Annotated in this window: 188 protein-coding genes, 1 pseudogene and 2 CRISPR repeat arrays (2 of these 191 running past the window's edge); of the genes and pseudogenes, 101 read left to right on the forward strand and 88 right to left on the reverse strand. The window is 69.9% G+C overall.

What is annotated here, in order from left to right; translation table 11 throughout:
• A protein-coding gene (locus A176_RS36275) for an ATP-binding protein (RefSeq protein ID WP_002633821.1) crosses the window boundary here: on the reverse strand, nucleotides 1-1484 show its 5' portion. 547 nt of this gene lie to the left of the window's left edge; only the first 1484 of its 2031 coding nucleotides appear in the window; the start codon lies at nucleotides 1482-1484; its stop codon lies off the left edge, out of view.
• Between the two features lie 230 nt (nucleotides 1485-1714).
• Here A176_RS36275 and A176_RS36280 point away from each other — a divergent pair, with 230 nt between their 5' ends.
• Both A176_RS36280 and A176_RS36285 read left to right on the forward strand, forming a co-directional pair.
• Nucleotides 1715-2677 carry an ornithine cyclodeaminase family protein gene (locus A176_RS36280; protein WP_002633820.1) on the forward strand — a complete coding sequence of 321 codons (963 nt, stop codon included), beginning with the start codon at nucleotides 1715-1717 and terminating at the stop codon, nucleotides 2675-2677.
• Entirely contained in the window at nucleotides 2674-4062 is a 1389-nt protein-coding gene (locus A176_RS36285) for an MFS transporter (RefSeq protein ID WP_044889928.1), read from the forward strand. Before A176_RS36280 ends, A176_RS36285 begins: the two co-directional genes overlap by 4 nt.
• 3 nt (nucleotides 4063-4065) lie before the next feature.
• On the opposite strand, the gene A176_RS36290 is transcribed toward A176_RS36285, so the two are convergent.
• Entirely contained in the window at nucleotides 4066-4308 is a 243-nt protein-coding gene (locus A176_RS36290) for a DUF2171 domain-containing protein (protein ID WP_002633818.1), read from the reverse strand.
• A 443-nt stretch (nucleotides 4309-4751) separates the two neighbouring features.
• Between A176_RS36290 and A176_RS36295 the strand changes: the two genes are divergently transcribed.
• Entirely contained in the window at nucleotides 4752-5045 is a 294-nt protein-coding gene (locus A176_RS36295) for a YgaP family membrane protein (RefSeq protein ID WP_226994099.1), read from the forward strand.
• A gap of 22 nt (nucleotides 5046-5067) precedes the next feature.
• Here the strand turns inward: A176_RS36295 and A176_RS36300 are convergent, their stop codons facing one another.
• Nucleotides 5068-5751 (reverse strand): putative periplasmic lipoprotein, encoded by a 684-nt coding sequence (locus tag A176_RS36300; RefSeq protein WP_002633816.1) that lies wholly within the window; start codon nucleotides 5749-5751, stop codon nucleotides 5068-5070.
• Between the two features lie 12 nt (nucleotides 5752-5763).
• Nucleotides 5764-6693: an NmrA/HSCARG family protein gene (locus A176_RS36305; protein ID WP_021781202.1), complete on the reverse strand. Its 930-nt coding sequence runs from the start codon at nucleotides 6691-6693 to the stop codon at nucleotides 5764-5766.
• Between the two features lie 203 nt (nucleotides 6694-6896).
• Between A176_RS36305 and A176_RS36310 the strand changes: the two genes are divergently transcribed.
• Nucleotides 6897-7508, forward strand: coding sequence for a hypothetical protein (locus A176_RS36310; protein ID WP_044890004.1), 612 nt, complete (start codon nucleotides 6897-6899; stop codon nucleotides 7506-7508).
• On the opposite strand, the gene A176_RS36315 is transcribed toward A176_RS36310, so the two are convergent.
• On the reverse strand, nucleotides 7505-7906 hold the full coding sequence (locus tag A176_RS36315; protein WP_044890003.1) for a DUF2203 domain-containing protein: 402 nt from the start codon (nucleotides 7904-7906) through the stop codon (nucleotides 7505-7507). The two genes, A176_RS36310 and A176_RS36315, sit on opposite strands and share 4 nt — an antisense overlap.
• A 596-nt stretch (nucleotides 7907-8502) precedes the next feature.
• On the opposite strand from A176_RS36315, the gene A176_RS40440 reads away from it, so the two are divergent.
• Complete coding sequence (locus tag A176_RS40440; RefSeq protein WP_226994100.1) at nucleotides 8503-8658, forward strand: hypothetical protein; 156 nt, start codon at nucleotides 8503-8505, stop codon at nucleotides 8656-8658.
• 15 nt (nucleotides 8659-8673) lie between these two features.
• On the opposite strand, the gene A176_RS36325 is transcribed toward A176_RS40440, so the two are convergent.
• From A176_RS36325 to A176_RS36355, 7 genes are all read right to left on the reverse strand, one after another.
• A complete protein-coding gene (locus A176_RS36325) occupies nucleotides 8674-9654 on the reverse strand; it encodes a hypothetical protein (protein ID WP_002633811.1) in 981 nt (326 codons plus the stop codon).
• Between the two features lie 176 nt (nucleotides 9655-9830).
• The gene (locus tag A176_RS36330; protein WP_002633810.1) at nucleotides 9831-10325 is read right to left on the reverse strand and encodes an endonuclease V; all 495 of its coding nucleotides are present in this window, start codon (nucleotides 10323-10325) and stop codon (nucleotides 9831-9833) included.
• A gap of 16 nt (nucleotides 10326-10341) precedes the next feature.
• Nucleotides 10342-11553: a DUF1444 family protein gene (locus A176_RS36335; RefSeq protein ID WP_226994101.1), complete on the reverse strand. Its 1212-nt coding sequence runs from the start codon at nucleotides 11551-11553 to the stop codon at nucleotides 10342-10344.
• Nucleotides 11554-11734: 181 nt separating this feature from the next.
• The gene (locus A176_RS36340; protein ID WP_044890002.1) at nucleotides 11735-12454 is read right to left on the reverse strand and encodes a c-type cytochrome; all 720 of its coding nucleotides are present in this window, start codon (nucleotides 12452-12454) and stop codon (nucleotides 11735-11737) included.
• Nucleotides 12451-13698 carry a YncE family protein gene (locus A176_RS36345; RefSeq protein ID WP_002633807.1) on the reverse strand — a complete coding sequence of 416 codons (1248 nt, stop codon included), beginning with the start codon at nucleotides 13696-13698 and terminating at the stop codon, nucleotides 12451-12453. The genes A176_RS36340 and A176_RS36345 overlap by 4 nt, the downstream gene beginning before the upstream one ends.
• A complete protein-coding gene (locus tag A176_RS36350) occupies nucleotides 13695-14309 on the reverse strand; it encodes a hypothetical protein (protein ID WP_049872434.1) in 615 nt (204 codons plus the stop codon). The genes A176_RS36345 and A176_RS36350 overlap by 4 nt, the downstream gene beginning before the upstream one ends.
• A gap of 8 nt (nucleotides 14310-14317) precedes the next feature.
• Entirely contained in the window at nucleotides 14318-15670 is a 1353-nt protein-coding gene (locus A176_RS36355; protein ID WP_002633805.1) for a WD40/YVTN/BNR-like repeat-containing protein, read from the reverse strand.
• 137 nt (nucleotides 15671-15807) lie between these two features.
• Here A176_RS36355 and A176_RS36360 point away from each other — a divergent pair, with 137 nt between their 5' ends.
• The 3 genes from A176_RS36360 (at nucleotide 15808) to A176_RS36370 (ending at nucleotide 19385) form a co-directional block, all read left to right on the forward strand.
• Nucleotides 15808-16848 carry an aldo/keto reductase gene (locus A176_RS36360; protein WP_044890000.1) on the forward strand — a complete coding sequence of 347 codons (1041 nt, stop codon included), beginning with the start codon at nucleotides 15808-15810 and terminating at the stop codon, nucleotides 16846-16848.
• A gap of 150 nt (nucleotides 16849-16998) precedes the next feature.
• A complete protein-coding gene (locus tag A176_RS36365) occupies nucleotides 16999-18159 on the forward strand; it encodes a cyclic nucleotide-binding domain-containing protein (RefSeq protein ID WP_002633803.1) in 1161 nt (386 codons plus the stop codon).
• Nucleotides 18160-18173: 14 nt separating this feature from the next.
• Nucleotides 18174-19385, forward strand: coding sequence for a cyclic nucleotide-binding domain-containing protein (locus A176_RS36370; RefSeq protein WP_044889999.1), 1212 nt, complete (start codon nucleotides 18174-18176; stop codon nucleotides 19383-19385).
• Between the two features lie 82 nt (nucleotides 19386-19467).
• Here A176_RS36370 and A176_RS36375 read toward each other — a convergent pair whose 3' ends face one another.
• On the reverse strand, nucleotides 19468-20661 hold the full coding sequence (locus A176_RS36375) for an OmpP1/FadL family transporter (protein WP_002633801.1): 1194 nt from the start codon (nucleotides 20659-20661) through the stop codon (nucleotides 19468-19470).
• Between the two features lie 27 nt (nucleotides 20662-20688).
• Complete coding sequence (locus A176_RS36380) at nucleotides 20689-23685, reverse strand: alpha/beta hydrolase (RefSeq protein ID WP_002633800.1); 2997 nt, start codon at nucleotides 23683-23685, stop codon at nucleotides 20689-20691.
• A gap of 193 nt (nucleotides 23686-23878) precedes the next feature.
• On the opposite strand from A176_RS36380, the gene A176_RS36385 reads away from it, so the two are divergent.
• Nucleotides 23879-24406 carry a hypothetical protein gene (locus A176_RS36385; protein ID WP_226994102.1) on the forward strand — a complete coding sequence of 176 codons (528 nt, stop codon included), beginning with the start codon at nucleotides 23879-23881 and terminating at the stop codon, nucleotides 24404-24406.
• Between the two features lie 9 nt (nucleotides 24407-24415).
• Here the strand turns inward: A176_RS36385 and A176_RS36390 are convergent, their stop codons facing one another.
• The gene (locus tag A176_RS36390) at nucleotides 24416-25303 is read right to left on the reverse strand and encodes an OmpA family protein (protein ID WP_002633798.1); all 888 of its coding nucleotides are present in this window, start codon (nucleotides 25301-25303) and stop codon (nucleotides 24416-24418) included.
• A gap of 261 nt (nucleotides 25304-25564) precedes the next feature.
• On the opposite strand from A176_RS36390, the gene A176_RS36395 reads away from it, so the two are divergent.
• Entirely contained in the window at nucleotides 25565-26527 is a 963-nt protein-coding gene (locus tag A176_RS36395) for a glutathione S-transferase family protein (RefSeq protein WP_002633797.1), read from the forward strand.
• Nucleotides 26528-26707: 180 nt separating this feature from the next.
• Complete coding sequence (locus tag A176_RS36400) at nucleotides 26708-27415, forward strand: nucleotidyltransferase family protein (RefSeq protein ID WP_002633796.1); 708 nt, start codon at nucleotides 26708-26710, stop codon at nucleotides 27413-27415.
• A 67-nt stretch (nucleotides 27416-27482) separates the two neighbouring features.
• Here A176_RS36400 and A176_RS36405 read toward each other — a convergent pair whose 3' ends face one another.
• Nucleotides 27483-28421, reverse strand: coding sequence for a hypothetical protein (locus tag A176_RS36405; RefSeq protein WP_002633795.1), 939 nt, complete (start codon nucleotides 28419-28421; stop codon nucleotides 27483-27485).
• Between the two features lie 320 nt (nucleotides 28422-28741).
• On the opposite strand from A176_RS36405, the gene A176_RS36410 reads away from it, so the two are divergent.
• Nucleotides 28742-29134: a response regulator gene (locus tag A176_RS36410; protein ID WP_044889924.1), complete on the forward strand. Its 393-nt coding sequence runs from the start codon at nucleotides 28742-28744 to the stop codon at nucleotides 29132-29134.
• 22 nt (nucleotides 29135-29156) lie between these two features.
• Here the strand turns inward: A176_RS36410 and A176_RS36415 are convergent, their stop codons facing one another.
• The 4 genes from A176_RS36415 to A176_RS36430 form a co-directional block, all read right to left on the reverse strand.
• Complete coding sequence (locus tag A176_RS36415) at nucleotides 29157-30008, reverse strand: porin family protein (protein WP_002633793.1); 852 nt, start codon at nucleotides 30006-30008, stop codon at nucleotides 29157-29159.
• Nucleotides 30009-30119: 111 nt separating this feature from the next.
• Complete coding sequence (locus A176_RS36420; RefSeq protein ID WP_021781200.1) at nucleotides 30120-31622, reverse strand: hypothetical protein; 1503 nt, start codon at nucleotides 31620-31622, stop codon at nucleotides 30120-30122.
• 159 nt (nucleotides 31623-31781) lie between these two features.
• A complete protein-coding gene (locus A176_RS36425) occupies nucleotides 31782-32150 on the reverse strand; it encodes a hypothetical protein (RefSeq protein WP_002633791.1) in 369 nt (122 codons plus the stop codon).
• A gap of 43 nt (nucleotides 32151-32193) precedes the next feature.
• Entirely contained in the window at nucleotides 32194-34404 is a 2211-nt protein-coding gene (locus A176_RS36430) for a sensor histidine kinase (RefSeq protein ID WP_002633790.1), read from the reverse strand.
• 217 nt (nucleotides 34405-34621) lie between these two features.
• Here A176_RS36430 and A176_RS36435 point away from each other — a divergent pair, with 217 nt between their 5' ends.
• A complete protein-coding gene (locus tag A176_RS36435; protein ID WP_002633789.1) occupies nucleotides 34622-35470 on the forward strand; it encodes an HAD family hydrolase in 849 nt (282 codons plus the stop codon).
• An 89-nt stretch (nucleotides 35471-35559) separates the two neighbouring features.
• Here the strand turns inward: A176_RS36435 and atpA are convergent, their stop codons facing one another.
• From atpA to atpH, 3 genes are all read right to left on the reverse strand, one after another.
• Nucleotides 35560-37107 (reverse strand): F0F1 ATP synthase subunit alpha, encoded by a 1548-nt coding sequence (gene atpA, locus A176_RS36440; RefSeq protein ID WP_002633788.1) that lies wholly within the window; start codon nucleotides 37105-37107, stop codon nucleotides 35560-35562.
• A gap of 237 nt (nucleotides 37108-37344) precedes the next feature.
• Nucleotides 37345-38820 carry a PAS domain-containing sensor histidine kinase gene (locus A176_RS36445; RefSeq protein ID WP_044889921.1) on the reverse strand — a complete coding sequence of 492 codons (1476 nt, stop codon included), beginning with the start codon at nucleotides 38818-38820 and terminating at the stop codon, nucleotides 37345-37347.
• A gap of 145 nt (nucleotides 38821-38965) precedes the next feature.
• Nucleotides 38966-39514, reverse strand: coding sequence for an ATP synthase F1 subunit delta (gene atpH, locus A176_RS36450; protein WP_002633786.1), 549 nt, complete (start codon nucleotides 39512-39514; stop codon nucleotides 38966-38968).
• A gap of 190 nt (nucleotides 39515-39704) precedes the next feature.
• Between atpH and A176_RS36455 the strand changes: the two genes are divergently transcribed.
• The 4 genes from A176_RS36455 (at nucleotide 39705) to A176_RS36470 (ending at nucleotide 46595) form a co-directional block, all read left to right on the forward strand.
• The gene (locus tag A176_RS36455) at nucleotides 39705-41531 is read left to right on the forward strand and encodes an Hsp70 family protein (RefSeq protein ID WP_002633784.1); all 1827 of its coding nucleotides are present in this window, start codon (nucleotides 39705-39707) and stop codon (nucleotides 41529-41531) included.
• A 70-nt stretch (nucleotides 41532-41601) separates the two neighbouring features.
• On the forward strand, nucleotides 41602-42762 hold the full coding sequence (locus tag A176_RS36460; RefSeq protein WP_002633783.1) for a TIGR02266 family protein: 1161 nt from the start codon (nucleotides 41602-41604) through the stop codon (nucleotides 42760-42762).
• Nucleotides 42763-42918: 156 nt separating this feature from the next.
• Nucleotides 42919-45036, forward strand: coding sequence for a beta-propeller domain-containing protein (locus A176_RS36465; RefSeq protein WP_021781199.1), 2118 nt, complete (start codon nucleotides 42919-42921; stop codon nucleotides 45034-45036).
• A gap of 161 nt (nucleotides 45037-45197) precedes the next feature.
• Nucleotides 45198-46595, forward strand: coding sequence for an MATE family efflux transporter (locus A176_RS36470; RefSeq protein ID WP_002633781.1), 1398 nt, complete (start codon nucleotides 45198-45200; stop codon nucleotides 46593-46595).
• A 10-nt stretch (nucleotides 46596-46605) separates the two neighbouring features.
• Here the strand turns inward: A176_RS36470 and A176_RS36475 are convergent, their stop codons facing one another.
• Together A176_RS36475 and A176_RS36480 are read right to left on the reverse strand one after the other, a co-directional pair.
• Nucleotides 46606-47319, reverse strand: coding sequence for an esterase family protein (locus A176_RS36475; protein ID WP_002633780.1), 714 nt, complete (start codon nucleotides 47317-47319; stop codon nucleotides 46606-46608).
• 113 nt (nucleotides 47320-47432) lie between these two features.
• Nucleotides 47433-48185, reverse strand: a complete 753-nt coding sequence (locus A176_RS36480; protein WP_049872435.1) for a HEAT repeat domain-containing protein — start codon at nucleotides 48183-48185, stop codon at nucleotides 47433-47435.
• Between the two features lie 125 nt (nucleotides 48186-48310).
• Here A176_RS36480 and A176_RS36485 point away from each other — a divergent pair, with 125 nt between their 5' ends.
• From A176_RS36485 to cas2, 8 genes are all read left to right on the forward strand, one after another.
• Nucleotides 48311-48886 (forward strand): hypothetical protein, encoded by a 576-nt coding sequence (locus tag A176_RS36485; protein ID WP_144429683.1) that lies wholly within the window; start codon nucleotides 48311-48313, stop codon nucleotides 48884-48886.
• Nucleotides 48887-49519: 633 nt separating this feature from the next.
• Nucleotides 49520-51694 (forward strand): CRISPR-associated endonuclease Cas3'', encoded by a 2175-nt coding sequence (locus tag A176_RS36490; RefSeq protein ID WP_226994103.1) that lies wholly within the window; start codon nucleotides 49520-49522, stop codon nucleotides 51692-51694.
• 21 nt (nucleotides 51695-51715) lie between these two features.
• Nucleotides 51716-52375, forward strand: a complete 660-nt coding sequence (gene cas5c / locus A176_RS36495; RefSeq protein ID WP_044889919.1) for a type I-C CRISPR-associated protein Cas5c — start codon at nucleotides 51716-51718, stop codon at nucleotides 52373-52375.
• Nucleotides 52372-54120, forward strand: a complete 1749-nt coding sequence (cas8c, locus tag A176_RS36500; protein WP_002633773.1) for a type I-C CRISPR-associated protein Cas8c/Csd1 — start codon at nucleotides 52372-52374, stop codon at nucleotides 54118-54120. The genes cas5c and cas8c overlap by 4 nt, the downstream gene beginning before the upstream one ends.
• Before the next feature lie 38 nt (nucleotides 54121-54158).
• On the forward strand, nucleotides 54159-55073 hold the full coding sequence (gene cas7c, locus A176_RS36505; protein WP_002633771.1) for a type I-C CRISPR-associated protein Cas7/Csd2: 915 nt from the start codon (nucleotides 54159-54161) through the stop codon (nucleotides 55071-55073).
• On the forward strand, nucleotides 55070-55714 hold the full coding sequence (cas4, locus tag A176_RS36510; protein WP_002633769.1) for a CRISPR-associated protein Cas4: 645 nt from the start codon (nucleotides 55070-55072) through the stop codon (nucleotides 55712-55714). The genes cas7c and cas4 overlap by 4 nt, the downstream gene beginning before the upstream one ends.
• Nucleotides 55715-55726: 12 nt before the next feature.
• Nucleotides 55727-56755, forward strand: a complete 1029-nt coding sequence (cas1c, locus tag A176_RS36515; protein ID WP_002633767.1) for a type I-C CRISPR-associated endonuclease Cas1c — start codon at nucleotides 55727-55729, stop codon at nucleotides 56753-56755.
• Nucleotides 56755-57054 (forward strand): CRISPR-associated endonuclease Cas2, encoded by a 300-nt coding sequence (gene cas2 / locus A176_RS36520; protein ID WP_044889918.1) that lies wholly within the window; start codon nucleotides 56755-56757, stop codon nucleotides 57052-57054. The genes cas1c and cas2 overlap by 1 nt, the downstream gene beginning before the upstream one ends.
• Nucleotides 57055-57236: 182 nt before the next feature.
• Nucleotides 57237-60261: a CRISPR direct-repeat array (repeat unit 37 nt; unit sequence GTCGCTCCTCGTGAACGCGAGGAGCGTGGGTTGAAAC).
• Between the two features lie 174 nt (nucleotides 60262-60435).
• Nucleotides 60436-62181: a CRISPR direct-repeat array (repeat unit 37 nt; unit sequence GTCGCTCCTCGTGAACGCGAGGAGCGTGGGTTGAAAC).
• A gap of 156 nt (nucleotides 62182-62337) precedes the next feature.
• On the opposite strand, the gene A176_RS36525 is transcribed toward cas2, so the two are convergent.
• On the reverse strand, nucleotides 62338-62685 hold the full coding sequence (locus tag A176_RS36525) for a hypothetical protein (RefSeq protein WP_144429684.1): 348 nt from the start codon (nucleotides 62683-62685) through the stop codon (nucleotides 62338-62340).
• A 270-nt stretch (nucleotides 62686-62955) separates the two neighbouring features.
• Here A176_RS36525 and A176_RS36530 point away from each other — a divergent pair, with 270 nt between their 5' ends.
• A complete protein-coding gene (locus A176_RS36530; RefSeq protein ID WP_002633761.1) occupies nucleotides 62956-63900 on the forward strand; it encodes a hypothetical protein in 945 nt (314 codons plus the stop codon).
• Here A176_RS36530 and A176_RS36535 read toward each other — a convergent pair.
• Nucleotides 63882-64595, reverse strand: coding sequence for a YqiA/YcfP family alpha/beta fold hydrolase (locus A176_RS36535; RefSeq protein ID WP_044889916.1), 714 nt, complete (start codon nucleotides 64593-64595; stop codon nucleotides 63882-63884). The two genes, A176_RS36530 and A176_RS36535, sit on opposite strands and share 19 nt — an antisense overlap.
• Before the next feature lie 35 nt (nucleotides 64596-64630).
• Nucleotides 64631-65224 carry a hypothetical protein gene (locus A176_RS36540; protein ID WP_044889915.1) on the reverse strand — a complete coding sequence of 198 codons (594 nt, stop codon included), beginning with the start codon at nucleotides 65222-65224 and terminating at the stop codon, nucleotides 64631-64633.
• Between the two features lie 203 nt (nucleotides 65225-65427).
• Between A176_RS36540 and A176_RS36545 the strand changes: the two genes are divergently transcribed.
• From A176_RS36545 to A176_RS36560, 4 genes are all read left to right on the forward strand, one after another.
• Nucleotides 65428-66594, forward strand: a complete 1167-nt coding sequence (locus A176_RS36545) for an AAA family ATPase (RefSeq protein ID WP_002633758.1) — start codon at nucleotides 65428-65430, stop codon at nucleotides 66592-66594.
• Nucleotides 66595-66738: 144 nt separating this feature from the next.
• On the forward strand, nucleotides 66739-67203 hold the full coding sequence (locus A176_RS36550) for a bpX5 domain-containing protein (RefSeq protein ID WP_044889914.1): 465 nt from the start codon (nucleotides 66739-66741) through the stop codon (nucleotides 67201-67203).
• Nucleotides 67200-69029, forward strand: a complete 1830-nt coding sequence (locus A176_RS36555) for a hypothetical protein (protein ID WP_002633756.1) — start codon at nucleotides 67200-67202, stop codon at nucleotides 69027-69029. The genes A176_RS36550 and A176_RS36555 overlap by 4 nt, the downstream gene beginning before the upstream one ends.
• Nucleotides 69026-71872 carry a bpX6 domain-containing protein gene (locus A176_RS36560; RefSeq protein WP_002633755.1) on the forward strand — a complete coding sequence of 949 codons (2847 nt, stop codon included), beginning with the start codon at nucleotides 69026-69028 and terminating at the stop codon, nucleotides 71870-71872. Before A176_RS36555 ends, A176_RS36560 begins: the two co-directional genes overlap by 4 nt.
• Nucleotides 71873-71876: 4 nt before the next feature.
• Here A176_RS36560 and A176_RS36565 read toward each other — a convergent pair whose 3' ends face one another.
• Nucleotides 71877-72566 carry a response regulator gene (locus A176_RS36565; RefSeq protein WP_002633754.1) on the reverse strand — a complete coding sequence of 230 codons (690 nt, stop codon included), beginning with the start codon at nucleotides 72564-72566 and terminating at the stop codon, nucleotides 71877-71879.
• A 454-nt stretch (nucleotides 72567-73020) separates the two neighbouring features.
• On the opposite strand from A176_RS36565, the gene A176_RS36570 reads away from it, so the two are divergent.
• Nucleotides 73021-73299: a hypothetical protein gene (locus A176_RS36570; RefSeq protein WP_226994104.1), complete on the forward strand. Its 279-nt coding sequence runs from the start codon at nucleotides 73021-73023 to the stop codon at nucleotides 73297-73299.
• Here A176_RS36570 and A176_RS36575 read toward each other — a convergent pair.
• Nucleotides 73296-75596, reverse strand: a complete 2301-nt coding sequence (locus A176_RS36575; RefSeq protein WP_002633752.1) for a sensor histidine kinase — start codon at nucleotides 75594-75596, stop codon at nucleotides 73296-73298. The two genes, A176_RS36570 and A176_RS36575, sit on opposite strands and share 4 nt — an antisense overlap.
• Nucleotides 75597-75824: 228 nt before the next feature.
• On the opposite strand from A176_RS36575, the gene A176_RS36580 reads away from it, so the two are divergent.
• Nucleotides 75825-78224, forward strand: coding sequence for a sensor histidine kinase (locus A176_RS36580; RefSeq protein ID WP_002633750.1), 2400 nt, complete (start codon nucleotides 75825-75827; stop codon nucleotides 78222-78224).
• 10 nt (nucleotides 78225-78234) lie between these two features.
• On the opposite strand, the gene A176_RS36585 is transcribed toward A176_RS36580, so the two are convergent.
• Complete coding sequence (locus tag A176_RS36585; protein ID WP_002633749.1) at nucleotides 78235-78603, reverse strand: response regulator; 369 nt, start codon at nucleotides 78601-78603, stop codon at nucleotides 78235-78237.
• Nucleotides 78604-79102: 499 nt separating this feature from the next.
• Here A176_RS36585 and A176_RS36590 point away from each other — a divergent pair, with 499 nt between their 5' ends.
• The gene (locus tag A176_RS36590) at nucleotides 79103-80266 is read left to right on the forward strand and encodes a hypothetical protein (protein ID WP_002633748.1); all 1164 of its coding nucleotides are present in this window, start codon (nucleotides 79103-79105) and stop codon (nucleotides 80264-80266) included.
• Between the two features lie 97 nt (nucleotides 80267-80363).
• Here the strand turns inward: A176_RS36590 and A176_RS36595 are convergent, their stop codons facing one another.
• Complete coding sequence (locus tag A176_RS36595) at nucleotides 80364-81005, reverse strand: DUF2378 family protein (RefSeq protein WP_002633747.1); 642 nt, start codon at nucleotides 81003-81005, stop codon at nucleotides 80364-80366.
• 682 nt (nucleotides 81006-81687) lie between these two features.
• Between A176_RS36595 and A176_RS36600 the strand changes: the two genes are divergently transcribed.
• From A176_RS36600 to A176_RS36630, 7 genes are all read left to right on the forward strand, one after another.
• Nucleotides 81688-82035 (forward strand): helix-turn-helix transcriptional regulator, encoded by a 348-nt coding sequence (locus A176_RS36600; RefSeq protein WP_229908370.1) that lies wholly within the window; start codon nucleotides 81688-81690, stop codon nucleotides 82033-82035.
• A 501-nt stretch (nucleotides 82036-82536) separates the two neighbouring features.
• Nucleotides 82537-85398, forward strand: coding sequence for a TonB-dependent receptor domain-containing protein (locus A176_RS36605; protein WP_002633744.1), 2862 nt, complete (start codon nucleotides 82537-82539; stop codon nucleotides 85396-85398).
• A 176-nt stretch (nucleotides 85399-85574) separates the two neighbouring features.
• The gene (locus A176_RS36610; RefSeq protein WP_044889912.1) at nucleotides 85575-87911 is read left to right on the forward strand and encodes a hybrid sensor histidine kinase/response regulator; all 2337 of its coding nucleotides are present in this window, start codon (nucleotides 85575-85577) and stop codon (nucleotides 87909-87911) included.
• Nucleotides 87912-88038: 127 nt separating this feature from the next.
• Nucleotides 88039-88980 carry a hypothetical protein gene (locus tag A176_RS36615; protein ID WP_002633742.1) on the forward strand — a complete coding sequence of 314 codons (942 nt, stop codon included), beginning with the start codon at nucleotides 88039-88041 and terminating at the stop codon, nucleotides 88978-88980.
• A gap of 229 nt (nucleotides 88981-89209) precedes the next feature.
• Nucleotides 89210-90871 (forward strand): DUF4394 domain-containing protein, encoded by a 1662-nt coding sequence (locus tag A176_RS36620; RefSeq protein ID WP_002633740.1) that lies wholly within the window; start codon nucleotides 89210-89212, stop codon nucleotides 90869-90871.
• Nucleotides 90872-91213: 342 nt separating this feature from the next.
• On the forward strand, nucleotides 91214-92407 hold the full coding sequence (locus A176_RS36625; RefSeq protein ID WP_021781196.1) for a sensor histidine kinase: 1194 nt from the start codon (nucleotides 91214-91216) through the stop codon (nucleotides 92405-92407).
• Nucleotides 92408-92588: 181 nt separating this feature from the next.
• Nucleotides 92589-93599 (forward strand): hypothetical protein, encoded by a 1011-nt coding sequence (locus A176_RS36630; RefSeq protein ID WP_002633738.1) that lies wholly within the window; start codon nucleotides 92589-92591, stop codon nucleotides 93597-93599.
• A 158-nt stretch (nucleotides 93600-93757) separates the two neighbouring features.
• On the opposite strand, the gene sitI6 is transcribed toward A176_RS36630, so the two are convergent.
• The 3 genes from sitI6 to A176_RS36645 form a co-directional block, all read right to left on the reverse strand.
• Nucleotides 93758-94474 (reverse strand): SitI6 family double-CXXCG motif immunity protein, encoded by a 717-nt coding sequence (gene sitI6, locus A176_RS36635; RefSeq protein ID WP_002633736.1) that lies wholly within the window; start codon nucleotides 94472-94474, stop codon nucleotides 93758-93760.
• A 19-nt stretch (nucleotides 94475-94493) separates the two neighbouring features.
• Nucleotides 94494-95183: a SitA6 family polymorphic toxin lipoprotein gene (sitA6, locus tag A176_RS36640; RefSeq protein WP_021781195.1), complete on the reverse strand. Its 690-nt coding sequence runs from the start codon at nucleotides 95181-95183 to the stop codon at nucleotides 94494-94496.
• 101 nt (nucleotides 95184-95284) lie between these two features.
• A complete protein-coding gene (locus A176_RS36645; RefSeq protein ID WP_002633734.1) occupies nucleotides 95285-95611 on the reverse strand; it encodes a hypothetical protein in 327 nt (108 codons plus the stop codon).
• Between the two features lie 244 nt (nucleotides 95612-95855).
• Here A176_RS36645 and A176_RS36650 point away from each other — a divergent pair, with 244 nt between their 5' ends.
• The 8 genes from A176_RS36650 (at nucleotide 95856) to A176_RS36685 (ending at nucleotide 105894) form a co-directional block, all read left to right on the forward strand.
• Nucleotides 95856-96698: an enoyl-CoA hydratase-related protein gene (locus A176_RS36650; protein WP_002633733.1), complete on the forward strand. Its 843-nt coding sequence runs from the start codon at nucleotides 95856-95858 to the stop codon at nucleotides 96696-96698.
• Nucleotides 96695-97369, forward strand: coding sequence for a TetR/AcrR family transcriptional regulator (locus A176_RS36655; protein ID WP_002633732.1), 675 nt, complete (start codon nucleotides 96695-96697; stop codon nucleotides 97367-97369). The genes A176_RS36650 and A176_RS36655 overlap by 4 nt, the downstream gene beginning before the upstream one ends.
• The gene (locus tag A176_RS36660) at nucleotides 97366-98196 is read left to right on the forward strand and encodes an SDR family oxidoreductase (RefSeq protein ID WP_002633731.1); all 831 of its coding nucleotides are present in this window, start codon (nucleotides 97366-97368) and stop codon (nucleotides 98194-98196) included. Before A176_RS36655 ends, A176_RS36660 begins: the two co-directional genes overlap by 4 nt.
• A gap of 68 nt (nucleotides 98197-98264) precedes the next feature.
• Nucleotides 98265-100103 (forward strand): AMP-dependent synthetase/ligase, encoded by a 1839-nt coding sequence (locus A176_RS36665; RefSeq protein WP_002633730.1) that lies wholly within the window; start codon nucleotides 98265-98267, stop codon nucleotides 100101-100103.
• Between the two features lie 35 nt (nucleotides 100104-100138).
• Nucleotides 100139-101275, forward strand: a complete 1137-nt coding sequence (locus tag A176_RS36670; RefSeq protein WP_044889910.1) for an acyl-CoA dehydrogenase family protein — start codon at nucleotides 100139-100141, stop codon at nucleotides 101273-101275.
• 9 nt (nucleotides 101276-101284) lie between these two features.
• A complete protein-coding gene (locus A176_RS36675) occupies nucleotides 101285-102433 on the forward strand; it encodes an acyl-CoA dehydrogenase family protein (protein WP_002633727.1) in 1149 nt (382 codons plus the stop codon).
• 31 nt (nucleotides 102434-102464) lie between these two features.
• Nucleotides 102465-103676 carry an acetyl-CoA C-acetyltransferase gene (locus tag A176_RS36680; protein WP_002633726.1) on the forward strand — a complete coding sequence of 404 codons (1212 nt, stop codon included), beginning with the start codon at nucleotides 102465-102467 and terminating at the stop codon, nucleotides 103674-103676.
• Nucleotides 103677-103716: 40 nt separating this feature from the next.
• Nucleotides 103717-105894 (forward strand): 3-hydroxyacyl-CoA dehydrogenase NAD-binding domain-containing protein, encoded by a 2178-nt coding sequence (locus A176_RS36685; protein WP_002633725.1) that lies wholly within the window; start codon nucleotides 103717-103719, stop codon nucleotides 105892-105894.
• A gap of 72 nt (nucleotides 105895-105966) precedes the next feature.
• Here A176_RS36685 and roxA read toward each other — a convergent pair whose 3' ends face one another.
• Complete coding sequence (gene roxA / locus A176_RS36690) at nucleotides 105967-107982, reverse strand: rubber dioxygenase RoxA (protein ID WP_044889909.1); 2016 nt, start codon at nucleotides 107980-107982, stop codon at nucleotides 105967-105969.
• Nucleotides 107983-108107: 125 nt separating this feature from the next.
• On the opposite strand from roxA, the gene A176_RS36695 reads away from it, so the two are divergent.
• Nucleotides 108108-109001 carry a GNAT family N-acetyltransferase gene (locus A176_RS36695; RefSeq protein ID WP_021781194.1) on the forward strand — a complete coding sequence of 298 codons (894 nt, stop codon included), beginning with the start codon at nucleotides 108108-108110 and terminating at the stop codon, nucleotides 108999-109001.
• Between the two features lie 14 nt (nucleotides 109002-109015).
• Here A176_RS36695 and A176_RS36700 read toward each other — a convergent pair whose 3' ends face one another.
• A complete protein-coding gene (locus A176_RS36700) occupies nucleotides 109016-109288 on the reverse strand; it encodes an acetyltransferase domain-containing protein (RefSeq protein WP_002633722.1) in 273 nt (90 codons plus the stop codon).
• 153 nt (nucleotides 109289-109441) lie between these two features.
• Between A176_RS36700 and A176_RS38495 the strand changes: the two genes are divergently transcribed.
• The gene (locus A176_RS38495) at nucleotides 109442-111781 is read left to right on the forward strand and encodes a Z1 domain-containing protein (protein WP_002633721.1); all 2340 of its coding nucleotides are present in this window, start codon (nucleotides 109442-109444) and stop codon (nucleotides 111779-111781) included.
• 213 nt (nucleotides 111782-111994) lie between these two features.
• Here the strand turns inward: A176_RS38495 and A176_RS36705 are convergent, their stop codons facing one another.
• The 6 genes from A176_RS36705 to A176_RS36730 all read right to left on the reverse strand — a co-directional run bounded on the left by A176_RS36705 (nucleotide 111995) and on the right by A176_RS36730 (nucleotide 117753).
• On the reverse strand, nucleotides 111995-113197 hold the full coding sequence (locus A176_RS36705; protein ID WP_002633720.1) for an acetyltransferase domain-containing protein: 1203 nt from the start codon (nucleotides 113195-113197) through the stop codon (nucleotides 111995-111997).
• Between the two features lie 296 nt (nucleotides 113198-113493).
• A complete protein-coding gene (locus A176_RS36710; protein ID WP_002633719.1) occupies nucleotides 113494-114111 on the reverse strand; it encodes an LURP-one-related family protein in 618 nt (205 codons plus the stop codon).
• An 86-nt stretch (nucleotides 114112-114197) separates the two neighbouring features.
• Nucleotides 114198-114761: a response regulator transcription factor gene (locus A176_RS36715; protein ID WP_002633718.1), complete on the reverse strand. Its 564-nt coding sequence runs from the start codon at nucleotides 114759-114761 to the stop codon at nucleotides 114198-114200.
• On the reverse strand, nucleotides 114758-116086 hold the full coding sequence (locus A176_RS36720; protein ID WP_002633717.1) for a sensor histidine kinase: 1329 nt from the start codon (nucleotides 116084-116086) through the stop codon (nucleotides 114758-114760). Before A176_RS36720 ends, A176_RS36715 begins: the two co-directional genes overlap by 4 nt.
• Nucleotides 116083-116850 carry a hypothetical protein gene (locus tag A176_RS36725; protein WP_002633716.1) on the reverse strand — a complete coding sequence of 256 codons (768 nt, stop codon included), beginning with the start codon at nucleotides 116848-116850 and terminating at the stop codon, nucleotides 116083-116085. The genes A176_RS36720 and A176_RS36725 overlap by 4 nt, the downstream gene beginning before the upstream one ends.
• A 3-nt stretch (nucleotides 116851-116853) precedes the next feature.
• Nucleotides 116854-117753: a hypothetical protein gene (locus A176_RS36730; protein WP_002633715.1), complete on the reverse strand. Its 900-nt coding sequence runs from the start codon at nucleotides 117751-117753 to the stop codon at nucleotides 116854-116856.
• A 179-nt stretch (nucleotides 117754-117932) separates the two neighbouring features.
• On the opposite strand from A176_RS36730, the gene A176_RS36735 reads away from it, so the two are divergent.
• The gene (locus tag A176_RS36735) at nucleotides 117933-118373 is read left to right on the forward strand and encodes a DoxX family protein (RefSeq protein WP_002633714.1); all 441 of its coding nucleotides are present in this window, start codon (nucleotides 117933-117935) and stop codon (nucleotides 118371-118373) included.
• A gap of 6 nt (nucleotides 118374-118379) precedes the next feature.
• On the opposite strand, the gene A176_RS36740 is transcribed toward A176_RS36735, so the two are convergent.
• Together A176_RS36740 and A176_RS36745 are read right to left on the reverse strand one after the other, a co-directional pair.
• Nucleotides 118380-118688 (reverse strand): hypothetical protein, encoded by a 309-nt coding sequence (locus A176_RS36740; RefSeq protein WP_226994105.1) that lies wholly within the window; start codon nucleotides 118686-118688, stop codon nucleotides 118380-118382.
• 38 nt (nucleotides 118689-118726) lie between these two features.
• Complete coding sequence (locus tag A176_RS36745; RefSeq protein ID WP_002633712.1) at nucleotides 118727-119629, reverse strand: metallophosphoesterase; 903 nt, start codon at nucleotides 119627-119629, stop codon at nucleotides 118727-118729.
• A gap of 352 nt (nucleotides 119630-119981) precedes the next feature.
• Between A176_RS36745 and A176_RS40950 the strand changes: the two genes are divergently transcribed.
• Entirely contained in the window at nucleotides 119982-121142 is a 1161-nt protein-coding gene (locus A176_RS40950; protein WP_002633711.1) for a sensor histidine kinase, read from the forward strand.
• A 73-nt stretch (nucleotides 121143-121215) separates the two neighbouring features.
• Here the strand turns inward: A176_RS40950 and A176_RS36755 are convergent, their stop codons facing one another.
• From A176_RS36755 to A176_RS36770, 4 genes are all read right to left on the reverse strand, one after another.
• The gene (locus A176_RS36755) at nucleotides 121216-122805 is read right to left on the reverse strand and encodes a hypothetical protein (protein WP_226994106.1); all 1590 of its coding nucleotides are present in this window, start codon (nucleotides 122803-122805) and stop codon (nucleotides 121216-121218) included.
• Between the two features lie 197 nt (nucleotides 122806-123002).
• Nucleotides 123003-123524: a hypothetical protein gene (locus A176_RS36760; protein WP_002633709.1), complete on the reverse strand. Its 522-nt coding sequence runs from the start codon at nucleotides 123522-123524 to the stop codon at nucleotides 123003-123005.
• A 129-nt stretch (nucleotides 123525-123653) separates the two neighbouring features.
• Entirely contained in the window at nucleotides 123654-124034 is a 381-nt protein-coding gene (locus A176_RS36765; RefSeq protein ID WP_002633708.1) for a response regulator, read from the reverse strand.
• Nucleotides 124035-124240: 206 nt separating this feature from the next.
• Nucleotides 124241-124690, reverse strand: a complete 450-nt coding sequence (locus A176_RS36770) for a Fur family transcriptional regulator (protein ID WP_044889908.1) — start codon at nucleotides 124688-124690, stop codon at nucleotides 124241-124243.
• A gap of 549 nt (nucleotides 124691-125239) precedes the next feature.
• Here A176_RS36770 and A176_RS36775 point away from each other — a divergent pair.
• Nucleotides 125240-127201: an ATP-binding protein gene (locus tag A176_RS36775; protein ID WP_226994107.1), complete on the forward strand. Its 1962-nt coding sequence runs from the start codon at nucleotides 125240-125242 to the stop codon at nucleotides 127199-127201.
• A gap of 24 nt (nucleotides 127202-127225) precedes the next feature.
• On the opposite strand, the gene A176_RS36780 is transcribed toward A176_RS36775, so the two are convergent.
• Nucleotides 127226-128689: a di-heme oxidoreductase family protein gene (locus A176_RS36780; RefSeq protein ID WP_002633705.1), complete on the reverse strand. Its 1464-nt coding sequence runs from the start codon at nucleotides 128687-128689 to the stop codon at nucleotides 127226-127228.
• Nucleotides 128690-129068: 379 nt separating this feature from the next.
• On the opposite strand from A176_RS36780, the gene A176_RS36785 reads away from it, so the two are divergent.
• The 10 genes from A176_RS36785 to A176_RS36830 all read left to right on the forward strand — a co-directional run bounded on the left by A176_RS36785 (nucleotide 129069) and on the right by A176_RS36830 (nucleotide 141516).
• Entirely contained in the window at nucleotides 129069-129584 is a 516-nt protein-coding gene (locus A176_RS36785) for a response regulator (protein ID WP_275472528.1), read from the forward strand.
• The gene (locus tag A176_RS36790; RefSeq protein WP_275472542.1) at nucleotides 129472-131514 is read left to right on the forward strand and encodes a chemotaxis protein CheA; all 2043 of its coding nucleotides are present in this window, start codon (nucleotides 129472-129474) and stop codon (nucleotides 131512-131514) included. The genes A176_RS36785 and A176_RS36790 overlap by 113 nt, the downstream gene beginning before the upstream one ends.
• Nucleotides 131511-131957: a chemotaxis protein CheW gene (locus tag A176_RS36795; RefSeq protein ID WP_002633701.1), complete on the forward strand. Its 447-nt coding sequence runs from the start codon at nucleotides 131511-131513 to the stop codon at nucleotides 131955-131957. Before A176_RS36790 ends, A176_RS36795 begins: the two co-directional genes overlap by 4 nt.
• Nucleotides 131938-134493, forward strand: coding sequence for a methyl-accepting chemotaxis protein (locus tag A176_RS36800; protein WP_002633700.1), 2556 nt, complete (start codon nucleotides 131938-131940; stop codon nucleotides 134491-134493). The genes A176_RS36795 and A176_RS36800 overlap by 20 nt, the downstream gene beginning before the upstream one ends.
• Nucleotides 134490-136856, forward strand: a complete 2367-nt coding sequence (locus tag A176_RS36805; protein WP_002633699.1) for a HEAT repeat domain-containing protein — start codon at nucleotides 134490-134492, stop codon at nucleotides 136854-136856. The genes A176_RS36800 and A176_RS36805 overlap by 4 nt, the downstream gene beginning before the upstream one ends.
• 9 nt (nucleotides 136857-136865) lie before the next feature.
• Complete coding sequence (locus A176_RS36810; RefSeq protein ID WP_002633698.1) at nucleotides 136866-137690, forward strand: CheR family methyltransferase; 825 nt, start codon at nucleotides 136866-136868, stop codon at nucleotides 137688-137690.
• Complete coding sequence (gene cheB / locus A176_RS36815; protein ID WP_044889906.1) at nucleotides 137687-138733, forward strand: chemotaxis-specific protein-glutamate methyltransferase CheB; 1047 nt, start codon at nucleotides 137687-137689, stop codon at nucleotides 138731-138733. Before A176_RS36810 ends, cheB (A176_RS36815) begins: the two co-directional genes overlap by 4 nt.
• A 118-nt stretch (nucleotides 138734-138851) precedes the next feature.
• Nucleotides 138852-139826: a fatty acid desaturase gene (locus A176_RS36820; protein ID WP_044889905.1), complete on the forward strand. Its 975-nt coding sequence runs from the start codon at nucleotides 138852-138854 to the stop codon at nucleotides 139824-139826.
• A 191-nt stretch (nucleotides 139827-140017) separates the two neighbouring features.
• The gene (locus tag A176_RS36825; protein ID WP_002633694.1) at nucleotides 140018-141133 is read left to right on the forward strand and encodes a PilZ domain-containing protein; all 1116 of its coding nucleotides are present in this window, start codon (nucleotides 140018-140020) and stop codon (nucleotides 141131-141133) included.
• A complete protein-coding gene (locus A176_RS36830; RefSeq protein ID WP_002633692.1) occupies nucleotides 141130-141516 on the forward strand; it encodes a response regulator in 387 nt (128 codons plus the stop codon). The genes A176_RS36825 and A176_RS36830 overlap by 4 nt, the downstream gene beginning before the upstream one ends.
• On the opposite strand, the gene A176_RS36835 is transcribed toward A176_RS36830, so the two are convergent.
• The 9 genes from A176_RS36835 to A176_RS36875 form a co-directional block, all read right to left on the reverse strand.
• A complete protein-coding gene (locus tag A176_RS36835; RefSeq protein ID WP_002633690.1) occupies nucleotides 141513-143018 on the reverse strand; it encodes a PAS domain-containing sensor histidine kinase in 1506 nt (501 codons plus the stop codon). The genes A176_RS36830 and A176_RS36835 overlap by 4 nt on opposite strands.
• 225 nt (nucleotides 143019-143243) lie before the next feature.
• Nucleotides 143244-145031, reverse strand: a complete 1788-nt coding sequence (locus tag A176_RS36840; RefSeq protein ID WP_002633688.1) for a monovalent cation:proton antiporter-2 (CPA2) family protein — start codon at nucleotides 145029-145031, stop codon at nucleotides 143244-143246.
• 46 nt (nucleotides 145032-145077) lie between these two features.
• Entirely contained in the window at nucleotides 145078-146781 is a 1704-nt protein-coding gene (locus A176_RS36845) for an ATP-binding protein (protein ID WP_044889904.1), read from the reverse strand.
• A gap of 114 nt (nucleotides 146782-146895) precedes the next feature.
• The gene (gene cheB, locus A176_RS36850) at nucleotides 146896-147957 is read right to left on the reverse strand and encodes a chemotaxis-specific protein-glutamate methyltransferase CheB (RefSeq protein ID WP_002633682.1); all 1062 of its coding nucleotides are present in this window, start codon (nucleotides 147955-147957) and stop codon (nucleotides 146896-146898) included.
• Nucleotides 147954-150170: a hybrid sensor histidine kinase/response regulator gene (locus tag A176_RS36855; RefSeq protein WP_002633681.1), complete on the reverse strand. Its 2217-nt coding sequence runs from the start codon at nucleotides 150168-150170 to the stop codon at nucleotides 147954-147956. Before A176_RS36855 ends, cheB (A176_RS36850) begins: the two co-directional genes overlap by 4 nt.
• Nucleotides 150170-151813, reverse strand: a complete 1644-nt coding sequence (locus A176_RS36860; RefSeq protein ID WP_002633679.1) for a methyl-accepting chemotaxis protein — start codon at nucleotides 151811-151813, stop codon at nucleotides 150170-150172. Before A176_RS36860 ends, A176_RS36855 begins: the two co-directional genes overlap by 1 nt.
• Entirely contained in the window at nucleotides 151810-152421 is a 612-nt protein-coding gene (locus A176_RS36865) for a chemotaxis protein CheW (RefSeq protein WP_002633677.1), read from the reverse strand. Before A176_RS36865 ends, A176_RS36860 begins: the two co-directional genes overlap by 4 nt.
• Nucleotides 152421-154301: a CheR family methyltransferase gene (locus A176_RS36870; RefSeq protein ID WP_002633675.1), complete on the reverse strand. Its 1881-nt coding sequence runs from the start codon at nucleotides 154299-154301 to the stop codon at nucleotides 152421-152423. The genes A176_RS36865 and A176_RS36870 overlap by 1 nt, the downstream gene beginning before the upstream one ends.
• Nucleotides 154298-154777, reverse strand: a complete 480-nt coding sequence (locus A176_RS36875) for a chemotaxis protein CheW (RefSeq protein WP_002633673.1) — start codon at nucleotides 154775-154777, stop codon at nucleotides 154298-154300. The genes A176_RS36870 and A176_RS36875 overlap by 4 nt, the downstream gene beginning before the upstream one ends.
• Before the next feature lie 440 nt (nucleotides 154778-155217).
• Between A176_RS36875 and A176_RS41315 the strand changes: the two genes are divergently transcribed.
• Nucleotides 155218-155571, forward strand: a complete 354-nt coding sequence (locus A176_RS41315) for a DUF5953 family protein (RefSeq protein ID WP_226994109.1) — start codon at nucleotides 155218-155220, stop codon at nucleotides 155569-155571.
• A 42-nt stretch (nucleotides 155572-155613) separates the two neighbouring features.
• Here A176_RS41315 and A176_RS36880 read toward each other — a convergent pair whose 3' ends face one another.
• The 4 genes from A176_RS36880 to A176_RS36895 form a co-directional block, all read right to left on the reverse strand.
• Nucleotides 155614-155994, reverse strand: coding sequence for a hypothetical protein (locus A176_RS36880; RefSeq protein ID WP_044889903.1), 381 nt, complete (start codon nucleotides 155992-155994; stop codon nucleotides 155614-155616).
• Nucleotides 155995-156295: 301 nt separating this feature from the next.
• On the reverse strand, nucleotides 156296-156763 hold the full coding sequence (locus A176_RS36885) for an SMI1/KNR4 family protein (protein ID WP_002633671.1): 468 nt from the start codon (nucleotides 156761-156763) through the stop codon (nucleotides 156296-156298).
• 4 nt (nucleotides 156764-156767) lie between these two features.
• The gene (locus A176_RS36890; protein ID WP_226994110.1) at nucleotides 156768-157112 is read right to left on the reverse strand and encodes a hypothetical protein; all 345 of its coding nucleotides are present in this window, start codon (nucleotides 157110-157112) and stop codon (nucleotides 156768-156770) included.
• 592 nt (nucleotides 157113-157704) lie between these two features.
• Entirely contained in the window at nucleotides 157705-159519 is a 1815-nt protein-coding gene (locus A176_RS36895) for a CHASE domain-containing protein (RefSeq protein WP_002633669.1), read from the reverse strand.
• A gap of 130 nt (nucleotides 159520-159649) precedes the next feature.
• Here A176_RS36895 and A176_RS36900 point away from each other — a divergent pair, with 130 nt between their 5' ends.
• Both A176_RS36900 and A176_RS36905 read left to right on the forward strand, forming a co-directional pair.
• The gene (locus A176_RS36900) at nucleotides 159650-161218 is read left to right on the forward strand and encodes a phytoene desaturase family protein (RefSeq protein ID WP_002633667.1); all 1569 of its coding nucleotides are present in this window, start codon (nucleotides 159650-159652) and stop codon (nucleotides 161216-161218) included.
• A gap of 101 nt (nucleotides 161219-161319) precedes the next feature.
• On the forward strand, nucleotides 161320-162177 hold the full coding sequence (locus A176_RS36905; protein ID WP_002633666.1) for a hypothetical protein: 858 nt from the start codon (nucleotides 161320-161322) through the stop codon (nucleotides 162175-162177).
• Between the two features lie 91 nt (nucleotides 162178-162268).
• On the opposite strand, the gene A176_RS36910 is transcribed toward A176_RS36905, so the two are convergent.
• Nucleotides 162269-164044: a methyl-accepting chemotaxis protein gene (locus A176_RS36910; protein ID WP_002633665.1), complete on the reverse strand. Its 1776-nt coding sequence runs from the start codon at nucleotides 164042-164044 to the stop codon at nucleotides 162269-162271.
• Between the two features lie 242 nt (nucleotides 164045-164286).
• Between A176_RS36910 and A176_RS36915 the strand changes: the two genes are divergently transcribed.
• The 3 genes from A176_RS36915 (at nucleotide 164287) to A176_RS39005 (ending at nucleotide 170152) form a co-directional block, all read left to right on the forward strand.
• Entirely contained in the window at nucleotides 164287-165660 is a 1374-nt protein-coding gene (locus A176_RS36915; protein ID WP_002633663.1) for a matrixin family metalloprotease, read from the forward strand.
• Nucleotides 165661-165773: 113 nt separating this feature from the next.
• Nucleotides 165774-165965 (forward strand): CsbD family protein, encoded by a 192-nt coding sequence (locus A176_RS36920; protein ID WP_002633662.1) that lies wholly within the window; start codon nucleotides 165774-165776, stop codon nucleotides 165963-165965.
• Nucleotides 165966-166159: 194 nt separating this feature from the next.
• Nucleotides 166160-170152 carry a hypothetical protein gene (locus A176_RS39005; RefSeq protein WP_002633661.1) on the forward strand — a complete coding sequence of 1331 codons (3993 nt, stop codon included), beginning with the start codon at nucleotides 166160-166162 and terminating at the stop codon, nucleotides 170150-170152.
• A gap of 64 nt (nucleotides 170153-170216) precedes the next feature.
• On the opposite strand, the gene A176_RS39505 is transcribed toward A176_RS39005, so the two are convergent.
• Entirely contained in the window at nucleotides 170217-170375 is a 159-nt protein-coding gene (locus A176_RS39505; RefSeq protein ID WP_002633660.1) for a hypothetical protein, read from the reverse strand.
• 479 nt (nucleotides 170376-170854) lie between these two features.
• On the opposite strand from A176_RS39505, the gene A176_RS36930 reads away from it, so the two are divergent.
• Both A176_RS36930 and A176_RS36935 read left to right on the forward strand, forming a co-directional pair.
• Nucleotides 170855-171796 carry a universal stress protein gene (locus tag A176_RS36930; RefSeq protein WP_002633659.1) on the forward strand — a complete coding sequence of 314 codons (942 nt, stop codon included), beginning with the start codon at nucleotides 170855-170857 and terminating at the stop codon, nucleotides 171794-171796.
• A 68-nt stretch (nucleotides 171797-171864) separates the two neighbouring features.
• Complete coding sequence (locus tag A176_RS36935) at nucleotides 171865-173688, forward strand: ABC transporter ATP-binding protein (protein WP_082282960.1); 1824 nt, start codon at nucleotides 171865-171867, stop codon at nucleotides 173686-173688.
• Between the two features lie 3 nt (nucleotides 173689-173691).
• Here A176_RS36935 and A176_RS36940 read toward each other — a convergent pair whose 3' ends face one another.
• Nucleotides 173692-174537 carry a Uma2 family endonuclease gene (locus tag A176_RS36940; RefSeq protein ID WP_002633657.1) on the reverse strand — a complete coding sequence of 282 codons (846 nt, stop codon included), beginning with the start codon at nucleotides 174535-174537 and terminating at the stop codon, nucleotides 173692-173694.
• 211 nt (nucleotides 174538-174748) lie between these two features.
• On the opposite strand from A176_RS36940, the gene A176_RS36945 reads away from it, so the two are divergent.
• Entirely contained in the window at nucleotides 174749-176728 is a 1980-nt protein-coding gene (locus A176_RS36945; RefSeq protein WP_226994111.1) for an ankyrin repeat domain-containing protein, read from the forward strand.
• Nucleotides 176729-176911: 183 nt separating this feature from the next.
• The gene (locus tag A176_RS36950) at nucleotides 176912-177742 is read left to right on the forward strand and encodes an alpha/beta fold hydrolase (protein ID WP_002633655.1); all 831 of its coding nucleotides are present in this window, start codon (nucleotides 176912-176914) and stop codon (nucleotides 177740-177742) included.
• Nucleotides 177743-177748: 6 nt separating this feature from the next.
• Here the strand turns inward: A176_RS36950 and A176_RS36955 are convergent, their stop codons facing one another.
• Nucleotides 177749-178093, reverse strand: coding sequence for a thioredoxin family protein (locus A176_RS36955; protein WP_002633654.1), 345 nt, complete (start codon nucleotides 178091-178093; stop codon nucleotides 177749-177751).
• Between the two features lie 565 nt (nucleotides 178094-178658).
• On the opposite strand from A176_RS36955, the gene A176_RS36960 reads away from it, so the two are divergent.
• Nucleotides 178659-180623 (forward strand): SMI1/KNR4 family protein, encoded by a 1965-nt coding sequence (locus A176_RS36960; RefSeq protein WP_002633653.1) that lies wholly within the window; start codon nucleotides 178659-178661, stop codon nucleotides 180621-180623.
• A 247-nt stretch (nucleotides 180624-180870) separates the two neighbouring features.
• On the opposite strand, the gene A176_RS36965 is transcribed toward A176_RS36960, so the two are convergent.
• The 3 genes from A176_RS36965 to A176_RS36975 form a co-directional block, all read right to left on the reverse strand.
• The gene (locus A176_RS36965; protein WP_002633651.1) at nucleotides 180871-181143 is read right to left on the reverse strand and encodes a hypothetical protein; all 273 of its coding nucleotides are present in this window, start codon (nucleotides 181141-181143) and stop codon (nucleotides 180871-180873) included.
• A 111-nt stretch (nucleotides 181144-181254) separates the two neighbouring features.
• On the reverse strand, nucleotides 181255-181932 hold the full coding sequence (locus A176_RS36970) for a SanA/YdcF family protein (protein ID WP_044889899.1): 678 nt from the start codon (nucleotides 181930-181932) through the stop codon (nucleotides 181255-181257).
• Nucleotides 181933-181980: 48 nt separating this feature from the next.
• Entirely contained in the window at nucleotides 181981-182409 is a 429-nt protein-coding gene (locus A176_RS36975; protein ID WP_002633649.1) for a response regulator, read from the reverse strand.
• A gap of 217 nt (nucleotides 182410-182626) precedes the next feature.
• On the opposite strand from A176_RS36975, the gene atpG reads away from it, so the two are divergent.
• From atpG to A176_RS37050, 15 genes are all read left to right on the forward strand, one after another.
• Nucleotides 182627-183511, forward strand: a complete 885-nt coding sequence (gene atpG / locus A176_RS36980; protein WP_002633648.1) for an ATP synthase F1 subunit gamma — start codon at nucleotides 182627-182629, stop codon at nucleotides 183509-183511.
• Nucleotides 183512-183622: 111 nt separating this feature from the next.
• The gene (locus tag A176_RS36985; protein WP_002633647.1) at nucleotides 183623-184420 is read left to right on the forward strand and encodes a prohibitin family protein; all 798 of its coding nucleotides are present in this window, start codon (nucleotides 183623-183625) and stop codon (nucleotides 184418-184420) included.
• Nucleotides 184421-184588: 168 nt separating this feature from the next.
• Nucleotides 184589-186031, forward strand: coding sequence for a F0F1 ATP synthase subunit beta (atpD, locus tag A176_RS36990; RefSeq protein ID WP_002633646.1), 1443 nt, complete (start codon nucleotides 184589-184591; stop codon nucleotides 186029-186031).
• Nucleotides 186032-186067: 36 nt separating this feature from the next.
• A complete protein-coding gene (locus A176_RS36995) occupies nucleotides 186068-186637 on the forward strand; it encodes a hypothetical protein (protein WP_002633645.1) in 570 nt (189 codons plus the stop codon).
• Nucleotides 186638-186658: 21 nt separating this feature from the next.
• A complete protein-coding gene (locus A176_RS37000; RefSeq protein WP_002633644.1) occupies nucleotides 186659-187069 on the forward strand; it encodes a F0F1 ATP synthase subunit epsilon in 411 nt (136 codons plus the stop codon).
• A 313-nt stretch (nucleotides 187070-187382) separates the two neighbouring features.
• Entirely contained in the window at nucleotides 187383-187763 is a 381-nt protein-coding gene (locus A176_RS37005) for a group I truncated hemoglobin (protein ID WP_002633643.1), read from the forward strand.
• Nucleotides 187764-187778: 15 nt separating this feature from the next.
• The gene (locus A176_RS37010; RefSeq protein WP_002633642.1) at nucleotides 187779-188780 is read left to right on the forward strand and encodes a 2Fe-2S iron-sulfur cluster-binding protein; all 1002 of its coding nucleotides are present in this window, start codon (nucleotides 187779-187781) and stop codon (nucleotides 188778-188780) included.
• 1 nt (nucleotide 188781) lies between these two features.
• Complete coding sequence (locus A176_RS37015) at nucleotides 188782-189228, forward strand: RrF2 family transcriptional regulator (protein WP_002633641.1); 447 nt, start codon at nucleotides 188782-188784, stop codon at nucleotides 189226-189228.
• Nucleotides 189225-189485 (forward strand): hypothetical protein, encoded by a 261-nt coding sequence (locus A176_RS37020; protein ID WP_002633640.1) that lies wholly within the window; start codon nucleotides 189225-189227, stop codon nucleotides 189483-189485. Before A176_RS37015 ends, A176_RS37020 begins: the two co-directional genes overlap by 4 nt.
• 366 nt (nucleotides 189486-189851) lie before the next feature.
• On the forward strand, nucleotides 189852-190880 hold the full coding sequence (locus A176_RS37025) for an ADP-ribosylglycohydrolase family protein (protein ID WP_002633639.1): 1029 nt from the start codon (nucleotides 189852-189854) through the stop codon (nucleotides 190878-190880).
• Nucleotides 190881-191043: 163 nt separating this feature from the next.
• Entirely contained in the window at nucleotides 191044-191448 is a 405-nt protein-coding gene (locus A176_RS37030; protein ID WP_002633638.1) for a phage holin family protein, read from the forward strand.
• Nucleotides 191445-191963 carry a hypothetical protein gene (locus tag A176_RS37035; protein ID WP_002633637.1) on the forward strand — a complete coding sequence of 173 codons (519 nt, stop codon included), beginning with the start codon at nucleotides 191445-191447 and terminating at the stop codon, nucleotides 191961-191963. Before A176_RS37030 ends, A176_RS37035 begins: the two co-directional genes overlap by 4 nt.
• Nucleotides 191964-191993: 30 nt before the next feature.
• On the forward strand, nucleotides 191994-193337 hold the full coding sequence (locus tag A176_RS37040) for a cytochrome ubiquinol oxidase subunit I (RefSeq protein WP_044889898.1): 1344 nt from the start codon (nucleotides 191994-191996) through the stop codon (nucleotides 193335-193337).
• Nucleotides 193338-193490: 153 nt separating this feature from the next.
• The gene (locus tag A176_RS37045) at nucleotides 193491-194558 is read left to right on the forward strand and encodes a cytochrome d ubiquinol oxidase subunit II (RefSeq protein ID WP_002633634.1); all 1068 of its coding nucleotides are present in this window, start codon (nucleotides 193491-193493) and stop codon (nucleotides 194556-194558) included.
• Nucleotides 194559-194641: 83 nt separating this feature from the next.
• Nucleotides 194642-194860 carry a hypothetical protein gene (locus tag A176_RS37050; protein ID WP_044889897.1) on the forward strand — a complete coding sequence of 73 codons (219 nt, stop codon included), beginning with the start codon at nucleotides 194642-194644 and terminating at the stop codon, nucleotides 194858-194860.
• Nucleotides 194861-194991: 131 nt separating this feature from the next.
• On the opposite strand, the gene A176_RS37055 is transcribed toward A176_RS37050, so the two are convergent.
• From A176_RS37055 to A176_RS37080, 6 genes are all read right to left on the reverse strand, one after another.
• Nucleotides 194992-197025, reverse strand: a complete 2034-nt coding sequence (locus tag A176_RS37055) for a TonB-dependent receptor domain-containing protein (protein ID WP_002633633.1) — start codon at nucleotides 197023-197025, stop codon at nucleotides 194992-194994.
• 359 nt (nucleotides 197026-197384) lie between these two features.
• Nucleotides 197385-197891, reverse strand: coding sequence for a hypothetical protein (locus A176_RS37060; protein WP_002633632.1), 507 nt, complete (start codon nucleotides 197889-197891; stop codon nucleotides 197385-197387).
• Nucleotides 197892-197948: 57 nt separating this feature from the next.
• Entirely contained in the window at nucleotides 197949-198719 is a 771-nt protein-coding gene (locus tag A176_RS37065; protein WP_002633631.1) for an SDR family NAD(P)-dependent oxidoreductase, read from the reverse strand.
• 231 nt (nucleotides 198720-198950) lie between these two features.
• Nucleotides 198951-200540: a glucose-6-phosphate isomerase gene (locus tag A176_RS37070; RefSeq protein ID WP_002633630.1), complete on the reverse strand. Its 1590-nt coding sequence runs from the start codon at nucleotides 200538-200540 to the stop codon at nucleotides 198951-198953.
• A 95-nt stretch (nucleotides 200541-200635) separates the two neighbouring features.
• On the reverse strand, nucleotides 200636-201550 hold the full coding sequence (locus A176_RS37075; RefSeq protein ID WP_002633629.1) for a sterol desaturase family protein: 915 nt from the start codon (nucleotides 201548-201550) through the stop codon (nucleotides 200636-200638).
• A gap of 29 nt (nucleotides 201551-201579) precedes the next feature.
• Complete coding sequence (locus tag A176_RS37080; RefSeq protein ID WP_002633628.1) at nucleotides 201580-202245, reverse strand: TetR/AcrR family transcriptional regulator; 666 nt, start codon at nucleotides 202243-202245, stop codon at nucleotides 201580-201582.
• A 341-nt stretch (nucleotides 202246-202586) separates the two neighbouring features.
• Between A176_RS37080 and A176_RS40840 the strand changes: the two are divergent.
• A pseudogene (locus A176_RS40840) lies at nucleotides 202587-203039 on the forward strand (M23 family metallopeptidase); the annotation flags it as partial.
• Nucleotides 203040-203219: 180 nt separating this feature from the next.
• On the opposite strand, the gene A176_RS37090 reads toward A176_RS40840, so the two are convergent.
• A complete protein-coding gene (locus A176_RS37090) occupies nucleotides 203220-204917 on the reverse strand; it encodes a GTPase (protein ID WP_002633627.1) in 1698 nt (565 codons plus the stop codon).
• Nucleotides 204918-205081: 164 nt separating this feature from the next.
• Here A176_RS37090 and A176_RS37095 point away from each other — a divergent pair, with 164 nt between their 5' ends.
• The gene (locus A176_RS37095) at nucleotides 205082-205978 is read left to right on the forward strand and encodes a dimethylarginine dimethylaminohydrolase family protein (RefSeq protein ID WP_002633626.1); all 897 of its coding nucleotides are present in this window, start codon (nucleotides 205082-205084) and stop codon (nucleotides 205976-205978) included.
• The gene (locus tag A176_RS37100) at nucleotides 205965-206771 is read left to right on the forward strand and encodes a hypothetical protein (protein WP_044889895.1); all 807 of its coding nucleotides are present in this window, start codon (nucleotides 205965-205967) and stop codon (nucleotides 206769-206771) included. The genes A176_RS37095 and A176_RS37100 overlap by 14 nt, the downstream gene beginning before the upstream one ends.
• Nucleotides 206772-206778: 7 nt before the next feature.
• Here A176_RS37100 and A176_RS37105 read toward each other — a convergent pair whose 3' ends face one another.
• On the reverse strand, nucleotides 206779-207432 hold the full coding sequence (locus tag A176_RS37105) for an MBL fold metallo-hydrolase (protein ID WP_002633624.1): 654 nt from the start codon (nucleotides 207430-207432) through the stop codon (nucleotides 206779-206781).
• 135 nt (nucleotides 207433-207567) lie between these two features.
• Here A176_RS37105 and A176_RS37110 point away from each other — a divergent pair, with 135 nt between their 5' ends.
• Together A176_RS37110 and A176_RS37115 are read left to right on the forward strand one after the other, a co-directional pair.
• Entirely contained in the window at nucleotides 207568-209478 is a 1911-nt protein-coding gene (locus A176_RS37110) for a lipase maturation factor family protein (RefSeq protein ID WP_002633622.1), read from the forward strand.
• A 116-nt stretch (nucleotides 209479-209594) separates the two neighbouring features.
• Nucleotides 209595-210428, forward strand: coding sequence for an Ig-like domain-containing protein (locus A176_RS37115; RefSeq protein WP_002633621.1), 834 nt, complete (start codon nucleotides 209595-209597; stop codon nucleotides 210426-210428).
• A 132-nt stretch (nucleotides 210429-210560) separates the two neighbouring features.
• On the opposite strand, the gene traB is transcribed toward A176_RS37115, so the two are convergent.
• The 4 genes from traB to A176_RS37135 all read right to left on the reverse strand — a co-directional run bounded on the left by traB (nucleotide 210561) and on the right by A176_RS37135 (nucleotide 217468).
• A complete protein-coding gene (gene traB, locus A176_RS37120) occupies nucleotides 210561-212192 on the reverse strand; it encodes an outer membrane exchange protein TraB (protein WP_002633620.1) in 1632 nt (543 codons plus the stop codon).
• The gene (gene traA, locus A176_RS37125) at nucleotides 212189-214315 is read right to left on the reverse strand and encodes an outer membrane exchange protein TraA (RefSeq protein WP_044889893.1); all 2127 of its coding nucleotides are present in this window, start codon (nucleotides 214313-214315) and stop codon (nucleotides 212189-212191) included. The genes traB and traA overlap by 4 nt, the downstream gene beginning before the upstream one ends.
• A gap of 264 nt (nucleotides 214316-214579) precedes the next feature.
• Entirely contained in the window at nucleotides 214580-215653 is a 1074-nt protein-coding gene (locus A176_RS37130) for a hypothetical protein (protein WP_002633618.1), read from the reverse strand.
• A gap of 72 nt (nucleotides 215654-215725) precedes the next feature.
• Complete coding sequence (locus tag A176_RS37135) at nucleotides 215726-217468, reverse strand: GTPase domain-containing protein (RefSeq protein ID WP_044889891.1); 1743 nt, start codon at nucleotides 217466-217468, stop codon at nucleotides 215726-215728.
• Nucleotides 217469-217575: 107 nt separating this feature from the next.
• Here A176_RS37135 and A176_RS37140 point away from each other — a divergent pair, with 107 nt between their 5' ends.
• The gene (locus A176_RS37140) at nucleotides 217576-218931 is read left to right on the forward strand and encodes a thioredoxin family protein (protein WP_002633616.1); all 1356 of its coding nucleotides are present in this window, start codon (nucleotides 217576-217578) and stop codon (nucleotides 218929-218931) included.
• Here the strand turns inward: A176_RS37140 and A176_RS37145 are convergent.
• From A176_RS37145 to A176_RS37155, 3 genes are all read right to left on the reverse strand, one after another.
• Nucleotides 218903-220066: a metallophosphoesterase gene (locus A176_RS37145; protein WP_002633615.1), complete on the reverse strand. Its 1164-nt coding sequence runs from the start codon at nucleotides 220064-220066 to the stop codon at nucleotides 218903-218905. The two genes, A176_RS37140 and A176_RS37145, sit on opposite strands and share 29 nt — an antisense overlap.
• A complete protein-coding gene (locus tag A176_RS37150; protein ID WP_002633614.1) occupies nucleotides 220063-221190 on the reverse strand; it encodes a helix-turn-helix transcriptional regulator in 1128 nt (375 codons plus the stop codon). The genes A176_RS37145 and A176_RS37150 overlap by 4 nt, the downstream gene beginning before the upstream one ends.
• Before the next feature lie 312 nt (nucleotides 221191-221502).
• The gene (locus A176_RS37155) at nucleotides 221503-221817 is read right to left on the reverse strand and encodes a hypothetical protein (protein WP_226994112.1); all 315 of its coding nucleotides are present in this window, start codon (nucleotides 221815-221817) and stop codon (nucleotides 221503-221505) included.
• A 277-nt stretch (nucleotides 221818-222094) separates the two neighbouring features.
• On the opposite strand from A176_RS37155, the gene A176_RS40465 reads away from it, so the two are divergent.
• On the forward strand, nucleotides 222095-223027 hold the full coding sequence (locus A176_RS40465; RefSeq protein ID WP_226994113.1) for a hypothetical protein: 933 nt from the start codon (nucleotides 222095-222097) through the stop codon (nucleotides 223025-223027).
• A complete protein-coding gene (locus tag A176_RS37165) occupies nucleotides 223027-226449 on the forward strand; it encodes a lipoprotein N-acyltransferase Lnb domain-containing protein (RefSeq protein ID WP_226994114.1) in 3423 nt (1140 codons plus the stop codon). Before A176_RS40465 ends, A176_RS37165 begins: the two co-directional genes overlap by 1 nt.
• On the opposite strand, the gene A176_RS37170 is transcribed toward A176_RS37165, so the two are convergent.
• Nucleotides 226388-226915, reverse strand: a complete 528-nt coding sequence (locus A176_RS37170) for a hypothetical protein (protein WP_044889890.1) — start codon at nucleotides 226913-226915, stop codon at nucleotides 226388-226390. The two genes, A176_RS37165 and A176_RS37170, sit on opposite strands and share 62 nt — an antisense overlap.
• A gap of 265 nt (nucleotides 226916-227180) precedes the next feature.
• On the opposite strand from A176_RS37170, the gene A176_RS37175 reads away from it, so the two are divergent.
• Nucleotides 227181-227657, forward strand: a complete 477-nt coding sequence (locus A176_RS37175) for a hypothetical protein (RefSeq protein ID WP_002637953.1) — start codon at nucleotides 227181-227183, stop codon at nucleotides 227655-227657.
• Between the two features lie 22 nt (nucleotides 227658-227679).
• Here A176_RS37175 and A176_RS37180 read toward each other — a convergent pair whose 3' ends face one another.
• Nucleotides 227680-228354, reverse strand: coding sequence for a dienelactone hydrolase family protein (locus A176_RS37180; protein ID WP_044889888.1), 675 nt, complete (start codon nucleotides 228352-228354; stop codon nucleotides 227680-227682).
• Nucleotides 228355-228459: 105 nt separating this feature from the next.
• Between A176_RS37180 and A176_RS37185 the strand changes: the two genes are divergently transcribed.
• Entirely contained in the window at nucleotides 228460-228990 is a 531-nt protein-coding gene (locus tag A176_RS37185; RefSeq protein WP_002637955.1) for a GreA/GreB family elongation factor, read from the forward strand.
• Here the strand turns inward: A176_RS37185 and A176_RS37190 are convergent.
• Nucleotides 228971-229687, reverse strand: a complete 717-nt coding sequence (locus A176_RS37190; protein ID WP_002637956.1) for a class I SAM-dependent methyltransferase — start codon at nucleotides 229685-229687, stop codon at nucleotides 228971-228973. The genes A176_RS37185 and A176_RS37190 overlap by 20 nt on opposite strands.
• Before the next feature lie 127 nt (nucleotides 229688-229814).
• Between A176_RS37190 and A176_RS37195 the strand changes: the two genes are divergently transcribed.
• Together A176_RS37195 and A176_RS37200 are read left to right on the forward strand one after the other, a co-directional pair.
• Nucleotides 229815-230246 (forward strand): hypothetical protein, encoded by a 432-nt coding sequence (locus A176_RS37195; RefSeq protein ID WP_002637957.1) that lies wholly within the window; start codon nucleotides 229815-229817, stop codon nucleotides 230244-230246.
• Nucleotides 230247-230368: 122 nt separating this feature from the next.
• On the forward strand, nucleotides 230369-230686 hold the 5' portion of the coding sequence (locus tag A176_RS37200) for an SDR family oxidoreductase (protein WP_002637958.1). 408 nt of this gene lie beyond the right edge of the window; only the first 318 of its 726 coding nucleotides appear in the window; its start codon is at nucleotides 230369-230371; the stop codon falls past the right edge of the window.

Here is a 230686-nt window from a genome sequence, read left to right on the forward strand (position 1 = left end):
GTGGCGTTGCGGATGCGGTCCACGGCGCGGCGCTCGGCGGGCTCCAGCTCCTCGGCCCGCGAGAGCAGGAAGGCCGACGCGTTGATGGCATTGAGCGGGTTGCGCAGGTCATGGCCCACCACGGCCATGAGCTGCTCCCGGAAGTCCACCGCGCGCTGGAGCACGGCCTCCGCCTGCTTGTGGTGGGTGACGTCCACCACCGTGCAGCTCAAGCCCTGCACCGTGTCGTCCGGCCCGCGCACCGGGTGGAAGCTGGCCTGGAAGGTCCGGGCGTCTCCGGGGATGGTGAACTCGAACGCGTCCCCGGACTCCCCCGTGTCCATCAGGCGCTGGAAGAGCGGCTCGAAGGTCTCCACGGCCGTCACCGGCGCCATGTCCTGGAAGCGGCGGCCCAGGTGGGCTTCCTTCGTGTGCCCGTTGATGTCCGCCATGGCCTGGTTGATGCGCACGTAGCGCAAGTCGCGGTCCAGCAAGGCAATGCCCATGGGCGTGGAGGACAGCAGCGCGTCCAGTTGTGACAGCGAGCGCTGCGCGTCCGTGTGGGCCTGGCGCTCGCGGGCCTGGAGCCGGGCGTGGACCAGGTGGGCGGTGGCCCGCTGCGCCATGGTGCGGAACAGGAGGGTGTCCGCCTCGGAGAAGACGAAGGCGGTTCGGGAGCTCATGTACGCGACGCCCAGCAGGTGCTCCCCTTCCAGCAGGGGGACGACGTAGACGGCGCGCAAGCCCTCTTGCTTCAAGGCGGGCAACACCACCCGCGGGTCCGTGGACGCCGAGCGCAACGCCATGGGCTGGCGCTGGGCGCCTGCCTCGCCCATGAAGCCCTCGTTCAGGTCCATGGAGATTCCGAGCGCGTCGCTCGCGCCCAGCCCCTCCGCGGCGCGCACCACCAACCGGTCGCCTTCCACCAGCAGCAGCGCCGCCGAGTCCACGGACAGCGCGGACTCCACCAGCACCGTGAGGAGCCGCGATGGGAGGCTGTCCACGGAGGGACTGTCCAGCGCGGCCCGGGTCATGCGGTCCAAGGCCTGGAGGATGCGCTGCCGTCCCTGGGAGAAGGACGTCATGGTCCGGGTGACAATCCGGTCCAGGGCGTCCTCCATCCGCTCCAGCTCGCCCGGGGCGGGAAGGGCCTTCTCCGTCTCGAGCCTGCGGAGGATGCACTTGCGCAGGAGGGCGTACTCGACCGACACCTGTCCCAAATCGAAACCTCCGTCCAGCCGGGACATGGCGTGCTCGTCGGGGACGTCGGTGAGGGGGGCTTCGGGGCCGTGGTCGATGAGGTCCGCGAGCACGCCGAGCAGTTGGGGCATGTGGTCCAGCAACCACGTCGTCTGGGTTTCACGCTCGGGATGGAGCGTCCGCATGACCCGCTGCCAGTCCTCCAGCAATTGAGGTCGTCGGGCGCGCAGGAACTCCGCCACCTCGAGCGTTCGCGTCCTGGGTGCCGCTTCCTTGCCCGCTGTGTGCAACTCCGACTCCAGCATCACCGGCCTCCCGAGGCCCTGTATCCGCCCACGCCGCCGCCTCCTTCCATTCTGGGGATGCAGGTGCTGGCGTGCTTCGTCCGGATGTCCCAGGCGCACGGCCGGTGGGCGCCGCGCGGGACGGAACGGCGCTGCACCGTCCGCCCGGACGTCCAACTTCGGGCGCTTGTCCACAAGGCCGCATCGCAAAGGCTGTGGGCCCGCACGCGCTCGGTTAGGGTGTCTGAAAGATGCGCACGCTCCTGCTGACCCGCTCCGACGTTTCCCGCAACTTGCAGGCCCTTCTCTTGCTGGAGGACATGCGCGAGGCCTTCCGCACCGACGCCCTGGCACGCACCGTGGCGCCGCAGCGTGCCCGGGCGCCCCTGCACGCCGAGGGCACCGCGCTGGTGCTCTTCCCTGGCAGCCTGCCCTCGGTGCCCGCCTATTCGGTGAAGGTCCACGCGAAGTTCCCGGGGCAGTCCCCCGCCCTCCGGGGCGTGGTGCACCTGCATGACGTGGCCACCGGCGCGGTGCTGGCGGTGATGGATTCGGGACACCTGACGGCGGTGCGCACGGGCGTGGTGGGCGCGTTGTCGGCGGAGGTGCTGGCCCGGCCCGACGCGAGCCGAGTGGCGCTCATCGGCGCGGGCCGGCAGGCGGTGATGCAGCTCAAGTCCTTGCGGCTGGTGCGCTCGCTGGACCATGTGCGGGTGTTCGACACGGCGCCGGAGCGCTCGCTCGCCTTCGCCACGCGCATGTATCAAGAGCTGAACCTGCCGGTGCGGATGGCCGAGTCCGCCCAGGAGGCCGTGGAGGACGCGGACATCGTCGTGACGTCGACGTGGAGCCGCCACCCCTTCCTGCTCGCGGGCATGCTGCGGCCCGGCACGCATGTCATCGCGCTGGGCGCGGACGAGCCCGGCAAGGCCGAGCTGTCCGCGGAGCTGCTGCGGGAGTCGCGCTTCATCGTCGACCACCGGGGGCTGTCGCTCTCCTCCGGCGCGGCGGGCGCGGTGGGGCTGGGCGAGGACGCCATCCACGCGGAGCTGGGCGAGGTGATTGCCGGCATGAAGCCCGGCCGCACGTCGCCCGAGGACATCACCGTCTTCGCGGCGGTGGGGCTGCCGTTCCAGGACCTGGCGGCGGCGTGGCACGTCTATCAATCCGCCCAGGGCGATGACGCCGTGGGCAGCGTGGACTTCGACGCATGAGACGCCCGGTGCTGGCCCTGCTGTCGCGCATTGGCCTGACGCGGCCCGAGCTGCGCGCGTGGGCGATGTACGACTGGGCGAACTCGGCCTTCATCACCACGGTCGTCACGGTGGTGTTCCCGCTCTACTACGCCTCCGTGGTGGCGCAGGACCTGCCGCGCGAGGTGGCCACCAGCCGCTTCGCCACCGCCACCGCCGTGGCGCTCAGCGTGGTGGCGGTGCTGTCCCCGGTGCTGGGCGCGCTGAGCGACCGGGCCGGGCGCATCAAGCTGATGCTGGGCTCTTTCGCAGGGCTGGGCGTGGTGGCCACGCTGGGGCTGGCCACGGTGGGGCCGGGGGACTGGGTCTGGGGGCTGGTGCTGTTCGGCCTGGGCAACGTGGGCGTGACGGGCAGCATCGTCTTCGCCGACGCGCTCTTGCGGCACATCGCTCGCGATGACGAACTGGACCGCGTGTCCACCGCGGGCTACGCGCTGGGCTACCTGGGCGGAGGGCTGCTGCTGGCGGCGCAGTTGGTGCTGCTGTTGAAGCCCCAGTGGTTCGGCCTGGCGGACGCGGGGGCCGCCTCGCGCGTGGCCTTCGCCTCCGTGGCGGTGTGGTGGGCCCTCTTCTCCGTGCCGCTCTTCCGGCGCATCCCCGAGCCCGTGCCGGAGGTGAACGCCGCGCGCCCACCGCTGTCGGTGCGCGGCGTCTTCTCGCAGTTGGCGCGGACGTTCGGCGGGCTGCGGAAGCACCGCGAGGCATTGCTGCTGCTGGTGGCTTATCTGCTCTACAGCGATGGCATTGGCACCATCATCCGGCTGTCCACGCTGTACGGCACGGAGCTGGGCATTGGCCGGGGCGCGCTGATTGGCACGCTGCTGATGACGCAGGTGGTGGGCGTACCGTGTGCGGTGTTGTTCGGCAAGGCCGCGGGGCGCGTGGGCGTGAAGAACGCGCTGATGTTCTCCCTGGCCGTGTACGTGGGCGTGACGTTCCTGGGCTACTTCATGCGCACGCCTTTGCACTTCTTCGCCCTGGCGCTGCTGGTGGGCATGGTGCAGGGCGGAAGTCAGGCCTTGAGCCGCTCGCTCTTCGCGCAGATGGTGCCGCGTGACCGGGCCGCGGAGTTCTTCGGCCTCTTCAGCGTCTTCGAGAAGGTCACCGCGGTGGCCGGTCCGCTGGTGTTCGCGGCCACGGTGGAGCTGACGGGCTCCAGCCGGCAGGCGGTGCTGTCCCTGCTGTTCTTCTTCGTCGCGGGCGCGGCGGTGTTGTCGCGGGTGAACGTGGACGCGGGCCGGCGCGCGGCTCGCGAGGCGGAGGCCCAGTCGGGATGGAGCGGTGATGGACCGGTGGCGCCATCACCTGTCCCGGAGCATGCGTCCGACGCGAGCCGCGGCGGCTGAGCGTCAGTGCGCCGTGTGGGGCACTTCCCGAGGCGCGGAGAAGAGGCTGTCGCGCCCGTGGTTGAGCACCACTTCTCCGTCCACGACCTCCCGCACGTCTGACAGGGACACGGCGAAGTCGTGACGGCGGATGAGCCCCTTCTCCACGATGAGCTCGTCGTTGCGCAGCTCGACGATTCGGCCGAGCACGTGCCCGTCGTTGCCGCGCACCTTCATCCCCTTGTGGATTTCAGAACGACTGAACATGGTTGCCTCCCCTAGGGCGGTCCGTGGAGCCCCGTGCGTGAAAGCTGGCCCTGGAAATCAGGGTTGGCACCGGACGGGCGGAGGGCCGCAGCGGTGACGCCCGCGTGTGGCGCGCGGCGGGCAGGCGCTCGGTTGGGGGCCCGCAGGCTTTGAACGCGGCGCGTCGGGCAGCGAACCCAGCGTGGAGGCGGGTGTGTGGCCTTGCCGGGTGCAGATGCGGCGGGCATGGCGCAGTCGGCCGGCGGTTTTCGGGGGACGGGCTCGCAACGCCTGGACCGCGTCGAAGCCGCTGACGGTGGTCGTCGCTGAGGCGTGGCCTCGCCGCCTCGTGCAGACGCGGCGGCCCGGTGCTTGCCCGGTTGCTCGGCGTTCCACCCGTGCGGGGTTTCAGCGCGGGTGGCCGCTCGGCGGGCCGTGGCCATTATCGCCCCTGGGAGGTGCACATGCTTGTCGGTTTCTTGGCGTCGCGGCCGGGGCGGTGGCTCCGCATCGTGACGGGCGCTGGGATGGTGGTGGGAGGACTGGCGGCGGGCTCGTCGCGAGGCTCGGCGGTGGCGCTCGTGGGCCTGGGGCCCCTGGTGGCCGCGACACTGGACTGGGTTCCCATGGCCGCGCTCTTCGGTCTGCCGGTTCACGGCCCGGAGCTGCGGCGCGAGCTGGGCGTGTTCGAGGAGGCTTCGTTGCTGGAAGGTCTCCACCGCCCGTCCATGCGCGAGGTCTCCCCCACGCTGCACTGAGGCGGGGGCCCCGCGCGGGGCCTCAGCCCTTGCGGACCTGGAAGGGAATGTCGAGCGTGCCCAGCGGCTCGCCGCTCTCCGCGTCCACGAGCCGGGCCTGGAGCACGACCTGGCCCTCTCGGTGGCCCACGCCCTGGAAGTAGAGGAAGCCCGTCATCGTTCCACCGGGTTCGAGCGTGCCTTCGGGCAGCGCCTTCTGGAGCATGTCCTGCGTGGGCAGCGGCTCCTGGCACTGGTAGCCGTAGTAGTACGGGTCCGGGAAGAACGGGCCCATGTAGGAACCGACGCCGAAGCGCCGGTATCGGCCGAGCCCCCAGCCCGATGAGAAGCCCGCCGCGCTTCCCGAGCCCCCCGTCCCCTGCTGCACGGAGTTGAGCGTGTCGTTCAGTGACAGGGGCGGCAGCGCCGCGTAGCGGAAGCGCGACACCGTGCCGACCAGCGAGAAGGCGCCGTACTCGATGCGCACGGGCCGGTCGCCGCGGTTCTCCACCTGGATGTAGACGGGGGTGAAGCTGCGCTCGAGGTTCTTCGGCGTGCCCTTCCATGCGGTGCCGTCGGCCACCAGGACGATGCCGTCCGTCGCGGCCTTCGCGGCGTTCGCGTCGCCCTGGAGCACCTGTGCCCCCGGCGAGGGCCGCAGCTCGGGCGTGGCCACGCAACCGGTCAGGATGAACAGGGCCGCGGCCGTGGGCATGGGGGCTCGCATGGGACTTCTCCTCTAGTGACTCGCGGGGGAGACGGGCTCCGCGGCGGCGTGGGGCCACGCGGGGGAGGTGAGGGCGTTCCAGTCCTGGCCTCGCGCCCAGTCCTCGAAGGTGTGCCAGGGGACCTCTGGGAATTTGTGCCGGAGGGTGAGGACATCCGCCTGGTAGCCCTTGCGGTCCAGCCACTCGTACATGGCGGCCAGGTCCTCACTGCGCTCGCGGATGAAGTCCAGGGGCAGTTGCTCGTAGTGGATGCGGTGGCCGCTCACCATGGAGAGCAGCCCCGCGGCCTGTTGGCCCGTCACCTCGTCGGAGGCCACCTCGATGCGTTGCTCCTCGAAGCGCTCCGGTTCCTCCATCACGCGGACGGCGAAGGCGGCGAGGTCCTCCAGCGCCACCATCTGCAGGCCGCGCGTGGGGGACAGGCCCATGGCGAGGATGCCGGCCTTGAGGCCTTCCTCGAACATGCCGCTGTTGAAGTTCTCCATGAAGAAGGTGGGGCCCAGAATCGTGTAGGGCAGGCCGCTGCTTTTCACGTGCGTCTCGACGCGGTGCTTGCTGTCGAAGTGGGGGATGCCCGTGAGGCGGTCCGCTCCCGCCACGGACGAGTAGACGTAGTGCCTCACGCGCGCCAACCGGGCCGCGTCCGCCAGGTTCTTCCCGTGGCGGACCTCTGCTTGCACGCCGCCCGGGCCAAAGGGCGTGGCCGCGGCGAACATGGCGTCCAGGTCCTGCGCGGCGTTCGCGATGGAGTCCAGGTCGTCGTAGTCACCGACGGCGAGCTCGGCGCCGAGCGACTCGAGTTCCCGGGCGGCCGGGGAGTCTGCGTGGTGGACGAAGGCGGTGACGCGGTGGCCGCGCTGCAAGAGCTTCCGTGCGACGGCGCCACCCTGTTGGCCAGTGGCACCGGTAACGAGCACGGAGCGAGAGAAACCCATGGGCATGTGTGCACCTCGTGACGTCTGATGTCCGGAAGTTGGGGATGGCAGGCGCTGGTGGCGAGCACGCCGGGGGCGTATCGAGCCTCACGGGCAGGGGCCGCCGGGCCGCCCGGGCAGCAGGCTGCCGACACTCTCGCACGAGGGTCGCGTCATTCCGGAGACGCTTGCGGCGTACGGCGCCGGGAAATGCCATGGTCCTTCGCACGATGAGCAAGCGTGACAAGCCGCAGGACGCCGAGCTGGTGGTGGCCGCCCGGGCACTCGATTCAGAGCTGGTGCGCTTCGAGTCCCTGGCCGAGCAGCTCCAGAAGGCGCCGTTGGAATCCGAGAAGCACCTGGAGCGCGCCTCGGCGATGCTCAACGGGCTGGCGGACCTGGACGAGCAGCTCCGGTTGCAGGTGACGGCGCTGGTGGGGGCCATCTCCAAGGTGAGGGACCGGCAGCAGGCGCAGGCTGAAATCGTGCATCAGCGGGCGCAGGAGCTTCAGCAGCGCACGGAGATCTTCAAGAACCTGCTGGTGCGCTACGGCGCGCTGGGGCAGAGCGCGGGCGAGCTGAACGTGCGGATGCAGCAGTTCGCGCAGCAGCGCCAGACGGCGCAGACGGCCGAGGAGAACGCCGCGCTGGCGGAGCACTTCGAGTCGCTCCAGGTCCGGATGACGGAGGTGGCGGACGAGGCCCAGGGGCTGGCGCGGGCCGGGGAGGAACAGTCGTTCCACGACGTGGCCCGGCAGGCGGACTCGCTGCGGCAGCAGTTGCTGGCGGCGCGCAACAAGCTGGCGTTGTTGCAGAAGCGGTTCAGCGAGGACGCGGGTTAGCTGAGGTACGTGGGCGCGAAGTCGTCGGGGCTGTCGATGGGACGCCGGCCCGAGAAGCCGTCGAGCAGGGCGTGCCAGTGGGAGACGGCGGGGTCTCCGTAGCGCCAGCAGAGATAGACCTGCTCGCCGCCGCGGTGGGCGCGGAAGTCCACGAGGCCGTCCGCGCCCTTGATTTCGAGGCCCATCTCCTGGAGCTGGAGCAGCTCGCTGCGGATGCTTTCGAGGAGGCCGTCGCGCTCCTCGCGCAAGGGCGCCAGGTTCGGGTCGTTCGCGCTGGACGCTGTGCTCAGCGTGTCCGCGAGCTCCTGGGCACGCTCCACCCAGGGGCGTACCCGCTCGAAGGTGCGCGACAGCAGCGGCACCAGCCGGTTGGCTTCTTCCACGCTGAAGTAACGCATCACCCCGATCATGCATCGGTCCGGGCCGTGGCCGCTACTGTCCTGTTGCGCGGGAGGTGTGGGCTCACAGTCGAACCGCGTGATTGTCAGCCAACCTGCGCCGGTAGGGGAACTCGGCTTTGTGTTCGTGGGCTTCCTTGTCAGGGACGCACAGAATGCCTTACGTCGTCCTTGACCGAGGGGCCTCCTAATCTGGGTGCACCCGTGCTTGTGAGGGGACATGGCTTCTTCGTTGCTTGCATTGGGATGTTTGGGTTCATCGCACTCGTACAGAGTCAGTTGGTGGCTTTGCATCACTGCCGTCGAGACGGAGCGGGAATAGGTTGATGCACTCCACATGGAGCCTGCTCGGGCTGCTCCTCATTCCTGGCTGCGCGCTCTTCCGTCCAGCGCCTCGTCCTAGCCACGCGCCTGACGAAGAGGTCGCGCAGTATCACTTCCCGGTGGTGTTGCCGGCGGAAGGGCAACATGTCCTCCCTGGCGTGATCGCCTCTGCGATCTCGTATGCCATGGAGGACTTTCTCCCGTTGGGCGCAAAGCCTCCTCGCGATGCGACGCCCACGGAGGTTTGTTCCTTCCAGCGTCAGTCTTATGACGTGACGGCTGTTCCCGGCGGAGACGCGGTGGTCTTCGTCAGCTTCTCGCCCAGCGCGGGCGCATGCAGTGGCCTGGAGGGGCCGCCCCTCGCGGACATTCCCATTGTCTACGCGGTGGACACCGCGAAGTGGGTCATCCTCTCCGTGCAGAAGTAGCGGCGCTGCGCCTGTTCAGCCGCGCAGCAGGGACGTGTGATTGTCGCTCAGCCAGCGCTGGGCCGCGTCACCCAGCGGGAACAGGGCTTCGCGTTCGCGGAACGCCGGCGTGTGCTCGGGCGCGCAGCGGCCTTCGCTGCCCGTTCCATCCGTGTCCTCGAAGTCCGCGTGCAGCATGGCGTGGAAGACGAGGTAGTCCACCACGAAGGCGGGCACGTTCGGCCGGTCGAAGGCGGGGTGGATGCGAATCTCCTTCCGCCGTGCGTCGTAGCCACCCACGTGGATGCTGCGACGCCGCTTGCCCGCGGGCTTCCTCGCCCAGCCGACGTCCACCTGCACCCGACCGTCGAACCAGCTTGCGTTGAGCCGGGCGAAGACGGCTTGCAGGTCGAAGCAGCGGCCTCGCGTGCGCAGTGGCTTTCCGGGCCGACGCTCCCGGCGAACCCGCTCGCTGTGCTCGTGCGCGTAGGCCTCCAGCGCTTCACCCGCGCGTGCATCCGCTCGGCCCGCGTAGGCCGCCATGGCCTGCACCACGGCGTCTGGTGCGCCCAGGAACAGGTGGTGGAGCCGCAGCCGCAGGCCCTCTTCGCCTCGGCGAAAGCTGATGAGTGTGGCCCGGTTGTCCGTGAGCCGCAGATGCACCGGAACCTTCAGCAGCGATGACAACCGCCGCGCCAACTCCGCCGCCATGGGCAGCGCGTCCTCTGGCGCAGGGAGCCGGTCTTGATGTGGGGTGCTGTCTCGCGAGGGGAACGGGCCGTCAGGTTCGGTGCGAGCGTGCTGGCCCGTTGCAAATGGCAGCGAGTCCTCTCGCGTGGGGCGTCGGCTTCCCGAAGCCGCGCTTTCACGCGGGGCGGGGACCTTGGGACGCACCTTCTCAACCGTGGGGATGCGATCCTCCGAGGAGGTGCTCACCGGCGGGCGCGCGTCCACGTCCTCGCGCTCCGGCGCGACCGTGTCGAACAAGCCGAGCTGTGAGGTCGGGTGCGAGGGCATCCGCCGTCAAAGGTAAGCCTCCCGGCCCAAGGATTCCAGGAGGATGCTCGCTTCCCAGGCGAAGTGGCGGCTCGGGCTGTCCGGAACCGTGCCGTCCAGCTCGGGACGTGCGGCAGAGGGGGTTCTCTCTCCCAGGCGAAGAGGCCGCGACGCTGAGCGGAACCGTGCCGTCCTGCTCAGGACGTGCGGCAGAGATGGTCCACCCGCTTCAGCAAGGTGGGCGAGCGAGACGGCCCGTGCATCCGCCGGATGTGCTCCGCCGCCACCTTCACATCCATGCCCGCCGCGCCGACGAACAGGGGCCGCAGGCTCTGCCCTCGCAGCACCGTCACGGACGGCCCCGTGGTGACATAGGCCGTCTTCGCAACCCCGATGACGGGCACCTCCCGGTTGAGCGCTTCATACAGGTGCGCTCCAAGCCCGGGCCGGTCCTCCCCGAGCCACACGTAGCCATCCACGATGACGGCCTCCAGGGGCACCTCCACCCGCGCGAGCACCCGCAGCAGGTGTGGCAGCTCGCGCCGGTAGAACTGTCCCGGCTCGTAGGGCTCCGCCGGAGGCCCATGCTCCACCAGATGCGAGGACTCCGACGCATCCGTCCAGCCACGGAAGAGCACGCACGCGGCCACGGTGAGGTCGGGGCGGTAATCCACGTCCAGGCAGGCGAGCATCAGTCCTCCATCCGCGTCAGGGCAGCACGAAGTCCTCGAAGGAGACCTGGGCGGCGCGCAGTCGGGCAAGCACTTCCGGCGAGGGGGCCTGCGTGACGCGGTAGCGCGGCGGCCACTGCTCGGGCACGGGGGTGATGGCGTCTCCCACGATGCGAAGCGCCTCCGCCCAGGGCACGGTGAAGAACTCCTCCGAGTCCTCGGAGAGGTGCACGGCGATCATGTCCGCCAGGGGCAGCAGGCTGTCCACGCCCAGCGGCCAGACGCACCAGGAGATGGGGAACTCGTCCCGCTTCCGGGCCATCGCGCTGTAGGTCGCGACGAAGATGTCCACTTCCCGCGCCTGATGCAGCGTGTTGAGCACTTCCTTCTGGGCGTTGTACTCCGCCAGCGCCAGTTGGATGTGAGACAGCCGCACCCGGTGCGCCAGCGAGTCCTTCCCGGGGCGCACGTACGGCACCACCTGCCCCGCGTCGTCCACCGTGTAGAGCGCGGGCGTCAGGCAGCGGGATGCGGCGCCGTACTCGCGCTCGGCGCTGACCGTCAGTCGCGTCACCAGCTCAGGGCGCGCGTCGCCACCGATGAGCAGCGTGGAGCGCTCGGGAAGGATGGCGATGGGCCGCCCCTCCACGCGCCCGGCGAAGGACGCGAGAAAGCCCGGCCGGAGCAGCCGTGACGTCTCGTAGGTGTCGTTCGTCTCCACCGTCCACAGGGGGCCGTGCTCGTCGTCGTAGAGCTCCACGCCGTCGTCCGGAAGCCGCGCCAGGTTCGCGTGGGCCGCGGCGAAGGCCGCTTCCTCGTCGACGCCCCACTTCTCCAGGTGGCGGCGCTGCACGAACATCGCGGACTCCGGCAGGTCCAGCACCAGCAGCTCCGACAGGAAGGGCAGCGTCCTGCGGCCCACCAGCTCCCGCTCCGGTTCCGGCTCTGCCTTCGTCTTCGTCTGTAGCGACTTGCCGAAGGTGGACGTCCGCAGCACGGGCAGCAGTTGCTCGCGGGCCTGCTCCCAGGGGAGCGCGTCCGGTGACTCCTGCCACAGCGAGCGGAGGTAACGCTGGATGACCTCCACGCGCTGCTCGGGGGCCAGCTCACGGGTGTCCGCGAAGAGGTTGTCCAGGAAGAAGGTGCCGTCACTTCCCGCGCGGGTGATGTCGAGCGCGTAGTCCGCGGTGCGCCGCGCCACCTTCTCCACCGCGGGGTCCATGCGGACCAGGGTCTCCACCTGGCGCATGAGCGCCTCGCGAGGCTCCACCGTCCAAGTCGTCGAGGGGGCGGGAGGAACCGCCGTGGTCGTTGAAGACTTCCTCCCGAAAAGCCTGCCCCAGAACCCCATGCTCGCTCCCACGTCGTGTGTCCGCGAGGAGGTATACGTCCGGTGGACCGTGGGCTCCACCGGAACGCGCCCTCCCGGCTCACAAATCCATGAAGGTGAGCAGCGCGCCCAGGTCCTCGTCTGACAGGGTTTCCAGGCTGTACAGCGGCATGTTTCCGCCCACGCCGAAGAACTGGCCGTGGCGCACCTTCTCGATGACGACCAGCGACTTGGGCACGCCGGGGAAGAGCGTGCCGTAGTCGTTCGTCACCTCTGGCAGAATGGACGCAAGCTCGGTCAGCCGGCCCGCGCCCGTGTGGGGCGCGCCGTGGCAGCTCTGGCAGGCCTCGATGTAGACCTGCTGGCCCCGCGCCCTGTCACCGCGCGACACGTCGACGACGTCCTTCACCACCGTGAAGGGCCGCGCGGGCGCGGACGGGCTCGGGCTGATGCTGACGAGGTACTCGTACAGCGCCCGGCTCTGCGGCGAGTCCTTGGGCAGCGGCGCCACGCCCCGCATGAAGTTGACGTAGCAGAAGTTCACCGCGTCCAGCAGGCGCGTTTCGTAGCCGCCCCACCAGCTCTCGCGGAAGGCGGAGTCGTACAGCGTATAGCCGGAGTCCATCCGCCCCGCGGGAGGCGTGGGCGTCGTCGCGTGGCACGTCGCGCACGAGAAGCTGTTGAAGTTGCTCTCCGACAGCCGCGAGTCGTTGAACAGCACCTCGCCGTACTCCGCCGCGGTGACGCGGCCATTCTCGCTGTCGTCACACGCGGACAGCAGCACCGCGAGCGTCACCACGCTCCAGGCCGAGCGCCTCATGGCTGCCCCCACAGGATGTTCACCGAGTCCGGGAAGATGCCCACCTCCACCGTGCCCAGCACGGTGCCCTCCGCCAGGTCGACCGCGTGCAACGTGCCCGGCCCCACGTGGTCGCCTTCGCAGACGACCAGGCCGACGCGCTCGTCGGGCGTCAGCATGATTTGATGCACGTTGAGGCAGCCGGCCTCCGACAGGGGCAGCTCGCGCTGCACGGTGCCCGTCTCCGGGTCGATGACGGCCACCGCGTCCACCAACTGGTAGGGCAGGTACAGCGTGCGTCCATCCGCGGTGAAGGCGCCGAACATCGGTGGACCGCGGAGTGGCACCGCGCGCTCCGGCATCATCTCGCGCGTCTGGGGGTTCAGCACCTGCACCTGTCGGCTGGCCATGGAGCTGACCCACACCTCGCCCGAGGAGGGCGACATCGTGAGCGCGTAGGGCTGGTGCCGAGGTGTCACCGCGCCGCCCGCGCCCGCAGCGACTTTCACCCGTGTCACGGCCGGAGGCTGCGCCGTGAGGTCGACGATGGCCACCTCGTCCGACCAGCAGGCGACGTAGGCCGTGCGCTCGTCCGCCGACAGGCGCACCGCGTGCGGCGCGGGGCACACCTCCACCATGGCCTTCCGGGTCATCGTCCGAGCGTCGATGATGGCCAGGTTCGCGTTCATGTCGGACTCGGGACGGCCCTGGCGCGCCATCTCCGCGATTTTCAGCGTGTCGAAGTGCGTCTGGTACAGCGTGTTCCCATCCGCGCTGATGATGACGTCGCCGGGATTGGGGTTCACCCGCACCGAGCCCACCAGCCGGTTGTCACGCGCGTCCAGCTTCAGGCAGTAGCCGTCATCCGCGCCCGTGCCGTGCGCGCCGTGCGGCCCCGAGCCACCGCCCGGCACGTAGTTGGAGATGCCGACGTAATAGAAGTCCCCCGCCGGAGCGATGGCGGAGTGGTGCGGCCCCTCCAGCTCCACCGGGTTGAGCCCCACGGGCACGCGCGCCAGCTCGCGGAAGCCGGGCGTGCCCACGGTGTTCAACTCCACCAGGCTCAACGTGTCGTCCAGGCTGTTGGTGATGATGATGCGCCCACCAAGCCCCGGCGGCGGAACGGTGGAGGCCTCCTTCCAGGGCTCCTCGTGCGCGAAGTCGAGCCCGTCCGGAGGCGCGACATCCAGCACGCGCGCGGCCTTCTCATCGCAGCCCGTCAGCAGCAGTGCCAGCGCCGACATCCAACCCATCGTGCGGTTCATCGTGCGCCCTCCAGCCGGATGGTGCGTGGGGAATCCATTCGGTACGGGCCTTCGCGGAGCCGGTTCTGCACCAGGTACGCGCTGGTCACCTGGACTCGAAGTTCGGGGCCCGAGGCGGCGCGGAGCGTGTCCCACGTCGCCGTGTCGAGGTGCCACTCCAGGTCCGACGTCAGCAGCTCCACGGGACACCGCCGCCCGGGCACCGTCACCTGCACCCAGTAGAAGTCTCCAGTGACGGGCGGCAGGTGCGCCTGGGCGGAAGGCAGCAGGAGGTGGCCCAGCCACGCGAGCATGGAGCGCTCACCGTGCTCGCCAGCCGGCGCTCGCGAGGCCAGCGGTGATGACCAGCGCCACGTGGGCGGTGCGTCGGTCAGCGAGTACATCTGGCCCGGCGAGGGCTCGGTCAGCGTCACCGCGTGCGAGCTGTCATCGGGCCGGCCCTGCGCGTCGACGAAGGTTCGCCACGCTTCGTCGGTGGCTTCGCCGCCGTAGAGCGGCTCACCGCAGGGGTCCTCGATGGGGGCGTTGTCTCCGCTGTCGCAAGCGGGACTCATGGCGAGCAGCGCGGTCACGCCACACGTCCACAGTCGCCTGCGTATCTCCAAGGGCATGAGCGTCCTTATCGGTGGTGCGGGCGCCGGGCGCCGCGGCGCCAGGGAAGGAGGGTGGACAGCAGCAACAACATGGGGACGGGGCCACCGGGGCTGGCGCCACAGCCGCTCGACTTCGGCGCGTCGGGAGGATCACCGGGGCCCTGGGTGCCGGAGTCCGAGGCTCCCGCGTCGGGCGTGCCCGCATCCGGTGTCCCCGCGTCGAAAGGCGGCGGGGGCTCCTCGACGCCGCCGTCCGGATACAGCGGCGCGCCGAGCTGCTCCGCGAGCTGCGGCCACCGGGCCGGGCAGAGGTCGCGCACGGGCGTGCCACGAGGGCAGAGCTGCGTCCCCTGGATTTCATACAGCGCGAAGATGTGTTGCCAGGTGCGGCCCTGGTCCGTGCTGCGCGCCAGGGCCCAGTCGTGCAGCCAGGTGGAGCCGCAGCCATAAATCGTCTCACCGTCGCGCAGCACGCACGCGTTGCCCGTGGGCAGGGGCTGTTTCTCCATCGGACCGGTGCTCGGGCCCATGAAGAAGTAGTTGAGGGTGCCCACCCACGCGGTGGCGCCGTCGGACGACAGGTCCATGTTGATGAACGTGTCATCCAGCACGGACACCTGCGTGAGCGTGCGGCCTCCATCGTCACTGCGATGCAGGTGCGTGTAGCCCTGGGCGGACACGCGCGTCCACACGACGTCTACCGCGATGGGGTCCAGCGCCACCACCGTCAAGGCGTAGGGCCGCAACAGCTCCGGCAGTGCGTGGGGGAACTCCTGCCACGTGTCGCCCGCGTCATCGCTGCGCAGGAGCACCATCTGGTTGTTCGAGACGCCCGAGGCATAGAGGCGCCGAGGGTCCACGGGGGACACGCGCACCGCGTTGAGCTCGAGTCCCGCGCGCAGCAGCGGCGTGGCGCTCCATGTCTCCCCGCCGTCGCCGGAGCGGTACACGCCGTTGGCGAGCCCGGGCCTTCCGGTGACGGCATAGAAGACGCGGTCATCGGTGGGATGGCCCGCGAGTCCCGTCACCCAGGTCGGCCTGAAGAAGGGGTGCGCGCGCCAGGTGCAGCCCTCGTCTGGGGAGTGCAGGAGGGCGCTGCCGGTGGCGGCGAGGATGTCGCCCGTCTCGCGCCACAGGTAGGCCTCCGGGCGCCAACCGCCATACCCCATGGCATCCGGGCATACCCAGCGCCATGTCTGGCCCTGGTCGCGGGAGATGACCGCGCCAAACGTCGTGCCGACGAAGAAGTCCTGAGGGTGGCCCCGGCGGATGACGATGTTGGAGGTTTCCGGCAAGCCCGCATGGGCGGACGCCACCCGTCCGGGCAACACGGCCAGGAGGGAGATGACGGTGCTCCAGGCAACCGCGTTGCGTTTCATTCCAGAGGACTCCGGGGAACGTCCGGCCCCCCGTTAACGTTCACGGGCTGCGAGCATAGCGGCGGAAAACGCGGCCGTGCGCGCATTCCCGTTGAGCGGGTGGGCTCCCCTGGTTACCAGGATGCCCCTTCATGGGAATGGAATACAGGCAGCTTGGTGGCGCTGGCTTCAAGGTTCCGGTGCTGACTCTCGGCACGGGCACGTTCGGCGGCCAGGGGGACTTCTTCAAGGTGTGGGGCACCAGCGGGGTCCAGGAGGCCACGCGCCTGGTGGACATCAGCCTGGAGGCCGGGCTGACCATGTTCGACAGCGCGGACATCTACTCGGGCGGTCTGGCCGAGGAGATTCTGGGCAAGGCCATCGCGGGCCGCCGCGACAAGGTCCTCATCTCCACCAAGGGCGCCTTCCGCAACGGCGACGGAGCGAACGACGTGGGGTCGTCGCGCTTCCACATCACCCGCGCGGTGGAGGCCAGCCTGAAGCGGTTGGGCACGGACTACATCGACCTCTATCAGCTTCATGGCTTCGACGCTCTCACCCCGGTCGAGGAGTCCCTGCGGGCGCTCGACGACCTCGTGCGCGCGGGGAAGATTCGCTACATCGGCGCGTCGAACTTCTCCGGCTGGCACCTGATGAAGGCGCTCGCCACCTCGGAGAAGTACGGCCTCGCGCGCCACGTGGCGCACCAGGCCTACTACTCGCTCGTGAGCCGGGAGTTCGAGTGGGAGCTGATGCCCCTGGGTCTGGACCAACAGGTGGGCACCGTGGTGTGGAGCCCGCTGGGCTGGGCGCGCTTGACGGGCAAGATTCGCCGCGGGCAGCCCCGGCCGGAGGGCTCGCGGATGAAGGACGCGCTCAATGCCGAGGGCGCGCCGCCGCTGGCCGAGGAGTACCTGTTCCGCGTGGTGGACGCGCTCGATGAAGTCGCCGCGCAGACGGGGAAGACGGTGCCGCAGGTGGCCCTCAACTGGCTGCTCCAGCGGCCCACCGTGTCGTCCATCATCATCGGTGCGCGCAACGAGGAGCAGCTCCGGCAGAACCTGGGCGCGGTGGGGTGGAACCTCTCCGCGGAGCAGGTGGCGCGGCTCGACGCGGCGAGCGCGGTGACGCCCACCTATCCATACTGGCACCAGCGCGGCTTCGCCGAGCGCAACCCGTTCCCGACGAAGGTGGACTGAGCGCGACGGTGCTCGAAGGCCGTTTCGTTGGGGGACGGACGCCTCTCGACGAGGCTCGCCTCCCTTCGTGGGGTCTGCTACGCACGCGTCGGTCCCGGCACACGGCGCGCCCAGGGGGTTGGGCGCAAGGGGCTTGGGGGAGTTCACGGCATGGCGCGTTCCACGGTGGGGGAAGAAGGGGCCGCGAGCACGGGCACGCGGCCCTTCTGGGAGGCGGTGGCGCAGGGCGCGGTGGACGTGGCCGTCCGGACGTATGAGGCCCTGGCGCGCTCGCAGCGAGACACCGTGCTGGAGGAGGCCTCCCGCGCGACGCTCCCCGCGCGCGCCACGCTGGTGGAGGTGCTGCGGCGGGCGCGTGACTTCGCGGGCGCCGCGCGCGTGCTGGAAGCGGATGGCGGCGCCAGCACCGTCGCGCAGCTCTACGAACAAGCGGGCGCGCTGCTCCAGGCCGCCGAGGCGTGGCTGCGCGCCGGAGAGCGGGCCCGCGCCGCCATGGCCTTCGAGCGGGGCGGCGCGCTGGAGCGGGCGCTGGCGCTGTATGCGGCGCTGGACGCACGCGAGGCCACGGCCCGTTGCCTCACCCGGTTGCGCCGGCCCCTGGAGGCCGCGGCGGTGTACCGCGAGCTGGGCAATGGCCACGCGGAGCTGGAGGTCCTTCGGTCCGTGGCCCCGGGCCTTCCGGAGCGGCGCGAGGCGGTGCTGCGGATGAGCACGCTGCTGGATGCGCAGGGGGACTCGTGGCGGGCGCTGGTGCTCCTGACGGATACGCTCCAGGCGCCGGCCTTCCAGTCGGACGGCGCGCTCCAGGCGGAGCACGCGCGGCTGCTGCGGCACCTGGGCCTGGACGCGGGGCCCGGGGTGGAGCCCGCTCGCGAGCCTCCGACGCCGGACGGCTATGAATACCTCAAGGCCATCCCCCTCTTCGGCGAGCTGTCGCTGGAGGACATGAAGGACCTCTACCAGGTGGCGCGTCCGGTGCAGTTCGCCCAGGGCGACACCGTGCTGGAGAAGGGCGCTCCGGGCTCGGGGTTGCTGGTGCTGCTGGAGGGGACGGTGGACGTGCTCGGCGGCGCGGAGCCCGGGGCCCGGCTGCTCAACACGCTGGGGCCCGGCGCCTTCATCGGTGAGGTCTCGCTCATCCTGGATGGGGACACGTCCGCGCACGTGCTCGCGCGCTCCGAGGTTCGCGCGCTGCGGGTGACGCGCGCGGACTTCCAGCACTACCTGGACACGCACGAGGCGGCGGCGCTGCGCATCCTGCGGCTCTTCACGGAGAAGCTCGCCGAGCGTGTTCGCGCGCTCAGCGCATGACGGGGGAGATGGCCATGGCGCACACGCACCGCGCGGACAGGCAGCGGGCTGTTCAGCTCGCCAGCGAGGGCAAGCTGGAGGAGGCGCTCGCGGAGTACCAGGGCGTGTTGAAGGACGCCCCGGACGACGCGGAGGTCCACCAGAAGGTGGCGGAGCTGTTGGAGTGGCTGAGCCGCCCGGTGGACGCCGCCGCCGCGTACCAGCAGGCCGCGCTGGCCTGGGCAAAGGCGGGCCAGCCCCTGCGCGCGGTGGCCGCGTGTGTGGCCCTGCCCCGGTTGGGCGCCGCCCACGCCGCGCTGGTGCGCACCGCGCGCGTCCTGGCGGAGCGCTTCGCCCTGCGTCCGGAGGCCCCGCTGCCCGCGGACGCGGCGCACGTGCCGGAGCTCGTCGCCGGCGGCGCGCCCATCCTGTCGCAGGTGAGCCGGGACGCCTTCGTCGCGCTGCTGGAGTCGCTCCAGGTCCGCGCCTTCTTCCCGGGCCAGGCGGTGGTGGAGGAGGGCGCGCCGGGGGCCTCCATGTTCGCGATGGTGGAGGGCCGCGCGGACGTGGTGCGCGCGCTGGAGGGCGGGCAGCGCCAGAGCGTGGGCGCGGTGGCGCCAGGGGACTTCTTTGGTGAGTTGGCGCTCATCTCCGAGGGGCCGCGGCTCGCCAGCGTGGTGGCGGCCGAGCGCGCCGTGCTGCTGGAGCTGACGCGCGCGAGCATGGAGGCGGTGGCGTCGCGGCACCCCGAGGTGACGGCGGTGGTGGACGCCTTCTACCGGCGGCGGATGGTGGAGAACCTCCTGCGCAGCAACCCCCTCTTCAACCAACTGACGCCGGCGCAGAAGGCCGCGGTGTCGCGCGACTTCGAGCTGCGCACCGTGGCCGCGGGCGAGGCGCTGCTGACGCAGGGCCAGCCGGGTGACGCCTTCTACGTGCTGCTGCGCGGGCGCTGCACGCCGTGGCTGGAGCAGCTCCATGGGCGGCGCGTAGCGCTGTCGGAGCTGCGCGAGGGAGACGTCTTCGGCGAAATCTCCCTGCTGCTGGACAAGCCGGTGTCCGCCACCGTGCGCGCGGACGTGGCGGGGGTGGTGCTGCGCCTGGAGCGCGCCGCCTTCCAGAAGCACCTGCTCAGCCAGCCCGGCCTCAAGGGACAGTTGATGCGCATGGGCACGGAGCGGCTCCAGCGCACGGCGCAGGCGCTGGCCTCCGGGCGCGTGTTGCACGAAGGCGACCTGCGCGTGTGACACGCGGGGACGGCTGGAAACACAACGCCCGGGCCTCCGTGAGGAGACCCGGGCGCGGTGAGGTCCGGACGGTGCCGGAAGACTACATGGAGTAGCCGAGCGTCAGGCCGAACACCTGGGCCGTGCCGTTGTACACGCCGGGGATGCCCGGCGCGGTGCTGTCCTTGTCGAACAGGTTGACGAACTGGTAGGCGGCGTCGACGCGAACCGCGCCGAAGCTGTAGCCCACGCCCGCGGACATGCCGAAGCGGTCCGCGTCCGGCAGGTCCGGCGTCAGCGTCTCATTCGGGCTGGGCGCCGGGTCCCAGATGAGGCCCGCGCGCACCTGCAGCGCCTCCGTGATGCCGTACTCGCCGCCCAGGTGGAAGTTCCACGTCGAGCGCCAGTTCTTCGGCAGCGGGTTGTTGATGGCCGGGTTGTCCGGGAACTCGATGGCGAGCTCTGGGAAGCTGGACCAGCCCACCCAGTTGGCGTCGAACGCGAGCGTCAGACGGTCCAGCGGGGTGAAGGCGACGCCCGCCACCACGGACTGCGGCAGCTTGACGTCACCCTGCACGCGGGTGTCCGGCAGACGGCCCTGGAAGGCCGGCGGCACGTCCCGGAAGTCCGCGTCGCCCTTGAACGTCATGCCAATGGCGCTGCGGTACTGCACGCCCAACGTGACGAGCTTGGGGACGACCACGGCCTGGACGCCGGCGTTGAAGCCGAGGCCCCAGCCCGCGCCGCCCAGGTGCACCTGGCCCTCGCTGGTGACGAAGCCCAGGGCGCGCTTAATCTCCAGCGTGCCACGGGCGATGTTGAGGCCCGCGCCCACGCGGAAGCGGTCGTGGACCTGGTACGCCACCGTGGGGTTGATGTTGTAGATGGACAGCCCGGACTCCTGGGCGCGGAAGCGGCCCACGAACCCGTCTTCCCACCGGCTGCTCGCGCCGAACGGCGTGTAGAAGCCCACGCCGGCCGCCAGCTTGTCCGTGATTTTGTACACGGCGAACACGTGCGGCGGCGGGGACAGCGTCGTCTTCTGCCCCTGCACCTCGCCACCCGTGGGGGTGAACTGCAGGCTGGGGAGGATGCCGGTGACGCCCGCGGTGATGTCCAGCTTCTCCACGCCCAGGATGTTGGCCGAGTTGGAGTAGATGGCGGACGAGTCGTCCAGCCACGCGGCCGCCGCGTTGCCCATGCCCGTGGAGCGGGCGCTGTGCGTGTTGACCTGGAAGCCCGCGGCCTGGGTGGTCCCGGCGGCGAGCAACGTGATGAGGGAGAGTGTCTTCTTCATGTGCGTTCGTTCTCTCTCGCGAGGCCGTTACGGGGAGGGCGCGGTGCCCGTGTTCAGGAACTGAATGACCTGGTTCTGGGCCGAATCACGCACGGCCTTGAGGACGCGGCTCGTCGTGGAGTCGGGCGGCAGCGACGGGTCCACGATGCCGAAGAAGGCGTGGCGGACGTCCAGCGGGAGCGGGGTGTCGTTCGGCACCATGTACGACTGCACCGTGCGCGGCGCGGAGGCGTTCACCAGCGGGTTGTTGGCCGCGTTGATGAGGCCCTCGGTCACCGGGTTGGGCATGACCATGTCGCCGGCGATGTACTGGATGAAGGCCTCGCGGTTGGCGGGAGCCGACGGCGCGTTCTCCAGGTAGACGCCGTAGTTGCGGGGCGAGGCCGGGTCCAGGATGGTGCGCGCCAGGGTGATGAACTCGTAGAACTCCGGCGTGCCCGGGGCGCGGCCGATGCCCGCCAGCGACTGGAAGAAGCCCGTGCGGTAGCGCACGAACGTCGGGTCGGTGGCCGTCAGGAGGATGTCCACCAGGTCGCCACCCGGGGCGTTGAGCGCCGTGCGGGCCACGACGGGAGACACGGAGGCGGACAGCGCGCCCTGGATGCCGCCCAGGCTCTGGCCCACGTAGTGGAACTGGCTGGTGTTGAGGGGAGAGACGCCCGCGAGGCCCAGACGGCCGCTGAGGCTGTCGGCGTCCAGCGCGCGCACGAACTGCGCGAAGTCCACCACGTGGTGGCGGAAGTTGTCGCGCGTGGCGAACAGGTTGACCAGGTTCAGGAAGCCGGTGCCCGAGGCGAACGGCGCCTGGTTCGGACCCGGACGGGCGAAGTCACCACCCTCGCACACGCCGGTGGTGTCGCCAGGGGCACCCAGGCAGCGGCCCAGGCCCTGGCTGCCGCAGAACACGTCGCCGTGCAGCGGACCCGTGGGGCTGGTGTCCAGGGAGCAGGCCGGACGGTCGGCGGAGATGCAGCGGCCGTAGGTGGGGGCGCCCACCGTCAGGTCGCAGGTGGAGTCGTCGGAGCAGGCCTCGTCCGGCGTGGTGGCGACGAACTCCGGGGTGCCGTCACGGTTGGCGTCGACGAAGACGGGCGACGTGGGGCTGATGCCCGCGCAGGTGGAGCGCTCACCGTGGAACACGGTGTCGATGGCGGCCACCGCGTAACCCGCGGCGTTGAAGTTGTTGGCCACCGTCATGATGTTGGTGCGGTTGCCCGTCAGGCCGTGGCCGAAGACGACCACCGGGTAGCCACCCTCCGGCGCCGCGGCGGCCGGCGTGAAGAGCATGAACGGGACGCGGTCGATGCGCGGCTGGGCGCGGTTGAGCGTGCCCTGCGTGTCGTCCAGGATGTAGGGCGAGTGGTAGGCGCCGATGAAGACGCGGCCCACGGCCTCGTTGTCCAGCGTCAGGCCCTGCATCGTGCCCTTGATGTTGGCCGTCTGGTCCACCAGGTACACGGGGTCGGCCGGCACCTGCGTGGGGGCCACGTTCAGCCGCTCGAGGACGGGGCGCGTGGTCTGGGTGGTGAACGCCCAGGCCAGGTTGATGTCCTTGCGCGGGAGGCCACCGGCCTCCAGGGCGTCGAACAGGGGCTTGAGGCCCTGGCGCGCCGGCTCCAACTGCGCGGCGAGCGCGTCCGGCACGGCGGCCAACTGGCTCTTGCCGTTGGCGTCCACCAGCGGGCTCGCCATGCGCATCAGCGCCTGGGCGGGCGTGGGCGCCACGTAGCGGCCGTCCTCGTCCTTCAGGCCGCTCATCATCACGACGGCGTACTGGGTGCCCTCGTCCAGCGGCACCTCGGGGACGATCTGGAGCTGCTGCGGCGAGCCCTCGACGGGCGTCAGGCCGGCGACGAGGGGCTCACAGCTGATGCACGCCTTCACCTGGGGGTTGGTGCCCGAGGTCAGGTTGGAGAGCTTGACGAAGCGCAGGTTGGAGCGCGTGTCGCGCGTGGAGCCCTCGGGGTCCGGCGCGAAGCCAACCTTCAGGCGGATGGACGCGTCGTGCAGCCGGGCGCCCGGCTCCAGCGGGCCACGCGTGGCGCTGTTCTCGGAGACGATGGGGGCGGTGGTGGACCAGCCGTCCAGCGTGTTGAGGCCCGCGATGAGGCTCTGCGCGGGGCCCGGGTCGGCGGGAACCGGCAGGTTCAGGCGCGCGGGAGCCGTCTCGGTGGCGGGCACGCGCAGCAGGTCGTTGGGGAAGGGGATGACGCTGCCGGCCGGGTCGAAGGTGGCCTCCGGCTGGTCCATGATGGTGAAGGTCCAGAGGAGGACGATGTCCTCGCGCTTCACGCCGAACTGCTCGGACACCACGTTCAGGATGGGGGCGTAGCCACGGCGGAGCTGCTCCAGCCGCAAGGCGCTGGCCGTCTGATCCGCCAGGCGGCGGGCGGGGTCCGTCTCCGTGGAGGGGATGAGCTCGGTGGCCGTCTGGCAGTTGGGCGCCGTCAGGTCCTGGCACGTCACCAGGGACTCGGTGGAGCTGGCGAAGGACCACGTGGCGGACGGGATGACCTGCCGGCCGGCCGTCGTCTTCACGCCGTTCTCACCGCCGATGATGGCCACCGCGTAGCGGCCACCCTTGGGCCACGCGGGCTCGGGCGGGAAGATGTTGATGAGGCCGCGCTCCGGGTCGTACCCGAGGGCGCGCGGCGTCGCCGGCTTGGCCAGCGGCGTCCCCGCGTACACGTCGATGATCTTGACCGTGTTCGTGTTCACGGTCGTCGGGTCCAGGTTGCGGATGAGCGTGGACGCGGTGACGGTGGTGGGGAAGCCGTTGAGCGAGTTCACGTAGTCGCGCGTGAACTCCTGCTCGGCGGCGGACGCCTGGGGGTTGATGGGGGCGTTGACCAGGCCATTGACGATGGCCAGGTCATTGGGGGACGGGACGACGGGCGGAGAGCCGGTCGGGTCGAACTCCGCGACGACCGAGTCTTCAGGGCTCCGCGGCGGATCCTGTGCGATGTCGGGAGTACAGGCCGAGGCGCCCAGGGCCAGAGCCCCGAGGAACAACACCTTTCTCATGGGTACAACCCCCTCCAAGTCCTGGGTTGGTGATGACTGGACTGGAAACGTCTGTGGCGTACCACGTCCCTGGGTTGGCAGGAAGACAAGGGACTTGACGCGTCGTGTCACTTATGCTGGCGCGTGCGTGCTGCTGAGACGGGCCGTCGTTGACACGCTGCGCAGTGGGCTTGGGGCGGTTACGCTGCCGCGCATGAACCGACTATTGGGTGTGCTGGTGGTGGCAGTGGCGACGGTGGCGCATGCGCAGTCCGCGGGCGGCTTGACGTGGACGGCGCCAGCGGAGTGGGCGGCCCAGGGCGACCGGCCCATGCGCGCGGCGACGTACAAGATTCCCGCGGCGAAGGGCGACACGGAGGCCGCCGAGCTGGCCGTGTTCTACTTCGGCCAGGGTCAGGGCGGCGCGGTGGATGCCAACGTGAAGCGTTGGGTGGGCCAGTTCCAGACGGCGGACGGCAAGCCCATCCCGCAGGACAAGTCGAAGACGAAGACGGAGAAGGTCAACGGCATGCCGCTGACCACCGTGGACGTGAAGGGGACGTACACCGGCGGCGGGCCGATGATGGGCCCCTCCACGCCCAAGCCCGGCTTCCGGTTGCTGGGCGCCATCGTCGAGGGCGCCCAGGGCGCCGTCTTCTTCAAGCTGACGGGCCCGGAGAAGACGGTGGCCGCTTCGGAGAAGTCCTTCCGCAAGCTGCTGGAGTCGGTGAAGAAGCAGTAGCCCAAGGGGCTACTTCGTGCCGCGCGCGGGCTTCGCCTGGCCCTTGGCCGTGGTGCCGCCCGCGACCGCGCGTTGCACCGCCGCTGGCGGCGTGCGCTTGGAGGGCAGGTCCGGCATCAGCAGCACCTCGATGCGCCGGTTGCGCGCGCGGCCCTGCGGCGTGGCGTTGGCGGACACCGGGCGCATCTGGCCGTAGCCCGCCGCCACCAGCCGCCGCGCGGGCACGCCGCCCGTCTCCTGGAGGAAGCGCACGACGTTCACCGCGCGCGCCACCGACAGCTCCCAGTTGCTGGGGAAGACGGCCTGCAGCTTCTGCGACGGCGGCGAGTCGTCCGTGTGGCCCGACACCTGGATGGACTTGTCCTCCACCTTCGCCAGCACGCTGCCCAGCCGCGTGAGCACCTCCTGGCCGCGCGCGCTGATGCTCGCGTCGCCGGAGTCGAAGAGCACCTTGTCCACCAGGTCCACCTGGATGCGGCCCTCCGCCTGGGACAGCTTGATGGCGCCCTCGGCGATCTCCGCCTTCATCTTGTCCTGCAAGTCGTCGTAGGTGGCCTTCAGCTTGGCCAGCTCCGCCTCCTGCTCCTGCACCGTCTGGCTGAGCTGCTCCTTCTCCGTGCTGAGCTGCTCCTTCTCCGTGGCGAGCTGGGTGTGCTCGGCCTCCAGCGCCGCCAGCTTCTGCTCCAACATGAGCCGCGCGGACTCCGCGTCGCGGGCCCGCGTGGTGGCGTCCATGGCGGCCTGGCGGGACTGCTCCGCCAGCGCCTCGGCCTTCGTGGTGCCGCGGTTCGCGAGGAACAGCACGCCGCCCGACATCAGCACCACCAGCGCCGTCACCAGCCAGGGCACCCAGGGCCGTGCGTTGGGGGCCTGTCCGTGCTGTGGGGACTCCGTCATGTCGCGACCTCCGAGGGGGGACTTCAGGGGGAACGCGCGTCACCGTAGCGAGACGCACGGGGTGCGCCACAAGGCGCTCCGGTGTGCGCAGGTGTCTGGCGGTGCAAGGTTGCAGCGGTGTCAGAAGGCGGCCGCGTGCACCACACGCCGCGTCGCTCGGGCCCCGGCCTCCGAGCGGAATCGGTGTCCGGGCGCTGCATCCGGCGGTGGGAGTGGACAGGTTGTCCAGGACACGTTCGGAGGTTCTCGGAGGCGCGGAAGATGGGGCAGTTGATTGACGGGACCTGGCACGCGGGCTGGTACGCGCCGGATGAATCGGGGCGCTTCCAGCGTCCCGCCACCGTGTTCCGGGAACGGGTGACGGCGGATGGCTCCAGCGGCTTTCAGGCGGAGCCCGGCCGGTACCACCTCTACATCTCCTACGCATGTCCCTGGGCCAGCCGGGTGGCCATCATCCGCAAGCTGAAGAAGCTGGAGGGCGTCATCGGCCTCACGGTGGTGGACCCGCGCATGGGCGATGACGGGTGGAGCTTCCAGGGCTACCCGGGCTCGGACCCGGAGCCCTTCCACGGCTTCCGTTTCCTGCGCGAGCTCTACGTGAAGGCCCGCGCGGACTACACGGGCCGCGTCACGGTGCCGGTGCTCTGGGACACGCAGCGCGAGACGGTGGTGAACAACGAATCGCGCGAGCTGCTGCGCATGTTGGACACGGAGTTCGACGCGTTCGGTGACGCGTCCGTGCAGCTCGCGCCGCCGCACCTGCGCGCGCAGGTGGACGCCACGCTGGACGCCATCTACCCGTCCATCAACAACGGCGTGTACCGCGCGGGGTTCGCGACGAGCCAGGACGCCTACGAGGCCGCGTGCCGCGAGCTGTTCTCCGCGCTGGATGTCTGGGAGCAGGTGCTGGGCACGCGGCGCTACCTGTGCGGCGCCACGCTCACCGAAGCCGACGTGTGCCTCTACACGACGCTGGTGCGCTTCGACCTCGTGTACCACGCCCACTTCAAGTGCAACCTGCGGCGCATCCAGGACTACCCGAATCTGTGGGGGTACCTGAAGGAGCTGTACCAGACGCCCGGCTTCACCGAGACGACGCAGTTGGACCACATCAAGCTGCACTACTACTGGAGCCAGACGACGGTGAATCCCACGCGGGTGGTGCCGCTGGGGCCCACGGTGCCGCTTGGGGAGCCCCACGACCGCGCGCTGCGTTTCGGATGACGGGTGGTGGACGGAGCGCCTGTCTGGATGCTCATCCAGCGAACACCCTCCGGAGTGACTGGCGTCTGGCTGACGGCTGGAACCCAGGGGTGGGCTGCAATCCTACGCGGACGCCACAGCCTTTGAGCGAAGGCCCCCGGGCCTGCTGGCGTTCATTCATGGGGGCGGAGGAGGCGTGGCATGAAGGCAGTCGCAATCATCCTCGCTGCGGGAGAGGCCCGGCGGATGGGCCACCCCAAGGCGCTTATCGAGCATGAGGGAGGAAAGAGCTTCCTCCAGTCGCTGGCATCCACCTTTGGCAAGGCGGGGGCCACGGTGCTCGGCGTGGTGGGGAAGGACTCCGAGGCGGTCCGCGAGCAGCATCCAGGCATGGACCTGGTGGAGGCGGAGCGGTGGCAGGAAGGGCCGCTGCTTTCGATGAAGGCGGGCATCGAGGCCGCGCTGGAGTCGGGGGCGGACGTGGTGCTGTTGCACCCGGTGGACATGCCCGCGCTTCGGGCCTCCACGCTCAAGTCGCTCTTGAAGATGGTGGATGGCGCGGGCCCGGACGAAAGCCTGCGGCCGGAGTTCGAGGGCGCGCCTGGCTGGCCGCTGGTGTTGTCGAGGAGCGCCGCCGAGCGGCTGCGCGCCTCGGAGGGGCAGCAGGTGGAGCCCGCGTTGGTGGCGATGAAGGTGCGCCGCGTGCCGGTGAAGGACCCGGGCGTGGTGGTGAACATCAACACGCCGGAGACCTACGAGCGCCTGTTCGGCACGCAGCCGAAGCTGGCGCCTCCACCCAAGCGGCGCGGCAAGCGCGGCACGGGCCCGGCGACCTCCAGCGTGTCGGACCTGGGGGACCTGGGGGGCAGCTCGAGCTCGGCCCCCATGGCCGCGGCGTCCGACGAGTAACGGGCGGTGCGCAAGTCTGGCTGGAGCCCGTCGCGCGAGGGCTCCAGTCCGCGGTCTTCGCCGCGCGTCAGAACGTGAAGCCCAGGCCGAGGTAGGGGCCGGAGAGGCGCTCAATCTGGGGCTCCCCCGTCGTGTGGCCCGCGTCGTTGAGGTAGAGCGCGCGCCAGCCGCCGCGCAGGTGCAGCGAGCTGATGTGGACGGCCAGGCCGGCCTGCGCGTCCACCTGCCGGTGCGGGAAGGGCACCGCCTGCACGCGGGCCTCCACGTCCACCGGTGAGGCGCCAATGCACGCCTCCACGGAGGCGCCGAAGCTGGGGCCCGCGAAGATGATGGAGGGCGCGTGCGCGCTGGCGACGCCGGCCTCCAGGCGCATCCGGCCGCGCTCACCGGCCCACAGCGCCGCGGTGGCGTGCGCGCTCAGCAGGGTGATGCGGTCCCGGGTGCTCGCGCCGTCCGTCGCGGGCAGCGTCAGACCCGTCATGCGCGCGTCCACGCCCAGTCGCCGCCCGTCCATGGCCATGAACAGGCCCATGGCGCCGCCGTCACCGAGCCGGTCGCCCTGCACGCCCATGCGCACCAGCAGCGCCACGGCCTCTTCTTGCTCCCGCGCCACGCGGGCGGGGGCCGCGTAGCCGAGCCGCGCTCCCGTGGCGCCCATCACGGAGCCCGCGACGATGTAGCTGGGCGGGAGCCGGCGAACCCTCGCCGCGCGGCGCCGGGGCGCATCACCGCCGCGGGACGCGCGCGGCTGGCCAATGGCACTGGCGCCATGGGGGCGGCGGCTGGCGCGCGTGCCCTCGCGGGACTGGCCAATGGCGCTGGCCGGGCGGGTGCTGGCGCTCCGCGAGGAGGACGACGCGGACGAGGACGAGGACGAAGAAGACTTGCCCGAGCTGCTGCTGGACGACGCGCTCCGCTTGCCGAAGCGTGCCTCGGCGGGCGTGGGGCCCAGCGCGAGGACACCGGCCGCGAGCGCGGCGCACAGCACGGCCTTGGATGCAGGCAAAGGTCCACTCCTCGTGGCGTCTGGGGGAAGGGGGATTCAACCCTCTTCCGTCCCCGCTGGCCATGGGGCCCCGAGGGTGACGCGCCGTCCGCCATCCGCACCTGTGCGGCGTCGGACACCGTGGCGGCGCGCCGTGGACGCAAGTGCTCGCGGGTGAAACCTCGTCGTCGCGCGAGCGCCAAACGCGCGCCTCCAGGCTGTCGGTCTCTCGCTGTACTATCTGCATGGTACGGCCGTGCAGATGCTCATGCCTGGACAGAGCGTGGAATGCGGGGAAGTCCCCCGTGCCACACAGGAAAAGAGGGGTTAGGGTGACAGGCGTGATTGGCTCCGGAGTGCAACCGCAGGTCCTGATTGTGGAGGATGACCCGGACGTTCGGGGGGCCATGGCGGAGGCGCTTCACGACGAGGGCTTCGAGGTGTCCATGGCCATCAACGCCGTGGAGGCCCTGCGGGTGCTCGTGGCGCTGGAGTCCGCCTGCCTCGTGCTGCTCGACTGGGAGATTCCGCGCGTGGATGGCCGCGGGCTCGTGGAGCGGCTGCGCCAGGACGAGCGCTTCGCCGGGACGCGGGTGGTGGTGATGTCCGCGGAGCCCGGGCCGTTGCCTCCAGGCGCGGTGGGTGTGCTGCGCAAACCGGTGCGGCTGGAGGCGCTGCTGGAGGCGGTCCGGCGGCACTGCCCGGCTCGCGGCGCGGTGCGGACGCCCGCCTGAGCGCCGCACCGAAGGACGCGTCTCAGTACCGGAGGCCAATCCCGAGGAAGGGCCCGTGGAAGGTGTCGACGTTGGCGATGCCGTCCACATAGCCGGCGTCATCCAGCACCATGCCGCGGTAGCCGCCGCGCAGCACCACCGCGCCCAGGTGCAGCGCCAGCGCGGCGCTCGCGTCCACCTGCCGGTAGGGGAAGGGCGTCACCTGCAGGCGGGCCTCCACGTCCAGCGGGCCGGCGAGGCAGGCCTCCAGTGAGGCACCGAAGCTGGGGCCCACGAAGGTGATGTCCGGCGCGTGCGCGGTGCTGAGGCCGGCCTCCGCGCGCAGCCGGGCGCGCTCGTGGGAGATGAGCGCCCAGGTGAGGTGCGACTGGGTCAGCGTGATGGTGTCCGAGCCATACGAGCCGTCGTCCGTGGGCAGCCCCAGGCCCGTCATCCGCAGGTCGATGCCGAAGCGCCGGCCCTCCAGCCCGAGGAAGAGGTCACCCCCGGCGCCGCCTTCGCTCACCGGACCGCCCTGGATGCCCAGGCGGAAGGACAGCGGCGCCGCGTGGCGGTCGCCGCGCAGCTCCGGCGCCACGTTCATCCGGTGGTTGCCGGTGATGAGGATGGCCGCGAGCCAGGACGAGGGGACCACCGTCGCGCCCCCGCTGACGTGCCGCCGGTTGTTCGACGCGCGCCGCCGGGAGGGGCGGCGGGGGGCGTCGTCGTCGTCCGTGCCGATGGCGGAGGCGCCGTGTTCGTTGCTGTCCCGGTCCTTCTTGGACTCGCTCTGCGAGGGCCGGGAGCGCTTGCCGAAGCGGGCCTCGGCCGCCGTCGGACCCAGGGTCAGCCCGAGCGCGACGAGGGCACACAGCACGGTCCGGAATGGGAACACGGGTCAGCTCCTGAAGATGGGCCGGGGATGCGGCCACCGGTGACTGGGACGCCCGGTGGCCTGCTTTATTCAACCCGACATCTCCTCACCCCGCGGGAGGCTGCCGGGGGGCTACTGCGCGGGGCAGTTGGCGGGGTTGTCCAGGCACGCCTTCGTCGTGAGGCACTGGCCCGCGGACTTCTGCACGGTGCACGAGTCCGAGCACTTGGGCGGGAGCTTGGAGAAGTCGCACGTCATCCCGCAGGTGGTCTGCGACTTGGGTGAAATGGCCTCGCAGGGCGTGCGCAGGAACACGGTGATGGGCTCGGTCTGCATGTAGCCCCGCGCGTCCATGCAGCTCTCGAAGTCGCCATCCCCCTCCACCAAGGTCCCGTCGTTCACGTGGCAGCGGGCGGGTTGGGCGCTGAGGCTGCCCGGCTCACAGGGCCCCGCGGCGTGCGCCATGCAGCCTTCGATGCGGTCGCCGGAGATGCTGGTGTTGGCGCAGATGCGCGAGCGCAAGTGGCTGTCGCCGTCCACCCAGTCCCGTCCGTGGCAGGCGTGCACGTTGTCGTGGACCACGCCCTTGAAGCGCAAATCCCGCAGGGTGGGCTGGAAGTTGTCCAGGTTCAGGAGGACCTCCACCGTCAGGCCCTTGGGGTCGAACATGTTTCCGTAGAAGGCGCCCTCGCGGAACGTGTAGGCGCCGAAGGGCGCGGCCGGGTAGCGGCCCGTGGTGGCCACGGGCGCCGCCCAGGAGCCGGGCCTCGCCTCGCGGTTGAAGGGCGCGGACATGACGCTGTAGCGGCCCGAGCGGGGGCACTCGAACTCCACGCTGGGGGCGATGCCACCGCACGTGTTGCCATCCGTGTCCGCCAGGCGGTCCTTCCACGCGCAGCCCTTCGCGTCCTCGCACACGCGCAGCACCCGGTCGCCGTGGATGCTGCCGATCCGGCCGGTGCAGGTGTTGGGGGAGGGCGCGCCCGCGGCCAACATCACCTTCTCTCCGGCGGAGCAGGTGCCCACGTTCTCACCCAGCCAGCCGCATTCGGCCTGGAGGCCCGCTTCCCGCGTCTGGCAGGGCAGGAACATGGGGCTCCATTCCCGGGGCGCGCCGGAGGGGTTGAAGCGCAGGGGCTCGGAAGGGTCCTCGCCGCGCATGGACACCATCACCCGGCGGCCGAAGGCGTTGTTGCGCGCCAGAAGACAGGCCGTCACGTAGCGCAGACAGGACGGGCTCGGCTGGTCGTACTCCCACTCCGAGCACAGGCCCAGCTCGCCCTCGAAGACGAACGTCTCGCCCGCGCGGCTGACCCACTTCACGGACGCGTGGGGCGGCAGGGCACACTGGGCCAGGTACGTCATCACGCTGCGGGCCGCTGGGTGCTCCAGCGTGTGCTTCAGCCGCGGGTCGGAGGCGAACATCCGGGTGTGCAGCGGCTGGGTCGACAGGGCCTCCAGCGCTGCCCGGTTGGTGGTGAGCGCGTTGAAGGCCAGCTCGTCGGCGCGCAGCGAGTTCAGGATGCGGATGCCTGGCTCCGCCCGGGCCGGAGCCGGGAGAACCAGCACGGCCGTCAGGGCCAGGAGCGCGGCCAGCAGGGGCCGCGAGGGGGCGCGGGGAGCGAAGTGTGACATGGAGCGTGGACCTCGGAGCGGGATGATGACGCGATGCCGTCGAGGTAGCACGTAGCGGGCCGGGGCCTCATGCCCGAGGTTCCGCGGGGTTGCGCGAGGCCCTGTGGCCTGGGCGTCCACGGTGCCTGGGCGCGGTGTGGACGCGGGGGCAACAGCCCGTCAGCGGCGGCCCTGCTTCTTGGCCTTGGCCAGGCGCCTGGAGGGCTCCGCCTTGCCCGGGGGCGGCGTGGGCGGCTGCAGGGCGGTGGTGCACGCGGCGGTGGCCGTCACCGCCGCGGCGTAGGCGGCGTGGTGCTGTTGTTCCAGCGTCCTCAGCCGTCGCGACATGGCGTCGCGCAGGGCCTGGAGCTCGGCCACGCGGGCCTCGGACTCGGCCGCTTCGCGGGACAGGGCGTCGTTGCGGTCCACCAGGGCGGAGATGGAGCGCGTTCCCGCCCAGGCCCCTGTCGTGGCGAGCATCACCGCGCCCACCAGCAGGCCCCAGGGCAGCCACGCCCGGCGCGGGGGCGCCGACTCGTTTCGCTGCATCGCTTCCATGACCGGGAGGTTAGCGGGCGTCGCGGGGTAGGCTTCAAGGGGAGGACGTGGGAGCTGGCGGCACCTCGCCCAGGGGCAGGCGCAGCACGAAGCGCGCGCCGGGGCCCAGTGACGGCGTCTCCACCGTGAGGTCTCCGCCGTGGGCGCGGGCAATCTGGCGGGAGATGTAGAGCCCCAGGCCCAGGCTGGCGCGCGCGTGCTCGCCGGTGGCGCGCTCGAAGCGCTCGAAGATGCGCGGCGCGGCGCCGGCGGGGATGCCAGGGCCCCAGTCGCGCACGACCACGAGCGCGGCCCCGGCCTCCACGTCCACGGACAGCTCCACCGGCTGGCCCGGCGCGTACTTCATCGCGTTGGACAGCAGGTTCATCAGGACCTGCTCCACGCGGAGCCGGTCCACGTGGGCGATGACGGGCGTGTTCGCGTGCGTCACCGGGGCGCAGCCAGCCGCCACCAGGGCCTCCTCCATGCGAGCCACCAGCCGGTGCACCAGCGCGGACAGGTCCACGTCCTCGCGCTCCACGTCCAGGCGGCCGGTGCTGATGCGCGCCACCTCGAACAGGTGCGTCACCAGGTGGGACAGCCGCTCCGCCTGGCGCTGCGTGCTGGCCAGGCCCTGGTGCAGCCGCTCCGGTGGCATGGGCAGGCCCTTGTCCACGGCGCGCAGCAGCGAGGCGAGCTGGAGCTGGAGCGCGGACAGGGGCGTGCGCAGCTCATGGGTGGCGATGGCCACGAACTCGTCGCGCGCGGCCACGGCCCGGGACGCCTCGCGGTACAGCCAGGCGTTGTCCACGGCGAGCGCGGTGCGGGACGCGAGGTCCTCCAGGAAGTCCAAGTCCCGGTCCTGGTAGCGCCGGTTCGGGTCCTGGGAGACGACGCTGAGCACCCCCAGGCAGCGTCCGCGCGCCACCAGCGGCACGAACATCGCGGAGTGTCCGCCCAGCGCCTCCATCAGCTTGCGGTGCTCTGGGGACAGCGAGAGGGCGTCCCGCCACGCCGGGTCGATGTGCGCGGCGAGCATGGGGCGGCCCGTCTCCAGCACGTGGCGGATGGGCGAGCGTGAGCCGGGCGGCGGCGGAAAGCGCAGGGCGTCGTGGAGGAGCTGCTGGGTGGCGGCGTCGCTGGCCAGGGCCTCCACGCGCTCCAGTCCCCGGCCGTCGTCGGCGAGCACGTCCACGGTGCAGTAGTCCGCCAGCTTCCCGCCCACCAGGAGCTGCGCGGCGGTGCGCAGCGTGGTGCGCCAGTCCAGCGAGTGGGACAGGCGCGCGGTGGCCTCGGCGAGGAAGCGCAGCCGCTCCTCCTCCACCTTCTGCTCCGTCACCTCGGTGACGGTGGTGCCCACGCCCACCCTCGTGTCGCCGGCCACCACCGGGAAGTGGGTGACGCGGAAGTGGCGCCGCTCGCCGTCCCCCGCGTCCGTCAGGAGCTGGTCCACCACCGGCACGCCGGTGTGCATCACCTCGCGCATCATCACTTCCACGGGCGCGGCCCGGGGGCCCAACAGCTCCAGCAAGGTGCGGCCCGGGTGGGCTTCCGTCGGCAGCCGGTTGAGGGCCGCTTGCTTCGGGTTCGCGCGCACGCAGCGCAAGTCCTGGTCGAAGAGGGCCATGCCCACTGGCGCGGCGTCCAGGAACGCCCGCATGCTCGCGAGCCGCAGGTCCCGTTGGCGCAACCCCTCCAGGGCCTCCCGGTGCTCACGGGCATTCGCCAGCGCGAGCGCGGCCCGGTGGGCGAAGTCCTCCGCCGCCTCGCGCACCCGCGCGGTGTCTTGCGCGTGGGGCTCGGTGAAGGAGAGCGTGAGGAGGCCGAGTGAGCGCGGCCCCTTGCGCAGGGGCAACAGGTAGAGCGCGTGCGGCGTGCCCCCGTCCGGCGTGCGCGGCGGCTCGGCGTGCGCCGTCAGCGCGGGTCCGCCGGGGACCGTCACCCACCGCGCGACGCCGTCCTTCAGCGCAGCATCCCACGCCGCGCCCCGGCTCCAGGGCCCCGGACGCGGCGGCCGTTGCTCCAGCTCCCGCTGCCACGCGGGGACGCGGGTGGCGAAGGCGCCCAGGCAGACCCGGCCGTCGTCCTCCACCACGTCCAGCAAGGCCACGTCCGCCCATTCGCGCACGGCCAGCCGGACCACGGTGGCCAGCGTCTGTTCCCAGTCCAGGCTCTCCGCGAGCAGGCGGCTGGCTTCGGAGAGGAACGCGTCCGTCCGCGCCGGAGCGGCGGAGGACGGGGGCCGGGAGGAGGGAGGCTCGGACATGGGCGAGGTGGCCGCGGGATGCGGCCAGGGCCCTACGTTGTGCGTGCCACCCTCCGGAAGACAACCCGATTACCCCGGAGAACGTCGGCGGGGTGATGCTCCTGGGCGGGGGCTGCTCGGCCGCCGGGGCGGGTTGATGCGCGCGGGCTTGATTCGAGGGGCGTGGGTGAGGCGTCATCCGGCACCTTTCCTTCAACTTCGGGAGCCGGTGGTCTGAATGGCGATTGCGTGCGTGGTGTTGGACTTCGACGGAACCTTCACGGACGTGGCGGCGGAGAGCGCGCCCTTCCTGCTGCATTTCCGGCAGGGATTGGCGGCGGCGCTGGGTGAGGATTTGGAGGCCGCGTGGGAGGAAGAGGTCGCCGCGTTGCGCGCGGGCGCGGACTCGCTGGGCTGGGATTTGGGCGGCCGGGTGGTGGCGCCCGCCACGGCGGACCCGTACCTGACGGCCACCTGCGCGGCGCACCGCCTGATGCAGCGCTTCGGGAAGGGCCTGGACGAGGCCGCGCGCTCCGACGTGGTGCAGAAGCTCTACCGCGAGGCCTACGCGCACTCGGCCACCGCCTTCAAGCCGGAGGCGAAGGAGGTGCTGGAGGCGCTGGTGGCCACGGGCCTGCCGGTGACGGTGGTGACGAACGCGCACACCGACCTGGTGGAGAAGAAGCTGGACGAGCTCGCCCCCCAGGGCCGCGAGAAGCTCACGGTGTCCGGCGACGCGCGCAAGTTCCTCCTGGACCCGCCGGACGCGCCGGACGCGCGCTTCGCCACGGTGCCAGAGACGCAGACGCTGGACGGCGTGCTGCGCCGCCCCGTGTACCTGCGCCGGGGCCGCTACTTCGAGGCCCTCAAGCGCGTCTGGGAGCGCACGGGCACCACGCCGGAGCAGACGCTGGTGGCCGGTGACATCTTCGAGCTGGACCTCGCGCTGCCGGCCGCGCTGGGCGCGCAGGTGCAGTTGGTGTCCCGCGACAACGTGCTGCCCTACGAGCTGAAGGCCATGGAGCTGCTGGGCGCGCGCGGCGGCGCGGACCGCAGCCTGCACGCGGTGGTGCGGCGCGTGCGCTGAAAACACGAAGCCCCGCCTCCCAGTGAAGGGAGCGCGGGGCGCGTGCTTCGCGGGGCCTGGACGAGGCCCCGCGCCATCCGGGACGGGCCTTAGACCTTGGCGCCCGGCGTCGGCTGGAAGACCTCGTTGAACTCCGTGATGGCCTTGGCCAGCGCCGCCTTGATGTCGGCGGTCAGCTCGCGCTTCGCGCCCAGGTCCTTGGCGACGTTCGGGTGCTTCCCGTCGGCGAACTCCAGGAACTCACGCATCCAGCGGACCACGTCGGCCACCGGGATGTCGCGAATCCAGCCGCGCTTCTTGGGGTCGTCGCGGTTGGTGGCGGCGAAAATCTGCATGACCTGCTTCTCGACGGGCATGGGCTCGTACTGGCCCTGCTTGAGCAGCTCGACCATGCGGGCGCCGCGCGCCAGCGTCTCCTGGGTGGCCTTGTCCAGGTCGGAGCCGAACTGGGCGAAGGCGGCCAGCTCGCGGTACTGCGCGAGCTCCAGCTTCATGGTGCCGGCGACCTGCTTCATGGCCTTGATCTGCGCGGCCGAACCGACGCGGGACACGGAGAGGCCCACGTTGATGGCCGGGCGGACGCCGGCGAAGAAGAGGTCCGTCTCGAGGAAGATCTGCCCGTCGGTGATGGAGATGACGTTCGTCGGGATGTACGCCGACACGTCACCGGCCTGGGTCTCGATGATGGGGAGCGCGGTGAGCGAACCGGCGCCCTCCTCGTCGGACAGCTTGGCGGCGCGCTCCAGCAGGCGGCTGTGCACGTAGAACACGTCGCCGGGGTAGGCCTCGCGACCGGGCGGGCGGCGGAGCAGCAGCGAGAGCTGACGGTACGCCACGGCCTGCTTGGACAGGTCGTCGTACACGATGAGCGCGTGCATCTTGTTGTCGCGGAAGTACTCGCCCATGGCCACGCCGGCGTACGGCGCGAAGAACTGCATGGGGGCCGGGTCGGAGGCGTTGGACGCCACCACCGTGGTGTACTCCATGGCGCCGAAGCGGTTCAGCTTCTCCACCACCTGGGCGACCGTCGACTGCTTCTGGCCGATGGCCACGTAGATGCAGTAAACGTTCAGGCCCTTCTGGTTGATGATGGTGTCGATGGCGACGGCCGTCTTGCCCGTCTGGCGGTCACCGATGATGAGCTCGCGCTGACCGCGGCCCACCGGCACCAGCGCGTCCAGCGCCTTGATGCCCGTCTGCAGGGGCTCGTGCACGCTCTTGCGGGACACGATGCCGGGCGCCTTCACCTCGAGACGGCGCGTCTCGGTGGCGGCGATGGGGCCCTTGCCGTCCAGCGGCTTGCCGAGCGGGTCCACCACGCGGCCGAGCAGCTCCTTGCCCACGGGCACGGACGCAATCTGCTGGGTGCGCTTGACGGTGTCGCCTTCGCGGATGGCCTGGAAGTCGCCCATGATGGCGACGCCGACGTTGTCCTCCTCGAGGTTCAGCACGAGGCCCTGCACGCCGTTGGTGAACTCCACGAGCTCACCGGCGAGCGCCCCCTCGAGGCCGTAGATACGCGCGATACCGTCACCGACGGACAGCACGGTACCCGTCTCCGCGACGGTGACCTTCTTCCCGTAGTCCTTGATCTGCTCCCGGATGATTCTGCTGATCTCGTCGGCGCGGATTTCCATGGGCGTCTTGCGTCCTTGCACAGGGGCGGCCGACGTGGGGCAGGCCGCCGAAACCTTGAAGTCGGGGCCCCTTACCACGCACACCCCCCCGCTGCAATGCGCTCTGTACCTCCCAGGACACCCCGAGGGAGCACGCCCGTTCAGGAGTGGGACAGGCGGCGGCGCCCGCCCCGTCCGGGAGGGGCGTCAGGCCGCTCCTCACTACTCTGGGGCATCAGCAGCCGTTGCGGCGGCGGCTCAGTGCGCCGACTCGCGGGGCAGCCAGGCGATGAACCGCACGCCGCCCTGGGCGCAGGACTCCACCGCCAGCTTGCCGCCATGCGCGATGGCGATCTGCCGCGCCAGGAACAGGCCCAGCCCCAGGCCCTCCGGGGGCGCGGAGCGGTCCTTGCGGAAGGGCTCGAACAGGGAGGAGTGCTCCTCGGCGGCCACCGTGAGCCCGTGGCTGTGCACACACAGGGTGACGCCCCCCACCGCGCCCGCCAGCCGCAGCGTCACCGGGGACTCCGCCCGGCCCTGCTGGAGGACGTTGCCCAGCAGGTGGTCCGCCAACTGGCCCAGCCGCGCGGCGTCCCAGTGGCCGCGCAGGTCGCCCTCCAGCTCCATGAGGAGGGTGCGCCGCGGGTGCGTCCGGCGCCGCTCCTCCACCACGCGGGAGACGACGGCGTCCAGCTCGGCGGGCTCGGGCCGCAGCACCAGCCCGCCCGCCAGCCGCGCGCGGGTGAAGTCCATCAGCTCGTGGAGCATCCGCTCCATGCGCCGGGCGGCGTGGGACACCTGGCCCACCAGGGTGCGTTGGACGTCCTGCAGGCCGTCCATCTGCTGCAGGGTGTGGGTGCCCTGCTGGATGGACTGCAGGGGCCCCCGCATCTCCGTGTCCACCACGCCCAGCAACTGGTTGCGGAACTGCTCGGTGTGGGCCGTGCGCTCCTCGGCGGCCCTGCGGCTGCTGATGTCCCAGACGGCGGCCAGCCGCACCTGGCGGCCCTCCCACGTCACGAAGCGCCCCAGCACCTCCAGGGGCAGCCGCTGCCCGTCCCGACGCAGGACGACCACCTCGTAGGGCGTCTCCAGCCCGCGGCTGAGCACCAGGCCCACCTGGGAGCGGAACTCCGGGGCCACGTACTCCGACAGGTGCCGGCCGATCATCTCCGACGGCGTCGAGTAGCCCAGAAGCTGCGCCATCGCGCGGTTGGCGTCCAGCACCACGCCGTTGTCGTGCAGGAAGTGTCCGTCGCACGCCACGTCCGCCAGGCTGCGCATGTGCGACTCGCGCGCGCGCAGCCGCTGCTCCTCCAGCACGCGCTCCGTCTCGTCGCGCACCCACAGCACCACGCCCGCCAGGGCTCCGCCATGAATCGCGGGGGACAGGCCCACCCGCAGGTGCTTCTCACCGGCGGACGAGGCCAGCACGCCCCGCAGCGGGGCCTCCACCACGTCCTCTCCCGCCAGGGCCCGGGCCAGCAGCGGCGACAGGGCCGGCGCCACGTGCGGCCACAGCTCCGACAGCGGGCGGCCCAGGTGCACGCGCGGCTCCAGGCCGGACAGCGCCGCCAGCGCGGTGTTCACCCATTGGGCGCGGAAGTCCCGGTCCAGCAGGGCCACGCCACACCCCGCCGCCTGGAGAAGCGCGCCCAGGAAGGGCCGCACTTCCTCCGGTGCCGCCAGCGAGGACGGACCTTCGGAATACCGGTGGAGTAGGGACTGCGCCATGTTCAGGTCGCCCGGGGTGGCACGGGTTTGTCCCGCGACCCCATGACTATACCGCTGTCAGGGCCTACAGGAAATACCGGTTAGCCCTGGACTGCGGGGTGATGCGGACGACCTGGAACGTTGGTTGCCCGGCGAGCGGCCGGACTCAGCGCTGCTTCAGCTCGCGGCGCATCTCCTCGAGCTGGGTGCGGATGCTCCCGTCGTAGAGGATGCTGCCCACCTGCGCGGCGACGCCGCCCAGGAGGCTGGGGTCCACGCGCGTCTCCAACAGGACGTCGCGCTGGGTGAGCTGCTGGAGCGTCTGCTGGAGCTGGGCCAGGGCATCCGAGGGCAGCGGGGAGGCGCTGGTGACGTGGCCCCGGACGCGTCCGGCGCGGGCATCCGCCATGTCACGGAAGAGGCGGGCGATGTCGGACAGGTAACCCAGCCGGTTGCGGTCCACCAGCAGCCGGAGGGTGTTGGTCAGCGTGGGCTCCAGACCGCCCGGGACGGCCTTCATCACCGACTCCACCACGAGCAGGCGCTGCTCGCGGGTGTAGGCGGGGTTGACGAGCACGTCGGTCAGCTCGGCGTTCTTCGCGATGACGTCGGCGAAAGCGGTGAGCTGCTCGGCGACGGCGTCGGTGCGGCCCGCCTCCGAAGCGACATCGAGAAGGGCGCGGGCGTAGCGGCGGGCAATCGACACGTTGACCATGGCGGTCGCGCCCTTAGCACGGGGGCCACGGCCGGGCAACGTCCGTGGCTCACGGCACGCGTCGAGCCGACCGCAGGCCCGCCGTCCTGGCCTGTGGGGCGGGAAAGCAGCCCTTATCCGCATGCGGGGCTGTCAGGGGGCTTGGCGAGGTGGCGCGAACACCCGTAGGGTGGTGTCCTCCTGGCCCCCCATGCACGACCCCGTCATCGGCATTGACCTGGGTACCACCAACAGCGCCGTGGCGACCGTGGAAGACGGACGCCCGCGCCTGATTCCCGCGCGCGCGGGCGGTCGGTTGACGCCGTCCACCTTGGGCGTGAACTCCGCTGGTGAACGCGTGGTGGGCGTCGCCGCGCAAGCGCTGGCTGAAGAGCACCCGGACTCCGTGGTGTGGGCCACCAAGCGGTTCCTCGGGCGCCGCTTCACGCCAGAGCTGGTGCAGGAGGCGAAGGCGCTCGTTCCCTATCCCCTGGTGTCGGGCCCGTCGGGTGACGCGCGCGTGCGGCTGGCGGGGAAGGTGATGCCCGTCACGCAGGTCTCCGCGATGATTCTGGGCGAGCTGGCCCTGGACGCGCAGGCGCACTTCGGCCGCCCCGTCACCAAGTGCGTCATCACCGTTCCGGCCAACTTCGACGACAACCAACGGCAGGCCACGCGCGAGGCGGCCACCATCGCCGGGTTGGACGTGGTGCGGCTGGTGAACGAGCCCACCGCCGCGGCGCTGGCGTATGGCCTGTCGCGCGGCTTCGAGGGCAACGCGCTCGTCTTCGACCTGGGCGGCGGCACCTTCGATGTGTCCATCCTCGAGGTGAAGTCCGGCGTCTTCGAGGTGAAGGCGACCGGCGGTGACCCGAAGCTGGGCGGCGAGGACTTCGACCAGCGCATCGTCCAATGGCTGCTGGCCCAGGTGGACGACGAGCTCCGCCACGTGGTGTCGCAGGACGCGCAGAGCCTGCGCCGCCTGAAGGTGGCCGCCGAGTCCGCCAAGCGCGAGCTCACCGACAAGGACGAGGCGTCCATCTATGTCGCCGGGCTGGGGGACCACACCGCTCCTGGCAAGCGCATGGTGGAGCTGGAGACGGTGCTCACGCGCTCCTTCTTCGAGACGCTGTCCGAGCCGCTGTCGCGTCGCTGCCTGGACGTCTGCGAGTCGGTGATGCGCGAGGCGAAGATGGACCCGCACGCGGTGGACGTGGTGCTGCTGGTGGGCGGCATGACGCGCGTGCCGCTGGTGCGGCGGCTGGTGGCGGACTTCTTCGGCCGCGCGCCCTCCACGGACGTGCACCCGGACGAGGCCGTCGCGCTGGGCGCCGCGGTGCAGGCCGACGAGCTCATCCGCCAGTCCGGACAGGCGCTGCTGCTGGACGTCGCCACCCAGAGCCTGGGCGTGGGCGTCATGGGCGGCCGCGTGAAGCGGCTCATCCCGAAGAACACCGGCGTGCCCGTGGTGGCGCGCGACATCTTCTACCCGGGCAGCTCCGGCCAGCAGGAAGCGCGCATCCCCGTGTACCAGGGCGAGAGCGAGTTCCAGGACGAGAACTACAAGCTGGGCGAAGTGGTGCTCAAGCGCCTCCACGTCGCCGCGCGCGGAGACGTGCCGCTGGAGGTCGTCTTCGAGCTGTCCAGCGAGGCGATTCTCTCCGTCAAGGCCACCGACCTGACCACCGGCAACATGGAGGCGGTGCGGCTGGAGGCCCGTGCGGGGTTGCCCCAGGGCGAGGCGGAGAAGCTGGGCGCGGAGCAGGCCCACTACGCGCGCTCGCAGGGCGTGGTGGACTCGAAGCGCGCGGAGGAGCTGTTCCGCAAGCTGCTGGAGCGGGGCGAGAAGCTGGCGCGGCTGCTCCAGCGCAGCGCGAAGGAGAACCCCAGCCCGGAGGCCGAGGCCACCCTGGGCACCGTGCAGCGCCTGCTGGACGGCGGCCGCAACGCGTTGGACAGCGGCAACGCCGCGCAGTGCGCCGTCATCGCCCGTCAGCTCACCCGGCTGTTGTCCGGACGCCAGGAGCCCCGCGCCTGAGCGTCCATCCCCGAACGGTGGCCCTGGGCGCCCGTGGCCCCCAACCCGCTTTCCGCCTATCCGTGAACGCATGAGCCCTCCTCCCGCGCGCGACACCGTGTTCGTGGTGGACGACTCCCGGACCGCCCGGGAGGTGGTGCGGCTGCACCTGTCGCGGCTGGGCTGCGAGGCGGTGGCGCTGGAGGGCGGCGAGGCGTGCATGGCCGAGCTGGCCCGGCGCGTGCCGTCCCTCATCCTCCTGGACCTGCGCATGGAGCGCATGCAGGGCGACGAGGTGTGCCGGCTGGTGAAGGCCCACCCTGCGGGGCGCAACGTGCCCGTCATCATGTTCACCTCCGGCGGCGAGCCCCACGAGGTGATGCACTGCTGGCGCGCGGGCGCCGACGACTTCCTGCCCAAGCCGGTGGCGCTGGGCGCGCTCGAGGCCAAGCTGGCCGCGGTGCGCCAGTCCCGGGAGCGCGCCCTCGAGCCGCTGGCCCGCGGGCGTAGGGTGCTGCTGGTGGAGGGCGGCCGCTTCCTGCACACCTTCCTGGGCGGCTCGCTGGAGCAGGAGGGCCTCCACGTCCTCTACGCCCGGGACATGGGCGACGCGGCGAACCTCGCGGCCGAGCATGGCGCGCGGCTGGATGGCTTCGTGGTGGATGTGTCGCGCACGCCTCGCGAGGCCCTGGCCCTGGCGACGAAGCTGCGGGACGCGCACCCGCGCAAGCCGCTGGTGCTGCTGTCTCGCGCCGAGGAGTCCCAGGAGGTGCTGTCCCGCGCGCAGGCGCTGGGCGGCGCGCCGCTGTTGGAGAAGCGGCACATGGGCGCGGACGAGCTGCTGGCCCGCGTGCTGGGGCGCCTGCTGCCGGGCCACACGCCGCTGCGCGCCGCCGAGCGCGTCCCCTTCTTCACCGTGGTGGAGTTCTCCCAGCCCACCGGGACGGTGCTGTCGGGCTTCAGCCATGACGCCGGCCCCGGGGCGCTCTTCGTGCGCACGCTCACTCCGGCCCGGGAGGGCACGCGGCTGTCCTTGAAGGTGCTGCTCGCGGGCCAGCGCGCCCCGTGCACCGCCGAGGCGACGGTGGCGTGGTCCAACCCGCCCCTGCCGCCGGGGCCCTTCCGCGCCGCCGCGGGCATGGGGTTGCGGCTGGAGCAGATGGACCCGGTGCTGACGCAGCAGTTCGTCCGTTTCGTGCCGCGGGGTCTCGGTTTTCCGGCCCCGGGTTCGCCTCGCGCCTCAGGTTTCTGAGAGGCTTTCCACGCGCGGCGCCTCTCGGACCGGGGGTTCTGGAGGAGCGGACCTCTGGCACGCGGGTGGCAGAGGGCACGCAGGCCGCTGGCGGGCACGACACCGGGGACGCCCCGGACGCCACCAGTGGGGCCGACGCGCAAAAGGGAGGGTGGCATGCGGCAGTGGAAACGCTGGAGCTGGGCCGGAGTGGCGGCGGTGTTCGCCGCGGGCTGTGACGAGGGTTCGACGAAGTCCCCCATCGACAACGAGCCCGTGCAGCAGGCGGCCCGCCTGGAGGCCTTCCCCGGTTGTGAGGCCCTGGAGCAGCACATCGAGGACACCGCGACGAAGCAGATGCGCGCGTCGCTGGAGGTCTACAAGTCATACAATTTCGGGGGCGGGCGCGGAGACGAGATGCCCACCAACGGAGCGCCTCCGCCGAACCAGGACTCGTCCGGCGGTGGTGACCGGCCCAACGACCACACGGGCACCAACAACCAGGTGGACGGCGTCCACGAAGCGGACTTCGTGCAGAACGACGGCACGCGCATCTTCGTGCTGTCCGGCAACCGGCTCTACGTCCACCGTTCGTGGCCCGCGGAGCAGCTCGCGCGGACGGCGGTGCTGGACGTGGAAGGTTGGCCTCGGGAGATGCTGCTCGACGCCCAGCGCAACCGGCTGGTCATCACCTCGGCGGTGCAGGAGGCGCGGCCCGGGAAGGTGACGGGAGGCCGTGGCCCCATGGACGGGCCGGCCGTGGATTGCGCGGGCATGGGGTGTGGTTACGGCGGCTACGACAGCAACACCGTGAAGGTGACGGTGGTGGACGTGACGGACCTGGCCGCGCCCCAGGTGCTGGAGCAAATCTATGTGCCCGGCGGCTATCTCAACGCCCGGCGCGTGGACGGGGCGGTGCGGCTGGTGGTGTCGGACGGCTTCCGCTGGCCGGAGGGCGTGCGCCTCTATCCCGAGTACTCCTCCAACCTCTTCGGGAACCGGGAGCGGATGGCCGCGTACGTGGACGCGCTCGTGAAGCAGAACGAGCAGCGCATCCGCGCGCAGACGCTGGAGCAGTGGCTTCCGCCGGGACGGCGCGTGCTCGCCAATGGCGAGGCGGCTCCGCTCGCGTACGACTGCGCGTCCTTCTATCGGACCAACGCGCCCACGGGGCTGGGGCTGGTGTCGGTGCTGTCGATGAACCTGGACGCTGGTGATTCGGCGCCCACCCGCACCAGCCTGGTGGCGGCGCCCGGCGAGGTGTACGCCTCCCAGGACGCGCTCTACCTGGCGGCCCGCCACTGGTGGTGGTGGCCGGAGCCGGGCCAGACGACGCACACGTACCTGCACAAGTTCGACATCCGGGACCCGAACCTCGCCACCTACGAGAGCAGCGGCACGGTGGAGGGATACCTCGTCAACCAGTTCGCCATGGACGAGCACGAGGGCGTGCTCCGGGTGGCCACCACGGTGGACCTCCCCGCGGAGAACCCGAACCCTGGCAGCGGCGGCGGCGACGTCGCGTGGACCCCGCCCGAGACGGTCAACCGCGTGGTGACCCTGCGCACGGTGGAGGGGCAGTTGAAGGAGCTGGGCCGCAGCGCGGACCTCGCCCGGGGTGAGCGCATCTTCAGCGCGCGCTTCATGGGCAAGCGGGGCTACGTCGTCACCTTCCGGCAGGTGGATCCGCTCTTCACCTTCGACCTGACGGACCCGGCGAACCCGCGCATGGTGGGCGAGCTGAAGATTCCGGGCTTCTCCACGTACATCCACCCGCTGGGTGACACGCACCTGCTCACCTTCGGCGAGCACCGCAACGAGGACGGCACCTGGCAGGACCGCGCGCTGAAGCTGTCGCTCTTCGACGTGAGCGACCTGGCCAACCCGCGGGAGACCTTCACGCATCAGTTGGGCTCGATGAGCAGCCACAGCGAGGCGCTCTACGAGCACAAGGCCTTCACGTTCTTCCCGGCGAAGGGGCTGTTGGCGATTCCCTTCATGGATTGGGACTACTCCGCCTACGACTACTGGTCGGGCTTCCGCAGCGAGCTGCGCGTCTTCCGCGTGGACACCGCCACGGGCTTCTCGCCGGTGGGGACCGTCTCCGTCCGGGACATGTACCAGGCGTTCAACGTCCGCAACTGGGGCTGGTACTGGATGCCCACGGTGCGCCGCAGCATCATGGCGGATGACTACGTGTACACCCTCTCCGACGCGGGGATTCGCGTGTCGAACGTGGCCAACCTGGCGGCGCCGGTGGCCACCGCGCCCTTCCTGCCGCCCGTGATGCCGTGAGGCACGGCTGACGCGGAGACAATCGCTCCCTGGGATGTCGGGCATTTCAGGGGGCGCGTGTCACGGGCGCGTCGCCGCGCCCTCTGGTCAGGCGAAGGGACGTGGGGCGTCGGAGGCTGGCAGCGCATTCCGTTCCGGAAGGCGCTATAGGCGCACTCCCCATGTCCACCGCCGTGTTGCCAACGTCCCCCGTGAAGTCCCCCCGCACCGAGCTTCGGGAGCTGGCGCGGTTGGCGATTCCCATCGCGATTGCCCAGGGCGGGCAGGCGCTCATGGGATTGGTGGACACGCTGGTGGTGGGCCGCGCGGGGACGGCTTCGCTGGCGGCGGTGGGGTTGGGAAACGGCCTCTATTTCGCCGTCAGCTCGTTCGGCATGGGATTGATGATGGGGTTCGACCCCATGGTCTCCCAGGCCATTGGCGCGCGGCAGTTCACCCGGGCGCGGGCGTTGTTGTGGCAGGGCGCGTGGATGGCGTTCTGTGGTGGCGTGCTGCTGGCCACGTTGCTGACGCTGGCGCCGCGGCTGTTGCCGCTGGCGGGCATCGGCGAGTCGGAGGCCGCGGGCGCCCGGGAGTACCTGACGTGGCGAGCGCCCGGCATGCCCTTGATGTTGATGTTCCTCACCATGCGCTCGTATCTCCAGTCCACGGCCTTCACGCGGCCCCTGGTGATCGCGACGGTGGTGGCCAACATCTTCAACCTGCTGGGCAACCTGCTGCTCGTCTTCGGCGGGGCGAACCTGCCGGCTTGGTGCGGTCCGCTGCGTGACGTGCCCGCGATGGGCGTGGCGGGCTCCGCGATGGCGACGTCGGCGAGCATCGGCGTGGAGCTCCTCATCGCGGTGTTGTTCGTGCGCAGCCGACCCGTGGAGGGCGCCGAGCGCGCCTCGCGCCTGCCGGTGTGGTCGGACATGGCGCGGGCGGTGCGGCTGGGCCTGCCCATTGGCCTGCACATCTGCGCGGAGGTCGGCGTCTTCGCGCTGGCGGGCGTGCTGGCGGCACGGCTGGGGCCTGAGAGCGTGGGGGCGCACCAGATTGCCCTCTCCTTCGCGAGCGTCTCCTTCACCGTGGCCATGGGCATTGGCAACGCGGGCAGCGTGCGGGTGGGCTGGGCGGTGGGGGCGCACAACACGCCGCAGGCGCGGCTCAGTGGCTTCATGGCGCTGGCGGGGGGCGTGGGCTTCATGTCCATCAGCGGGCTGGTGTTCGCGCTGTTCCCCAACGCGCTGGCGAAGCTGGCGGGGGCGCCCGCGGACGTGGTGCCGCTCTTGATTCCGCTGCTGATGGTGAGCGCCATCTTCCAGGTGTTCGACGGGGCGCAGGGCGTGGGCGCGGGCGTGCTGCGCGGCGCGGGCGACACGCGCTTCACCTTCCTGGCGAACATGGTGGGCCACTACGGCATCGGTCTGCCGGTGACGGTGCTGCTGGCCTTCCAGTTGGGCCTGGGCGTGGTGGGCATCTGGTGGGGCCTGTGCGCGGGCCTCGTCAGCGTGGCGGTGGCGCTGGTGTGGCGCTTCAACCGGAAGAGCGCGGGCACGCTGCGTCCGGTCGAAGCGTAGCGCGCGGCGCCTACCAGGGCAGGTACTGCTGAATCATCTGCCGCCACACGGGCCAGTCGTGCGTGCCGCCCTGCCACACGGCGAGGTGGTTGCCGATGTCCTTCTTCCACAGCAGCTTGGAGAGGTGCTCGTTGGAGGGGCGGCAGAAGTCGTGCTCGCCCACGGCCAACACCATCTCCACGCGCTGGAGCGCGGACAGTTGCGCCGGGTCCGTGAGGTTCGGCAGCCACTCCGTGCACGAGTGGAAATAGACGTCCGAGTCGTGGTGCCCGTCGAGGAACTCGTTCGTCTCGAACTTGCCGCCCATGGACAGCAGGCGCCGGAAGACGTGCGGGTGACGCAGGCCGATGTTGTACGAGTGGAAGCCGCCGAAGCTGCACCCGGCCAGCGTGAGGCGTCCGCCCGTGCTGCGGGACTTGAGCAGCGGCACCGCCTCGTGGAGCAGGTAGTCCTCCCACTGCTGGTGGCGCCGGACGCGGTCCGCGGGGTGGGCGGCGGTGTTGAACCAGGACTCCTCGTCCACCGAGTCGGGGCACATCACGATGTACCGGCCGGACTGGATGCGGTCGGCGATGGCGCCGATGAGGCCGAAGTCCTCGGCCTGGAAGAAGCGGCCCTTGCTCGTGGGCAGCAGGAGCACGGGCTCGCCCGAGTGGCCGAAGACGAGCATCTCCATGTCGCGGTGCAGCCGTTCGCTGTACCAGCGGTGGTATTCGCGGTTCATGGCGCGCAACTTAATCGCAATGCGTCAATGGCTGCGACCGGGGTGCCATGGTGCTCCGCCAGACAGCCGGGAGTGAACACCCCGGCGGCTGTCTGGCTTTGCCGAGTCGGCGGCTACCCGGTCGGCAATTCGTTGCAGTTCATACGAACTCCCCGCCGCGCCAGGTGATGTGCCCACAGTTCCTCGAGCTGGAGGGTGCAGCCCAGCCTCACGCCCGCGTCGAGCAGGGCGGAGAGGTCTTCGTCCGTGCCGCGCCGGGAGAGCGCTTCGATGGCCGCCTCGACCTCGGGAGAGAAGCCAGTTGGGAGGCAGGGGCAGCAGATGCAGTGGTGGCTGCTGCCCTTGTGGGAGGGCGCACTGGCGAGCACCTGGAGGAACAGCGACCGGCTGGCGTTTCCGTCCAGCAGGCCGAGCCAGCGGAGGGCCTCGGCGCGCAGGAAGGGGGTGGGCGCGTCCACGGTCAGTTGTTGGAGCGGCGTCAGCCATTCGCGCTGGCCTTGCTGGACCAGGCCCGCGGCGGCGGGGATGCGGACCTCGGGATGGGGCTCGTGGGCCAGGGAGAGGAGCCGGTCGACCCACGCCGGGCCAGACTCCCCGAGCGCGAGCAGACCTTCGATGGCGAGGCCTCGAATCCTCGCGTCCGGATTTCGCAGCGCGCACAGGAACAGCGGGCGGTCTTCGGGCGTGGGCGTGTTGAGCGCGGCATGCTGGACGACGGTGCCAGTGAGCGGTTCGTTGCCGGGATATCGCTCCGCGATACACGCCCAACGGACGGCGGCGGGGCGGTCATGGTCCGACAGGTGTTCGAGCAGGTGGCTCCGAACCTGCGGGGCCACATCGGCGTCACACAGGAGTGGGTACAGCACTCGGCGCCGGGCCACGTCCCATTGAAACAGCAGTTCATGGGCCCAGGGGAATGCCGGGGGGGCTCCACGAGGTCGTAGCGAACCTTGCATGCGACGCTCTCCGCGCGCACGACGCGTTCGAGGCGATGCAGCAGCTTCTCCTCACCCCAGTGCGCAATCAGGTCTGGCAGGGGGAGCAGCAAGGCTTCCGCGGCACGGCGGTGGAGCGCCGGATGGGTGCGCGTGATTCGAGCCAGTTCGTCGCGAGAGACGCCCCAGTCCACTCGAATCAGGTCCCTTTCCAACTCCTCCGCGCTCATGTCCTGACACCACTCGGTGAGCAAGTGCCAGGCTTCGGGCCGCTCCTTCCATGCGAGGGCGACGCCGAGGTTGAGGCGTTCGTAGGGGTCCACCTTCTCGTGAATGGTGTGACGGTCGGAGTGGTACCAGCGTTCGAACAGCCACTCCGCGAGCGCATGCGGCTGAGCAACGACGACTTGTTCGGGGGAGGGGAATCGAAAGGGATGGCGGTCGAGTCGGGCCACGCTCGCGCGTTGCGCCTGTGTGCGTTCCGGGGACTGCGGGGCGCTTTGGACGCGCCGCTGCATGATGAGCAGTCGGCCGCGGCGGCCGGACTCCAGTTGGAGGAGCGCCGCCTCCAGGTCTGGACTGAATGCCGCCAGCCTTACGAAGGAGAGGAGGTTGACCAGGCTGAATCGTAGACCGATGTGTTCTGCATCGAGTTGGACGAGTTCTCGTGCGGAGAGTTGGAGGCCGTGCCTCGCGCCCGCACGTTGTGCGAGGTCCCGGACGTCGAAGTCCTCGTTCGGGTCGAGCAGGAGGGCTCGGAAGAGGGGGAGTTGCTCGGCGCCGCCGAAGCTGCCGAGCATCCAGATGATGCGCCGCCGCTGGTCGATGTGCTCGGGCGGCGTTGCCTTCAGGAGGGAAATCAACTGCGCGCAGATGTTCTCGCGCGAGGACCACACCAGACTGTGAGACGCGGGCAATTCAGACGCCGAGTTGGGTCCGGCTGGCGACACCGGCTGCGAACACGCAGGAAGTTGAGAAGATCCTAGCGACGGTGTTGCCCACGCGCAATCCCGCGGCCTGCGGGGTGTGACGCGCGCGGACGGTGCGACGCCGTGAGTCAGTCTGCCCGCACTCTCCACTCCCGGACATACCACTTGGGAGGGAGAGCGCATTGGGAACGTTCGTAGGACAAGGCGCCTTGTGCCTGTCGCTCGACGGCAACCAGAATCCAACCCCACGTGTCTGTTCGAGAGAGCGGGCCCGTGCGCGGTGGGGGGAGTGCGATGACGAAGCCACGCGTGGTCACGAACGAGCCATTGGCTCACGTGACGGAAGACTGTCGCCCTCACCTGCTGCGCGAGCACCTGGAGGCCGTAGGGCAATGGGCCGCTCGATTGGCGCCACGAGAGGATTTGCGCGCGCCTGCCCTGGCTGCTGGGCGGTGGCATGACCTGGGCAAGTACACCCAGGATTTTCAATTCCGCATCCGGAAGGAGAACGGCTTCGAGGCGCACCTGGAGAAGGAGGGCGCGCTGGAGCGGGACCACTCGACGGCCGGAGCGCTCTGGGCGCTGAGCCAGGACCGTCGGCTGCTCCCGCTGGCGCTGGCGATCGCCGGGCATCACGCGGGCCTGCCCGACCTGCCGAAGTTCAAGGAGCGGGTGGGGCGCGATGAGAAGCAGGCGCTGCTCGCGGACGCGCGGGCCCGCTGCGACAGCCCGTCTCTTCTGAATGAACCACTGGGCTTCTCTCCGGAGACGCTCGTGAAGCTCGAACCGCGCCAGTTGGAGCTCTGGACGCGGATGCTCTTCTCCGTCCTCTGTGACGCGGACTTCCTGGACACGGAGGCCTTCTTCGACGCGAGCCGGGGGGCGGCACGAGAGGTGCCTGTGTCCTTGTCACAGCTCTCCGCGCGGCTCCGTGAGTTCCTGGACGAGAAGCAGCGCGGGGCGCCCGACACAGAGGTGAACCGGGTGCGCCGGGAGGTGCTCGCCGCCGCCGTGGAAGCGGCCTCTCAACAGCCCGGCGTCTTCAGCCTCACGGTGCCCACGGGGGGAGGGAAGACGCTGACGTCCATGGCCTTCGCGCTCGAACACGCGCGGGCCCAAGGCCTCGAGCGCGTCATCGTCGCCATTCCCTTCACCTCCATCATCGAACAGAGCGCCGAGGCGTACCGTCAGGCCTTCCAGGGGTTGGAGCACGCTGTCATCGAACACCACTCCGCCGTCGACCCTGACAAGGAGACGCCCCTCAACCGCGTGGCCAGTGAGAACTGGGACGCGCCTGTCATCGTCACCACGACGGTGCAGCTCCTGGAGAGCCTCTTCGCTCGCCGCCCGTCGGCGTGCCGCAAGCTGCATCGCGTCGCCCGCAGCGTCATCGTGCTCGACGAGGCGCAGACACTGCCAGCCTCACTCCTGGAGCCCATCCTGGATGGACTGGGCGCGCTGGTGAAGGACTACGGCTGTTCGGTGATCATCTGCACCGCTACGCAGCCTGCGCTGAGCCGCCGCCCGGACTTTCCGGAGGGACTTCCCGAGGCGCGTGAAATCGTTCCGGCTTCCATTCGTGCCTTCGAGCGGCTGCGCCGTGTTCGCGTGCGGTGGCCCACGTCGGGGCGGAAGCTGCCCTATGCCGAACTGGCCGACGCCGTGGCGGCGGAGCGGGACGTCCTCGCCGTCGTTCATCTGCGGGCCGATGCGCGACGGCTCTGCGAACTCGTGGACGAGCGGTTGGGGCACGAGGAGACGTTGCACCTGTCCGCGCTGATGTGCCCGGAGCATCGCTCGAAGGTGCTCGCGGACATCAAGGCGCGCAAGCGGAGAGGGGAGCCCGTGCGGTTGGTGGCCACCCAACTCGTCGAGGCCGGTGTGGACCTGGACTTCGCAGTCGTCTACCGGGGACTGGGCGGACTGGATGCGCTGGCCCAGGCGGCGGGCCGGTGCAACCGGGAAGGGATGCTGGAGGGACTGGGGGAGTTGCGCGTCTACGAGCCGGAGACGCAGCCGCCCAAGGGTGTCTCACGCGCGGCCCAGGACGTCACTCGCGGCCTGCTGGCGCAGTCCTCCGACCTGGACCTGTTCTCGCCCGAGAGCTTCCAGCGCTACTTCACCCGGCTCTATGCCACGCGCAGGCTGGACGAGAAGGGCATCCAGGCGCTGCGCGCGAAGCTCCACTTCGAAGAGGTGGCCCAGGCGTTCAAGCTCGTCGAGGACGACTGGAGCGCCTCGGTGGTGGTGCCGTACGCGGACTGCGCGCCGCTGCTGGAGGCGCTGCGTGTTCTCGGCCCTTCGCGAGAGCGCATGCGCGCGCTGCAACGGTTCACGGTGACGGTGCCTCGCAAGCTCCGGGATGCATGGCTGGCGCGGGAGTTGGCGCGGCTCGCGGCGGAGACGGTGGCGTACCTGGGGCCGGAGCATGCGTCCGTGTACGACAAGCGCTTCGGCCTGCTGCTGGACCGCGTCGGCATCTTCGACCCGGCCTTCCTCATTCCCGATTGAGACCCGCTTCAGGAGGTGTCGATGACATCCACGGCAGACAGACGTTTTCGCGTGAGGGCTCGAGGACCCGTGGCGTGCTTCACGCGGCCCGAGATGAAGGTCGAGCGCGTCAGCTACGAGGTGATGACGCCCTCGGCGGCACGAGGGGTGCTGGAGGCCATCCTGTGGAAGCCGGCCATCCGCTGGCACATCCACGAGATCGCCGTGCTCGCGCCGGTGCGGTGGACCAGCTTCCGCCGCAACGAGGTCAACAGCAAGGCCACGGTGGGCAAGTTCGACTACGCGGCGGACGAGGACCGGGCGCAGCGGAACACGGTGGCGCTGCGGGACGTGGATTACGTCATCACCGCGTCCTTCACCCTGGTGCCCGGCAAGACGGGCCCCGAAGACAACGCGCGCAAGTTCGAGGACATGTTCGAGCGGCGCCTGGAGCGGGGCCAGTCCTTCCACGCGCCCTATCTGGGCTGCCGTGAGTTCGCGGCCCGGGTGGAGCCCGCGGAGCGTGGCCTGCTGCCGCACGAGTCTGGCCAGGGGCGCAGGCCGCTGGGCCTCATGTTCTACGACTTTGTCTTCGACGTTCCCGGTGAGCCGGTGCGGCCCGAGTTCTTCCAGGCGTTCCTGGAGGACGGCGTGTTGCGCGTGCCGCCTCGGGCGCAGGTGCTGGGTGGGGGTGTCCCATGATGTTGACGGCCCTGAATGACTTTGCGCGCGAGCGAGGGCTCACGGATGACCCGTTGTACGAGGTCAAGCCCGTGGACTTCTTCGTCCGCATCAGCGCGAAGGGGAAGTTCGTCGCGCTGGAGAGCACGGCGGGAGAAGACGGGCGTGGCAAGCCCATGCCAGTCCCCCGGCTGCCGCAGCGCTCGGTGAACATCGCGGCGGGCTTCTTCGCGGACAACCCGAAGTATGTCCTCGCCTACGAGAAGGAGGAGCCCAAGACGAAGGCGGGTGGCGTGGAGAAGCGCCTCGCCCGGCTGGAGGCCTTCTTGAAGTCGGTGCGTGAGGTCGCCGCGGAGACGAAGGACCCGGAGGCCCGGGCTGTTGAGGCCTTTCTCGCGAACGAAGCGGAGCGGCGCAAGGTCCTGGCGGAGCGGGACGCCGAGGAGTGGACCGGCTCCGAGATGCTCGTGTTCGTCGTCGGTGATGCCACGACCCCCGTGCATCAGAACCCCTGGGTGCGTGCTTGCTGGGCGAGACGTTCGGGAGAGCAGCGCGCGCAGGGCCGGAAGGCGCTGTGCCTGGTGACGGGCAGGGAGGGCGTGGTGGCCGTCACCCATCCCAAGTTGAAGAATATCCCGGAAGCGCAATCGTCTGGCGCGGCCCTGGTGTCCTTCAACGCGCCCGCGTTCTCGTCGCATGGCTTGGAGCAGGGGGACAACGCCCCCATCTCGCAGGAAGCCGCGCTGGGCTACGTGTTGGCGCTCAATGACATGCTCCGGCGGACGGAGCAGCGCCGTTTCCGGCAGGGCATCCAGTTGGCGGATGGCTCGGTGATGGTGTTCTGGACGCGTGCGTCCGCGTCGGAGGAGAGCCTGCTGCTGTCGTGGGCGGACCCGACGGAAGCGGACCTCCAGCGCTTCGCTGAATCGCCGCTGCGAGGACTGGAGCCCGGGAAGCTGGATGACCGGGCCTTCTACGCCGTGACGCTCGCGGGCAACGCGGGCCGTGTCGCGGTGCGCGACTGGTTCGAGTCTCGTGTGGGCGAAGTGAAGCAGAACATCCGTCGCTACTTCGAGGACCTGCGCATCGGCAACGCGCCCGCCGGGCCGATTCCTGTCTATCGCCTGCTCAAGGCCGTGGAGGCGCCCTCGGGACGTGGTCTGTCACCGGACGTCGCCACACGAATGTTCGGGGCGGCGCTTCGAGGCCAGCCCTTTCCGCGCCAGCTCCTGGCGGCCTCGCTGGACCGGTTGCGCCTGCCGCCTTCCGACGAACGGTTCGAGCGCGAGCAACTCCGGCTCCGTGTCGCGCTCATCAAGGCCACCCTGCTGAGGCTCCCTCGAAGTGGAACCGCTCCCCTGGAGGTCACTGTGTCATTGGACAAGAGTAACGACTCACAGCCTTACGTGCTCGGCCGCCTTTTCGCCGTCCTGGAGCGGTTGCAGGGCGCGGCGCTGAAGGACCTCAACGCCACCATTCGCGACCGTTACTTTGGCGCCGCGTCTCGGAACCCCGTCACGGTCTTCCCTCGGTTGATTCAGCTCTCCGTCCACCATGCCTCCAAGGCGGGGGAGAACGGCAGGTGGCTGGAGCGAGTGAAGGGCGAAGTGATGGCGCTGCTGCCGTCCGAATCTCCGTTCCCGCCTGTACTCGACCTGAAGGACCAGGGCCTCTTCGCAGTGGGCTACTACCACCAGCGCGAAGCGTTCTTCACGAAGCGAGAGGCCACCGCGACTCCGGCTGAAGCGGAAGCGTCCTCCACCTGAAGCCTCACTGCCTCCACACCAATCCCAGAGAAAGCGCCATGACTGAACTCAAGCAGCGTCACGACTTCGTCCTGTTCTTCGATGTGTTGGATGGAAACCCCAATGGAGACCCCGATGCGGGCAATCTGCCGCGCATCGACGCGGAGACGGGCCACGGGCTCGTCACGGATGTGAGCCTGAAGCGGAAGGTGCGCAACTTCGTCCTGCTCACGCAGGAGGGGAAGCCTGGGCTCGACATCTTCGTGAAGGAGAAGGCCGTCCTCAATCAGCGCATCGCGGACGCGTACAAGGGGCTGGGCATCGACCTGAGCGAGAAGCCGTCCCGCGCTGAGGACGGAAAGAAGCGGAACAAACCGGGCGAGGCTCAGGGCTCCGAGGTGGAGAAGGGCCGCGCGTGGATGTGCAAGACGTTCTTCGACGTCCGCACCTTCGGCGCCGTCATGTCCACGGGGCCGAACGCGGGGCAGGTCCGCGGGCCGATGCAGCTCACCTTCGCGCGCTCGGTGGACCCCATCGTGTCGCAGGAGCACTCCATCACCCGCATGGCCGTGGCGACGGAGGCCGAGGCCGAGAAGCAGGGCGGCGACAACCGCACCATGGGCCGGAAGAACACAGTGCCCTACGGGCTCTACCGCGCGCATGGCTTCGTCTCGCCGCACCTGGCGAAGCAGACGGGCTTCGGCACGGCGGACCTGGAGATGCTCTTCCAGGCCTTCACGCACATGTTCGAGCTGGACCGCAGCGCCGCGCGGGGACTCATGTCCATGCGCAAGGTGGTCGTGTTCAAGCACGGCTCGGAGCTTGGCAATGCGCCGGCCCATGCGTTGTTCGACCGGGTTCATGCGGACCGCAAGCAGCGGGACAAGCCGGCTCGGAGCTTCTCCGACTACACGGTGAGCGTGGACAAGGCGGGGTTGCCCCAGGGCATCGAGGTGCTGGAGTTGGTGGGATGAGTCCGGACCGCGAGACGTGGGTGGCGCTGTCCGCGCTCCAGCACCTGCTGTACTGCGAGCGGCAGGCCGCGCTCATCCACGTCGAGCGGCAGTGGCGGGAGGACGTCAACACCGCCTCCGGCCGGTTGCTCCATGAGCGTGTCGACCTGCCGGGGCACGACGCACGGCCGGGGCGAAGGGTGGAGCGTGCCGTGCTGCTGGGCTCGCAGCGGCTGCGCGTGTCGGGCCGCGCGGACCTGGTGGAGTACCAGCGGGAGCCCACGTTACCTTCGGGGTGGCGTCCCTTCCCGGTGGAAGTGAAGCGCGGTCGGCACAAGGCGTTGGACGCGGACGCCGTGCAGCTCTGCGCGCAGGCGCTGTGCCTGGAGGAGATGCACGGCGTCGAAGTCCCCGAAGGTGCGCTTTTTTATGGCACGCAGCACCGTCGTGAGGCCGTGCGCTTCGACGCCCGTCTCCGTCTGCGCACGGAGGAGGCCATTGCCCGAATGCACGCGCTGCTCCAGCGGCAGGAGGTGCCCGCGGTGCCGCGTGCGCCCCGGTGCGACAAGTGCTCACTGGAACCGCTGTGTCTGCCCCACGTGACAGCGGGGCAGCGGCGCGTTCACGACCATCTGTCGCGGTGGGTGGATGAGGAAGGTTGACCGGAGGAACGCATGACGACCGCGCTGAACACGTTGTTCATCACCGCCGAGGGCACGCGCCTGAACAAGGAGGGCGAATGCGTGGTGGTGACGGTTCAAGAGCAGAAGAAGGCCGAGGTCCCGTTGCGGCACCTTCGCTCGGTGGTGTGTCTGACGCGGGCGTGGTTGACGCCAGAGTTGATGGAGAGCTGCCTGGAGGCGGGTATCCATGTCTCCTTCTTTGGGATGACCGGGCGTTTCCTCGCGCGGGTGGAGGGCGTGCCCGGTGGCAACGTGTTGTTGCGGCGACAGCAGTACCGGGCGGCGGATGATGCCGCGCGCTCACTGGCCATCTCCCGGGCCATGGTGTTGGGGAAGTTGGGGAACGCGCGGGCGTTCGTGCTGCATGCGCGGCGTGACGCGGCGGCGGAGCGGCAGGAGGTCCTCTCGGAGACGGCGCGGCGCCTGTCGGAGCATCTTCGCGCGCTGGTTCGGGCGGAGGAACTGGAGCAGGTGCGAGGGCTGGAGGGCATCGCTGCGCGCGACTACTTCGAGGCCTTTCCCGCGCTATTGAAGAAGAGCGCCAGTGGCTTCGAGTTCGACGGCCGTAACCGTCGCCCTCCGAGGAACCCGCTCAACGCGATGCTCTCGTTTGGTTATGCGCTGCTGGCGCAGGATTGCGCGGGGGCGCTCGCGGGCGTGGGATTGGACCCGGCGGTGGGGTTCCTGCACGAGGACCGTCCCGGACGTCTGTCCTTGGCGTTGGATTTGATGGAGGAGTTCCGCGCGCCGGTGGTGGACCGGCTTGTCTTCTCGCTGGTGAACCGTGGGCAGTTGAAGCTGGGGGACTTCCGGACCGAGTCCGCGGGAGCGGTGCTCCTCAAGGATGACGCGCGCAAGACGTTCCTGGTGGCGTATCAGGAGGCGAAGCAGGTGAGCGTGCGGCACGCATTCCTGGGGCAGGAGACGACCTGGGGCATGGCGCCTCACCTGCAAGCGCTGTTGCTGGCGCGAAACATCCGAGGTGAGCTGGATGGCTACCCTCCCTTCGCGATGCGCTGATGCGTAAGCTCACGGTGTTGATTTGTTACGACGTGCGGGTGTCGGACCCTCAGGGGGCTCGGCGCCTGCGCAAGATTGCACGGGCCTGCAAGGACCATGGCGTACGGGTGCAGTACTCCGTCTTCGAGTGCGTGCTGGAGCCCAAGGACTGGGTCGTCCTGCGCGCTCGCTTGCTGGCGGCGTTCGAGTCGGAATGCGACAGCCTGCGCTTCTATTTCCTGTCGGAAGACGATGCCCGGAAGACGGAGCATCATGGTGCCAGGCCACCGCTGGACGTCGAGGGACCGCTGGTCCTGTAGCCGCCCGCGAACCGCCCCCGGTGGTCCCTCCGCCGAGGGTTCGCGCTCTTTGAAATCCCGAATAGTTTTCGAAGGTTGGAGGATGCGGAGCGGGCGCCGATGGCCCGCGTGCCGGGCTCCCGAGGCAGGTTCGCGAATCGTGGTCAAATTCCGTAGGAAGAACGGTAAGTTGGCGGGGCAGGGTCGCTCCTCGTGAACGCGAGGAGCGTGGGTTGAAACCAGCCGCGCAGGGACGGGCAGCCGCAGATGATGGTCGCTCCTCGTGAACGCGAGGAGCGTGGGTTGAAACGGCTCGGTGCGACTCCAGAAGTTGCAGGGCGAGGTCGCTCCTCGTGAACGCGAGGAGCGTGGGTTGAAACGACCCGAACCAGTTGGTTGCGCAGGCCGAGCAGCGTCGCTCCTCGTGAACGCGAGGAGCGTGGGTTGAAACAACGTGGCTCTCAGCTTGCGCAAGCGGGAGAGCGGTCGCTCCTCGTGAACGCGAGGAGCGTGGGTTGAAACGTTGCCGGGCCTGCCGCCACGGACGCCGTGCTGGAGGTCGCTCCTCGTGAACGCGAGGAGCGTGGGTTGAAACGCCCGACGCGGGGCATCGAACGAGGGCACCTGGAGTCGCTCCTCGTGAACGCGAGGAGCGTGGGTTGAAACAACGGCACTCCCATCCCGCCAGCGTCGCCGGACGTCGCTCCTCGTGAACGCGAGGAGCGTGGGTTGAAACTTCGCGGGCGGGGTGGTGGTGGGCACCGCGGGCGTCGCTCCTCGTGAACGCGAGGAGCGTGGGTTGAAACATCGCTTCGTCTCCGTGGTGTTCGGTGTTCTGGCCGTCGCTCCTCGTGAACGCGAGGAGCGTGGGTTGAAACTCCGGACTGCGTTGAACAACCTCCGGGCCTGAGTCGCTCCTCGTGAACGCGAGGAGCGTGGGTTGAAACCGCCCCCGGCATCCCCCGCGGCCTCGGCGGCGGCGTCGTCGCTCCTCGTGAACGCGAGGAGCGTGGGTTGAAACACCAAGCTGAACTCACAATCCAGGAGCTGCTCCGTCGCTCCTCGTGAACGCGAGGAGCGTGGGTTGAAACCCGAAGCCTCCCCCCTTCGGTGGCGGAGCGCCCGTGTGTCGCTCCTCGTGAACGCGAGGAACGTGGGTTGAAACGGGCAAGGCGCCCCTGCGAGGCCCCACGGTGGGCCGTCGCTCCTCGTGAACGCGAGGAGCGTGGGTTGAAACCTGCATGGCCGCCACCAGCGGCGCGAGGTAGCCGCGTCGCTCCTCGTGAACGCGAGGAGCGTGGGTTGAAACAGCCCGACGATTGACCAGGACAACCCCACTCGGGCCGTCGCTCCTCGTGAACGCGAGGAGCGTGGGTTGAAACGTCGACCAGCCCTTGCACGCCCAGGTGCTCGCCCGGTCGCTCCTCGTGAACGCGAGGAGCGTGGGTTGAAACATCTCGGCGTCGAGGAGTTGCTCGCGCGACAGGTCGTCGCTCCTCGTGAACGCGAGGAGCGTGGGTTGAAACTCGCGGTAGGTGCGCACGCGCCGGGTGCTGTTGGGTCGCTCCTCGTGAACGCGAGGAGCGTGGGTTGAAACTCCGCGTTGGTCGAGATCGCGCCGAACGTCGAGGCGTCGCTCCTCGTGAACGCGAGGAGCGTGGGTTGAAACCTCGTCCGCCATTGCTTGCTGCCTTTCGTGCGGTGTCGCTCCTCGTGAACGCGAGGAGCGTGGGTTGAAACCTGCTGCCGTGCTTTCGCCTGGAGGCTGCTCAAGTCGCTCCTCGTGAACGCGAGGAGCGTGGGTTGAAACCCCAGCTCGCCGGCGGCGCGGTACAGCTCGGCGTCGCTCCTCGTGAACGCGAGGAGCGTGGGTTGAAACTAGAGGGCGGGTATACGCACGTTAAGCCTGTCTGGTCGCTCCTCGTGAACGCGAGGAGCGTGGGTTGAAACCTGACGGGAGCAACGGGGTTGCTGTCCATGGCGGTCGCTCCTCGTGAACGCGAGGAGCGTGGGTTGAAACTTCGGCATGTTGGCGGACGGCCTGGGGCTGTAATGTCGCTCCTCGTGAACGCGAGGAGCGTGGGTTGAAACTGGGTCAAGCAGCGTCACGCCCAGGACCCCATCGTCGCTCCTCGTGAACGCGAGGAGCGTGGGTTGAAACACGAGGAAACCGCGCTCTTTGCGCATCCAAGCCCGGTCGCTCCTCGTGAACGCGAGGAGCGTGGGTTGAAACAACATCGGCACGCTCGAAGCCCCCAAGAACACCGGTCGCTCCTCGTGAACGCGAGGAGCGTGGGTTGAAACCCGCGCAACCTCTACTGACAACGGCGCGCCCTGGTGTCGCTCCTCGTGAACGCGAGGAGCGTGGGTTGAAACGCGGTCACCGTCGAGCACTCGCGCCAGCTCGTTGTCGCTCCTCGTGAACGCGAGGAGCGTGGGTTGAAACAATGGGCAGCGTCTACCTCTGCGGGGTGATGGAGTCGCTCCTCGTGAACGCGAGGAGCGTGGGTTGAAACCTCTCCAGCCTGCTCCCGCGCGAGCTCTACGTGGGCGTCGCTCCTCGTGAACGCGAGGAGCGTGGGTTGAAACGATTACCGTCGGCCGCCCTGAAGACGACGAAGTGTCGCTCCTCGTGAACGCGAGGAGCGTGGGTTGAAACAAGGTGGAGAGGATTCGCAAGAGCCCGCCATCCGTCGCTCCTCGTGAACGCGAGGAGCGTGGGTTGAAACGTCCCCTCGTCGAACACCTTCACGAGATTCTCGACGTCGCTCCTCGTGAACGCGAGGGGCGTGGGTTGAAACAAGTAGTCGCACACTTGATCGATGGTCCACAGGCATGTCGCTCCTCGTGAACGCGAGGGGCGTGGGTTGAAACTGGCGGGCGGTGGCGGAGGCAACGCGGGCCCACCTGTCGCTCCTCGTGAACGCGAGGGGCGTGGGTTGAAACCCGGCCGCGGAGCGGGTGTTGGTGCCGTTGGTGGTCGCTCCTCGTGAACGCGAGGGGCGTGGGTTGAAACAGCAACTCCAGCTTCGAGCGGCTCCACATGGACGGTCGCTCCTCGTGAACGCGAGGGGCGTGGGTTGAAACTTCACCCTGTGAGGCTCGACGTGGACTGGTGCTGTCGCTCCTCGTGAACGCGAGGGGCGTGGGTTGAAACAAGGGGCTGACGGGTGCGAACCCCGCGGGCCTCGTCGCTCCTCGTGAACGCGAGGGGCGTGGGTTGAAACCGGTCGAGCTTGCACAGGGAGACCTCACTCGCTGAGTCGCTCCTCGTGAACGCGAGGGCGTGGGTTGAAACCAGATTGACGACCGCAGCCATGGGGAGTGGCTCGTCGCTCCTCGTGAACGCGGGGGCGTGGGTTGAAACTTGCCCTTCTCCGGACCCTCGAAGGTCTCGATGAAGTCGCTCCTCGTGAACGCGAGGGGCGTGGGTTGAAACCGCCAACCGTTGAGGTCGAGCCCAGCCGCTTCGCGAGTCGCTCCTCGTGAACGCGAGGGGCGTGGGTTGAAACGCGTACGCCTCCACGTTGGGCGCAATCTCCACGAGTCGCTCCTCGTGAACGCGAGGGGCGTGGGTTGAAACCTTTCGGAACCGCGCAGCCTGCCGAACGCTGAGTCGCTCCTCGTGAACGCGAGGGGCGTGGGTTGAAACGCATGGCTGAGACGGGCGAGTATTTTCCGGGCAAGTCGCTCCTCGTGAACGCGAGGGGCGTGGGTTGAAACGTGCATGTCCCCGCTGAGTCTCTCATCGCTGCCTAGTCGCTCCTCGTGAACGCGAGGAGCGTGGGTTGAAACCTGCACGATAGCATCCTCAAGACGCCGGGTGCTGGTCGCTCCTCGTGAACGCGAGGAGCGTGGGTTGAAACTCCAGCTTGTCGTGCTTGCCCACCATATGGACCAAGGTCGCTCCTCGTGAACGCGAGGAGCGTGGGTTGAAACTCCCGCGCACGATAGCCCAGCTCCAGCCGCCCGGTCGCTCCTCGTGAGCGCGAGGAGCGTGGCTTGAAACGTACTGGTGGATTCGCTGCTGGAGCGCGACGCGCAGCGGTCGCTCCTCGTGAACGCGAGGAGCGTGGGTTGAAACTCTGACGAGGCGCCCCGCGAGTGGCTCCTCCCGTCGCTCCTCGTGAACGCGAGGAGCGTGGGTTGAAACGCCACACCTCCAGCGCGCGCACGCCACTGCTGGTGTCGCTCCTCGTGAACGCGAGGAGCGTGGGTTGAAACTGCATGATGCCGTTGCGCAACTCTGCTGTGAGCGGTCGCTCCTCGTGAACGCGAGGAGCGTGGGTTGAAACTGGGCGCTGACGGAGGCAGTGGGGAACATCGAGGTCGCTCCTCGTGAACGCGAGGAGCGTGGGTTGAAACAGCAAACGACTGGACCGACAAGCCAACCATCGCAGGTCGCTCCTCGTGAACGCGAGGAGCGTGGGTTAAAACGCGTTCTACTACGGGCCCTGGCAGTGCAAAGCCCAGCCGCTCCTCGTGAACGCGAGGAGCGTGGGTTGAAACAATCAGGATGCGGAGGCTCAAATCTTGGCCTGGGGGCGCTCCTCGTGAACGCGAGGAGCGTGGGTTGAAACCGCTCGGCATGGAGTACTGCGGCAGGCCGTGCAGGTCGCTCCTCGTGAACGCGAGGAGCGTGGGTTGAAACAGAGATGTGTCGCCTGGGGGCACGGAACTGCTCTGTCGCTCCTCGTGAACGCGAGGAGCGTGGGTTGAAACGCGCGGAACGGGGCGCTCGTGCAGGTGGTCAAGGTCGCTCCTCGTGAACGCGAGGAGCGTGGGTTGAAACCGCGCGGCGAATCTCTACTCTGGGCACCGACTCAGTCGCTCCTCGTGAACGCGAGGAGCGTGGGTTGAAACAAAAACGCGGGTTACATGAGCGGCCTCGCGGTGGAGTCGCTCCTCGTGAACGCGAGGAGCGTGGGTTGAAATCGATGCGGAAGGGGACTCGTACGAAGTTCACGCAGTCACTCCTCGTGAACGCGAGGAGTGTGGGTTGAAACTGGGACAAGGCGAATGCGCTGGAGTTGCTGTCGAAGTCGCTCCTCGTGAAAGTGAGGAGCGTGGGTTGAAACAACCAGGACGCCGAAGCTCAGATTCTGGCCTGGGTCGCTCTTCGTGAACGCGAGGAGCATGGGTTGAGGCCGCGTCGAGGTGCAGTGCTCGTCGGGCACGTCGTCGCTTCTCGTGAGCGCGAAAAGTGTGGGGCGAACCAAGTCTGGCCGCGCGCGATAGTCGCGGAGGCGAAAGTGAGGGCGCTCCAAAAGAGCGCCCTCGCGAATCGCCGTGCGGTCCTTCAGTTCACGACGAGCGCATCCGCCGACGTTCGTCGAAGTCTCCGAAGAGGGCTTCTATCACCTGTCGAAGGGACGCCTTCTCAAGGGAGGGGAACGGATTGATACCCTTCTCGTTGTAGATCTCGACGCCGTTCTGGAAGACGGTGAACCCGGCGCTGGGCCAGGAGTACACGGCGAGGTGTCCTTCGGGGTGGCGCTCAATTTCGATGCGGCCCCCAAGAGGGCCTTCGCAGGTGATCTCAAGCCTTCCGCTCGCGGGAATGGAAAAACACATTCCAGACGGCTCAAGCCAAAGCTCGATAGGCGTCAGGCCGGGGTTTTCGCAGGTAATGCGTTCCGTGATTCGTTGCATGTCGACATGGCCCTTTGTGGTGGCGGTCTTGCTCCGGATTGAAGCACGGCGGTCGGTGATCGGGGGCGGTTTTCTTTGCCAATCCACGCCACGGGAGGCGCACCCGTAACCCCCTGTCCCCACTGCGTGACCACGTGGTTCACTGTGCGCATGACGCGAGTTCACCACATCGCCGTCGTCATCCTGTTGGCGTGCCCCCTGCTGGGTGCAGCGCCTGCGGTTCCCAAGACTGGGAACCCAAAGCCCGTGGCTCCCAAGAAAGTGACCCCTGTGAAACCCGCTCCCACCTGGCGCTTCGAGCTCTTTCACCAAGTCGATCGTGGCAACCCGAACGCGGGGAGCGACGTCCATATCGACCCGGACGGGAAGCAGTATGGGATGGGGAAGGCGGACTACCGGCCGTTCATCGAACGGTGTGAACTCGTCCCTCCCTCGGGCTTCGACCCACTGTCCGCCAAGCTCGTCTTCCTCCCCTACTTCAGGGAGCAGAAGCCCGAGACGACGTTGGGTGATTACTTCAAGGCGCAGGCGATCAAGGGTGCCACGCTCCGCGAGATGTTCCCTCGGGACCTCGAGGGCTTCCTCCGCCACCCCGAGGACATTCGGGATTCCTTCTCCACGCTCGTCGAGCCGAAATCGCAGCCGATGAGCCTCCTCGTCATCTGGAACCCCGAGGGGCAGTGGTACGTCGACGAGGTCTTCTACCGCATCGAAGGCATCGACGGTTGGCAGCGGCAGGCGTGCTCCGATGTGGTCGAGGGCTCTTTCGAAGACTTCCGCCGGCACTTCCCGTTGCTCCAGCCGCGCCTGGACGAAGGGCTTTCACCACTCCAACATCCCACGCGGCGCAAGCACCGGTTCTCCGCGGACGCGCCCGCCATTCGGCTCGAGAAGTCGCCGGGCATGCCCAATACACGGCACTACTGGCTGCATGTCTTCGAGGATGGCCGCTTCACGCTCAGCGGCTCGCGCAAGGCCGAGGTGAACTCCACCGACGCCAGCCGCCTCACGACGCTGCTCATCGCCGCAAGCCGTCTGGGCGAACACGAGGATTTCCTCGGCGTTCCCCTGTCCCAAGCTCACGACCGGCAGATGACGACGTTCGAGTTCTCGGTGGAGGGCCGACGCACCCGTGTGACGCTGGGCAGCGACACGCCGCCCGACATCCTGCGCTTCATGCAGCAGGTGGCCGCCGCCTACGGCATCGGGCTCTGAGCGCCGGGCCCGCGCGCTCCCCACGGCTGGAGGAACGACTCCGTCTCCTCCAGAATCCGCGGCAGTGACGCGGTGAGCTCGTGCCCGTCCGCCACCTCCACCAGCCGGACGTGGCGTTTGCCCTCCGCCCACTGGCGCGAGTTGCGGACGTCACACGTGTCATCCTGGACGCCGTGGATGATGAGCGTCGGCACGCGCACGTCCGGCCAGCCGCCCGTGCGTGCGTCCACCGCCTCCGCGTCCGCGATGAAGCCCGAATGGATGCGCACCTTCTGCTTCGTCACGAAGTCGTCCGTCTCAATCCAACCGGACGTCTGCCAATGCTGCCACGCGGCCTCGCCCATCCTCCGGCGAAGCTGCGGCACCACGCGGAAGGCGGGCGCCAGCAGCACCAGCGCGCAGACGCGTGCGTCCTGCTCCGCCATCCGCGCCGCCGTGAGCCCGCCCAGGCTGGAGCCCAACAGCACCACGCGCTCCTCGGGGCCGCCCATCGCCGCGCGCACCGTCTCCAGGATGGCACTCAGGCGGAGCTGCTCCAGCGAAGGCACCCGGAGGTTGAGACGCTCCACGTGGACCCCCTGGCCCGCGTAGTGCCGCGCCACGGCCACGCCCTTGGCCGAGTCCGGCCCCGAGGCGAAGCCATGCAGGTACAGCCAGCGGGGACCCACGGAGGTCGACGGCGTCGAGGTGCTCATGCCGCGCACTGTAACGGCCCCGCGTGCCCCTGGCTTCAGAACCGGGCCACCGGCCCGGCGATCACCGACTGCATCAGCTTGGCGCACTGCTGGAGCGTATTCGCCGTCAGCTTCACGTCGCAGAACTGGAAGCCCGTGGAGACGGACACGCCCCAGCGCTGGCTGAACCAACCGTCGATGCCCACCCGGAAGGCCATGCTCGTGGTGTCGATGTTCTCCCGCATCCACGTCCCCACGTCATCCGGCGTGAAGGTGCTCCCCCAACTCTTCGACAGGCGCGCGCCCACCCACGGCGTGATGGGCTTGTCCTTGAAGAAGCGCAGCCGCGCCTCGATGCCCACCGCGCGGTAGTCCAACTGCGCGCGCTCCAACTGCCCCGAGCGCATCGCGTCCGGGAACTGCTGACCCCACGTCTCCGAGATTTCCGCCAGCAGGCCCACCGACAGCCCTTGGGGCATCTCCACGCCCAGGTACCCGTGCAGCGCCGGCCCCTTCGTGCGGAAGTTGCTCAGATGGTCCAGGGTGATGCCCGCGCCCAGGGACGCATAGCCATTCCAACCCGCTGCCAGCCCCTCGGAACCCACACACAACACGCCCACCACCGCCACCCACATCGACTGCTTTCTCATGCGTTGCAGTCTATGCTCGGAGGTTTCGATGGGGGACTTCTCGTGCCGCTGCGTGTCATGAAATCGGGCAGAGTCTTGTTCGGGCGCTTGGGAATGCGCGGCCCGGAAGACAGTTGACGCGCGGCATTTCGCTGAAGGGAGGGCGGGGAGGGGACCTGCACTCTCCTTTCAGCGGTCAAGTCCGACGATTAGGGTTGTGTCCCATGTCCAGCTCCTTCGAATCCGCTGCCTCCTCCGTTCGTGATGCCCTGACTGGCGCGGGGAGGGGACTGGTCGAACGCGAGGCGATGGTGGAGCTCATCACGCTCTCCGCGGTGGCGGGGGAGCACCTGCTCGTCGTCGGGCCGCCGGGCACCGCGAAGAGCGAGGCCGTGCGCCGCACCGCCCGCGCCCTGGGCGGCGCCTACTACGAATACCTCCTGGGCCGCTTCACCGAGCCCTCCGAGCTGTTCGGTCCGGTGGACCTGCGCAAGCTGCGCGAGGGGCTCGTCGAAACGGTGACGCAGGACATGTTGCCGGAGGCGGACGTCGCCTTCCTCGACGAGGTGTTCCTCGGCTCCACCGCCATCCTCAACACGCTGCTGGGCATCCTCAACGAGCGCACCTTCCGGCGGGGCCACACGCGGATGCAGTGCCCGCTGCGGGTCTGCGTGGGCGCCTCCAATGCCTTGCCCGAGGACGCGTCGCTGGCGGCCTTCGCGGACCGCTTCCTCGCTCGCATCTTCGTCGAGCCCGTGCCGGACTCCCGGTTGGAGGAGCTGCTCGCGGGGGGCGCCTCGCTGTGGGACGAGGGCTCGGTTCCCACCGCGTCGCTGGCGTCCCTGGATGTCATCGCCCAGGTGGCCCGCGAGGCGGACCTGTCGGAGGTGCGTCCGCACCTGGCGCATGCGCTGCGCGCGCTGCGGACCGCGGGGGTCATCCTCTCCGACCGCCGCGCGGTGAAGGTGCAGAAGCTCATCGCCGCCGCGGCAGCGCTCGCGGGACGGCGCACGCCGGGCACGGCGGACCTGTGGCCGCTCGTGTATGCCATTCCCACGAAGGAGGGGCAGGCGCTCGCTCGGGACGTGCTGCGGGATGCGCTCGCTGGAACGGAGAACGCGGCCTTGCCCGCCGCGGCGCTGGAGGCCAGCGCGGGCCCCCTGGCGCGGGCTCGGCGCATCGCCAACGCGGGGCAGCAGTTGCTCGCGGAGCGGCCCTCGGCGGAGGGGCCGCTCGCTGCCTGGCGGCTCAAGCTGGAGGGCGTGGCGCGGGAGATGGACGCTGGCTTCTCGGCCGAAACCCTCCCCGATGACTTGAAGGTGCTGCGCGCGGAGCTGGCGAGCGTGCTCGCCGCTGGTTCCGAAACGCCAGGGGTTGAGGTGACGGTGTGATGGCGCCAGCAGCGAGGGATGAAGCCATGGCCTGCGCGCCGCCGCGAGCAGAGGTGACGGTGCGATGATGGCGTCAGCGAGAGGCGAAGCCTTGGCCCGCGTGCCGCCGCACTCGCACCTGCGAGCAAAGGTGTCGGTGCGGTGATGGCCTCAACGAGGAACGAAGCCACGCTGCACTGGCACCCTCGCTCCGAGCCGCTGGAGCCACTCGCCGTGGTGGGGGAGGGGGCCGTGGCGGTGGCGCTCGCTCGCCGGGTGCTCGCGGAGGACGATGCTCGGCTCGCCGCCTGGGAGGGCGTCGCGGGGCCGGGGGTGCTCGTGCTGCTGGGGGCCTCGGAGTCCCTTCCGTGGGTCGATGGCGCCGTGTACCTGGGCCGCGATGCCGACGCGCCCTCGTTGCTGCTGCCCTGCGCGGTGGCGCCGGGTGTGGCGGTCTCGCTGTTGGAGCACGCGTTCCTCGCGCGTGCCGAAGGTGGCGCGCCGCTCGCGGTGCTGCCCGCGTCCTTGCACCTGGTCAGCGTGGGGGCGGCGCGGAGCGTGTCGCGCACCACGCTCGTGGCCTGGTTGGAGGAGGGGCAGTCGGGGGTTCCTCCTGGAGACACGCCGTGACGGCCTTGCCCCACGCGCTGCGGCCCTGGGCCGCGACCTTGTCCCAGCTCCCCTTGGAGCTGGCACTGCACCTGGGGCCCCTGGTGGCCCGGCTGTCCGTGGCGCTCGGAGCCACGCGGGTTCCCACGGAGATGATGGGTGGAGAGCCGCAAGGGTATGACGGCCTCTCCCGGCGAGGCACCCTCGACCGCTTGCTCGTGAGCGAGTGGCTGTGGGCACTGGAGGACCCCGACGAGCTGGTGCGCCGCGCCGCCTTCGGTGAGCTGTCCTACCTCCAGCCCTCGTTCCGCCAGCCCCGAAGCGAGAAGCGCATGGTGGCGCTGCTCGACGCCGGGCCGGACCAGCTCGGGGCGCCCCGCATCGCGCACCTCGCGTTGCTCATCGTGCTGGCCCGCCGGGCCGAAGCCGAAGGCGCCGCGTTCTTGTGGGGCATCCTCCAGGCAGACCCCGGCAAGGGGCACTTTCCCGACGTCACCCCCAGCTCGCTGCGCGAGTGGCTGGACGCACGGAGCCTCGAACCGCCCACGGCCGAGCGGCTCGCGGCATGGCGTCAGGCGCTCGCGGCCGACACGGATGCGGTGGAGGCCTGGCTCGTGGGCGCACCGCGCCTGTCCCGGCTTCCCGGCGCGGAGACGCTGTCGCGCGTGGAGATAGCCGAGGTGATGGCGCCCGAGGTGCGCCAGCTCGCGGTGGAGGTGCATCCCATCGCGCGAGGCCCGCGCTCCGTGCTGCTCGACCTGCCGCCCCCGGCGGACAGCGTCCGCCTGCTCAAAGCGTCGTTCGAGCCGGAGCCGCGCGCGCCCGTCGCCGCGTCGGTGAGGCGGCTCCGGGCGCCTCGCGTGCGCGCCTTCTCCTTCTCATCGGACGGGCAGCGGTTGATGCTCTTCCATGAGGATGGCGGCGTGGGCGCCATGGCGCTGCCCCAGTCCGCCGGTGCCACCGTGCCCAACCCGACCCGGATGAAGCCGCTCGACAGGGAGGAGTTCCTGGGCGCGGGCTGGCGTGCCGGCATGGGGATGTTCGTCCTGTGCAGGGGCGCGTATGGCTATCGCGTTCGAGGCCAACTGCGACGTCTCGGCGTCCGGCGTCAGCCGGCGCACTTCCCTTGGACGATGCGCGACACGGACGTGCATCCACCCAAGCTCAAGCGAGAACAGTCTCCCGGACGGTTGACGTCCTATTACGACTCACAGGGCCAGTTGTGCCTGCTCTTGTCGGGGCTGGATGAAAACCTCTATCTGTTCGACCACGTCCGCACCGACCACGCGCTGCGAGTGACCTCCGAGCGCGTGGCCAAGGGCGTCCTCACCGTCGCCACCGTGAAGGACCGGTGCGTCCCCGTGATGCGCACCGGGCCGGAAGGCGTGGCGCTCGGGACCGTCGGGATGAAAGAGGTGCGTCAGGTTCCGTTGCCGGACTCAGCGGGCGGGGCCGTCTTCTTCGGTGCCGCGGAGGGCGGCGTGGGGCACCCGGAGCATGGGTTGCTCGCCGTGAACCAGCGCCCGGGCTTGTGGCACCTGCACCAGCAAGGCACCGCGCGGCCCGTGCAGCTCGCGTCGGGGCTGCGGGCGGTGGGCGCGGGCGTCTGCCACCCGTCGCGCGCACAGGCCGGGTTGGTGGCGCTCGACTCCGACCAGCGCGCCTTCTGGTGCGTGGGGCCCCAGAATCAATACAAGCTGACGGTGGCCGAGGCCCGCGTGGTCCACGCGGAGGTCAGTCACGCGGTGCCCGTGCTCGCGTGGCTCACCGTGGAGGGGGAGCTGGTGCTGTTCCACCTTCGCGAGGAGTCGGTGCTCTACCGCCTCCGCGTCGGAGGTGGGGCGTGAGCGCGGCGCTGAGGCCACGGCAGCACGTCCACCGGGGAACGGTGCGCGCCTGGGCGTTCTGGTTCGAGCCAGCGTTGATGGGCGAAGCGGAAGCCCGCCGCCGGATTCTGGCGATGTGGACCCCCACCGTGTCCGTGCGGGCCGTGGCCGGTGGATATCTTGTGGGCTTGTCCGCCCCGCGTGAGGTGCGGTGCTCCGACGCGCCCGGGTGGGTCCTCACGCGGGAGCATGGGGTCCTCACCTCCGCACCGCTGTCCCCGGCCGAGTGGCGGCACGCGAGCCTCCATGAAGGCGCCGGGGTGCTGGTGCTCGGCGGGCGGGCGCAGGTGTTCTCCGTGGAGGCGCTGCCGCGGGTGAACGTGGCCGCGTGGCTCGACGTGTCGGCGTGGACGTGCGTGGCCGTGAAGACGCTGGCCGCGCCGCCCCCGCCCGTGGCCGTGCTGGCGCCGGTGCCGGCCCCGTCGCGTGCGCGCTTCGGCGCCAACATTCCCGAGCCCTCCCCCGAGGCCCAGGCGATGTTCGCGCGCATGGAGGGGCGCGCGCCTCCCCCGAACGTCGCGGCGCATCGCGTGGGATGGTGGGAGCGGCTGCGGGCGCGGTTCGCTCGCGACGGGAGCGTCCTTCGGGTCGGTCCGGGTGTCGCGCACGGCCCGCCCGGCTGGCTGGCGCGGCTCCGTGCCGCGTTTGCGCTGGGCGGCGCGGGAGGTCCCGCCGACGCCGGGACACCCGGGCTGCTGGCGCGGTGGCTCGGGAAGCTCCGGAAGCCCGCGAAGGGCACCGTCCCTCGCGCCCTGCCTGCGTCCACGGCCGTTCCGCCCAAGGGGCCGGGCCCGTGGTCCAGGCTGTCCGGCTGGATGATGCGCAACACCCTGCTGGGCGTCTGGGTCCAGCAGCGCAGGGCGGAGTACATGCGCCGCCTCCTCGAGATGTTCGAGGAGGGCAATCTGCGCGAGGCGATGCGCCATGCCATCCCGCTGAGCAAGGCGGGGAGTGCGACGGCGCGCGAGGCCTTGGGCTTGCCCGGTCCGCGGGAGCAGCTCACCCTCCGGTTGGGTCCGAAGGACCCGGCCACGGTGTTCGATGGGGCGCCGGACGTCCTCGCCGCGCTCCAGCAGCGCTACCGCGAGGCCTTCCGCCGCTTCGAGCGCGAGGGCCGTATCGACGAAGCGGCCTTCGTCCTGACGGAGTTGCTGGGCGCGCACGAGGAGGCGGTGTCCTTCCTGGAGAAAGCGGGCCGCTTCCAGTTGGCGGCGGAGCTGGCCGAAAGCCGCAAGGTGGCGCCGGGCCTCGTGGTGCGTCAGTGGTTCCTGGCCAAGGACGTGGGGCGCGCGGTGGCGGTCGCCCGTCTCAGCGGTGCCTTCTCGGACGCGGTGGCGCGGCTGGAGCGCACGAATTCAGCGGAGGCGCGCGCGCTCCGGCTGCACTGGGCGGAGACGCTCGCGGCCTCGGGTGACTTCGCGCGGGCCGTCCAGGTGGTGTGGCCGGTGCCCGAGCTCCGGGAGCGGGCGCGGGGCTGGCTGGAGCGCGGCGTGGCCGTGGGGGGCGCGACGGGCGCGCGGCTGCTGGCGTTCTGGGCCACGGCGTTTCCGGATGGGCTGGCGGCGGTGGGCGCGCGGGTGCGCGAGCTGCTGGAGGAGGAGGGGCTGGGGCGCGCGACCGAGCGCTTCGTGTTCGGGCTCGCGCTCATGGGCGAGCCGCACTCCGCCCAGCGTGCCGCGCTGGCGGTGCCCACGCTGCGCGCGCTGCTCCGGGACCGGGCCGCGGGCAGTGCCCGGTTCACCTCGGACCTGGACCTCATCAAGCGCCTGTTGAGTGCCGCTCCGGATGCCACGCTGAGCACCGACCTTCCGTCCCTCCCCGACTGCGTGCACCCCGCGTGGCGCGATGACCGCTCGCTGCCTCGCATCGAAGCCACCCTGCGCGCGTCCGAGGCGGGGACCTTCACGCTGCATGACGCGGTGGTGCTGCCCGACGGCCGGCTGCTGTACGCGCTGGGGGAAGCGGGCGCGCGGCTGGTGCGCGCGGACGGCCGGTTGGTGGCGCGCTTCGACGTGCCGGCCTTCCACCTGGTGCTGTCCCTCCACGGCGACAGGGCGCTGGCGCTCGCGCGGCGAGGCGACGTGTGGCGGCTGTCGCGGTTGGACCTGTCCACGCGGCGTGGGGCGTTCTGGTGTGACGCGGCGTTGAACGCCTGGGCGCCGGTGTACGACGGCAGCGTGTGGTTCGCCTCCGTCGAGAACACGGTGCTGATGGTGGACTCGCTCGCGGCCGACTTCCGGGCGCTCTGGCGGGTGACGGACCTGCCCCTCCGGGTGAGCGCGATGGCGGTGGACTCCGTCCATCTGAGCTTCCTCGCGGGCTTCCGGGAGCGGTGGACCTATGCGTTGGACCAGGGGCCCACGTTGCGCTCTCGTGTGGACCTCCCGTGGGGCGAAGCGGATGCACCCATTCTCATGTCATCCCTGGTCACCGCGGCGGTGACGCCGGATGGCGAGGCCGCCGCGAGGCTGACCGTGGTGGCGCCGCCCGAGGACATCGCGCGGCGGGCCGTGGTGAGGCCCACCTCCGTCCGCGGGGTCCAGCGGCCCCCCTTCGACAACCCGGCTTGCGAGGACATCTTCCTCACGGCGTCATGGTGTGTGGAATTGATGCATTCACACGGAGAATGGCAGGCGCAATTGACAGACACACGGGGCGTGTCGCGCGCGGTGCTCACGTTCCAGGGTGACGTGCGCCCCCAGGTGCGCCTCACGGAGGGCACGCTGTTGGTGTTCGACGGCGCGGGCCGGGGCCTGTGGGTGGACTTGGAGAGCGGCGAAGTCCGGCACCTGCCCGTGCCGTGAGCCGTCAGGCGCCGTTGAACAGGCCCGGCGCCAGGGAGACTTCGCTGGCGGTGAGCCGGCGCTGCGCGTCATCGACCTCCAGCACCACCTGCACGCCCTCCACCGTCACCAGCAGGGACGGCGGCGTGCCGGGGAGCGCCATCAACCATGTGGAGGCCAGGGGCAGCTCCGTGCCCACCAGCTCCGCGGCGCGCAGCAGATGGAGGCGCACCGCGTGGCCCAGGGCGCTGGGCAGCGTGCGCAAGGGCAGGCACACGTCCTCGGGCAGTTGCAGCGCGTAGGGTTCGGAGGAGGCCCGCGTGGGCAGCTCGGGCAGGCCGCGAAGCTGGGCGCGCAGCGCGAGGTCCATGGCCTCGGGGGCGTGGGGCTTGCGCAGGTAGCCCACCACACCGTCCAGGGGCGGCTCCTTGCCATTCAGCGCGCCCGAGAACATCAGCACGCCCAGGTGGCGCAGCCGCGCGTTGGTCCGGAGCTGTCCGTAGAGCTCCCAGCCGTCCATGCGCGGCAACAGCAGGTCCAGCAGGATGAGGTCGGGGTGGCTCGCCCGGGGCCGCGTGCACAGCCAGTCCAGGGCCTCCTGTCCGTCCGCCGCGTGGGTGACCTGCACCCCTTCTTCGCGAGCGACCACGTCGAGCCGCTCGCGCCAGGCGAGGTCATCCTCGACGAGAAGCATGTGCTGGAGCGGCCGGGACATGGTGGAGACCGAAGTGGCGCTTCCTGATAGCTCCGTCCCGGGCGCCGCGCCAGGATTCCGAGGGCTTCCCGTTGGGTGTCGGACACCCCAGGGCCACGCGTTTCGCCACGCTGGGGGGACGGCGGCACCGGACGCGGCGGTGAATCCCCGGCAGGGGGGCGGCGGGAAACCCGACACGGGGACCTTCGACCGTATGACATTGCGCCAGGAGGTCTGTGGGGCGCAGGACATCCTCCCGCCATTCCCCGCAATGTATGCCATCAACGTTTCGGGCTGTCACACGCGCGCCGGCGGCGCTATTATCGGCCGGCTCGGCGCGTTCACCGCGGACCGGTGTCTGCCACTCCACAGCGAAGTGAGGGGTCGTCCCCGCATGGCGCTGGAAGCAGACGTAAAACATGCACTCCGGGTACAGCTTGTCGTCACGGTTCCGGCTCGTCAGTCTGAGTCGACCATGGCCCTTCGACTCCAGCTCGCTCCCCGGGCGCTCCGGACCCTGGCTGACTGTTCGACGCCAGTGCGCCAGAAACTCCAGTGTGAACTCGGAGCGCTCGCCGCGGGGCTCCCGCTCGACGGGCCGCTCATGCCAGACCAGGACGGGTCGGTGGTGCTCGACTCCGGTTTTCGCGTCCGCTACGAGCTGGACCTCGGCCGCGGCCTGCTGCGGCTGACGCACGTCGCGGCGCCTTCGTCCCCACTGCCGTGGCCGGACGTGCCGCCCGTGGACCCTTAGTCCGCGGGCGGGCTGTCGCTCCGAGGCAGGCGGACGATGGCGCAGGTGCCGCCGCCGTCACGCGAGGCCAGATGGATGGTGCCGCCGTGCCGGGTGATGATTTCACGGCACAGGTAGAGGCCCACGCCCATGCCCTCCACGCGGCTGATGGTGGACAGCGTGCTGCCGCGCAAGGCGCGCGTGAAGAGCTCCTCGCCTCCGCGCGGCCCCAGTCCAACGCCGCGGTCCTTCACCTCCAGCAGCGCCTCGCCGGGTTGCTTGCGCAGCACCACCTCCACCGGCCCGCCCTCGGGGCTGTAGCGGATGGCGTTGTCCACCAGGTTGTAGACGACCTGCTCCAGGCGCGGCTCGTCCCAGTAACCCTCCACGGGCTCCAGGTCCAGGGTCAGCCGGTGCTGGGGCGCGGAGGCCGCGCGCCGCTCCGCCACGCGCCGCACCAGCGTGGACAGCTCCAGGGGGACCTGGGCCAGCGCCAGGCGGCCACTGGCCAGCTCGGACACGTCCAGCAGTTGGTTCACCAGCCGCGCCAGCCGGTCCACCTGGCGGTCCATGAGGTCCAGGTCCTGCTGGCGCACGGCGCCCGGACGCAGCCGCTGCACGCGCAGCTTGAGCGTGGCCAGCGGCGTCTTCAGCTCGTGGCTGGCGATGGAGAAGAACGCGGACTTCGCCTCGCTGGCGCGCTCGACGTCCAGCAGGTGCCGCTGGAGCCGCGCGGCCATCTCGTCGAAGGCCAGCCCCAGTTGCTCCAACTCGTGGGCGCCCGAGCGGTGCAGCACCCCGAACGCCCGCACGTCGCGCTCGCCCGCGGCCATGCGCCCGGCGGCGTCGGACACCGCCTCCACGGGACGCGAGAGCATGCGCGTCAGCATGCGGCTGACGGGGATGGACAAGAGCAGCGCCATCGCCAGCGTGGCCAATAACGCGCGGTAGGCACCGACGAAGCTGAACTCCAGGTAGCTCATCGGGTGCTCCACCACGATGCGCCAGCCCGGCTGGAGCAGGTCCGAGGTGGCCAGGTGCCGCGTCGCCAGCGTCCGCCGCAGCGTGGGGGCCAGCGGGTCCGCTTCATAGGTGCGGGTGCCGCGGGGAGGCATCTGTTCCAGCGCCTCGCCCAGGTGCGTGCCACGAATGGACGCGGGCTTCGGGCCGGGGTCCGCGCCCGTATCGAAGGCCACGTTGCCGTCCGGGTCCACCAGCAGCGCCCGCTGGCCGTCGGACAGCCGCTCCTGCGCCACCGTCCGCATCCGGGGAAGGTTGATGGCGAGCGACGCGAAGCCCTCGAAGCGCTGCTGGAGCAGCAAGGGGGCCACGGCCACCATGACGGGGCCTGTCACCGTGGCGCGTCCGGCGAACACGCTGCTCACCAAGGGGGCGCGCGTGCGGCGCACATCCTGGAAGTAGGCGCGGTCGGAGAAGTCCTCGCCCGCCACCGGCTTGGACGCCACGCCCAGCGGCGGCCAGAGCGCGACCAGCCGGCCCTCGCTGTCGCCGATGCCACAGTTGATGGAGAAGACGGAGTGGTACGCCCAGTCCCGCAGCAGGCCCTCCAGGGTGGTCTGCGTGGGGCGCTGGCCCTCGCGCTCCCACCAGTCGATGACGACGCTGGCCAGCAACGCCGTCTGGGCCTGGGCGGCGGCCAGCTCCGCGTCCACGGTTTCGGCCAGCAGGTGCGCGGTGGCCAGTCCCTGGTCATCCAGCCGGCGGCGCTCCGCGGCGTAGCGGGAGCGTCCCTCCAGCGTCCCCACCATCAACAGGGGCAGGGTGAGCGCGAGCAGCAGCGTGGAGCTCACCGCCGAGGACAACGAGAAGGTGCACATCCCCTTGGGCAGCAGTGGCCAGAGCCGGGCGCGCACCGCGGGGGACATCATCACCACCTGGGCGAGCAGCGCCGGCAGCAGGCTGTTCAGGGCCTGCTTGAGCGCGATGGCGAGCGCGCTCATCGCCGACACGTCGATGCCCAGCATGTAGCTGACGACGAGGTAGGGGATGCCGCCCAGCCAGTAGAGCCCGTCCGCCTGAAGGGGCCAGTAGCGCCGCGTGAGGGCGCCCAGCGTCACCCCCTCCGCCACCGCGCTGATGAAGGCCCAGGGGTGGCCCCAGAGCTGGATGGTGACGGAACCCGCGATGCCCGCGGCAAGCCCGGCGCCCCAGGGCCCCAGCAAGGGGGCCGCGGGGATGATGAGGAAGAAACCCAGGAGGATGTCGATGCCAGGGATGAACTCCACGGGAAACCGGTTGAGCGCATGGCCCAACAGCCCCACCACCAGCGCCCAGGCAAACCGTGCGCGCCCGCTCATGTCGGGGGGACCCTAACAACGCCACCCGTGGCGGCCTCCAGTGCTCTTTTCACCGACTGTCGGCGGCACGCCGTCCGGACGTGCAGGAGGGCCTGGGGGCTTCCGGACATTTCCGCTGCCGGGCACTCGCCGTGCTTTCGGGTTGTCGCTCCCCGTGGGGCGCCCTACATCCGGGGCAACGTGCCCATTCTCCTGGCCGAGTTCCTCATCCAACAGCGGGAATCCATCATGTCGGCCTGGGAGGCGGAGGTGCGCCGCATTCCCGCGGCCCAGGCGCTTCCCCGGCTCGCGCTGCGGGATGGGCTGCCCCGGCTGTTGGAGGTGGTGGCCGCGCTGATGCGTCGCGGCGGGGGCACCCTCGGCGTGGAGGCGGGCCTGGGGGAGATTCCGGACCGGCATGCCATCGAGCGGCTGGGCGAGGGCTTCGACCTGCGCCAGGTGGTGACGGAGTACCGGCTGCTGCGGGCCTGCGTGCTCAAGCAGTGGACGGCCCGGGAGAACGCAACCCACCGGCCGGAGGCGGAGCTCGTCTTCCACGAGGCCATGGACGAGGCGGTGGCGGCCTCCGTCAGCCGGTACTCGCTGGCGCGCGAGCGCACGTTGCAGGCCCTGGACCGCATCAGCACCGCGGCACTGGGCAGCGCCGACGCGTCGGGGCTCCTTCCGCGCCTGCTCCAGGTCCTCCGCGAGACGGTGGCCGTGGTGGATGTGGCGGCCGTCCTGTTGGTGGAGGGCGGCGTGCTGCGCGTGGAGTGCGTGGTGGGCCGGGGGCTGACGACGGGGGCCGTGGTGCCCCTGGGCGAGGGGTTCGCCGGCACGGTCGCCGCCACGCGCCAGTCGCTCCTGGTGCGCGAGGTGCGCTCGGACAGCCGGGTGAGCGAGCCGTGGTTGCGCGACGCGGAGCTGACGGCGCTGTTCGGCGTGCCGCTGCTGCTGGACGCGCAGCTCCTGGGCGTGGTGTTGATGGGCAGCCAGGGCACCCGGGAGTTCTCCGAGGAGGACCAGTTCCTCTTCCGGGCCATGGCGGCCCGCACCACCGCGGTGCTGTTGCAGGCCCAGGCCCACGCCCGCGAGCGCGAGGCCCGCGCGGAGGCGGAGGCGTCGCTGGCCCGCCTGCGCGAGAGTGAAGCGGGGCTGCGCCGCTGGGAGCAGGTCTTCAAGCGGCTGGGCGTGGGCGTGGCCGTGGTGGACGCGGTGGACGAGACGCTGCGCGAGGTGAACCCGGCCTTCGCGCGCATGCACGGCTATGGCAAGGAGGAGCTCACCGGCCGGCGGCTGGAGGACACCTTCGCGCCCGAGGCGCGCGGCGTGCTCCCCCGGCACCTGGCGGTCGCGAACTCCAAGCCGTCCCACGAGTATGAGTCGCTGCACATCCGCAAGGACGGCACCCGCTTCCCCGTCTTCACGCACGTGACGGCCTTCAAGGACGCGTCCGGGCGCGTGGAGCAGCGGGTGGCCACGGTGGTGGACATCACCCAGCGCCGGGCCATGGAGATGGACCGGCAGCGGCTCTTGAACGCCATCGAGGCGGAGCGCGCGCGCCTGGCGTCCGTGTTGGACCAGATGCCCGCGGGGGTGTTCATCGCGGAGGCGCCCTCTGGCCGCCTGGTGATGGCCAGCCGCCAGGTGGAGGTCATCACCGGCAAGCCCTTCCATCCCTCCGAGTCCATGGGGCACTACCTGGACGACTATGGCGTCTCGCTGCATCCGGACGGGCGGCCCTACACGCTCGACGCGCTGCCCCTGGCGCGCAGCCTCCGGTACGGCGAGGTGGTGCAGAGCGAGGAGATGCTGGTGCCGCGCGCGGACGGCCAGTACGTGACGGTGCTCCTGTCCAGCACGCCCATCCTGAACCGGGAGGGGGACATCATCGCGGCGGTGGCCACCATGGTGGACGTCTCCGAGCGCCGCCGCGCCCAGGAGGCCGAGCTGCAGGCGGCCCGCTTCGGCGAGCGGCTCATCGCCATTGTCAGTCACGACCTGCGCAACCCGCTCAACGCCATCCACCTCTCCGCCACGCAGTTGCTGCAGAGTGAGGCGCTGCCCGAGCGCGAGCGCCGGCTGGTGACGCGCATCGCCCGTTCGGGTGACCGGATGAAGCGGATGATCGCCGAGCTGCTCGACTTCACCCGGGGACGGCTGGGCGGCGGCATCCCCATCCAACGCGCGCCGGGGGACTTGAGGTCGGTGCTCCGGCTGGGCGTGGAGGAGCTGGAGGCGGCGTGGCCCGACCGCAAGCTGACGCTGCGGGTGGGCCCCGGGCACTACGAGGGCGCGTGGGACGCGGATCGGCTGCTCCAGGTGGTGAGCAACCTGGGCGGCAACGCGCTCCAATACAGCCCGCCGGATGCCCCGGTGACCTTCAATCTGTCGGACGGTGGGGACTCCGTGGTGCTGGAGGTGCACAACCCGGGCGAGCCCATCTCCCCGGCGATGCTGCCCCGGCTCTTCGACCCCTTCCGCCGTGGCACCATGGCGGGTGTCGGCGGAGGTGGCAGCAGCGGGTTGGGGCTGGGGCTCTACATCGTCGAGCAGGTGGTGAAGGGGCACGGGGGCCGCATCGACGTGACGTCCTCCGCGGAAGCCGGCACCACCTTTCGGGTGACACTCCCCCGGCAGCCCACCTGAGGGCGCGGGCTCAGCCGGGAGCCACCACCCGCTCCAGGGTGGCGCGCAGCTCGAAGAGGTCCACGGGCTTGGGCACCGTGGCGCGAATGCCCTCCGGCAGGGGCTGGGAGCTTCCCGCCCCGGAGACGACCACCACGGGCAGTGTGCGCAGCCGGGCGTCCTCACGCACGTGGCGCATCAGCTCCCAGCCGCTCATCACCGGCATCATCAAGTCCAGCAGCACCGCGTCCGGCCGGGGCGGGCGGTTCAGCCGCTCCCAGGCCGACAGCCCGTTGCCCGCCGTCTCCACGGTGAAGCCCTCCAGGGTGAGGAACTCCTCCAACAGCTCCCGGCTGTCGGCATGGTCTTCCACGAGGAGGACGAGGTTGGGCGGGGACATGAGGCTGTAGCCTTGTACTGAAGTCCAATGTCCGCCAGGGCCGACAGCCCGTGCGTCCGCCCGTGGACGCCCGGGGTGTCCACGGGCTCACGGTGCGGGAAAGAACCAAGATGTCGGCTTTTTCTCGAATGTGTCTGGTTTGACTCGTGTGTGACACGCCGTCACCCGCGAGGGCATCCAACCCGCGTCTGTCTTCAGCGTCGAAAATGACACCTGGAGGTGTCCGGCGGGGGCCGCCCGATGTCTGGAATTATCAATCCGTGAGGCTCGGGTGTCTTCGACCACCCCCTGGGAGGGCTCCTTCCCTACAGACTGATGGAAATAATTGGCTACACATGCACTGGGAGTCCGTGGTATCCGGGGAAACAACACGACATAGAGAAGTTGCCTCGGTGAGAGGCATTCCCGGCACGCGGTTCTGGAAGAGCGCCTTTCACGGGCGGCGTTCCGGTTTCCCCCCAGCAGTGCAGGCATGCTCGCGGCATGCCAGGAGCCAGACATGACACGGTATCAAGGAGTCGGCACGCTCGCGGCGTTGTTCATTCTGGGTGGCTGTGAAGGCACGCTCCCCGAGGAGCCGTCGCCCGGTCAACCCCCGCCCGGCCTCGAGGTGCAGCGGCAGGAATCCAAGCAGACGGGCTTGGACCTGAGCGTGGTGGATGTGGTGGCTTCGTGCGCGATGACGTCGCTGTCCATCTCCGGCGGCATCCGGAACGAGAGCCTCACGGGCATTGGCGGCTCCACCGCCGCGGTCTACGCGCAGAGGCCCAACGGGAACCCCGAGATGCTGGGCGCCATCAACGTGCCCTTCCTCGTCGGCGGGGAGACCTTCTCCTTCGCGCTGTCCTACACTGTTCCGGAGGGCACCACGCGGGTGCTCGTCGTGGCGGATGATGGCGACATCTACCCGGAGGACGACGAGGCCAACAACATCGTCGCCATCGACTTCGAGATTCCCTGTGCCACCAACCAGCAGCCGGTGGCCAACTGCAGCAGCGTGACGGTGTCCGCGAACGCGGCCTGCCAGGGCGTGGCCACCATCGACAACGGCTCGTTCGACCCGGACAACTTCCCGGGGCCGTTCTCCGTGATGCAGTACCCCTCCGGCCCGTTCCCCCTGGGCACCACGCCCGTCCAGCTCTCCGTGTCCGACGGCATGGACACGAACACCTGCTTCGCGAACGTGACGGTCGTCGACAACAGCGCCCCGGTGCTGGGCGGCAACCGCGGCCTGGTGCTCCAGCCGACCATCGGCTCGGACTACGTGCTGGTGTCCCTGGCGGACTGCGCGCTGCCGGCCACCGACAACTGCGGCGGCACGATGGACATGGACGCGTCGGCCACCATCATCCGCGTCACCTCCGACGAGCCCAACGACGCGCTGTCCCTGCTGCGGCTGCTGGCGTGCGAGGACATCAAGCTGAGCCCGGACCGGAAGTCCGCCATGGTCCGCGCCGAGTCGGCGCTGCTGGGCAACGGCCGCGTCTACAACTTCACGTACTCCGTGCAGGACGCGTCCGGTAACGCCTCCATCGGCACCTGCAACGTGAAGGTTCCGGCGCTGCTGGCCAACCCGGCCATCGACTCGGGCGTGGTGTACTGCCAGGGTGAAGGCTGCCCCGCGGGCTCGCGCTACCCCGGCCTGCTCTGCTCGCTGCTGTAGTCGCGGCGCCTGGCTGTACCGCCCCATCCCGCGTGTCTGGGATGGGGCGCTTCCACCGCCGGTGGCCCGAGAACAGGGCCGCCGGCGGTTCGTCGTTTCAGCGCCAGGACAGCGCGAATTCGGTGTCGAGCAGGCCCAGCTCCCGCCCCTGCACCACGATGTCGCGGGCGCCCACGGCCTCCAGTGCGGCGCGCAGCACCCCCTCGTGGTACGGCGCGGGCATGAAGTCCCGCTTCATGACGAAGCGTCCGCTGCGAGGCCCCGTCCACACCATGCTCCGCTCGCCGTAGCTGACCGCGGCGAGGAAGCCCGTGGGCAGTTGGCCGAGCAGCAGTCGGGGCTCGTCGTACGCGAGCATCAGCATGGTGCGGCCCGCCACGGACTCCAGGAAGTCGTGGGTGGCCTTCTCCCCCATGAGGCGGTGCGCGGCGCTCAGGCTCCCGCAGGACTCGGACAAGAGGCCCGCCGCCTGGAACGCCAGTGGGAGGAACTGGGTGATGGGGTAGCTGAAGAAGTCGATGTAGCGCTTCTCTGGGAGGGATTGCCGGCAGAGCTGCTCCATGCTGGCGCCGCCCACGCGCCGCACCGTCTCCAGGACGCCCCTGAAGAACATGCCGCGCGCGGTGTCGTCCGGCGTGGCGAGCGCGCAGCGCTGCCGGAGCTCCCGAGAGGCATCCGGACTCAGGGGCTGCGGCGGAACGGGGGCCCGCGGGGGGCGCGGGGGCAATCTCAATTCCATTGCGGAAAGACTCCAGGGACACGAAGGGGGCCGCCGGCCGAAGCCAGACGCGAGGTTCGCCAAGGTGGAATGCCGGCCCCCACAGACGCGGCGAAGACCCAGCCGCGTCTGCCCACACTCACGCGTCCGGCGGCAGTCCCTGAAAGGGCTGCACCGACGGGCCGCGGAAGTGTTGCCGTATTGATGCACATTGCATGTAAAGGTTTCGCGAGGCAACCCTGCTCGATGGAATTCGATGCTGGGATTGGCTCCAGGCCGCTGAGCGTCCAGGCAGTGGGCGCGGGTGGCTTCAAAGACATACATGCCCGCCAGGGCCGAATGGACCCGGTGCCGCGCGGCGATGCGCGAGGCGGGCGCCCTCATGGGGGCCCGGGCTGTGGCGGGGTCGTCCGGCCGTGTGGTGCCGGGTGCGACACCCTGGGCCGCGCGCGCGGGGACTACCCTCCATATCGGTATTTCGCCGGAGGACGTGCCGGGTTATATATCGAGGGAACACTCGAGATTGAGCGCGGACTGTTTCCGGGCAGGCCGCGTCTCGGTCCGTACTCACAAGGTTGACGCAGTGAAGACCCACCCTGAAGGTCCCGCTTCTCCCCGCAAGCGGCCCCGGTCCCAGCCTCGAAGCCCGGCGGATCGCGCCAGGAAGTCGCGAGAGCAACTGGAGAGCCGTCTCGCGGAGAGTGTGGGTGAGGCAGCGCGGGGAGCGAGGCTGCGCGCGGGGCTCACGCAGGCGGACGTCGCGGGGCGGGTCGGGATCGCGGCGGAGGTCTACGGGCGCATGGAGCGGGGGAAGATGATGCCCAGCGTGCCGACCCTGTTTCGTTTGTGTCTGGCGCTGCGCTTGTCCGCGGACGTGGGGTTGGGGCTCGCCACGGCGGCCAGTGTGGGCGCCGCGCTCTGGGAGGGGGACTCCCTGCATCGGGACCAGTTGCCGGAGATGCGCAAGGTGCTCCGGTTGCTGCGCCGCATGTCGCGCAGCCAGCTCAATCTGATGAATCAGGTCGCGTCCGCCATCCTTCCGGAGCGGTGAGCCTGGCTGGCGCCGCGCCGCCACTTGGGTGAAGGGGCCCCCGGACGGTGGCGAGGCACCGCCCGAGGTCTGGCTTCCGGTCAGCGGTTGTTCGGGGGGATGGCGCCGCAGGAGCCGCGCCGTCCCGAGCAGGAGCAGGCTGCCGGTGAGTCCGGAGGAGGGGCTCGCGGTCGAGAGCAGCCGGCGCCTCCCCTTCGCCTCGCCTCGACGCCGATGTCGCCCGCCACGTCCCGGGCTCGCACCTGCGGCACTTCGGCGTGGGCAGTGGGGTGGGGTGGGCGTCCGCGGAACGAACAGCCTTTCGCAAGTGCATGACCTGGTCTGACCTCTGGAGCGGGATTGCCGGAGAGGTGGGGGCGTCAGGCGGGCTGGGAAATACAGTTGTGCTGTTTGTGCATGTGATTGGCGGCACGTCCGCCTCATGGGGCATGGGTGCTTGTCACCCCGCCCACTCCCTGGCCTCATGGGGCATGGGGCGGGGTGCCCCGGAAGACGAGGGGCATGAGCAGCGGATGTACGGGGCACATGGCGGGAGTGGCGGCACGCGCGGTGGTGATCGTGCTGGCGTTGCTGTGGCCGGTGCTGGCGGCGCACGCCGAGGATGCGGGGGCGCCGGATGCCGGGGTGGCGCCCGCCGTCTTCTCGGAGTGGGAGCTTCAGCGGACGGACGCGGGCGAGTGGGTGACGTCGGACGCGCCCAGGGCCGACGACGCGGGCACGGCCCAACCCGCGTTCGTCCCGCCCTCGCTGCTGGCGGACTCGCCGGCTCCCTATCCGCCCGAGCTGGTGCCCGAGCGTGTGGCGGGCGTGGTGAAGCTGGAGGTGCTGGTCGACGACGCGGGCGAGGTGGAGGTGGCCACCCTGGTGGAGGGCCTGCATCCACTGCTGGACCGCGCGGCGCTGCACGCGGCGCCATCGCTGCGATTCACCCCCGCCACCTTGGAAGGGCAGCCGGTGGCCGTCCGGCTCTTCTTCGAGTACCGCTTCGAGGCCCCCGTTCCCGTGCTGGCGGAGGGGCCCGCTTCCCTGGCGCCCGTCACCTTGAAGGGCCTGGTGCGCGCCAAGGGCAACCGCCGCCCGCTGGTGGGGGCCACGCTCGTGTCGGAGTCGCAGCCGGACGCGCCGGTCCATACGGACGTGGAGGGCCGCTTCGAGGCGCGCTGGCCTTCCGGCGTCCACGCCGTGCGCATCTCCGCGCCCGGGCACAAGCCCGCCGTCTTCCGGGAGGGCCTGAAGGGCAACGAGGCCCTGGAGGTGGTGTACGGGCTGGAGCCGCTCATCATCAACCCCTACGAGACGGTGGTGCGGGGCGACCGCGAGCGCACGGAGGTGAGCCGCGTCACGCTGCATGACGCGGAGCTGCGCGAGGTGCCTGGCACCATGGGGGACCCTTTCCGGGTCGTCATGCTGCTTCCCGGCGTGGGCAGCATGCTGTCGGGCGTGGCCTACCCGGTGGTGCGAGGCAGCCAGCCGGCGGCCACGGGCTACTTCCTGGATGGCATCCGCGTCCCCATCCTCTTCCACCTGTTCCTGGGGCCGGCCGTCATCCACCCGGACTTCATCGACGCCATCGACTTCTATCCGGGCTCACCGCCGCCCCGGTATGGCCGGCTGATGGGGGGCGCCATCGACGGGCGGCTCAGCCGGCCCCGCGATGACCGCGTCCACGGCAGCGCGTACGCGGACCTCATCAACGCCGGCTTCTTCATCGAGACGCCTTTCAAGGACACCGGCACCAATGTCAGCCTCGCGGGCCGGTATTCCTATACGCCCTGGCTCATCGCCCTGGCGGCCAATCAGTTGCAGGCGCCGCCCCCTCCGGGCCGGGAGAACCCGAAGGTGGTGCTCGACTTCTGGGACTACCAGGGGCGGGTGGAGCAGAAGGTGGGCGACGGGACGCTGCGGTTGTTTGCCTTCGGCTCCTCGGACACCTTCGGCACGCGGGCCCAGGACCCCCAGGGGGACACCGCGCTGCAATCCATTGTCTTCCACCGCGTCGACCTGCGGCACCGGCACCCGGTGGGGCCCGGCGAGCTGGAGGTGGGTGGGACGTGGGGCTTCGACCGCTTCGGCATCGTCAGCCGCTCGCCGCCCAATGACGCCACGGAAATCCACATCGACCAGGGGCACTGGTCCGCGCGCCTGGGCTACACCGCGCCGCTGTCGCCCTCGGTGACGCTGCGCACGGGCGCGGAACTGGAGCACAAGCGCGCCATCGTGGAGCTGCTCCAGCAGGAGAACAGCCCTGTGGGTGAGCTGGAGGTCGCTCCGGTGGCGCTGGGCACCACCGTGGGCGCGTGGGCGGAGCTGGTGTGGCAGCCCAACGAGAAGTGGGCGGTGGTGCCGGGGCTGCGCGTGGACAACTACCACCTGTCGCCCAGCATCGACCGGCGGGCGCTGGAGCCCCGCCTCACCGTGCGCCACAAGGTGACGGAGGCGCTCACGCTCAAGGGCGGCGCCGGCCTCTTCCATCAGCCCCCCACCACGCTCATCAGCCTTCCGGTGGTGGACGTGGGGAGCCTGCTGCTGGGACTCCAGCAGGGCGTGCAGCTCTCCGCGGGCGCGGAGTGGAAGGCGTGGCGGGGATTGGAGGTGGGCGTGGACGTCTACCTCAACCCCATGTTGCGGACGATTGAGCTGACGCCCTTCTCCGACGAGGGCCTGGGGGAAGGCGACGACCCCTCCACGCCGCCCAACGACAGCCCACCGGGCCTCCGCCGCGCGGCGCAGTTGGGAGACGGGGGCGGCATCCCCAATCGCGGCGACATCGACTTTCCGGACTTCCGGAGCAGCGGCCTCGCGTACGGCGTGGAGCTGCTGCTGCGGCACCCGCTGGGCGACAACTGGTTCGGCTGGCTGTCGTATTCGCTCCAGCGCAGCACGCGGCGCACGCGCTTCTACCGCTACGACGCGGAGGGGCATCGCGTGGGGGAGGCGGAGGCGGACCTGCCCTTCGCCTTCGACCAGACGCACATCCTCAACCTGGTGCTCAGCTACAAGTTCGCCAACAACGTCACGCTGGGCGGCGTGGTGCACTTCAACACCGGGCGTCCTGAATACGGCTCCCTGGGGACGCAGACGCACCGCCCGGGCGAGGATGGCGCGGGGCGGCCCTCGTGGGTCAAGGCTGACCGCGATCGCGTGGACCGGTTGCCGCCCTTCCTGCGCTTCGACGTGCGGTTGTCCAAGTCGTGGGTCTACGACACGTTCAGCCTGGAGGCGTACCTGGACATGCTCAACGTCACCCTCCGTCGGGAGACGCTGGGGTTCGAGTACGAGGGCGGCAACGGTTTTCCCCTGCGCAAGGACGCGGTGGGTCTGCCCATCGCGCTGCCCATCCTCGGGGTGAAGGGTCGTTACTGAGCAGCAGGAGTGATGGATAGCGCACGCTTGGCGCCGCGCGTCGCCGTTGCCCTGGGCAGGGCGGCGGGGCTCACGCTGTAATCCCCGGCCACCAATTGTTCCGGGAGGCGGTCCACTCCTGGGGCCCGGTGTCGCCGGGCCGTGTTCCTGACCACCGCACACCAGGTGACTTCTTCATGGCGCAGGACGGAATTCCAACGATGGTGCCGTTGCAGCGGGTGGGAATTCCCTTCGAGCAGTCGGCCACCGCGGTGAGCCGGCTGGCCCTGACGCACCTCCGACTCACCGACGATGCGCCGAACCGGCTGGTGAAGGCGGGTTCGGAGGCGCCGGCCGTGTTGCTGGTGGATGACCATGTGTCGAACCTGGTGTCGCTGGAGGCCATCCTCGAGCCGCTGGGTGTGCGCATGGACAAGGCGTGCTCGGGTGAGCAGGCCCTGCGCTTCCTGCTGCGCGAGGACTACGCCGTCATCCTGCTGGACGTGCGGATGGCGGGGCTGAGTGGCTTCGAGACGGCGGCGCTCATCAAGCAGCGCGAGCGCACGCGCAACGTGCCCATCATCTTCCTCACCGCCTACGGTCGCGACGACGCGGAGCTCGTTACGGGCTATGCCACGGGCGCGGTGGACTTCCTCCAGAAGCCCTTTCCGCCGGAGGTGCTCCGCTCGAAGGTGTCTGTCTTCGTGGAGCTGTTCCGCGCGCAGCAGCAGGTGCGGCGCCAGTCGGAGTTGTTGCGGCAGAAGGAAGCCGAGGCGCGGGACGCCGCGCTCCGCGCCGCGGGCTACATCGACCGTCTGCGGGACTTCGCCGCGCGCCTGTCGGAGGCGAGCACCGTGCCCCAGGTGTGCCGCGCGCTCTTCGAGCAGGGCCTGGTGGCCGCGGGCGCGAAGGCGGGCTCGGTCAACCTGCTGGATGCGACGGGCGAGGCGCTGGAGGTCGTGGATGCCATTGGGTATCCCGAAGGCGTGCTGAACCGGTGGCGGCGCATCCCGCTGTCCATGGTGGCGCCGCTGTCGGACGCGGTGCGGGACCAGAAGGCCATCTGGGTGGCGTCGCCCGAGGAGTGGAACGCGCGTTATCCCCACGTGGACATGAAGGGCACTCCCGAGGCGGCGCTCGCGTTGCCCTTGTTGGTGAAGGGCCGGCCGCTGGGTGTCATCGGGTTGTCCTTCGCGCGCTCACGCACGTTCTCGGAGATGGACCGGGCCTTCTTCACCGCCCTGGCGCACGCGTGCGCGCAGGCGTTGGACCGGGTGCACCTCACGGAGGAGGAGCGCCGGGCCCATGCGCAGGCCCGCGCCGCCGCCGCCCGCTTGCAGATGCTGGCGGAGGCCTCCAACGCCTTCGACGCGACGAACCGCGACCTGACGGTCTTGCTGGACACCATCGCCCGGCAGGTGACGCGGTTCCTGGCGGATGCCTGCACGTTGTGCCTGCTGTCCGATGACGGCACCCGGCTGGAGGTCGCGGCCCGTCACGCGGTGCTGGCGCTCGCGGATGCGCGGCCATTGCTGCCCGGGGAAGCGCTGAGCGACTTCGTGCTCCAGAGCGGCCGACCCCTGCTCATCCCCGAGCTGTCCGTGGAACAGCGGCGGGAGTGGGTGGGGCAGTCCTCCGAGGGTGAGCCGCTGTGCAGCCTCATCTGCGTGCCCTTGCGCACGCAGGGGCGCGTGGTGGGGACGCTGTCGGTGGGGCGCTCGGAGAAGGGGCGGGGCTTCACGCTGGAGGACCAGGAGCTGGTGGAGGAGCTGGCCGCGAAGGCGGCGCTCTCCATCGAGAACGCGCGCCTGTTCGCCGAGCAGCAGCGCTCCCAGGAGGAGCTGCGCCGCCGCGCCGAGTTCGAGCAGCAGTTGGTGGGCATCGTCTCGCACGACCTGCGCAATCCGCTGGCGGCCATCTCCATGTCGGCGGGGCTGCTGGAGAAGAAGGGCGTGCTGACGGATTCGCAGAAGCGCATGGTGTGGCGCATTGGCCAGGCCACCGAGCGCGCGGCGCGGATGATTCGCGACCTGTTGGACTTCACCAAGGCGCGGCTGGGCGGCGGCATCGCCTTGCATCGCCAGCCCACGGACCTGCGAGACGTGGTGAGCCAGGTGGTGGATGAGTTGCAGGTGGCGAACCCCGAGCGGCGGGTGGAGGTCGACATCCAGGGCGAGGTGCGGGGCGAGTGGGATTCCGACCGCATCGCGCAGGTGCTCACGAACCTGCTGGGCAACGCTTTGGCCTACAGCCCCGCTGACGCGCCGGTGCGCGTGGGCACGCGCCTGGAGGGCGAGGCCGCCATGCTCTCCGTCTTCAACGGGGGAGAGCCCATTCCGCGCGAGCTGCTGCCCCGGCTCTTCGAGCCGCTGACGCGGGGCGCGTTGAAGGAAGGCCAGTCCACGCGGAGCATCGGCCTGGGGCTCTACATCGTGCAGGACATCGTGCGAGGCCACGGCGGCGGCGTGGAGGTGGTGTCCTCCCAGCAGCAGGGCACCACGTTCACCGTGCGCCTGCCTCGCGCGGAGCGCTGAACCGGAAGGTCGAGACACGGTTCGTCGTCACCGCGGCGGTCCGTGTGTCTTCTGGTCTTCCCTGACTTCAGGACGTTATGGTCCGTCCCCTCTGAGCGCTTGCTTTGACCAGAGGGGGATATTCACCATGACCGCGTTGTCCGCAGCCGCAGTGCTCTTTCTCTTGAAGGCAGGGGCCGCGCCGGCGCCCGCCACGACCATCGACTTCCTGTACTCCGTCAGTCCTTATCCCGCGCCAGAGGCGAAGTACGTCGCCTGCGACACGCCCGAGGCCCAAGCGGCGGACCACTGTGTCGTGGGTGGAACCTGGGTGGGATTGTGTTCGAAGTCGGCGACGCCTGACGACTTCTCGCGGATGGAAGGACCGCTCGTCTTCACGGACGGAATTCCGCGCATCCAGGGCTGCGACAATTCCCGGTGGATGTGGAAGCCCCCGAGCGCGGCCACGGCCGCGTATGTGGCGCCGAAGGCTGGCAGCCTGAAGATGGCCAACAAGACCCAGTCGGTGACTCTGACCCAGGGAGGCCGCACCTTCGCGGTGACGCTGACGAAGAAGACGTTCCAGCTCCAGGTGAAGGAGGGGGCGGAGACGCGCGTCCTGGATGTGCGGCCCGCGCTGGGGGAGGCGGTGAAGCTGGCCGACTTCCCGCGACTGGACTACGTGGGGGACCTGAATGGTGACGGTGCTCCCGAGGCCGTCGTTTCGATCGACACCCAGGGCTTCACCCGGGCATACGAGCCGAAGTGGGGCGTGACCACCGCCGTGGTGGTGACCCTGGCGGACCCCTTGCGCGTGATTGGCTTCACCTCGAGCTCGCCCACCCGGCTCTACGGCGCGAAGAACTGCGCGGAGCTGGGCTGCGACATCATCCGCTTCCTGGAGAAGCAGGAGTCCTGCAATCACCTCGCGGGTGAGGAGGGTTATGACGAAGCCCGCCAGAAGGAACTCGCGAAGGCGATGAAGGGCTGCGAGGCCCTGGATGCCCGTCGCCAGTCCCTGCTGAAGAAGCATGGCGCCAATGAGGCCGTGAAGAAGGCGCTGCTCGCCGAGCAGGAGCTGGGGGACTAGGCATTCCCTCGCGGTTTGTCAGCCGCACGGTGAGGCGTGGCACCGTGCGGCGCGGCGTGTGAGTCCTCACGGCCATGTCTCACATCAGACATCGAGGCACGCGAAATGCCTCATCGGGTTGATTGAAGAACGGTGTCACGCGGCCCGGGCCGGATTGAAAATCCGATTCGAGCCCCTCCCCGTAGGCCCACGCGAGCGCCACTTTGGCGTCTCCAACTCATGGGGACTCATGCCTTTCTCGAAACGACGCAACGCGACCTTCGCGGCGCTGGCCGCCATGCTCCTCGCTGCCTGCGGCTCGGATGACGAGCCCACTCCCGGCCCTGGGCCCGGGCCGGACCCGGACCCGGATCCAGACCCCACGCAGGTCGTCAGTGAGGTCATCGCATTGACGGCGTCCGGCAGGCTCGTGTCCTTCCAGCGCGACACCCCGGGCACCTTGACGAGCAACGTGGCCGTGACGGGGTTGGCGTCGGGGGAGACCCTGGTGGGCATCGACTACCGCCCCGTGGATGCGCAGCTCTACGGCCTCACGAGCGGCGGCAGGCTCGTCACCGTGGCGCCAGACACCGGCGCCGTCACCGTGAAGTCGACCCTGATGGCGGATGCCTCCGACACCACGGAGCCCTTCACGGCGCTGAGCGGTACGGACTTCGCGGTGGACTTCAACCCCGCCGCGGACCGCCTGCGCGTGGTCAGTGATACAGGGCAGAACCTGCGCATCAATGTCGACACGGGCGGCACCATCACGGATGGCGCCATCAACGGAGGCAACGACGGCGCGCGAGTCACCGGCGCGGCCTATACGAACTCCTTCCCGGAGACCGTCAACACGCGCCTCTTCGTGTTGGACGCGGCGACGGACACCGTCTACCTGCAAGACCCGCCGAACGACGGGACGCTCTCCGCGCCCGCGGCGCTGGGCGTGGATGCCACGGCCGTCAATGGCTACGACATCGATGCGCGCACCAACGTGGGCTACGCCGCGTTGACGGTGGGCGGGACGCCGCGCCTGTATCGCATCGACCCGTCCAACACGATGGCCGCCGCGACCGAGCTCGCGGTCATTGGTGGCGGAGAGCCCATCAAGGGCCTGGCGATGAAGCAGGCCACGGGCATCGAGGTCGTGGGCCTCACCGCCGACCACCAGTTGGTCCGCGCGGCGGTGTCCGCGCCGAACACGCTCCTGTCCTCCGTGCCGGTAACGGGTGTGCCGGAAGGGGAGACGCTGCTCGGCATCGACCTGCGGCCGGCGGACCGGCAGCTCTACGCCCTGTCCTCGGCGGGGAAGCTCTACACGGTGGATGCGAGCACGGGCGTGGCCACCGCGAAGTCGACCCTGGCGGCGGATGCCTCTGACACCACGGAACCCTTCACGGCCCTGGCGGGAGCGCACTTCGTCATCGACTTCAACCCGGTCGCGGACCGCCTGCGCGTGGTGAGCGACACCGGTCAGAACCTCCGCATCAACGTGGACACGGGCGCGACGACCACGGACGGTGTCATCCACCGTGAATCCGGCGACGCGGTCGTCTTCGGCGCGGCCTACACGAACAGTGTCCCGGGCGCCGCGACGACCACGCTGTTCGACCTGGAACGCAATGGCAACCTGTTGACCCGCCAGGACCCGCCGAACGACGGCACGCTGGTGAACGTGGGCGCGCTGGGCGTCACGTTCGTGGGAGCCACGGGCTTCGACATCGCGGGTGGTGACAACGGCTTGCCACTGGTCGCGGGCCGCACGTCGGACAGTGGGCCGTTCGTCCTGTATCAGGTCAACCTGATGACGGGCGCCACGTCGCACTTCCCGCGTGGTGCCACCACGGCGGAGCAGGGCGCCATCGGCGGCGCGTCCGGGCCCGAGCTCCGCGACATCGCCATCGTGTACTGAGCCTCCGGCCGGTCGTGGCGGGCCCCGTGAAAAGGGGCCCGCCCACGCGATGACACCCGGAGACAGTCCCTCCGCGCAGGTGCCTGGCGAAATGAAGACATCCCGGTGCGTGCCAATCCGCGTGACGTGTTGGCAGTGCCGGGGAGTGAGCACGCAACGTCGCGTCGGGACCCTCGTACAAGTTCGCGCTTCCTGGAATTTGTCACCCTGCTTCCGCGAGCGTTCCGCTTCCGGGCGCGAGGTGCCGGGGCTGGGGCGTTCCAGGGGGGGAGACCGATGGGCGTGAGGCTGTCGTCGCGAGGGGACTCCACATCGGAGCGGAGGGTGCAGGTGGGACGCCCCGTGGCGTGCCTTCGATTCGAGCTGCTGCGGAGCGCCTCGGGTGAGCTGCTCGACCTGCGGTGGTTGGCCGCCGACGCGTCTGTCGGCGAAGAGGCGGGGGCGGCCACGCGACTGCCCGCCCGCCTGTCGCAATGGGAGGACGAAGGCGTACGGGGCTTGCATGTGGAGGACTGCGCGCGCGTGCTGGCCACGGGCGAGCCGCTGTCCAGGGTGCTGTGCGTTCCCCTGGGCGACACGGAGGCGCGTTTCCGGGTGGTGGGCATGATGGCGGAGGACACCTTCGTGTTGTGGCTGCGGCCGGAGCCGGAGGAGGACGACGCCCAGGTGCTGCGCGAGGCGCTGAGGGATGAGCGCGAGGCGCGGAGGCGGGTGGAGGGCGCGCTGGAGCACGTGACGGCCCGGCTGGCCCGTGAGGCGCAGGACGGCACCGAGCGGCACCTGGCCATGGCGCGGCTGTCCGAAGAGGCGGAGTTCCGTGAGCGCTTCATCGGCATGCTCGGGCATGACCTGCGCAATCCCCTGAATGCCATCACCCTGTCCGCGCGCGCCCTGTCCCAGCGCTCGCTGCCCGTGGCGCAGCAGCAGCAGTGCGCCCTGCGAATCGAGTCGAGCGCCGCGCGGATGGGGACCATGATTTCCGACATCCTCGACCTCACGCGCGCGCGGCTCGCGGGCGGCATCCCCCTGCACCTGGCGAGCGTCAATCTGGCGACGGTGTGCCGCCTGGTGGTGGAGGAGCTGGCCACCGCGCACCCGGACCGGCGCATCGACTTCGACGTGGTGGGCCGCTCCGAGGGCTTCTGGGACGCGGACCGGCTGGCGCAGGTGCTCAGCAACCTGGTGGGCAACGCGCTGGAGCACGGGGCACCCGCGGCGCCCGTCACACTCCGTTGCAGGGATGTCGACAGTTATCAGGTCCTGGAGGTCCACAATCCTGGCGAGCCCATCGCGTCTCAACACCTGGAAACATTGTTCGACCCCTTTCGACGGGTGGGCTCCGAGCGAGACAAGGGCCACCGTCGCGGCGGCCTCGGACTGGGACTCTTCATCGTGAAGCAAATCGTCCAGGCCCATGGAGGAGCTGTGTGTGTGTGCTCCTCGGAGGCAGAGGGGACGACCTTTACGGTGAAGCTGCCGCGAGACGCGCGTGAGTCGCAGGTGTCATCACCTCCGGGCTCGCGTCGTTTCGTATGAGCGGAATGTTGGTGGGTGGGCGGAACGACCGCTGAGCGTCAGCCGGCGCACGAACTACGTGTTTGCCGCATGACCGACGTGCGCCTCCTGCCCGGGAGGGCACCTGTCACCCGAGCGGAGAAGGACTACCGGTTGTCTTGGCCGCGAGAAACGCGGCTACCCGAAAAAACCGGAGGTCGTCATGTATCGCCACTCCACCCAGCAGAACCGTCCCAGCTCCACCCTGACCCACACCGCCCGCCGTTTCACGCGTCAGTGGGAGCTGTTGCCGGCGTTGCTCCTCGCCGCCGCGGTGGGATGCGGCCCCGCAGGGCAGGTGGACGATGTGGGCGAGCCGCTGAGCGCCCAGTCCTCCGGTCTGGTGTCATCGAACGGCCTGTCCACGAACGGCCTGTCCACGAATGGCCTGTCCACGAATGGCCTGTCCACGAACGGCTTGTCGACAAACGGCTTGTCGACGAATGGCTTGTCGACAAACGGCCTGTCCACGAATGGTTTCAATACGTGGTTCAGCCAGGACCCCGTCAAGTCGGAGGAGGTGATGCGGTACATCGTCCGCTGCGCGCTCCCCGCGGGGCAGACGCTGTCGTACACGTACGCGGGGACCACGCACACGTGGACGGGCTCGTTGGGGCTGGCCACGACGTGGGCGCATCCTCAGCAGGGGCTCAGTGGGCCGACGTTGCTCGAGCAGCAGTTGGTGTCGAGCTGCCTGGCGGCGCACGTGAACAAGTTCGGCGTGCACCTGAACATCTCCGTGCTGGGCAAGGACTCGCTGGGCACGGCCATCCCGACGACGCCCGAGGAAGTGCAGACCTATTCGCAGCCGGAGGCGGTCTTCTTCGGCAACCTCTTCAATGGCGAGGGGCTCTTCGCGGCCAATGACGCGCCTTATCTGACCTACGACCAGAGCACCGTGCGTGCGTGCGGCCTGTCGTCCTGGTCGGGCGACCCGGACTGCGCGACGGTCATCACCCACGTGGGCTCCGCGCGGACCTACTGCCTGCCGGACACCTCGCGGGCGGATTTCTACTCGCGCTGCACCTACAACGGGGTGAACTACAAGCCGCTCACCACCCGCATCCGCGCGGAGGACATCTACCGGTGCGGTGACGGGACGTGCCAGCTCTCCGAGCGCTGCGGCACGGGCAACACGGCGGATAGCTGCGCGGCGGACTGTGGCGCCTGCTAGGGCGTGACAGTCCTCGCGGCACCCCCGTGCCGCGCGTAGGACGCGGTCTTCCTCCTTCCCCTCGGAGGACTCCGTGAGTGACAGCCTGTTCGAGCGCGGCAAGGGCCGCATCCAGGCTGGAAGCGCCGTCCCCGGACGTTGATGGCGTGGGTGGTGTGTCAGCGGACGGCCACCTGGCGGAAGACGACGCCGTCGAAGTCCAGCCGCTGGACCGTGTCGACGAAGCGCTGGGTCGCGAAGATGAGCGTGGGCCAGTCCGCGAGGCGGAAGAGGTCCACGGTGGTGGGGAGTGATTGCGCGTCGAGGATGTAGGGGTCGGGGAGCTCGTAGCTCTCCAGGCCGCAGCGCGGGCACGGTGGTTTCCGGTCGGCGGGAAGGCAGTCTGGGTGGAAGTGCCCGTGGTGTTCGAGTTGCAGCTCGAAAAGTTCGGGCGCCTGGTCGTCCCGATGCCGCACGTTGATGCGGCAGCCTTGGAGCCCGCGGACTCCTTCTGCTTGAAGCCTCTCCAGGACCTCCCGGTACATGCAGAGCGTCCAGGGCATCGGGAGATGGAGCTCGCCAAAGAGCCCCCGTGCGGTGCCGGTCATCGGTCCAAAGCGTGCCCCGGGCTCCAGGAGGGTCCCTTGTGGCAGCCAGGAACGGAGCTGCTCCGTCATCCGCGTCAGCACGTGCTCTGGCTCAGCGCGGGGCTTTCGGTACTGCGCCTGGTGGGGGAAGTCCGTCAGGTCGATGCAGGGATACTCAAGACCGGTGGCGGCCCAGGTATGGCCACAGCCCGAGCAGTTCTCGAGCCCTGGCAGGAGCCATGGGTGAGTGGCTCGCAGCTCTCCCGTGAAGCCCGCTGCCACATCGGATTCCAGCTTGTAGACGTTCATGGGGTCGCGGCGCCGCGGGTCATGGGCTTCGCCGATAGTAAGGGCCAACGGGTCCGGTCAACTCGAAGCGATAGATGAGTGCACCCGCATGGCGGAAGATCTCCTCGCGAGACGCTCTTCGCCCTGGCCCGAGGATGAACTGCCGCCATGCTTCGTTCCAGAGTCCTCCCGACGGGCCACCTCCGTGAATGCGTCGGTGAAGGTGTGTCGGGATGAGCATCGTGTAGTCATGGATGTTGATGTTGCGCACCTTGAACCAGCTCGACAGGTCTTGCGCCTGAGGGAACAGGTGGTGCTTCTGCAGTTGCGGCGCTGGCAGCGCGAGCGGAGGCCGTAGCGGCGGACGTTCCGGGTACCAGCGGAACGTCATCACCGGCTCGGCGCCTGGGCGCAGCCAGGAACTCCTGCGCCACCACCGCCCCGGCCGAGCGGGTCCCATGGGGAATCCTGGCCGCATGGCGAGGGTCGCTCCCGGCGCCGGTGCTTCCACGGAAGGGACCGGAGCATCGTCCGCGCTCACGTCCTCGCAGGGGAAGAGGCCGCACAGGCCCTCTTCGCAGCCGAGCACCACACAGTGGTCCTCGCTGGGCGCCTCGCAGTGAGACGCCTCCGCGGATTCCCATGCCTGCATCACGGGTTGCTGCGAGGCGCAGGCCGCTCCCAGCCACGCCATGAGCAGCACACGCCACCGTGGGGCGAACTTCAGCATGAAGCCTCCGGGCAGATGCTGCGACGAGGCGCAGCCGCCAAAAAGAGAGGCCCACCCTGCGCCTGACTGCGCGGGGTGGGCCGGGCTTCAACGGCGGTGCGTCAGCGCAGGCTCGCCGTCACGGACTGCGCCGCGCACGCCGACGCCATGCCGGGCATGACGCTCTGGCGGGGCTCGACCGATGAGAGCTCGTCCTCGTCCTCGGACGGGTCCTGGGCGTCAGGCGAGCACGTGCCGCCCACTTCGTAGTCGTTGAACCACTTCTCACAGGTGATGACTCGGAATCCCCACGGGATGGCACAGACGAGTGAGCAGGACGGCGTGTCGACACATTGCACGTCGCAGTCCGGGGGAAGGGCCATCGCGGACAGCGGGGCGAGGATGAGCGCGGCGGCACTGGCTGCGAGGGTTCTCGAAAGCAGGTTCATGAAGCCTCCACGACGACAGGGGCCGGACCCCAGGTCGGGCCCGGTCGGACCATTATCGAGTCAGGCCTGACAAACGGCAAAAGCAGCCGTGGCGGCTTTTTCCAAGGCGCCAAGGAGAAAGCGCAGCCCCGACCAGATGACGCAAAGGGTCGAGAGGGATTGTGAATCCCTGCCATCGCCCACTATTGACACTCTGCCAATAGGCACCCATCATCACCCGCATCGAAGCAATGGGGCACCCGCCATGAGCTATCAACACATCCGGTCCTCGGTGGCGGACCGGGTCGCCACCGTCGAGCTTCACCGCCCTGAAGCGCGCAATGGATTCACGGTGACCATGGCGGACGAGCTCGACGCCGCGCTCGCCGTGGCCGACGCCGACGAGGAGGTGCGTGCGGTCATCCTCACGGGGGCGGGCAAGGACTTCTGTGTGGGGGCGGACCTGAGCGGCAGCTCGCTGGAGGTGACGAATACGGAGCCTCCCGAGGGCGCGTGGGTGGAGCCCGCCACCCGGGTGACGCGGCGCATGTTCGCCATGCAGAAGCCCGTCATCGCGGCCGTGCGGGGCGCGGCGGTGGGCGTGGGCTCGACGATGCTGCTGCCCGCGGACTTCCGCCTCGCGGCGAAGGACAGCCGCTTCGGCTTCGTCTTCAGCAAGCGAGGCATCTATCCGGAGGCGGGCTCGACGTGGTTTTTGCCGCGCATCGTCGGCCTGGGCCGCGCGCTCGACTGGATGGTGAGCGGCCGGCTGATTCCCGCCGAGGAGGCGCTGGGCGCGGGGCTGGTCCGCTCCCTTCACGACGCCGACGTCGTGCTCGACGCGGCGCGCGCGCTCGCCCGTGAACTCGTGGAGACGACCGCGCCGGTGTCCGTGGCCGTCATCCGTCAGGCGCTCTATCAGATGAGCGCGTTGCCTTCGCCGGAGCCCGCCTTCCTGCTCGACAGCCAGCTCATCGCGAGCCTGAGCCTGAGCGCGGATGCGCTAGAAGGCGTCATGGCATTCCTGCAGAAGAGGCCTCCTCGTTTCACCCGGACGTTGGCGCACGACCTGCCCGCATTCCTGCCGTGGCGGGAGGTGACGCGATGAGCTCGGCGGATGCACCGCGCTGGACGCGGCTGGAGCCCGACGCGCGCCGGGAGCAGATTCTGGCGTGTGCGACGCGGCTGTTCGGTGAGCGGCCCTACGCGGACGTCTCCACCACGGACATCGCCCGCGAAGCCGGTGTCGCCCGAGGGCTGCTCAACCACTACTTCGGCCAGAAGCGCGACCTCTACCTGAAGGTCGTGAAGAGGATGCTGCTCATGCCCGGACTGGAAGAGAAGGTGAGTGCGACCGGAACCCTGCGGCAGCGGGTGGAGCGCAGCGTCGAGTGGTACCTCGACACGGTGGCCGCCCACGGCAAGACGTACGTGGCCGTCACGGGGGCGGGCAGCATCGCGGACCCGGAGGTGGAGCGCATCATCGCGGAGGCGGACGACGTGGCCGCCGCGAAGACGCTCCAGTTCCTGGGCCTGAAGGTCGAGGTCGGCAGTGACGCGCGTCACCGGGCGATGATGCGCTCCTACGCGGGCCTGGTGAAGTCCACCATCCGTGAATGGATTCGCGGCGGCACGCTCTCTCGCGAGGACGCGCACCTGCTGCTGAGCGAGTCGCTCATCACCATCGTCCGTGATGTCTTCCCCCACCTGCATCAGCAGCCCGGTCCGGAGCGCCCCGCGCCGAAGGCCGCATCCAAGCGGGGCAAGGACGCGAAATGACGACCTCCGGGCCCCTGGCGGGACGCACGCTGCTGATGTCGGGAGGCAGCCGCGGCATCGGGTTGGCGATTGGCATTGCCGCGGGGCGGCTGGGCGGCAACGTCGTGCTGCTGGCGAAGACAGACACGCCGGACCCCCGGCTCCCCGGGACGGTGCACACGGCGGCGCAGGCCATCCAGGACGCGGGAGGCCAGGCGCTCGCGGTGGTGGGCGACGTGAGGGAGGAGGCGGACGTGCAACGTGCCGTGGATGGCGCGGTGGCGCGGTTTGGCGGCATCGACTTCTGCGTGAACAACGCGAGCGCGCTGGCTCCGCTGAAGACCGAGGAGCTGCCGCTCAAGCGCTTCGAGCTGATGCAACAGATTCAGCTCCGGGGGACGTTCCTGCTGACCCGCGCGGCGCTTCCCCACCTGCGCCGCTCGCCGCACGCGCACATCCTGTCGCTGTCCCCGCCTGTGAACCTGGCGCCGCATTGGCTCGGCCAGCATCCCGCGTACACGATGGCGAAGTATGGGATGACGCTGCTCACGCTCGGCTGGGCCGCGGAGTTCGCGGAGGCGGGCATCGCGGCGAACGCGCTCTGGCCCCGGACGCTCATCGCCACGGCGGCGGTGAAGAACCTGCTGGGTGGCGATGCGTCCATGCAGCGGGCCCGCGCGCCGGAAATCATGGCGGACGCCGCGGTGGCCATCCTCCAGCGCCCGCCGCGCGACTGCACCGGCCAGACATTCATCGACGAAGACGTCCTGCGCGACGAAGGCATCACCGACTTCAGTGGATACGGAGGCGGGCCGGACGTGCTGCTCGACCTCTACGTCGACCCCTGAGTCGTCGGGCGCTCTCCGCGCCGTTTGACATTGCAGTCCAGCGCAACAGTGAACCGGAGGGGACGCCCATGCACCCGTCGTTCGCAGACCTGGAAGCGCAGTGCCAATCCCTGGCGAATCAGCTCACGCTGCCGCTCTTGCTGGAGCGCAATGCCAGGGAATACACGGATGCCCCCGCGCTGACCGCGGGCGAGACGACGCTCACGTGGACCCAGCTCCGCGAGCGGACGGCCGCGCTCTCACGCGGGCTGGGCGCGCTCGGGCTGAAGCGCGGCGAGCGGATGATGATCATGATGTCCAGCCGTCCGGAGCACTGGCTCATCGACTATGCGGCCGTGCACCTGGGAGCCATCTCCTGTACCGCCTACCAGACGCTGAGCATCGAGCAGATTGGCTATGTCGCGAAGCAGAGCCAGGCGCGCATCGTCGTGCTGGAGGGCGCCGTCGAGGTCGGCCGCTGGCAGCCAGTGCTCGAGTCCCTGAACGCGCTCACGCACATCATCGTCGTGGATGCGGCGGCCATTCCCGCGGGTGATGCGCGCTTCGTGTCCTTCGCGGAGGTGGAGGCGAAGGGCCGTGCGCTGCACCAGGCCGACCCGTCTGTCTTCGAGTCGGGCTGGAAGCACATCCGGCCCGAGGACCCCATCGCGATGATGTACACCTCCGGGACGACCGGAGACCCGAAGGGCGTGGTGCTGAGCCACCGCAACGCCTTCTACGAGGCCATCGCGGTGGACGCGGTGGTGCCCGTGCCGATGCGGACCACCTCCATCGCCTACCTGCCGCTGGCCCACATCGCGGAGCGAGAGCTGGGGCTCTACCGGTTCCTCTACAAGGCCCTGCACGTCTACATCTGTTCGGACCCCGCGGGGGTGATTCCGTTGATGGCGAAGGCGCGTCCACCGGCCTTCTTCGGTGTCCCCCGTGTCTGGGAGAAGCTGGCCGCGGGGTTGAAGGCGAAGCTGGACGCGATGCCGTCCGCCCAGCGCGAGCCCTTGCTCACCGCGCACGCGACGCTGGTGGAGGTCTTCCGGATGGAGGGCTCGGGGCGGGAGGTGCCGTCCCAGCTCGCGCTGAAGGCGGCCGAGGCGGAGGAGAAGGTCCTCAAGCCCTTGCGCGCCGCCATGGGCATGGACGCGCTCAAGTGGGCGAGCAGCGGCTCCGCGCCCATTCCCGTGGAGGTGCTGGAGTTCCTCGGCGGCTTCGGGCTCAAGGTGCTGGAGGTCTGGGGCATGAGCGAGACCACCGGCTGCGCCACCATCAACACGCCCTCGGACTTCCGCGTGGGCTCCGTGGGGCGGCCCCTTCCCGGGTTGCAGTTGCGGCTGGCGCCCGATGACGAGATTTTCGTTCGGGGCCCCATTCTGTTCATGGGCTACCTGGCGGCGGATGGGCAGATTGTCAGCGCGGTGGATGGGGATGGCTGGCTGGCGACCGGCGACATCGGCTCGGTGGACGCGGAGGGATACCTCACCATCACCGACCGCAAGAAAGAGCTGCTCATCACCTCCAGCGGGAAGAACATCGCGCCGTCGAAAATCGAGGGCATGTTGCGCGCGCATCCGCTCGTCGGGCAGGCGATTGCGATTGGCGACAACCGCCCCTACGTGACGGCGCTCATCAGCCTGGACCCGGACGCCGCGCCGGTCTGGGCCAAGGCCCGCGGACTGGAGGCCCGGACGCTGGAGGCGCTCTCGCGGGACGCCTCGGTTCGCGCCGAGCTGGAGGCATTGATGACCACCGTCAATGTCCGGCTGTCGCGCGCGGAGCAGGTGAAACACTTTCACGTGGTGGCCGAGAACTGGACCCCCGTGACAGGCGAGCTGACGCCCAGCCTGAAGCTCAAGCGCCGCGTGATTCTGGCGCAGTACGCCGAGCGCATCGCCGCGTTCTACGAGAACGCCTGACGTCTCACCCGCTGCAACGCCTCCCCAGAGCCCCCATGCATGTGAGAACTCCGGAGCAAGCGTCGTTCGCCGGCGCCATCGATGACTTCTGCCGTGCGCAGACCGGGACACGCGCGCAGCGTGACGCCCTGACCCAGCACGGCGCTGAATTCCACAACCGCGTGCTCTACGGCCAGATGGCGGAGCTGGGCTGGCTCGGCGTGGGCATCTCCCCGGAGCAGGGCGGCTCCGGAGGCGGCTTGTCGGAGGTCTGTCTCTTCACGGAGCGGACGAACTACGGCCTGGCGCCCGTGGGGGGCTATGTCACCACCGCGGTGGCCGCCGGGCCCTACGCGAAGTTCGGCACCCCCGCGCAGCGCGAGAAGGTGCTGGGCGGCATCGTCCGGGGACGGGTGGAGGCCATCGCCATCTCGGAGCCCGGCGCGGGCTCGGACGTCGCGGCCATCTCCTGCCGCGCCCGGAGAATCTCGGACGGGTTCATCATCAATGGTCAGAAGACGTGGTGCTCCAACGCGCACCTGGCGGACCACCTGCTGCTGATTGCCCGCACGCAGACGGGCACTCGTCACGAGGGGCTCACCATGTTCTGCGTCCCCACGAACACGCCGGGCGTGGAGATACGCGGCATCCCCACGCTCAACGGCAAGGACGTCAACGACGTCTACTTCACTGACTGCTTCCTTCCAGAGAGCGCGGTGGTGGGGAAGGTGGACCAGGCGTGGCCGCAGGTCATGGCCGGGCTCAACAGCGAGCGGCTCATCCTGGCGGCGGCGATGCTCGGCCGGGGGCGGCGCGCCTTCGACGACGCCTTGGCCTACGTGAAGGAGCGCAAGCAGTTCGGGAAGTCCGTGGGCTCCTTCCAGGCGCTCAAGCACCGCATCGCGGACCTCGCGACGGAGCTGGACTGCTGCGAGCTGCTCCTCTACCGCGTGGCGGCGATGGCGGACGAGGCACCCGAGCGGATGCTGCCCCGCGAGGCGTCGATGGCGAAGCTGAAGGCGACGGAGACGGCCAAGCGCGTGGCGCTCGAAGGCGTGCAGATGATGGGCGGCTACGGCTACGCCACCGAATACGACATGGAGTCGCACCTGCGCGCCACGGTGATCTCCACCGTCTACGGCGGCACCAGCGAAATCCAGCGCGACATCATCGGCAAGACGTTCGGACTCTAGGAGACAACCATGAAGGCGGCTTCTCGATGGGGCTCGGAAGAGCTCGAGCAGGTGCGCGCGCTCGCGGCCAGCTACTTCACCAAGGAGGTCCTCCCCAACGTGCCCAAGCACGTGGCCCAGGGGTATCCGGACAAGGCGCTGTACCGGCGGGCCGGAGAGCTGGGGCTGCTCTGCATGTCCATCCCCGAGGCCTACGGCGGCGGTGGCGGCACCTTCGCGCACGAGGCGGTGCTCATCGAGGAGCAGATTCGCGCGGGTGACCCGTCCATGGGCTTCGCCGTGCACTGCACCATCGTCGCGCACTACCTGCTGGCCTACGCGTCGGAGGCCCAGAAGGAGAAGTGGCTGCCCCGGCTCGCGAGCGGTGAGTGGGTGGGCGCCATCGCGATGACGGAGCCGGGGACGGGCTCCGACCTCCAGGCCATCTCCACCCGCGCGGTGCGTGATGGGGACTTCTACCGGGTGAGCGGCTCGAAGACGTTCATCTCCAACGGCCACGTGTGTGACTTCATCATCATCGCCGCGCGCACCAGCGATGCGAAGGGCCACGCGGGCATCTCGCTGCTGTGTGCCGAGGTCTCCGACACGACGCCCGGCTTCGAGCGGGGACGCATCCTGGAGAAGCTCGGTGGCAAGGGCCAGGACACGACGGAGCTCTTCTTCGACGACTTGAAGGTCCCCGCCAGCAACGTCCTGGGCGGGGAAGAGGGCCGGGGCTTCGTGCAGTTGATGCAGCAGCTCCCCCAGGAGCGGCTGAGCACGGCGCTCATCGCGATGGCCAGCCTGGAGCGGGCCATGGACGTGACGGTTGAGTACACGAAGCAGCGCCAGGTGTTCGGAAAGCCTCTCTTCGCGCTCCAGAACACGCGCTTCGAACTGGCGGAGGTGGCCACGCTGCGCCGGGTCTGCCGCACCTTCATCGACGACTGCATCGTGTCGCACCTGGAAGGTGGGTTGGATGTGACAACGGCGGCCATGGCCAAGTACTGGGTGACGGACCAGGCGTGCATTGTCGCGGACCGTTGCTTGCAGTTGTTCGGAGGGTACGGCTACATGAAGGAGTACCCCATCGCCCACCTGTTCGCGGACACTCGCGTGCTGCGAATCCTTGCCGGTGCGAACGAGGTCATGAAAGAGCTCGTCGCCCGTTCCCTGTAGACCCACATCCCCGTTCTCAAGGAGGCTCCACGTGAGCCAGGAAGCATTCATCTTCGACGCCGTTCGGACCCCTCGCGGCAAGGGCCGGAAGGGCTCGTTGCATGGCATCAAGCCCATCTCCCTGCTGGTGGGGCTGGTGGACGCGCTCAAGAAGCGCCACCCGAACCTGGACCCGAAGCGCATCGACGACATCGTGCTCGGCGTCGTCTCGCCCGTGGGCGACCAGGGCGCGGACATCGCGCGCACGCTGGTGCTGGCGGCGGGGCTGCCGGAGACGGTGGGCGGCGTGCAGCTCAACCGCTTCTGCGCCTCCGGCCTGACGGCGGTGAACATGGCCGCGCAGCAGGTGCGCTCGGGCTGGGAGCACCTTGTCATCGCGGGCGGCGTGGAGAGCATGTCGCGCGTGCCCATGGGCTCGGACGGTGGCGCGTGGGCCATGGACCCCGTCACCAACTTCGACACGTACTTCGTGCCGCAGGGCATCTCCGCGGACCTCATCGCCACCATCGAGGGCTTCACCCGCGAGGACGTGGACCGCTACGCGGAGCGCTCGCAGGTGCTCGCGGGCAAGGCGTGGGCGGGCGGGTACTTCAAGAACTCCATCGTCCCCGTGGTGGACCAGAACGGGCTCACCGTGCTGGAGCATGACGAGCTGATGCGCCCGGACTCCACCGTGGCGTCGCTGGGCAAGCTCAACCCGGCCTTCGCCGTGATGGGTGAGGCGGGCGGCTTCGACGCGGTGGCGCTGCAGAAGTATCACCACGTGGAGCGCATCGAGCACGTGCACACGCCGGGCAACTCGTCGGGCATCGTGGACGGCGCGGCGCTGGTGCTCATCGGTTCGGAGCAGGTGGGTAAGTCGCTGGGCCTCACGCCGCGCGCGCGCATCGCCGCGGTGGCCACGTCCGGCGCGGACCCGACCATCATGCTCACCGGTCCGACGCCGGCCACGCAGAAGCTGCTTCAAATCGCGGGCCTGTCGGTGAAGGACATCGACCTGTTCGAGCTGAACGAGGCCTTCGCCTCGGTGGTGCTCAAGTACCAGAAGGACCTCGGCATTCCGGACGAGAAGCTCAATGTGAACGGCGGCGCCATCGCCATGGGGCACCCGCTGGGCGCCACGGGCGCGATGATTCTGGGGACCATGGTGGACGAGCTGGAGCGCCGCAAGGCGCGCCGCGCGGTCATCACCCTGTGCGTGGGCGGTGGCATGGGCGTGGCCACCCTCATCGAGCGCGTCTGAGCTTCCTTCCCAAAACTTCGACAGGATTCGAGCGAACCCCATGAGTGAGCAGAGCACCATCCGCTGGGAACAAGACGCAGACGGCATCGTGGTCTTGACGTTGGATGACCCGAACCAGTCCGCGAACACCATGAACGCCGCGTACCTGAAGTCCATGCGCGCGACGGTGGACCGGCTGGTCAAGGAGAAGGACAGCCTCTCCGGCGTCGTCATCACCTCCGCGAAGAAGACGTTCTTCGCCGGTGGCGACCTGAAGGACTTGCTGAAGGTGAAGAAGGAGGACGCCAAGCAGTCCTTCGAGCTGGGCCAGGAAATCAAGGCGCAGCTCCGCGCCCTGGAGACGCTGGGCAAGCCGGTGGTCGCGGCCATCAACGGCGCGGCGCTGGGCGGTGGTCTGGAGATTGCCCTCGCGTGCCACCGCCGCATCGTGGCGGACGTGAAGGGCGTCCAGGTGGGCCTGCCCGAGGTGACGCTGGGCCTGCTGCCCGGCGGCGGCGGCGTGGTGCGCACCGTGCGCATGCTGGGCATCGTGGATGCGCTGATGAAGGTGCTGCTCCAGGGCCAGCGCTACCGCCCGCAGGAGGCGAAGGACGTCGGGCTGGTCCACGAGGTGGTGGACTCCGTGGAGGCGCTGCTGCCCGCCGCCAAGGCGTGGGTGAAGGCCAATCCCAGCGCGCAGCAGCCGTGGGATGTGAAGGGCTACAAGATTCCGGGCGGCACGCCGTCGCACCCCGGGCTCGCGGCCAACCTGCCCGCCTTCCCGGCCAACCTGCGCAAGCAGATCAAGGGCGCGAACATGCCCGCCCCCCGCGCCATCATGGCGGTGGCGGTGGAGGGCACGCAGGTGGACGTGGACACCGCGTTCACCATCGAGTCGCGCTACTTCACCGAGCTCGTCACCGGGCAGGTCGCGAAGAACATGATTCAGGCGTTCTTCTTCGACATGCAGCACATCAACTCTGGCGGTGGCCGGCCCAAGGGCTTCCCGCAGTACGCGGCGAAGAAGGTGGGCGTGCTGGGCGCCGGCATGATGGGCGCGGGCATCGCCTACGTCTGCGCCAAGGCCGGCATCGACGTGGTGCTCAAGGACGTGAGCCTCGCCTCGGCGGAGAAGGGCAAGCAGTACTCCGTCAAGCTGGTGGAGAAGGCCATTCAGCGGGGCAAGTCCACGAAGGAGAAGGGTGACGCGCTGCTGGCGCGAATCACCCCGGCCGCGGACCCCGCCGCGCTGAAGGGGTGCGACGTCGTCATCGAGGCCGTCTTCGAGGACGTGAAGCTCAAGCACCAGGTGTTCCAGGAGGTGCAGGACGTGGTGGCGCCGGACGCGCTGCTCGCGTCCAACACGTCCACGCTGCCCATCTCCCTGCTGGCCGAGGGCGTGAAGCGCACCGACGACTTCGTGGGCATGCACTTCTTCTCCCCCGTGGACAAGATGCCGTTGCTGGAGCTCATCGCTGGGAAGAAGACGAGCGACGCGGCGCTGGCGAAGGCCATCGATATCGCGGTGCAGATTGGGAAGACGCCCATCGTCGTCAACGACAGCCGGGGCTTCTTCACCAGCCGCGTCATCGGCACCTTCCTCAACGAGGCCATCGCCATGGTGGGCGAGGGCATCGCGCCGGCCTCCATCGAGCAGGCGGGCCTCCAGGCGGGCTACCCCGCCGCCCCGCTCAGCTTGATGGACGAACTCACGCTGACGCTGCCGCGCAAGATTCGTCAGGAGACGAAGGCGGCCGCCGTGGCGGAGGGCAAGCCCTGGGCGGAGCACGGCAGCTACGCCGTGGTGGACGCGCTCATCGACCAGCACCAGCGCAAGGGCCGCTCCACGGGTGGCGGCTTCTACGACTACGAGGACGGCAAGCGCGCGGGCCTGTGGAAGGGCCTGGCGCAGCACTTCACCAAGCCCGGCCACACCATCCCCTTCGAGGACATGAAGGACCGGATGCTGTTCGCCGAGGCCGTGGACACGGTGCGCTGCTTCGACGAGGGCGTGCTGCGCTCGGCCGCAGACGCGAACATCGGCTCCATCCTGGGCATTGGCTTCCCCGCCTGGACGGGCGGCGTGGCGCAGTTCATCAACGGCTACGAGGGCCCGACGGGCACGGGCCTGCGCGGCTTCATCGCCCGCGCGCGGGAGCTGGCGGCGAAGTACGGGCCGCACTTCGAGCCGCCCGCGTCGCTGGTGGAGAAGGCGGAGAAGGGCGAGCTGCTGAAGTAGCCGCTGCCCCTGGCCGGAAATGAAAGCGGCCTCCTGGCGTGGGTGCCAGGAGGCCGTTTTCACGTCCAGACCTCAGAGCGTCTTGATGTACTCGATGATGGCCCAGCGCTCATCGTCGGTGAGCGACTGGTTGAAGTCGTGGCCCTCGTTGCCCAGGCCGTAGAGGTGCGAGTTGAAAATCATGCGGGAGCGAATCTGCTTCTGGGTGATGGGCGGCGGCGACTGGTAGGCCAGTGAGTTGTGGTTGGCCACCAGGTTGGCGATGTTGGCGAAGGCGATGTCGATGGTCGCCATGTGCTGGCTGCAGGGGATGAAGGGGTCCCTGCTGGGCACGTCGCCGCAGGCCAGCCGCGTCACCTTCCAGCCGAGCTTGTCGAAGTCGTACGCGTCGAAGCTCATGTCATAGCCGGCGTTGGTGCCAATGTTGTTGGGCTCCGTCTGCCGCCGCTGCCACACCTTGGGGCGGTCCGACGGCTTCAGCACGTCCCACAGGGTAGGGACGCTGCTGTTGTGGAAGTAGGGCGCGGAGGCCCACGCGCCGTAGAGCGGCGGCGCGATGTAGCCGAACGGCTCGATCCAGATGTTCGGGCCTTCGGGCGAGTAGATGGGGCCCATGCCCCGGTCATACGCGGCGCGCGGCACGCGGCGCAGGGCGCTCGTGATGGGGTCGTCGAAGAAGCCGTGGTGGTCCGGGTGCATGTCATTGTAGGCCAGGAAGGACGTGTTCCAGGCCCGGCGCTTGCGTTCGTCCTCCATCAGGCCCTTGCGGGCGGGGTCCGTCCGGATGGTCTCGATGGGCGTGATGACGCCGGAGACGCCCTTGAGGCGCGGGTCGGGCAGGAAGGCCGGGTTGGCCGCGTGGCGCGGGGAGTAGACGCCGTGGCAGCTCGCGCAGGAGCCGTTGCCGGGCGTCTTGGGGATGTTGGGGTTGGCGCCGTTTGCCCAGAGGTCGCGCTCGTGGAAGAGGATGGCGCCCCGCTCCGCCAGCGCGGTGTTGATGGGCTTGGGATAGGTGGGGGGCGAGAGCGAGAGGAAGAAGTTGTCGTTGTCCTCGAACTCGATGGTGAGCGCGCGGCGCTCCTGGGCGGAGCGCCCGAGGTGCGCCATGCCGAACGCCATCTCCGAGCGGACGTTGTCCGACGTGAGCGCGCCGTCCCAGAACTGACGCGTCTTGAAGGCGCGGTGGAACCAGTTGGGGGCGCGCGACATGCCGCCGGCGTGCGTCGGGAAGTACTCGAGCAGGCTGGGCACCATCGCCATGGAGTCCATGTCGAAGAGGGCGGGCAACAGGTCGACGATGCCGATGGCATCACTCATGCCGCGGCCCACGCTCCAGGGGACGGGCACGAGCTGGAACACGTTGCCCACGACGGTGGAGCGGAAGAAGTCGGACTGGATGAGGCCCGGGTCGCTGGCGTCCGTGGACCGGCCCCAGACGAAGTTCGACTCCTGGTCGGTGCCCAGCTGCGAGTCGTGACAGCCCGAACAGCTGGAGGCGATCAACCCCGTGTAGCGGCCGTTCGTGTCGCGCTCCTGCACGAGGCCCAGCGGGAGCTGGCCGCTGCCGCCGTTGGTGAAGTTGGGGTTCTCCCACGGCAGCGGATAGGGATTGCGGAAAGGCGCCTTCGTGAGGCCATAGCGCTTGATGACCTGCTCGTCGAAGTCCGCGGGCCGGAAGAGGTAACCCCATTGCAGATGGAGGTTGTGGTAGGCCGTTGCGGTGGTGAAGGGCTGGAAGTAGGCCCGTGTCTCGATGTTCTTCTTTCCGCGGCTCACGCTCGCCCGGAACTCTCCGCACGTCGTGGGATTGGGCGGCAGGTTGGAGATGAACGGCGGCGGCGGTGAATGCAGATCCACCCAGTAGGCGTTGAACTGCACCGCCGCTCCGGGCTTGTTGACGCCCGGCACCACCAGCGTGCGTGGGTCTACCGGCAGCGGGGTGGAGTCTGGCTTTCCCGCACAGGCCGCCGCGAAGGGCGCTCTCAGGGGTGTCATGTCCAGGAGCGGCGGCGCTGCTGCCTGCGCCACGCTCATACTCAGAAGCAGGGGACTCGAAAACGCCAACGAACGACGCCAGTGCAGGCGCATGCGCAACCCTCCAGTTGCTTATTGGCACGGTGACAACAAGAGGTTAAGTAGGCTTCCAGGTGAAGTCCCACAATACGCATCGCGTCAGTGTCCCCCTCGGGGAGACACACGGCCGTGGTGTGTCCGTGGAAACCCCCTACAGTGGCGGGATGGGGATTCAACCGCGTGTCACGGAGGCCGGGCCGCGCGACGTGGCGCTGCATGCTTCGTTCTGCGACTACGTGTCACACGTCTTCACGCGCGCCGACTTCCGCCGGTGGACGGCGTGGGGTGAGTGGGATGACGGCTACCGCGCGTTCATGGTGGTGGAGGGCGGCCGCGTGGTGGCGAACGCGTCCGTGACGCGGATGCGGCTGCTGCTGGATGGGCGCGAGGTCTCCGGGTTCCAGTTGGGCGCCGTGGGGTGTCTGCCCTCTGGGCGAGGGCGTGGGCTGGCACGGACGGTCATGGACGCGGCCCTGGCGTACTGCGGGGAGGCGCCGGTGTTGCTGTTCGCCAATCCGAGCGTGCGGGCGTTCTACCCGCGCTTCGGCTTTCAGGCCCGGGGGCAGACGCTCTTCGCGGCTTCGCATGTGGCCAAGCCCGCGGGGCCGGCCGCGCCGCTCCTCGACGTGTCGCTGGCGGAGGTGCGGGCGGGGCTTGCCCGGCTGGCGGATGCGGGTGTTCCGGTGACGGAGCGCTTCGGCGCGCGGGGGCATTCGCGCATCGCGAGCTGGTACGCGGCGAATGGGTTCGCGCGGCCGCTGCGCCAGTTGCGCGACGATGCGTGGGTGTTCGCGGAGGTGGAGGGCGAGACGCTGTATGTCGATGACATCTTCGCGCGTGAGCCCTTCGACTTGAGCGCGGAGCTGCCGCGTCTTATCGACCGGCCCATCACCTCCATCCAGTTCGGCTTCACGCCGGAGCGTTGGTGGCCCGGCGCGGAGCCCGTGGGGGAGGAGGCGGATGCCGACCTGTTCGTGCGTGGTGGAGGGTGGCCCGAGGGGTTTGAACGGTTCCCGGTGATGGCTCGGACCTGAGCAGTCAGCGGGCGTTAGCGGTAACTTATCCACGCGCTGGCGGAGCGCGCCTTCACGACGGCGAAGGCGCGGCAGGCGAACCACATGGGCACCGTGACCAGGAGCGCCAGCGTCCACACCGCGCCGACGCCGAGCAGGCAGAATAGCGTGTCCTGGTTCTGTCCGAAGGTGAACAGCGCAAGCCTGTTCAGTGCGTGCAGTAGGTGCAGGTGGACGACGTAGATGGACAGCGGCGCGGCGCCGAACACCGCCAGGGTGCGCGTCAGGGCCTTGGGGGCGTCGTCCACAGCAGGGCAAACAGCGCGGCGCCCACGCTGAGCATCGGCAGCAGGAAGTCGAGCGATGGCGGGTACTTCGTCGGGTTGGCGACCAATCTCGTTAATGGAATTGACGGAACGTGTTCATGGCGTTAACGTGTCCTTGTGAATGGAGGTCACAACATGGACTCTGACTTGATTGGGCTGCATGAGATCGCGATGGCTGCCGGAGTTACACCTTCGGCCGTGGTGAATTGGCGAAAGCGGTTCGTCGACTTCCCTTCGCCTGTTGTCGAATTGAAATCAGGGCCTGTTTTTCGGGCAGTGCAGATCTACGCTTGGCTTGAAAAGCGTCAGCGGAAGGAACTCGGGTCCGCGACTCGATTGTATGACCAGTTGGCCGCCAAGCGTAACGATGATGCCAGTCTGATCTCGAAGATTGAAGAAGCCGCGCACAAGCTGGCTGATGAGAACACCTCCGTCCGGAGCCCTGGTATGTTGCTTGGAAAAATCCAGAGCGGAAAGACAAGGGCATTTCTTGGAATTATAGCCAGGTGTTTTGATCTTGGTTACGAGCTTGCCGTCGTGCTTACGAAGGGCACCACGTCACTTGCACGCCAGACCTTGATGCGAATTAAAAAGGACTTTGCTGACTTCATTCAGACGGACGAGGTGCAGGTTTATGATGTGATGTCCCTTCCGAATTTGACGCCGTACGAGCTGAATCAGAAGCTGATTTTGGTTGTAAAAAAAGAAGACGACAATATGTCGCGCCTGATTGAGTCGGTTGAAGTGAAGTATCCAGTCTTGAAAAACAAGCGACTGCTGATTGTGGACGACGAGGCGGATTTTACGTCTGTTAGTTACAAGAAGAAGGATGGCGTTGTAGGGGTGGGGAAAATTTATGGTCAGATTGACTACCTCCGGAACCTTGTCGAGAAGTCCGATTTCTTGCAAGTGACGGCAACGCCATATGCGCTCTATCTTCAGCCGGAGGAAGGCATTGTCGAGGCCGGTGTTCAGTTGTTTAAGCCACTGAGGCCCAAGTTTACAGTCGTTCTGCCTGTGCATGACAGCTATGTCGGGGGAGATTATTATTTCGAAAAAAGTACGGAGCCGGACTCGCCCGCCTATTATTTTTATCGTGAGGTCCCTCTCGAAGAGCGAGAGGCATTGAAGAAGGAAGACCGACGAAGGATTAAGATTGAAAATGTATTGACGGAAAAGCGCGTGGCTGTGCTGCGCGATGCTGTTTTGACATTTATGGTGGGGGGGACCGTTAGGCGTCTGCAGTCAATGTCGAATAAGGAGCGTCCGCAAAAATATAGCTTCTTGTTTCATACCGAACAGGCCAGGAGTTCTCATGACTGGCAAGAGGAGATTGCTACTGCGATTCGTGATGGATTGGTGTCCGAAGCAGCGGAAGACAGTCCTTTGTTTAATGAGATCATGCTCCGGGCATTTTCGGACCTGAAGCGGTCTATTCAACTTGCGGACTCCTTGACTCCCAGTTTTGAGGATGTGAAAGGGGAAGTGGTCAGGGCCCTTGTTGAAGGGCAGATGATGATTACTAAAGTTAACTCAGATAAGGATGTGGAAGAACTCCTGGATGAGGATGGGCAGCTCAAGCTCCGAACGCCATTTAATATCTTTATCGGAGGGCAGATTCTGGATCGTGGAATTACAATTAGGAACTTGATTGTGTTTTACTATGGGCGTAGTCCCAAGCGCTTTCAGCAGGATACGGTGCTGCAGCATTCGCGCATGTATGGTGCGCGTTCGATGGCGGATTTGGCGGTGACGCGTTTTTATGCGCCCCAACATGTGTATCAGGTGATGCGAAAGATACATGCTTTTGATGTTGCCTTGCGAGAGGCGTTTGAGTCGGGGGCTCACGACCGTGGGGTTTATTTTATTCAAAAGGATGCGAGAGGAGTTGTTGTTCCTTGTTCGCCGAATAAGCTTATGTTTTCGGAGGTTACTAGTGTCCGGCCCGGGCGACGCATGCTGCCGGTTGGGTTTCAGACGGTCTCGAAGACGGCCGGTGCTAAGCGCCTCGCTAGTCTCGATGCTCGTGTTCGAGAGCTTGTTGGGGATGGAAATATAGGGCCGGTTTTGGTTGGGGTTCAGGATGCAGCTGAGTTGCTAGGGCTTGCGTATGAGAACCTTGAATTTGAAAGGGCTGAGGAGGATCCTCGAAAGGCACATGCTGCGGCCCTCGAGCACTTGTCTCGGACCTGCAAGGACTCTGAAATGGTAGGGAAGGTGTGGCTGCTTGTTTCTCGGGACCGTGATGTCGCCCGGTACCGAGAAGAGGGGCGGTTCTCTAATGCGCCAGATACAAAACAACAGACAGAGTTGGCGCTTGCTAAGGCCGAACATGTCCCGGTGCTGATGCTGTTGCGGCAGAATGGTGATGAGAAGAGAGGGTGGCGCAATCTTCCATTCTGGTGGCCGGTAATTGTGCCGCCCAAGACAGCTGTGACATCTATCTTTGCATCTGATGTCCCGTCGCGTTCGTAGGGTGTCTGCTCTGTGCTGAGGGCGTATCCCTTCAAGCAAAACATTCCGTAGGGCGATGTCGAACCCTGACCGTGCTCGGAGATGTGCACGAGCACGGGGGGAAGTGTGCTCGTAAGGCGGATATGTGACGTACCTGAATGACCTGGGGCGTGTGTCGCGGCAAAACTGTTGCCATGTGTCTGTAATGCGGTCGCCGATGAGTATCAAAAACAGTCAGAGGTAGCTCATCCAGGGGCTGGCGGAGCGCGCCTTCAAGCTGGCGAAGGCGCGGCAGGCGAACCACATGGGCACCGTGGCCAGGAGCGCCAGTGTCCACACCGCGCCGACGCCGGGCAGGCTGAACAGCGCGCCCTGGTTGGGCCCGAAGGCCGCCAGCGCGAGCTTGTTCAGCGCGTGCAGCAGGTACAGGTGGACGACGTAGAAGAACAGCGGCGCGGCGCCGAACACCACCAGGGTGCGCGTCACGGAGTCGGGCGCGTCGTTCAATAGCGCCAGCAGCGCCGCACCCGCGCCGAGCGTCAGCAGCAGGAAGTCGAGCGACGGCGGGTACTTCGTCAGATTGACGAAGGACATGGCCGTCTCCAGGGCCGTCGTGCCGGGTGTCCATGGGAGCGGCTCGCCGTAGATATTGATGAGCCGCAGCAGCACGAAGAGGCCCACCGAACTGGCCGCGGACAGCCACAGGCGTTTCCGCCGGACCTCGGGCGCGACCTGGGAGGAGAACCACGGCCCCACCGCGAAGCCCAGGGCGATGACGCCCAGCCACGGCAGCACCGGATAGGAGGTCTTGAGCTGCGCGCCCCAGGGGAGGGCGATGAAGCCGCGGTCATGCAGCAGGGCCCAGAGCGCGTGCCCGGGCTCACCGGCCTCGAAGTGGATGGGGCCCAGCAGGTTGTGGCCGAAAATCACCACCAGCGCGAAGGTGAGCAGGGTCGGGCGCGGCAGGTGGAGCAGGGCCGCCAGCACCATCATGGACACCCCAATCGCGCCGATGACCTGGAAGTAATACGTCGGGGGGACGAGCGTGAAGGTCCAGGCGAAGTTGATGACCGTCAGTTCGAGCACCAGCAGGAAGAGCCCGCGCTTGAACAGGAAGCTGGAGGCCGCGCGGCGTCCACCGTGCCGCTGACCGTAAAGCCACGCGGCCACACCGGTGAGGATGACGAACACCGGCGCGCACAGGTGCGCGGCCATTCGCGTGAAGAAGAGGCTCGGGGGCGTCGTGGCGACGTCCACCGGGTCGCTGACCTGGGCGTGCAGGTAGAAGAACTCCCGCACGTGGTCGACGATCATCAGCGCCATGACAAACCCTCGCAGCGCGTCGATGCTGACGACGCGGCGACCCTTGGCGCGCGCCGTTTCGGGCGAGGTGGCGGTGGTATCCGCGGAGGGATGAAGCTGAAGGGAGTGGGGCATCGGCGATCGTGGGCCACGCCATCCGCGCGGCGGTGGGGAGAACACGCGCGCCAGGTTCTGGCTTTCAGTCCGCTGGGGCGCCTGCTGGGACGCACGTCGGATAGCAGCGTGTCGTCACGCGCGCAGGCGGAAACCGGCGGGGAGAATCCTTGTTCCTCGCCGTGGGCACGAAGTACATGGATTGAAGTGGCACTTGCATCATGATGGCGATGAGTCGCCCTTGTCCGGACGGCCTTGGGGGCGCTCAGGTCGCCCCCAGGCCCATGTCACGCGACATGCCGGGGGACCGGCCGCCGCTATTGCTGCCGGCCCTCGATGGCGCACATGAGCACCGCCGAGGCGACGCCGAGCCGCCGGTCCAACTGGTGGTCGAGGTCCATGGAGAAGTCCAAATCAATCTTCTGGATGAAGGGGTTGAAGCGCTGGTGGAAGGCGAGCACCTGGTTGAGCCCCATCGTCCCGGTGAAGGACTGGGGAATCAGGTTGGAGAGGAAGCGGCGCACCAGCGCCATCATCATGCTGTCCTCTTCAATCTTCCCCACCTCCTGGTCATTCGCATCCAGCACCAGCCACTGGTCGCGGAGGAGGGAGCGCAGGCCCTTGCGGCGCAGGGCGCCCAGGCGCTCGCCCGTGACGGCGTCCGTCACGTCGTACGTCATGCCGAAGTCGAGGATGCCGCGCGCCTTGATGGTGATGAGCTCCTCGCGCATCTCCTCGTCGGTGTAGATGCGGATGTCCTCCTTCAGCTTGAAGGCCTTCATCTTCGAATAGAACGCGAGGTTGCCCGCCTCGTCGTAGATGTGGAACGCGTCGCCGAACAGCTTGAAGAACTTGCGGCGAATCATGTAGCGCGTCTGGCCGAAGCGGCCGGGGGCCAGGTGGCTGGGAGCACGGGTCTGGAGTGCGGTCGACATGCCACCCCCATAGCAAAGGTGGCGAGTGACTCGCACCTGGGCCTCCTTCGTGGAGCGCCCGGCAATTCCCGCGAGCTGAGAGTCGCTCAGCGAGAAGGTGGGTACTTCTGGAGTTTGCGCTGGAGCGAGCGCCGGTGGATGCCCAGCTTGCGCGCGGCCTCGGAGATGTTGCCGGCGCAGTCCGCGAGCACGCGGTTGATGTGCTCCCACTCCGCGCGCGCCAGGGACGGCGCCTCGAAGCTCTCCGGCGTCGCCACGGAGGGCTCGCCGGACGCACGCGCGAACGCCGCCAGCACGTCATCCACGTCCGCGGGCTTCGGCAGGTAGTTCACCGCGCCCAGCCGGATGGCATCCACCGTGGTGGCGATGCTCCCGTACCCCGTGAGGACGATGACGCGCGTGGAGGCATCCACCGTCAGCAGGTCCCTCACCACCTCCAGGCCGTTGCGGCCCGGCATGCGCAGGTCCACGACGGCGTACTCGGGCGAGTCGCGGCGCGCGGCGGCGAGCGCCTCGTCGTAGTCCCCGGCGGTGGTGACGTCCCAGCCACGCTCCCGGAAGGCGCGCGCCAGCCGCTCGCGCAAGGTGGCGTCGTCGTCCACCAGCAGCAGACTGGGGCGGTGCTCGGTGCCCGCGCTCGTGATGCTCATGACGCCAGCTCCGGCGCGGCGTGGGGCTCCGTCACCGGCAGCGCGAGGCTCGCCGTGGTGCCCTGTCCCGGTGTCGAGCGCAGCTCCAGCGAGCCGCCCAGTTGTTCCACCAGCGTGCGCGCCAGGAAGAGCCCCAGGCCCATGCCTTCTCCCGGCGGCTTGGTGGTGAAGAACGGCTCCCCGGCGCGAGACAACACCTCCGCCGCCATCCCCGTGCCCGCGTCCTGGACCTCGAGCAGCGCGCCCGCTCCGCGCGCCTGCACACGCAGCTCCACGGTGCGCGGCGTCTGCGATGCCTGGAGCGCGTTCTTCACCAACCCGCGCAGCACCCGGGCCAGGGCGCGCGGTGGGCCGTGGACACGCCACTCCCGGGCCTCGGTGGGCAATTGGACGCGCACGCGCTCCGCGCCGTGGAGCTCCGCGAGCATGTCCTCCACCAGCCGGCCCAGGGGCACGGGGTGGAAGGGTTCGCCCGTCGTCTGCCCCGCGTCGGCGGACATCTGCACCAGCACGTCGCGGCAGCGGTCCACCTGCTGGCGGATGAGGCGCAGGTCCTCGCGCACGGATTCGGAGGTGCCCGCCGTGGCCAGCGCGCGCTCCACTTCCTTGGCCACCACGGCGATGGTGGACAGCGGCGTGGACAGCTCGTGCGCGGCGCCCGCGGCCAGCGTCGCCAGCGAGGCCACCTTCTCCCTCCGTGCATGCAGCGCGCGCGCCTGGGCCAGCTCCTGCTCTCGCGCGCCGAGCGCCCGCGTGACGCGCTGGATGAAGTAGACGATGAAGCCCGCGGCCACGGCGAAGGCCACCCACATGCCGTTGATGTGCAGCCGCATCAGCTCCGCGTGGTCCGGCCGCGACAACCCCGCCGGCAGCTCCACATCCTGAAGCACGAAGAGCGAGCCGAAGGCCATCAGCGTGAAGCCGAACAGCCCCCACATCCACCGCGCGGGGAGCAGCACCGTGGCCAGCGCCACGTTCACCAGGTAGAGCGTGGTGAAGGGATTGTGGGTGCCGCCGCTCAGGGCCAGCAGGCCCGTGAGCACCAGCGTGTCCCACAGCATCAGCTTGCCGAGGGTGCCCTCCGTCACTGGCAAATCCCGCGACAGCCAGGCGCGCACCGCCAGGTTGGTCAGGCCCTCCAGGCCCAGCAACGCGCCCAGCACCGGCAAGGGCAGTCCGAGCTCCAGCCCGTAGGCCGCCGCGCCAATGACGAGCGTCTGGCCCAGCAGCAAGCCCCAGCGCAGGCGCAGCAGCCACTCCAGGTTGAGGCGGGCCCGGGAGTCAGGCTCGAGGAGGGGTGTGGCGGCGGGGGGCGAAGGCGTCATGGTTCTTCGACGGAGGGGGGCACCACCGAGCGGGCGACGTTGGCCACCAGGTCCACGCTGGTGGGCGCCTGGCCGGCGGCGACGCCATCCAGCCATGTGTCCCACGTGAGCGCAAACCGGACCTCGGCGTGGGGCTGGGCTTCGGACAGCGTCACCCACTCCAGTAGCACGTCGACGGCGGCGCGCGTCTGGAGGTTCGCCTCGAAGGGCTGGGGCTCGCCGTCCCGGCCGTCCGCCAGGGTGCCGCGCAGGTGCAGGCTGTGGCCCACCATGTTCACGGGCGGCTGCGCCTGGGCGGCGGCGGAGAGGCCCTCCGCGTCGTCGTCCGCCGGCTCGAAGACGAGGCGCGCGTGGCAATAGCGCCCCGGCGGGGGCCGCACCGCGCCCAGCCTGATGACCGTGCCGTCGGCGTTGCCCAGGTTCACCACGTGCGGCGTTCCCAGCCGCGTGGGGTTGCTCACGGTGTGGGCCCAGGCGGTACCCACCGGGGAGAGCTGGTTCAAGAATCGCTTCCAGCCCACCTGTGCGCACGGGAGCAGCTCCACGCTGCTCAGCGTGACGAAGCCGCCCGTGAGGATGGCGCGGGCGCCCCGGTCGTTCACGAGCTCACGCGGGCCGGCGTCACCGGAGATGGGGCGGGCCCGGGAGGTGACGAGCGACAGGTCGAGCGTCATGCCAGGGTCGACGTTGCCGCCACCACATCCCGCCAGGGACAGGAGGGCCACGGGCCCCGCCAACACGGAAGGCTTCGGGAAGAGGCGCATGATTCAGAGGTCGTAGGCGACGGACAGCATCGCGATGGGCGTGGAGGAGACGCGGCCACGGAGTTGGTTGATGAAGGGGACCCGCACACCCGCCGCGACGACGACGTCCATGCCCGGGCTGAAGAGGACGTCCGGCGATGCATAGCCGATGAAGCCGCCGCCGTTCTCCTCTCGCTCGCCGTTGATGTCGGCCGGTGCTTCCAGGCGGCTGTCGAACGCCATGCGCAGGGCCCACCGCGTGGCGGGCTGGAACTGCGCGGCCAGCGTGGTGCGGATGGAGGCGCCCGCGCGGAAGCCCATGATGCCGCGGGTGGGCAGGAAACCCGTGGTGCTGACCAGGAAGGACCAGTCGCCGCGGAAGTGCTGGTAGGCCACGCCGGCCAGCGGGTCCACGGAGCCGCTGCCAATCTGCGCGTCCAGGTTCAGCATCTCGCCGTCGGCGCCGCGCAGGACGGGCGCGGTGGGCAGCTTCACGCCGCCCAGCACGCTGAACAGGTGCTTCGCGGAGAAGGCCCGGTCGCGGAAGAGGAAGGCCTTGGCGGTGAGCTCCAGCTCGCCCACGCCCCAGCCGCGCTCCCGCGAGAGGCTGACGTCGCGGATTTCGCGGGCCTGGAGCGGCAGGGTGGCGGAGAGGAAGAGCCAGGGCAGGGGCGCGTAGGCGGCGGCCACGTCCATGCGCGCCTCGCGCAGGCGCATGGCGTTCACTCCGTCCTGGCCCACCGTGTGTCCCCAGCCCCGCAGGGTGGAGGACAGGCGCAGGCGGCCCTCGAAGGGCTGCTCGGTGCCCATGGACATCAGGGTGGGGTCGCCGCAGGCGCAGGTGGCGCACGCCCAGGCGCTCGAAAAGGGGGCGAGCAGCAGGGCGGCGGACAGCAGGAGGGAGGCGGTCAGTGTGTTCTTCACGGCCCGGGCACCATACGTGCGGACCTTCCGCCCGGCGTGTGGCGTGTTGTCGCAGCGGGCGGGCGAGGGGCGGGCGGGCAGGCGAGCGGTCGCTGTCGCTCGGGAATCCATGCCCACGTTGAGAATGACTTCATCCTGCCAGCGTTGTGCGTCTGGGAGGAGGCACACAGGGAGGATTCATGGGCGTGCTCGCGCCGATTGGCCGGCTACTTTTCTCGGCCATCTTCATCACCAGCGGCCTGAACCACTTCTTCCAGTTGGAGGCGCTGACGGCCGTGGCCCAGGCGTCCGGCGTGCCCGAGCCGCACCTGGCGGTGCTGGCGTCGGGCGTGGCGCTGGTGGTGGGCGGCCTGTGTGTGCTGCTGGGCGTCTTCGCTCGCCTGGGCGCGGCGGCCATCGCCATCTTCCTGCTGTGCGCCGCCTTCATGGTCCACCGGTTCTGGCTCGTGCCAGACCCGGTGCAGGCGCAGGATCAGCTCATCCACTTCATGAAGAACCTCTCCATGGCGGGCGGCGCGCTGTTCATCGTGTACTGCGGACCCGGACCCTTCAGCCTCCGGGGGCGCAAGAAGTCAGAGGGGCTGGGCAGCGGCCGGTTGGGCATGCCGCTGCGGCCTTGAGGTGCTTCAGGGCGTGGGCGCGCTGACGGTGGGCGCTGCTTCACCGCTGGGGGCCCAGGTGATGAAGGTGGCGGCCTCCGGCACGTTGCGTTTCAGCTTTTCGCACGGGACGTGGACGGTGGAGTGGTTGCCTCCGCCCGCCGTCATCAGGAAGCAGCTCTCCGTGCGCGGATCGATGAGATAGGCGTTCCTGCCGTCGATGTTGATGACGGCGAACTTCTCCGTGCTCGACATCTTGACGACGTCGAAGTGCGAGGAGACGCAGCCCATCAGCGACAGGGCGAGCACGGCATACGGGAGCAAGGGTTCGCGCATGCCGCGCATTGTAGCCAAGCGCACACCGAGCGTGAGGACTACCCCGCGCTGACAGCCGCCTGGCGCAGCGTGAAGAAGGCCACCTCCGGCTCGCTGCCCCGGCGCAGATACGGCCCGCCGAAGCCGAAGCCCAGGCCCCGGTTCACGTACAACTGGTTGCCATTCACGTGGTAGTGGCCGCGGATGTACGGCTGGCCCGCGCGGCGGAAGATGGCCTCCGTCAGGCCGCGCACCACGAACTGGCCGCCGTGCGTGTGACCGGAGAACTGCACCAACCCCGCGTGCGCCGGGAGCTTGTCCGCCGTGGGCGGCGTGTGCGCCAGCACCAACCGCGTGCCCGACACCGGCGCCCCGCGGAAGGTGGCCTCCACGTCGTCACGGCCCGTGAGCCCGTCGTCGATGCCCAGCACCGTCACCGGCGCGCCCTTCACGTGCACCTGCCGGTGCTCGTTCTGGAGGACCGTGTAGCCCAGCCGCTCGAAGGACTCGCGCAGGTAGGGCGCGTTCACCCAGTGGTCATGGTTGCCCATCACGACGAAGACGGGCCCTTCGATGCCGGCCAGCAGCTCGCGCACGCGCGGCAGCGGCTTGGGGCTGTGCGTGACGTAGTCGCCGGTGAGGAACACCAGGTCCGGCTTCTCCGCGTTGACCGCCTCCACCGCGCGGCGGATGCGCACCGCGGACGTCGCCTGGCCCACGTGCACGTCCGACAGTTGCGCGACGCGCAAACCGTCATGCGCCCCGTGCATGTGCTGGAGCATCAGCACGTTCTCCGTGAGGGAGAAATGGTCCCGCCAGCGCAGGCGCCGCTCGGTGCGGAAGGGGTCGGCGCCGCTGCGAGCCACCAGCGCGTTGCGCCCGTCTTCCTGCGCGTCCCGCCGGACGGCGTTGGCCGGTGAGGCCAGGGGGGAGTCACGGCGGGCGAGGCGTCTCAGGCGCATGCGGGTCGGTTCCTTTCCGTGGCGTGGACGGCGTGAGGCTCGATTCATTCTAGAGAGCCAGGCCGGGTGGGTAGAAGCAGGTGTCCCACGCACGCCTGCCCGGACAGAGGCCTACGCGCGGGGTGCAGGAGGAACCCCCGCGATTTCGGGAAGATTCCGGTGCCAACTCAGGCATGCTTCCACCAGTGAACTCACGTCCGGGGGGCGTGCCGTGACGGCTTTCGTTGGGATTGCTACACCGAAGGGGACGATGACCCCCAGGCTCGGATCCGCCCAGGACACGGGGCCGGACGTCACAACGCCAGACGGTGGAGGCAGCGCGGCGCCAGGCCCTCGCGAGTCCGCGCGGCCCGTGGAGCTGTCGGAGCTCATGGCCACCGTGCCGCTGGGCATGGCCGTCATCGACCCCGAGCTGCGCTTCGTCGAGGTCAGCGAGGCCATGGCCGCCATGCACGGCGCGTCACGCGAGGCCCACCTGGGCCAGCTCATGACGGACGTGCTGCGCGCCGAGCCCTCCGCCGCCGACGTGGTGCGCCGCGTCCGCCGCGTCCTGGAGACGGGCGTGGCGCTGGAGGGCGTGGAGATCATCCACCGCGAATCCGGCACCCACGGCGAGCGCACCCGTGTCTACCGGGCGAGCTACCATCCGGTCCGCCGCGACGGCGCCGTGGTCGCCGCGTGCATCTACGTGGAGGACATGACGGAGCGCCGCCGCGTGGAGGCCCAACGCGACGCGGGAGCCGCCCGGGAGCGCACGGTGCGCGAGCAGGCCCTGCGCGAGACGCAGGAGGCGGTGCGCGCCCGCGACGAGTTCCTCAGCGTGGCGGCCCATGAGCTGCGCACCCCGCTCACCAGCCTGCGCCTGCACCTCCAGTTGCTGCTGCGCCAGGTGGCGGGCACGTCCGCGGAGCCGCCCGCGGAGCTGGCCCCCCGGGCCCGCGTGCTGGACCGTCAGCTGTCCCGGCTGGCGGGGCTGGTGAACACGCTGCTGGACGTGTCGCGGCTGGCCGCGGGGCGCCTGTCGCTGGAGCCTCGGGAGCTGGACCTGGCGCAGGTGGTGCGGCAGATGGCGGAGGCCTTCTCCGAGGAGTTCAGCCGCTCCGGCAGCACCCTGTCGCTGCACGTGGACGGACCGCTGCTCGGGGAGTGGGACTCCCTGCGCCTGGAGCAGGTGCTGGTGAACCTGCTGTCCAACGCCGTGAAGTACGGCGAGGGCCGGCCGGTGGAGGTGTCGCTGGTGGGCGAGGGCCCCACGGCGGTGCTCGCCGTGAAGGACCAGGGCATCGGCATCTCCGAGGACGGCATGGCGCGGCTGTTCGGCAAGTTCGAGCGCGCGGTGTCGGAGCGGCACTACGGCGGCCTGGGCCTGGGGCTCTACATCACCCGGCAAATCGTGGAGGCCATGGGCGGCAGCATCACCGTGCGCTCCGCGCAGGGAAAGGGCTCCACGTTCATCCTCCGGCTGCCCACCCGGCCCCCCGCGCCCAAGAAGGCCGCCGCGGGCGCGCGGTAGCTCCAGACAAGACGAAGGCCCCGAGGCGCCATGCACCATGGCACCCCGGGGCCCGGGTTCCTTCAGGGACGGCTCAGTTGCCGCGCAGCACCGTCAAGCCGCGGTCGGTGAGCACGTACAGCGCCGCCGGCGTCGGGCGCGGGTCGTAGAGGAGCTGACGCACGCGCGAGCCGTTGACGCTCTCCACCTTCTCCAGCGTCTTCATGGGCGTGAGGCGCCACAGGCCCGCGCGGTCCGTGCCGATGTAGAGCGAGCCATCGCCCGTGGCCGCCAGCGCGTTGATGTTCTGGAGCGCCGCGTTCTGCTCGGCGTTCGCGCCGGCGATGCGCTCACCCGTCTGCGCCTGATTGGCGGCCCAGGTGATGGTCATCTGCCAGAGGCCGTGGTCCCGGCTGCCCAGGTAGTAGCGGCCATCCGTGGTCTGCTGGAAGCCGCGCCAGTTGTCGAACTCGCTGATGCTGTTGAGCTGGGGCAGGTACGAGGACTCCACCTTCATCAGGTTGACGCTCTTGTTCATGTCGTCCCAGTCGCCGTGGCGGGGCGTGGGCGTGACGATGCCGAACATCCAATCGTTGGCCATGAGCACGTCACCGTCCTGGGCGATGCCGAGCCCGTAGGTGTAGCCCGCCATCTGGCTGCCCCGCTCGTTGAGCCACACCGGGTGCCGGTGGGAGCTGTACTCCAGGCCGCGGATGCGGGTGACGCCGTGGTTGGAGCCCACGTAGACGTCGCCCTTGTCGCGGCCGTGCATCACCGTCACGCAGCTCAGGATGCTGCGGTCCTCGTCGAAGTGGTGGTCGTTGCTGTTGCGGATGCCGAGGTTGTGCACGTCCGCCAGCACGCGGGGCCCCGTCTGCACGCTGCCGTCAGCCCGGTTGCGCACGGACTGGTGCAGGTGCTCCTCGAGGACGACCTCGCCGCTCGCGTTCAGGCGCACCACGTCCACGTCGCCCTGCTTGTAGTACTGGAGCCGGCGGTGGCTGTACGGGATGCACGGCTTGGACGGGTCCGGCTGATAGCACTCGCCGGGGCCGACGAGGTAGTTGGGCTGGAGGTCCGGGAACTCCGGGTCCGGGCGCAAGTCATCCGTCGCGTAGCCCACGTAGGCGCGGCCCGCGTTGCCACCGCAGATGACGGTGGAGCCGGTGGCCGCCCGGTCCACGCCGAAGCCGCCCTGGGCCTGGCCAATGGGCGAGCGCGTCCAGACGACCTGCTGCGTGTCCGCGCGCAGCACGCCAATCCGGTCACCGTCCAGCAGCCAGATGTTGTGCGCGGCATCCACGCCCATCGCCTGGACGCGGGACAGGCCGTAGCGGGCGGTGAAGTCCGTCACCGCGTCCGTGGGCCAGGGGCTCTCCGCGGAGCCGCTGCCGCCATCCGGCTCGCCGCTGCCACCGTCGGGCTCGCCGCTGCCGCCGTCAGGCTCGCTGCTGCCGCCGTCGGGTTCGCCGCCGCCGCCGTCAGGCTCGCCGCTACCGCCGTCGTCCGGCGCCGTGCCCCCGTCCGGTCCGCTGCCCCCGTCCGGGTCCGGCCGGGACACCGGTGGATTGTTGTCGATGTTGCCGTCCGTCGCCGGGGGCGGGTTGGGCTCGCTGGAGCCTCCGCATGCCCACGCTGTCACCACCACCACCCCAAGACACCCGCCCAACAGTCGTCGAATCACCGATTCCTCCTCCCCCAGGCCGACAGCAAATCGCGTACCGGGCCTGAAACCCCGTGCCACCGGGGGAGCGAGGGGCACCGTGAGAAAAGTTCTTCCTCCCGCGTGGAAGCGGCGTGCACCGCGATGCGGAAAACAGACGAGCCCGCCTCCTGGAGGAAGCGGGCTCGTCTTGAACCGCGGTGTGTGCGGGAAGGCGGCTACCGGGTGGGCGTGCCGTCCATCTCCTTGTCGACGGAGTCATGCGTGCCCGCGCCGCCAGTGCCCGGCTGCTTCTGGGTGCCCTTGGGGCTGGTGGCGCGCAGCTCCACGGCGACGACTTCCTGGCCCTCGAGCTGGAAGCGCGCGCGGACCGCGGAGCCTTCCGGAATCTGGTCCGTCTTCGCGACCTTCTTGCCATCCAGCATCAGCACCGTCTTGTCGCGCACGTCGAGGTCCGCGTCGGGGAGCCCCGGACGGGAGATGCTGACGCCGTCGGCGGTCCGGTCCTTCAAGGTGCCTTGCAGGCTCATGGCCTTGTCGCGCTTGAAGGTGCCCTCGTCCTCCGTCTGGATGCCGGTGACGTCCTTGGCGGCCTTGCCGATGGCGGGCCCCACCTCGGTGGCGTCAACGCCGGTGCTCTTCTCGGTGCCCGGGCGTGGCACCTGCTTCTCGGACGGCGGCTGCTGCGCGAACGCGACGCTTCCCACGCACAAGGCCAGTGTGGTGATGAGCTTCTTCATGGTCCCTCTCCCCCAGGTCAGGTGACTGACTGCTGGGAGCAAGGGTGGGGCCGCTCCCCGCCTCCGCCAATCCGCGCGGCATTTTCACGCGCTGTCCTGGCTGGGGGGCAGGCGGGCGGCCGCCCGCGCTCAGTTGGGAAGGTGGCTGAGCTTCTTCACGGCGTTGAGCAGCTCGCGCAGGTCCAGGGGCTTGCGCAGCCAGCCGGCGACGCCCAGGCCCTCCGCCGCGCCCTTCACGTCCAGGTCCGCGCTGGCGACCAGGACGGGGATGCGGTTGAAGCTCGTGTTTTGACGCAGCGCCTCCCGGAAGGCGAAGCCGTCCATGCGCGGCATCATCAGGTCCAACAGGATGAGGTCCGGCATGGACTCCACCTGACGGAGCTGCGCGAGGGCCTCCAGCCCGTCCGCGGCGAGGAGGACGGCGTAGCCTTCCAGCTCGAACACGTCTTGAAGCGCGTCTCGGATGTCCAGGTCGTCGTCGACGACCAGCAGTGTTTGAAGCGGTTGCACCGAAGCCTCCGCGTCCCTGGGGCATGTTCCCTCGCGACGCCGACCCCACGATGTGTCCGCCCCCACGAAGGGGGAAGCGCGGGGCGGGCCTGGGGGCGGGGAAATGCTCACCCCCCGACGCATGCCAGGCCGCCCTCCAACCGCCGATCAGCTTGGGGCGCCTCGGGGCCCCAGCACGCCTGTCCGGGCCGGCGTGGGCCCTCCGCTCAGTTGCAGCCGTCGCACAGGCCGCGCAACTGCACTTCCACCGCGCGCTGTGACACGGCGCGGGGCACGCCCTTCGACGACGCGATGCGAACCGACTCCTCCGGCAGGCAGGCCACCGTGCCGCAGTCGGTGCAGGTGAAGTGCGGGTGGTTGCCGCCGTGCTCCTCGCCCGCGCGCTTCAGCTCGAAGCGCCAGACGTGGTCGCCCAGGTCCGCGCGCACCACGAGCCCCGCTTCGGTGAGGTCCGTGAGGTTGCGGTAGATGGTCACCCGGTCGTAGCCCTCATCGCCCAGGGCGTCCACCAGGTCCGCATGGCTCATTGGCGACGTGGCGTCCTCCAGCTCCCTCAGCACGGCCACGCGCGGCGCGGTGCTGCGCAGGCCGGCGGAACGAATCCGGTCCTGGAACTCGGCGAGCTTCGGCTGCACGGCGCTTCTCTTTGCTCCCATGGTGCCCTTTCGAATAACCGATCTGTCGGTCACTTTCACCCTGCTGAGACGTGGAGCGTTGGGTCCCTTTGCTCCGCGTTGTTCGCCCCAACGGGGTCTCCCTCGACTCCCCGCGCATGCCCCGGTAGCAGCTTGTATCTGCCATCAATGCAATCCTGATGCAGAAGAATCGCCGTTGCCGTCGTGGGCGTGTGGACCCGTCACCCGGTGCTCGATGGCTTGCTCGTCCCAAGAGCTGCAATTCCGGAGGCCGCGCGGCATGTCGCTGGAATGACCTCGTGGGGGGCGGGCTGGCCACACGGGGCCCGCTCGCGGGACAGGATGCGACTGTTGACGGGGATACCACTGCCTCCGCGGATGCATCCGTCACGCGGATGCGTTCCGAGGGAGGGGACCCGGAGGCCGCCGACCGGCGGTCATTTGCACCGGAGAACACTTGCTCCCGGACTGCTTGACTCGCCGCGTCCCGTGCCCAGACTGCGACTCTTTCCTTCCTCCACCCAGGACGACCGGACGTCCTGGCAGCCCGCCCGCCTTCGACTCGTCGTGATGACGCCCTCCCTCCTGCTCATTGAAGACCCCGGCACCACGCGGGAGCTCCAGGTGCTCGCCCTGGAGAGTCAGGGTTGGAAGGTGAGGGTGGCGCCAGACGTGCCGGGAGCGCTGACCTGGCTCCAGGTGGAGCCGGTGCGGCTGGTGGTGGTGTCCGCAAGCCTGCTGGTGGCGCATGGGACGCACCTGGACACGCTGCGTCGCGTCCTGAAGGAGGCGGGGGCCTTGCTCCAGGTCAGTGCCTTCCCCGCTGAGCGGGAAGCGCTGGCCTCGCTTGGCCTCCCGGTGGAGCGCTACCTGGGCCGGCCCTTGACGCTGGGGGCGCTGGTGGAGGGCTCTCGGCACGCCTTTCCCAAGGACGAGGCCCACGAGCGTGCGCGGCCCCGGGTGCTGGTGGCGGACGACGACCCCGTCTCGCGCAAGCTGGCGCAGTTGTACCTGTCACCGTTCCGCTTCGAGCTGGCGATGGCGGCGGATGGCGCCATGGCGCTGGACCTGGCGCGGCGCCGCCCCCCGGACGTGGTGCTGGCGGACGCGCTCATGCCGGGCATGGACGGCTTCAAGCTGTGCCTGGAGCTGCGGCAGGACCCGCGGCTGGCGCGGGTCCCCGTCATCCTCACGCACGCGGTGGCCCCCGACGAGCTGGACCTGCGGCTGGCCCACAACGTGGGCGCCAACGGCTTCGTGCGCAGGACGCAGGACGGGGACGAGCTGGTGGGGGCCTTGTTGCGCGAGCTGCGCGCCGGTGGCCCCGCGTACACCGCGCCCCCCGTGGACCTGAGCACCGAGGACCACCTGTACCGGATGGTGCGGCAGCTCGAGCGGCGGGTGGGACTGCTGGAGCAGGCCGAGCGCACCACGCGTGAGAGCGAAGCGCGCTACCGCCTGGTGGTGAGTGGCTCCTACGACGGCATCTGGGACTGGGACTTGCGCGGGCAGGCCTTCTACTGGAGCCCGCCGCTGCTGGAGATGCTGGGCCTGGGGCCCGAGGAGTTCGGTGGCACCTTCGCCTCGTTCCTGGAGCTGATTCACCCGGAGGACCGGTCCGACGTCCTGTCCGCGCTGTCCTCGCACCTGGAGCGGGGCGAGCCCTATGACGTGTCCATGCGGCTGCGGCACGCCTCGGGCACCTGGCGCTCGTGTGTGAGCCGGGGCAAGGCGCTGCGGGACGCGCAGGGCCGGCCGGTGCGGATGGCCGGCATCATCGGGGACGTGACGGAGCAGTTGCGCATGTACCGCGAGACGCAGGAGGCGGTGCGCGCCCGCGACGAATTCCTCAGCGTGGCGGCCCACGAGCTGCGCACTCCGCTGGCGGCGCTGCGACTGCGCGTGCAAGGCGCCCAGGGCGCGCTGCGCGCGGGGCTGAAGATGGGCCCGGAGCGGCTGGAGCGCGCGCTGGAGGCCGCGGACCGGCAGGTGCAGCGATTGTCGGACCTGGTGGAGTCGTTGCTGGACGTGTCGCAGCTCCAGGGGGGCGCGCCGCGCCTGGACCTGGAAGAGGTGGACCTGGCGTCGGTGGTGCGGGACGCGGTGTCGCGCTCGGAAGAGGCGGCGGCGCGCGTGGGCTGTCGGCTCGTCCTCAGTCCGCTGGCGCCCACGCCGGGCCTGTGGGACGCGGCCCGGCTGTCGCAGGTGATGACGCACCTGTTGTCCAACGCGTTGAAGTTCGGGCCCGGCAAGCCGGTGGAAGTGGCGCTGGAGTCCGAGCGGGACGTGGCGACGCTGATGGTGAAGGACCATGGCATCGGCATCGCGCCTGGGCGGCTGGAGACGCTTTTCCGCCGCTTCGAGCGCGCCGTGCCGGTGCGGCACTACGGCGGGCTGGGCCTGGGGCTGTACCGGCTGCGCCGCATCGTGGAGGCCCACGGTGGCGGCGTGTCGGTGGACAGCGCCCCGGGCGAGGGCGCCACGTTCCGCGTGCGCCTGCCGCGTGAGGGGCCGCCCGCCGCGCGGGACTGAGCCCGCCGCGCGGCCCGGCTTCCGTTACAGCGAGTCCAGGAAGGCGATGAGCGCGTCCCGCTCCGCCGCGGACAGTCGGCGCACCGCCTCGCGCGCGGACGCCGCCTCGCCGCCGTGCCAGAGGATGGCCTCCATGGGAGAGCGGGCCCGTCCATCATGGAGCAGGCGCGTGTGGCCCCCTGCTTCCCGCGTGCGTCCCAGGCCCCACAGCGGCGGGGTCCGCCACTCGCGGCCCGTGGCGAGGAAGTCCTCGCGCCCGTCCGCCAGCGCCTCGCCCATGTCGTGCAGCAGGCCGTCCGTGTACGGCCAGATGCGCTGGGACGACAGCTCCGGGTAGCCCTCCAACGTGCCGGTGACGAGCGATGGCCGGTGGCAACGCGCGCAGCCCGCGCGGTGGAACAGCGACTTGCCGCGCAGGACGTCCGGCGCGTCCACGCGCTCGCGCACGGGCACGGCCAGGGTGTGCGTGTAGAAGTCCATCGCTTGCCGCTGGCGCTCGCTCACCTCGGGGCGTCCACCCGTGGGGGCCGCGAGGCACGCCGTCTGGGCGGCGCCGCAGTTCTCCTGGGGAAACAGCGACGTCGTCAGTCCCAGGTCGCCCAGGAAGGCGGCCGCGTTCTGGTGCTCCAAATCCGGTTGGTTGGCCTTCCAGCCGAAGCGGCCCAGCACCGCGCGGCCTTCGCGCGCGCTCCACACGCGGTTGGGCCGGCCCGAGATGCCGTCCCCATTCGCGTCCTCCGGGTCCGCCCACTCCAGCCAGGTGTCCTCGGAGACGGCGGCGAGGAGGCCCAGGCCCATCATCGGCTGCGCCACGCGCGCCGACGTGCGGGTGTCTGGTGCCAGCGGGCCATGGGCCAGGTCCACCAGCAGCAGCTCGGGTTGGAGCAGGGTGTAGGGCGCGCCGTCCTCGAAGGTGCCCGGCACCTCCGTCCAGCGCATGCGCGCGCGTCCCTCGGCGGGCACGCCGGGGATGCCGCGGGGCTGGAGCTGGTCGCCGTAGGTAGGCTCGGGCAGGGGGCCGCCGTGGGTGTCCACGCCAGGAATGGACAGGCGCACCAGGAGCGTGTCCGCGACTTCGCCTTCCTCGGGGGGACGGCCCCGGCCATTGCCCAGGTGACAGGCGAGACAGGAGACGGAGTGGAACAGCGGGCCCAGTCCGTCGCGCTCCGCTTGCGCGTGGGGCGCGGGGAACCAGTCCGCCTGGAAGACGGCTTCGCCCACGAAGAACTCCGCGCGCCGCGCGAGCGTGAGGTTGGCGGCGGGCCGCGTGAAGGACAGGGTTCCCGACGTCGCCAGGCTGGTGTCGCCGCCGGGTCGGTCCTCGCCCTCCTCCACCCCTTCATACGGAGGAGGCGGTGGTGGCGGTGGGGGTGGCGGCTCCTCGGTCGGTGGTGGACGTGGTGGCGGGGTGTCGGTGGCGCCGCCGCCACACGCGCCCAGGCCGAACGCGCACAGCAGGAGTCCCCATGGCAGATGGCGGCCCCTCACGGCGAGGGCACCCGCGTGGGGCGGGTGTCGCTCCGGTGGAGGAGGGGCGCCTCGGGGCTGAGCGAGCCGTCGAGGTGGCGGTGGGTCGCCCCCCATGAGGCCTTGAGGTCGGTATTGAAATTGTGTGTCAAAATCAACTTGGCGGACTGATAGCCCCTGGTGGGGCCCGCGCGCAAGGGGACGCACGCAGGCGTCGCGGAAGCGTGGGGTGCGATGGGCCGTACCGCAGGCGCGTCCCCCCTGACACCTGCCGTTCCAGCAGCGAGGCCTCACCGAGGTGGACTGTCAGCCAGTATGCGCTGTAACTGCCGCATGTACGGCCATGTCTTTCCACTTCGTGGAATCGCTCTAGGTTCGGTGGCCGTTTCCAGGGGACGCCATGGCTGAGGTGCTCGTCGTCGATGACAGCAAGGTGATGCGCGACATGGTGGTCGCGTGCCTGCGGCCCTATCCCGGGCTCACCTTCACGCATGCCTCCAGCGGGTTGGAGGCCATCGAGCGGCTGTCGTTGCAGCCCTACGACTTGCTGGTGCTCGACTTGAACATGCCGGACATCGGGGGCATCGAGGTGGTGGAGTTCGTGCGGGGGCAGGACCGGCTGCGCGAGCTGCCCATCATCATCGTCACCACGCGAGGCGACGAGGCGTCGCGGGCCCGGGCCCTGGCGGCGGGTGCCAGCCGCTTCATGACGAAGCCCTTCACGCCGGACGCCATCCTCGCGGAGGCTCGCGGGCTGCTGGAGGGGGGCGCGCTTGAGCGCGTCCGTGGACCTCGCGGATTTCCTGCCCGCCTATCTCGCGGAAGCCGAGGAGTTGCTGGGCACCGGGCACCGTCAGTTGTTGGCGATGGAGGTCAGCATCCGGCGGGGCGTGGCGCACCCGCGGGCCGTGCGTGAGCTCTTCCGCGCGGTGCACACCCTCAAGGGCCTGTCCGCCATGGTGGACGTGGAGCCCATCGTCGACATCGCCCATTGGATGGAGACGTGTCTGCGCAACGCGGACCGCGCCGGGGGCCGGCTGCCCGAGTCCAGCGTGGAGCCGCTCATGGAGGGCCTGCGCGAAATCGAGCAGCGCGTCCGGCAGCTCGCCGCGGGCAAGCAGGCGTCACCGGTGCCGGCGGGGTTGCTCGCGCGGCTGGAGGCGCTGGAGGTCGCGGGCGCGGTGGGCACGGGGGGCGGCGCGAAGGGTGGCGTGGCCACCCTGGCGCTGGAGGAAACGCTGGCCTCCCGGCTCAGCCCGGCCGAGCGGGAGCAGCTCACCCAGGGCGTCACCGGGGCTCGCCGGGCGGTGCGGCTGGACTTCATCCCCGGCGCGGACCGGGCCGCCAGCGGCGTCACCATCAACACCGTGCGCGAGCGCGTGGCGGTGCTGGGGGAGACGGTGAAGGTGCTGCCCCTGTCGGGGCCCGCGGCGGGAGGTGGGTCGCTGACCTTCGTGTTGCTGCTGCTGACGGAGGCCTCGGACGCGGCCCTGCTGGACGCGGCGGGAGGCCCTCCCGCGTCGGTGCGTTCGCTGCGGGTCCCCGCGGCCTCCGCCGAAGTTCCGGTCCCGGTAGCGACGCTGGATGCGCCGGTGGTCGAAGAGGAGGAGCCCGAGGAGTCCCGGCGCAGCGGCGGCCTGCTGCGCGTGGAGGTGACCCGGCTGGACGAGGCGCTGGAGCGGCTGGCGGCGCTCGTCGTCAACCGCTCCCGGTTGTCCCGCGCGGTGGCGGCGCTGACGGCGGCGGGCGCGCCCACGCGCGAGCTCAACGCCATCCTCCAGGAGAACGCGCGCCAGCTCCGCGACATGCGCACCGCCATCCTGCGCCTGCGCATGGTGCGCGTGAGTGAGGTGCTGGAGCGACTGCCGTTGCTGGTGCGGGGCCTGCGCCGCAGCACGGGCAAGTCGGTGCGGCTGGCGCTGGAGGTGGGCGACGCCGAGCTGGACAAGGCCGTGGCGGACCGGTTGTTGCCCGCGCTGGTGCACCTGGTGCGCAACGCGGTGGACCACGCGCTGGAGCTTCCGGAGGCACGCCGCTCCGTGGGAAAGCCCGACGAGGGCGTGGTGCGGGTCGCCACCCACGGCCGCGCGGGCGGGCTGCTGGACCTCACCGTGTCGGACGACGGCCGCGGCGTGGATGCCCAGGCGGTGGCCGCGCGGGCCGGAGTGCCCGTGCCCGCGACGCCCGACGCCTTGTTGGAGCTGCTCTGCCGTCCGGGCTTCTCCACCCGGGACGCCGCCACCGCGACGAGCGGCCGGGGCATGGGCATGGACATCGTCCGGCGCATCATCGTGGAGCAGTTGGGCGGCGAGCTGGCCCTGGAGACGCGCCCCGGCGCGGGCACCACCTTCCGGCTCCGCGTGCCGCTCACGATTACGCTGCTGGACGCGCTCGTCTTCGAATGTGCTGGATTGCGCTACGCCGTGGCGGTGGGCTCCGTGGAGGAGCTCATCGAGGTGGACGCCGCGCGGATGTCGCGGCCCGCGGGGGCCGGCGGCCTGTGTCTGCTGGAGCGGCGCGGCAGCGCGGTGCCCCTGGTGTCGCTGGCGCGGCTGCTCGGCCAGGCCTCGGCCGCGGAGTCCGACGCCATGGGGGCCAAGGCGCTCCTGGTGCGGCAGCGTGGCGAACTCGTGGCCTTTGGGGTCGACCGGTTGGTGGGCCAGCAGGAAGTCGTCCTGCGCCCTTTGGAGGACCCGTTGGTGCGGGTGCCGGGCGTGGTGGGCGCCACGGACCTGGGAGATGGCCAGCCCACGCTGGTGTTGGACCTGGCCGCGCTGGGCCTCGCACGGGGAGGCAAGCCCGCGCGGCGTGAGGCCTCCGCCAAGGCGGAGAGGTACCTGTCATGACGGTGCTTCACGTGGTGTTCAAGGTCGCGGGGGCCGAGTACGTGCTGCCCGCGGCGGACGTGTTGCAGATGGAGTCCTTCACGGGGGCCACGCCCGTGCCCGGTGCCGCGTCGCACGTGGCCGGGCTGGTGCAGGTGCGCGGGCGCGTCATCCCGGTGGTGGATGCCCGCGCGCGTTTCGGGCTGCCCCCGGTGGAGCGCTCGCTCGACTCGCGCGTCGTGGTGGCGCAGTTGGGCCCGCGCGTCGTGGGGCTCCTGGTGGACAGCGCCCGCGAGGTGCTGAAGCTGGACCCCCAGCAGTTGAAACCGCCCCCTTCGCTGGTCGTGGAGGGAGCGCGCGGCTTCGTGAAGGCCGTGGCCCAGGTGGGGCCGCGGCTGGTGATGCTCATCGATTTTCCTCGAGTCATCGGGGAGGAGACGTTGGATGGCGACGGACAGCGGTAACGCAGGGGTGGCGCTGGAGGAGGCGCGGACGCTGGCCGGGGACGTGGTGCGAAGCGTCCAGGAGAGCGTGGGCGAGGTGCAGGCGGTCGAAGGGCTCGCGGCGCGGCTCGCGGGCGGGGCCAACGAGCAGGCCGCCGCGTCCGAACAGGTGCGCGCCGCCATCGAGTCGGTGGCCGTGCACCTGGAGCAGACGGGCCAGTCGGTCCACGAGTTGGTGCGTTCGCAGCGCACGGTGAGCGAATCCGCGAAGGCCCAGACGCAGGAGGCCGAGGCCACCGCGGGCACCTTGCAGGAAGTGACTGCTTCCGTGGCGGGCGTGCGCAAGGACGCCGCGCATCTGGCCGCCTCGTCCGACGCCACGGCGGGGACGCTGGAGGAAGTGACGCGCTCGGTGAAGGGGGTGAGCACCTCCGCCGAGGAGCTGGCCGCGTCCAGCGAAGAGCTGCTGGCCTCGATGACGGAGATGAACGCCACCGTGGCGGACCTGGTCGCGCGCAACCAGTCCAGCGCCGCCGCCACCGAGCAGGTGGCCGCCACCTCCGAGCAGATGGCCAAGGGCATCGTCCGGCTGGCCTCCGACTCGCAAGGCGTGGGTGAGCGGGTGGGGCAGGTGTCGCAGGCGGTGACGGGCCTGGTCCGCGCCCTGGGCGAGGTGACGCGGGACGCGACGTCCATGGCCGCCAGCGTGGAGGAGACGGCCTCCACGGTGGAGGAGCTGGCGCGCAGCGTGCGCGGCGTGGCGGAGAGTGCCCGGACGCTGGAGGCCCACGCGGCTTCCACCGCGTCCACCGTGGAGGAGGTGGCCGCCAGCGTGGAGGAGGTCGCCGCGACGGCGGAGAAGAACGCGGCGACGGTGGAGGCCAACGCGGCCACCATCGAGCAGCTCGCCCGCTCCGCGCAGTCCGTGGCGCGGTCCGCCGAGCAAATCAACACGTTGGCCGCGGGTAGCGCCACCGCTTCGTCGCAGATGGAGTCGTCCACCCGGCGGGTGGCGCAGATGATGGAAGAGGCGCGCACCACCGCCGAGCGCGTGGGCAACTCCGCGCGCGAGGGTGGCGCGACGGTGGCGCGCTCCATCGCGGGCTTCGGCCGCATCCGCACGTCCATTGTCGAGTCGTCCGGGGTGATGAAGGAGATGGGCCGGCGCGCCGAGGAGATTGGCGACATCGTGCAGACCATCAACCTCATCGCGGACCGCACCAACCTGCTGTCCCTCAATGCCAGCATCGAGGCGGCGCGCGCGGGTGAGCACGGCCGGGGCTTCGCGGTGGTGGCGGAGGAGATTCGGGCGCTGGCGGACCGCGCGGCGGCGGCCAGCTCGGACGTGGCGAAAATCGTCCGGGGGCTGCAGACCACCGCGCGCGAGGCGGCCGCCGCCACGGGCGAGGGCGCGCGTGCGGCGGATGAAGGCGCGGCGCTGGCCGCGGACGCGGAGCGCGCCCTGTCCACCATCCTCAAGGGGGTGGAGGACCTGGGGCACAACGTGCGCGAGGTGTCGCGCGCCTCGGGCGAACAGGTGCAGTCCACGCAGGCGCTCGTCCAGGGCACCGCGAAGGTGAGCGAGCAGAGCCGGTCCATCGCCGCGTCCGCCGCGGAGCAGGCGCAGGCGGCCCAGTCCCTGGCCCAGGGTGGCACGGAGATGCGGCGCATGGCGCGGCAGACGACCCAGGCCACGTCGGACCAGGCCCGCGCGCTGCGCGACGCGGTGCGCTCCAACGGTCAGCTCGCGGAGGTGGCGCAGAAGGTCGCGCGGGCCGTGCAGGAGCAGGCGATGGCCGCGGCGGACCTGGCCAAGGGCTCCGCGCAGATGCGCCAGCTCGTCCAGGGCGTGAGCGCGGCGGTGGTGGCGCAGGGCCAGGGCGTGGCGGGCGTGGGGACGCTGGCGCAGGAGGCCTCGGCTTCCACGCAGCGCATCCTGGTGGGGCTGGCTGAACAGGCCACCGCCGCCCAGGAGGTGACGCGGGCCATGGAGGAGACGCGCAAGCAGGTGGCCCAGTCCTCGCGCGGGATGACGGAGCAGGCCCGGGCCCTGAAGCAGAGTGAAACGGCCAGCCGCCAGGTGGCGAAGTTGGCCGCGTCGGTGACCCGTGCGACGGATGAGCAGGTGAAGGCGCTCAGCGGGCTGGTGCGGGGCGCGGACGAGGTGCGGCGCGTGGCGAAGCAGACGTCGCGTGCGCTGGATGAACAGACGGAGGCCCTGAGCTCCCTCGCGGGCTCGGCGGCCCGTCAGGCCACGGGCGTGGGCGTGGTGGCCCGGGCCAGCGCGGAGGCCACGTCGGTGACGGAGGGGCTGGCCAAGGGGCTGGAGGAGATTCGCGTCAAAACCCGCGACATCACCACCGCCACCGCGCAGCAGGCGCGGGGGGCGACCGCCACCGCCGCCGAGGTCCAGGAGGTGGCGGTGCGGCTGGCTCAGCTCACGCGCCTGCAAGGGCTCCAGGCGGAGAGTCTGGCCCGGTTGAATGGCGCGTTGGGTGGAACGAAGGACCTCTCCGAGGCGGGCGCCGCCCAGGGCGCGAAGGAGCAGCGGGCATGACAGCGGCGACTTCGACGGGAGGGCATCCGCTGACGCTGTCGGCGGAGGACCGCTCGCGGGTGGAAGAGGTGGAGCAGCTCGCCCGCAGGGGCACCAGCAGCCTGGCGCTGCTGGTGGGCGCCCTGGACGCGCAGAGCTGGGCGGTGCGGCGCGCCGTGGTGGGCGCCCTGGCGAAGATGGGGACGCCCGCGGTGGCGCCGCTGCGCGACATCCTGGTGCATCGCCGCGACAGCGAGGCCCGGTTGGCCGCCGCCGTGGAAGCGCTGGTGGCCTCCACGGGGGACGTGGAGGGCGCCCTGGAGCCGCTGGGAGACGACGTGAACGCCGCCATCGTCTGTGATGCCGCCCAGGTGCTGGGCCGGCGCCGCAGCCGGCGCTCCGTGCCGCTGCTGGCGCGGCTCACGTTGCACCCGGACGACAACGTCGCGGTGGCGGCCATCGAGGCCCTGGGCCGCGTGGGCGGCGGGGCCGCGGTGGACGCGCTGCTGGCGGCGCTGGGCAGCGGCAACTTCTTCCGCATCTTCCCCGCCATCGACGTGCTGGGCCGGTGCGGGGACCCGGTGGTGGTGCCCGCGCTGCTGGGCCTGCTGTCGGACCCCTTCTACACCTTGGAGGTGGCGCGCGCGCTGGGCCGCACGGGTCAGGAGGCCGCGGTGCCCGCGCTGGTGGGGCTGCTGCGCAAGGGCAATGACGCGCTGGTGCGCGCGGCGGCGGTGGCGCTGGTGGACATCCACGAGGCGCAGGTGCAGCGCTTTGGCGGCTCTCGCACCGTGCAGTCCGCGGTGCGGGGCCCCGAGTCGGCCGTGCTGGGGCGGCGCTTGTCCCAGGGCGTGCCGGGCGCGGACACGGCGGAGAAGACGGCCCTCTCGCGCCTGCTCGGGTGGGCGGGCGGACAGGACGCCGCGTCCGGGCTGTTGAAGCTGCTGGACGGGCCGGACCCGTCGGTGGCGCGCGCCGCGGCGGGCGCGCTGGCGGAGCTGGGCGCGGACGCGGACGCGCAGATTCTCCAGGCGCTGCGCGAGGGTGACAGCGCCCGGCGCCGCGTGCTGCTGCCCTTGGTGGGGCGCCGGGCGGCGGCGGTGCCGGATGTCATGTCGTGCCTGGAGGACCGGGACGCGTCGGTGCGCGCGCTGGCGGCGGACACGCTGTCCCGCATTGGCAGTCCGGCCGCGGTGCCGGCCCTCTTCGAGAGGCTGGTGGACGAGGACCTGCGCGTGGTGCAGGCCGCGGTGGGCGCCATCCAGTCCCTGGGCAGCGACACCACGGAGAAGCTGGCGTTGCAGGCGGCCCGTTCGCCGGACGCGCGCCTGCGCCGCGCGGCGCTGCGCATCATCTCCTACTTCGGTTACGCCAAGGGGCTGGACGTGTTGCTCCAGGCGATGAGGGACCCGGACGAGCGCCTGCGCGACGCGGCCATCTACGGCCTGCCTTTCATCGAGGACCCGCGCGCGGTGGACGCGCTGCTGTCGGCGGCTGCCCACGAGTCCGAGCGCACGCGCGCGGCGGCCATGCGCGCCCTGGGACAGACGGAGAAGGAGGCGCGCATCACCTCCACGCTGCTGCGGGGCCTCAACGACCGCGACCCCTGGGTGCGCTACTACGCGTGCCAGGCGCTGGGGAAGCTGAACGAGGAGGCCGCCGCGGACGCCATCGTCGCGCTGGCGGACGACGCCGCGGGCCAGGTGCGCGTGGCGGTGGTGGACGCGCTGGCGCACATGCACACGGAGAGCGCGATGTCGGCGCTCCAGCGCGCGGCCTCCAGCGCGGACGCCGACGTGCGGCGCGCCGCCCTGTTGGGCCTGGGCGTGGGCCGGCGTCCGGACGCGCTGCCGGTGCTGCTGTCGGCGGCGAAGTCGGAGGACGCGGCCACCCGGCTCGTCGCGCTGTCGGCGGTGGCGGAGTACGACGCGCCAGAGACGCTGCCCGCGTTGTTGCACGCCGCGGGGGACGGGGATGACAGCGTGCGCAGCGCCGCGGTGGGCTTCCTCGCCACGCGCCCTGGCGTGCCGGCCACGCAGGCGCTGGTGTCGCTGCTGGGCGACATGACGCTGCGAGAGCGGGTGGTGAGCGCGCTGGCCCTGCCGCTGGAAGGCCGGCTGCCGGGGCTGCTCGCCGCGCTGGAGGCGGCGGATGAAGTCACCGCGCCGTTGCTGGTGGCGGCGCTGGCCCGAATGCGCCGGGCGGACGCGCGCGCCGCGCTGCTGCAGTTGCTGGCATCGGCCAGCCCCGCGGGGCGCCGCGCCGCCGTGCCCGCGGTGGCCGCGTTGGGGACGGTGGAGGCCCGGGAAGCGTTGGAGCGTGCCTCGGCTCAGGACGAGGACCCCGAGGTCCGGCGGGCTTGCCGGCTGGTGCTGAGCCGCTGACACCTCGTCATGTTCTCACTGCCCATGTCTCCCCAGGTGTTCGCCATCCTGGCCGCGCTCATCGAGCAGCGCTCGGGATTGCATTACGCCCCCGAGGACCGGGAGTTGCTCGCCGACAGAGTCGTTCCCCGAGCGTTGGACGCGGGCTTCGACTCGCTGCTCGACTACTACTACTTCCTCCGTTACGACCCGGCGGGGCTGGAGGCCCTCGACGCGCTGGTGGATTCGCTGCTGGTGCACGAGACGTACTTCTTCCGGGAGTCGCAGCCCCTGCGGGTCCTGGCCGAGGACGTGCTGGCCCCCGCCGTCCGCGCGGGCCTCAGGCCCCGGGTGTGGTGCGCGGCCTGCTCCACCGGCGAGGAGCCGCTCACGCTGGCGATGATGCTCGCGGAGCTGGGCGTGCTGGACGGGGTCACGCTGGTGGCCAGCGACTTGAGCGCCCGCGCGTTGGAGCGGGCCCGGGCCGGTGAGCACAACCTGCGCTCCCTGCGCGCGTTGCCCGCGGGTGTGGAGGGCCGGTGGTTGGAGCTGCGCGGTGATGGGCGCCCCCACGTGCGCCCGGAGCTGGTGGACGCGGTGGACTGGCGCCGCGTGAACCTGGTGGACGAGGCGGCGGTGGCCCAACTGGGCGTCTTCGACGCCATCCTCTGCCGCAACGTCCTCATCTACTTCCAGGATGCCACCGCGCTGCGGGTGGTGGAGTCCCTCGCGCGCGCGCTCGTTCCAGGGGGCAGCCTGTTGGTGGGCACCTCCGAGTCGCTGATGCGCTTCGGCACCGCGCTCTCCTGCGAGGAGCGGCGCGGCACCTTCTTCTACACCAAGGCTGATTCATGACTGCGGAGTCTCCCATTCGCGTGCTGGTGGTGGATGACTCCGCCTTCGCCCGCAAGGTGCTGCGTCAGGTGCTCTCCAACGCGGAGGGCGTGGAGGTGGTGGGCGTCGCGCGCGACGGCCTGGACGCGCTGGAGAAGGTGGCCGAGCTGTCGCCGGACGTCCTCACGCTGGACCTGGTGATGCCGGGCCTGGACGGGCTGGGCGTGCTGCGCGCGCTCACGCCCGGCGCGTCCTCGCCCCGCGTGGTGGTGGTGAGCAGCGCGGGGGAGGAGAGTGAGCTGGCGGTGGCCGCGCTCCAGGCGGGGGCTGTCGAACTGGTGCACAAGCCCACGGCGCTGGCCACGGAGCGGCTCTACGAACTGGGAAGCGAGCTGGTGGCGAAGGTCCGCACGGCCGCGCGCGCCGTGGCCCGCGCGGCGCCGGAGCCGCTCCCTGCCGCCTCCTCGCCGGCGTCTCCCGTGGCGCGTCCGGCGGCGAAGCGGCTGGTGGTGGTGGGCACGTCCACCGGAGGGCCGCAGGCACTCACGCGGCTGTTGTCGGAGCTGCCCGTGGATTTCCCCTCACCCATGGCGCTCGCGCTGCACATCCCCACGGGCTACACGGAGGCGGTGGCGAAGCGCCTGGACGCGCACTGCGCGCTGGAGGTGCTGGAGGCGGTGGATGGGCTGGAGCTGCGGCCCGGCCGCGTGGTGCTGGCGCGCTCCGGGCAGCACCTCAAGCTGGAACGTCACGGGACGTTGACGCTCGCGCGCTTGGACCGGCAGCCCCTGCGCACGGCGCACCACCCCAGCGTGGACGTCCTCTTCGAGAGCGCCGCGCAGAGTTGGGGCGCGGACGTCGTGGGCCTGGTGCTCACCGGTATGGGAGATGACGGCGTCGTGGGCGCGCGGGCCATCCGGGACGCAGGAGGCACCGTGCTCACGGAGAGCGAAGCCTCCTGCGTGGTGTACGGCATGCCTCGCGCCGTGAATGAGGCGGGGCTCGCCACCGCCAGCGCGCCGCTGGAGGGCATGCTGGCGCTGATGCAAAAGCATGTCCGCTGAATTCGCGTCCCATGTGCAGTGTGTGCGTCCGGACGCCCGGCGTGTTGGCTGGCGGCCCACCGGCCTCGCCCCCGGTATCAGAGGGGATGGATGGTGGTGGGGAGCTGAGTAGGTCAGGATGACCGCCATGCTCCGATACGCCGCTGACCGCCGGACGATGGTGTGGTGTCTGGCCATGCCCGTGGTGGCCTTGTCGATGTACGTGGTCCCCGCGTGGATTCCCGTCCTCTGTCCCGTGGCGTGCTACCTGGCGCTGTCGGCGGGCGTCATCGCGCACAACCACAACCACTGCCCCACCTTTCGGAGTCGGAAGCTGAACGAGGCGATGGGCATGTGGCTGTCGCTCTTCTACGGATACCCGACCTTCGTCTGGATTCCGACGCACAACCTCAACCATCACAAGTTCGTGAACAAGGCGGGCGACGCCACCATCACCTGGCGCTACTCGAGGAAGCACAACTTCCTGGTGGCCTTCCTCTTCCCCTTCGTCTCCACGTACTGGCAGCAGGAGCCGACGAAGGCGTTCATCGACAAGGCGCGTGAGCGCAACCGCGCGCTGTACCGCCAGATTCTCACCCAGTACGCCGTCTGGGGCGGCACGCACGCGGCGCTGCTGGGCCTGGCCATGGTGCTGCACGGCGTGGGCGGCGGCGCGCGCATCTGGGCGTTCGCCTTCCTGGTCCCCGCGCTCTTCTCGCTGTGGACCATCATGTTCTTCAACTACATCCAGCACGTCCACACGGACCCCTGGAGCGAGCACGACCACAGCCGCAGCTTCACCGGGCGCCTCATCAACTTCTTCCTCTTCAACAATGGCCTCCACGCCGTGCACCACGAGACGCCCGGCCTGCACTGGAGCCTGCTGCCCGCCGCCCACGCCAAAATCGAGGCCACCATCGACCCGGCCCTCAAGCCGGTGAGCTTCTTCGGCTGGTGCTTCCGCTCGTACGTGGTGGCGCCCTTCCTGCCCCGCTTCGGCACGGCGCAGGTGGGCCGCGCGCCCTACGAGCCGCCCGCGGGCGTGGAGCTGGACGTGCGCTTCGGGGACGACCTGCAAGCCGTTGACTCGGGCGTCAACGTCGCCCGCGTCTGACGGCGCTCCGTGGGGCCGAGGACACCTGGCTGCGGCTCCAGTCGGTGCCGTGTGTCCTTTATTTCCCATCTGTCCGCTGAATCTGGCTCGGGGTGATTTCCGACCAGTGGCCGTTTCTCATACTTCGAAGTCCCGGGAAGAAGCGGGACGGGCGTGCCGGGGGGGATGAAGGGCCATCAGGGAGGCATCACATGATGAGCGCTCCACGACACGTGCGTCCGTCGCCAGCTCCCGCGGAGTCCCTGCCTCGCGTGCTGTGCGTGGGCGCCACGCGTGAGTCCTGGCTGGCGCTGTCCCGGGCGTTGCGGCCCCTGCGCTGCGAGGCCTCGCAGGTGCCCTCCCTGGAAGCCGCGTTCCTGGAGGTGCGGCACGCGCGGCCATCCCTGGTGCTGGTGCACTGGCGCGAGCTGGTGGCGGGCGCGGGGCTGGGCCTGCGCGCGCTGAAGCCGCGGCTGGGCGTGGATGGGCCGCCCGTGTTGCTGGTGGCGGAGCCGGAGACGCCGGCGGACGCGCTCGAGGCGGGGGACGCAGAGGGCGTCGAGGACTGTCTCCAGATGCCGCTGCGCACCCACGAGCTGCGCGCGCGGCTGGCGGCGCTGGAGGGCCCGCCACCGTGGGCGCGGACCGGCCGCGACGCGCCACGGCTGTTGTTGCTGGCGGGCGCGTGCGGGCCGCTGGCCTGGGGCGGCCTGGGCGCGCTGCTGGAGGCCTGCGGCCACCGCATCCTCTATGGCACCACCGTGGGCGGCGGCGCGGCGCGGGTGGTGGAGCAGGGCGAGCGGCCCGACCTGGTGCTGCTGTCGCGCGAGCAGTCCCTGGGCACGCTGCGGGGCCTGTCCTTCCTGCGCGCGCAGCCGCTGCTGGATGGCGTGCCGTCGCTCACGGTGGACCTGGAGGCGCCGGTGCGTCCCGCGACGCTGCTGCCCCGCATCCACGCGATGCTGGGACGGGAGGCGGCGTCCCTGCGCGTGGAGGAGCGGGTGCGCTTCTGCTGCCCGGTGGCCTTCGCGGAGGTGGGGCCGCGGGGCACGGAGTGGCGCTCCGGCATGTCCAGCGCCTTGAGTCCCGGGGGGCTCTTCATCCGCACGCTGGTGCCCGTGAAGGCGGGGACGGCGGTGGGGCTGCACATCCTGCTGCCCACGCTGGGCGAGCGACTGGAGACGCACGGCGTGGTGGCCTGGGCCCACCCGTTCGCGCCGCGTCAGGGCGTGTCCCATCCCTACGGCATGGGCGTGCGCTTCCTGGGCATGGGCCCGCCCAGGCTCATGCGGTTGCGTCAGCTCTGTCAGGCGGAGGCGCGGCCATGAGCATGCGAGCGCCCTCGCGGCGCAAGAAGGTCCTGCTGGTGGACGACTCGGACACCGTGCTGCTGTTGCAGCGGATGTTGCTGGCGGAGCTGGGTTACGACGCCGTCATCGCGCATGACGGCCTGGAGGCGCTGGTGCGCGCGGAGCAGGAGCGGCCGGACCTGGTGTTCCTGGACGTGTTGATGCCGCACATGGACGGACTGGAGACGTGCCGGAGGCTGCGCGGACGCGAGCCGACGCGGCGCACGCCCATCATCCTGTGCAGCGCCCGCACCGAGGCGCGCAGCGTGCGCGCGTGCTTCAACAGCGGCTGCACCGACTTCGTGGCCAAGCCCTTCGACGGCGCCGCGCTGGTGGCGCTGCTGCGGCGCTACCTGGATTAGGCGCTCGGGCTGCCCGGGGGCGGCACGGGCGGCTTGGCGGGCATGGAGCGGCGGGGCAGCGTCACGGTGAAGGTGGTGCCTTCCGTTTCGTCCGAGCGGACCTCGATGGTGCCGCCGTGCGCCTGGACGATTTCCCGGACGATGAAGAGCCCCAGGCCGTAGCTCATCTTCAGCGTGCGGGAGCTCTGGGGGCCGCTGCGGAAGGGCTCGAAGAGGTGGGGCAGCAGGTGGTCCGGGATGGGGCGGCCGGCGTTGTGGACCTCCAGCACCACCCGCGTGCGATGCCCGCGCGCCGTGAGCTTCACCGGCGTCTCCGGCGGGCTGTACTTGAGCGCGTTCTCCACCAGGTTGGACGTCACCTGGGCCAGCCGGTCCGGGTCCCAGACGCCCTGGGTGTTGCCCTTGTGGTCCACCTCGACGGTGCGCTGGGGGAAGGCCACGCCGAACTCGTGGGCCACCTTGCACGCCAGGTCCTTCAGGTCCACGGGCCGGGGCTCAATCGCCACGCCGCCCATCAGCCGCGTGCGGGTGAAGTCCAGCAGCAGGCGGGTGAGCCGCTCGATGCGGACCGCCGCGGTGGCGATGCGCTGGCTGGTGCGCTGGGCGTCTTCTTCCGAGCCGCCCGCGGCCAGCACGCGCGACCAGTTCATGATGGCGCCCAGCGGGCTGCGGATGTCATGGGTGATGATGCCCATGAGTTGCTCCTGGAACTCGGAGTGGCGGCGGGCCTCCTCCTCCGCCCACTTGCGCTGGGTGATGTCGCGGCTGATGCCGAACAGGCCAAACACCTTGCCCTCGACGTCGCGCAGCACGCCCTTGGTGGACAGCCACACGCGCGGGCCCTCCACGGCCGGCTGCGAGTCCTCGTAGGTGACGGTGCGGCCGAAGGCGAACACCTCGCGGTCGTTCGCGGCGTTGGTTCGGGCGACCGCCGGGTCGAACAGCTCGTGGTCCGTGTGCCCCACCACGTCCTCGGCGCGGTAGCCCAGCGCCTTCGCGCCCGCCGGGTTCATCATGGTGAAGCGGCCGTCCAGGTCCTTCGTGTAGACGGCGTCCGTCGTCCCGTCGAGGATGGCGCGGAACACCTCGCCGTTGCGCCGCAGGGACTCGCGGGCCTTGCGCTCCTCGGTGATGTCCCGGCAGTGCACCAGCAGCCCGCCCTCCACCGGGCGCACGCGCACGTCGAAGCACGTCTCCTGTTCCGGCCAGACGTGCTCGTAGTGGACCGACGGCTGCTCGGAGATGGGTCGGTCGAACTTCAGGTAGCGCCCCAGCTCCAGCAGCTCCGGGCACACGCGGCGCACGTCGTCCTGGCGCCGCGCGGTGTCGCCCAGCAGCCGGGCCATGTGCGGATTCACGTAGGCCAGGCACCACCGCGCGTCGAGGAGGCAGAAGGCATCCGGTAGCCCCTCCAGCAACGTCTGGAGCAGCTCGGGGGAGAGTGTCTCGGCGGCAGGCTCTGCCAGAGGACGCTGACGCTTCTTGGCGGGGGTGGGGGGCATGCCTCTTCGATTTCAGCGGTGGGGATGGAACCATACCCCGCTCTCCGCCTCATGCGATGCCAGGCAGGCGTCGGCGCACTGTGTGTCGCACCCACCGCCACCAGGGGAGGCGGCCTCCTGCCCCACGGATGCACCTTGGACAGATGAATGTGACCCGGGTGAATGCAACCCTGGGTGAAACAAGGATTTCGGGAGGGAGCCTGGGGCGTGCGGGGGCGGCGGGCGTCACGAGGCGCCGTCGGACTGCTCGGCCTCGTCCTTCTCGAAGAGGCTCTCCAGCTCCTTGCGGGCTTTGTCGGCCATCTCCACCAGCTTCTTTTCGTCTCGGTGGAACCGGGCCGTTTCACGCAGCAGGCGCTCGTCGTGCTCGCGCAGGCGCTCGTGGGCGCGGCGGCTCTCCGAATACGTGAGGCCCAGCTCCTGGAGCACCTCGGTGCCCATCTCCAGGCTGTCGAGGAACGTCTCGCGCATCACCCGGTCGATGCCCATGTCCAGGAGTTGGTAGGCGTGCACGCGGTTGCGCGCGCGGGCGAAGAGGATGAGGTGCGGGAAGTGCTCCTTCACGGCGCGGGCGGTGCGCAGCGACGCCTCGATGTCGTCGATGGCGAGCACGAAGACGCGGGCCTTCTCCGCGCGCGCGGCGCGCAGCAGGTCCAGGCGCGAGGCGTCGCCATAGAAGACCTGGCTGCCAAAGCGCTTCATGAAGTCAATCTGCTCCGGGCTCGCGTCAATGGCGGTGAAGCCGATGCGCTTGGCGCGCAGCAGGCGGCCGACAATCTGACCCACGCGGCCGAAGCCGGCGATGATGACGGGGTTGTCCTCGGTGGGGGCCACGTCGTACGCGCGCTTCGCGGACGCGGGCTGCAGGCGCGGGCGCACCCAGCGCTCGTGCAGGGCATACAGCAGCGGCGTGGTGGCCATGGACAGTCCCACCACCACCACGAGCAGCTCCGACAGCGAGCGCTCCATGACGTGCTGGCCGGCGGCGAGCGAGAAGAGGACGAAGGCGAACTCTCCGCCCTGGGAGATGACGACGGCCAGATCCAACGCGGGCTGGCGCTGCTTCAGCACCACGCGGCCCAGGCCGTAGAGCACCGCGCCCTTGAGCGCCACCAGCCCCAGCACCAGGGCCAGCACCCGCAGCGGCTCCTGGAGGATGAGGCTCAGGTTCACCGACATGCCCACGGTGACGAAGAACAGGCCCATGAGCAGGCCCTTGAAGGGCTCCAGGTCGGCCTCCAGCTCGTGGCGGTATTCGGAGTCCGCCAGCAGCACGCCAGCGAGGAAGGCGCCCAGCGCCATGGACAGGCCCACGGCGTTGACGAGCGACGCGGTGCCCACCACCAGCAGCAGCGCGGTGGCGGTGAACAGCTCCTGGCTGTGGGTGGCGGCCACGGCGCGGAACACCGGGCGCACCAGGTAGCGGCCCGCCAGCACCACCGCCGCCAGCACGCCCACGTCCTTGAGCAGCAGCCACCACACCGGCTCGGCCGAGGGCGTGGCGCCGTCGCCCAGCAGCGGCATCAGCGCGAGCAGCGGCACCACCGCCAGGTCCTGGAAGAGGAGGATGCCGAAGGCCACCTGGCCATACGCGGTGGTGAGCTGGTTGCGCTCGGCCAGGAGCTGGAGCGCGAAGGCGGTGGAGGACAGGGACAGGCCGAAGCCGGTGACGAGGGCCGCGCCGCGCGGAAGCCCGAGGAGCAGGCCCACGCCCGCGAGCAGCAGTCCGGTGAGCAACACCTGCGCGCCGCCCAGGCCGAAGACGGAGCGGCGCAGCGCCCACAGCCGGCGGGGCTCCAGCTCCAGTCCAATGACGAACAGCAGCAGCACCACGCCCAGCTCGGCCACGTGGAAGATGTGCTCCACGTCACCAATGAGCCTCAGCCCCCAGGGGCCAATGGCCGCGCCCGCCGCGAGGTAGCCCAGCACGGAGCCCAGGCCGAGCTTCCTCGAGAGAGGGACCGCCACCACCGCCGCCGCGAGGAAGACGAGCGCCTGCTGCAGGAAGGACATGCGGCTTCCTCGCACGGCCCTTCGCGTGGCGGCAATGCGGCGGGAGTCAGGCGTCCGTGGCGCCGCGCGCGAGCGGCGGGTGGGCCAGCGGCGTCACGGAGGCGGAGGGCAGGGTGAAGGTGAAGATGCTGCCGACACCCAACGTGCTCTCCGCCCGGATGCCGCCGCCGTGGGCTTCCACCAGGCCCTTGGCGATGGCCAACCCCAGGCCGGTGCCCCGGCTGGCCGCGTCCCGGGCCTGCCAGTAGCGGTCGAAGATGTGGGGCAGCGCGTCCGGGGCGATGCCGGAGCCGGTGTCCCGCACGTGGATGGACACCTCGCCGCCGCGGGCCCGCGCGCTCAGGGCCAGGTGGCCCCCCACGGCGGTGAACTTCACCGCGTTGCCCAGCAGGTTGCCCAGCACCTGGAGCACCCGCACCCGGTCACAGCGCACGCGCACGTCGACGGAGGGCAGGTCCACGGACAGGTGCAGGCCCTTGGCCTCCGCCAGCGGACGGATGGCGTCCAGGGCCTCGGTGAGGAGCGCCATCAGGCTGTGCTCGCCCCACTCCAGCGGCAGTCCGCCCGCCTCCAGGCGCCCCCAGTCGAGCAGGTCGGAGATGAGCCGCGACATGCGCTCGGTGGCGTCCTGGATGCGGGTGGCCTGCTTGGCCACGCTCTCACCGCCGGGCTTCGCGCCCGCGCCGCGCAGCAGCAGCGCCGCGCCGAGCTGCACCACGCCCAGCGGGTTCTTCAAGTCGTGCGACACCACCGCCAGCAGGTCCTCGCGGGCCCGCGCCGCGCGGCGGGATTCGCCCACCAGCCGCGCGTTGTCGATGGCGAGGCTGGCCCGCAGGCACAGGTCCTCGGCCAGGGCCAGGTCATCCGGGCCGTAGCGCCGGCCCGAGCCGGACGACACGAAGGTGACGGCGCCCAGCGTGTGTCCGCGCGCGCGCAGCGGGACAATCATGTACGAGCGCGCCTGGAGCAGCCGCAGCAGCGCGGGGTGCGCCGGTTCGGCGGCGGCGGCGCGCAAGAGCGAGTCCGTCACCGCGGGCACCAGCTCCGGCTCGCCGGTGCGCAGCACGCGCAAGAGGCCCACGGGAGCGTCCTCACGCAGCTCGATGCGCGTGGGCAGGGCGCCCGCGCGCTCCTGCTGCGTCGGGTCCAGGCAGGCCGCCGCCACCCGCGTCACCCAGGGACCCTGCTCCAGCGCGTCCACCAGGCACCAGTCCGCCAGGTCCGGCACCGCCAGGTGCGCCAGCAGCGTGTACATGCCCTGCGGGTCCGGCGGGTGGGTGAACAGCGTCGTCATCGCCTGGTAGAGGAAGGAGCGGCGGCGCTCGGCCTGCTCCACCTCCGCCCTCGCGGCGAGCTCCAGCTCCATGGCGCGGGAGAACACCGCCTCCGCGTCGGTGAGCGGCCGCGCCGTCACCAGCACGCACCCGGGACCGTCGTCCTCGGCGGGCAGCGACTGGAGCACCAGCGCGTGGCGCCGAGGGCCCGTCTCCGTGTCCCAGGGGGCCTCCAGGTCACAAGCATGGCCCGTGGCCATCACCCGGGCGCGGGCCGTCTCCAAGCGGGCCAGCTCTTCCGGCGCGAAGCCGAGCTCGCCCCAGTGTCTGCCCACGAGCGCTTCGACGGACCGTCCTGCGGCCCGTGCGCCCGCCTGGCTGCATGCGAGGACACGACCACTTCCATCCAGGACGTAGGACGGGTCGGGAAGGACGGCGAAGGCTGCGGCGAAGGACGTGGAGAGTCGAGCTGCCATGGGGGGACTGGCTGAAGAGAGGACCCCATCATGACACCGCCCGGCCGCTGGACCATCCCAGCGGCGCTCGATTCCGGCGGATGTTTTAAAATCCAATATTCTGGAGGGTGTAACTCAGACTCCTCCGTTTCCCCGGAACGCCGCGGAGAGCCGGGCGGCCAGGTCCGGGAGGGCGACGACCTCGTGCGCCAGGTTGGCGCCCACCACCACGCCGGGCATGCCGTAGACGACGGAGGACTGCTCGTCCTGGGCCAGGATGCGGCCTCCCGCGCCGTGCAGCTCGCGCACGCCTTCGAGTCCATCCTGGCCCATGCCGGTGAGGATGACGGCCAGGGAGGCGGGGCCGTAGGCGCGCGCGACCGAGCGGAACATCCACGTCGCGGACGGCCGGAAGCCATTCACCGGCGCGGCGCGGGACACCTCGGCCCGGCCCTCGCCCCGCACGCCGAGGTGGCGATCATCCGGGGCCAGGTACACGTGCCCAGGGAGCAGGGGCTCTCCATCCTCCGCGACCTTCACTCGCAGCGGACCGGCGGTTTGCAGCCAGTGGGCCAGGCCCTGGCTGAAGCCAATGGCGATGTGCTGCACCACCAGCAGGGGCACGGGGATGCTGGCGGGCAGCTCGGACAGCAGTCGGAAGAGGGCGGCCGGGCCCCCCGTGGAGGCGGCCAGCGCCACCACCCCGGGGGCGGTGGGTGTCACGGGCGGCCTGGCGCTGGCGGGGATGGGCACGGGCATGGCGGAGCGGTCCGGCCAGCGGCGCACCACCTTCACCTCGGCCATGGCCTTGAGGGTGTCGCGCAGGCGGCGGCTGTCCGCGTCGAAGTCCGGCGACTCCGGGCCCAGCGGCTTCTGGAGCACGGCGAGCGCGCCGGCGCGGAGCGCGGCCATGGACGTCTGGATGTCACGCTCCACCAGGGTGGACACCACCACCACCGGCGTGGGCACCTCCGTCATGATGCGACGGGTGGCCTCCAGGCCGTCCATGCGCGGCATCTGGATGTCCATGGTCACCAGGCTGGGCCGCAGGCGCTGGGCCATCTCCACGGCTTCCACGCCGTCCTTGGCCTCGCCCACCACCGTCAAGGCGGGGTCGGCGCGGAGGATTTCCACCAGCAGGCGTCGGGCGGTGGGCGAGTCCTCGGCCACCAGGATGCGCAACGGGTCGTTCTTCATAGCAGTCGTCTCAGCGTCTCCAGCAGGCTCGTCGGGTCGAACGCGCTCTTCACCAGATAGGCACTGGCACCGGCCTGGAGCCCGCGCGCCTTGTCCTCCGCCTTGCCTCGGGCGGTGACGAGTACCACCGGCAGCCGGGAGAAGCGCGGCGAGGCGCGCACGGCCTCGGTGAGCGCGAAACCATCCATGCGCGGCATCTCCACGTCCAGCACGAGCGCGTCCGCGCCGCCCGCCTGGAGCCGCTCCCAGGCGTCCGCGCCGTCCACGCAGGTCACCACCTCGTAGCCCGCGCTCTCCAGGATGCTCTGCTCCAGCGCGCGCGTGGTGGGCGAGTCATCCGCCAGCACCACCCGCCGCCGCGTCCGCTGCGCCGCGGGCGCGGGGAACAGCGACGTGGCCGGGCGGCCTCCCGCCGCGCGCACCAGGGACACGGGGTTGAGCAGCAGCGACAGCCGCCCGTCCGGAAGCACCGCCGCCGCCGACACGTGCCGCGCGCGGCGCACGCGGTGGCCCAGCGAGCGCACCAATGCCTCCTGCTCGGCCAGCACCTCGTCCACCACCACCACGGCGCGCGCCGTGCCCGAGGCCAGCACCACCGCGCCACGCCGCGTGCGCGGCGGACCCGGCGGCAGGCCCAGCACCTCCGCCAGCGAGGCCAGCGGCACCAGCGCGTCACCAGAGGCCCACGCCGGGCGGCCCTCCACGTCCCGCACCTCGCCGGGGGACAGGCGCACCAGCCGCGCCACGCTCTCGCTGGCCAGCGCCAGAATCTGCCCGCCCGCGGACACCAGCAGCACCCGCAGCGTGCTCAGCGTCAGGGGCACGTCCAGGACGAAGCAGGTGCCTCGGCCGGGCAGCGTCGTCACCTCCACACTGCCTCGCAGTCCCTCCACGTGCATGCGCACCACGTCCAGGCCCACGCCCCGGCCCGCCACCTGGGTGACCGTCACGGCGGTGGACAGCCCGGGCAGGAACACCAGCCGCGCGGCCTCCTCGTCGTCCTCGGGCACCTTCAGGCCCCGGGCGCGCGCCCGCTCTCGCAGTGCGGCGAGGTCCAGGCCGCGCCCGTCGTCGTCCACCGTCACCTCCACGCGGCTGCCCTTGAGCCGCGCGGACAGGGTGAGGCGGCCCTCGGGCGGCTTGCCCTGGCGCTCGCGCTCCTCGGGGGATTCCAGGCCGTGCGCCACCGCGTTGCGCACCAGGTGCAACAGCGGCTCGCGCAGGCCCTGGAGCAGGGAGCGGTCCAGCTCCAGCGCGCCGCCGTGAATCTCCAGCCGCACCTGCCGGTCCAGGCTGCGCGCCACGTCGCGCGCGGCGCGCTCCAGGCCCTCGCAGCCCTCCTCGAAGGACAGGGTGCGCGCGCGGCGGACCTCGTCATCCAGGCCCGTGGCCACGCCGCCCAGCGTGCGGCGGTCCGCGGCCAGGTCCAGCGTCACCCGCGCCAGCTCCGTCTCCGCGCGCAGCAGCGCCTGTTCACCGGGCGTGCCGAGCACCGCCTCTCGCGCCTGCGCCAGCGCCTCGCGCACCGAGTCCAGCGCCTCGGCGCGGCCGTCCAATCGCAGCGTGGCCACGCGCAGCTCGCCGCTGCGCGCCAGCAGGGCGTCCAGCTTCTGCGCGGAGACGCGGACGGGCAGGGCCTCCGCGCCGGTGGGCGCGGCGGGTTGTGACTCCTGGAGCGCGGCGGAGGCCGGAGGCGCGGCGGGCCACGCGCCGGTGGGCTCGGTGGCCGGCAGCGCGTCGAAGGTCGGCGCGGAAGGGGGCGGCGTGGCGGACTCCACCTCGGGCGGTGGGGGCCGGGGATGTGCGACCGCCGGGCGAGCGGCGGCGCGCTCCAACTGGGGCAGCAGGGCCTCCAGGGGCGAGCCCGCCAGGTCCTGGCGCGCGGCCAGGCGGCGGCCCGCGTCGTCCAACGCGTCCACGGTGGTGAAGCACAGCTCGAAGACCTCGGCGGTGCCCGCGCCCGCGTCGCGCACGAGCTCCAGCACCTCTTCCATGCGGTGGCAGGCCGTCTCCACCAGGGTGGCGCTGGCCGCGCGCGCCGCGCCCTTCACGCTGTGCAGCGTGCGCAGCAGGGACGCCACCAGCTCCGCCATGCGCGCGGGGGCGGTTTCACGCTCCAGGGCCAGCAGCTCGCGGTTGAGCGAGACGATGTGCCCCTCGAGCTCCTCGAGGAACGTGGCGAGCAGCGCTTGGGCCAACCGGTCGCGGTCCATCAGCGTCCGTACTCTCCGAGCAACCCCTTGAGCTTCTGGCCCATGCCGTTGAGGTCCTGCATGGCGCGCTCGGTCTGCCGCGACGAGATGAGGGCCTGCTGCGTGGCCTGGTTCACGTCATGCATCGCCTGGCGAATCTGGCCAATGCCGGTGGCCTGCTGATTCGCGGAGGCGGCGATCTGCGCCGCCGTCAGCGAGGCCTGGGCCAGCAGGTCCGACAGCGTCTGGATGTTGGAGCCCGCCTCGGACACCACGCGGGTGGCGGCGGCCACGCTCTTGGTGCCTTCCTCGGTGGTCATCACCGCGCCGTGAGTGGCCTTCTGAATCTGTCCCAGAATCTGCCGCACCTGGCCGGTGGCCTTCTTGGACTGGTCGGCCAGCGCCTTCACCTCGGAGGCCACCACCGCGAAGCCCCGGCCGTGCTCACCGGCGCGGCTCGCCTCGATGGAGGCATTGAGGGCCAGCATGTGCGTCTGCTCGGAGATGTCGTTGACGGTGGTGATGATGTCGCCAATGGCCTGGGCCTGCTCGGCCAGGGCGAGGATGCGCGAGGCGATGGACTCCACCTGCTCGCGCACCGAGCCCATGGCGCCCACGGCCTCTTCCACGGCGCGGCGGCCGCTGCGGCCCACCTCCTCGGCGTGGCGCGCGGAGTCGCTCACGGCGCGGGCGCGGCCGGCGGCCTCCTCGGACGTCTTGGTGATTTCCTCGATGGTGCTCACCGTCTCCGTCACCGCGCTGCCCTGCTCCTGGGCGCCGGCGACCTGCTCGGTGGTGCTGGAGAGGATTTCCGAGCTGGCGCCAGCGAGCTGGTTGACGAACTCGGCCACGGTGCGGAGCGTGTGCTCGCGCTGCTCGGATTCCTTCTCGAGCTGGTCCTCGTTCTGCTGGCGCTTCTCCGCCATGTCGTTGAAGGCGCGCGCCAGCTCCGTCGTCTCGTCGCTGCCCTTCACGGGGATGCGGTGCTCCAGCTTGCCGCGGCCGAGCTGCTGTGCCCCCTCCATGAGCGCGCGCAGCGGCTCGGTGATGCCGCGGGTGATGATGTAGCTGCCCGCGCCGACGATGAGCAGTCCCAGCGCGGTGCCGATGCCCAGCACCCAGAGGATGCGCTGGGCCATCTCCCGGGCGGCGGTCGCGTGTTCGTCCCAGCGCTCCTGCTCCGCCACCAGCATCTCGTCGATGACCTGCCGGAGCTGGAGCATGACCTCCCGGCCCTGGCCGGTCTGGATGAACTTCGCGCCGGCCTCCAGGCCCTGGTCGCGGCGCAGGCGGATGCCTTCGTCCAGCCGGTTCAGCCGCTGGGTGACGATGGGCTCCAGCCGGTTCAGGCGCGAGCGCTGGTTGGGGTGGTCCGCCATGGCGTCGCGCAGCCGCTGCATGTCGCTCTGGAGCGCCGCCACGGCTTCGCGGTAGGGCACCAGGTAGGACTCGTCCCCGGTGAGGATGAAGCCGCGCTGGCCGGACTCGGCGTCCATCAGCAGCGCGCGCACCTCGCGGATGATGCGGAAGTTCTCGTGGGCCTTCAGCAGGCCGGACGTGCTCGTGGTGAGCTGGTTGGCGCCCTGGAAGGACACGCCCGCCACGAGCAGCAACATCAACAACGACAGTCCGAATCCGAATGCGATGCGGTTCCCGATGCTCATACTGCTCCTTCGTCGGACAAATCGAACATGAGGCGACTGTCACTCAGCAGCGCGTCGCCTTCCAAGACCAGCGTGCCGTCCCTGTCGGCCGCGGACACGAGGCTCCCGGCCACGTCGTCCAGGGTGCTGGGCGGCTCCAGCAGTGTATTGCCCGCGAGCACGGTGACCTCCTCCACTTCCTCGGTGCGCAGGCCCAGCTCGGCGCGGTGCGTCCCCACGACGAGCAGGGGCCCCGGGGTGTCGGAGGGCGCGCGCCCGAAGAGCGGCGCCAGCTCCACCACCGGCAGCACCTCGCCGTGCATCAGCGTGAGACCGCGCAGCGCGGGCGGGGCGCCGGGCAGGGTCACCAGCTCCGGGGCGCGCACCACCTCGAGCACGAAGCGGGACTCCAGGGCGTAGCGCTGGCCCGCGGCCTTGAAGCGGACCACCTCGCGCAGGGTGCCGGGGTCGACCTCGGGCTTGGGCTCGCGGGCGAGCGCACGGGCGCGGGCATCCAGCAGCGCCGAGGCCTCCTCGGGCGTCAGGGTGCCTTGCTCTTTCTCCAGCTCGGCCAGCTTCGCCAGCCGCGCGCGGGTCGTCGCCCAGTCGATTTCGCCGGAACCCGGCATCAGCTCAGCTCCTCACCGGCAGCCAGGGCTGCCTCCATGCGTGACCGCTCACCGCGCGCCACTTCCGCCAGCCTGCTCGCGCTTTCTCCGTCCGCGTGAGGCACGGGCGCGTCCGAGGGCAGCGCGTTGCAGAGTTGCTCCGCCTCGCGCCACGCCTTCACGGCGCCGGCCGTGTCGCCATGCCTGCGTAGCACGCGCCCGAGGATGAGCCACGCAACGATGAGTGTGGGCTCCAGGTACAGGGCCTGCCGGACGGCGCGTTCGGCGTCCGCGAGGCGGCCTTGGCCGAGGAGCAGCAGGGACTCCAGGTAGCGCAGGCCCGCGACCAGCGGGTGGCGGGCGGCCGCCTCGGTGCTGGCGTAGATGGCCGCCGAGGCGTCCAGGTTCGCCAGGGCGCGGACCGCCAGGGCGGCGGTGTCCGCGTCCGCGTCCAGGGCGCCCAGGTGCTGGGCCGCTTCGCGCCAGTTGCCTCGGGCCAGGGCCTGCCGCGCGGCCTGCACCGCCGTGGCGCTGGGGGCTCGGGGTTGTTTGTCGGAGGGGAGCGGGCCTGTCCCCGGCGTGGAGCGGGGGCTGCCTGGAGGGAGGGCGCCGTGCCCCGGCGCGGGCGAGGCGCCGACGAGGTTCGAGGCGCTCAGGCCCGTCGCGAAGCCGGGGCCTCCCGGGTGCGAGGCGCGTTGCCCCGGAGTGGGCGAGGAGCCAATGCCACCGATGTTCGAAGCGCTTGGGCCCGCCGCGGAGCCGAAGCCGCCCGAGGTCGGGGCACCGTGGCTCGCGCCTGTCGCGGAGCCGAAGCCGCCCGAGGGATTCACGCCCGGACCCGTTGCCGGACCGCGCCCGAACCCAGGGCTTGGGGCTGAGGCACCCGGTGCGTACCGGGCGGTGGGCTGTGCCGCATCCGCGCGACCGCCGGCCCCCCAGGAGGGCGCGGTCGTGGCAGCGGTCTCGTGTGGGCCGGGCAGTCCCGTGGAGGACGGGCTCCAGGGCGTGGCGGCTCCCGTCGGCTCGGCCCACGCGGAGGGGACGGCGGAGGGGAAGGGCACGGACAGCGAGACGCCGTGCAGCGGCCGGCGGTACAGCACGCCCCACTCGGTGAGGACGCTCTCCAGCGGCGCGAGCCCGCCGAGCGGCGGATCCGACGGACCGGTGAAGAGATAGCCCCCTTCGTCCAGCGCGTCGTGGAGGCGGCGGGCGACGGCCTCGATGGTGGGGCGGTTGAAGTAGATGAGGACGTTGCGGCAGAAGATGACGTCCAGCTTCCAGATGCCGCTCTCCGGCGAGGGCCACGTGTCGAGCGCCAGGTTCAGGTAGCTGAAGCGCACCTGCTTCTGCACCTCGGGCGACAGCAGGTAGCGGCGGCCCTCGGCGCGCAGGTGGATGCGCATGCGGTCCGCCCAGCCGCCGCGCAGGGACCAGTCGCCGTACTGGGCCTTCCGGGCCCGGGCGAGCGCCCCACGAGACACGTCGGTGGCGTACACCGCCATGTGCTGTTCCCAGCCCTCGGTCATGAGCAGCGCGGCGATGGAGTAGGGCTCCTCGCCCGACGAGCACGCGGCGCTCCAGAGGCGCGCGGTGTGGCCTGGCCCGTGGCGCTCGCGCAGGTCGGGCAGCACGACGCCGCGCAGGTGCTCGAAGTGCTCGGGCGTGCGGAAGAAGTATGTCTCGCCGACGGTGAGCTCGATGAGCAGGTCATCCAGCGCGGCGGGGTCGTCCACCAGCCGAAGGCGGTAGGCATCGAAATCCTTCACGCCCGCGCGCGACATGGCGCGGGCGATGCCTTCCTCGGCGGAGGCCGGGCAGCTCGGTGGGACGAGCCCGGCTCGTTCCTCCACCAACGCGAGCACCTCTGCATATCCCGGGTGGCTCCAGGGGCCCCAGTTCACGCGGTCTCCGGCTCCATCGGCGCGGTCATCGCCGCGTCCAGCGCCAGGGACTCGGCCTCGGACAGGAAGGTGCGCAGGTCATGGACCAGGACGAGCCCGTCCTTCAGTTTCACGGCGCCCGCCACGTAGCCCACGCCGGGCAGCTCGCGAGGGGTGGGGTCCCATTCATCCGGGGTGAGGACGCGCAGTCCCTCGGCCCGGTCCACGCGCAGCACGACGTTCCGGTTCCCCGCGGAGGCCACGATGAAGTGGTCCATGGGGGACAGCGACCGGGGGGGATGGCGGAAGCGCAGGCGCAGGTCGAGCACCGGCAGCAGCTCGCCCCGCAGGTCCAGCAGGCCCTCCACCACGGCGGGCGCACGAGGCAGGGGCGTCAGGCGCGCGGCGCGCACCAGTTCGCGCACGTCCGGTGCGGGCAGTCCGTAGCGCTGGCCGTTCAAGGTGAACAGCAGCACCTCCGTGGGCGCGGGGCTCATATCCTGGGACATAGACGTGGACGTGGCCACTGTCGAACACTGATGTCGGCCGACGGTCCGGGTGTCCACCAGTCTTCACAGGGGACAGGCGGGCAAGCAGATGCTCCGGGTGAAACATGACAGGTCGCACCACGTGCCCCGGGGCGACGCGTGCGGGATGAACGGTCGTTCACCGTCATTCCGGGGCGCCGGTTGCCCCGCCCGTCCCCGAGTTCGAGGCCCAAGTGTCGCGGGCCTGGGAGTCGCGCCGTGCCTCCTTGCTGGCTGGGCGTGCTGGCATCCTTGAACAACGGCCGTCGCTGCACCCAGCGCCTTCACTTGTGCGCGCGGACGCGCACGGTCGAGCACTGCAGGAACCCCGAATTCAGGTCCGCGTCATGAGGTACCCACGATGACCGCTCCCTTGCGCCTTGTTCTTATCGCATCGGGGGGCTTCATTCGTGGGAGGTGACGGTCGCGTACTCGCTGTCGTTCAGCGGATGGAGCGGGCACTTCCCGGTTTGTGGCTGGACTGGAGCGTTGGCGAGGGCCAGCGACTTGCAGCGTTGCCACGGCTCGTCGCCGCGAGCCGGGGCAAGGAGGTCCCCTTCCTTTGCAGCGGGGACGAGCGTCACCCCGTGATGATTTCCGGCTTCATCTCGAGCGGTCAGCCCCTGTCCGAAGTGCATTCCAATCTGCCGCTCGACGTAGAGGGCATTGCCGCTTCCGCAGATTCTCACTCAGTACCGCACCGGATGCTTGAGCCACCGGATTGGCGGTTGCGGCGTCACCAGCGCGTCAATGCGGGTGAGTGAGGCACGCCAGTCGAGGCGTCCCTGGCACAGGCGGCCTCTGTCCTATGAACCCAACTCCTCGACGAGACAACAGTCACGAGCAAGCAACTCCCACACCCAGTCATCGCTAGGGACGATGAAGTGAACCAGAGCGCCGTCAATAGGTTCCTTTGCGTGAACGGATGCTGAAATCAATTGCCGGAGCCATTCAGAGTCGTCGGATATCAAGACACAGCGCCTGTATCTGCCATCAACCCTGAGTTGGTCGCGATCGACAAGCACTGATGGGACCATTCGCATGGCGACTGCGCCACGAAACTCCAACGACACGCGTCGCCCGTCAGCAGTGTCGACAGCCATTTGGGCTCGCCCGCCTTGCGCAGAAAACGTCACCTCTTCCATGGGCGCATCGTCGATTTCCAATCCGTCCAGCCAGCACTTCATGTGCATCTTCCTGACTCGCAGTGGTGTTTTCGAAATCCCGAGCTTCCGGTGGATCGTCTTGCCGTTCGTATGTCTCGCCGTGCCCGCCATTGGAAGGCTGGACGCCTGTTGCTGTCCGTACTGCTGGAGGGGCTCTCTTTCGGGGACTCCGAAAATGCCATTACGGAGCCGGACCAACCTCCTGGACGCGAATGGGGAACCGTGGGGTCGATTCGATCGACCCGTGGGTTTGTCGCTTCATCGATAAAGGTGCGCAGCATCACTCAGCAGTGCCGGCGCGGCGCTACGTTGGCGTCGCGCCCTACCGCGTTGGCAGCCAGAACCAATGCCCGTTGGAGCGCAGCGCGCCAGCCAGAAACTCCGAGAAGGAGCGGGCGATTTGGCGACAGTAGGCTGGATCAGGGAACGCTTCGTTGTAGCCATCGCGGATGGGGTAGCAGCCATCCAGCGGGTGGCTCACGTCAAGCAGGATGTAGTTACTGTCCCGCACGTCGCAGATGGCATACCAGGACGCGGGGCCCGCCTTGTCCGTGTCTTTCTTCCTCATGGTCACTCGCGCGCGGCGAATCTCCGCGAGTGGAAAGAAGGAGTACGCGGGGTCAGCAGTCCCGAAGAGGTCCGCTCCATCGCAGTGCAGGTAGAAGGCGCGAAGGTCCGGGTCGAGGCGCCAGCCGACGCTTTGCTCGAACGCTTCGATTTGAGCCGGCGTAGCAGGAGGGCGCGCGCGGTGAGCGCGGGACACCTCTTCGAGCAGGACGGGCATTTGCATCGGGCTACTCTCCATAGGGGTAGTCCACGCCCACCTGGGTCCAAGGCGGGTCGTTGGCGTAACACGCGTTATAAAGGTCGAAGAGGTCCGTGTGCAGGTCCTTGGGGAACGGGATGATGTTGTCCCAGTCCGTGGGATTTCCGCCGTGCCAAAGGTCCCGAACGTGATGCCCTTCGTAGAGTCGGCCGCCAGGCTCCGTGGGCCACGCGCCGAAGCGGTTGGCCCACGCTTCCCGGAAGCCTGAGCGGGCGTTGCTCCAGCGACTACGGGCCGCAGAGGTCTGGTCGGGACTGAGCTTGTCATAGTTGCAGCAACAGTGGGCCATTCCAAAGCGGCTGCCGGCCCTCATGACAGTGCCCTGGAAGTCCATTTTCACATCCGCGAGCCACATGCAGCCCTGGAGATCGTGGCCGCTTCCTGCACACTTGCTCTCGCAGTAGTTCATGAGCTGGCTGCTGCACTGCCAGGGACCGTAGTAGATGACGGTCCGGAATTGGCCGCCCCCAGGCACGTTGACAGGAGGCCCGACCCACCTCCGAACAGCATTTGCCGTGCGTGGAAGTGGCGTTTCGGCACACGCCGTGACGAGTGCCGCCAGGGCGGCGAGACAGTTCATGTGATAGGTGTGGGTGTTTTTGTTTGGCATGGTGCGTGGCGAAAGCACGATGCGGATTGAGCTGTCTATCCTTCTGAATTGAGATAACCCCGGTACCGCGTGCAGTCGCGCCAGCAGAGAGTCCTTGGCGCTTTGCGCTGGTCGGTCGGTCAGCTCGCTTTGGGGCACCGTCTCCCACCGCAGCGGAAGGTGCCCATGTTGGGTGATGAGATGGAAGGTGACGGTGGAGTGAGTCCTCGCGAAGTCGGAGTCCGGGGCGACGTCAGAGCTGCTGGATGTCCCCGGCGTCTCACTCTCGCCACGTGCGTCGCGGAGGCCCCGCACCTCACCCCGTACCAGGCCCCGCCAGGGGCAGCACCACGGTGAACGTGGACCCCTGTCCCGGGGTGCTCGTCACCGTGATGTGGCCGCCCAGAGCCTCCACGAGCTGGCGGGTGATGAAGAGCCCCAGGCCCAACCCTCCATAGTGGCGGCTGGACACAGCGCGCTCGAAGCGGCCGAAGATGCGTTGGGCATCTTCACTGGACAGGCCGATGCCGTGGTCCCGTACTTCAAGCGTCGCGTTCGTCTCGTCGCTGTGCACGCGCACGTCCACGGGCGCGCCGTGGCCGTACTTGAGCGCGTTGGACAAGAGGTTGGTGATGACCTGCTCCAGCCGCAGCCGGTCCCACCGGCCCGTCACCACCCGAGGGGTATCCACCGTGAGCTGGACGCCCGCGCTCTGGGCTTCCGTCTCGAAGCGGCGTGCGGCCTCCCGCGTCACCTCGTCCAGGGACAGGTCCTCCAGGTTCAGCTCCAGCCGTCCGCGCGCCAGCCGGGACACGTCGAGCAGGCTGTCCACCAGTGTCGTCAGACGCGTCGACTGCCGCTCGCAGGACTCCAGCCGTTGCTGGAGCTTCTCCAGGTCGTGCGGGCCCTCGCCTCGCAGGTTGCGATACAGCAATTGGAACTGGAGCTTGAGGCTGGTGAGCGGCGTGCGCAGTTCGTGCGCGGCGATGCTCAGGAAGTCGTCACGAATCTGGACCGCGGCGCGGGCCTCGCCGGTGAGACGCTGCTGCTCCTCACGGGCGGCTTCGGCGGCGGCGCGGGCCTTCACCTGCGAGCGGGTGATGAGGAACAGCGACATCGTCACCAGCAGGCCGCTCACGACGACGATGGGCACCTGGGCGGACGTGCTGCGGTCCAGGTAGGACTTGCGCGCGGTGAACACCAGCGTCCATGTCTCGCCCGCGACGGACAAGGAGTGCTTCTGCTTGAACTCGTGCGCCATCGGCACGCCCGGGGTGATGGACGTGTAGAGCAGCGTTTCGTCACGCACCTCCGTCCCGTCGTACACCGTCAGGTCGATGGTCTGCCGGAAGCCAGGAAAGCGCAGGCTCTCCATGAGGTCCGCCATCCGGATGGGGGCGAAGACGAAGCCGCGCAACCGCTCCCGGGGGGACCGAGGCGGGTTCGTCGTCTGGGGCCACCGGTACACCGGGACGTAGAGGAGGAACCCCTCCCGGCCCAGCGTGTCCTCCCAGTCCTGGAGGAGCTGCACCTTCCCCGTGGCCGAGGGCAGCCCCGTCTCCAGGGCGCGCAACATGGCGGCTCGGCGGCTCGGCTCGGTGAGCATGTCGAAGCCGAGCGCCTCCTGGTTGCGGGGGGTGAAGGGCTCCAGGAAGACGATGGCGGTGTACGCGTCTCGCAGCCCTTCCGGCCACACGCGGTAGCCAGGCAGGCCGGTGCCGCGAACCTCGGCCTCATGCCGGGCGAGGTCCTCCGGCCGGAGCCACTCGGAGAAGCCGATGACCTGCAGACCCGGGTACCGGCGGGGCAATTCCAGGCTGTTCACATAGGCGCCGAACTCGTGGCGGTCCACGTGTTGGCTGCTGGCGAACAGTCCATGCACCCCCAGGAGCAGGGCCTGGTACAGGTCCAGGCCTTGCTGGAGGCTCAGCGTGCCGTCGCCCGCGACGTCGTCGAAGCGGCGCTGCCGGCGCTCCTGGAGGCTCTGCCAGACGTAGCTGGCCGCCACGGCCGTGACAAGCAGTCCCACCAGCACCGCGCTGTAGGAGGCGGCATTGCGGCGCAGATGGGAGAGCAGGTGCGAGGGCACGGTGGCGTCGGGAAGCTGGGACGGCGTTGTCCAGCGTGCCATTGCCGGACGGGGCTCTTGTAACGTCCATCCGCTTCGCGCGTTCGCCAGATGAACGAGCGGGTGGATTTTCGTTCACCCGGGTACCGGACGCGCCTTGCATCCGGTAGGCCGGCGGGCTCAAGGAGGCTGCGTGCGTCACGTCATCATCGTGGGAGCGGGACCGGGAGGCCTGTCGGCCGCCATCAACCTGGCGGGGCAGGGCTTCCGCGTCACCGTGGTGGAGAAGGACGCGGTGCCAGGCGGGCGGATGAAGGGCCTGAAGCTGGGGGCGGCGGGCGAGTACGCCGTGGACACCGGGCCGTCCATCCTCCAGCTCCCGGGGGTGCTGGAGCAGATTTTCCGGCGCGCCGGCCGTCGAATCGACGACTACGTGAAGCTGCTCCCGTTGGACGTGAACACGCGGGTGCACTTCTGGGACGGCACCCACCTGGACACCACCCGGAACCTGGAGCGCATGGAGGCGGAGCTGGCGAAGTTCGGCCCCACCCAGGCCGCCGCCCTGCGCCAGTGGATGGAGGACGGGCGGGAGAAGTACGGCATCGCCTACGAGAAGTTCATCTGCACGTCCGCGGACAACCTGGGCTACTACGCCCCGTGGCGGCTGGCGCCCACGCTGCGCTTCAAGCCCTGGCAGACGTTGTACCGGCAGTTGGACGGTTTCTTCCACGACGACCGGGTGACGTACGCCCTGGCGTATCCGTCCAAGTACCTGGGGCTGCACCCGACGACGTGCTCGTCGGTGTTCAGCGTGATTCCCTTCCTGGAGCTGGCCTTCGGTGTGTGGCACGTGGAGGGCGGCTTCCGGGCGTTGTCGCAGGGGATGATGCGCTGCGCGGAGGACCTGGGCGCCACCTTCCGTCTGGGCACGCCGGTGGAGAAGGTGCGGGTGGAGGCGGGCCGCGCGGTGGGCGTGAAGCTCGCGGGCGGCGAGGTGCTGGAGGCGGACGCGGTGGTGGTGAACGCGGACCTCGCCTACGCGGCGCAGACGCTGATTCCGGCGGAGGCGCGAGAGGGCTCGCGGCTGACGGACGCGGCGCTGGACCGGGCGAAGTACTCGTGCAGCACCTTCATGGCGTACTACGGGCTGGACACGGTGTACTCGGACCTGCCGCACCACCTCATCTATCTGTCGGAGTCCGCGCGGCGCACGGACCGAGACGCGCTGGAGGACCGGCACGTCGACGTGGAGGACCCGCCCTTCTACGTGTGCAATCCCAGCGTGACGGACCCGTCGGGGGCGCCCGCGGGGCACTCGACGCTGTACGTGCTGGTGCCCACGCCGAACACGGGCCGCGAGGTGGACTGGGCCAAGACGGAGCAGGCGCTGCGCGAGCGGATTCCCGCCATGTTGGAGAAGGTGGGGCTCAAGAACGTGCGTCAGCACATCCGCGAGGAGCGCTACTTCACCGCGGAGACGTGGCGGGACGACTTCAACGTGTTCCGGGGCGCGGTGTTCAACCTGTCCCACACGTGGCTGCAGTTGGGGCCGCTGCGGCCGAAGGTGAAGAACCGCGACATCGAAGGGCTGTACTTCGTCGGCGGCGGCACGCATCCAGGAAGCGGCCTGCTCACCATCATGGAGAGCGCGAACATCGCGGCGGACTACCTGACGCGCGAGGCGGGCAAGGGCCCGCTGCCAGGCTGGCCGTATGTGCCGCCGCTGGAGCCGGAGGAGGCGCCGCGAGCTCGCACGGGCTGAGCGGGCGGCGCGCCGGGCAAGCGGGCGGGGCAGGACCGCCCGTATACGCCGGGCATGGCGGATGCGAAGCTGGCACTTTCTCCAGGACGGGAGTCGCGCGCATGCCCTTCTTCATCCCATTCGCGGTGGGTGGCCTGGTGCTGACGGCCTTGGGGCTCGGTGTGCGGAAGGTGCTGGCGGAGGGCTCCGCAACGTCGCCGGAGGACGCCCGCCTGCGAGACGCCCAGGAGCGGCACCGCCAGTCATTGGCCGCGCTCCGTGCGGACCGGCTGCGGGTGCGTGACCGCGCCGCGTCCTACGGCGCGCTCCAGGTGCGGGTGCAGCAGGAGGTGCTGGTCCCTTTCCGCGTGCTGCTGGAGCGGCTGGAGCGTTGGGGGCACGCCCGGGAAGCCGAGCTGTTCGAGGGCGAGGCGCTGGAGTCGCTGCGCGCCGTGCTGCGTGAGTCGCCCTCCCGCGAGACGCGACGCGTCTGGCCGCTGTTGGGGACCGGCGTCACCGCGCCGAGCGCACTGGAGCCCGTGCTGGCATGGCTGGACCGGGGCTGGCTGGACGAGGACACGCTGCCGGTCATGCTGGATGGAGTGCCGCTCTACGAAGCCGCGTCGGCCCGCGCGGTGCTCGCCGCGAACGCGCCGGAAGATGGCGCGCAGGCGCTCGACGAAGCCGCCGCCTTGTTGGCGAGGACGACGCGCTTCCTGGGCGTGCTGCACACCCAGGTGTCCGTGTTGGAGGCGCGGGTGGCGGGGCTGCACGGGCGCGCGTCGGTGCAGCTCGCCTATCTGGACGCGGCGAGCTTCGAGGAGGGCGGCCCGGAGCCTCGCGAGCGGCTGGCGCGGTTGGCCATCCTCGTGGGCCGGCTCGCCGTGCTGTTGCGCGCGCCGGTGCTGAACTCCGAGGGGCGGCTCACGCCGCTGTTGCCCGCGCAGGCGGAGGACGACGCGGAGCCAGAGTCGACGTAGCGCGTGGCACGGGCTCGGCGCGGCGCCACGCAGCTCGCTGCGTCAGTCGCGAAGCTTCGGCGGGACCTGCTCGCGGCGCGTCGGCGCCACGTCACACGTAGCGCTGCGCCAACTGCGTCACCTGCCCGGTGGCGTGGCTCACGGCCGTGGCCGCCTGCTGTGTGGTGTCCAGGTGGCGCAGCGTGTCCGTCGTCAGTTCGTCCAGTTCGCGCACGGCGGCGAAGAGCTGGTCCACGCCCGCGTGCTGCTGCGACACGGCCTCGGTAATCTGCCGCACCGCGGCCGCGGACTCCTTGGACAAGCCCGCGAGCTCGCGCAGCCGCTCCCCGCTGTGTCGCAGGGGCTCCAGGGCTTCCGCGACGCCCTCCGCGCCCTGGTCCGACATCGCCGACGCCTGTTGGGTCGCCGTGGCCATGGTCTCCAGCAATCCGCGCACCTGATTGGTGGCGCGGATGGACTGGTCCGCCAGGTCGCGCATCTGCCGAGCCACCACGCCAAAGCCCTTGCCGTGCTCGCCGGCGCGCGTGGCCTCGATGGCGGCGTTGATGGCCAGCATGTGGGACTGGTCCGCCAGCGACTTCACCACCTCGGACACGCGGCCCACCTCGCGAGCGCGCTGCTCCAAGTCGAGCATCTGTTCATGCAGGCCAGCGGCGATGTCGCGGATGGAGGCGAGTCCCTTCTCGGTGCCGGCCAGGGACTCCTCGCCCAGCTTGCCCACGGCGGCGGCGCGTTCGGCCACCTGGAGGATGCTGGTGGCGCGGGAGTGCGTCACGTGGGAGGCCTGCTGGATTTCCTGCGCGGTGGCGCGAGCCTGATGCAGCGCCGCGGCCTGTCGGGACAGCGTCTGGTTCTGCTGCGCGCTGGCCTGGGACAGCCGCTGGCCCGCGTCAGCGAGGTCTCCCGCGGAGGTGCGCAGCGAGCGCGGCAAGTCTTGAAGCTGCTGGTAGAGCTGCCACGTGGACGCGGCCAGGTCACCCACCTCGTCCGAAGACACCCACTGGGGCGGCGTGGCGCGGCCCTCCACCAGCGCCTCCAGGGAATCGCCCACCGCGCGAGCGCCCCGCGCGAGCCGCCGGGCCGCCCAGGCCGCGGTGAGGATGGAGCCCAGCGCCGCGTAGCCACCGAGGATGACCACCGGCTGAATCAGCTCCGCCTCCAGCGGGCGCACCGTGGCCTGGACGCGCTCGGCGGACGCGGTGTCACCCTTCGCCGCGAGGTCCGCCGCCAGCGCGCCCATGCCGCGCTCCAGCCGCAGGTGCAGCGTGACGATGCTGGCCAGACACGTGATGAGCAGCGCGGAGACGACCATCGCGGGCAGCAGCCAGAGCTGGCGCGTCGCGAACCCTTCCCCCGCGGGCTTGGAGCTGGGCGCCTGCTGATAGGCGTCCAGGACCGTGGGCATCATCTCCCGCTCGAACAGCATGTACGCCAGCGGGCTGCTGAAGAGGCCCGCGCTCACCGCCACCGCCACGCCGACGAGCACCACCGACGGGGGCCGGTCCAGCAGCAGCACCGCGCCGCCGTTGAAGAGGATGCCGCCCAGCGTCCACGACGCCATCATCTCCAGGAAGGCAATCGAGGAGGGGATGCGAATCAGCCGCTCTACCCGCTGGGTTCCCTGTGCGGCCATGGCGCGCCTCATCAGCCACGGCATCACCACCAGGGGTTGCACCACCGCGCACAGACCGAGCACCACCGGGGTGATGATGCCCAGGAAGATTTGGAATTCCTTCGCACCCGTGAGGTCGAGCAACTGCATGTCGACGTAGACGGCGGGAGTGAAGGCCACCGTCGTGACAACGGACCGCAGCAGGTACAGCCGGCGAAGCAGGGCGCCTGGAGTCGGAAGCGGAGGGGTGGCCATCGGAACGCGGTGCTCCTGGGTAGCAGTGACCCCAGCGTGCGACCCAGGGAGCCTGCCGTCAATGTTCAGTCACGCTCCGCCTCCTGCAGCCTGTGTGGAAATGCCGACATGTAGTCCCCGACCTGCCCCGTGGGACCTTGGAGTGCCTGAGAGGGTGCTGGCTTGGTCCCGCCGCGTGCTGGGGGTTCCGGCATGTCCGAACAGCCGGAGGGAGGCCTCCGGCTCGACTGGGGGGATTGCGGATGAAGCGGATTTCGAAGGGGCCGTGCGGACTGTGGGTGACGGGCGCCCTGTCGCTGGGGTTCGTGGGCTGCGGTGACACCCTGGACGCGCCGGCCGCCGAGGTGCCAGCGCCCGTCCTGTCGTACGAGGCGTTCCGGGACCAGGCGTGGCGCGAGCCGGACACGGGCCTGTTCATCGTGAATGGCGACACGCCGGTGGAGAACGAGGCCCGGCTCGCGGAGGTGTACCAGGACTACCTGCGAGGACTGGGCGAGGAGACGGGCGCCACGCGCCAGCCGCTCGCCATCCACCGGGTGAACGACGCGGATGACCGCTGGAGCTACATGCGCCAGCGCAACCTGACCTACTGCGTGAGCACGACCTTTGGCGCCCACTACAACACGATGGTGCAGGTCATGGCGGCGGCCGCGGAGGTCTGGCAGCAGACCTCCTCCGCGCGCTTCGAACACCGGCGCGACCAGGACACGGCTTGCAACGCCACCAACCCTCACGTCGTCTTCGACGTTCGGCCCACCAGCGGCCAGGGCTACCTGGCCCGGGCCTTCTTCCCCAGCTTCGACCGCGCCAATCGCAGCGTGCTCATGAATGACACGGCTTTTGGTCCCACCGGGCCGTGGTCGCTGGCGGGCATCGTGCGTCACGAACTGGGGCACGCGCTGGGCTTCCGTCACGAGCACACCCGCCCGGAGGCGCGCACGTGTTTCGAGGACAGCTCCTGGCGCGCGGTGACCGCCTACGACGTCATGTCGGTGATGCACTATCCGCAGTGCAACGGCCTCAACCGGGGCGACCTCAACGTCACCGCGAGCGACCACGCCGGGACGCGCGCCGTGTATGGACCGCGGACGGACCGGGACGTCGACGTGGCCTTCTATCTCCATCAGCACGCGGACCTGCGCAACGCCTTCGGCGCGATGGGTTGGGATGCGGCGCGGGCGCACTGGACGGGTACGGGCCTCCACGAGGGCCGCCGGGGCGCGGCGCACTTCGACGCCGTCTGGTACCTGACCTCGCACGCGGACCTGGTGGCGGCCTTTGGCCGGACCAACTACGCGGCGGCGAGGAACCACTGGTTGAACACGGGCATTGGAGAGGGGCGCCGGGGCTCGCGTGAGTTCGACGCGAAGTTCTACCTGGCCCATCACCCGGACCTGGTCGCCGCTTTTGGGTCTTCCAATTACGGCGCGGCGCTCGACCACTGGCGGAGCCAGGGGCTCTTCGAGGGCCGCCGTGCCTCCGTGGACTTCGACGTGAAGTACTACCTGGAGAGCAACCCGGACCTCATCGCGGACTATGGCCGGACCAACTACGCGGCGGCGATGGACCACTGGATTTTCGCGGGCCGCGCCGAGGGCCGTCGCGGCGTCCCCTGACGTGGCCCGCCCGCCCGTGGAGCAAGCAGGGGACCGAGGCCCCCCTGCTCGCGGTTCCAGGAATGCCCACACTCTGTCTCCAACACGCTGTCTGCTGTGAAAGGAGACCCGTCATGGGCGAGTGGACCGACAAGGCCAAGGGGAAGATCAAGGAAGTGGCCGGCGTCGCGAGCGGCGACCGTGAGCTGGAGGCCGAGGGCAAGCGTGACTCCGCCAAGGGCGCCATCAAGGGGAAGATCGAGGACGCCAAGCGGGTCATCAAGGACGCCGTCGACTCCGACAAGCCGCGCCGGGGCGACCCCTAGCGACAGTGCCTGGCTTTGAGCCGGGCTGCTGATGCGCTTGAGTGAATCGGGCCGCGAGGAGCGTTTCCTCGCGGCTCGTTTCGTTCGCGCGGCAGGACCAGGATTTCACACTCCCTGCGTATCCGCCCTCGACGGCCCTTTCTTGCCGTCCCTGGCCGTGTCCGGCCCAGGCCCATGCGAGGGGGAAGTCCTTCATGTTTGTGTCGCGCAATCCGTTGTCGACGGGAGACGTGTGTCCACCGTCGGCCCACGCACCCATTCCCAACAGACGTTCGCTTCGGCTCCCGGCCCTGCTGGCCGCACTGGCGCTCTGGGGCTGCGGCGAAGCCCCTTCCTCCGGTGCCGAAGCGCCCTTCCTCGCTCGCACCGTGGAGGACGGACTCGCGTGCACGCCCGAGGACCTCGCGACTGGTGATTGGCTGTGCACCGGGAACTTCACCTACAGCCTCGAATGTTTCGCGCGGCAGGCGTCCGCCGCATGTGGTGCGGACACGAGCCCGAAGACGTGTACGTCGTACGACACGTGCGAACACGCGGACTTCGGCGTGGTGCGGGGCGTGCACGAAGCGGTGGTGCCGCTGGGGACGAAGAGCGGCTCCTGCGAGTCGCACGCCCGCAGCTACATGTCCACGCACGCGGCGCCGTCGACGTGGGCCGGCATCACCTGGCTCTGGTACATCGGAAGTCCGCCGCCGGGCGGTGGTGGTGAGGAGTCCGTGCGCGCGGAGAGCGGAACCCAGAAGTCCGCCGGCGCGTCCGAGGAGTTCTGCCACATCACCTTCTATGGCTACCCCGTGGCGCTGGGGACGGGCACCGGACCGCAGTGTGGCACGGTGGAGTCCGCCTGCACGGTGGCCTGCACCAACCCCCAGACGTGCCGGGTGAACGGCGCCTGGGTGACGGACGCGGCCCAATGCGGAACCATGGTAGGCCCTTGCGGCCCCGGCAGCGGCGCGCCGCTCCACGGCACGTGCCGCGACGCCAGCCACGGCGTGGCGCCGGATGCGGAGTGCGGCGCGGGGTTCGTGGAAGGACAGGCGCCCGGCAGCGCCACGCAGGCGGAAGTGCACGCGCAGGCGGCGGCGCAGTGGGCGGCTTCGGGAAGCCGCGGCGAGCCCGTCTACGACGCGCCCATCACCTGCTCGGAGTGCCGTGGCGCCTTCTCGCTGACCGCGCAGGAAGTGAACCGGCGGGTGTTCGCGACGGTGGCCATGTCGCGGGAAGACCCTCGGCTGCACCTGCTGGCGGGCGCGGCGTACTTCCTGGCCCGCGACAACCCGTCACTCACCCAGGCGGAGCTGACGGCGGCGCTCAACACCCTCGCCTCCGCGTTGAACGTCTACCCCTTCAACCCGGAGACGGACGGCTCCGGCCCGCGCGTGCGGACGATGATTCGCATCCTCGCGCGCGCCCAGCCTCAGCTCTCCCTGTCGACGGTGCCGGGCAAGGCGCTGCGCGCCTACGCGCAGGCGCTGCTCGCCAGCATGCACAACGGCCTGGACCTGGAGCGCGGTCTCGCCACGGCCCAGTCGATGGTGGAGCGCTACGGCGAAGTGGACGCCTTCACGGAGGACACCTGGACCCGGCTGCATGACCTGGCGCAGGGCAACGTCGCCCTGGCGGCGGCGGTGAACGGCGGTGGAATCGGCAGCGGCGCGGGCGTCCACACCACGCAGACCGCGGCGCAGATGCTGACCTCGAACCCCATGGGCCCGATGGCGGGCTTCGTCCTGCCGCGCCTCGTGGCCGACGGCAGCCTGGTGACCACCGAGCAGGAGGCGCGGCTCTTCATCCAGACCGCGTCCACCTCCGCGCTCCACGCCGTGCAGCAGTACTCCGACATGCTCGACGCGTTGAACACCGCCGAGCAGGCCTACCGCGCCTCGGTCGCCTTGAAGAAGCCCCAGCAGACGCCGTCGGCCCTCGCGGACGGGGACGCCCCCGAGATGTCCCTCACGAGCGGCACGGAGACGCCGGAGTCGACGGCGCTGAAGACGGCCATCACCGAGGCGAAGGCGCGTGGCACCGCGCTCAAGGACGAACTCAACGGCGTGCGCGAAGGCGTCACGGGCGGGCTCGGGCTGGTGGCCGACCTGCTCAAGAAGAGCGGCGACACGGAGTTCGCCGCCGAAATCTCGAAGTTCAGCAAGGCGCTGAACACCACGCTGGAGGCGGTGGCGAAGTACGCGGAGAGCTCGGTGAAGATCGCAGAGAAGGTCTCCACCTTCCTGGGGCTGGGGGTGACGGGCTTCCAGATTGTCAGCGGCGCCATCTTCACCGGGCAAATCATCGGCGCGGCCATCCAGCTCTTCTCCCTGCTGACCAACGCCGCCGAGCCGCCCATCGAGAAGGTCATCCTGGAGGAGATCGTCAAGCTCAAGCAGCTCATCGTGCAGCTCCAGGGGCGGATGGTCAGCCGCTTCGACCGGGTGGACCGCAAGCTCAACGACATCCACCGCGACATGCAGGACCGCTTCGCGCTGGTGAACTGGGAGCTGGGGCACGCGAACCAGAACGTGGAGGAGGCGCAGGCGTCGCTGCACGCGCTGCACACGGGCCTGAACCGCGTGGACCAGAACATGTACGAGTACTTCACCGACACGAAGAACGACCCGTTCGAGCTGGCCGCCTGGTCCTACCTGGGCTGGGACACGCGTCACCCCACGCCCATGCTCTACGCGGACTTCACGGTGGCGGAGAATCAGTTCTCCAAGTGGGGCGCGGTGGACGCGCGCAACTCCACCATCCTGGCGGGAATTGACGGGCGTGGCTCCAACCCGGACATCCACCCGGCGGATGAGCTGTCCACCCACAAGCTCTCCTACAACATCAACTACCTGCGCGAGTTCCCCGTGCAACTGGGACTGCCCATGCTGCACGGCGAGCGCATCTCCAGCCCGAAGGACTGGATGGCGGGCGCGGAGGCCTACGCGCAGCTCTTCGAGGAGCAGCCGGTGCTCGGTGGACTGATGCTGTCCACGCGTCACGGCAACCTCATCAGCGCTGGCACGCAGCTCGACACGGCGCTGCGCACCCTGGGCAAGCCGCTGTTCGCGGGCCTCCATGCGCGTTACGCGGCGGACTGGACGGGGATGAAGTGGCTCATCGAGCAGGCGGAGCTGGCGTGGCGGCACAACCCCACCCGTGGCCTGCACGGCATCGACCTGTGGGGCGGCCCGGACCAGGAACCCGGAGCGCACTTCCTGAAGCCGGGCGAGAAGGGCATCGTCCCCTGCGCGGGCGGACAGTGGGGCGACTACAACGGTGACGGCGCGGCGGATTACCTGGGCGTGGACCCCGCGCGGCTGCACCAGGACGCGCTGCGGCCGCTGGTCATCGCGGACAACCTGAACGTGGACCAGGCCTCCATCGACCTGTGTGGCGAGGGGAGCTGGACCGTCTACCACCAGGCGCCCACGGGCTTCGGCAACTACTACGAGCGCGGCTACCGGTTGGTGTCCACGGTGTACGCCCGTTACAACTACTGGGACGCCACGGCGAACGCGTGGAAGTCCGAGCGCATCGCGGGCCTGCGCGTCACCGGCGGCATGGACTTCACGTCCGTCATCCACGCCTCGAACCTGCCGACGCACGACCCGAACACCGTGTACAACCCCCACGAATGGATGGCGAAGCGGTGGGGTTCCTCCGCGTCCCTGCCGAGCTACAACTTCCTCTCCACCCCCGGGTTTCGCACCACCGTCCGCAACCAGGTGGTGCGCGCGCTGAAGGACGAACAGCGCCAGTTCTACGGCGCCATCGCGGCGCGCATGAACCAGGCGGGTGACGCGCTCCAGGTCCAGGCGAAGCGGATGACGGGCACGCGGCTGCTGTGGCAGTCCTACGCGGCGCTGGCCTTGCCGTTGTCACTCGACCACGACGAGTACCTGCGCGGCTTGCTCTACGGTGAGGACGGCGTGCTGTCGGGCTACGACACCGCGCAGGACGTGGAGGTCACCCCGGTGATGAACGACCTGCAGGACGTGTACGCGCTGTTCAGCAACGCCGCCGAGCCTCCGGCCCACAACATCCTCCAGGACCTGCAACCGGCGGTGACGTCTCGCGCCGACCGGCTGAAGGCGGCCATCGAGGCCTCCCTGGATGCTCAGGCCGGGGCGGGTGGCCCCGAGGCGAGCGCCTGGGTGGAACCCACGTTGCTGCGGCTGCGGCTCAGCGTGCCGAACTGAGAAAGCGGACGTGACGTGAAACGGTGCGGGCCGTGGGGGACCTCCTCCGCGGCCCGTGTCGTTGCTACCGCTTCTCTACCGGTGGACAGGCCACCTCGAGGAACGTCGTCGTCTTGCCGCTCAGCATGACCCACAGGCAGCGCAGCACGCAGCCCGTCCCGAACTCCCGGTAGATGAGCCCCAGGTTGGCGACCACCTCTCGTCCGGTGATGACTCCGCGCATGGCACTTCCCCCTTCTCCAGCGTTCCGCCCGACCCACCACCCGACCCCAGGCGCTGCCCGCCGGACCTCTCTGCAAAGTATCGGCCGTGCCCTCCCAGAAGTTTCTGTCTCAAGGTGAACGTGCCAAGCAGGCCAAGCCGCGTGGAGGACGCCTGCTCTCCACGGCTCCGAGCGTTTACGGCGACCGCGCTGCTGGAGATTTTTCAGGGCCCGTCGATGACGTGACGAACGTCTCGTTCCATCGCACCCCGCATGCGGGCGACGCCTGCCCGGCCGGGCTCTTGGCGGCACGCCGGGCCCGGTGGCGCGAAGGCCGCCTCGCCTGAACCTTCCAGGTGTGAGGTCCACCCCCATCGCGGGTGTGGCGGCTCACGGAGCGGTGGAGCGACCGGACGCCCCCTGGATGCTGCAAGGCGTCACCTTCACCACTACACACTCACTGACAAGGTGCGTCTGGCGGAAGGGAAGGAGGGATGGAGATGAGGTCGTCACAGTTCTTCTCGTCGAAAGCAGCGTTGCCACTCCTGCCGCCCGGGCTCGCGCGCGGGCAGCGAGGCCTGTCGCGGGTGGTCGTGGGAACGGACTTCTCCCTGCGCTCGGAGTTCGCCCTGGCGCGCGCGCTGCGCCTGCCCCTGGGACATGGGAGCCTCTTCTGCGTGCTGCACGTGGCCCCGGGTCTGGACGGGCAGGCGGGCGCGGGCGGTGCGCTGAGCGGTGGGCGGTGCCTGCGCAAGGCCGTGGTCTCCGTGTGCAGGCGGCTGCGCAACCGCGTGGACGTGGATGTACAGGAGGCGCTTCAACACGGGGACCCGGTGGACGCGGCGTCCACGCTGTCGTTGGCGCTGGGCGCGGAGCTGGTGGTGCTGGGCCGTCCGCACGTGACGTATCCGGTGCGCGAGCTGGCCGAGGACTCCATGGTGCGGCGCATGGTGCGCCGGCTGGGCGCCTCCGTGCTGGTGGTGGTTCCGCATCCGGTACGGGCCTATGGGCGCCCCCTGGTGGCGGTGGACTTCTCGCGCGAGTCGAGGCGGGCGCTGGAGCTGACGTTGCGCTTGTGCCCCGCGCCAGCACCGGTGGACGTGCTGCACGTGGCGGACACGGTGGCGGAGGAGGCGGCGCTGCATCGCGCCCAGGCGCCCGCCGAGCAGTGGCTGCGCTTGCGGCAGGAGCGGGAGCATCAGGCGCGGGTGGCGCTGGGCCGCTTCCTCGCACCCTACCGGGAGACGGGCCGCGAGCTGGAGGTGCGGGTGCGGTGCGGCGAGCCCGCCGAGGGCATCCTGGCGGAGGCGTCGGAGCGGGGCTCGGACCTGCTGGCGCTGGCGATGTCCACCATGGAGGCGCGCACGCCGCTCACCGAGCAGGTGCTGGCGCGCGCGAGCTGCGACGTCCTGGTGTCGCGCCACCTGTCTCCCGCATCCTGAGCACGAGGGCTCGGTCCGCGTTATGAACGCGGACCGTGTCTCCTCGTCCCGCTGATTCCACCGCACCGCTGTCGCTCCGGGCCCGCTTCCAGAACGCGGGCAGTCTCTTCAAGCAGCTCCCCGGCACCTTCCGGCTCTTCTGGCAGGCGAGTCCCCGAGGCGCGCTGGTCCTGGGGGCGTTGACGCTGGTGGCGGCGCTGCTGCCGGCGGCCATCGCCTGGGTCGGCAAGCTCATCGTGGACGCGGTGGTGGCGGCCTCGCAGGGCTCGCTGGAAGCCCGCTCGAGCGTGTACGGCCTGGTGGGGTTGGAGTTCGGGTTGATGTTGGGCTCGGCGGTGGTGGACCGCGCCCTGACGCTGACGCGCGAGCTGTTGCGCGCCAACCTGGGGAACCTGCTCAACGAACGCATCCTCCTGAAGGCGCTGGCGTTGGAGTTGCGCCACTTCGAGGACTCGGCGACCTACGACAAGATGCAGAACGCGCGGCGCGAGGCGAACAGCCGGCCCTTGTCGCTGGTGACGCAGGCGTTCTCCATTGTTCGCAACGCCATCACCCTGGGCACCTTCGCGGCGCTGCTGGTGGCGCTGTCGCCGTGGAGCGTGGTGGTGCTGGTGGCCGCGTCGGTGCCCGCGTTCATCGCCGAGGCGCGGTTGGCGATGGCGGGCTTCCGCCTCTATTCGTGGCGCGCGCCCGAGGGCCGCAAGCTGAACTACCTGGAGTGGATTCTCACGCGGGACAGCCACGTGAAGGAGGTGAAGCTCTTCGGGCTGGGGCCGCTGGTGCTGGGGCGCTACCGCGAGCTCTTCCAGAAGTTCTTCGCGGAGGACCGGGCGCTGGCCTTCCGGCGCATGGCCTGGGGGCTCGGGCTGGGCGTGCTCTCGTTGGGGGCCTTCTACGGGTGCTACCTGCTGGTCGCGGGCCGCGCGGCGGGCGGCGCCATCACCGTGGGCGACATGGTGCTGTACCTGAGCGTGTTCCGTCAGGGGCAGGCGGCGTTCCAGGGCATCCTGACCAGCGTGGGCTCCATGTACGAGGACGCGCTCTTCATGAGCAACCTCTTCGCGTACCTGGACATCCCCACCGGCGGCGAGGCGACGCGAGCCCTCCCGGCGCACTCACCGGCGCGCGGGCATGACAGCGCCATCGAGCTGCGCAACGTGTCGTTCCGCTATCACGGGAAGGAGGCGTGGGCGCTGCGGAACGTGTCGCTGACGCTGAAGCCGGGAGAGAAGCTGGCGCTGGTGGGCGAGAACGGCGCGGGGAAGAGCACGCTGGTGAAGCTGCTGCTGCGCCTGTACGAGCCCGTGGAAGGCGACATCTTCTACGGGGGCGTGAATCTGAAGGACATGGACGTGGAGGACCTGCGCAGCCGCTTCGGGGCGGTGTTCCAGGACTTCGTGCGCTACCAGTTCAACGTCGCGGAGAACATCGGCCTGGGGCATGTGCCCGCGCTGGAGGACCGCAGCCGCATCGTGAAGGCGGCGGAGGAGGGCGGGGCGGGCGGCGTGATTTCGGCGCTGCCGCAGCAGTACGACACGATGCTCGGCGGCTGGTTCGAGAAGGGACAGGAGTTGTCCGCGGGCCAGTGGCAGAAGCTGGCGGTGGCGCGGGCCTTCATGCGCGATGACGCGGAGGTGCTGATTCTGGACGAGCCCACGGCCAGCATCGACGCGGAAGCGGAGCACGCGCTGTTCGAGCGCTTCCAGGCGTTGGCGGCGGAGCGGATCGCCATCGTGATTTCGCACCGCTTCTCCACGGTGCGCATGGCGGACCAGATTGCCGTGCTCCACAACGGGCAGGTGGATGAGCTGGGCAGCCATGACGAGCTCATGGCGAAGGACGGCCGCTACGCGCACCTGTTCCGCTTGCAGGCGCGCGGCTACCAGGACTGAGCGTCAGCCGCGCCCGCCGCGCAGCCGTTCCAGCTCCGTGAGGGCTTCGGCGAGCTTTCGCTCCACATCCTCACGGCGCTGGGTTTCCTGTGTTCTGAGGCGGGACTCCTCGGCTCGCAGACGGGACTCTTCGGCGAGTTGTTGCACCAGCTCCGCGCGGCTGGCTTCGACGCGCTCGACCATGTGCTCGAGTCTGGCAATCATTTCTGGCGCCTCTTGCAGTGGCGCGCCGCCGACATAGAAGCGCAGGCGTTCCTCATCCACCTGGAGGTCCAGCCCCAGCACCTCGGAAGGGTACAGCCCGTGCTGCGGGACGATGGGGCGGTAGACGCGGCGCCCCTCTTCGAGCCGCCAGCCGCTCAGTCGCAGCCGGCCCCGGTCGAAGACGAAGTACTCGCGGATGCCCAGCCGGGCGAACCGCTCGACGTTGCGCTCCAGGTCTTTGCGCCGCTCGCCCGCGACGTGCACCTCCAACGCGAAATCCAGTCCCTTGCCCTCGGCGCTGACCATCCAGCGCATGCGCGCATGCGTCTCCACATCCACCACGGCCATGACGTCTGGAGCGAACATGGACTCTCCCGGGTAGTACACGGGGAGCTCGCTCCCCAGGTACACCTTGCGGCCGATGCGCGAGAAGAAGCTGCCTAGCACTTCACGGGCGCGCGTCTTGGCTTCGAAGTGGAAGTCGCCTTCCGGCGGATGGGCTTCCGAAACCGGAAATTCAGAGGGAAGGCTGTCGACGATGCGCTGGCGCTCCTCGGGCGGGAGTGCATCCCACAGCTCCTGCGGGGGCGCGCGCGGGTCGTCTGGGTCGATGCGGTAGGGCTCGAAAGGCATGAGGTTGTGCATGAGAGTAGGCCGTGCCGCCATGAGGGCCAAGTGGCGGGCAGGGCAACGGTGTCTTCGCATCAGGTGGTGACGTTGCATGTGGCTTCGAGCGCCGCGAATAAGCAGCGCCCGTGCCATTGCTTGGCGCACGAGAATTCTTGGTTTGCGGTGGTCTCCACCGTCGGCGCGATTTCCGCGCGCACGTCGCTGACGCGTGGCAGTTTGCGTGGCCATGCCGCGTGCCCAATCTCCGAAGAAGGTCGATGTCGCTGCGTTGATGAAGAAGGCGGACAGTCTGCTCGACGAGATGCCGCCGCAGTTGGACCAGGCGATTCCGGTGCTGCGCGAAGTGGTGGCCGCGGACCCCAATCATCTGCTGGGACTCCACTCCCTGAGCTGGTCCCTGGACCCGGCACGGCGCATTGAGCCCCACCGCTGGGAGCGCGAGCTGAAGGCCGAGCACTGGCGGCTTCGCGACCGCATCCTCGAGCTGACGCGAGGCACGAAGCCCAGCGACACGCTGACCATCGAGCACCGGGCCCGCTCGCTGGCCTTGAGCCAGTGGGCCGAGGACCTCGTGCGCCGCAAGCCGACCGTGGCCCAGCTCGATGAGGCGGAGGCCGCGCTCGCCGAGGCCGACAGCCTGCGGCCCCTGCGGGACCATCAGCGGGGGCGTCGTGGGCTCGAAGCGTGGCGCGCGCTGACGAAGGGCAAGAAGGAGCAGGGGTACCGCGAGCTGCTCGCCAGGTTGGAGGAGCACCCGGGCATGTGTGCCCAGGGCGTGACGGACGACGACGATCCGCTCAACTTCCAGGGGCTGGAAGGCGCCTTCTCCGATGAAGGGTTCCACGCCTGGCTGCGGAAGCAGAAGCCCGCGAAGAAGAAGGACAAGGCGCTGGATAAAGGGCTGCTGCTCGCGGCCGGGCTCGATGCGAAGCCGTTCTTCGGCCCGGGCTTCGAAGGCAACAGCCGCACGGGCCGGGTGCTGGCCCTGGTCGCGCTCGGCGCGGACCTGGACGCGCGAGACTCCAGCAAGCACAGCGTGCTCCACCTCGCCGCGATGGTGGGTGACGCGGCGCTGGTGACGGAGTTGCTGCGTCTGGGTGTCTCCGCGGACGTTGTCGCGCATGGGAAGTCCACGCCCCTCCATGTGGCCGCCGAACACGGCAGCGTGTCCTGCATCGTTCCGCTCGTGAAGGGGGGCGTTCCCGTGGACGCGCTCGACGACTCCGGACGCACCGCGCTCTTCGATGCTCGGCAGGCCGATGTGGCCCAGGCGCTCATCGACGCGGGGGCCAACCCCAACGCGGGCAAGGGCTGGACGCCGCTGCACCAGTACGCGCGCTTCCAGGAGCGAGGCCCCGTCATCGAGGTGCTGCTCCGCGCCGGAGCGGACGTCTCCCTCAAGGACCGCGGCGGCAACACTCCCGCGCAGGAGGCGTTGGAGCACCAGCACGCCTCCCTCGCCCAACTCATGGGCGCCAAGTCGGCCAAGGGCAAGGCCGGCGCGCTGGACGTGAAGCCCCTGCTGGAGGCGCTGGCACGTCAGCGCAAGACGGTGCTCAAGGCCTGGTACTACGAGAGCAAGGACGTGGACGCCGTCGAGCAGGTCCTGAAGGGGCTCGAACTCCAGGGCGCCACGTCCTGGGACCAGCTCGCGGCCGCGCTCCAGGGCGGGTTCCCCTGGACGGCGATGGCGGTGGTGGAGCTCGCGCGGGAGGTGCTCCCCGCCGAGGAGAAGAAGCCCAAGTTGTCCAATCTGCCGCGCTTCGTGCGAGGCGACCTCGTGGTGAAGGGCGACGTACACCTCGACGGGCCCCTGCTCGTGACAGGGGACCTGACGGTGGAGGGCGTCCTGCGCAACGCGGGGATGGAGGGGATGCTCGTCGTGGGGGGCACGCTCCGCGTCACGGGGCTGGACACGGATGGCGAGGTCGTCGTCGGCAAGGACGTGGAAGCGCAGGTGGTGTGGGGCCATGGCAACGACGCCTCGCTTCGGGTCGGCGGGGTGTTGAAGGCGGAGGTCGCCATCGCGGACGACCACGACGTGCAGGCCAATGTGAAGGCGACGCACCACTACGAGAGTGGTGCGTTCGACGCCACGGACGCTGCCCTCAAGAAGGTCTTCGTCGGGAAGGCCTTCTCCAAGTCGGAGCTGGACCGGGAGAAGCTGTTCGGCCTGTTGGGCAAGGGCGGCGCCGTCCTGGTGTAGGCGGCCCGAGTGGGCGCAAGTGCTCGAACGCGAGGGCTTGCGCCATCTGGGGTTCTTTGATTTTGGTAGTGCGTATCAAAATCGAAATTGGCTCGCTCTGGAGCCATGGAAGGAGACCCCGATGCGCCACCGACTCTTCGTTGCCGCCGAGCGCCGAGGCCACGCCGCCCGAAAGGAGGCGCCATGACTTCGGTGGCGCCGGTCCAGGTGGTCACGCTCTCGGATGGGGGCGTGGTGGCGTACGCGCGGCACGGCGCGCCAGGGGGCAGGCTGGTGGTGATGCACCATGGGCTCGTCGGCAACACGGAGATGGACGCGGGCTGGGCGGCGCTGGCCGCGAAGGCGGGCGTGGAGTTGCTCGTGCTCGCGCGCCCGGGGTACGGCGCGTCTCCTCCGCGTGCGATGTCGAGTGTCGCGGACTGGCCCGCGTGTGTGGAGGCCGTGCTGGAGCGCTTGGAGGTGCCCGAGCGCTTCGACGTCCTGGGGCTCTCCGCGGGGGCGCCCTATGCGTACGCGCTGGCCGCGGGCCTCCGCGCGCGTGTGGAGCGCGTCGCCATCGTCAGTGGTGTCCCGCGAGTCTGCGAGCCCGACGTCCTGGCGCACTACGCGGAGGTGAACCAGGCGGCCTACGCCGGTTTCCTGAGCGCCGACGATGAGACGCTGCGTTCGCAATTCGAAGGCTGGCTCCAGGTGCTGGCGTCGACGGTGGAGGATGAGGACGGGCTGATGGCCGCGGCCCTGCGCGACATCCAGCACCACGGCTACGCCGGGCCCGCGCGTGAGGCGCGGCTCCAGGCTCGGCCCTGGGGCTTCCGCATGGAGGACGTCCACCAGCAGGTGGAGCTTTGGCATGCGCGGGGAGACGACCAGGTGCCCTTCGAGGCCGTCAAGACGAGCATCCGCCAGTTGCCGCGCGCCCGGCTGAACATCCAGGAGCACCCCTCGCACATGCCCAGCGAGGAGACGGCCCGGGCGGTGTTCCGGTTCCTGTCCTCCCCGGTGGCGCGGAGCTGAGTCGCGTCACGCCTTCGGCAGGTGGTCTCTCACGACGCCGAGCCAGTACGCTTTTCCATAGTACTGACTCATCTTCCCGAGGAGCTTGCCCTCGCGGAACAGCAGGAACGTGGGGATGCCGAAGAGGCCGAAGCGCTTCGCGAGGTCTTCGTACTGGTACGCGTTCACCTTCACGACGCGCATCGGGGCGCCATCCAGCTCCGCCAGGAGGGCGGGCTCGGCGGCTGCGTAGATTTCGCAGTTGGGGCAGCCGTCGCCCCAGAAATCCACCACCACCAGCTCGTCCTTGGGCTCCAGGACCAGTTGGTCGAAGTTCTCGCTCGTCCCCTCGTAGCTCACGGGATGTGCCATGGCCTCCTGCCTAACGGGCTCGCGGGTCGCCTTCAACCGGCTCCTGGGCTTCTCGGGTTGAGGGATTGGCTCCCCGCGCCGCCCTGATGCCTGTCCGCCGTGCTGGCAGGCAGCGGCCTGCCGTGGACGGTGTTCTCCGGCTCGTTCCGTGGTGGCTCCGGGTCGCGTTCCGCGTCGGGAGAGGCCCCGCTGTCTCCGCCCATGGCGGGCGCCGCGGGCCTTGAGGTCGTGTCTCCGTGCGTCTTCCTCCCGCGTCTGTCCGGGGCAGGGTGTTCCGCCCGGCCGGGAGTGGATCAGCGGAAGGCGTCGGCTGGCGAGCCGCGAGGGTCCTCGGGGGCGGCAGCGGAGTCGTCACGTCGCCTTGAGGGCGCCGCCTCTCCGGGGGAGGGATGGGGCGGTGGGGGCTCACGGGTTTTCAAGACAGGGCTGGGCTCGGCGCCGGGTGCGTCGTCCTCCGGCGCGGTTTGGATCAGCTCTGGTGCGGTGTCATCAAAAGCCAAAGCCCGCACTGCGCAGGAGGGCACAGCCGCCGTAAGGTTGTGCGACTGGATGTCGTGGAGGGGTCATGCACGAGTGGTTGGAGGCACTTCGCAAGTCGGTCAAGGCATCGTCATCTGGCGTCTCTCCCGAGGAGATTCGCCGGGCCGAAACGGAGTGCGGCGTCCCATTCCCCGAGGAACTCAGCGACCTGTATCAGGCGTTCAACGGGGGCGAGCTCAACGGTGAGGTCCTGCTCTTCCCCCTGCACGGGGCCGAGGGCGACCCGAGCGTCCTGGAGAAGACCCGCCTCAAGCTGGAAGGGCTGCCCGCAGCGGGGCTGTGGCGCATTGGCTTGAAGGGGCAGCACCGGCACCTCTTCGGCGCGCGCAAGTCGGCCATGGTGGAGCAGGGTGACGGCGGCGGACCGCTGCCTGGCTGGGTCGAGGCGCTCGAAGGCGACGACTGGGTCTATGGCACCTGGGAGGGCGAGAAGCGGCAGATGCGGCTGTACCGCTCGCTGAAGGACATGCTCGATGTGCTCGTGCCTCCGGCGGAGGTGGAGAGCTTCGGTGAGCGTACCTTCGCCCGCGCGATGAACGCGGTCCTCCAGGGGGCCCTGTCTGGCGTCCAGGTCGACGGTGAGTCGGAGGAGGAGGCGCTCGAAGGCGAGGCCCAGGCCGAAGAGGACGAGACGCTCGAGGCCGCGGAGCTGGCCGAAGAAGTGGTGGAGGAGGAAGGGGGCGAGATTCGCGAACTGGCGTACGAGTACGACGACGAGAGTTCGGCCTCGCGAGACGAGGACGGGATGAGGGCCCGCTCGGGGCGGGCTGGGAAGGCTCGGTCCGGCAAGGCGGAGCAGATGCCGCTGGCCATTGGCGGCGCGGGTGTGTTGTTCCCGCGAGGGGCCCCGCGCAAGGGGGCGAAGGTCGAGGCGGAGCCCGCTCCCGCGAAGACGCGCTCCGCGAAGAAGTCCGCGCCTGTGGAGGCCGCTGCCGGCAAGGATGCTGCGCCGACCCCGCTGTTTGCGGAGGAGGCTGCTCCTGCCCAACCGTCCGTCGCGAAGAAGTCGTCCAAGAAGGCCACTGCGGCGCAGGTTGCAGCGCCGGATGCCATTTCCGAGGTGCCCGTTGCGGCACCGGCTCCGACGGCTGTTGCAGAGAAGCCCGTGACGAAGAAGAAGCCCTCCGCGAAGAAGGCGTCCGTGACCGCAGTCGAGTCGGAGGCGTCCGCTGCGCCAGAGGCACCGGCCGGGCAATCCACCGCGAAGAAGTCCGCTGCGGCGAAGAAGCCCTCTGCGGCGGTGGTGCTCCACGGGGAGGCTGCTTCAGAGGAGCCAGTCGTGGCGAAGGCGTCCGCGACGGAAAATCCCGCTGCGAAGAAGGCCGCCTCAGAAAAGGCGGTCGCGAAGAAGTCCTCCGCGCCGCAGGCCGCATCGAAGCAGACTGCTGCGGCAAAGGCTCAGGCCACGAAGGCGTCGTCCTCTGCGGCCAAGGTCGCATCGCCAAAGACCGCATCGAAGCAGACTGCTGTGGCGAAGGGCCAGGCCACGAAGGCGGCGTCCTCTGCAACCAAGGTCGCACCGCTAAAAGCCGCGTCGAAGCAGACTGCTGTGGCAAAGGCTCCGGCCAAGAAGGCGCCGTCCTCTGCGGCCAAGGTCGCATCGCCAAAAGCCGCGTCGAAGCAGACTGCTGCGGCAAAGATCCCGTCCAAGAAGGCGTCTGCTGTGAAGAGGGCTCCGGCTTCGAAGCCTGCATCGAAGAAAACCGCTGCAAAGGCGGCGCCCTCGAAGACGCCTGTGGCGAAGAAGGTCCCGGTGTCGAAGGCCGCGTCGAAGAAGCCTGCTGCGAAGAAGGCCCCGGTGTCGAAGGCCGCGTCGAAGAAGCCTGCTTCGAAGAAGGTCCATGCTTCGAAGGCCGCGTCGAAGACGCCTGTCGCCAAGGCTGCTTCCTCGAAGAATCCCGCTGCGAAGAAGGCTCCGTCCAAGGCACTGGCGACGAAGAAGTCGGCTTCCCAGAAGCCAGTCTCAAAGAAGGGCGCCAGGGGGCGTTAGCCCAAGGCAGCAGGCAAGGCGCTTCGTGCGCCTTGCCTCGCTGCGGGCTACCTCGCACGTGGCTCTCATCAGCGCGACGTGCAGAGGTCGAAGCGTCGTCTGTGCGCGCTCGGCCACGCCGTCAGCAAAGCGCACGAGGCGCCATGTCACCGTGCCGCTGTCCGCCGTCTCGAAGTCGAAGAACCATGAGACAGCGCCCGGCCGCGCCGTCAGCAAGGCGCGCGAAGCGCCTTGCCCCGCCGCACACCTATCCCTGCGGCAACTTGTCGAAGTCGATGGGCCGGATGCGGTAACCCGGTTGCGCCGTCAGCTCCAGCGGCTCCTCTTCCTCGTCACCCCTGCGGAACTCATGAATCTCATCCGGGAGGATGTCTCGGAAGTCGGGCTCCTCCTCCAGGGGCGGGGTCGCGGCCAGGTCCTGGTCGGAGATGTTGATTTCATCCTCACCGGTGTCCGGGTTCAGGTGACGCCGCGAGGTGGACTCGCCCACGTCCTCTGAACCGAGCTTCTTGAATCGCATGGCCTCTCCTCGGAAAGCGCGGTGGGTCGGCTGCCTTCATCTCAAGAATGAGAACCCGCGAGGGCGCCGGCAATTCTCGCCGTTTGCCTGCCTGCCATGCCTGCCCGTGCCTCAGCGCTGCGGGGGCACGGCGCGGCCCGAGGGGTAGACGGGCTCCACCTCCAGCAGCACCATGGCCAGCGCCAGCACGCGCGACAGCGTCTCACGCACCTGGTAGCGCCACGGCGTGGGCCGCCCTTCGTCCGCGGCCACGCCCCACGCATCGATGCCCACCGAGTTCGCGATGAACAGCGCCCGCGTCAGGTGGAAGCGCTGCGTGACGAGCACCGCCCGCTTCGTCCCGAACACGGTCGCGGCGCGCAGGCAACTGTCATAGGTGGACAGCCCCGCCTCGTCGCCCTGCACGGCGCTCTCCGGAACCCCGTGCTCCACCAGGTAGCGCCGCATGGCGCGCGTCTCATGATGGAAGGGCTTCGTCTGGTCGCCGCTGACGAGCACCGACGCCACCTTCCCCTGCTGCCAGAGCGCGACGGCCGCATCCAGCCGCTGGGCGAGCACCGGCGAGGGCACCGCGCCCCGGGCCAGCCCCGCGCCGAACACGAGCGCGACGGGCGCCTGCGGCGCCTCCTCCAGCGGAACGATGCGGTGCTCGTAGCGGAGCCGGACGAAATGGGAGAGGGCGAGCAGCGTCACTCCGCCCGCGGCGACCACCGCGAAGCCCCTGCGCACCCACGCTCGTTTCGCTCCGCCTGGCTTCATGGACCCCGTGAACACCGGTAAGGGACCCATTGTGTTCCGGGCCTTCCTCACCGGAAAGCACCGAGCGCCGCCAGTGACTCAGGGTGACGTGCCCGCCTGGGCCCCAGACGGCTTGGACACGAGCCGCTCGATGGCCGCCAGCAACTGGCGGGGCTCCACCGGTTTCTTGAGGAATGCCGCCACGTTGTAACTGGAGGCGTAGACGGCCCGGTCGCGTGGGTTCATGGCCGCCATGCCCGCGGACAGGATGATGACGGGCACCTGGGCCAGGGCTTCACTCGCCTTGCGAGTCGTCAGCACCCGGTGGCCGTCCAGGATGGGCAGTGCCATGTCCAACACCATGAGCGTGGGGCGGGGCGGCTGGGCGAGCTGTTCCAGCGCCTCACGGCCGTTGTGCGCCACGCGGACGCTGTGTCCATGCAGCTCCAGGTACCCCTGGAGGGCCTCGAGGATGTCCGGGTCGTCCTCCACGATGAGGAGCGGACCGGGTGACGCGTAGGCGACCATGCCCTGTAAGGTAAGTCTGTCTCCTACCAAAGGGAGGGGGATGCGGGGGAGCTCGCCTGCCGGGTGCTTCCAGTCGGGACGGGCGATCGTCCGCCTGACGGTGGCAGGCATCCGTTGACCGGCTCCCGCCCCGCCTATATAGGGGGCCCCGTCTGACCCTGCCCCGTCTCCCTTCTGGGCGACGCGGGTTGAACGCCCCACAGGAGCTCCCCGGTCCATGGCGTCCCTTCGCGACATTCGCAAGCGCATCCGCTCGGTGAAGAACACGCGTCAAATCACCAAGGCGATGAAGATGGTTTCCGCCGCGAAGCTTCGCAAGGCGCAGGACGGCATCCTGGCCGCGCGACCCTACGCGACGATGCTGGACCAGATCATCGCCGACCTGTCGGCCCGCGCTGGCGCGGACAGCCTCAGCCACCCGCTGCTGGCGGCCCGTCCGGTGAAGCGCGTGGAGCTGGTGCTGCTGACGTCCGACCGCGGCCTCGCGGGCGGCTTCAACTCCAACGTCATCCGCCGCGCCAACCGGTTCCTGTACGAGAACACGCACCTGGAGTCGATTCGACTCTCCACGGTGGGCCGCAAGGGCAATGACTTCTTCCGCAACCGCGGCCAGCAGATCCGCAAGGACTTCGGCGGCCTGTACCAGCGGCTGAACTACCGCGCCGCCGCGGACGTGGCCGAGGAGCTGGTGGCCAGCTACCTCAACGGCGAGGTGGACGCGGTCCACGTCGTCTACAACGAGTTCGTCTCCGCCATCGCCCAGACGGTGAAGGTGGCCCAGCTCCTGCCGCTGCAGACGCTCGGCGCGGCGGACCAAGCGCCCACGGAAGGCTCCACCACGCTGGTGGACTTCAAGTACGAGCCGGACCGTCAGGCCGTGCTGGACCGCCTGGTGCCCCAGGCCGTCAACATCAAGCTCTACCGCGCGCTGCTGGAGAGCGTGGCCAGCGAGCACGGCGCCCGCATGAGCGCCATGGAGAACGCCACCTCCAACGCGACGGACATGATTGGCAGCCTGACGCTCACCTACAACCGCACGCGCCAGGCCGTCATCACCAAGGAGCTGATGGAGATCGTCTCCGGCGCCGAGGCCCTGAAGTAGAGCTTCTCCGCCGTCGCGACTCCGCTGCCTCACGGGCCTGCCCTCTTATCGGGGCGGGCCCTTCGCGTTTAAGGCCCCCGGTGAGCAGCGCGACCGGCGTTGGAGGGGCACATGCGGCAGCGGATGTGGCTGTTCCTGGCGGTGGTGGTGGGGGTCTCGGGCTGTGGTTTCGAGACGGTCTCCAGCGGTCATGGAGGCATTGGTTTCGACGCGTTCGGCAGCGGCACGCTGCGGGAGCCCTACGGGGAAGGGCTCCACCTCCTGCGGCCGGGCAAGTCGCTCATCGTCTACGACTTGCGCGTCCAGGAGATGAAGGACGCGCTGAGCGTCCTGTCCAACAACGGCCTGGACCTCAAGGTGGACGCCAGCGTGCGCTACCGGGTGGCGGCCTCGAGGCTCTTCGAGCTGCACACCCAGACGGGGCCCCGCTACGCCGACATCTTGATCGCCCCGGTGGTCCGCTCGGAGGCCCGCAAGGTGTTTGGCCGCTACGCGCCCGAGGAAATCTACTCCTCCAAGCGCGAGCAGATCGAACAGGAGATTTTCGAGGAGGTGTCGCGCTCGCTGGAGGGCAAGCACGTGGTGGTGGAGGCCATCCTGGTGCGGGACGTGACGCTGCCCTCGGCCATCCGCGAGGCCATCGCGGACAAGCTGGCGGAGGAGCAGCGCAGCCAGAAGATGCGCTTCACCCTGGCCAAGGAGCGCCAGGAGGCGGACCGAAAGCAGATCGAAGCGGAGGGCATCGCCCGGTACCAGGACATCGTGCGCAAGGGACTCACCGAGGAGTACCTGCGCTTCAAGGGCATCGAGGCCACCGAGCGGCTCGCCCAGAGCCAGAACGCGAAGGTCGTCTTGGTCGGTAGCCCGAACAGCGGGCTGCCCCTGGTGTACCAGCCGGATGGGAAGTAAGGGGGTGGCGCCCGGCGTGTGGTTCCGCTAAGCCGGACTTACCAGTCAGTTGCCCGGGAGGCTTGACCCCCGGGGGGGGCCCCGGTAAAGGGGGCCCGCCCTCCCAGCCGGGCCGAAATTTCAAGGGTGGCGGCGCCCGTCCGCTCCCCGTGCGAGGCAGACGATTCCATGAGCGCTCAAGTTCCGACGGCAGGCAGAATCATCCAGGTCCTCGGCCCGGTGGTCGACGTCGAGTTCCCGCCCGGCGGTCTCCCCGAGGTCTACACGGCCCTCAAGGTCACCAACGCGAACTTGGGCACCGCCGCTGACAACCTCACCCTCGAGGTTGCGCAGCACCTGGGCGAGAACACCGTCCGCACCATCGCCATGGACTCCACGGAGGGTCTGGGCCGCGGCATGGCCGTCACCAACACGGGCGCCCCCATCCAGGTGCCGGTGGGCAAGGCCACCCTGGGCCGCATCCTGAACGTCACCGGCGAGCCGGTGGACGAAATGGGCCCGGTGAAGGCGCAGGAGCACTGGTCCATCCACCGCGCGCCCCCGCCCTTCACGGAGCAGGACGTGCGCGTGCAGATGTTCGAGACGGGCATCAAGGTCATCGACCTGCTCGCCCCGTACACCCGCGGTGGCAAGATTGGCCTCTTCGGCGGCGCCGGCGTGGGCAAGACGGTGCTCCTGCAGGAGCTCATCCGCAACGTGGCCGTGGAGCGCGGCGGCTTCTCGGTGTTCGCCGGCGTCGGTGAGCGCACCCGCGAAGGCAACGACCTCTACCACGAAATGCAGGACACGAAGGTCATCCAGACGGACAACCTGGAGGCCAGCCAGGCCGTTCTGGTGTACGGCCAGATGAACGAGCCGCCCGGCGCCCGCGCCCGCGTGGCCCTGTCCGCGCTGACGATGGCCGAGTACTTCCGCGACGTGGAAGGCCGCGACGTGCTCCTCTTCGTCGACAACATCTTCCGCTTCACCCAGGCCGGTTCCGAAGTGTCCGCCCTCCTGGGCCGCATCCCCAGCGCCGTGGGTTACCAGCCCACGCTGGCCACGGAGATGGGCGGTCTGCAGGAGCGCATCACCTCCACCACGAAGGGTTCCATCACCTCCGTGCAGGCCATCTACGTCCCCGCCGACGACCTCACGGACCCGGCGCCCGCGACGGCCTTCGCCCACCTCGACGCGACGACGGTGCTCAACCGCTCCATCGCCGAGCTCGCCATCTTCCCCGCCGTGGACCCGCTGGACTCCACCAGCCGCATCCTGGACCCGGCCGTCATCGGCGCGGAGCACTACGGCGTGGCCCGCAAGGTCCAGGGCATCCTCCAGCGGTACAAGGAGCTGCAGGACATCATCGCCATCCTCGGCATGGACGAGCTCTCCGAGGACGACAAGCTGGTGGTGGCCCGCGCCCGGAAGATCCAGAAGTTCCTGTCGCAGCCCTTCTTCGTGGCCAAGGTCTTCACCGGCAAGGACGGCCGCTACGTGAAGCTCCAGGACACCATCCAGGGCTTCAAGGAGATCTCCGAGGGCAAGCACGACGAGATCCCCGAGGGTGCCTTCTACATGGCGGGCAGCATCGACGAGGTCGTCGACAACGCCCGCAAGATGGCGGTCTGAGTTAAGCTGGGCGTTCCTTTTCTCGCCGAGTCCACCATGCGCCGTGCCGCGCTCGCCCTGGTCCTGATGTTCCTGAGTTCCCCCGCCGTGGCGGAGGAGCGCAAGGGACGGGCCCGGGTGAGTGCCAACGGGCTGTACAGCGTGCGCATGGTGGAAGTGGCGCAGGGGCAGTGCCGGCTGGAAGTGACGCAGGAGAGCGGCCCGGCGTGGTCGCTGCCGCAGTGTCTGGGCACGGTGGACGACTTCTACTTCGTCTCCAACGACGGTGAGCGCGTCTGGGTGGTGTGGCCGCTGGTGGAGAAGGGCAAGCCCGTGCCGGAGCCTCGCCCGAGCAGGAAGTCGAAGGCGAAGAAGCCCAAGGGGCCTCCGGGCTGGGCGCGCGTGGTGGTGGCGGCGCAGTACGGGCGGGATGGGCAGCGGCTCCAGGAGAAGCAGTTGACCGAGTGGCTCAACACGCGGCAGCTCTCCGAGGTGCGTCAGCTCACCCACCACATCAAGTGGCTGGAGGGCACGCTCGGCGTCCCCGGCAAGGGGCCCCGGCTGACGGACGCCGGGGTGGTGGAGTTGGAGCCGGTAGGTGGGACCACCCGCCAGCTTACGTTCTGATTTGGCAGTGCGAGGAGCCTCATGGCCAAGCTGACTGTGGAGATTGTCACCCCCGAGAAGCGCATCCTGTCGGTGCAGGCCGACGAGGCGATTGTCCCTGGCGGCCGGGGTCTGTTCGGCGTGCGGCCGGGGCACACCCCGTTCCTGTCGCTGATGGAGCCGGGCGCGCTGACGCTGATTGAGGGTGGCCGGCGCGAGTCCTACTTCGTCGCGGGCGGCTTCGTGGAAGTGGGCAACGACAAGGTGCTGGTGCTCGCCGACGCGGCCGAGCCCGTCGCCGGCATCGACGTGGAAGGCGCCCGCCGCCGCATGACCGAAGCGCAGGAGCGCATGAAGGGCATGTCCGCCGAGGACGCGCGCTTCGAGCTGGAGCAGGCCACGGTGCGCCGCGAGGCGGCCCGCATCGGCGCCGCCTCCACCGCGCGCGCGTAGTCCGCGCCGCGCTGTTTGTTTCTCCGGCCAGGGCGTTCGCGCGCCTGGCCGTTTTCACGTGTGACGCTGGGGCTCCCCTCGTGTGGAGCCGGTGTCCACGGTGGTTCCCGTGAGGGTGCGCGAAGGGCTCGCGCCTCCGGGCAGACGCTCCAACGACTTCCGACACCGCCGTGCCTCCCAATGCCTGGCGCCGCAGCCCAGGTCCTGGCTCGCAGTAGCTCCACTGTCCGTGAAGGCGCATTTGACGGTGCGGGTTTTAAAGAGCATTTTAAATGCATCTTTAAGCCCATTCCGGGCGGAAGGAGCGAGCACGATGAGCGTCGCGGTGGAGAAGAGCGTCTACGAGCAGTTGGGCGGAGAGCCGGCGATGGCGGCGGCGGTGGAGGTCTTCTATCGGAAGGTGCTGGCGGACGAGCGCATCAGCCACTTCTTCGAGGACGTGGACATGGAGCGCCAGTCGGCGAAGCAGAAGGCCTTCCTCACCATGGTGACGGGCGGGCCGGTCCACTACAGCGGCCGGGACATGCGCGCGGGGCACGCCCCGCTGGTCCGGCGCGGGTTGAATGACCTGCACTTCGACGCGGTGGCGGGCCACCTGAAGGAGACGCTGGAGGAGCTCGGCGTCCCGGCGCCCCTGGTGGCGAAGGTGCTGGCCATCGCGGAGAGCACGCGCGCGGACGTCCTGAACCGCTGACCTGGGGAGCACGCCATGGCGAAGGTAAAGCACGAGTCCGGCTGGTATCCGTTGGAGTCCGGAGAGAGCGTGTTGGACGCGCTGCTGCGTCAGGGCGTGTCCATCCCCAATGCCTGTCGCGCGGGGGCCTGCCAGTCCTGCCTGATGCGCGCCGTGTCGGGGACGCTCCCCGAGGCCGCGCAGGTGGGGTTGAAGGACACGCTCCGGGCGCAGGGGTACTTCCTCGCCTGTGCCTGCCGGCCACCGGAAGACGCGGTGCTGGAAGTCACGGGCGCGGAGGCCCTGCGTGTCCCCGCGCGCATCACCGCGTTGACGCCGCTGTCCGAGAGCGTCCTGTCCGTGCGGCTGGTGACGGACACCCCGCTGGCGTACCGCGCGGGGCAATACATCTCCCTGGTTCGCGCGGACGGGCTGACGCGCAGCTACTCGCTGGCCAGCCTGCCCCGCGAAGACGCACTGGAGTTGCATGTGCGGCTCCACCCGGGTGGCGCGATGAGCGGCTGGTTGGCACAGGAGGCCCGGCCCGGAGACAGACTCCAGGTGCAGGGGCCCGCGGGGAGCTGCTTCTACGTGCCCGGCCGGCCCGAGCAGCCCTTGCTGCTGGCGGGAACGGGCACGGGCCTGGCGCCGCTCCATGGCATCGTCCGTGACGCGCTGGAGGCGGGCCACTCGGGGCCCATCTGGCTCTTCCACGGGGCCCGGACGCCCGCCGGGCTCTACCTCACCCAGGAGCTGCGCGCGTTGGCGGAGCGGCATCCCCAACTCCACTATCGGCCGGGCGTGCTGGAAGGGGGCAGCCGGGATGTCGCGGAAGGGGCGCTCGAGGTGCTCATTCGCGCCGAATGTCCCAAGCCCGTGGGTTGGCGCGCATGGCTCTGCGGAGACGGGCCTTTGGTGCTATCCCTTCGGAAGAAGCTGTTCTTGGCCGGCCTCTCGCTGAAGGAACTCCACGTGGATGCCTTCCTTCCGAGCGTCCCCCCGGCGCAGCGCCGTACTTCCGACGCCGGAGCCCGCTGACGTGCACCTCACCCTCCACGCCGACTACTCGCTGCGGGTGCTGCTCTATCTGGCCACGCGCACGGGGCGGCCCGTGTCCACCCAGGAGATGGCGGATGCCTATGGCATCTCCAAGCATCACCTGGTGCGGGTGGTGCAGACGTTGGCGGGGCAGGGGGTGGTGGACGCGCGGGCGGGGCGCTCGGGTGGTGTGACGCTGGCGCGCGCCCCGGCGGACATCCGCGTGGGCAGCGTGCTGCGCGCCGCGGAGCCGGACTTCCACCTGGTGGAGTGCTTCGACCGGGAGCGCAACACCTGTCCCATCGCGCCCGCGTGTGGCCTCAAGGGGGTGTTGTCCGAGGCCCGCGAGGCCTTCCTCGCGGTGTTGGACAAGTACACGCTGGCGGACCTGCTCGACCGCTCCCGGCCAAACCTCGCGGACTATTTCCTCTCCACGGCGGCCCCGTGATTTCGGGCACGCTCGAGCTGTATCATCGCATCGCGGATGCAGCTTCGGCCCAGGCGCGGCTTTACATCGTGGACTACGCGCTGGAGGACCGCGTGCGTTTTCGCAACGTGGCCTTCGAGGAAGCGGAGGCGGACTGGCGCCGGCACGGTGGACACACGACGCCCGCGCTCTGGGATGGCACGCACCTGCACCAGGGCGCGCAGGCGGTGATTGCGCGACTTCAAGCCGTCGTCAACCTGGGACGCGATGACGCATGAGGCGACGGCGCGCGTGTGCTGACACCCGCGCGCTGGTGCCACCTGCGCGTCCCTCGTGCGCCATGCGCACCGTGCGCGAAGGTTCGAGAGTTGGACACGTGTGCAGGTGCGCGAATGCGTGCACCCACCGAGGCTTGCCGCGCGCATGTTGGTTGCGGTAGTCACCCCACCCCGCGCTGCGATCCACGAGGCGCGAGGGATGGAGCGTGGACGGTGAAGAATGCGTGTGGATGTTCGAGGCCGGTTGTCTCACGCTCGTCAAGTCCCGGCACGATTCTTCCCGCTCAAGCCCGCGCATGTTTCACGCGTTTCTCTCCTTTCTCACTGGCCGTTCAGGCCTGAGCCTCGGTTAATCTCCACGACCCCATGTCGCTGACTCCCGCCGAGCGCCAGGACAGGTTCCATGCGGCGTTCGTGGGGCTCGCCATCGGCGATGCGCTCGGCTTTCCGCTGCGCGGCATCCCGCCCGCGAGCCTCGCGCGGCTCCCCGGCCTTGCCGAAGACTTCGCGCCTCGTCCGCGCGGCAAGTTCGCCAAGGGCCAGTTCAGCGACGACACGCAGCTCTTGCTCGCGGCGGCGGAGAGCGTCATCCGCGAAGGCAAGGTGGAAGGCCGCAGCGCGGCGGCGCACCTGGCGTGGCTGTGGCAGGAGGGCATCATCCTCCAGCCGCCCAAGAGCCTGGCGGACGCGCTGCAGCGGCTGGCCAGCGGTGTGCCGTGGATGAGCGCGGGTGCGTCATTGGGCACGCGGTGCCATTCGGTGCTCAGCCGCGCGCTGGTGGTGGGGCTGCTGGAGAGCGGCCACCGCGCGCGGCTGCCGCATGACGCGGGTGTGCTCACCGTCATCACCCACAAGGATCCGGTGTGCGCGGCGGCCGCCGCGGCGTTCGCGCAGGCCGCGGCGCTGGGCATGGAAGAGGAGCCGCTGACGCCCGCGGCCTTCTGCGAGGAGCTGGCCCTGGCCGCGGCCGTGCACGACAAGGGCCTGGCCGAGGAGGTTCGCCACCTGCCGCGCCTGTTGACGTGGGACACGGGGCGGGCCCTGTCGCAGCTCCGCAAGGTGGGGGTGCCCCCCAGCGAGCTGAAGGGCGTGGACGGGCTGCCGCCGCACGTGGTGCCCGTGCTGCTGACGTCGCTGTTCGCCACGCTGAAGGTGCCGCACGACTTCCGTGAGGCGGTGGCCCTCACGCTGCGCTGCGGCGGCGAGGCGGATGTGGCCGCCGCGCTGACGGGCGCTCTGCTGGGCGCTCACCTGGGCACGCGGGCCATCCCCGCCCGGTTGCGCAAGCAGGTGTTGTACTCGGAGAACCTGATGGATACGGCGGACCGCCTGTTCCGCGCCCATCAGGTCCGCGAGACGCTGGCCACGGCCCTGTCGCACCGCCGCCGTCGCTGAGAGCGACGGCCGGGCAGGCGGGCAGACGTCGACGCGCACTCCTCCGGGGCTTCTCTGGAGGGAGCGTCCTGCCCACCTTGTGCGAAGGAGCGGGACGCAAGGATGCCAGGCAGGCATGGAAGCGCACGTGCGGTCCGCCAAGCCATCGCAGGAGGCACGTGTCGTGGACCTCGAATCGGAACGCCTGGAGCGAAGTCAACTGGAGACGCTCTCCACGGCGGAGCTCATCCGCCACGCCTTGGCGGAGACGCGCCTGTTGGTGCGCGCCGAGGTGATGCACGCGAAGAAGGAGCTGCGCGAGGAGATAAAGGCCGCGCGGACCGCCGGCATCCTCCTGGGGGCGGGCGCGGTGCTGGCGCTCACCTCCCTGGCCGTCCTCTTCGTCGCGCTGGGATTGGCCCTGCCCATCGCCCACGCGCTGGGCGTCCTGGGCGTGGGTGTGGTGCTGCTGGCCATCGCGGCCGGGTTGCTCTTCGTGGGCAGCAAACGCCTGCCCAAGAAGCCGCTGCCGCACACCCAGGAGCGGCTGAAGACGGACTACCACCTCACGCGGGAGACGCTGCAATGAACGGCAATGGCCGCGACGCCGACGCGCCCGTGGAAATCCAACGGCGCGAGGACCACCGCATCACCCGCGGCATGGGTGACCGCAAGCAGGTGGAGGAGACGGCGGACCGCATCCGCGATGAGCTGCTGCTGACGCTGGCGGAGCTGGACCGCCGGCGGGAGCGCGCGCTCGATGTGCGCTACCACGCCATGCAGCACCGCACCGAGTTGATGGCCGCGGGGGGCGTGGTGCTGACGGTGCTGGGGCTCGGCGTGGGTTATGCCGTCTATCGGATGCGCAACCGCGACGAGATTCTGCGCCGCAAGCGCCGCAAGGCCCTGACGCGAGCCTGGGAGCATCCGGACCGCGTCGCCTCCAGCGCGGAGCAGCGCCCGCTGGGCGCGGAGCTGGGACGCAAGCTGGTCCTCATCTTCGCCAGCGCTCTGGCCACCGCCGTGGCACGAAACGCCGTGGTGACGCTGGTTCCTTCGCGCCGCGTCCCTGCTTCCGCTATGGGTGTTTATAAGAATACATAATTGCGACAAATTCAGACATAAACCAGTCTGATGCCCATGACGGACCTGCTCTATGCGCGGGCTCAGATGGGCTTGTCGCTCGCGTTCCACATCGTCTTCGCGGCGGCGGGGGTGGCGCTCCCCGTCCTCATGGTGCTCAGTGATTGGAAGGCGCGCCGCACGGGCGACGCCGACTACGTGAAGCTGAGCCAGAAGCTGGCGAAGGGGACGGCCATCCTCTTCGCGGTGGGCGCGGTGAGTGGGACGGTGCTGTCCTTCGAGCTGGGCCTGCTGTGGCCGGAGTTCATGGGGCAGTACGGCGAGGTGATTGGGCTGCCCTTCAGTCTGGAGGGCGTGGCCTTCTTCACCGAGGCCATCTTCCTGGGCATCTACCTGTACGGACGGGAGCGGGTGTCGCCGGGGCTGCACCTCTTCTCCGGCGTCATGGTGGCGGTGAGCGGCGCGGCCAGCGCGTTCTTCGTCACGCTGGTGAACACGTTCATGAACCACCCGTCGGGCTTCACGCCGACGGCGACGGGGCCCGTGGACGTGCAGCCGTTGGTGGCCATGTTCAGTCCGGGGTGGCAGTACCAGACGGCGCACGTGCTGCTCTCCTGTTACCAGGCGAGCGCGTTCGCCATGGCGGGCATCCACGCCTTCGTGTTGCTGCGTCACCCGGGCGCGGCGTTCCACAAGAAAGCGCTGTCGGTGGCGCTGCCGCTGGCGTGTGTCACCGCGCTGCTCCAGCCGGTGGTGGGGGACTTGTCCGCCAAGCACGTGGCGAAGGCGCAGCCGGTGAAGCTGGCCGCGATGGAAGGCCAGTTCGAGACGGAGCGTGGCGCGCCGCTGCGTCTGGGCGGACTGCCGAATGTGGAGACGGGCGAGGTGCCCTACGCGTTGGACATCCCCAAGGGGTTGTCCATCCTGGCCTTCGCGGACCCGGACGCGGAGGTGAAGGGGCTGAATGCGTTCCCTCGCGACGAGTGGCCTCCGGTGGGGAAGGTCCATGTGGCCTTCCAGGTGATGGTGGGCACGGGCAGTGCGATGGCGTTGCTCGCGCTGGCTTCGTTGGGGTGGCGGTGGCGCAAGAAGGCGTGGCCGCACGGGCGGAAGTGGCTGTGGGCGTGGTTGCTGTCGGGGCCGCTCGGCGTGGTGGCGATGGAAGCGGGGTGGCTCGTCACGGAGTGGGGGCGGCAGCCGTGGATTCTGCGCGGGGTGATGCGCACGGCGGACGCGGTGACACCGGTGCCACACTTGGCCGCGCCCTTCTGGACCTTCACCGCCGTGTACCTGTTCCTGGGCGTGACGGTGGTGCTCCTGCTGGTGCGGCAGGTGGCGGGGACACTGCCTGGCCGAGCGGGTGACGCGCCAGAGGGAGCGGCCCATGCCCACTGACGTGATTCTGGGCGTCGTGGTGGTGGGGCCGGGGCTTCGCTGGCAAGGCGGCACACGCGAGGAGGCGTTTCATGCGTGCTGACGCGACGCTGGGTTTTGCGGCGGTGGGGCTGGTGCCTCACCGGCAGGGCGGCGCACGCGCGGGAGTGACGTATGTCCACTGACGTGATTCTGGGCTTCGCGGTCGCGGGGACCTTTGTCCTTTACGCGCTCTTCGGCGGCGCGGACTTTGGCGGAGGTGTGTGGGACTTGTTGGCCTTCGGGCCTCGCAAGGCGGAGCAACGCGCGCTCATCGCCCGAGCCATTGGTCCGGTGTGGGAGGTGAATCACATCTGGCTCATCGTCGGTATGGTGCTGCTGTTCGCCGGCTTCCCACGGGCCTTCGCGGTGCTGAGCGTGGCGCTCCACGTGCCCCTGACGTTGCTGTTGCTGGGCATCGTGTTCCGGGGCGCGGCCTTCACCTTCCGGGCGTATGACACGCGCGGGGACGCGGTGCAGCGGCGCTGGGGGCTCGTCTTCAGCGGTGCGAGCGTCTTCGCGCCGCTGCTGCTGGGCATGTGCGTGGGCGCGGTGGTGAGCGGGACGGTTCGCGTCGAGGGCAGGGTGGTGACGAGCGGCTTCTTCTCTTCGTGGCTCACGCCCTTCGCCTGGGCGGTGGGCGCGTTGGCGCTGTGCCTCTTCGCCTTCCTCGCTGCGGTGTACCTCACGCATGAGGCCCCCTCGACGGCGCTGCGCGAGGACTTCCGGCGCCGCGCATTGGGCTCGGGTGTGGTCGTATTCCTGTCGGCGCTGGCCGTGTTGCTGCTGGCGCGCGACGGGGCGCCCCGTGTCTGGGAGGGACTGCTGCGTTCGCCCTTCGCGCTGGCGCTGCACGTGGGCACGGCGGTGGCGGCGGTGGCGTCCTTCGGCCTTCTCTGGACACGGCGCTTCCGGTGGGCACGCGTCGCCGCGGCACTCCAAGCGGGGCTCATCGTGCTCGGCTGGGCGGCGTCGCAGCACCCCTACCTCGTGGTGCCGGACGTCACGCTTCAAGGCGCGGCCGCGAGCCCTGGCGCGCAGCGGTTGTTGCTGGTAGCGCTGGGCGTGGGCACAGCCATCGTGGTGCCCTCGTTGGTGCTTCTCTTCCGCGTCTTCCGGCCGTCGTCATTGCCGGAGCGCGATGTCACTGGCCCGCTTTCCGCTGAGTCCCTCACTCCAGGCAGAGCGGTGAAGCCTTCTTGATACTGCAGGGGACGCTCGAACCGCGCGCCTCGCGAGCGGTCGTGGCGGCAAACATGGCATCCTGAGATGGCGAGGTGCTGCCTATGAAGCTCTTGGAACTCGACGACGTGTCGAAGGAAGCGGTCCTGCGCCTGTCTCAGGACGAGCTGATGCTGATTTCAAACGCCCTGAATGAGATTTTGAATGGGGTGAGGATCCGAGGATTTGAAGCCAGGGTGGGTGTATCGAGAGAGTTTGCAGATGGTTTTCATGCGGCGTTCAGGGCGGCCGTCTTCCCTGACAGAGTGGATCTAACGGAGTAGCCAGATACGCCGAAGGCCCACGCCACGCGGGATTTTTACTCCAGTGGCGCGGGCCCGGCGCAGAAGGTTCACCGCGGTGCGCGGCGCCCCCGTGTCCCGGCCACTGCGACTGGCCGGGACAGCGCGACGCCTTAGAACCGCGCGTTCACACCCGCATAGAAGGTCCGGCCGCGCTCCTGGAACACGTAGCCTTCCTCATCCTCGGTGCGTGAGTTGGCGATGTTGAGGACACCCGCGTTGACGCCGAAGCTCTTGTTGATGTCGTAGCTGGCGCCGGCATCGAACAGGGCGTAGGGGTCCACTTCCTCGGTGCCGCTGAGCTGCGGGCCAATGTACTGGCCACGAACGAAGGCCTTGAGGCCGACCATCGGCATCACGTCCAACTGGCCGTTGAGGGTGTGCTTGGGCCGGTAGGCGAGCTGCACGTCATTCTCCAGGTCGCGGCTCTCCAGGAACGTGTAGTTCGCGCTGAGGCGCACCACGTTGCCGAAGGACTTGCTCGCCGTCGCCTCGACGCCCCGCAGGCGCGCGCGGTTGACGTTGCGCGGAACGTACAGGGGCAGGCCCGTCTCCGGGTCGGTCCCAATCGGGTCCACGCCCGTGCCACGCGGCGTGTCGATGAGGTTGCGGATGTTGTTCTGGAAGACGGTCGCCGACAGGCCCCACGACGCCATGTTCCAGTTGGCGGACAGCTCGAAGTTGGTGCTCTTCTCCGGTTCCAGGTCCGGGTTGCCGATGATGCCGCAGCGGCCACGGCAGCTCGTCACCAGGGACTCGGTGCTCATCTGACGCAGCGTGGGCGCCTTGAAGCCCGTGCCGACACCCGCCTTGAAGGTGAGGTGGGTGATGGGCGAGTAGACGGCGTAGGCGCGCGGCGTGAAGTGCAGGCCGAAGTTCTCGTGGTTGTCCAGGCGCGCGCCCAGCAGCAGGCTGAGGTTGTCCAGGAGGGACATCTCGTCCTGCGCGTAGAGCGCCTGCTGGTGCACGCTGGCGGCGCCGCTGGTGAACTCGTCGGACTCGAGGTCAATCCAACGCGCCTCGCCGCCCACCGTCAGCGTGTTGAAGCCCAGGTACGCGGTGGCGTTGGCCTCCGCGACGATGTTGTTCTGGACCAGCCCGTCGACGCCAGAGTCCAGCCCTTCCCAATAGCCGCGGACCTCCGAGTTGCCCCAGTCCCACTTGCCCTTGTGGCCGAGCACCGCGTCGTTGCGGTGCACCACCGTGTCCGCGTCGCCGAAGGTGCCGCCAATGAAGTACTCACCGATGCGGTTCTGGTACGCGCGGCCGTACTCGGCGGTGATGGTCTGCTGCGAGGTGGGCGTCCAGTTCAGCGACAGCCGGCCGTTGTGGTCATTGCGGCCCTCGAGCGTGGCCAGGTCGCCGAAGTTGACGACGCTGCCATCGCCACGCGTCACCGGCTCACCGTCCGCGTTGAGCACCGGCGAGCCCGGGTTGCGCGCGCCGTTCCATGCCTGGCGGTGGTTGAAGCCGCCGGTAATCTTCATGGAGAGCGTGTCCTTGATGAGCGGACCGCTGAGGAAGATGCTGGAGCGGAGCTCCTCGCCGTTGGCGCCCACGGTGGGCGTCTGCGCCTTCAGGTCGATGCCGCCCGTCCACTTGGGCGCCACCGGCTTGGTGATGATGTTGATGACGCCGCCCAGCGCCTCAGAGCCATAGAGCGAGGACATGGCGCCGCGGACGACCTCGATGCGCTCGATGCCCTCGGTCGGGACGAGGCCGATGTCGAAGTCGTTGTGGCGGAACACCGCCTCCATCGAGTTCACGCGCTTTCCGTCGACCAGGATGAGCGTGTAGCTCGAATCCATGCCGCGGATGCTGATGCCGCGGCGGCCCTGGCTGCCGGCCGTCAGGCTGATGCCGGGGGCCAGACGGATGGCGTCCGTCAAATCGCCCACCGGCGCACGCCGGAGGTCCTCCTGCGTCACCACCGTCACCGAAGCCGGCGCGGTCGCCGCGTCCTGGGCGGTGCGGGTCGCCGTCACCACGACGGGCGCCATCTGGAAGATGTTGTCCTCCAGCGCCGCGCCTTCTCCGTCCATGGCGTCGGTTTCGGCCGGGACGCTCTGTCGCGCGGAGGGCGGCGGCGGGGTGGCCGCGTCCTGCGCCCACGCGGGCGTCATGGTCAGCAGCAGGGCCGAACCCATCCACTTCCAGTGGACGGAGAACCGCGGTGAACGAGAGGGCAGGGGGGAAACATCGTCACGATGAACGGCGCGCAAGGTCCTTCTCCTCATGTGGCTGTCTGAGCTGCGGGACTCCCCCCTCCCGCTGCCGCACGAGGCATTCACGGGTTTGTCGTTGAGTGAGACATCGGTGATTCCTGGCACGCCGAGGCGGCCGGAAATTCACTCGAAGTTAGGTTTGATTTTGCTAATCAATCTCAACTTCGAGACACTTAACGTTGCAACGGCGCCTCTGTCAACGCGCGGAAGACGGAAAACTTCTACTCGTGTCGTAGAAGCCCGACTTCACGGCGGAGACGCCGGAACAGGAAGTATCAGTCCTACGTGGGCCAGACGGCCCGCGGTTCCTCGTCGTCCTTCGCGAGCAGGATGCTGGCGCCCTCGAGCAGGTCCTCGGCGTCCAGGGCCTCCACGGCGGTGCGCACGCCCGCGTGGGCATCCATCACCCGGCAGTAGACGCGCAGCGAGGTCTCCTGGAGTTCGCCTCCTTCGACCTCGCCGTTGCCCGTCCAGCCGAGCGCGTCCGTGAGCAGCTCCTCCACGGCGACGCGCTTCTCCACGTCGTGGCCGGTGCCCTTGCCCTCGACGGTGTACTGGACGATGAGCGTCGTCATCTCGGCGGGGTCGGGCTCGTCGTAGCCCTGGTCCACCCAGGGCCCGGCGGCTTCGGCGATGACCATGTCCGGATCTTCCTCCGGAGGCAGCGGGAGCTGCTGGTCCTCGCCCGTTTCGCCCACGATGCCCTGGTGCACGGTGAGTGCGCCGTCATGCACCCACGCCTCCCAGTACCGGAGCCGTTCGCCATCCTTCTTATAGAGCTTCAGCACGCTTCGATTCTCATGCGGTGGACCTCTGCATAGCATGGAGCCCCGGGGGCTCATGGGTCAGAAGGCACGGCCCTGACCCCCATCCACGGGCAGGGTGGCGCCTGTCACCCAGCGTGCGCGTTCCGAGCAGAGGAAGGCGACCACGTCCGCCACCTCCTCGGGGGCGCCGAAGCGGCCCCAGGGCAGCTCGTCCCGCACCAGCCTGGCGACCTTCTCTGGGTCCGCCTTCTGGCGTTTGTCCCAGCTCCCCCCGGGGAAGAGGATGGAGCCAGGGGCCACGCCGTTGACGCGGATGCGGTACTGGGCCAGGTCCACCGCCATCTCCTTGGTGAGCGCGGTGATGCCCGCCTTGGCGGTGGTGTAGGGCGCGCTGGTGGCGTACTCGCGGCCGTAGATGGAGTTGAGGTGGACGATGCAGCCGCCGCCCTTCTCACGCATGACCTCCACGGCGCGCTGGCTGCACCACACGGCGGACAGGAGGTTCCGGTCCAGGACGGAGGTCCACTGCTCCGCGGTGGCCGAGTGGAACGCGCCCGCGCCGCCGCTGCCGCCCACGTTGTTGACCAGGATGTCCAGTGTCCCGAAGGCGCGCACGGCGGCGTCGACGGCGGCCACCGCGCCGGCCTGGGTGGCCACGTCCGCCACCACGGTGGCGACCTCGGCGCCGTCCGCGCGGAGCTGCGCGGCGGTGGCTTGCAGGGCCTCCTCGCCGCGCGCGCTGATGCACACCCGCACGCCCTCGCGGGCCAACGTCGCCGCGATGGCTCGGCCAATGCCCCGGCTGCTGCCGGTGATGAGGGCTGTCTTTCCTCGGAGCTCCAAGTCCATGAGCGAGCGTTCTACTGCGCCCGCTCGTCCATGGGGGGCCGCGTGGTGCCCAGGCGTTGAGTCCTGTGCGGAGCGCCGCGAGCACGTGCGCCCGCCACGCGAGGGGCGCGGTGTGCTCCGGGGCTGTCCCGCCAGGAGACAAGGCGCCGCGGTCTGGTGCTCGAGGCCGCGGGCGGGGACCAGGCGCCGCGACCCGATGCTCGAGGCCGCGGGCCGGGGCCGACAGGGCGGCTACTTCGCCCGGAAGCGCGCCTGCGCCGGGGACGCGCCGTCGGTGCGCTCCACGCCGCGGTCCGGATTTGCGGCCAGGTGCTGGAGCACCTTGAACACCGTCTCCACCTCGTCCGGCATGCCGATGTCCGCGGCCAACTGCTCGGCGGTGCGGGCGTCCGCGCGGGCCTCGCGCAGGCGCGCGGTCAGCTTGCGCTGGAGGTCCAGCACCACGCCCGCGGCCTTCTTGCCCGCTTCCACGCCCGGCTGGTGGTACGCGTTGATGTGCACCAGCGTGGCGTAGAAGCCCACCGCGCGCTCATACAGGGCAATCAGCGCGCCCACCGTGCGCGCGCTCACGTCCGGCACGGTGAGGGTGAGCGACTCGCGGTCCTTCTCGTAGAGCGCGCGCCGCGTCCCCAGCAGGAAGCCCAGCAGGTAGTCGCCGCTGGTGACGCCGGGCTCGACTTCGAACGCGCCGCCATCGCGGTCCTTCAACACCTCGATGAAGGTGGCGAAGAAGTTGAGCACGCCCTCGCGGAGCTGCTGCACGTAGGCGTGCTGGTCCGTGGAGCCCTTGTTCCCGTAGACGGCGATGCCCTGGTTCACCACCTTGCCGTCCAGGTCCGTCTCCTTGCCCAGCGACTCCATGACGAGCTGCTGGAGGTAGCGCGACATCAGGAGCAGCCGGTCCTTGTACGGCAGGATGACCATGTCCTTGTGGCCCCGGCCGTCGCCAGCGTAGTGCCACATCAGGGCCAGCAGCGCGGCGGGGTTCTTCAGCGCGTCCCGCTCCCGCGTCGCCGCGTCCATGTCCTTGGCGCCGCGCAGCAGCGCGTCGATGTCCAGCCCCTGGAGCCGCGCGGGCAGCAGGCCCACCGCGGACGTCACGGACGTGCGTCCGCCAACCCAGTCCCACATGGGGAAGGTGCGCAGCCAGCCCTGTTTCTTGGCGTGGTTGTCCAGCTCGCTGCCTTCGCCGGTGACGGCCACCGCGTGCTTCGCGAAGTCCAGGCCCCGGGCCGTGTAGCCGCGTTCGGCCTCCAGCATGCCGTTGCGCGTCTCCTTGGTGCCGCCCGACTTGCTGATGACCACGGTGAGCGTCTCCGACAGCCGCTCTCCGAGCTGCGCCAGCACCCGGTCGAAGCCGTCCGGGTCCGTGTTGTCGAAGAAGGACACCTGCATCGGGTCCTTCGCCGAGCCCAGCGCGTCCGCGATCAACTGCGGCCCCAGCGCCGAACCGCCGATGCCCACCAGCAGCACGTGCGTGAAGCGCGGCGCCTTCTGCGGCTTCACCTTGCCGTCATGCACGTCCTTGGAGAAGGCGTGGATGGCGGCCACCGTGTCGGTGATTTCCTTCTGGAGCGCGGGCTCGGGGGCCAGCTCCGGGGCGCGCAGCCAGTAGTGGCCCACCTTGCGCTTCTCGTCCGGGTTGGCGATGGCGCCCTTCTCCAGCGCCTCCATGGCATCGAAGGCCTCGTCCACGCGGGGGCGCATCCGCTCCAGGTAGTCCGCGGGGAACCGCATGCGCGAGACGTCGAGCGTGAAGTCCAGGCCCGGGACGACGCACAGATAACGCTGGTACCGCTCCCACAGTTCTCGCTCGGTCATGGCGCGTGGCTTAGCGCCTCCGTGCGCGGGTGGGAAGCCGGACGCGAGTGGGGATGTGCATCCCCAGCACCTCGGCCGGCCGGGTGCTCAACACCTCACACGGAGGGCCGCGCCGCTTCGGGGGCCGGCGAGGCTGGGGGCGGGGGCTGCGCCGCGGGCGTCAACGGGGCCTCCGGCTTCCAGGCCGGGTTGCGGAAGACGTAACTCAAGCGTTGCTTCAGGGGCCCGGGCTTCGAGGCGTCGCGCGCGATGGCGGCGAACTCGTGGAAGGCGATGCGCACGGGATTGAACGTCGTGAGGTTCTTCGTCAACCCGTACACGGGCTTCTCGCCCTCGGGCTCGAAGGTGCCGAAGAGCCGGTCCCAGACGATGAGGATGCCCGCGTAGTTCTTGTCGAGGTAGCGCGGGTTGGACGCGTGGTGCACCCGGTGGTGCGACGGCGTGTTGAGCACCCACTCCAGCGGACGCGGCAGCCGGCCAATGGCCTCGGTGTGAATCCAGTACTGGTAGAGCAGGCTGATGGACTGCTGCGCGACAATCAGCACCGGGTGGAAGCCCAGCAGCGCCAGCGGCGCCCAGAAGACGAAGCTGGTGGGCGGCGTCCAGGTCTGCCGCAGCGCCGTGGACAGGTTGTAGTGCTGGCTGGAGTGGTGCACCACGTGGGACGCCCAGAAGAAGCGGCTCTCATGGTGGACGCGGTGGAAGGCGTAGTAGCAGAGGTCGTCCGCGAGGAAGAGCAGCACCCAGGCCAGCACGCCGGTGCCCATGCGCAGCGGCGTGAGGTGGTAGAGCGCCAGGTAGCCCGCGAAGGCCACGCCCTTCCACAGGACGTTGATGGCCACGTTGCCCAGGCCCATGGAGAGGCTGGCCGCCGTGTCCTTCAACGTGTGGCCCACCATAGGGCTGCCTTCGTCCCGCTGCTTCTTCACCCAGAGCGCCTCGGCCACCACCGTGAGGGCGAACACGGGAATCGCGAGGGCGATGAGGTCGGGGATGTGGGGTGCGTCCATGGTGGGGCCTCCTTGGCTTCGCTGCGAATTCAGGCCCGCGCGCGGCGGCGAGGCCGCCCCAGCGCGGGGAGGAAGGCGTTGCGCATGAACTGCGTGAGCGCGTCCAGCATGCGGCGGTGCGCCGGGTCGTTCGGCCGGGCGCTGCCTCCCACCGCCGCGCCCTGCACCGCGTCCAACGCCAGCTCCACGATGGAGTCGAAGTCCGGGTGCTCGGAGGCCTCGGGGAACAGCTCGCGGGCCACGCGGTGCAGGTTCTCCCGGTGCGGCCCGTCCACCGCGGCCAACGCCACGCGCAGCTCCGCGTCCGTGCGCGCGGCGACGTACAGCTCGATGGCGGCTTGCAGCTCCGGGCGCTGGAAGGCGGCCCACAACATGTCCACCGCCGCCGCGATGCGGTCCCTGCCCGACGGCCGAGCGCCCACGCCGGCCAGGTAGTCCTGGATGAGTCGTGGGAAGAGGTGCTCCACCGCCGCGGCGAGCAGCTCCTCCTTCGTATCGAAATGGGTGAAGAGCGCGCCCTGCGACAGGCCCGCACGTTTCGATACCTCCACCGTCGTCAGGCGGGCGTAGCCCTGCTCCACCAGCGTCTCGATGGTGGCGTCCAGCAGCTTGCGCCGTGTCGTCTCCCGGCGCTCCTGCTGCGTGCGGCGGACGGGGCGGGGGGCCTTGTCCGATGGAGTGTTCTTCGCGGCCATTCGTCCTGGAGGATAATCTCGAACTTAGTGAGTGACCAGTCACTTTGTTGAAGCCAGGGGCGGATGATCCTCACAGGGGCGGTGTCCATCACCTGTCCCCGTACACGGTGGGGCCTCGGCGGAAGTGGGCGCGTGAGAATCGATTCCGAGCCTGCTTGCCCACCAAGAGGGAGGGCAGGGGCCTGCCGGCTTCCCGCGCGGTTTTCCCCTGGGACTCGGGTATGAATCCCTCCAGGACGGTGGGCGTGCCGAAGCCCACCGCGTCGTCCAGCAGACAGGCGCCGGGAAAATTCGCAGGGAAATACCCGCGCCACTTGCCGTCGTTTCCGCCCCGCCCCGATATGAACCTTTCTGCCCTTCTTCTTGGTTCTCTCCTGGCTTCGGCCCCCGCAGTTCCTTCCTCTCCCGCCACGGTCGCGGACGACGTACCCGAGGTGGGTGTCCCCTTCGCATGTGGGCGCATCCACACGGTGAGCCAGGGACACGACACGGGAAGTCATCAACACAACGACACCCATGCGTGGGATTTCCGCATGCCGGATGGCACGCCCATCGTCGCCGCGCGCGACGGCAAGGTGCGCCTGGCGCGCGGTGACAGCACGCAGGGTGGCTGCGGCGAGCAGTTCGCCAAGCACGCCAACTACGTCGTCATCTCGCATGGTGACGGGCTGGAGACGCAGTACCTCCACTTCAGCGCCGTGGTGGTGAAGCCCGGCGACGTCGTGAAGGAAGGGCAGCTCATCGGCTTCTCCGGCTCCACCGGCTGGGCCTGCGGCGCGCACCTGCACTTCAAGGTGGCACGTGAGAGCGGCAAGGGTTGGAACAACCCGTCCGTGCCCGCGCGCATCGCGGGTTATGGAGATCCGGTGCGTGACACCCGCGTGGCCGCGCCCCTCTGCAAGGACAACGGCACGCAGGCGCTCATGGCGAGCAATGGCGGCGCGCATTCCCCGGGTCAGCCGGTGGTGTCCATGTCACCGGAGCGACAGCAGGCGCTGCGCGGCCTCCCGCCCGGGGCGCAGAGCATCCTCGACGGCCTCTCCCAGCCGCCCGCCCAGGGTGGCCAGGGCCTCGACGAAGCGCGTACGTCCGGCGGTACCCGCACGGCGAGCGGCCCCAGCGAGACTCGCTGAGGCCAGCAGCGCGCCCGCTCCGGCGAGCAGCATGAAGAGGGCCCCCGCGTTGACGAAGTAGTCCAACGGCAACAGGGGGCCTTCCACGTAGGCCCGCACCACGCGGTAGCCCACGTGTCCCAGCAGCGCCAGCAGTGGCAGGTTGATGAGCGGCAGCACCAGCCAGCGCGCGGTGCGCCACCACCCGGCCACTGCCTCCGCCACGCCCGTGGTGGCCGTGTAGCGCCAGGCCCCCGCGCGAGCGACCCGCACTTCCTCCAGCAACGTGTCCACGTCGGGCACACCCAGCAGCGCGGGGTCCAGCCCTCCCGCGCGCGCCACGCTGCGCGCCTCCGCCAGCGCGGTGCGCGCCGCGGACTCCGCGCTGAAGTCGTCCTCGAAGGGCTCCACCACCGCGGACTCGGCGGCGCGTGCGCGGGTGTGTCCACGCACCACGTCCACCACGGTGGAGGCCGCCGCCACCGCCAGCCCCGCGGGCAGGCTGCTGCGTCCCACCAGCGCCGCCGCGCCCAGCCCGCTGGCGCCCCACAGCGACAGCCGCAGGCCCCACGCCGCCGGGCCCCAGAAGCGGCCTCCGGCTTGCCTGCGTACCTCCGCCGCGAGGTGCCCGTGCGCCAGCCCCAGCCGCGAGTCGAAGTCCGCGCGCAGGCCCTCGGCCGCCTTCTCCAATCCCGAGTCCAGCGCGGCGCGCGTGCGAGACAGCAGCGCCAGCGTCTCCTTCAGCGCCGCCTCCACGCGCGTGTGGACTTCTTCCAGCGCGCCCAGCGCGTTCGTCCTGCGCACGCGCGCCGCCACGGCCTGGGTGGCCAGCCCGCGCAGGTGGAAGAGGAGCGCGCCGAATTCGCCGGACACGTCGCGGCCGTCCTTCGCCGCCAGCGCGCTGATGGCGAAGACGGGCACGTCCTCCTGGGCCAGTCCGTACTGTTCGGAGGCCAGCTTGCGCACCTGGGCCTTGAGGGTGTCGCGCGAGGTCTCCGACAGCTCGTCCGCGAAGTTGAGGATGAAGACGAGCGCGCGCCGTTGGGCGAACTCCGTGAGGAACTCGACCTGGGTGGCTTCGGCGACGCTGCCTCGGTGCATGACGACGAGCGCGACATCCGCGCGCTCCAGCGCCGCGCGGGCGACCTCTCGGTGGGTGGTGGCCACGCTGTTGAGGTCCGGCGTGTCGATGAACACCTGTCCGCCCCACAGTCCCTGCGGACCGGGGGCGTATGTCACCACCCGCGCGCCGGAGCCAGCCAAGGCCTCGGTGGCCGTGCCCTCGGGGGCGAAGACGGTGGCGACGGTGCTGGTGGGCCGGTTGACGCCTTCGCGTGACAGGGCCTGTCCCGCCAGGGCGTTGAGCAGCGTGGACTTGCCCGCGCCGGTGGCGCCCACCAGCGCCACGGTCAGCGGCGCGTCCTTGCGCGCCACACCCCGTGCGTAGTCGTCCACCAGCCGTTCCAGGCGCGTGGCATGCGGGCGCAGCGCAGGCAGCTCCAGGGCTGTCTTCAGCAGGGAACGCAGGGCTTCGGGTTCGGGAAGGCTCGTCTCGTCCACGTGGGGACAGCCTGTCCCGGCTGGGCCCGGGTGACTACGAAGAAGATGTGGGGAGGGTGCGCCAGCGTGCACTTCGCGGTGGGGTGGGCAACTTTCGCGGCCTGGGCTGAGGCACCGGGCGGATTGGCGGCGTGGGTGCCGGGAGGAGTAGAAACAGCGGCACCATGGACCTCTTCCTCATGTCGCCTCCGGGCCGCACGTGGGCCCTTCGCGGCCGGAGCAACTTCCGCAGTCGCGAGGCCCCGCCGGTGGATGCGCTCCAGGCCCGGCGCGAATGGCTGGCGCTGGCGCGGGAAATCGAAGCGCGCGGCGGCACGGTGGTCGCGCTGCCGTCACCGTCCGAGCTGTTGACCGGAATGCCCTACGCCGCCGAGTGCGGTCAGGTGGTGCCTCGCGAAGGCGCCGCGCCGCTGTTCCTCCTGCCTCGGATGATGAGCGCGCACCGGCAGGCGGAGCGTGAGCACTGGGCTCCGTTGGCCCGGGCGCTGGGCATGGAGGTGGTGGACCCGGGGGTTGGCGTCTGGGAGGCCCACGGTGACGTGGCCACCTTCGATGGCGTCACGCTGTTGTTCTGGGGCGGACGCACGACGCTCGATGGACTGGAGGCCGCCGAGCGCTACTTCCCGGGCGAGGTGCTGCGCGTGCAGGTCCGCGAGCCCGCCTTCCATGGCAACATGGCCGTGCTCCCGCTGCCCGCGGCGGACCGGCTGATGGTGTGCCCGGAGGTGATGACGGCGGAGTCCCATGCGCTCTTGTGCGAGCGCTTCGGGGAGCACCGCTTGCTGGTGGTGACTGAAGAGGAGATTCGCCGCTACGCGACCAACGGTCTTCCGGTGGGGCGCGACGTGCTGGCACCCTCGGTGGTGCCTCCGCAGGTGCGCGCGCGGCTGGAGGCACTGGGGCTGCGCGTGGTGCCGCTCACGATGCGCGAGCTGTGCGAGAAGGGCGGAGGCTCTTCACGTTGCCTGGTGTCGCGCGCGGAGGTGGATGCGGCGACCGTGAAGATTCCGGAGGCCTTCCGGCTGTCGGCGGTCGCGAGGGACATCGATGCCGATGGGTGATGGGGACTCGCTGCCTGGGCAGGCCGAGGCCTTCCTCTCGGCGCATCCCGGCGCGTCCCTGGTCGCGCTGGGCTCGGGTGAGCACGCGGGCGCGTTGAACCTGTCGCCCCTGGGCGTCCCGGTGACGTTCCTGCCCGCGGAGCGGAACGTGGACCTGGCGATGCGGTACCTGTCGCTGAACCAGTTCGCCTTTGGTGGCATCGGCGTGCCGCGTTGGGTGCTGTCGGACTTGTACTTGTTGCCCGGAGCCATCGGGCTGTTGCGCTGTCCGGCGAGGATGCTGTCCGCCTCGGTTCAAGAGCGGTTGGGGGTGGCGGGCGATGAACCGGCGATTGGCGCGGCGTATTACGCGGCGCCCTCGTTGACGCCGGGGCTGTTCATCGGTGTGTCGCTGTTGAGCGTGCTCCCCGGGACGGGCGCCTCGCCATGGGTGAAGGCGCTCACGTTGCAGATGCTGCGCGCGCGGCGGCTGCGGGGCGTGGCCCAGTGGGACAATCCCAGCGTCCGGGTCCACTCACGGCTGGGCCCGTTGCGTCTGGTGGGGCGAGTCCCCGGCGGTCACGAGTACGGCGAGCGCTCCTTCGTCTATGAATCGGAGCTGACGGACCTGACGCGTCTGGCGGATGCGATGGCGCGTCGGCTCTCGCTGACGCCCACCCTGCGCGTGTCCGCCACGGACCTGCCCGCGTTGAGCGCGTTGCTCGACCGCGCCGAGGCCGGCGAGGTGTTGCACCTGGTGTATCCCGGCCTGGAGGCGGGCCAGGTGCTGGTGCGAGAGGGTCCGCTCGACTGACGAGGCGTCAGGGGGCGGGAGCCGCGGGGGATTCCATGTCCTCTTCGAGCGCCCGTCGCAGCGCGCTGGCGCCGTTCCGGACGATGGGCGCTCCGTGTGAGAGGCAGAGGGTCTCCACGGGGAGGTGGTCCAGGATGCGCTGCACGCTGTGTCGGGTGCGCATCGGTTCATCCTGGTACTCGCTGGGGACGAACCCGGGCGTGCCGTCATCCTCGCGCGTGAGCAGGTCGGAGATGAACGCGACGCCGCGCGGGTGCTGCTGCATCCACAGCGTGTACATCGCTTCGGTGGGGCCCGGCGTGTGGAACGAGATGAGCCCCGCGGGCAGCGTGTCGCCCGCGACGTAGGAGAAGTCCGGTTCCTCTTCCAGCGTCAGGGCGCCTTCGGGCGCCCACACGGGAACCTTGAAGACCTTGCGCAGGCGCCACGCGGAGCGCTGGTGGTTGCCCGCCGTCAGGACGATGGCGGAGACGTTCCCCAGCTTGCGCAGCGCGGTTTCCTCGATGGGCAGCGGGTCGATGAGGACGACGGCGCCGTCCGTATCCACCACGGCGTACGCGTCACTTCGCGCGCCGCCAATGCGGTCGTCGGACAGGGTCCAGTGATGGATGCCCGGGACCACCTCGCTCGTCCGCTTCGCCTTCCCCTTGGGCTCGCTCATGCGGAGAAAGCTAGGCACCCCCAGCAGGTGTCACCGGGGCGGGGATGGAGGCCACAGCCTGTTTGCCCCTTTGCTTCCACGGCGGGCACCCGAGGGTGAGCGGGCGGCATCCGCGAGAGGTCGCAACGTTTCCGCATGATGTCCCGTGTCCCTCATGGCGTGATGGCCCGGCCCCTGGTGCTCTATGACGGTGGCTGCGCATTCTGCCGACGCTGGGTCGCGCGCTGGCGCTTGCGGACCGAGGGGCGCGTCCGCTACCGGGCAGGCACCTGGTGGCGCCGCTGGCTGCTGGGCATCCCGAAGGCGGACATGCGCAGGGCCCTGCAGTTGGTGGAGCCCTCCGGCCGTGTGTCGCATGGCTCGGAGGCGTTGTTCCGCGCGCTGGCGGCGTCGCCTCGCCGGGGAACCCGGGTGGCCGCGCGGCTGGGATTGCTGCCGGGTGTGCTGCACGCGTCCCAGGCGGTCTACGCGGTGGTGGCCCGGCACCGTGGCCGGGCGGCGCGGGTGGACCGGTGGCTCTTTGGTCGCGCGGTGGTACCGCATGAGTACCGCTGGGTGCGGTGGGCCTTCTCTCGGTTGTTGGGCGGCACCTTCCTGGTCGCCTTCACGTCGCTGGGGCGGCAGGTGTTGGGCCTGTATGGCACCCGTGGCCTCCGCCCCGTGGCGGAGCGCCTGGACGCGGCGCGCCGCGAGGAGCCCTCCGCGCTGACACGGTGGCGCCGCATCCCTTCGCTGTTCTGGTGGGATGCCTCGGACGCCTCGCTGGTGCGGGGATGCCGGGCCGGGCAACTGTTGTCCCTGGCGCTGCTCTTCAACGTGGCGCCTCGGCTCAGCGTGTCGCTGCTGTGGTCGCTGTACCTGTCCTACGCGGCCGTGGGCCGTGAGTTCCTCTCCTTCCAGTGGGACGTGCTGCTGCTGGAGATGGGCCTGTTGGGAGCGCTCACCGCACCCGGCGGTCTGCGCCCCGGCGTGGGGCGTGATGCGCCGTCCGCCTTGGACGTGTTCCTGTTCCGGCTGTTGGTGTTCCGGCTCTATTTCGGCTCGGGGCTCAGCAAGCTCCAGTCCGGGGACCGCACCTGGCGCGAGCTGACCGCGTGCGAGCACTATTACGAGACGGCCCCGCTGCCCACGCGTGGCGGCTGGTACGCCCATCATCTGCCTCCGCGCCTCCAGCGCGCCTCCACGTTGGCGGTGCTGGGGTTGGAGACGGCGGTTCCGTTCCTGGCCTTCGGGCCCCGGCGCTTGCGGCAGTTCGCCTTCTGGAGCCTGGGCGGTTTGCAGGCCGCCATCATCGCCACGGGGAACTACGGGTTCTTCAACGTCCAGGCGTTGGCGCTGGGGGTGTGGTTGCTGGACGACGCGGCCCTGCGGCGGGTGCTGCCGTTGCCAGAAGGTCCTCCCGCCGAGGCTCGCCCGTGGTGGCGCACGGGCCTGTCCGCGCTGGTCACCGCACCGCTGCTGGTGCTGGGCGCCTCCGAGGTGCTTCGCCGCTTCGAAGGGTGGCAGCGATACCGGCCCGCTCGCGTGGAGACGTGGATGACGTGGCTGGAGTCCCAGGCGCGCCCGCTGCGCTCGGTGAATCCCTATGGCCTCTTCAGCATGATGACGGTGCAGCGGCCGGAAATCCTCGTGGAGGGCTCCGACGACGGCGAGCACTGGAAGGAATATCCGTTCCACTACAAGGTGGGGGACCTGACCCGGCCGCCCCGGCAGGTGGCGCCCCATCAACCCCGGCTGGACTGGCAGATGTGGTTCGCCGCGCTGGGCTCACCGCCGGGGTGGTTCGTCGCCTTCCTGGCCCGGCTACTGGAAGGCTCGCCCGAGGTGCTGGGCCTGCTGGCGGGCAACCCCTTCCCGGACGGGCCGCCCCGACTGGTCCGCGCGACGCTCTACGACTACCGGATGACGGACCTGGCCGAGCGGCGGCGCACGGGCGTCTGGTGGAAGCGTGAGCCGTTGGGGCTCTATGTGCCGCCCCTCTCGCTGTCTCCCGGGCCCCGACCCCGGGGACGCGTTCCATCGCTGCAGTGGCATGCGGGGGCGTAGGCGAGCGGAAGGGGAAGCGGGCGTGCGGCCTTGAACGCCCGCGGCCCCTTTTCCCACCGCGGCCTTGGGGTGGGGTTAGTATGTCGGCTCCCCACCCATTCCGTCGTCGTGAAGCCGTGAAGACGCTGCGCACTCCTTTTCGCCCCCTCCTTGTCGCCGCCATCGGGCTGCTGAGCGCCTGTGGGCCCACGCCCACCACCATGAAGCTGGAGCCGCTGGAGACGAAGTTCCTCCGCACTCCGGGGCAGACGGTGAAGCTGCAGTACGAGGTGTACGACGCCGAAGGCCAGCGCATGTCCGAGCCGAAGCTGCGGTGGACGAGCTCCGCGCCAGACGTGGCTGTGATTCAGGAAGGCCAGTTGACGGTCCGCAAGTCGGGGAAGACGACCATCGGCGCGACGGGCGGGAAGGTGCGCGCGGCGTTGCCGCTGGAGTTGACCATCCTCAACTCGCTCGACGTGCGCGCGCCGGGCGCGGACTTCCTCGAGGTGGGCCGCGTCATCAAGCTGCGCGTGGTGGCGAGGAACGAGCAAGGCGCCTCGCTCACGGACGCGGCACCTGAGTTCCGCACGACGGACGAGATGGTGGCGCGCGTGGAGGACGGGCAGCTCATCGCCGTCCGTCCGGGCAAGACGACGCTGAGCGCTTCGCTGGGGCACCTCAGCCGGCACATCGCGGTGCAGGTGGTGCCCGCGGACTTCGCGCGGCTGGGCCTCAACCTCACCCACCATGCCTTCCAGCGGCGCGGCCAGTCCGTGCAGCTCCAGGCCCGCGCGTTCAACCGCAGCGGCGTGGTGCTGGACACGGTGCCGCTGGAGTTCTTCACGTCGGATGCCGCCGTCGTGTCCGTTTCGCCCGAAGGGCGCGTGACGGCGGTGGGGTCCGGACGCGCCGTGGTGTCCGTCGTCGCCGGGCGGCGGCGGACCGCCGCGGAGTTCGTCGTTCCGTAACGCCGCCGTCGCTGGGCGGAAGGCGGCGGAGTTCGTCTCTGCGTGGCACCGCCGTCGCTGGGCGGAAGGCGGCGGAGTTCGTCTCTGCGTGGCACCGCCGTCGCTGGGCGGCGGAGTTCGCCGGTTCGTCACCTACGGCTTGGGGGCCGCAGGCGCCTTCGGCTTCGCCTTGGTGGGGGCGGGAGCCTTCTTCGTGGGGCGCTTGCGCTTCTTGTCGTCCGCGTCCTCGGGGCAGGGCGGGCGCGGGCCGTCGCTCGGCGGCTGGATGGTGAAGTCGACGCGGCGATTGAGCGCCATGCCTTCTTCCGTCGCGTTGTCGGCCAGGGGCCGCGAGCGGCCAAAGCCCTGCGAGCACAGGCGCTCGGCGGCCACGCCACTCTCCACCAGGAAGCGCATCACGCTGGCCGCGCGCCGGCGCGACAGGTCCAAATTGTACGCGTCGCTCGCACGCGAGTCGGTGTGACCTTCCACGAGCATCCGGTCGGCTTCGGGGTTCTCATTCATCACCCGGGCCACTTCCTCCAGGATGGGGAAGGACTCCGAGAGGATGATGTCCTGGTCGGTGGCGAAGTTGAGCTGCTCCAGGATGACAATCCGGTTGCCGTCACGCCGCGCCAGCGGACACCCGTCCTTGCCGCGGCTGCCCGCGGGCTGGTCCGGGCACTTGTCGAGCCGATCCACGACGCCGTCCCCATCCTTGTCGGTGTCCGGGCAGCCCATGTTGGCCACGGGGCCGGCCACGTCGGGGCACGCGTCGGCCTCGCCGATGACGCCGTCGCCATCCGGGTCCACGGGCGGCGGCAGCGGCTGCGGAGGCTCCTTGAAGCGCTCCAGGGCCTCCCACTCGCGCGTCTTCGCCGGAATCCACAGGATGGAGGTGAAGAAGCTCAGCGTGGGGGACGAGATGGAGCAGCCGCAGCCCATGCCGCCACCAAACGTAAACGTCAGGCCGGTGGAGCTGTACCAGCGCAAGCCGAAGAGCGCCTCCGCCGGAACCTGACGGGGCTCGTTGGGCTGCTTCGTCAGTCCCACCGCGCCGTGCACCATGCCCACCGCAGTGACGCCGCTGCCTCGGAGGATGGGGACCTCGGCGCCCACGCCGAAGGGCATCATGTCGCCCACGGAGACGCCGCTGAAGACGCGGTCCGGGCGCTTCCAGAAGCCGCCGTTCAGCGCCAGGAGGATGCCGTTCTCGAAGCGGTAGTCCACCACCAGGCCAGGGGACCACGTCATCTCGCCGTCACCGGCGAAGGCATCCTGGGCTCCGGTGGGGAAGCTCACGTTCATCGTCACCGCGCCGCCCCAGCCATGGCCCTCGGCGGGACGGCGGAGGCCGGGGATGGCCACCTTGCCCATGAGGCGCAGGTCACCGAGGACGAAGCTCTCGACGCTGCCCTCGGTGCCGATGACCTCCAGGTTGGCGCCGCCCTGGGCCAGGATGAGCGGCATGTCCACGCCGATTTCGGCCCAGTCGAACAGGCCGATGGTGGCCATGACGTCCAACTGGAAGCGGTTGCCGACCAGGTTGATCTTGCTCAGGTCGCCGCCCTCGGGAATCAGCGACAGGGGGTTGAGCGAATAGCTGAGATACGGGCCGGCCGAGACGGACAGGTGTGACAGCGGGCGCGACTGCTGCACCACCACCAGGTCCTGAGGCGCGCCAGAGGGCCGGAAGAGCTGCACGTTGAAGCGCGCATCCGGCTGCGCGATGGCGCCGGTGGACAGCCCCAGCGCCAGGACCAAGAGCAGGTGCGAGGGCTTCATCGAGCAGGGCGGCGGTTGCGAAGGAACATGAGGCTCGCGGTGAGCAGCAGCAGGATGGTGGTGCTTCCGGCGGGCGTGGCGTCGGCGGTGGTGCCGCAGCAGAAGGCGCCACCTTGCGGCTCGGTGCCGGGCTTGCGGCGGCCCCGCTCGCATTCCAGCGTCTTCGCGGAGCAGTGCTCCACGCCGAGGCAGTCCCCACTGTCCGCGCACGAGGTGGAGCAGGTGTTGGAGGCCACGTCGCAGGTGCCACCGCAGGGGCAGTGCGCATCGGCGAAGCATTCGACGCAGGCGGTGCCGTTGCAGACGGTGCCCTCGTCGCACGTCACGGCGCAGGCGCCTGTGTTTTCACAGGTGCGGGTGGCGGGGTTGCAGACGCCGCTGCCGCAATCCGCGTCGTCGCGGCAGCCCACGCAGGTGCTGCCCTGCACGGAGCCGTTGGAGAGGCAGAAGGGCGTGTCACCCTCGCAGGTGCCGCAGCGCGGACCGCAGTGCCGGTTCGTGGTGCATGAGGTGCACTCGCCGCTGAGGCAGAACGAGCCATCGCCACACTCGAGGTCGTTGCGGCACTGCACGCAGACCTCGCCGTCCAGGCAGAAGGGGCGCTCGCCCGGGCACCGCACGCAGCCGGGGCCGCAGCTATCCGACGTGCTGCACGACGGCATGCTGTCCACGCAGCGGCCGTTGAGCATGTCGCACTGCTTGCCTGCGCCACACTGGCTGCTGGTGGTGCACTCGACACAGGTGGGCGTCGCGCCGGGCGTCAGCGCCGCGCACTGCGTACCGTTGGGGCAGCAGTTGCAGGAGTTGCCCGCGCACGAATCATTGGTGGCGCAAGGCGAGCACTCGTAATTGGAGCAGGACTCGCCCTGTGGGCAGTGCGAGTTCTGGGTGCATTCACGGCACTCGTGGATGTCGGTGGCGCAGACCTCGCCGTTGCTGCATTGGCTGTCGTTGTTGCACTCGACACAGGTGAACGTCTCGAGGTCGCAGGCGCCCGTGGGACAGTCACGGTCTTCGTTGCAGCCCGTGCACTGATTCGTTTCGAGGTCGCAGCGGCCGTTCTCGCACTGTCCATCGTCGATGCACTGGACGCACTGTGTACGACCGTTGATGTTGGCGCAGTTGGGCGTGGACTCGCCGCAGGGAGAACAAGCCTCGCCGCAGAAGAGTGACGAGTCACAGGGCGAGCAGAGCGCCGCGGCGTTGCAGCGGTTGAAGGAGCTGCAACCGCCATTGCCGGGCGCGTTCGCGCTGCCGCGATTGCACTGCTGGCAGACGTCGGGCTGACCAGGGAACGAGAGCGTCCCGTTCTCCGTCTGGAAGAAGCGCGCGGATTCGATCAGTTCGAAGCCCGACGTGAACAGGTTGATGATGGGCGGCTGGTTCGCGGCGCGCTGGAAGTTCGTGAAGGTGCCTGTCCGCATAGACAGCTCCAATGCGGCGTGCTCTCCGAGTTGCGAATAGAGCATCTCCACTGCGTAGAGGCCAGCCTCGGGGAAGGTGACGCTGTTGGTCGTCCGCCACGTCGCAAAGCCGATCCTCGGGGGCTGGTTGATGACCTGGTAGCCCTGGCTCCGGTCGTAGATAACGAGGCTGATGCCGTCGTCCACATAGAAGCCGAAGTGGACGGGCTGGCCCGCCAATTCAGCGGTGATGTTGAGGTATCCGCGGAACCGGGAGACGAACGGCGTGAAGGCGTCGTTGTTCTGGATGACGTTGAAGGTGCATCCACCCACGGAGCAGCCTGGTGCCACCACCTGGCTGATAAAGTCGCCGTAGCTCAGCGTGCGTCCGTCGTTGAGGTTGTTCGACAAGTCGAACGCGGTGCGCTGCACCGTCGTGACACGGGTCTGCCGGTTGGCGGGCTCTTCGATGAATCCGTTGAGGCCGTCGAGGTACGTGTCGCGAGACTGAGGGAATGCGATTAGGGACCGCGTCCATACGTTGGACGCCACGCACAGGCCCTGTCCCGCGCTGGGGATTGGCGGGGCAATGGCGGGGCCTTGGATGACGACGTCGGGGAGCTTCTGGTCCGGGTCCTGGGCCCATGCGGTCGATACCGCGAGGCACACGGACAGCACGACCAGCGCAGTGCGCGCGATGCGGGACGATGGCGAATTCAAGACTCCGCCAGCATCCCCAATATCTCCGACAACAGCAAATCCTTCATCCGCTCGTGGTTTTCCTCTACGTCTGAACGTCCCAGGTTCTCCCTGTGACGTCCTACGTAGGCCCTCCAATCGCGCGCATTTAGTCTGAACAACAGGAAAGTCATGTCTCGATGCGCTTCAGCGCCATCGCCCGGCCTGTTGCACGGAGAGGCGCAGCCTGCCTCGTGACGAGCCTCGACACGAGGCGCCTGGTGGGGCGCCGAACCGTGCGCCGGCTCAGGCGCGCATGCAGCTCACGTCGCCATCCTGGGAGCGGATGAATGCCGTGGTGAGTTCAGAGCCCAGCGCGGCGCACAGCACATCGAAGGTGCGCCGACGGGCGCCTCCGACGACGGAGGAGGGCTGGCTGGTCAGCGTCTCGGGGTGCCGCACGAAGATGTTGTAGCCCACGATGCAGCCATCCGCGCGCAGCACGGTGATGCCATCGGTGGCCATCATGCCTCGCAGCAACTGCGCGGTGGCGCGCACGGCAGTACCGGCATTGACGGTCGGATCCGCGTGATACCGCTCCAGCAGCGCGACGATGTCCAGCGGCCGGGGCAGGATGATGCCGTCCACGAACAGCGATGAGCCCGCGCGCTCCCGAGGCAGCACCGCCACGAGCGCGCCGTGAGAGCCCTGCATCACCTCGAAGAGCACGCGGCGGAAGAAGCCTCGCGCGCGTTCACGGCTGGGCATGGAGACGGCGTCGGTGACGGCATCTGCCAGCTCGGCCATGACCTCTGGCGGCGAGGCCGACTCCACCTTCGCGCCGGAAAGGTACACGTGCCGGCACAGCCCGCCACCCGAGCGCAGCTCCAGGATGTTGTCCGCGAGTTGGAGCACGCCGATGACACCCGCGCCGGTGTCTCCCACGCGGCGCAGGCGCTCCAGCGGCGTCTCCGCCAGGGGGAAGGGGTCCGTCCGGAAGACGCCGTACGCGAAGCCTTCGGGGACTCGCAGCAGGTAGAGCGCCCACCAGCGGCCCTGTCCCAGTGGGGCGCATTGCTTGAGCGCGCGTTGGATGGTGGCGCGCGAGCGGGGGCCGATGCCGATGGCAATCGGGTCATGCCCGCCCAACTGTTCGAGCATCTGTCCCAGGTCGTCTCCCACGAAGGCCATGGGGAAGAGCGGGGCGCCCTCCTCGCGGTATCGCGACAGGGTGACGAGCAGCTCGCCGATGGCATCCGCCGTCAGCTCGCAGGACATCCGTGCTTCATCCAGGAACGTGCCGACAGCCTCGGTCAGCAGGTGGCGGAAGGAGAGGACGGGCGGTGACGCGCCCGCGTCGGCTGGGTCCGAGCCGTTCATGAGGCGCACAGCATGGCGCATTGGCGCCGGTCACGCACGGACGGAGTTGCCACGGCGTCGCGTCTCCACCCCTCAGGTCAGGCCCGCCCGTGCCTCGTCCAACTGGGCCGCCGTGTGCGCCCAGTCGCCCGCCAGCCCGTCGAGCTGCTTCAGCACATCGGAAAAGTACCGCTCCTCGAGCGCCTTCGACAGGGTGGTGCCATGGGCATCCGCCCACTTCTTGGTGACGCGGGCGCGGACCTGCGCGCCCAGCAGGTCCACGAAGCGCTCCATGAGCGGCGTGGACAGCAGGGTGCCAGCCCAGACGACCGCGTCATGGCCCAAGCCGCCCGTGGCCACCGTCACCACCGCGGCGGCACCGGACGGAACCGAGTACACCAGCGTCGTCAGTGCCTGGAGAATCTCCTCCCGCATGCCGCCCTGGAGCTCCGCGGCCACCAACTCGCGGCAGTACGCGTACAGCGTGGCCCGGTCGGCCGCGTGGGCGTGCAGGGGCTCGAAGCCCAGGGGCTCCTCCAGCTTCGCCAGCGTCACCGGACCGAAGGCCTCTTCCAGCTTCGCCCGCGTCTGCGCATCGGCGCGCCACGCAGCCACCTCGGGGGCGAAGGCATCCACCAGCCGCCGTACCCCGTCCTTCAATGTCTCATCCACGGCGTGGGTCGGCGTGTCCGTGCCCGGGGCCTCGGGCGCGGTGAAGGACTCGCGCACCTTGCGCGTGACGAAGGTGAGCGCGGTGGCCAGCCCTCGGAAAGGCAACCGCACCCACTTGTGGAACTGACTGCGCGCGTCCAGTTCGTCGCGGAAGGCGTCGATGAGCACGTCGGCGGGCACGGCCTTCAGTGCCGCGTGGGCGCCCACGACGCTCAGCTCGTGCCGCAGCCGCTGACGGAGCCGGTCGGGTTCCTGGGCCGCGAGAGAGGCCGCGCGTGACACGGCCTCCATCTCCGCCCGAGCATCCGCGATGGAGGCCTCCAGTGCGCGGGCCTTCAACTCGCGCGCGTGCTCGGCCTGTCCCAGCAGGGCCCCGAGCGCGGGCTTTCCATCGAGCGGCTCGGTGGCCAGCGGCTTGAGCCCCGCTTCGACGTCGGGCTGATGCGGCGCCAGATAGCATGCGAGCGCGGGGTGGCCCACGTCGCCGGCCAGCTTCTCCAGGTGCCCCCGTGCCACTTCCTCACGCGTGGCCTCGTTGTAGACGAGCAGGTACGGCCGCCCGTGCCCCACGGCCGCGCGCAGGAAGTCCACCAGCGCGGCGTTCTGGTACGTCTGCCGGCTGGTCACGAAGACGAGCACGTCCACGGTGACGAGCAGGGCCTCCGCGCGCTCCCGGTTGTCGCGGTACACGCTGTCGAAGTCCGGCGTGTCCATGACGAGCAGCCCGCGGGGCACCGCCTCCGACAGCACCAGGTACAGCCGGCCCGGAGGTCCCGACTGGTCCACCGGCGCCGCTTCGCCCGAGGCCACCGGCACGGTGTCGTAGCGCCGCGTGAGGTAGTCCTTGAGCGGTCCGGTCCACGAGTCCGGATGGGCGGCGGCCAGGCACTGCTTGGTGAGTCCGCCCTCGGGCCGCGCGGGTGACAGCGACGCGCCCACCAGCGAGTTGAAGAGCGTGGACTTGCCCACGTTGTTGGGGCCGGCGATGGCCACCAGCAACAGCGGGGCGTCGGCGGAGCCCAGGCGGGGCAGCAGGTCGCGGCGCAGGCGCTCGGCCAGACGGCGCGCGAGCTCGGCGTCCGCGGCGTCCGGAAAACGCTCGGGAGCGGGCAGGGCGTCCAGGGCGGACGCGAGGCAGGTGCGCAGGGTGTACGGGTCTCTCATCACCAGAAGTCCGCGCACCTCAGCACGCGAAGCGCTTCGTGCCCAGGCACTTGTCCCTTCAGGTGTCGGCCAGGGACAGAGCGGGTGGAGCGCGGTAGGGTGTCTCCATGCGCCTATTCGCCGCCTGCCTGCTCCTGTCGGGGCTCGTTGCCTGCACCGCCGCGAACTCGAATGTTCCTTCGGCGGACGCCTCGCACGCCGGGGCACCCCTGCCGTTCATCCAGGATGACTACGCCCGCGCGCTCGCCGAGGCGAAGGCCAAGGGCATCCCGCTCTTCGTCGACGTCTGGGCGCCCTGGTGCCACACGTGTCGTTCGATGAAGGCCTACGTCCTGTCGGACGCCTCGCTGGCCCGGCACGCGGACCGCTTCGTGTGGCTGGAGGTGAACACCGACCTGACGTCGAACGCGGCGTTCCAGGAGCAGTACCCGGTGGAGTTCTGGCCCACGCTGTACGTCATCGACCCTCGCCAGGAGAAGGCCCTGCTGCGCTTCGCCGGCAGCGCCACCGTGGCGCAGTTGGAGAAGCTCTTCGAGGACGGCGAGCGCGCGTACAAGGGTGGCATCACGGGCGCGGAGGCCTTGCTGGCGCGCGGTGACGCGCTCTACGCGGAGGGGCGCTCGGCGGAAGCGGCGGAGACGCTCGCGGAGGCCTTGACCGAGGCACCCGCGGACTGGTCCCGCCGGGGCCGCGCGGTGGAGTCGCTGCTGACGGCGATGTACGGCGCCAAGCAGCACGAGGACTGTGCGCGCAAGGCGCTGGAGGAGTTGCCGAAGACGCCGCGCTCGCTGTCCTGGGCCAACGGTGCCCTGCTGGGCATGTATTGCGTGCTGTCGCTGCCCGAGGACGCGGCGTCAGGAACGGAGCTGCGCGAGGGGCTGGAGGCGAAGGTGGCGGAGGCCCTGGCGCCGCCGGCCATCGACATGTCCGCGGATGACCGCTCGGGCTTGTACGAAGTGCGCGTGCAGGCGCGCGAGGCGGCGAAGGATGCCGCGACCGTGAAGGCCCTGTCCGCGGAGTGGCTGACGTTCCTGGAGGCCGAGGCGGCGAAGGCGCCCAATCCCCAGGCGCGCACGGTGTTCGACTCGCACCGCATGCTCGCGGCGATGAAGCTGGAGACGCCGGGCCGCGCGATTCCCGCCATCGAGCAGAGCGAGAAGGACCTGCCCCAGGACTACAACCCGCCCGCGCGGCTGGCGACGTTGTATCGGTTGGAGGGTCGGCTCGATGACGCGCTCGCCGCCAGTGAGCGTGCCCTGGCGCGTGTCCAAGGCGCGCGGCGGTTGTCGGTGCTCTCCGGCCGCGCGGACATCTTCGTCGCGCGCAAGGACACGGCCTCCGCCGTGAAGACGCTGGAGGAGGCCATCACCTTCGCGAAGACGCTGCCCGCCTCTCAGGTGTCGCCGCGCATGGTGGCGGGCCTGGAGAAGAAGCTCACCGGCCTTCAGTCGTCGGCGCGGTAGCGGCGGCGCGGGTGCCCAGGTCGAACAGCTCGTAGGCTTCGGCCGGGCACTCGCGCATGCCCCCATCGGTGAACACCATCACCGCCTCGCCGGGCGTGGGCGGCGGGGGTGGTCCGTGGGCGTAGTCCACGCGCGTCCCGTCCGTGACAAGGCGCCGGAGCACACCGTTGAGCGCCCCAGCGGGGGACAGCCCCAGCATCGCGCGGTTGCGCTTGTCGCGCGTGTGGCCCACCACCTGCGTCAGACCCAGGGGAAGCCGCCTCGGGTCGAACCGGCGGCGAGGCGTGCCGCGCACCCGTTCCGCGTCCTCCGGGAGCAGGCTGGGGCGCTGATAGAAGATGCCGGTTCCTTCTCCGCGGGCCGCGTCTCCGGGCTGGTGCAGTCCCGGGATGACGAGCGGGCCGTGCGTCCACGCCGCCACCGCCGTATCGAGCGCGGCGTTCAACGCCTCCGCGACGGCACCCGCCTCCGCACGTTGGTCATGGGGCAATCGCGTCAGGTCGAGGTCTTCGGACGTGACGCCCGCGTGCAGCACCATCAGGTCCGGGCCCGCGGCGTGGGCCACGCGGAAGCGCTTCGCGCGCAGCAGGTGCTCCACCCAGGTGCGTTGCGCCTCGCGGAAGTTGCCGAAGTCGCGCGCCACCAGCTCCGCGGACGGTACCTGCGGCCAGCGAGCGAGGAAGGCCTGCTCGGCATCGGCATCCGTGACGCCACCTTGGTAGGCCCGGTCTGCTTCGGCCTGGGCGGCGGCGAAGCTCGCGTCGGTGAAGCCGGCCAGCTCGCCCACCCGCCCCAGGTCGTGGTTGCCCAGCAGCATGACCGCCTGGTCGGAAGGGTGCGCGGCCAGCCACGCCACCAGGGCCAGGCCACTGGCGGACGCGTGGTCACGCTCCTGGGGCTTGCCCCAGTCGAAGTGATCTCCCACGGAGACGAGCTGCACGTCGGGATGGAGCCAGCCGTCCGCGCCCAGGAGCCCCTGGTGCGCGAGGATGGCCAGGACCTGCTCCAGGTCGGCCTGCGGGTCTCCCATCACGAGCCGCCGCCGCGCGCCACCGCGCGCCGGGGCGGAGCGGGGCCCCGCCACGACGGCTTCCTGGGCGCGAGCGAGCGCGGTGCGAATGAGGACGGCGGTCACGAACTCTGGAAGAAGCGGGCAATGAGCGCCGAGCGGCTCTCCACCTGGGCCTTGCTTAGCAGATGCGTCACGTGGACTTCCACGGTGCGCTCGGCGCAGCCCAGTCGTCCCGCGATGGACTTGTTCGTCTCGCCCTGGATGATGTGGGTGAGGACCTCGGACTCGCGCGCGGTGAGCGACCAGCGCGCCGACAGTGCCTGCACGCGCGCGGCGGCGCTGGACGCGGTGCCGGTGTCGATGGCCAGGTAGTGCGGCGGCAGGCCCGTGGTGACCAGCGGCGTCATCGTGAGCGGGCCGGAGCAGGGGATGCCCTGGGCGCCGCGCCGCAGCGAGTCCATCAGCTCCGGGTCGTGACGCTCCAAGCGGGCGCGCCCGGCGTTGTTGGCGTGCACCACCCGGCCGCTGGAGCTGACCACCCAGGCGGCGCGCCCGAGCGCCTCCATGGCCACTTGCAGCGCCGTGGACATCAAGCCCGACTCGCGCAGCCGCGTCTCCATGGTGAGCCGCCGCTGCAAGGCGGGCGTCAACGCCTGGAGCAGCCGTTGCTCGCGTTCAGTGAAGGGCTCGGCGCGGGCCAGGCCCACCCAGCCCAGGAGGACAGGCCCATCACAGACGAGTGTGCGAAGCCATTGCATGTGCTCCACGCCGAGCTGCCGGAACGTCGCGCCCGCGCGGACGCTGATGCGCTCGCGGGTGCTTTCCAACGACTCCTCGCTCATGCCCAGCCGACGGCCCACCTCGGTGGCGGACAAGTCATGCAGCGGCATCTGCCGCGCTGTCTCTGTTTCCGCCAGCGAGCGGAAGTGCAAAGCGCGGTTGCGTTGGGCTGGCTCGGGCCGCGCGGGATTGAACCAACCCCAAGGCTCGTTCCAGGCAGACACCTGGGTTTCGATGGCCGCTTGCACTGCCGCGGCAGGGAATGGGAAGCCCGCACTGTAGGAGTAGCTCGCGTGGTAGCGCTCCGGGCCTACGTCTACCCCGTAGGCAACCGCGCGCTCGGCCCGCAAAGCCTCTCGTAGAGCACTCAGCACCAGGGGCAAGGACTCCGCCCCGGGCTCGGCCTCCACGAGCAACGCCTCCAAGTCTGTCAGCAGGCCCTGCTCCTCGGAATTCAAACGAATCACGGTCAGTGAAGTATACGCCCGTTAGGGATTGGGCCCAGTACCTGACCACTTTCCGCACAAGTCTTGAACGTTCAAAATTATCCGCGCCGGGCTCAATGCCTCTGACAAAGCATGGGTTTGAATTGACCCAGGGTTTTCCCCGATAGCAAGAAACAGGGCTCTGGCGGAACACTCTCGTGCTGGCCCCCGGGGGGGAGGGCCGCCGCGGTGAACTGTGAGCGCGCGCCGGGCGCTCGGTTTCGGGTGCCCGGTGCGCAGCTCCTTTCCGACACGCCAACCTCCGACGCCAACCCACGAGGATGGTTGCCTTTGTCAGGCCGCCTGACTCCGTGAGGTGTGCAGGAAGCGAGGCAGACGCTCGGAGGGCACCACCCTCTGAATGAAGTGGAGCATTCCCAGCGCGAGGTAGGCTAGGCCGAAGGCGAGCGCCGTCCAGGCAAGCCAGGCGCTGATGCCTCCCGTGCCCAGGGCCACGAGCGCCCAGATGGTCAGCCCGGTGCCCACGCCCCAGGGCATGGCGGAGCGCAGGTGCGGACCGCTGAAGGCTCCGCCCAGGGCGCAGAGCGCCGCCGCCAGGACGCCGAAGCCGAACCACTTCGGCTCATGGACGGGGAAGATGGCCGCCATGGATAGCAGCGTCGTGAAAAGCCCAAGTATCGCGAGCCCCAGGGTCATGGCCTCACTCCAGGTGGAGGTTCCCTGGAAAGGTGCTCACCGGGCGCGTAACGCGTAACGCACCTTCGGTTCGTGGGCTACGCGCCATGGCGCATGGTGTCGTGCTCAAAGGGGCGAAATCGCGTCATCCTGTGCGTCGGCACGCCGCTGGCTAGGCTGCCGACTGGATGTACCACCGTGCGACGGCCGGCCCACGTGGAAGACGGATGGACACCCTGGAATGCGTTCGATGAACACGAAGAGCTCCGCGAAGCGCGCGCTGTGCATGGCTGTGGTGATGACCGTTTCAGGATGCAGGACGCCCGGCGTCCTGGGCCCCGGAACCCTGAGCGCCTCGGAGGGCTCTGACTCCGCGGCGTCGTCCGAGGGCTCCGACTCCGCGGCTTCATCCGAAGGCTCGGACTCCGCGGCCTCGTCCGAAGGCTCCGAGTCGGGGGCTTCCTCGGACGAGTCGAGTCAGTCGGAGGGCTCCTCGGAAAGCTCGGGGGAGTCGAGCCAGTCGGAATCGAGCGGCTCCAGCGAGGGCTCGAGTGATTCGAGTTCGAGTGAGGGAGGGACGAGCCACTCGGAAACCAGCGAGGAGGGCACCTCCCGGCCGACCGAGGATGCGCTCAGCGAGGAGTCCTCTCGCAGCAGCGATCAAGGCGGCTCCAGCGAGGGCTCCAGTGGCACGCAGCGGGCGGAAGGCGAGGCCTCGCGGTCGCGCAGCAGCAATTCGGCGAACAATGACGTGGCGTCTGCGGTGACGGTGGCCACGGTGGTGGTTGGGCTCGGGGTGGTCATCTGGCAGGCGTATGCGGCGGCGGAGCGTCGGCGGGGTGTGTCGCCTCGCGAGGCGGGCCGCGCGGCGCAGGTGTATCTCCGGTCGCGGACGCACCAGCTTCGTGAGGACCTCGCGCTGGGCGCCGGTCCGACGGTGGAGGACCTGGCCGCGGCGGCGCGCATCCGGCGCGAGCACCTGGGCGTGTTTGGCCGCGTGCTACGGGCTCACCGGACGGAGCTGCTCGCGCTGGCGGAGTCGAACGCGCTCACGCCGGACCGCGCGCTCGCGTGGATGGAGCGCGTGGGTGAGTTGGCCCGAGCGGATCCGCGCCTGGACGAGGACCGGCGCGCGTTCCTGGCGACATCGGCCCAGGAGGGCACCGCGGTGGTGACACCCTGATGCGCTGGGGGAGGCTCCTGGGCCTCGTCCTCGCGCTGGCGATGGAGGTCGAGGCATCGACGCCTGTCGAGGGGGCGCGCGATGCCGCCTCGCATGGACCCGTGCCGAGCACGGGCGCGTCACGCGTGGAGGTGACGCCGAAGCGCGTGAAGGCACCGGCGAGCCGCGTCGCGCCGGATGCGGACGGCGCCGTTAGCGTGACGCATCAGTCCTTGAGAGAGCCCGCACCGGCGAGCCGCGTCGCGCCGGATGCGGACGGCGCCGTTAGCGTGACGCATCAGTCCTTGAGAGAGCCCGCACCGGCGAGCCGCGTCGCGCCGGATGCGGACGGCGCCGTTAGCGTGACGCATCAGTCCTTGAGAGAGCCCGCACCGGCGAGCCGCGTCACGCCGGATGCGGACGGCGCCGTTAGCGTGACGCATCGGTCCTTGCGAGAGCCCGCACGGGCGAGCCGCGTCACGCCGGATGCTGATGCCGCTGTTGGAGCGACGCATCAGTTCTCGCGAGAGCCCGCACGGGCGAGCCGCGTCACGCCGGATGCGGATGCCGCCGTTAGCGTGACGCATCAGTCCGCGCGAGAGCCCGCACCGGCGAGCCCGACCACGCCGGACGCAGATAACGCCGTTGGCGTGACGTATCAGTCCCCGCGAGAGCACGCGGCGCCGGCAGGCTTCGTGTCACCGCGTCTGGGCGAAGCCATTGCGGCGCATCAGTTGCCCAATCGGGTGAAGGCGCTCGCGGCGGCGGGGGTGGTGTTGATCGGCGCGGCCGCGACCGACGCGGAGCTGGTCACGGAAGTGGAGGCGGGGCTGAACGCACTGCCTCCCGCGATGCGCCGTCCTCCTGGAGGCACGCTGGAGTTCATGCTCCACGCCGAAGCAGCGCCGCTGGGCCTGGGCGACGGCTCCGCCGAGCGCCCCGACTGGTCGCAGGGCCGCACGCGTTTCCACCTCTACCAGTACGCGCCTTCCGATGACCACCGGGCCACGCTCCGCCTGTCGCGGCTGACGGACCCCGAGTCAGAGCGCCTGTGGCGCCGCCGCGCCGTCGTCCACGCAGTGATGCAGCGTTGGGATGATGCCCACCACTGGAGTCGCACCGACGCGTGGCGCCGACTGTCGGGTTGGCTGAAGCCCTTCGAGCGTCCCCTCGTATGGAAGGAGGAGGTCCGCCTCCGCTACGCGGGCGCCTTCAGCCGGGCCCTGGGGCAACGCAGCGCCTCGCTGGACCTCGTCACCTTCGCGGAGGAGTGGTTCGTCCCCGTGGAGTCCCTGCGCGCGGACGCGCTGCCCGTGGACGACCACGTCCGCTGTCAGGAGTTCTCCAAGGCCCGTGCCCTCGCGGAGCATGTGGCCGCAGCGGGCCTGGGGGACCTGCCTCCGCGCGGTAACTGCCCCGCCTTCGACGCATGGGCGGACCGGGAGGTCCTGTCGCACTTCGAGGTCCTCCTGGTGGCCTCCACGGGTCGTCAGCCGGAGTCCCTTTTCGGCCACTTGCTGCTGCGCCCGGTCTGGCGAGAAGGCGAGGTGCCTCGCGGCCCCACCTTCGAGCACGTGGTGCAACTGGTGGCGCTGACGGGCATGGAGGGCAAGGGCCTGGGCTACGTGGTGAAGGGCATGACGGGCGCCTACGACACCGTGTTCCTCACGGGGACGATGGGCGACTTGTCCCACGAGGCACTCGAGCTGGAGCAGCGCTCGATCCGCCGCTTCAGGCTGCGGCTCAACCCGGGAGAGGACACCCGCATGTTGGAGCGAGTGTGGGAGCTCGAGCGCCGCGGGTACATGGGCTACTACTTCTTCACGGACAACTGCGCGACCGCGCTCCTCTTCCTGCTCAACGGCGCGCTGGAAGGAAGCCGGCAGGTGCGGCCCCCCGGGCTGCTCTGGGTGCTCCCCACCGCCACGTTGGACACCCTGGCCGGGATTCAGGTGGAGGGCCCTGAAGGCCGCCAGGTGCCGCTGCTGGAGCACATCCCGGACACCATCGAGTCCACCGGAGACCGCGCGGTCCGCGCGCAAGCCTCGCGGCGGGAGGCGCTGGAGTCACTGACGGGCCATGTCGGCGCGAACGAACTCGCCCGCCTGCGAGAGGTCCACGCCCGCCTGCAATCGCCCGAGCCGCAGACGCGCATGCGAGCGTACGACGGCCTGCCCGCTGTCATCGCGGACGTGCTGCACTCGGCGCGCACGGCGTCGCTCGACACGGTCCGCGAGCACCTGCACGCCTACGTGGCGCACTCGGTGCGGGTGGAGCGCGCCGCGGTGGACCGTGCGGAGGGCGAGCGCCTGCGCATCGAGCGCGAGCGACTGCTCGCCGTGAAGGCCCCGTTAGCGGGCTCGGCGCGGGCGGGAACGCGTGAGCGCCAGCGCATCTTCGAAAGCGAGGATTCGCTTCAGCGGCGGCTCGCGGTGCTGGACCGGGTCACGGTGTTGAAGGACGCCATGGCCTCGGCGCCCCGTCGGCGGCCCACGCCGGAGGAGCTGAAGACCCTCGTGTGGGCGGAGCGCACCGAGACCACCTTCGCGCGGGCCACCGAGGTGCAGGGCGCGCTCAACGACGGCCCGCTGTCCCAGGTGGAGCCGCTGGCCTTCCTGGGTGAGGACCGCCACCGAAAGGTCGCGGCGGAGACCACCTGGGCGCAGAGCGCGCTGCGGGAGTCCGGCGCGGCGCGGCTCGCCCTGACGGTGGGCATGGACTTCCCCGTGGCGGGCGGTGTCAGGCCGCTGCTGGGCCTGCGCACCTCGGCCATGTCCGAGGCGCTGGGCGATGCGCGGCTTCACGGCTTCCAGCCGAGCAGCGAGCTGCGGGTTCTCGACGGAGAGCTGCTTTTCGCGCCGCGCTGGGGCGTGCCCAAGGTGGCGGTCTCCGACATGACGCTGCTGGGCTACCGCACGCTGCTGCGGGAGCTCCCCCAGTTTCGGGATTCCTTCTGGGACGCCCTGGGCTGGGGCGCGGAGGCGCGCGTGTCGTCGAGCGATGCGCGGATGTTACCCTACCGCGCGACTGTCCAGGCCGAGGCGCTGGTGGTGCTGGACGAGAACGCGCGCTTCTCGCGCTACACCGCCGTGGGCCTCGGCGGCCTCGCGCTCCTGCACTGGCGGCGAGACCTGCTGACGCCCGCCGCCGGGCCGCGCCTCTCGGTGGCGCACCGCACGGGGCTGCCGGGCTCCGGGGCCAACGCGGTGCGCCTGGAGGCGGCCTATGCGCCCACCTGGCGCGTGGGGGATGACCACTTCACCCACGAGGCGGGCGCCACGCTCCAGATAGAGCTGTGGCTGGGGCGCGCGGGGCCCTTCGGCTTCCTGCTCACTCCGCGCGCCCAGGTCCGCTGGGAAGGGTGGGTGGCGCCCCCGGCCGCTACGTCGTGGCTGGACGGCTCGGCGGAGCGGCGTCTGGCTCTCGGCCTCGAGGTACGCTGAGGAAGGCGGGCGCGCGGGAGTCGCCGCCTGCCCAGAACGGGCTGCTGACCGCGCCCGTGGCCGCGCCGATGAAGGTGCCGATGACGTAGAGGGCCGTGTAGCCCCAGAAGCCCAGGCCCCAGAAGAGGTGGCTCTGCGTGGCCGTGCCAATGAAGAGGAAGAAGGCGATGGCGGCGGGCACCGCCACCGAGGCGAAGGCGGCGGCGGCGAGCGCCCGTGACATCCGCCGGGCGTGGAAGCCGCCGAACGCGCCGGCCAGCAGCCCGTTGAACATGGGCAGGAAGAAGAGGGCCAGGCTGGTGAGCACCATCACCACCGCGCTGACGATGAAGCGGCTGTGGACTGGGTTGATGGTGTCGGGCTTGAACGTCAGGTCCGCAGGGATTTCCCGGCGGACGTACTCGTAGCGCGTCTGCGGTCCGGAGAGGGCCTTCTCCGGGTCCTGCGTCATGATGTGTTCAGGCATGTCTGGATTCCTCCCACGAGGGCGGGTCAACGAGTGCCCGTGGTCATGAGTTTGTGACGCCAGAGGGTGTACGGAAGGGCCGCCGGGCGCACCGCAGGGCGGGCCACCTGCCGGGCCCTGGATTTCCCCGTCCGGAATACTCGCGGAGTCCCTGGATACCGGCCGCCTCCCCCCAGAAGATGCGCGCCGGACTTGGCGGACGGTGGCCTCCGGCTATGCTGCCGCGCCCGGCAGCACCCCTATCCCTGCCCGTACGGAAATCTCCATGAGCTTTCGCCGCAATCTGCTGACCTTTGCCCTCGTCACCTCTTCCCTGCTGTCCGGCTGCGTGACGCAGCGGCCGTTCTACCGCGACATCATGCAGCCCGAGGGCGCGTCGATTGCGGCGGGCACGCCCGTGGAGCTGGTCGTGCTGGACGCGGACACGAACCAGCCCGTGAAGGGCGCCAAGGTGCTCTGGGGTGAGGACTACCGGTGGCGCGAGTCCTACGTCACGAACGAGGACGGCCGGGTGGCCTTCGACGTCTCGCAGTCGCTGCTGAAGGAGAACCCGCTGGTGGAGATCGTGCTGCCCGCCGGCGTGCGCGCCTACCGCCTGCAGCTCGTGCCGCCCGGTGAGGCCATCGACGGCGAGACCCCCGAGGCGCCTGAGGCCCCGGAGGCGACGGAGGCCCCCGCCGCCCCCGAGACGCCGGCGACGGAGGCCCCTGCCGCCGCCCCGGAAACCGCGCCCGGCAACTGAGCCAGTGCCTTCCGCGCGAGGCTCAGCCGAGCTTCGCGTGGAGGAAGTCGACGGTGCGCTGCCACGCCTTCGCGGCGTTGTCCGGTGAGTAGACCTCCGGACGCGTGTCATTGAAGAAGGCGTGCTGCGCGTCGTAGCGGTGAATCTCCGTCGGGACGCCGCCGGCCTTCAGCTTCTGCTCCAGCGCGTCCACCCGGTCCGGCGAGCACCAGTCGTCGTTCTTCGCGAAGTGGCCGAGCACCGGCGCGCGGATGCGGGACAGGTCCGCGGCCTGCTCCGGCGGGATGCCGTAGAAGGGCACGGCGGCGTCGAGCCCCGGGTCGTTCGCGGCGGCCAACAGCGTCAGCGCGCCGCCCATGCAGAAGCCCAGGATGGCCACCTTCGTGCCGTCCTTGCGCGCGCGCAGCGCCTCCACGGCGGCACGCAGGTCCGCGGTGGCCTTGCCCCAGTCCAGCGCCTTCAACATCGCGTTGGCCTCGTCGGCGTTCTTCGTCACGCGGCCGTCGTAGAGGTCCACCGCGAAGACGGTGAAGCCCTCGCGCGCCAGCCGGTCCGCGACGTCGCGCGTGTGCCCATTGAGGCCCCAGTACTCGTGGATGATCACCACCGCTCCGGGCGCGTCGCCCTTGGGGGCTTCGCTCAGATAACCCGCCAGCGCCTGACCCTGCTTGCCGATGAGCTGCGTCTGTCCTGTCATGGCTTCACCCTTGCGAGGAAATGAGAGGGGGCGCAGCTTAACGGTCGGCTTCGCGAACGCGCACGTGAACACGCCGCCGTGCCCGCTTGGAGACAGAGGACCGGTATGTCGAAGGCCTTCACGAAGGAAGACGCGGGCGACGAGGGCGTGCTGCCCGTCCGCCCGCGCGCGTTCTCGGGAGAGAAGCGCTACATCACGCCGGAGGGCTACCGGGCCCTTCAAGAAGAGCTGGCGGCGGCGCAGGGGCCGGACCCTCGGGCGGGCGAGCTCACCGAGATGGAGGCGGGCGGGCGCCGCAAGGAGCGCGAGCGATGGGCGCAGGAACTCGCAGCGGTCCTGGAGGAAGTGCGGGTGGTGGAGCCCGACGCGGCTCAGGCCGGGCGTGTCTTCTTCGGCGCGTGGGTGTCCCTGGAGGACGAGGACGGCGGCGAGGTGCGCTACCGCATCGTCGGCCCCGATGAGTCGGACGTGAAGGCAGGCCGGCTCAGCGTGGAGTCCCCCCTGGCCCGCGCGCTGCTGGGCAAGGAAGTGGGGGAGTCCGTGGTGGTGGAACGCCCGCGCGGCAACGTGGAGTACACGGTGACGGCCGTGGACTACGCGGCGCCGTGTCGCGCGCTCAGCGCCGGGTGGCGATGACGATGCTCAGCGGGGTGAAGGGCTCGGGCAGAAGGCCATCGCGCACCTCGACGGTGAAGCCCTCCGCTTCGAGCAGCGCGCGGGCGCGGGGCACCAGGAACGTCAGGTAGTACATGACGAAGGGGGGCTTCCAGAGCGCGTTGCGCACGCGCACGGCGGCGTTGAAGCCCTGCGCCACCCAATAGCCGGGGTTGAGCTTGGACGGCGGGTGCGCGGTGACGAAGACGAAGCGGCCTCCGGGGCGCAGTGCCCGGGCGATGCCGCGCACCATCCGCGGTTCGTCCGCCTCGAGGATGTGGCCGAAGGCGCCGAAGCTGGTGATGACGTCGAAGGCGCCTTCGAATGGGAGCGCGAGGGCGTCGCCCTGGAGGAAGTCCAGGGCCGCGGTGCCGGGCGCGTCCGCGAGCTGCCTGCGGGCCTCGTCGAGCATGCCCTGGCTGAGGTCGAAGCCCACCACGCGCTCACGTGCGAGCGGCCGCAGGAAACGCATGGCCGCGCCGGTGCCGCAGCACACGTCGAGCGCGCTGCCCACCGAGCCGGGCTCGCCCACCTGGGCGATGGTGGCCTCGAGCACCGCGTTCGGCGTGCGGAAGGGCGTGTATTCGAACTTGGGCGCGAGCAAGTCGTAGCCGTGCTCGACGGAGGAGAGCGCCTGCGTGGCCAGCTCCCGGAGGGTGGGGCCCTTGCGGTGGAACATGGTGTCTCCGGGTGTACCGCACCCACACCGGCGCCTCCCCCGGAAATGCAGCGGGTATTGGCCATTGAATGTTCCGGGGGGACCCCCGTCAGAAGGTTCAAGCAGGACGACGGAGGAGGACAACGACATGGCGCTCAAGACGGGTTTCGCGGTGCTGGCTTTCGGAATGATGTTCCTCGGCTCCACGGCCGCGCATGCCAAGGATGACCACGAGAAGTCGCGGTTCTCCCAGCAGCATCGGTATGACGACCGCGGCGGCAACTTCGGAGTCCACGTCGATGTTCGCCGGCACCCGGGGCCGGCCCCGCGTCCTCCGGCTCACGCCCGGGGCCGCTACGAGCTGCAGACGGTGAACCGCTACGTGGAAGGCCGCTACGACCGCGTGTGGGTCCCCGAGGTGTGCAGCGAGCGGAACAACCGCCGCTCGCGGGTGACCCGGTGCACGGGTGGCTTCTACGAGCAGCGCTGGGTGCCGGCCCGCTACGAGCCGGTCCAGGAGTGGGTCTGGGTGTCCTACGGCCCTGGCCGGGTCCACATGGCGAGCGCTGGCCGCCGGTAACGATTCGAGGTTGACGGGGACCGCGCCGTGGGGCGCGCCGGGTTACGGGGGTACCCAGGCGCGCTCCGCGGCAGCAGGTCCGCAGTGCCTTTCCTCGCCGGTCCTGTTAGTGAATGCGCCACATGGCGACCGCATTCATCACCGGGGCTGGCATCCGCATCGGCGGCGCGGTGGCCCGGGCGCTCGGTCGCGCCGGGTATGACCTGGCGCTCCATGCGAACCGCTCCATCGAGCCGCTGACGTCCCTGGCTGAAGAGCTTCGAGCGCTCGGCCGTCGCGTCACCCTGCATGCCGCGGACCTGAGCCGCCCGGATGCGGTGGAGGCCCTGGCCACGGAGGTGCGCGAGGCCTGGCCCGCACTGGACGTGGTGGTCCACAACGCGGGCCTCTTCGAGCGCGCCGACTTCGCCACCATCTCCCGCGACCAGTACCGCACCATG

This window comes from Myxococcus hansupus (genome assembly GCF_000280925.3).
Classification (GTDB): domain Bacteria; phylum Myxococcota; class Myxococcia; order Myxococcales; family Myxococcaceae; genus Myxococcus; species Myxococcus hansupus.

Coding starts and splice junctions, on each gene's coding strand:
- A176_RS36280 (WP_002633820.1), top strand. CDS start 1,715: ATGCGCACGCTCCTGCTGACCCGCTCCGACGTTTCCCGCAACTTGCAG.
- A176_RS36285 (WP_044889928.1), top strand. CDS start 2,674: ATGAGACGCCCGGTGCTGGCCCTGCTGTCGCGCATTGGCCTGACGCGG.
- A176_RS36290 (WP_002633818.1), bottom strand. CDS start 4,308: ATGTTCAGTCGTTCTGAAATCCACAAGGGGATGAAGGTGCGCGGCAAC.
- A176_RS36295 (WP_226994099.1), top strand. CDS start 4,752: ATGCTTGTCGGTTTCTTGGCGTCGCGGCCGGGGCGGTGGCTCCGCATC.
- A176_RS36300 (WP_002633816.1), bottom strand. CDS start 5,751: ATGCGAGCCCCCATGCCCACGGCCGCGGCCCTGTTCATCCTGACCGGT.
- A176_RS36305 (WP_021781202.1), bottom strand. CDS start 6,693: ATGCCCATGGGTTTCTCTCGCTCCGTGCTCGTTACCGGTGCCACTGGC.
- A176_RS36310 (WP_044890004.1), top strand. CDS start 6,897: ATGAGCAAGCGTGACAAGCCGCAGGACGCCGAGCTGGTGGTGGCCGCC.
- A176_RS36315 (WP_044890003.1), bottom strand. CDS start 7,906: ATGCGTTACTTCAGCGTGGAAGAAGCCAACCGGCTGGTGCCGCTGCTG.
- A176_RS36325 (WP_002633811.1), bottom strand. CDS start 9,654: ATGCCCTCGCACCCGACCTCACAGCTCGGCTTGTTCGACACGGTCGCG.
- A176_RS36330 (WP_002633810.1), bottom strand. CDS start 10,325: ATGCTCGCCTGCCTGGACGTGGATTACCGCCCCGACCTCACCGTGGCC.
- A176_RS36335 (WP_226994101.1), bottom strand. CDS start 11,553: ATGCGCCAGGTGGAGACCCTGGTCCGCATGGACCCCGCGGTGGAGAAG.
- A176_RS36340 (WP_044890002.1), bottom strand. CDS start 12,454: ATGAGGCGCTCGGCCTGGAGCGTGGTGACGCTCGCGGTGCTGCTGTCC.
- A176_RS36345 (WP_002633807.1), bottom strand. CDS start 13,698: ATGAACCGCACGATGGGTTGGATGTCGGCGCTGGCACTGCTGCTGACG.
- A176_RS36350 (WP_049872434.1), bottom strand. CDS start 14,309: ATGCCCTTGGAGATACGCAGGCGACTGTGGACGTGTGGCGTGACCGCG.
- A176_RS36355 (WP_002633805.1), bottom strand. CDS start 15,670: ATGAAACGCAACGCGGTTGCCTGGAGCACCGTCATCTCCCTCCTGGCC.
- A176_RS36360 (WP_044890000.1), top strand. CDS start 15,808: ATGGAATACAGGCAGCTTGGTGGCGCTGGCTTCAAGGTTCCGGTGCTG.
- A176_RS36365 (WP_002633803.1), top strand. CDS start 16,999: ATGGCGCGTTCCACGGTGGGGGAAGAAGGGGCCGCGAGCACGGGCACG.
- A176_RS36370 (WP_044889999.1), top strand. CDS start 18,174: ATGGCGCACACGCACCGCGCGGACAGGCAGCGGGCTGTTCAGCTCGCC.
- A176_RS36375 (WP_002633801.1), bottom strand. CDS start 20,661: ATGAAGAAGACACTCTCCCTCATCACGTTGCTCGCCGCCGGGACCACC.
- A176_RS36380 (WP_002633800.1), bottom strand. CDS start 23,685: ATGAGAAAGGTGTTGTTCCTCGGGGCTCTGGCCCTGGGCGCCTCGGCC.
- A176_RS36385 (WP_226994102.1), top strand. CDS start 23,879: ATGAACCGACTATTGGGTGTGCTGGTGGTGGCAGTGGCGACGGTGGCG.
- A176_RS36390 (WP_002633798.1), bottom strand. CDS start 25,303: ATGACGGAGTCCCCACAGCACGGACAGGCCCCCAACGCACGGCCCTGG.
- A176_RS36395 (WP_002633797.1), top strand. CDS start 25,565: ATGGGGCAGTTGATTGACGGGACCTGGCACGCGGGCTGGTACGCGCCG.
- A176_RS36400 (WP_002633796.1), top strand. CDS start 26,708: ATGAAGGCAGTCGCAATCATCCTCGCTGCGGGAGAGGCCCGGCGGATG.
- A176_RS36420 (WP_021781200.1), bottom strand. CDS start 31,622: ATGTCACACTTCGCTCCCCGCGCCCCCTCGCGGCCCCTGCTGGCCGCG.
- A176_RS36425 (WP_002633791.1), bottom strand. CDS start 32,150: ATGCAGCGAAACGAGTCGGCGCCCCCGCGCCGGGCGTGGCTGCCCTGG.
- A176_RS36430 (WP_002633790.1), bottom strand. CDS start 34,404: ATGTCCGAGCCTCCCTCCTCCCGGCCCCCGTCCTCCGCCGCTCCGGCG.
- A176_RS36435 (WP_002633789.1), top strand. CDS start 34,622: ATGGCGATTGCGTGCGTGGTGTTGGACTTCGACGGAACCTTCACGGAC.
- atpA (WP_002633788.1), bottom strand. CDS start 37,107: ATGGAAATCCGCGCCGACGAGATCAGCAGAATCATCCGGGAGCAGATC.
- A176_RS36445 (WP_044889921.1), bottom strand. CDS start 38,820: ATGGCGCAGTCCCTACTCCACCGGTATTCCGAAGGTCCGTCCTCGCTG.
- atpH (WP_002633786.1), bottom strand. CDS start 39,514: ATGGTCAACGTGTCGATTGCCCGCCGCTACGCCCGCGCCCTTCTCGAT.
- A176_RS36455 (WP_002633784.1), top strand. CDS start 39,705: ATGCACGACCCCGTCATCGGCATTGACCTGGGTACCACCAACAGCGCC.
- A176_RS36460 (WP_002633783.1), top strand. CDS start 41,602: ATGAGCCCTCCTCCCGCGCGCGACACCGTGTTCGTGGTGGACGACTCC.
- A176_RS36465 (WP_021781199.1), top strand. CDS start 42,919: ATGCGGCAGTGGAAACGCTGGAGCTGGGCCGGAGTGGCGGCGGTGTTC.
- A176_RS36470 (WP_002633781.1), top strand. CDS start 45,198: ATGTCCACCGCCGTGTTGCCAACGTCCCCCGTGAAGTCCCCCCGCACC.
- A176_RS36475 (WP_002633780.1), bottom strand. CDS start 47,319: ATGAACCGCGAATACCACCGCTGGTACAGCGAACGGCTGCACCGCGAC.
- A176_RS36485 (WP_144429683.1), top strand. CDS start 48,311: ATGCAGCAGCTTCTCCTCACCCCAGTGCGCAATCAGGTCTGGCAGGGG.
- cas5c (WP_044889919.1), top strand. CDS start 51,716: ATGACATCCACGGCAGACAGACGTTTTCGCGTGAGGGCTCGAGGACCC.
- cas8c (WP_002633773.1), top strand. CDS start 52,372: ATGATGTTGACGGCCCTGAATGACTTTGCGCGCGAGCGAGGGCTCACG.
- cas7c (WP_002633771.1), top strand. CDS start 54,159: ATGACTGAACTCAAGCAGCGTCACGACTTCGTCCTGTTCTTCGATGTG.
- cas4 (WP_002633769.1), top strand. CDS start 55,070: ATGAGTCCGGACCGCGAGACGTGGGTGGCGCTGTCCGCGCTCCAGCAC.
- cas1c (WP_002633767.1), top strand. CDS start 55,727: ATGACGACCGCGCTGAACACGTTGTTCATCACCGCCGAGGGCACGCGC.
- cas2 (WP_044889918.1), top strand. CDS start 56,755: ATGCGTAAGCTCACGGTGTTGATTTGTTACGACGTGCGGGTGTCGGAC.
- A176_RS36525 (WP_144429684.1), bottom strand. CDS start 62,685: ATGCAACGAATCACGGAACGCATTACCTGCGAAAACCCCGGCCTGACG.
- A176_RS36535 (WP_044889916.1), bottom strand. CDS start 64,595: ATGAGCACCTCGACGCCGTCGACCTCCGTGGGTCCCCGCTGGCTGTAC.
- A176_RS36540 (WP_044889915.1), bottom strand. CDS start 65,224: ATGAGAAAGCAGTCGATGTGGGTGGCGGTGGTGGGCGTGTTGTGTGTG.
- A176_RS36545 (WP_002633758.1), top strand. CDS start 65,428: ATGTCCAGCTCCTTCGAATCCGCTGCCTCCTCCGTTCGTGATGCCCTG.
- A176_RS36550 (WP_044889914.1), top strand. CDS start 66,739: ATGGCCTCAACGAGGAACGAAGCCACGCTGCACTGGCACCCTCGCTCC.
- A176_RS36565 (WP_002633754.1), bottom strand. CDS start 72,566: ATGTCCCGGCCGCTCCAGCACATGCTTCTCGTCGAGGATGACCTCGCC.
- A176_RS36570 (WP_226994104.1), top strand. CDS start 73,021: ATGGCCCTTCGACTCCAGCTCGCTCCCCGGGCGCTCCGGACCCTGGCT.
- A176_RS36575 (WP_002633752.1), bottom strand. CDS start 75,596: ATGAGCGGGCGCGCACGGTTTGCCTGGGCGCTGGTGGTGGGGCTGTTG.
- A176_RS36580 (WP_002633750.1), top strand. CDS start 75,825: ATGTCGGCCTGGGAGGCGGAGGTGCGCCGCATTCCCGCGGCCCAGGCG.
- A176_RS36585 (WP_002633749.1), bottom strand. CDS start 78,603: ATGTCCCCGCCCAACCTCGTCCTCCTCGTGGAAGACCATGCCGACAGC.
- A176_RS36590 (WP_002633748.1), top strand. CDS start 79,103: ATGACACGGTATCAAGGAGTCGGCACGCTCGCGGCGTTGTTCATTCTG.
- A176_RS36595 (WP_002633747.1), bottom strand. CDS start 81,005: ATGGAATTGAGATTGCCCCCGCGCCCCCCGCGGGCCCCCGTTCCGCCG.
- A176_RS36605 (WP_002633744.1), top strand. CDS start 82,537: ATGAGCAGCGGATGTACGGGGCACATGGCGGGAGTGGCGGCACGCGCG.
- A176_RS36610 (WP_044889912.1), top strand. CDS start 85,575: ATGGCGCAGGACGGAATTCCAACGATGGTGCCGTTGCAGCGGGTGGGA.
- A176_RS36615 (WP_002633742.1), top strand. CDS start 88,039: ATGACCGCGTTGTCCGCAGCCGCAGTGCTCTTTCTCTTGAAGGCAGGG.
- A176_RS36620 (WP_002633740.1), top strand. CDS start 89,210: ATGCCTTTCTCGAAACGACGCAACGCGACCTTCGCGGCGCTGGCCGCC.
- A176_RS36630 (WP_002633738.1), top strand. CDS start 92,589: ATGTATCGCCACTCCACCCAGCAGAACCGTCCCAGCTCCACCCTGACC.
- sitI6 (WP_002633736.1), bottom strand. CDS start 94,474: ATGAACGTCTACAAGCTGGAATCCGATGTGGCAGCGGGCTTCACGGGA.
- sitA6 (WP_021781195.1), bottom strand. CDS start 95,183: ATGCTGAAGTTCGCCCCACGGTGGCGTGTGCTGCTCATGGCGTGGCTG.
- A176_RS36645 (WP_002633734.1), bottom strand. CDS start 95,611: ATGAACCTGCTTTCGAGAACCCTCGCAGCCAGTGCCGCCGCGCTCATC.
- A176_RS36650 (WP_002633733.1), top strand. CDS start 95,856: ATGAGCTATCAACACATCCGGTCCTCGGTGGCGGACCGGGTCGCCACC.
- A176_RS36655 (WP_002633732.1), top strand. CDS start 96,695: ATGAGCTCGGCGGATGCACCGCGCTGGACGCGGCTGGAGCCCGACGCG.
- A176_RS36660 (WP_002633731.1), top strand. CDS start 97,366: ATGACGACCTCCGGGCCCCTGGCGGGACGCACGCTGCTGATGTCGGGA.
- A176_RS36665 (WP_002633730.1), top strand. CDS start 98,265: ATGCACCCGTCGTTCGCAGACCTGGAAGCGCAGTGCCAATCCCTGGCG.
- A176_RS36670 (WP_044889910.1), top strand. CDS start 100,139: ATGCATGTGAGAACTCCGGAGCAAGCGTCGTTCGCCGGCGCCATCGAT.
- A176_RS36675 (WP_002633727.1), top strand. CDS start 101,285: ATGAAGGCGGCTTCTCGATGGGGCTCGGAAGAGCTCGAGCAGGTGCGC.
- A176_RS36685 (WP_002633725.1), top strand. CDS start 103,717: ATGAGTGAGCAGAGCACCATCCGCTGGGAACAAGACGCAGACGGCATC.
- roxA (WP_044889909.1), bottom strand. CDS start 107,982: ATGCGCCTGCACTGGCGTCGTTCGTTGGCGTTTTCGAGTCCCCTGCTT.
- A176_RS38495 (WP_002633721.1), top strand. CDS start 109,442: ATGGACTCTGACTTGATTGGGCTGCATGAGATCGCGATGGCTGCCGGA.
- A176_RS36705 (WP_002633720.1), bottom strand. CDS start 113,197: ATGCCCCACTCCCTTCAGCTTCATCCCTCCGCGGATACCACCGCCACC.
- A176_RS36710 (WP_002633719.1), bottom strand. CDS start 114,111: ATGTCGACCGCACTCCAGACCCGTGCTCCCAGCCACCTGGCCCCCGGC.
- A176_RS36715 (WP_002633718.1), bottom strand. CDS start 114,761: ATGAGCATCACGAGCGCGGGCACCGAGCACCGCCCCAGTCTGCTGCTG.
- A176_RS36720 (WP_002633717.1), bottom strand. CDS start 116,086: ATGACGCCTTCGCCCCCCGCCGCCACACCCCTCCTCGAGCCTGACTCC.
- A176_RS36725 (WP_002633716.1), bottom strand. CDS start 116,850: ATGCGCCTCTTCCCGAAGCCTTCCGTGTTGGCGGGGCCCGTGGCCCTC.
- A176_RS36735 (WP_002633714.1), top strand. CDS start 117,933: ATGGGCGTGCTCGCGCCGATTGGCCGGCTACTTTTCTCGGCCATCTTC.
- A176_RS36740 (WP_226994105.1), bottom strand. CDS start 118,688: ATGCGCGAACCCTTGCTCCCGTATGCCGTGCTCGCCCTGTCGCTGATG.
- A176_RS36745 (WP_002633712.1), bottom strand. CDS start 119,629: ATGCGCCTGAGACGCCTCGCCCGCCGTGACTCCCCCCTGGCCTCACCG.
- A176_RS36760 (WP_002633709.1), bottom strand. CDS start 123,524: ATGAAGAAGCTCATCACCACACTGGCCTTGTGCGTGGGAAGCGTCGCG.
- A176_RS36770 (WP_044889908.1), bottom strand. CDS start 124,690: ATGGGAGCAAAGAGAAGCGCCGTGCAGCCGAAGCTCGCCGAGTTCCAG.
- A176_RS36775 (WP_226994107.1), top strand. CDS start 125,240: ATGACGCCCTCCCTCCTGCTCATTGAAGACCCCGGCACCACGCGGGAG.
- A176_RS36785 (WP_275472528.1), top strand. CDS start 129,069: ATGGCTGAGGTGCTCGTCGTCGATGACAGCAAGGTGATGCGCGACATG.
- A176_RS36795 (WP_002633701.1), top strand. CDS start 131,511: ATGACGGTGCTTCACGTGGTGTTCAAGGTCGCGGGGGCCGAGTACGTG.
- A176_RS36800 (WP_002633700.1), top strand. CDS start 131,938: ATGGCGACGGACAGCGGTAACGCAGGGGTGGCGCTGGAGGAGGCGCGG.
- A176_RS36805 (WP_002633699.1), top strand. CDS start 134,490: ATGACAGCGGCGACTTCGACGGGAGGGCATCCGCTGACGCTGTCGGCG.
- A176_RS36810 (WP_002633698.1), top strand. CDS start 136,866: ATGTTCTCACTGCCCATGTCTCCCCAGGTGTTCGCCATCCTGGCCGCG.
- cheB (WP_044889906.1), top strand. CDS start 137,687: ATGACTGCGGAGTCTCCCATTCGCGTGCTGGTGGTGGATGACTCCGCC.
- A176_RS36820 (WP_044889905.1), top strand. CDS start 138,852: ATGACCGCCATGCTCCGATACGCCGCTGACCGCCGGACGATGGTGTGG.
- A176_RS36825 (WP_002633694.1), top strand. CDS start 140,018: ATGATGAGCGCTCCACGACACGTGCGTCCGTCGCCAGCTCCCGCGGAG.
- A176_RS36830 (WP_002633692.1), top strand. CDS start 141,130: ATGAGCATGCGAGCGCCCTCGCGGCGCAAGAAGGTCCTGCTGGTGGAC.
- A176_RS36835 (WP_002633690.1), bottom strand. CDS start 143,018: ATGCCCCCCACCCCCGCCAAGAAGCGTCAGCGTCCTCTGGCAGAGCCT.
- A176_RS36840 (WP_002633688.1), bottom strand. CDS start 145,031: ATGTCCTTCCTGCAGCAGGCGCTCGTCTTCCTCGCGGCGGCGGTGGTG.
- A176_RS36845 (WP_044889904.1), bottom strand. CDS start 146,781: ATGGCAGCTCGACTCTCCACGTCCTTCGCCGCAGCCTTCGCCGTCCTT.
- cheB (WP_002633682.1), bottom strand. CDS start 147,957: ATGAAGAACGACCCGTTGCGCATCCTGGTGGCCGAGGACTCGCCCACC.
- A176_RS36855 (WP_002633681.1), bottom strand. CDS start 150,170: ATGGACCGCGACCGGTTGGCCCAAGCGCTGCTCGCCACGTTCCTCGAG.
- A176_RS36860 (WP_002633679.1), bottom strand. CDS start 151,813: ATGAGCATCGGGAACCGCATCGCATTCGGATTCGGACTGTCGTTGTTG.
- A176_RS36865 (WP_002633677.1), bottom strand. CDS start 152,421: ATGCCGGGTTCCGGCGAAATCGACTGGGCGACGACCCGCGCGCGGCTG.
- A176_RS36875 (WP_002633673.1), bottom strand. CDS start 154,777: ATGAGCCCCGCGCCCACGGAGGTGCTGCTGTTCACCTTGAACGGCCAG.
- A176_RS36880 (WP_044889903.1), bottom strand. CDS start 155,994: ATGAAGTGCTGGCTGGACGGATTGGAAATCGACGATGCGCCCATGGAA.
- A176_RS36885 (WP_002633671.1), bottom strand. CDS start 156,763: ATGCAAATGCCCGTCCTGCTCGAAGAGGTGTCCCGCGCTCACCGCGCG.
- A176_RS36890 (WP_226994110.1), bottom strand. CDS start 157,112: ATGAGGGCCGGCAGCCGCTTTGGAATGGCCCACTGTTGCTGCAACTAT.
- A176_RS36895 (WP_002633669.1), bottom strand. CDS start 159,519: ATGGCACGCTGGACAACGCCGTCCCAGCTTCCCGACGCCACCGTGCCC.
- A176_RS36905 (WP_002633666.1), top strand. CDS start 161,320: ATGCCCTTCTTCATCCCATTCGCGGTGGGTGGCCTGGTGCTGACGGCC.
- A176_RS36910 (WP_002633665.1), bottom strand. CDS start 164,044: ATGGCCACCCCTCCGCTTCCGACTCCAGGCGCCCTGCTTCGCCGGCTG.
- A176_RS36915 (WP_002633663.1), top strand. CDS start 164,287: ATGAAGCGGATTTCGAAGGGGCCGTGCGGACTGTGGGTGACGGGCGCC.
- A176_RS36920 (WP_002633662.1), top strand. CDS start 165,774: ATGGGCGAGTGGACCGACAAGGCCAAGGGGAAGATCAAGGAAGTGGCC.
- A176_RS39005 (WP_002633661.1), top strand. CDS start 166,160: ATGTTTGTGTCGCGCAATCCGTTGTCGACGGGAGACGTGTGTCCACCG.
- A176_RS39505 (WP_002633660.1), bottom strand. CDS start 170,375: ATGCGCGGAGTCATCACCGGACGAGAGGTGGTCGCCAACCTGGGGCTC.
- A176_RS36930 (WP_002633659.1), top strand. CDS start 170,855: ATGAGGTCGTCACAGTTCTTCTCGTCGAAAGCAGCGTTGCCACTCCTG.
- A176_RS36940 (WP_002633657.1), bottom strand. CDS start 174,537: ATGCACAACCTCATGCCTTTCGAGCCCTACCGCATCGACCCAGACGAC.
- A176_RS36945 (WP_226994111.1), top strand. CDS start 174,749: ATGCCGCGTGCCCAATCTCCGAAGAAGGTCGATGTCGCTGCGTTGATG.
- A176_RS36950 (WP_002633655.1), top strand. CDS start 176,912: ATGACTTCGGTGGCGCCGGTCCAGGTGGTCACGCTCTCGGATGGGGGC.
- A176_RS36955 (WP_002633654.1), bottom strand. CDS start 178,093: ATGGCACATCCCGTGAGCTACGAGGGGACGAGCGAGAACTTCGACCAA.
- A176_RS36960 (WP_002633653.1), top strand. CDS start 178,659: ATGCACGAGTGGTTGGAGGCACTTCGCAAGTCGGTCAAGGCATCGTCA.
- A176_RS36965 (WP_002633651.1), bottom strand. CDS start 181,143: ATGCGATTCAAGAAGCTCGGTTCAGAGGACGTGGGCGAGTCCACCTCG.
- A176_RS36970 (WP_044889899.1), bottom strand. CDS start 181,932: ATGGGTCCCTTACCGGTGTTCACGGGGTCCATGAAGCCAGGCGGAGCG.
- A176_RS36975 (WP_002633649.1), bottom strand. CDS start 182,409: ATGGTCGCCTACGCGTCACCCGGTCCGCTCCTCATCGTGGAGGACGAC.
- atpG (WP_002633648.1), top strand. CDS start 182,627: ATGGCGTCCCTTCGCGACATTCGCAAGCGCATCCGCTCGGTGAAGAAC.
- A176_RS36985 (WP_002633647.1), top strand. CDS start 183,623: ATGCGGCAGCGGATGTGGCTGTTCCTGGCGGTGGTGGTGGGGGTCTCG.
- atpD (WP_002633646.1), top strand. CDS start 184,589: ATGAGCGCTCAAGTTCCGACGGCAGGCAGAATCATCCAGGTCCTCGGC.
- A176_RS36995 (WP_002633645.1), top strand. CDS start 186,068: ATGCGCCGTGCCGCGCTCGCCCTGGTCCTGATGTTCCTGAGTTCCCCC.
- A176_RS37000 (WP_002633644.1), top strand. CDS start 186,659: ATGGCCAAGCTGACTGTGGAGATTGTCACCCCCGAGAAGCGCATCCTG.
- A176_RS37005 (WP_002633643.1), top strand. CDS start 187,383: ATGAGCGTCGCGGTGGAGAAGAGCGTCTACGAGCAGTTGGGCGGAGAG.
- A176_RS37010 (WP_002633642.1), top strand. CDS start 187,779: ATGGCGAAGGTAAAGCACGAGTCCGGCTGGTATCCGTTGGAGTCCGGA.
- A176_RS37025 (WP_002633639.1), top strand. CDS start 189,852: ATGTCGCTGACTCCCGCCGAGCGCCAGGACAGGTTCCATGCGGCGTTC.
- A176_RS37035 (WP_002633637.1), top strand. CDS start 191,445: ATGAACGGCAATGGCCGCGACGCCGACGCGCCCGTGGAAATCCAACGG.
- A176_RS37040 (WP_044889898.1), top strand. CDS start 191,994: ATGCCCATGACGGACCTGCTCTATGCGCGGGCTCAGATGGGCTTGTCG.
- A176_RS37045 (WP_002633634.1), top strand. CDS start 193,491: ATGTCCACTGACGTGATTCTGGGCTTCGCGGTCGCGGGGACCTTTGTC.
- A176_RS37050 (WP_044889897.1), top strand. CDS start 194,642: ATGAAGCTCTTGGAACTCGACGACGTGTCGAAGGAAGCGGTCCTGCGC.
- A176_RS37055 (WP_002633633.1), bottom strand. CDS start 197,025: ATGGGTTCGGCCCTGCTGCTGACCATGACGCCCGCGTGGGCGCAGGAC.
- A176_RS37065 (WP_002633631.1), bottom strand. CDS start 198,719: ATGGACTTGGAGCTCCGAGGAAAGACAGCCCTCATCACCGGCAGCAGC.
- A176_RS37070 (WP_002633630.1), bottom strand. CDS start 200,540: ATGACCGAGCGAGAACTGTGGGAGCGGTACCAGCGTTATCTGTGCGTC.
- A176_RS37075 (WP_002633629.1), bottom strand. CDS start 201,550: ATGGACGCACCCCACATCCCCGACCTCATCGCCCTCGCGATTCCCGTG.
- A176_RS37080 (WP_002633628.1), bottom strand. CDS start 202,245: ATGGCCGCGAAGAACACTCCATCGGACAAGGCCCCCCGCCCCGTCCGC.
- A176_RS37095 (WP_002633626.1), top strand. CDS start 205,082: ATGGACCTCTTCCTCATGTCGCCTCCGGGCCGCACGTGGGCCCTTCGC.
- A176_RS37100 (WP_044889895.1), top strand. CDS start 205,965: ATGCCGATGGGTGATGGGGACTCGCTGCCTGGGCAGGCCGAGGCCTTC.
- A176_RS37105 (WP_002633624.1), bottom strand. CDS start 207,432: ATGAGCGAGCCCAAGGGGAAGGCGAAGCGGACGAGCGAGGTGGTCCCG.
- A176_RS37110 (WP_002633622.1), top strand. CDS start 207,568: ATGATGTCCCGTGTCCCTCATGGCGTGATGGCCCGGCCCCTGGTGCTC.
- traB (WP_002633620.1), bottom strand. CDS start 212,192: ATGAAGCCCTCGCACCTGCTCTTGGTCCTGGCGCTGGGGCTGTCCACC.
- A176_RS37130 (WP_002633618.1), bottom strand. CDS start 215,653: ATGAACGGCTCGGACCCAGCCGACGCGGGCGCGTCACCGCCCGTCCTC.
- A176_RS37135 (WP_044889891.1), bottom strand. CDS start 217,468: ATGAGAGACCCGTACACCCTGCGCACCTGCCTCGCGTCCGCCCTGGAC.
- A176_RS37140 (WP_002633616.1), top strand. CDS start 217,576: ATGCGCCTATTCGCCGCCTGCCTGCTCCTGTCGGGGCTCGTTGCCTGC.
- A176_RS37155 (WP_226994112.1), bottom strand. CDS start 221,817: ATGGCGGCCATCTTCCCCGTCCATGAGCCGAAGTGGTTCGGCTTCGGC.
- A176_RS40465 (WP_226994113.1), top strand. CDS start 222,095: ATGAACACGAAGAGCTCCGCGAAGCGCGCGCTGTGCATGGCTGTGGTG.
- A176_RS37165 (WP_226994114.1), top strand. CDS start 223,027: ATGCGCTGGGGGAGGCTCCTGGGCCTCGTCCTCGCGCTGGCGATGGAG.
- A176_RS37170 (WP_044889890.1), bottom strand. CDS start 226,915: ATGCCTGAACACATCATGACGCAGGACCCGGAGAAGGCCCTCTCCGGA.
- A176_RS37175 (WP_002637953.1), top strand. CDS start 227,181: ATGAGCTTTCGCCGCAATCTGCTGACCTTTGCCCTCGTCACCTCTTCC.
- A176_RS37180 (WP_044889888.1), bottom strand. CDS start 228,354: ATGACAGGACAGACGCAGCTCATCGGCAAGCAGGGTCAGGCGCTGGCG.
- A176_RS37185 (WP_002637955.1), top strand. CDS start 228,460: ATGTCGAAGGCCTTCACGAAGGAAGACGCGGGCGACGAGGGCGTGCTG.
- A176_RS37190 (WP_002637956.1), bottom strand. CDS start 229,687: ATGTTCCACCGCAAGGGCCCCACCCTCCGGGAGCTGGCCACGCAGGCG.
- A176_RS37195 (WP_002637957.1), top strand. CDS start 229,815: ATGGCGCTCAAGACGGGTTTCGCGGTGCTGGCTTTCGGAATGATGTTC.